Genomic DNA, 230,686 nt, shown 5'->3' with positions numbered 1-230,686 from the left:
GTACGCCGCCCGGACCTCGTCCTGCGGGACCACCCCGGCCCGGTGCGCCTCGGTGGTCACGCAGAAGCCCTCGGGCACCCGCTCACCCGCGCGGATCAGCTCGCCGAGACCGGCCGCCTTGCCGCCGACCAGCGGGACCAACCCGGCATGTGCCTCCGTCAGGGGGATCACCGACGCCCGCGTCCCGCTTTCGCAATACGACTGCATTGCAAAGAAGGTACGCGAGTTGCAGTGCGACTGCAATGTAAAAAACCGGCCGCTCCGGCACCGGCCGCAGGCGGGCGGAACGGGCGGCGGCGGGGTTCAGCCCCGCGCCGGGACGACGATCGGCAGCCGGACGGTGAAGGTGCTGCCCCGACCGGGGGCGCTCTCGACGCCGATCGTGCCGCCGTGCGCCTCGGCGAGCTTGCGGGCGATCGACAGCCCGAGCCCGCTGCCGCCGGTGCTGCGGGCGCGGGAGTCGTCGGCCCGCCAGAACCGGTCGAAGATCTTCGCCTGGTCGGCGGGGGCGATGCCGGTGCCGGTGTCGGACACGGCGATGGCGAGCTGGTCGTCGCGCACCTCCAGACGCACGACGACCGACCCGCCCGCCGGGGTGTGCCGCACTGCGTTGGCGACGATGTTGCCGACGATCTGGCGCAGCCGGGCCCCGTCGACGGCCATCTCCAGGTCGGCGCCCACCGAGGTGCCCAACCGGACCCCGGCCGCCTCGGCCGCGCCCCGGTGCGCCTCGACGACCTGCTCCAGCAGATCGGCCACGAAGTACGGCTCGCGGTGGATACGCAGGTCACCGGCGTCGGCGGCGGCCAGGTCACGCAGGTCGTCGATGATGTGCTGCAGCAGCAGCGCCTCGTCGAGCAGCAGGGTGAGCAGCTGCGTGTCGAGCTGCGCCAGACCGTCCTGCGCGGCCTCCAACCAGCTACGCATGTTGGTCAACGGCGTGCGCAACTCGTGCGCCACGTCGCTGACCATGCTCCGGCGCAGCGCCTCGGTCTGCTCGCGCCGGGCGGCGAGATCGTTGAGCGCGGTGGCCAGCATGCCGATCTCGTCGCGGGTGGTCACCGGCACCCGGGCCGGTTCGTCCATCGGTTGCCGGGTCGCGTCCGTGAGCGCCCGCAGCGGCCGGACCAGCCGCCGCCCGACCAGCACGGTGATCAGCACGGTGGCCACCAGCACCGCCCCGGTCACCTGGGCGATGCGGACCACGTTCGCCCGGGACAGGTTGAACACCGGCTCGGCGCCGCCCTGCGTCCCGTCGGTGACGAACAGCAGCGCCGGTGGCGCCACGTACGCCCGGAGCTGGGTCGTCCGGGCCTGCTGCAGGCAGCCGTCGATCTGCTGGTCGAAGCGGGCGTCGCGGCTCGGTGCCGCGGTCCGGTCGGCGCGGATCTCGACCCGGGTCGGTGCGCCCAGCTCCCGCAGGCAGTTCCTGGTCAGGGTCTCCAGTTGGGCGATCCCGGCGACCTCGCTCGGCATCGGGCTCGTCAGCTCGTCGGGCAGGCAGAATCCGACGATGCCCCGGTCCTTCGGGTCGCTCACCTGCACCGAGGCGCGGCCGGCGGGATCCACCACGACCCGCGCGTCCGCCCGGGACTCGGCGCGCACGCAGCCGAGCTGCCGTTCGGCCATCTCCCGGGTGGTGTTGCTCTCCCGCTTGGTCAGCCGGTACGGCCCGACCGCGCGCGGATCGACCCGCTCGGTCCCGCCGGTCAGGCCGAGGTCGATCTGCAACGGGTCGACGGTCGCCGACGGCCGGGCGGTCTGCAACGACGGGCCGTCCGGCGCGGAGTCGGCGATCACCTGCCGGTCCGGGGTCATCAGGGTGATCCGCCGTTCGAGCCGGTCGGCCCGCTCGGCGAGCACCGCGTCGACCCCGGTCCAGTCCCGGTGGGTCGCCGCGTGGTCCAGCAGCGTGTCGTAGATGCTCTTGTCGTCGGCGAGCGAGCGCCCCTGCTCCTGTTGGATCGCCCGGGTGGTCGACTGCACGGCCAGCCAGGTCGTCGCCAGGATCGCGCAGACCGCGACCAGCAGCGAGGTGGCCAGCAGCCGCACCACCAGGCTGCGGTGCACCGGGACCCGCGGCTGCCGGGTCACGACGCGCCGGCGCTGAGCTTGTAGCCGACGCCGTAGACGGTGAGCAGCTGCTGCGGCCGGCGCGGGTTCGCCTCGATCTTGCGGCGCAGGTTCATCACGTGGACGTCGATGGTGCGTCCGGTCGACTCCCGGTCGACGCCCCGGGTGTGTTCGAGCAGTTGCACCCGGCTGAACACCCGGCCGGGCTGACGGATCATCGCGGCGAGGATGGCGAACTCGCCGGCGGTGCAGTCGACCGTGGCGTCCCCGGCGGTGACCAGGCGTCGGGACTCGTCGACGGTGAGCCGTCCGAGCCGGTGCACCGGTGACTCCTGGGGCGTCGTACGCACCCGCCGCAGCAGGGTGCGGACCCGGGCCACCAGCTCACGCGGGCTGTACGGCTTGGTCATGTAGTCGTCGGCGCCCAGGTCCAGCCCGCGCAGCAGGTCGTCCTCGGCGGACCGCGCGGTCAGCATCAGCACCGGCACGTCCGACTCCTGCCGCAGTATCCGGCAGACCTGCATGCCGTCCAGTTTCGGCAGCATCACGTCGAGCAGGAGAAGGTCGAACGTCTGCTCCCGGGCCTGACGCAGCGCCGTCTCGCCGTCGGCCACGACCGTCGCCCGGTGGCCCGCCGCGGTGAGGTAGCGGCGCAACGCCTCGGCCTGCCGCGGATCGTCCTCCGCGAGCATCACGTGTGCGCACATGCTGGGGAATATAGAGCAGGTCAGAGGGGTCGTGGATCGGGCGGAAGGCGGTGACACCGGGCACCTCCCGGTCGGTGCGCAGCTCGGCGGGCGGGTGACGGGGAGGTCCGACGTTCGTGAGAAAAAGGTCATGTCCGGTCCTGACCGGTTCCTGACAAACCGGTGCCACGATCGCCCCGCGGGACGACCGTCGGCGGCGTCGCCCGGGAAGGGCGACGCCGCCGGCCGGCGCGGCTACTTGCGCTTCGCGGCGACCTCGCGTTCACACGCCGGGGAGTACTTCAACCCCTTGGAGATCGACTCGGCGTCGTTGTTCTTGCCGCCGAAGGCCCAGCCCGTGCCGTCGGCGCCCACCTCGACGTACCGGACGCCCTTGTCCTTGAGGCACTTCACGACGTCCCGGGCGAAGTCCTTGGCCTCCGGGTTGGCCGGGTCGAACTCCCACGGCGGTAGCGGCATCAGGTGCTCACACGCCTTGCCCGCCTTGCTGGTCGCGTCCGCGCCGGTGCCGTCGCTGCGCCGCTTCGTGACGTCGACGCCGTGCTCGGTCAGGCACTTCATGTACGGCTTGAGGCGTTCCTTCTGGTCCTCCGGGGTGTCGTCGAGGCGTTCCCGTGGCCGCTCGTCCTTCGGCGTCGTCGCCGACGCGGCGGGGGTGGGCGCGCCGGTCTGGAGGGTGGCCACCTCCGCCCCGCCGGTGCTGCCGGCGGCGGGTGGGGCCTCCTCGGCGGTCGAGCACCCGCCGACCAGCAGTACGCCGCTGCACAGCGCAGCCATCAGTTGCTTCCTCATCGTCACGCCTCCGGTCAGCTCTGCGGCGATCTCGCCGGGGCCCAGCATCACCGTCGACTGTCAGGAAGCTGTTTGCCGTGACGGGCCCGCCCACGGATGTCGTACCGGTGGGGGAGACTGCCGGGCATGACGGAACGCGACGATCCGAAGGCGGCACTGCGGCACTACCTCCAGGCCACCCGCGACGACCTGGTGTGGAAGCTGGAAGGGCTCGACGAACGCGAGGCCCGGCTGCCCCGCACCGCCACCGGCAACAACCTGCTGGGCCTGCTCAAGCACTGCCTCAACGTGGAGGCCGGCTACTTCGGCCCCACCTTCGGCCGGCAGTTCCCGTCGCCCGACGAACTGCTCCCCCTGGCGGCGTACGACGAGGACCCGCAGGCGGACTGGTACGCGCGGGCGGACGAGACGAAGGACGGCCTGATCGACCTGTACCGCCGGGTGGCCGAGTTCGCCGACCAGACGATCGCCGAGTTGCCGCTCGACGCGCCGGGGCGGGTGCCGTGGTGGCGGCCGGGGCACCAGGACGTGACCCTGCACCAGATCATCATCCACGTGACCTGCGATCTCGCCCGGCACGCCGGCCACGCCGACATCCTGCGCGAGCAACACGACGCGACGGTCGGCTGGCGGCGGGAGAACCCGCAGGTCATGGACGACCAGGAGTGGCCGGCGTACGTCGCCAAGCTGACCGCGCTCGCCGACCGGTTCGCCTAGACCCGCGGCGGTGTGCCCGACGTGGCGACCGACGCCTGGGTGTCGTGGTCGGACGGGTGAACGCCGTGCCCGCCCCGGGCGGTCACGGCCGGATCGCCGACACCTCGCCGCCTACGGACGGCCACGGCCAGGGCGCCGACGCCGATGACTGCCAGGACGGCCACCGTGACCGGGGTGGACATCCAATGGATCGAATGGGCGGCCAGGTAGCCGCCGCCGGCCTCCACGCAGGCCCAGGTGACGGCGGCGCCGACGCTGTAGGGGGCGACCCGTCGGTACGGCACCCCGGTCGCCCCGGCCAGGTGCGGCACCAGGGTCCGCAGCAGGGGGACGAACCGCGCCACCGCGACCGCCCGGCCGCCGTGCCGGTGCATGACCGACTCCGCGCGGGCCCAAGCGACCGCAGAGATCATCTGGCCGATCCGGTTGGTGCGGAGCCGGCCTCCCAGCCGGTTGCCCACGGCATAGCCGATCAGGTCGGCCGTCACCACGGAGCCGGCGGCGACGGCGACGACCACCGGCAGGTCGAGGTGTCCGGCACCGGCCAGCGCTCCGGCGGTGACCATCAACGTGAGAGTGGGTACGAAGACCCCGAACAGGAGATTCGACTCGATCAGCAGGGCGGCTGCCAGGAGCGTGTAGGCGGCCGGTGCGGGTACCCCGCCGAGCACGTCGGCAAGCCGGTCCGTCATCGGGGGCCGGTCCAGACGGCGTGCGGGGCCGCTGTCGCGGCGTAGTCCCGGGTGGCGGTTGCGGTCATGGTTCGACGCTAGCCATCGGCGTCGCCGGGGGAACCTGCCGTTCTGCGACGGTGATCCCCGACGAAAGTAGGGGGGGCGGCCCGCCCTTACCTGCCCAGGCCGGCGTCGCGGGCCAGCAGCGCGGCCTGCACCCGGTTGGTGACGTCGAGGGCGGCCAGGATGCGGCTGACGTGTGCCTTGACCGTGCTCTCCCGCATGGCGAGGCGTTCGGCGATGTCGGCGTTGGTGTCACCCCTGGCGAGTAGGACGAGGACGTCGCGTTCCCGCGGGGTGAGCCGCTTGATGCGCGACTGCGCGGCGGCGGACTGCGGCGTGGTCGTGGCGTGGTAGCGGTCGATCAGGCGGCGGGCGGCAGCGGGATGCAGCATGGCCGAGCCGGCCGCCACCAGGTGCACGGCGCGTAGGATCTCGGCCGGATCGGTGTCCTTGAGCAGGAATCCGTCGGCGCCTGCGGCGAGCGCCCGGTAAACGTAGTCGTCGAGGTCGAACGTGGTCAGCGTGATGATCCGGGGCGGGCGCGGCAGCCTGCGTAGTTCGGCGATTGCGGCGATGCCGTCCAGGCGTGGCATCCGGACGTCCATCAGCGCGATGTCGACCTGCCCGGCGGCCGCCTTCTCGACGGCCTCGACGCCGTCGGCGGCCTGGGCCACGACGGTGATCTCCGGGTCACCCTCCAGCAGGTCCGACAGGCCGAGCCGGACCAGGGCGTCGTCGTCGACGATCATGACGCGGATCACGGTGTCGGCCCGTCCGTCGGGGTGTGCGGGCGGGGCGGATGCGGGATCTCGGCATGGACCCGCCAGGCGCCGACACCGGTCGCCCCGGTCTGCAACCGGCCGCCGAGGGCGGTGATCCGTTCGCGGAGACCGACGAGCCCGTACCCGGAGGGGACCCGGTCCGGTGCCGCCGTGCCGCCGGTGTTGGTGACCTCGACCGTGGTGACCGGCGGCCGGTAGTCGATGTGCACCGTCGTGGCCGCGCCCGCCGCGTGTTTCCGGGCGTTGGTCAGCGCCTCCTGCACCACCCGGTACACGCCGAGCCGGTGCGTGGTGGGCACCTCGTCCGCACTGCCCTCGATCACCAGGTCGACCGACTGGCCCACCGACCGTGACTCGTCGACGAGGTGCCGTACCTGGCCCGGCACGGGGGCCGTCACGGCGGCGGTCGCCGGCACCTGGAGCGCCCCGAGCACGTCGCGGAGGTCGGCCATCGCGGCGGTGGAGGTGGCCCGCAGGAGCCGCAACCGGTCGGTGACCCGCTCGGGAAGCTCGTCGCCACGGGCCACGAGCACGCCTGTGTGCAGGGCGATCAGACTCAGCCGGTGGGCCAGCACGTCGTGCATCTCCGCGGCGATCCGGGAACGTTCCTGGCTACGGGCGGCCTCCTCCCGTAACGTCGCCTCGACCCGCAGGTGTTCGACCTGGTTGGCGAGCAGTTGCAGGTTACGCTGCCGGCTGCCTCGCCACAGCCCGATGACCAGCGACAACAGGGCGAGGATCGCTGCCGGGACATAGTCGTACGCCACCCAGCGCGAGGTGGTGGCCAGCTCGACCACGGCGTTGACCACCAGCACACCGGCGAACCCGGCGACCGCCACCCGGGCGCGACGATCCACCGCCAGGTCGTAGACCGCTACGCAGACCAGCAGGAGCGGGGTCGACACGCCCAGCAGCGCCGCCGTTGCGAACAGCAGGGCCGGGGCGGCGAACCAGGGCAGCCGGCGCACCAGGAGGGCGACGGCACAGACCGGGAGGAGCACACAGGCGACGACCCGTTCCCGCCCCGTGGTGGTGAGGACCGCGTTGTTCACCGTCAGGGCCGTGAACCACGCCACCAGGGCGAAACGTCCGATCCGTGCTCCTGCCGGAAATGCGTCCACGCCCATGATCCTAGGCAGCCGGGCAGGTCGGGACCGCCCACTTCCGGCCACGTCCCATCCCCCACGAAAGTAGGGGGAGCCGAGCGGAATTCGGCGGATCACCGCACCGGACCACGCTCATAGCGTCGTCATCCATGAACCGCGACAATGCAGCGGCCACCGGAACCCGCAGCCCCTTTTCCTTCTGTGTCGAGGCTTTTCGCCATCCCCGCGCCGTCGGCGCCGTGGCGCCCAGCAGCAGGGCTCTGGCCAGGGCACTCGTCCACCCGATACGTGACCGCTGCGGCGGCCCGCTGACAGTGCTCGAAGTCGGCGCCGGCACCGGCGCGGTGACCCGGACCATTCTCGACGTGCTGCCCCCGGCCAGTCGTCTCGACCTCGTCGAGGTCAGTCCGACATTCGTCGCCCGGTTGCGTGACACCGTCCGCACCGCCACGGTGTCCGTCGACATCCACCGTACGGAAATCGAGGAATATCGAACCTCTCGGGCGTACGACGTCATCGTTTCCGGCCTACCGATGACCAATTTCGATCCGGCGCAGGTGTCCGGAATCATGGCGCGGTTCGTCCGGCTGCTGCGGCCGGGCGGCTCACTGACGTATTTCGCCTATCGGGGCACCCGCCCGGCGAGGCGGGTCTTCGCCGGTTCCGCCGAGGCCCGTCGGCACGCCGCAGTCGACAGCGTCATGCGGTCCTACCAACGCGCCTACGCCATCGGGCAGCGCACCGTCTGGCGTAACCTGCCGCCGGCACGCGTCTGGCACCTGCGCCGGCCCGGGGCGGCCTGACCCGGCACCTCCACCCGGCTGCTCAGCCGGTGGCGGCGAGCGTCGCCGGGCGGGCCGCCGCGACCGGGTTGGGCCGCCGTCTGCGGATCAGCCACTCGGCGACGAGCAGGTTGAGCGTCCAGGCCGCCCCCATGAGCAACGCCCGGGACAGCTCGGTCGTCGGTCCCACCGCCAGCGCCCAGGTCGACAGCAGCACGCCCTGGGTGCCCGCGCCCTGGGCGATCGCATAGCCCCGCATCATCCAGGCCCGGTGCTGGGGCAACCGTCGTCGTCGGACGGCCACGAACCCGGCGGCGACGGCGACGAACATGCCGGCGGCGAACAGGTAGCGCAGCACCATGAGCAGCGGGCCGTCGCCCGGTGGCAGCGGATAGGTGGCGTTCATCCACCATCCGGATGCGGCCACCACCAGTCCACAGCCGACCAGCGCCCGGCCCGCCCGGCGGTGCCACGCCCGGTGCCGCTGCCGGAACCCCGGTGCGAACTGGAACGCTCCCAGCAGGCTGAACGTGACGGCGGCGGCGATGTGCAGCAGCACCGGGACCGGCGCGGCGAAGAAGCGTTCGTTGGCGGGGGTCACCTCGGCCCCACCGGCGAGGGCGGCCACCCGTAGCGCGCTGCCGAGGGTGGGCAGCGCGCTGAGCGCGATGAGCCCGGTGAGGAGGGGCCAGTCCCGTCGTCGCGTCGTCATGACCCGAGCATGGCGACCTGATCCGGCCGGCTCATCGGTCAACGGGCCGCCGTCGGACCGGCCGATGGTCGGGTTCGCCGAACGTACTTTCGGCGGCCGTCCACGGTGGAGGGGAACGGCGGGGGCCGGCCTCAGCCGCCGCGCAGCCGGTCGGTCTCGTACGCCCACATCGCGACCTCGACCCGGTTACGGGCCCCCAGCTTCGCCATCAGGCTGGCGACGTGCGTCTTGACCGTGCTCAGCGTGATGTGCAGCTCGGCGGAGATCTCGGTGTTGGTGCGTCCCCGGGCCACCGCCCCCAGCACCTGCTCCTCCCGGTCGGTGAGCCGGTCGACCGGCTGGCGGGGCGGGGTGGCCGGGCCGGCGTCGGCGAACGCCCGGAGCAGCCGGGTGGTGACCTGCGGCGCGATCAGCGCGTCCCCGGCGGCCGCCGCGTGGACGGCCTGGGTGAGCAGGGCCGGGCCGCAGTCCTTGAGCAGGAAGCCCCGGGCCCCGGCGCGCAGCGCGGCGTAGACGTACTCGTCCAGGTCGAACGTCGTGATGACCACCACCGCCATCGGGTCCGCGACCCCCGGACCGGCCAGCAGCCGGGTCGCCTCGATCCCGTCCACGCCGGGCATCCGGATGTCGAACAGGCACACGTCGGGGCGCAGCCGCCGGGCCAGCTCGACCGCCCGCTGCCCGGTGGCCGCCTCGCCGACCACCTCGACGTCGGGCTGCGCGGCGAGGATCATCGCCAGCCCGGTCCGCACGATCTCCTGGTCGTCGGCCACGAGCACCCGTACCCGGGTCCCGCCGTTCACGCCACGGCCCGGGGCAGCGCGGCGGTGACCGTCCACCCGTGGTCCTCCTCGGGGCCGGCGTCGAGCGAGCCGCCGAGCAGGTGGGCCCGTTCCCGCATCCCGACCAGCCCGTAGCCGTCACGTCGGGGTGCCGGCGGGCCGACGCCGTCGTCGTTGACCCGCAGCCGCACCGTGTCCCCGTCGGCCACCACCCGGACGGTGATCCGGGTCGCGTCCCGGGCGTGCCGGCGGGCGTTGGTGACCGACTCGCGGGCCAGCCGGCAGATCGTGGCCGCCACCGGGGCCGGCAGGCCGTCCAGGTCGCCGACCAGGTCCACCTCGACGGCCGGACCGTCACCGGTCCGGCCCGCCAACTGCCGCAGGTCGGCGATGCGGGGGCTCGGCTCCCGGTCGGCCGGCTCGTCGCGGCGCAGGGCCCGCACCAGGGTGCGCATCTCGGTCAGGGCCTGGCTCGCCTCCGTCTCGATCAGCCGTAACGCGTCGGCGGCGGCCGAGGGTCGGGTCTCCAGCAGGGCGAGCCCGGCCTGGGCCCGGACGGCTATCGCGGACACGTGGTGGGCGACGGTGTCGTGCAGGTCGCGGGCCAGCCGTTCCCGCTCGCGCAGCGTCACCTGCTCGACCTCCCGCCGTCGGGCCCGGTCCCGCCAGCGCAGCGCGGCCCCGACCGCGAGCGCCGCCGCGACCACCCCGGCCCCGCCCAGGGCGTCGTCCGGGCCGAGGTGGCCGACCACAGTCGACCAGGTGATCTTCGCGGCGACGAGGATCGCACCGAATCCGGCCTCCCGCCCCGACCCCCAGCGGGTCAGCGCGAACACCGCCAGCAGCAGGTAGGCAAGGGTGTGCAGGCCGAGGTCGCCACCGACGACGACCTCGCCCACGGCGCAGACCGGGAAGGCGACGAGCGTCACGAGCAGCGGGCGGCTCCGCCGCCACAGCAGGACCGGGGCGAGACCGACACCGATCAGGACCGGCACGGCCGCCGGCTGCGGCAGGCCGCCCCACCGGGCGAGCCCCTCCGCCAGCGCCGCCGCCGCGAGCAGGGCGACCAGCGCCCCGTCGCGCCACCCGTGCGGCGCAGGGCGCGCCGGGCGGGGCTCACGCCACCAGGATCGCAGCAGCTCGCGCACGGGGAAATCGTACGGGCGGCGGGCGTCCGTCCGGTGCCCCGGCGGCGCGGGTGGGCAGCGTCGTCGGGGTGCCCTCCCGGGGTCAGCCGGCCGGCAGCACCCGGGCGAGCGCGTTGCGGACGGCGACACCCGGGCGACTCCTCGGGACCAGCACCGACGCCACGAGGCCGGTGGACCGCCCGCGACGGTCGGTGCGGCGACGGTGCTCGGCCTCGTAGCGGCGCAGGGCGGCGGCGGGTTCGTGCCCGGCGAGGGCGGCGGCCAGGGTCCGGGCCCCGGCGATGGCCAGGCTCGACCCGTCGCCGAACAACGACACCGAGGCCGCCGCGTCGCCGAGCAACGTGACCCGCCCGCTGGACCAGCACGGCAGCACCACCCGGGTGACCGCGTCGAAGTAGAGGTCGTCCGCCTGCCGGGCCCGGGCCAGCAACTCGGGGATCCGCCAGCCACGTTCCCGGGCGTACGCGTCGGTGAGGATCTGCCGGTGCCGGGCCGCGTCGGTGTGGTCGAAGTCGACGACGGCGGGGTGCCGGAAGATGAAGGCGACCCCCGCCTCGCCCCGGACCGGGTGGATCGCGACGAGCCGGCCCGGTGTGTTGTGCAGCAGGACGTCGTGGGGGTGCTCCGGTGCCTCGCCGAGCGGTGTGGTGGCCACGTAGAGGCCGAGGTGGCGCACGACGTCGCGCTCCGGGCCGAAGGCGAGCCGGCGGACCGTCGAGTGCAGCCCGTCCGCGCCGACGACCAGGTCGAACCGGCGGGGCGGGCCGGTGGCGAAGGTGACGTCCACCCCGTCGGGGTCCTGGTCGAGTCGGGTGACGGTGTCGTCGTACCGGAACTCGGCGTCGTCGCGGGCCGCGTCGTGCAGGATGCGGGCGAGGTCGGCGCGGGGCACCTCGATCTCCGCCGTGCCGGCCGGGCTGCGGGTGGCGGGCATCGCGATGCGGCGACCGGGCCGGCCCGTCCGGTCGACGATCCGCAGTCCGGTGGCGTGGGTGGCCGCCGCCCGCAGGGCACCCACCAGACCCATCTGTTCGACCACGGGCAGGGCCGGTCCGCGGACGTCGACCGGGTTGCCGCTGGAGCGCTGCCCGGCCGCGCGTTCGACCACCGTGGGCCGCCACCCCGCGCGGGCCAGCCAGTAGGCGAGGGTCGGGCCGGCCACGCCGGCCCCGGAGATGAGTACGGTACGCATGACCCGAACTTTCCCGCACTCAGTGCAGAAATGCAATGAGTGCGGATTTGCGCTCGGTGCGCTAAGGTGTGCCGATGTCCCTCCGCGACCGCAAACGGGCCCGCACCCGGCAGGCGCTCGTCGACGCCGCCGTCGACCTGTTCGGACGCCAGGGCTACGAGGCGACCACCATCGCCGAGATCGCCGCCGCCGCCGACATCGGCACCCGCACCTTCTTCAGTTACTTCCCGAGCAAGGAGGATCTGCTCTTCCCGGAGGCCGACCGTCGGGTGCGCGTCGCGGTCGACGCCATCGCCGGCCGGTCGCCGGACGAGGAACCGGCCGAGGTGCTGTTGCGCGCGCTGCGGCAGGCGAACGACGAGAGCGGGGACATGACCGGTCCCCTCGCCGCGCTGCGGATCCGGCTGACCATGGAGGTGCCCGCCGTCCGGGGTCGCGCCCTGCAACTGCAGTGGGAGAGTCAACGCGAGATCGCCCGGCACCTCGCCGCCGCCTATCCCGACCGCCTCGACGAGGTGAGCGCCGCCGCCCTGGTCGGCGCGTTCGTCGGCGCGGCCACCGCCGCCCTGACCACGCTCCTGGAGGACCCGCGACGGCGCGCCGACCCGGCCGCGATCCGGGCGTCCCTCCAGCAGGCCACCGAGGTCGCCCTGCGCCCGTGGACGCCCCGGGCCTGAGCCGCATCCCACCCGCCGGGGGCCGGTCCGTCGGCGGTGCCGCGATCCGCGCGGGCCGATCGTGTCGGCGGATCCGGGTACGGTTTCCAGTGCCCGGCCGGCACGCCCGCCGGCGGCACGGCGCCGGCCGACCGACGGTCGACCGTGGAGGGAGCGAGCGTGACGCAGCGCAGAGCACTGGTGGTTCGCGGCGGCTGGGAGGGCCACCAGCCGGTCCGGGCGACGGAGTTGTTCCTGCCGTTCCTTGAGGACAACGGCTACTCCGTACGCATCGAGGAGTCCACCGAGGTCTACGCCGACGCCGACGCGATGGCCGGCACCGACCTCGTCGTGCAGTGCATGACGATGGCCGAGATCACCGCCGACCAGGTGGCCGGCCTGCGCGCGGCGGTCGTCGCCGGTACGGGCCTGACCGGCTGGCACGGCGGCATCGTGGACGCGTTCCGCGCCTCGTCGGACTACCTGCACCTGGTGGGCGGCCAGTTCGCGACCCACCCGGGGCGGGAGCCCTGCGAGCGGCGCGGCGGCGAGGAGGACAACTTCCTGCCGCACACGGTGACGGTCACCGACCTCGGCCGCCAGCATCCGATCACCGCCGGGATCGCCGACTTCGAGTTGGTCACCGAGCAGTACTGGGTGCTGCACGACGACCTGGTCGACGTCCTGGCCACCACCGTCCACCCCACCCGGGACTGGCACCCCTGGCACCGGCCGGTCACCTCGCCGGCGATCTGGACCCGGCGCTGGGGCGCCGGCCGGGTCGTCGTGACGACCCCCGGGCACAGCCTCGACGTGCTGGAGCACCCGTCCGTGCGGACCGTCATCGAGAGGGGCATGCTGTGGGCGACCCGCACCGCGTCGGCGTCGTAGGGCTCGGGGTCATCTCCCGCGCCTATCTGGACACCCTGGCCCACCATCCCGAGCTGCGCATCGTCGCGGTGGCCGACCTCGACGCCGACCGGTCGGCCGCGGCAGCCGCGACCCTCCCCGACGCCGCGGCGACGAGCGTCGCGGGCCTGCTCGACCACCCCGACGTGCAGACGGTGCTCAACCTCACCATCCCCGCCGCCCACGTGGAGGTCTCGCTCGCCGCGATCGACGCCGGCAAGCACGTGTACGTCGAGAAGCCGCTCGCCGTGGAGCTGCCGCAGGGCCGTACGGTCCTCGACCGGGCCGCCTCGGCCGGGGTACGGGTGGGCTGCGCGCCCGACACCGTCCTGGGCACCGGCACCCAGACGGCCCGCGCGGCGATCGACGGCGGACTGATCGGGCGTCCGCTGGCCGCCTCGGCCGTCATGGTCACCCCCGGACACGAGCGCTGGCACCCCCACCCCGACTTCTACTACGCCCCGGGCGGCGGCCCGTTGCTGGACATGGGCCCCTACTACCTCTCGGCGCTGATCCACCTGCTCGGTCCGGTGCGCGCGGTGACCGGTACGGCCAGCCGGCTGCGCCCGGAACGGGTCATCGGCAACGGCCCGCGCCTCGGCCAGCGCGTCCCCGTCCTGGTGGACACCCACGTGTCGGGCGTGCTCGAACACGACAGCGGCGTGCTGTCCACCATCACCACCAGCTTCGACGGGGTGACCACGACGGCCGCGCCGATCGAGGTGCACGGGGAGACCGGCACCCTCGCCGTACCCGACCCGAACTACTTCGACGGTGAGGTCCGGCTGTGCCCGCTCGGCGGCGAGGGCTGGCAGGTGCTCGCCCCGTCGGCGGGTTACCGGGCCGGCGCCCGGGGTCTCGGGCTGATCGACGCGGTCCGGGCCGACGCCACCCGGGCCCCCCGGGCGGGCGGTGACCTGGCGTTGCACGTCCTCGACACGATGACCGGGCTGCTCCGGTCGGCGGCCGAGGGCCGGCGGATCACGCTGGACACGACGGTGCGGCGACCCCACCCCGTGCCGCTCACCGAGGCCGAGGACTGGCAGGGACGCTGAGCGGGGCGGCGGCCGGCGGTTCCGGGCCGGCCGGCGCGGCACCCCCCGGGCGGGGGACGCGCCGCGCCGACCGTCAGGTGACAGATGGCAGACTCAGCGGAGTGAACGACGTGGCCGCATCGCCGATGGATGGTGAGCTGGAGAGTGTCAGCCTGGTGGAGTTGGCCGTCACCCGGCTGACCCAGGAGATCCTCAGCGGCCGGAGCGACCCGGGTGAACGCCTGGTGGAGGAGCAACTGACCAGGCGGTTGGGGATCAGCCGGGCACCGCTGCGGGAGGCGCTGCGGTTGCTCGCCCAACAGGGGCTGGTGGAGCACGTGCCCCGGCGGGGCGTCCGGGTCGCCACCCTCTCCGACCGCGACGTGCGGGAACTCTACGAGCTGCGCGACGTGCTGGAGCGGTTCGCGGTGCGGGCCGGCATCCCGGTGGGCCGCGACGGCGACCTGGCCGGCCTGCGGGCGGCGTTGGAGCAGATGCGCGAGGCGGTACGGCACGGCGACCGGATGCTGGTCGCGCAGGCGCACCGGGCGTTCCACGTCGCACTGGTGGCGCTCGCCGGTAACCGGAAGCTGTCCGATGTGTACGACTCGATCCTGGTGAAGTTGCAGCTCTACATGGCGATCAACCTGCGCCGTGAGGCGGAGCTGGCCCAGCCGCTCGACGGCGTGCACCGGCACGAGCGGTTGTTCGAGGCGGTCGCCGGGGGAGACCCGGAGGAGGTGCTCGCCGTGCTCTCCGCGCACGGCGCGCGCTCGTACCTCGGCTAGGTTCCGTCGTGCTGGTGGTCGGGCACGTGGCCGGTCGAGGGTGACCGGCAGGTCCGTCACACCGGGCAGCGTGAGCGTGGCCGCGTCTATCTGGTGCCATGCCTCGCGAACCGGTGCAGTGCGTCGAGTGTCGCCGGGGCGAGCACCTCCGGGTTCGCGGGGTCGGTCAGATCGTGCGCCACGTCGAACAGCACGATCCGGCCGGGCCCGCGGGTGTGCGCCCGCTCCAGCGCCGTTGCCAGCCGTGTGGTCGTGTGGCACGGGATCTGCTGGTCTGCGGTTCCGCAGGTGAGCAGGGCAGGGGTCCGAGGCGGCAGCCGGAGTGCGACCGACGCGGGGTCGAGGGCGTCGATGGTCTCCACGTAGCGCCGGTTGGGGCCGCCGAGGGCCTGGAAGAGCGCGGCGAGGGCGGGCGGCATGCCCGTGGTGTCCGGCGGGCGGTGCGCCCGGAGATCGGCGACGGCCCGGTCGACGGCGCGTCCGATGGTGCGTTGCTCCTGCCGGCTCATCTGACCTGCGGCGACGGCGGCGGCGAGTTGGTCGTGCAGTTGCCTGGCGAGCACGTCGAGGAACCGCTGGGCCAGGGGCTGCAACAGCCCGACTCCGGCTGCACGGGATTCGGCGGTGACTGCGACCTGCAGTGCCGTCAGTGCACCTTCGCTGTGCCCGATCAGCCGTACCGCTCGCCGGTCGACCTCGGGCTGGTCGGCGAGTAGCCGGTACGCGGCATCGGCTTGGCGGACGAAGGCAGGGTAGTCGATCGTCTCGGGATTCCCGGCGTAGGCGCCCAGCCCGGTCCGGCCCGTGCCGTACTTGTCGAAGCGCATGCTGACGGCTCCGTCGCGCCCCAGCGCCTCGGCGAGTTTGGCCAGGGTGTGTGGGGTGGGCGCGGGCGGCTGGTCGCCGTTGCGGTCGGTGGGGCCGCTGCCCGGCAGCAACAACACGGCCGGCATCTGCCGCCCCCGGCGGTGAACGGGGATGTGCAGGGTGCCGTACGTGACGGTGCCGTCCACAGTGAAGGTGATCTCGCGGTCCGTGGCGGGCACGCCCACCTCGGAGCGCACGGCGGCGGCGGGAAGGGCCCCCACGGCGATGCTCCCGACCACGACGGCGCCGACCGCGGCTCTCCATGCGATTCGCCGGGCGGTGTGCGGCATCCGGTCGAACGGGATCATCGCAGGACCACCTGCTCGATCAGGGCGACCGTGGCGGCCGGGTCGACGACCTCCACGACCAGGCGGGCATAGTGCTCGTCGGCGAGTTCGATGACGACGGCGCGGGCACCGTCACGGATGTTCCAGAAGACGCGCTCACCGTCCTGATGGAAGGTGCCGGCCGTGATCACGCCGGGCAGACTCGTTCCCGGTGCCCGAAGGCCCTTGGGTTCGGCGGCGATACCCGGATCGGCGGTGGCGCCGCGGACGTTCGCCAACGGGATCACCAGACGGCTCTTGAGCGACCACAACCTGTCCATTCCCTCGATCTCCACGACGAGATCGTCGCCGTCGATGCGGACGCTGGCCATGTCAACGGTCCTTTCGTGGGCCCGGCGGCACCGGCCGCAGGGCATGGTGGGGCACCGGCGTGGGCAGCGCCGGGCGGGGGAGGGCGGGGCTATGAAGGGTCGGTCGTCGCCGCAGCGGCCCGAGCCCGCAGCCGCTCACCCAGCAGGGCGTTCAACGCGGTCGAGCGGATGCTGTCGGTGTCGTTCGCCGGTGCCCGCTGCAGGGCCTGATCCAGCGCCTGCCACGCCTTGGTCACGAGGGCGGCCACCTCGACGTCGCGGGGAGCGCGCTCGACCGCCGCCAACAACAGCAGATCGAGTGCGGGGTCGTCGGCGACCTCCGCGCCGGCGGCGAGCTGCTCGGTCAGCGGCGGGAGCCGGTGATCGAGGTGCCACCGCAGCGCGGCGAGATACAGCCCCCGCTTGCTGCCGAAGGTCTTGTACAAACTGTTGCGGTGCACTCCCAACTGTTGGACGAGGTCGTCGACGGACACCCCGTCGTAGGCCCGGCCAGCGAACAGCTCCGCCGCCGCGGCCGTCACGACTTCTTCGTCGAAACCCCTCGGGCGGCCCATGCCGAGAACGCTAGCGATTGAGGAACGAGCGGTCAAGAACAATCGTTCCTTATCTCGGTGGGTCGGGCGCGCCATGGGCATCGCGAGGTGGACGGCTGCCGGGAGGAGCCGGCGGGTCGGTCACCGGTCGGTGGTCCGGCCTGCGGGCCGTCATGGCGTCGTTACGACGCGGACCGTCGCTCGTAACAAGACAGTCGACAATCGACAGTATGTCAGAGCGCATCGGCACCGTCCCGGAACTACGGTCGGCCTACCGCAGCGGTGCGACCACCCCCGTCGACCAGGTCGAACGCGTCCTGGCCGGGCTCGCCGGGCGGGACGGGGGACCGGTCTGGATCAGCACCGTCCCGGCCGCCGAGCTGCGGGCCCGCGCGGAGGAACTGACCCGCCGCCACGATCCCGCCGCGCTCCCGCTGTACGGCATCCCCTTCGCGGTCAAGGACAACATCGACGTCGCCGGAATGGTCACCACGGCCGGCTGTCCCGACTTCGGGTACCGGGCCGCCAAGGATGCGCCCGTGGTGCGCCGACTGCGTGACGCCGGTGCCCTGCTCGTCGGCAAGACCAACCTCGACCAGTTCGCCACCGGCCTGACCGGCTCCCGCTCGCCGTACGGCAGCGGTGAGAGCGTCTTCGGCGGCGGGCTCGTCTCCGGCGGCTCCAGCTCCGGGTCGGCCGTCGCGGTCGCCGCCGGCCAGGTCAGCTTCGCCCTGGGTACGGACACCGCCGGCTCCGGCCGGGTCCCGGCGGCGCTGAACGGCATCGTCGGGCTCAAGCCCACCCGGGGTCTGCTCAGCACCGCCGGGGTGGTGCCGGCCTGCCGCTCGCTGGACTGCGTGTCGGTCTTCACCACCGAGGTCGCGGGCGCGGTCGACGTGCTGCACGCCGCCCGGGGCGTCTCGCCGGCCGACCCGTGGGGCCGTGCCCTGCCGGCGCGACGGGCGAGCGCCGACGTGCCGGCGACACTACGCCTCGGGGTGCCCCGCCCGGAGGACCTCGACTTCTTCGGCGACGAGGGGCAGGCCGACCGGTTCGCCGTCGGCGTACGGCGGTTGACCGCGCTGGTCGCCGACGCGCTGTCGGTGCCGCTGGACGACTACTTCGCGGCGGGGGACCTGCTCTACCAGGGGCCCTGGGTGGCCGAGCGGCTCGTCGCACTGGGCGACTTCGTGCGGGCGCACCCCGGGTCGGTCCTCCCCGTCACCCGGGCCGTGCTGGAGACCGGTCGACGCTACGACGCGGTCGACGCCTTCCGGGGCCAGCACCGGCTCCGCGAACTGCGGGCCCGGGTCGACCGGCGGTGGCAGGAGATCGACGTGCTGGTGGTACCCACCGTCGGCACCACGTTCACCCTCGACGAGATCGCCGAGGACCCCATCGGCCGCAACGCCGTGCTCGGCCGCTACACCCAGTTCGCCAACCTGCTCGACCTGGCCGCGGTGACCGTGCCCAACGGGTTCACCGAGGGCGGGCGGCCGGCCAGCCTGACCCTGATCGGCCCGGCGTTCAGCGACCTCACCCTGGCCCGGCTCGCCGCCGCCCTCACCACGGCCACCGAACCCACCCCGGTGGACGCCCACCCGGCCGGGACGGGCACCGTTGCGGCTGCGGTGCCGGGCGGTGGCCCGGTGCCGGGTCCCGCCCCGGCGGAGCTGCTGATCGCCGTGGTGGGGCGGCACCTGGCCGGCGAGTCCCGCAACGGTGAACTGACCGGGCGCGGGGCCACCCTGGTCGGCGCGGCCCGGACCGCGCCGCTCTACCGGCTCTACCGGATGGACACCCCCGACGACGAGGGACTGCCCGGCCTGGTCCGGGCCGCCCCGACCGGCCCGCCGGGCCTACCGATCGACGTCGAGCTGTGGCGGCTGCCCACGTCCGCCGTCGGTGCGTTGCTGGCCGGGGTGCCGGCCCCGCTCTCCCTCGGCTGGGTCCGGCTGCACGACGGGCGGGACGTGCTCGGTTTCCTCTGCGAGGCGTACGCGGTGGGACCGCAGGTCGAGGACATCAGCGCCACCGGTGGCTGGCGGGCCTGGCGGCGTGCCGCCCGACGGTGATCCGAAACTTCGACGACGACAGGGAGCGAGGATGGGCAGCATCGGGCCGGTACCGGCCAACCCCTACCCGTGGCCGTACGACGGCACGGTGGACACCACACGGACGGCACTGCTCTGCATCGACTGGCAGACCGACTTCTGCGGGCCGGGCGGCTACGTCGACGCGATGGGCTACGACATCGGACTGACCCGGGCCGGACTGCCGGCCACCGCCCGGCTGCTGACGCACGCCCGGTCGCTGGGGATGCTGGTCGTACACACCCGGGAGGGCCACCAACCGGACCTGTCCGACCTGCCGGCGAACAAGCGTTGGCGCTCGGCCCGCATCGGCGCCGAGATCGGCGCCGCCGGACCGGCCGGGCGAATCCTGGTCCGGGGCGAACCCGGCTGGGAGATCGTGCCGGAGGTCGCCCCGGCGGCCGGCGAGGTGATCGTCGACAAGCCGGGCAAGGGCGCGTTCTACGCCACCAACCTCGACCTGGTGCTGCGGACCCGGGGCATCACCCACCTGATCCTCACCGGCATCACCACCGACGTCTGCGTGCACACCACCATGCGGGAGGCCAACGACCGGGGCTTCGAGTGCCTGATCCTGTCCGACTGCACGGGCGCGACCGACAAGGGCAACCACGACGCGGCCCTGCACATGGTGACCATGCAGGGCGGTGTCTTCGGCTGCGTCGCCACCGCCGACGACGTCATCACCGCCACGGTGAAGTGAGCAATGCCCGTGTCGACAGTCGCCGCCGCGCGGCCCACCCCGTACTCCTTCGAGCCGGCCAGCACGGCGCTGCTGGTCATCGACATGCAGCGCGACTTCCTGGAGCCCGGCGGCTTCGGGGAGAGCCTGGGCAACGACGTCGGTCAGCTCCGCCGGACCATCGCGCCGCTGGCGGCGCTGCTGGCCGACGTCCGCGCCGCCGGCCTCACCGTCGTGCACACCCGTGAGGGGCACCTGCCCGACCTGTCCGACTGCCCGCCGGCCAAGCTGCACCGGGGCGCGCCGAGCCGGCGCATCGGCGACCCGGGCCCCAACGGTCGCATCCTCGTCCGGGGCGAGCACGGCCACGACATCATCGACGAGCTGACGCCGCTGCCCGGCGAGCCGGTCGTCGACAAGCCCGGCAAGGGCGCCTTCCACGCCACCGACCTGGACGCCCTGCTGCGCGCGCGGGGGGTGCGCAGCCTCCTGGTCACCGGGGTCACCACCGAGGTGTGCGTGCACACCACCGTCCGGGAGGCCAACGACCGGGGGTACGAGTGCCTCGTGCTCGCCGACTGCGTCGGGTCGTACTTCCCCGAGTTCCACCGGGTCGGACTCGACATGATCGCCGCCCAGGGCGGGATCTTCGGATGGGTCGCCGACTCCCCACAGGTACGCGCCGTGCTCGCCACCCCCTCCGTGTCGCACCCCTCCTCCTGACCGGGAGCAGCCATGGTCCCCACCAAGCCCACCGTCGTCGCCCTCCCGTTCTGGGTACGCGGCGACACCAACGCGTTCTTCGGTTTCGGCGTCAACGTCCTGGTCAACGTGCTCACCCTGACCGGGCTCTGCGTCGCCGTGGTGAACCTCCCCGAGGGGGAGGTGTTCGGCACGATCCTGCCGGCGCTGGGCATCGCCCTGGTGGCCGGGAACGTCTACTACACCCTGCTGGCGCGGCGGCTGGCCCGCCGGGAACAGCGCACCGACGTGACCGCCCTGCCGTACGGGCCGAGCGTGCCGCACATGTTCATCGTCATCTTCGTCATCATGCTGCCGATCTACCTGCGCACCAGGGACCCGGTGCGGGCCTGGGAGGCCGGCCTGGCGTGGGCCTTCATCATCGGCGTGATCGTGCTGGTCGGCGCGTTCGTCGGCCCGTACATCCGCCGGTACGCGCCCCGGGCCGCCCTGCTCGGCACCCTGGCCGGGATCTCCGTCACCTTCATCTCGATGAACCCGGCCGGGCAGATGTGGCGGACCGCCTGGGTCGCGCTGCCGGTGTTCGCGCTGCTGCTGATCGGTCTGCTCACCGACGTGAAGCTGCCCTTCCAGTTCCCGATCGGGCTCGCCGCGCTGCTGGTCGGCACGGCGATCGGCTGGGCCGGTGGGGCGATGTCGGTGCCGGACGTCACCGCCGCCGCCCGGGACGTCGCGGTCGCCGTACCCTCGTTCAAGCTGGACCTGCTGCTCACCGGTCTCGGCGACATGGCGCCGCTGCTGGCCACGGCGATCCCGCTCGGGGTCTACAACTTCACCGAGGGCATGTCCAACGTGGAGAGCGCGGCTACCGCCGGTGACCACTACAACCTGCGCAGCGTCCTGCTCGCCGACGGGGCGGGCGCGGTGATCGGCGCGGCCCTCGGTTCGCCGTTCCCGCCCGCCGTCTACGTCGGGCACCCGGGCTGGAAGGCGGCCGGTGGTCGCACCGGCTACTCGATGGCGACCGGCGTGGTGATCGCGGTGCTGTGTTTCCTGGGCATGTTCGGCCTGCTCGCGACGATCTTCCCCACGGCGGCCATCGTGCCGATCCTGCTGTACATCGGGCTGCTGATCGGCGCGCAGGCGTTCCAGGCGACGCCGAGGGCGCACGCCGCCGCCGTGGTCGCCGCGCTCATCCCGAACATCGCGGCCTGGGCCACCAGCCAGATCGACAACACCCTGGCGGCGGCCGGCACCACCGCCGCCGCGGTGGGCGACGAGGCGCTCAACGGCGCCGGGGTGGTCTACGACGGGCTGCTCGTGCTCGGCCAGGGGGCGATCCTCGCCGGCCTGGTGCTCGGCGCGGTGGTGGTCTTCATCATCGACAAGCGGTTCGTCCGGGCGGCGGTCTTCGCCGGGGTCGGCGCGGTGCTGTCGTTCGTCGGGCTGATCCACGGTGAGAAGATCGAGTGGAACGCCAACGGTCCGGTGGCGCTCGGCTACCTCTTCGTCGCGGCGATCTGCGCGGTCTTCGCGCTGGGCCGGCCCGCGCCCCGCGTCCCCGACCCGGACGAGGCCGAACTGGACCGCCGGCACGAACCGTCCGCCCCGGCCGTCGCCACCGCCCCGGCCACCGTCGCCGCCCCGGATGGTACGGCCGACGGCACCCGGCCGGCGTCGGCGGTCAACGGCTGAGCCGACCGGCCCGGTCGGTGGCCGGTGACCCCCACCCCGACCACCGACCGGGTCCACCGGCCGGCCATCCGACGGCGGAAAGGGACGCACCACATGGAGATCGACCGGGCGGAGGTGGTCGCCGAGGTGACGGCGGCCTTCGCCGGCTACGAACAGGCGCTGGTCGACGGCGACGCGGACCGGATCTGCGGCTACTTCTGGCAGTCCGACCGGACCGTGCGGTTCGGCCTCGCCGACCACCAGTACGGCTGGGACGAACAGCGCACGTGGCGGGCCGCCCAACCGGCGCTGCCGCCCGGCCGCCGGCTGGTCGATCCGGTGGTCACCACGTTCGGCCCGGACCTCGCGGTGGTGACCACCCGGTTCGGCTACCCCGGCGCCGCCGCCACCGGTCGGCAGACCCAGACCTGGGTACGCCTGCCCGTCGGCTGGCGGATCGTCACCGCGCACGTCTCCGAGCCGGCCGGCGCACCGACCGGCAGCGACCCACCGACCTGAGCCCGGCGTGACCTGGGGCAGGCCGAGTCGACCGTGCCGGCCGGTCAGCGTCCGGTGCCGGGCAGGTGCTTCGCCAGGCGGACGGTGCCGTCCGGGCCGGCCGGTGACACCGGCCGGTAGCCGACGCTCCGGTAGAGGGCGATGTTGCGCAGACTCCTGGCCCCGGTGAACAGTTCGATGCGGCGACATCCCGGTCCGGCGGCGACCTCGGCGGCCCGCAACAGCCACCGCCCCACCCCCCGACCGCGCAGGTCGGGTACGACGGCGAGTCGTCCCAGGTGGCAGTCGGTGCCGTCGGTGCGGGTACGCACCATGCCCAGCAGCCGTCCGTCGCGCCAGAGGCCGGTGGTGTGCCAGTCCGCCAGCCACTGGCCCACCTCCGGCACCGACTCGTGCAGCGGGGGGATGGCCAGGGTGTCGTTGACCAGTGCCTCCTCCGTCCAGCAGCACCGTTGCAGCACGGTCACCTCGGGTGCGTCGTCGCCGGTGAGTCGTCGGGCGTAGGAGCCGGGTAGCGGGCCGGGGGTGGCCCGGTCGCGTTCGCGCATCGGTCGCAGGGCGTGGGCGAGCCGGACCACCTCGTCCAGCAGAGCGGCACCGGCCGCGTCGCGGTCGGCGTCGGGCCGCAGCCGGCCGTCGCGGACGGCGTCGCCGATGCGGACGGCGACCGTGGTGCCCGCCGGGACCATGCGCAGGGCGGTCACCACCTGCTTGGCGTGCTCGACGGCGCGGGTGCCGGCCGAGGTGTGGCCGTAGCTGACGAAACCGATCGGCTTCCACGCCCACTCGCCGCCGAGGTAGTCCAGCGCGTTCTTCAGCGTCGCCGGCATCCCGTGGTTGTACTCCGGGGTGACGGCGATGAAACCGTCCGCCGCGTCGACTGTCGCGCTCCACCGGCGGGTGTGGTCGTGCCGGCGGACGCCCGACGACGGCGATTCCTCCTCGTCGAGGAACGGCAGGTCCAGGTCGCCGAGCGCCACCGGTACCACCTCGACGTCGAGTGCCGCCGCCCGGCCGGTGACCGCGTCGAGCAGCCACCGGCTCACGGCGGGACCGAGCGCGCCGGGACGGGTGGCGCAGGTCAGGGCGAGGACACGGAGCGGTTTCGTTGACATGGAAACGAAGGCTAGATGCTAGATTGATTACATGTCAACAAAGTCGGGGTCGGTGCGGTGGCTGACGCCCGCCGAGGAACGGGCCTGGCGGGCCCTGCGACGCGTGATGGTCGCCGTCCAGGCCGGCACCGCGCACGACCTGGCGGCGATCGGCCTGTCCGAGGCCGACTACGAGGTGCTGAGCACCCTGTCGGAACAGCCCGCGCAGACCAGCACCCTCGGCGTGCAGGCCGACAAGATGGGCTGGTCGCGCAGCCGGCTGTCCCGGCACGCCAGCCGGATGGAGGCGCGCGGACTGCTGCGCCGGGCACCCGACCCGGCCGACGGGCGGGGCTGCCTGCTCGTGCTGACCGGGCCGGGCATGGCCGCCCTGCGCGACGCCGCACCGGTCCACGTCGAGTCGGTGCGGCGGCACCTCGTCGACCGGCTCGCCCCGCAGGACCTCGTCGCCCTGGAACGGATCGCCGGCCGGCTGGCGCAGCCCCCGGCCGACGACGACACCGCCGGGCCACCGCCGGCAGGAGCGGGCCGACCCTAGAGCGGGAACCGCCCGTGTCGCCAGTGCCAGTGGCCGCCGGCCGCCAGGTGGTCGATGATCGCGCGTTGCAGCACGGTCCGCCGGGGCAGTTGGTCGAGCGGCGTGCTGAGCGTACGGAAGGCGAACCGCCGCACCTCGACGTCGGCGTCCGGCCCGTCGGCCGGCACATAGGGGAGCAACTCGAACCGGCGCTGGAACCGGATGATGTTGGAATCCTCGGGCAGGTAGTCGCGCAACTGCGGGTCGAGCAGCCAGGAGCCGCAGGAGAACGTGGTGCGGTGCTCGTCGGGGAAGTGCCGGGGAAAGAACTCGCGGGCCTCGTCGAGCGACGCGTCGACCGCCTCCGGGCTCATCGGCCCCGCGTCGGGCACGTGCAGGCCGATGGCGGTGCCGGCCCGCTCGTGCTGGAGCCGGCCCAGCTCGAAGAGGCTGCCCCGGGTGTGCAGGGTCAGCCAGCTCTGCATGACCGGCCAGCCCTCGCCGTGCATCCGCCTGTCGATCGCCAGGTTACGACCCAGGTCGGCGAGCGTCGCCCAGGTGACGCCGTCGGCGATGCCGTGCTCGCGGTGGTATCCACGGACCATGTCGACCAGGGCGAGGTAGGCGTACACGTAGAGGTGCCGCCAGGCGGGACCCCGGTCGCGGGGCAGCTCCGGGCCGGGCGACAGCCACTCGTGCCCGCCGAGGTCGGCGCGGACCAGGGCGGTCGAGCGGTCGAGCAGCCAGCGCAGCTCCGGCGTCCACTCCGGAGAGTCGTGGTCCGGCCAGCCGGCCATGATCTCGGCGGCGTCGTCCGGTCGTACCGCCAGCCGGTCGAGGAGCGCGGGCGCGTCGGCGCGGGCGGGCAGCGGGGCCGACGGCCGGTCACCGGCGAGCCGGTGCACCCGCTCGACCTCCTCGACGGGCACCCCGAGCCGGGCGGCCACGACATCCAGGTCCACCAGCCGATCCTACCGGCCGCCGCCCCGCTGCACGGCCCGCCGGGAGGTCAGCGGTGCACCGCCCCCACCGCGCGTACCACGAAGGCCACCAGGTTGGCCAGCACGGCACCGGCGACCGCCGGCCGGGTGGTGGGCAGGCGGTGCAGGAGCACGCCCCGCAAGCACAGCTCCTCGACGACCGGACCGACCACGACGAAGCAGACCAGCCAGCCGGTGACCGTCACGGTTGTCTGCCGACCCGGGCGACCGGCACCGGCCACCACCGGGGTCCAGTCGCCACCAGGACGGCCGGGGGAGCCGGTCGGGCACCCCCGAGCGTCGGCAGGCGTCAGCGGTGCTGCCCCGGGAGATCGGCCACAGTGACCTTTCCCCGCCGACGTCGCGTCCGGCCTGCCCGGGTGAGCGTGGCGGCGGCGACGAGCAGGGCCACCACGAGCGCGCCGAGGACGGTCAGGCCGGCCACCCGGGCGGCCCGCGACGGGCCCGCAGCGGTCGGCACGACGAGCGGCCCGGCCGCGACCGGCACCGGCGGGTCGCCCTGCCGGGGCGCGAGCGCGGCGACCGCCGCGTACGCGTCGAGGGTTCCGCCGCCGACCCCCGGGGTCGGCCCACCACCCGGTGCTGGGATCGCGGTCCGCTCCAACCGGGCGCGCACCTCGGCCTGGGACAACCCCGGATGGTACGCCCGGACCAACGCGGCGACCCCCGCGACGTACGCGGCGGCGACCGGCGCACCGCCGACCCGGTAGTGGCCGGACCCGCGCGGGGCGATGCCGAGCCCGGCCCCCGGGGCGGCCAGGTCGGTACCCGCATCGGCCGCCACCGGACCGGCCGCCCCGTCGACACCGACCGCGTTCACCGCCAGCACCGTGGGGAACCCGGCCGGATAGCCGACCGGAGGGTCCCCACCGTTCTCCCCACCCCGGTCGGTGACGGCGGCGACCACCAGGATGTCCCGGGCGACCGCGGCCCCTACGGCGTCGGTCAGCTCCGGCGTCGCCGAGGTGACCCCGGCGGCCACCAGGATCACGTCCGCTCCGGCGGTGGTGGCGAGCCGGATGCCGGCGGCGAGCCGGGCCGGGCTGATCCGCCGGTTCGCGTCGGTGATCCGCACCGGCAGGATCTCGGCGTCCGGGGCGATCCCGGTCGGCCCCCCGTCGCCGGCCGGACGGGCCGCGACGATGCCGGCCAGGGCGGTGCCCCGCCCCGCGCAGTCGCTGTCGGCCCGCCCGCCGGTGACATCGGCACCCGGGCGTACCGCCCCGGCCAGGGCGGGCGCGGCGGCGCTCACCCCGGTGTCCACGACGGCGACCACCACCCCGGCCCCCCGGGTCAACGGCCAGCTGGTCTGCGGGGCGAGCAGGCGCAGCGCCCACGGTGCCTCCCGGACCGTCACCGGCGACGGCCCGACACAGCGTCCCGCCGTCGCCGGCAGGGCAGGGGGCTCCCCGGCTGCGGCGGAACCGGCCGGCGGGGCGACGAGAACCCCGAGGCTGACCAGCATCCCGACGGCCCCGGCGCGACCCCGGCCGACCCGACCGGTCACGGCAGCGCACCCCGCGTCGCCGTCGCCGGTCCACCCGGTGCCGCCGGCCCGTCCGGCTCCGGCGGCCACGCCGGCCCGGGGGGTACCGCCGGTGCGGCCGACCCGGGTGCGGCGGCGACCGGGTGCGGTGCCGCTGTGTCCTGCGGTTCCGCCGGCTCGGAGCGTCCTGCGGGATCGGGGCGTGCCGCCGTGTCCTGAGGTGCCGCCGGGTCGTCCGGCGTGGACGCGGGCGGGAGGGACGTCGGTGTCGCGGGCCCGGTGGTGACCGTTGCGCGGTGGGTGAGCCGTCGGGCCCGCCGGGCGAACACTCCCACCACGGCGAGCAGGAGGAAACCGAGCCCGGCGGCCACCAGCGCGGGCCAGACGGCGGAGTCGGTACGCGACGGCGCCGCCGCGTCCGGGCCGGTGCTGACCGCCGCCAGCGGGTCGACCATGCCCCAGCCGTTCTCGGGGCTCGGGCTCGACCGGCTGCCCGGGGCGGCGGTGGCGGTGATCCGGCGGGCCACCTGGACGGCGTCCGCCCCGGGCAGCGCCGTGCGGACCAGCGCGGCGACACCGGCGACGTAGGCGACGGCGTACTCGGTGCCGGTGCGGTTCTGCGGCGTGGTGCCTCCGACGCCGAGCGTCGGAACGTCCCGGCCGGGCGCGGTCACGTCGACCCCACCGGCCGGGTACGCCAGGACGGGCCGGTGGTCGGGGCCGACCCCGGCGACCCGGAGCAGCCCCTCCTGGGCCGGTGCCGGGGTACCGTCGGCCGTGGCGGCGGGGGCGACCACCACCACGTCGTGCGCCACAGCCACCCGGACGGCCTCGGTCACGGCGGGATCGGTGAGTTTCGCGTACCCGCCCAGGGCCACCACCGTCGCCCCGGCCGAGACGGCGACCTCGATGCCGAGGGCCGTCCGCTGCGGATCGGCGTCGGTGGCACCGGCGACGATCCGTACCGGCAGGACCGCCGCCTCGGGAGCGACGCCGACCACCGGTGGCGCGGGTGACCCGGTGCCGGAGGCCGCCGCGATCACACTCGCCATCGCGGTGCCGGTGCCCAGGCAGTCGGTGTCGGCGCGGGCCTTGCCGGTGATGACGTCCGACCCGGGGGCGACCCGCCCGGCGAGGGCGGCCAGTTCCCCGTCGATGCCGGAGTCGACCACCGCCACCAGCGCCCCGGCACCCGTGCTGTGCGGCCAGGCGCGCGCCGGGGACAGCTTCGGGTCCGTCCACGGGGAGCCGCCGTCGCCGGAGGTGCCGGCGACACAGCCCGCACCGCCCGTGCCGGCGGCGGGCCGGGCCGGCTTCGCCGTCGGGATGGTCGCCGGCAGCAGGCCGTAGCGGACCTCGTCACCGGAGGCGTCCCACGGCAGCACCAGCAGCCACCCGGGGGACAGCCGCTGCCCGACGGCGGTCAGGGCCCCGCCGTCGGGTTGCCGGCGTCCCTCGTTGAGCCGGTAGACCTCGTCGGCCCGGTCGGGATCGGCCAGGAACCGGGCGGCCACCCCGGTCAGGTCCGTCACCGGGTCCCCGGATCCGTCGGACACCGGGTAGTACTTCACGTACGTCGGGGGCGGTGGCGGTGGGGCCGCCCGGACCGGGGTGGGCAGGGCGAGCACCAGCGCGCAGGTCGCCACGAGGCAACCCAGCGACCGGGTCCAGGACACCAGCAACCGGCTCATCCACCGTCTCCTCGTCACCAGCGGGCATCGGCCGGTGCAATGCCCCGGCCCGGCGGGGTCGGCCGACGTGGCACCCCGGGACCACAACGGCGCACCGCCGGTCACGGTTCACCCCGGCCGGCGGGAAACCGGCCGCCGGTCACGGTGCGCCGTCCCCGGCGGGGAGCCTGCCGCCGTGCGCCGCACCGGCCGGGGCGGCGGCGACGAGTTCGGGCCCGGCGGGGGCGTCCGGCCGGACGGTCACCGACCAGCGGGCCCGCAACGCCCGGCCGACCACGATCGGCACCAGCCGGTGCCCGGTCAGGGCGGTGATCCGGCGGGCGAAGGCCAGCTCGGGGCCGGACAGGGCGGCGCTGCACAGCACCCCGGTGCCGGCGGGCAGGTCCGCCTCCCCGGTGGGGAAGGCCGCCCGGCGGACCCAACCGTCGGGCAGGTCGGAGCCGAACAGGTCACCGATCACGGTGACCGTGTGCCCGGCGGTGTGCACCTGCTCGGCGATCGTCCGGGCCCGCTGCCGGGCGGCCTCGACCGGGCCGGTGACCGTGAAGACGTCCGAGGTGCCGGCCAGGTCGACCCAGAGCGCCCAGCCCCGCCGGTGGCCGAGCCGGACCGGGAGCCGCATCGACGGTCGGGGTTGCGCCGGGATCTGCCAGGCGTGGTGCGGCCGCCCGCCGCCCGCCGCCACCCGGACCACCAGGGTGCCGCCGGGCCAGGTCACCTCGGTGTCGAGGTCGCCGTCGACGTCCGGCACCGGGCTCACGTCGGTGACGTCGACGCCGTGCCCCGGGGCGGGCCGTGCCGCCGCGTCGGCGCGCGCCCCCGGGGCGGCCGGGTCCATGGGGGACGGTCCTCGCGCCGGGTCGGGTCGTGCCGGGTCCGGGGTTCCGGTCGGCACGGCAGTGGGGGCACCGTCGACGGTCGGGTCGGCTCCGGCCGGTAGGGCGGCTCCGGTGGGCGGGGCGGTCTCGGTAGGCGGGGCGGCTCCGGCCGGCGGGTCGACGTCGACGGACGGGGCGAATCCGGCGGACGGGTGTGGGAGAGGCGGTGTCGTGCCGCCTGCGGCGAGGGCGAGCCGGACGGGACGGCCGGGCAGGGCACGCCGGCGTCGGGGCGGCCGGCGCAGCAGGGTGGCGACGAGCAGAGCGGCGGCGGCGAGTCCGGCCAGCACGACCAGTTGACCGGTGTGCCCCGGGCCGGCCGTGGCCGGTGGGGTGGCGTCCGCGCCGGTCGGGGGCAGCGGGCCGATGCGCACACCCGGCCCCCGCGCGTCCGGGGGCAGCGCCAGCACCCAGCCGGGGCGCAGTTCGGCCGGGTCGGTCAACCGTCCGCCGTCGGGCTGGCGGCGGCCCCGGTTCAGCTCGAAGACCTCCCGGTACCGGTTGCCGTCGCCGAGGGTGGTGGCCGCGATCTGGTAGAGGTACTCCCGCTGACCGCCCACCGGCGGTCCCACCACGTAGTACCGTCCGGCCGGCGTCGCGTCGGCGGAGTGCGTGGCGGGCGGCGTCGCGACCGACCCCGCGTGCGACGGTGCCGGGTGGACGGACTCCCGGTCGGGCACCGTTCCCGCGGCGTGGGCGGCGGCGAGCAGGAGGGCGGCCAGGACCGCCGCCGTGGTGACGACGATGCCGCGCCGCCTCGACCGGCCGGTGAACCGTCGGGTCACCGGTCGCCCGGTGCCGGTGGTGGTCGGGAATCGCACGGTCAGCCTCCTTGATCCTCCACCGGGGTGCAGCCCTTCCCCGGCCGCTGCCTACAACGGCGGCGACCGGCGATCTGTTCAGTACGGCTTCGCCGTCCGTCCCCCGCCCGGTTGGCCGAATCGCAATCGACCGGGCCCGGGGCCGGTACGGGGGAGGCCGTAGCCTGGGCGGGCCACGACGACGCTGGGAGGTAGCGCTGTCCCGCCCGCTTCCGGTGACCGGACGCCACCGGGCCCGCTGGTCCCGTCCGGTGGTCGCCCTACTGCTCGGTGGGCTCGCCGTCCCGGCGTCGACGGTGGCCGTGGCGGCACCGGCGACGGCCGCTCCCGCCCCCTCGCCCCCGGCCGGCGCGCCGGCACGGCCGGGCACCGCGCCGAACGGCTTCGTGAAGTACCTGGTGGTCGGCGCGGAGCAGGGCCGGGTCGAACACCTCTGGGAGGTCGCGTTGCGGGTCCTCGGCGACGCGCAGCGGTACCCGGAGATCTTCGCCCTGAACAAGGGACGGGTCCAACCGGACGGCATCGCGGTCACCGACCCCGCCGTGCTGCGTCCGGGCTGGGTCCTGGTGCTGCCCTGGGACGCCGTCGGCGCGGGCGTCAGCTACGGCCCGCTGCCGGCCTTCACCCCGGCCCGCCCGGCGGCGACGCCCCGCCCCCGGCCGAGCGCCGCGCCGACCAGCGCCCTGGTCTGCACGGTGGCGCCGAAGCGGCGGATCGGCGGCGTGCCCTGGGCGCAGCTGCGGCTGACCCCGGAGGTGGCCTGGACCCGGGGCCGGGGCGCGGGGGTCACGGTCGCGGTCATCGACTCCGGAGTGGACGCCACCCCGCCGGCCCTCGCCGGTCGGGTCCGTCCCGGTTCGGACGCCGGGGCCGGCGGCGACGCCCGGGGGGACCGGGACTGCACCGGGCACGGCACCGCGCTGGCCGGGATCGTCGCCGCCGCGCGGCAGCGAGGTACCGGTTTCGTCGGTCTCGCCCCCGAGGCCACCGTTCTGCCGGTCCGGGTCGGCATGGCCGCCGGGACGGCGGAGCCGACCGAACTGGTGGCCGCGCTGCGGGTGGCGACCACAGCCGGGGCCGGGGTGGCGGTGGTCGGCGGATCGGTGGACACCACCGACAAACGGGTGGTCACGGCGCTGCGCGCGGCGGTCACCCGGGGCACCACCGTGGTGGTGGCGGCCCGCCCGGCGACGGCGGCTAAGGGTGCCGCCCTGCCGCCGGGGGTGCTGCGGGTCGGCGCGGTGGGCCCGGACGACCGGCTGGCGGAGGTGCACCGGCCGGGGGAGGTCGACGTGGTGGCTCCGGGCGTGGACGTGGTGGGTCTCGGGATCGGCTCGGGCGAGGTGCAGGGCACCGGCACGGACTACGCCGTGGGGTTCGTCGCCGGGCTGGTCGCCCTGGTCCGCTCCAGCGCACCCCGGTTGGACGCGGTCGAGGCGGCGGCCCGGGTCACGGCCACGGCCGACGGGGCGGCGTCACCGGCGGCCGGGCCCGACCCGTGGCACGGCTGGGGCATGATCAATCCGGCGGCGGCGGTGAACGCCACCCCGGCCGGCGTCGCCACCACCGTGGAGCGCCGGAGCCCGGCCGGCGCGATCACCGTGCTGGCGGCGATCCTCACGCTGGTCGCCCTCACCGTCGGCCTGCGCCGCCGCCGACGACGCTGACCCGCCCCCGCCCCCGCCCCCGCCGACGACGCTGACCCGCCCCCGCCGCACCACCGGCCCTGCGCTCCACCGGCCCGGCCAGCCCTCGCCGCGTGACCGGCCCGCCCGGGGCCCGCCGCACGGCCGGTGGCCCGTGCCGCCCGGACGGCGGTCAGCCGACGGGCGCGGGGTCGGGGTCGACGTACGCGGTCTGGATCATCCGGTGTCCGCGTCGGGTCAGCACCATCGCCCGGCCGGGCGGCAGGTGCCGTCCCTTCACCCCGCCCAGCAGCGGCCCCTCCGTCGGCGGGCAGGACAGTGCGAGGTCCGGGCTGCTGGCCTCCTGGAGGCGACGCAGCAGCGGGTCCATCGACATCCGCATCAGGTTCGCGGTGCCCCGCACGACCACCAGGTGCAGCCCGATGTCGACGCCGTGCGGAACGTACGGGATGAGGGGTTGCAGGGGGTTGTCCTGCCCGGCGAGCATCTCGAAGTCGTCGACCAGCACGAACAGCCGGGGCCCGGTCCACCAGTCGCGGCGGCGCAACTGTTCGGGACTGATGTCCTTGCCCGGCAACCGCCCCTTGAGACCGAGCACCGCGTCGGCCACGGTCTCCCGGGTGGAGTCGGTCGAGACCGAGTAGCCGAGCCGGTACTCGGCGGGCACCGAGTCGAACAGCTGCCGCCGGTAGTCGACGATCAGGATGCGCGCCTCGGCCGGGGTGAACCGGCCGACGATCATGCGGGCCAGGTGGCGCAGCAGGTTGGTCTTGCCGCTCTGGCTGTCGCCGAGCCCGGTCAGGTGCGGCAGTTCCGCGAAGTCGTGCCAGTACGGCTTCAGGTCGGTCTCGTCCAGGCCGAGCGGCACCCACAGGTCACCCTCGGCCGGCGGCAGGTCGGCCGCGGGCAGCACCGCCGGCAGGGTACGCACCGGAGACGCCACCGGCCCGGCCCAGAACTCGGCCACCGTGCCGGCCAGCTCACGCGCCCCCTCGGCGGTGCTCGCCGGGTCGGCCACCCCGTCGATGCGCGGCAGCGCCCCCAGGAAGTGCAGCTTCTCGGGGGTGAGGCCGTGCCCCGGCGCACGCGGCACGGTGGCCGCCAACCGCAGGTCGATGGCCGAGTCGACGGCGTCACCGAGACGCAGTTCCAGTTTGATGCCGAGCTGGTCGCGCATGCTGTGGTGCACCTCCGACCAGCGGGCCGCGCTGACGATCAGGTGGACACCGAAGTTGAGCCCCCGGGCGGCGATCTGCCGCAGTGCCACCTCCAGCGGCTCGAACTCCTGCCGTAGCGTGAACCAGCCGTCGACCACCAGGAACACGTCGCCGTACGGGTCGTCGGTGACCTGACCCTCGGCGCGCAGCCGGCGGTAGGTCTGGATGCTGTCGATGCCCTGCTCGGTGAAGCGCCGCTCCCGCTGGTTGATCAGGCCGGTCACCTCGGCGAGGGTCCGGCCGACCCGGTCGGTGTCGAGCCGGCCGGCGACGCTGCCCACGTGCGGCAGGCCGGCGACGGTGCCCAGGGTGCCGCCGCCGAAGTCCAGGCAGTAGAACTGCACGTCGGTGGGGCGGTGGGTGAGCGCCAGCGCGCAGATCAGGCTCCGGATCAGGGTGCTCTTGCCGCTGCGGGTGCCGCCGGCCACGCCGATGTGTCCGCCCACCCCGGACAGGTCCACGGTGAGCAGGTCGCGCAGCTGCTCGTAGGGCTTGTCGATGAAACCGAGCGGGACGACCAGCCGGCCGTTGCCGGGCCAGTCGGCGGCGACCAGCCCGAGGTCGGGGTCGGGGGTCAGCGCCGGCAGCAGGCTGTCCAGGGTGGGGGATTCGCCCAGCGGGGGCAGCCAGACCTGGTGGGCCGGTGGCCCGGAGTCGACGAGCTGGTCGGTGACGATCGCGAACACGCTGCGCGTGGCCGGCTCCGCCCCGTCCACCGGCGGTGGACCGGACCCGGCCGGACCGGTCGCCGGCGTGCCCGCTGCGGCGGTCGGCGTGCCGCCTGCGGCGGTCGGCGTGCCCGGGTCGGTCGCGGGTGCGGTGTCGACGGGTGGCACCGGCGGGGTCGGCTGCTCCGCCGTCACCGGGTCCAGCCGGTAGGGCACCACCTGCCGCTGGACCACCTCCTGCCGGACCCGGGCCCGGCGGGGGCGGTACTCGCCGGAGACGTACGCGGCCTTGAACCGCAGCAGCGTCGAGACGTCCATCCGCAGGTAGCCGTTGCCCGGGGCGGCCGGCAACTCGTAGGCGTCGGGCACCCCGATCACCGAGCGGGACTCCATCGCCGAGAAGGTCCGCAACCCGATCCGGTACGACAGGTGCGACTCCAACTGCCCGATCCGGCCGTCGTCGACGCGTTGGCTGGCCAGCAGCAGGTGCACGGCGAGCGACCGGCCGAGCCGCCCGATCATGACGAACAGGTCGATGAAGTCCCGGTGCGCGGCGAGCAGCTCGGAGAACTCGTCGACGACCACGAAGAGGGTGGGCAACGGGTCCAGCGGGGTGCCGCCGGCACGGGCCTTCTCGTACTCCAGCACCGAGCTGTAGCCGCCGGCGGCCCGCAGCAGTTCCTGCCGGCGGACCAGCTCGCCGTGCAGGGCGTCGCGCATCCGGCCGACCAGCGACGCCTCGTCGGCCAGGTTGGTGATCACCGCCGAGGTGTGCGGCAGCCGGTCCAGGCCGAGGAACGTCGCCCCGCCCTTGAAGTCGACCAGGACCAGGTTGAGCGTCTCCGAGGAGTGCGTGACGGCCAACGCCAGCACCAGCGTCCGCAGCAGCTCGCTCTTGCCGGAACCGGTCGCGCCGATCAGCATCCCGTGCGGTCCCATGCCGCCCAGCGCGGACTCCTTGAGGTCCAGCTCGACCGGGGCGCCGGTGGCGTCCACCCCGATCGGCACCCGCAGCCGCTCGTCGGGCCCGCGCCGGTCGCGCAACGCGGCCAGCTCCAACCGTTCCAGGTCGGGGACGCGCAGCAGCGTGCCCAGATCGAAGTCGGCCTTCATCGGTTCGGGGGCCAGTTCGGTGCTGACCGCCAGCCGGTAGGGCGACAGCAGCCGGGCGACCGTGCGGGCCGCCGCCGGGCCGAGCAGGTCGGGGGCGGCGAGCACCTGCCGGGTCTCCTGGCCCACCCGGTCCCGCCCGAGCATGGTCAGCGTGCCGTCGGCGACCTCCAGGTTGAGGATGCCCTTGCCGGTGGCGACCGGCGGGTCGTCCAGGTCGACGAAGACCGCGTTGCGGTAGCCGCCGGTGGTGAGCCGGTGACCGGCCGGCACCCGGCCGCCGTCGCGGACCACCACCACGTACGGCTCGTCCCGGTCGGGGGTGACGCCCGGCTCGTAGCGGGGACGGCCGGTGAACTCCGCGCCGAGCAGCCGTTCGAGGCGTTCGATCCCGTCGGCGGCCAGCCGCGCCGCCCCGGCGGCGTCCTGTTCGGTGGGGTGCTGGGCGTGCGGCAGCCACTTGACCCACTCCCAGGCCACCAGCCCGTCCGGGTCGACGCAGAGCGCCACCCGGACCTCCTCCGGCGCGTGCAACGCGCCGAGCTGGGTGAGCAGTGCCCGCAGCAGCGCCCGCGCCGCCGCCCGGTCCCCGGTCACCCGGATCTCGGCGAAGCCCGGCAGGAACAGCGCCACCGGCTGGTCCGGCAGGGTGCTGTACGCCCGGATGAACCGGCGCAGCGCCTTCGCGGCGACCGGTTCGAGATCCTCCACCGGCTTGGTCTGCATCGGCGCGATCCGGACCGCCAACCGCTGTTCGCCGGTGCCGACCCGGATCTCCAGGAAGTCCGGGTGGGTGGGACGGCGTTCCCAACGGCGGGTGGTCATCGCCAGCGACCACAGCGACGCCGGGTCGGGGTGCCGCCACAGGCTGGAGTCCCGCTGGTCCTGGGCGAACCGGCGGACCCGACGGCGGTGCTGGGCGAGATAGCGCAGGTAGTCGCGGCGGTCACCGCCGTGGCGCTGCTTGCGTTCCCCGCTGCTGGCGATGACCGAACCGATCATCACCCCGCCCATGGCCACCGCCATCATGCCGGCCATCACCCAGGTCAGCGGGCCCCGGGAGGGGCCCATGAACATCAGCATCATCACGCCGGTCATCAGCGCCATCGGCAGCACCATCATCGCCTGCCGGGCGCCGTTGTGCTGCGGCTCGCTCAGCTCGGGCGGCTCCTGGAGGGTCAACTCCCCGGTGGGCATCTCCGGCCCGCCGCGCCGTGCCGGCCGCCGGAACAGCACCGTCCCCATGCTCGTCTCCCTCCACCCGGGCCGTCGGCCCCCCTCCACAACGGAGCACGGGCCGATCCGGGTCGATCCCGGTTTCCGGCCGGGATACCGGCGGGTCCCGGCGGGGAGAAAATTCCGGTCAGCCGTTGAACGTTCTCCGGGCGGGGCCGTTGAAGGGGCCGTGACAGGCACCGAGACCGAGCAGATGTGCCGGCTGGTCGTACGCGGACCGAGCCGGCAGATCGAGGTCGCCGTGCCGGTCGGGGTGGTCGTGGCCGACCTGTTGCCGGCGCTGCTGCACCACCTCGGCGACGGGCTGGCCGACACGGGGCTGAGCCACGGCGGTTGGGTGCTGCAACGGGCCGGCTCGGCCCCGCTGGACGAGGAGAGCAGCGTCGCCGCGCTCGACCTGCACGACGGCGACCTGGTGTACCTGCGTCCGCGCGCCGACCAGCTGCCCGAGGTCGACTTCGACGACCTCGTCGACGGGATGGCGACCGGGGTGCGGGACCGCCCCGGCCGGTGGCGTCCCGAGCTGGTCCGCCCGGTGGTGCTCGGGCTGGCCGGGCTGCTGTTCGCCGTCGGGCTGGTGGCCCTGGCGCTGCCCGGCCCGGTGCCGCTGCGGGCGGTGGCGGCGCTGGCGGTGGCGGCGGTGGCGCTGGGCGGCGGGGCCGCCGTGGTGCGGGCCGCCGCCGAGCGGGGGTTCGGCGTGCTGCTGGCCGTCGCCGCGACCGGCTACGCCGGCCTGGCCGGGCTGGTGCTGCCCGGCGACGGCGGGGCGGTCGGCGCGGGGGTGACCGGGCCGCAGGTGCTCGGCGGGACCGCCACCGGGGCGGCGGTGGCGGTGCTCGCCGCCGGTCTGCTCGGCGCGGCCACCCCGCTGTTCGTCGCCGGCTCCGTCGCGCTGCTGCTGGGGGTGCTCGGCGGGGCCGCCGCCACGGCCGGCGGGCTGACCGGGCCGCAGGCCGGGGCGGTGGTGGCGCTGGCCGCGACCGCCCTGGTGCTGACGGTGCCCCTGTTCGCGTTCCGGCTGGCCGGGATGCGCCTCGCCCCGCTGCCGACCCGACCCGAACACCTCCAGGAGGACATCGACCCGGAACCGGCCGGCCCGCTGATGGACCGGGCGCGGGCCGTCGACCGGCTGATGACCGCCCTGTACGCCGGCCTGGCGGCGGCCACCGCCGTGGCGCTGCTGCCGGTGGCCCACCGGGCGGGGTGGGCGGAGGTGACCCTGGTGCTGCTGGTCGCGCTGGTCTGGTCGCTCAACGCCCGGCCGATGACCAGCGCCTGGCACCGGCTGACCCAGGCGGTACCGGCGCTGGTCGGGCTCGTCGCGGTCGCCGTGGACGCCCTGGCCGGTGCGGGACCGCTGGCGCGGGTGCTGGCGCTGGTGGTGCTGCCGGTCGCCGTACCGGCGTTGCTGCTGGCCGGGCGCAGCCTCACCGGGCGGCGGGTGACGCCGTACTGGGGGCGGGTCGGTGACCTGACCCTGACCGCGGCGGCGGTGGCGCTGCTGCCGATCGGGCTGGCCGTCCTGCACGTGTACGACTACTTCCGGGCGATCGGGGGCTGAGGCCGTGCAGTCCCGACGTGACCAGGTGCAGGCGCAGTCGCACCTGCTGGGCCGGTTGACCGCCGCGCTGGTCGCCGGCGAGCCGGACGGTCTGGAGACGCCGCACCGGCGGACCACCGTGGGGTTGCTCGCCGGGGTCCTGGTCGCCGCGCTGGTGGTCGGCGGCTTCACCCTGTACGGCTTCTTCGCCCCCGGCGGGGCCACCGCCTGGCGGAAGGCCGGGTCGCTGGTGGTGGAGAAGGAGACCGGCTCGCGCTACCTCTACCTGGACGGGCGGCTGCGCCCGGTGCTCAACTACGCCTCGGCCCGGCTGCTGCTCGGCGAGGAACTGGCCGTGGTCACCGTGTCGGCGAAGTCGCTGCGCGGGGTGGCGCACGGGCAGCCGCTGGGCATCGTCGGCGCTCCCGACGTGCTGCCGGCCGGTGGCCTGGCCGGGGTCGGGTGGACCGCGTGCGCGCCCAGCGCCACGGATCTGGCCGGCACCGAGACGACGGCGTTGACCCTGTCCGTCGCCCCGGCGGCCGACGGGACCCCGTTGGCCGCCGACCGGGCGGTGCTGGTCCGGCCCACCGGCGACCCGACCGCCGGCTATCTGATCTGGAACGGTCAACGGTTCCGGCTCACCGCGCCGTGGCTGCCGGCGGTGCTGGGACACGACGGGCCACCGGTCACCGTACCGGCGGCCTGGTTGGACCTGGTTCCCGCCGGGGTTGACCTGGGGCCGGTGGCGGTGCCGGGGCGCGGCGAGGCCGGGCCAGAGGTAGACGGGCAACCGACCCGGATCGGTCAGCTGTTCACCGCCCGACCGGCCGACGGGGCGGAACGGCACTACCTGCTGCGCCGCGACGGGCTGGCCCGGCTGACCCCGTTGGCGTACGCGCTGCTGGCCGCCGACCCGGCGACCGTCGCCGGCTACGGCGGCCGGGTGGTGGTCCCGACCGTGCTGAGCCCGGCGGCGCTGGCCCGGCTGCCCCTCGTGGCCCGACCACCCGTGGCCGAGGAACTGCCGGCGGTGGCGCCGGCGGCGGCCTCCCGCGCCGCCGGGCTGGCCTGGTGCCTGCGGTTCGGTGCCGACGGCCGCCCCCGGGTCGTGGCGGCCCGACCGGTACCGGCGACCGGCATCGTCCGGGGCGGCGTCGGGGTGACCCGGACGGCGCACACCGCCGACGCGGTGGCGGTCACCCCGGGACGCGGCGGGCTGGTGGTCACCGGTCGCGCCGGACAGCCCGGCACCGGCTACCACCTGGTGACCGACGCCGGGGTGAAGTACCCCCTCGCCGGTGCGGCGGTGGCGGAGCGGCTGGGTTACGCCCCCGCGACCGCGACCGTGGTGTCACCGGACCTGATCGATCTGCTGCCGACCGGTCCCGCCCTCGACCCCGCCCGGGTCGTCGGATGAGACCGGCCGACCAGCGGAACCGGCGACGCGGAACCGCCGCGGCCGCCCCAACCGGAAGGAGCGCCGATGCCACTCGGCAATGAGGTAGACGAGCAGACCATCCGCAGCACCATCTCGGCGATGAACCAGACCGACGCCCAGTGCGACGCGGCGCAGCGCGCCGTCGACAACACGTCCAGCTTCCTGGACACCCAGTGGCGTGGGGAGGCCAAGACCGCCTTCACCACCTCCATCCAGCAGTGGCTGGAAGGGCTGAGCAAGGTCAAGCAGGGGCTGCTCGACCTGAACACCGCGATGACCTCGCACTACCAGACCAGCGCGCAGGTGGAGCAGGACAACGCTCTCTCCGCGAGCTGGACCTGACCACCGACCGACCCCTCACGAAGGACGACCCATGCCGTCGTACGGACTCAACCCCAACGGTCTGCTGGACAGCTCGGCCGAGTTGCAGGGCGTGACCAACAGCATCCAGAACGCGATCGACGAACTCAACACCGTCGTCCAGACGTACGTGAGCGCCAACTCCGGTGACACCCGGGAGGCGTTCACCGCGGCGCAGGCGAAGTGGAACACCGGGATCGACGAGATGCGCCGGGCGCTCGCCGACGCCTCGTCCCGGCTGGACCAGATCCACGACAACTACCGGCTGGGTGACGCGCGGGGTGCCGCGCTGTTCCAGGGCAACGTCTGACCTTCGGTGTGGCGGGCGGTACCGGGCCGCCCGCCTCCCACCTCACGGAACGGAGCACCAGATGCCGATCGTCATCGACGAGCCGTACATCAACCAGCTCGTCGCGAAGCTGAACAGCCTGCGGGACGCGGTCGACACCGCCACCTCCGGGCAGGGCCAGTACGTCTCGCAGACGCTGCGTGACCTGGTCGTCTCGGCCGGCACGAACAACTTCGAGCCGGGCAAGACCATCCGTGACCAGCTCAACAAGACCGGTGACACGCTGCTGGCCCGGATGACCACGCACCGGACCACGATGAACAGCCTCGCCGTGGGGCTGACCGAACTGCTGGCGAACTCGGACTACATCGAGTCGCTCAACTCGGTCACCGCCGAGCGGTTCCTGGAGTTCCTGCCCGGCACCGGCACCCCGCCGAACACCGGCACCCCGCCCAACCCCACCCCGAACCCGACGGCGTGATCCGGTGACCGCGCCGTACCAGGACATGTCCCAGTGGACCTGGGAATCGATGCTCCAGAACGTGCTGGGGGAGGGCCGGGACGGCCCCGACGGCACCAGCGGCACCATGCTGGACCGTCGGTTGGTGGCCGGCCCGGACGTGCGGTGGCTGCGTCTCGTCGACCACCTGGACGACGTGACCGAGTCCTCGCAGCCGCCCAGCGACGGCGACGTGACCAACCGGATCGACTCGCTCGACGGCAACGAGTTCTTCCTCTACCGGATCAGCACGGTCGGCTCGGTGCGCGACGGGAAACCCCACTACACCACCCGTACCCAGTTCATCCAGGTGAAGATCGTCTTCAGTGACTCGCAGACCGAGGGGGCGCCCTCCCCGCGCGGCGCCTTCGAGACCTTCTACAAGTCCAGCGAGGGCGCGTTGCAACGGCTGACCAGCGGCACCAACCCGGTGTTCAGCTGGAAGAGCTTCACCGACGCCGCCAAGATGCTGCACGACGTGGAGACCAGTCTGGTCAGCACCGAACGGGAGCTGAAGACCATCCTGGACCGGGTCGGCGACGACGCCTCCGGGTTCCAGGGCAACGCCTCCGGGGTGTTCATCGGTGCGGTGGCGAACATGCGGCGCGACGTCCACCGGCTCGCCGTCGACATGAACGCCAACAGCACCGACCGGGCCTGGTCCGACCAGGTCGACGACGTGGTCGACGACATGACGACCTTCCGCAACAAGATCGCCAGCTCGTTCCGGGAGTTCAGCGACCACACCTTCCAGTGGTTCAACGGCTACAACCCGACCACGTTGATCGACTCGTTGAAGAAGATCGTCACCGAGGTCAGGACGGGCAACTTCAGCCAGGTCACGATCACCCTGCCGGACGCGTACGGCAACGGCTCGGTGAACAGCGGCACGTTCAACCTGATGACCGAGGCGGGCTGGCAGAGCGTCGACAACATGATCAAGGGTGCCTGGCTCGGCCAGTTGCATGAGCTGGACGCCACGATGCGTACCGAGCTGGCACTGCTGACCACCCGGTTGCGCTCCGTCACCCACCTGGTGAGCGTCATCTCGCCCCCACCGACCACCACCGGCACCACCCCGCCGCCGGGCGGCACCCCCAACCTCAACGGTCCGGACCTCAACGGCGGCGGTGGCCCCGGTCTGGGTGGCGGTGGTGACCTGGGCCTGGGCGGTGGTGGGGACCTCGGCCTGGGCGGCGGTGGTGATCTGGGCCTGGACGGTGGCGGCGGTGACCTCGGTCTGGGTGGCGGTGGTGACCTGGGCCTGGGCGGTGGCGGCGACCTCGGCCTGGGTGGCGGTGGGGGACTCGGTGCGGGCGGGGACCTCGGCCTGGGAGGTGGTTCCGCTCTGGGCGGCGGTGGCGATCTCGGTCTGGGCGGCGGGTCCGGTCTCGGGTCGGGCGGAGGGAGCGGGGCCGGTGGCCTGGGCCTCGACGGTGGCGGCGAGCTCGGCACCGGTGTTTCGGGCGGTGGGTTGGGTGGTCTCGGTGGCGGCGGCATCGACTGGGGCGACCTGGGCGGTGGCACCGGCTCCGGCTCGGCGGGCGGCGGTGGTGTCGTCGTCCCCGGCCTGACCCCCGGCCTGGGTGGGCTGGGCAACCTGGGGTCCTCCGGCGGCTCCGGTGGCCTGGGCGGTGTCAAGGGCGGCGGGGCGGGTGGCCTCGGCGACGACACGACCAACCCGTCGGCGCAGTTCCCGACCGACGTGGACGGTGTCGACGTCGGCAACCTGGGCGGCGGTTCACCTGGCGAGTCCTCGACCAGCGGGGTGGCCCTCGGCAGCGAACTGGCCGCGCTGCTCGGCGAACCGGCCGGGCTCGGGCCCGGTGGCAGCGGGGCGCGGGGCGTCGACTCCGCCGGCTCGGCGGCCGGCGGGTTCCCGATGATGCCGCCGATGGGCGGCATGGGAGGCATGGGTGGGGGCGGCCAGCAGGGGGAGAAGGACCGTGAACGCAAGACCTGGCTGGAAGAGGAAGAGGATGTGTGGGGCACCGACCCCGAGTGCGGGATGGCCGTCATCGGCCGCTCCGAGCACGCCGAGGAACCGGCCACCACGATGCCGGCCGCGCCACGCCGACCCGGCCAGTCGCCCGGCCCCACCCGTACGACGGGACGTCGCCGTGGCTGACCGTCGACCCGGGCGGACCGCGCGGTGACCGCCCCGAACCCGGAGTACACCGGCTGGACCTGGGAACGGATGCTCCAGGACGTCCTCAACGAGGGCCGCGACGGCACCGACCAGGGCAGCGGCACGCTGATCGACCGCAACCTGGTGGCCGGCCACGGGGTCACCTGGGTCCGGTTCGTCGAACGGCGTACCCAGGAACTGGACCGGGGCACCCGCCCCACGATCGACCCGGGGGACCGGGAACTGATGGGCTACCGCCGGGTCGGTCCCGGGGTGGACGACCCGCAACGGGACCTCTGGGAGATCGTGCGGGGCCACGTCACCTTCTGGGAGGGGACCGGCGGCCCCCCACCGGCCACCGCGTTCGACAGCTTCTACCGGGCGAGCGTCAACGCCCTCACCCGCCTGTACGCCGGCACCAACGGCTGGTTCAGCGAACGCAGCTTCACCGACGCCGGCAACCTGCTGTGGCGGGTCGAGCAGACGTTGCTCACCACCGCCGCCGAGCTGCGGGTGCTGCGCGACGGGATCAGCGGGGCCGGTTCCGGGTTCGACGGGTCGGCGTCGGCGGTGTTCGTGGCAGCCCTGAACACCCTGCACGCCGACATCGACCGGCTGACCCGGGACATGAACGCCACCAACGAGGCCAACGCCTGGTCGGACCAGGTCTTCCGGCAGTCCAACGACCTGCTGATGTTCCGCGAGCGGATCAACGACGCGTGGCGGGAGTTCAGCGACCACACCCACCAGTGGTTCAACACGTACCACCCGACCGCGCTGTTCAACGCGGTCCGCAGCATCCTCGCGCAGGTCGACCAGGGCAGCCTGAACGCGGTCGGGATCACCATCCCCGACACCTACGGCACCGGGCCGGTCGGTGGCACCTTCGACCTGACCACCGCGGCCGGCTGGACCGGTCTCGACGTGCTGCTGCGCACCGCCTGGCTGCGCCAGCTCGTCCGGCTCGACCTGGCGATGCGCGACGCGTTGGCGCAGCTCGTCACCGCGTTGCGGGAGACCAGCGGGATCGTCAACCGGTTCGCGGGTCCGCCCGGCGGCGGTGACCAACCGCCGCCACCGCCGGGCACCTCGGACGGCCCCACCGGCGCTCCACCCCCCGACGAGGTGCGGTCCACCATCCAGTCCGGCGGCGGCGGGTTCGACGGGTCCGGCGGTGGTGGTTCCGGCTTCGACGGGGCCGGCGGCGGCGGGCCGGACCTGTCGTTCTCGTCCTCCTCCTCGGGAGCCGGCGGGATGGGTGCCGCTCTCGGCGGCGGCCCGGCGGCCATCGGCGCGCTCGGCGCGTCGGGCGGCGGCGGGTTCGGCGGGGCGGGTCTGCCGGCGCCCGGCGCGACGAGCCTGGCCGGCGACTCCGCGGACCTCGGCGTCCTCGGCACCTCCGGGGCGGCCGGCGACGGCGTCGGCGCGGTCGGTGCCCTGGGGCGTGGCGGCGTGGGCGGCTGGGCCGGCGGTGCGCTGGCCGGGGTGGGTGGTCTGGCCGGTGGCGTCGGCCCGGTGATCGGCGGACGGGCCGGCGGTGGCGTCCCGGACGGCGACCGCCGCTCCGGCGGCGCGCTGGGCGACTGGGCCGGCGGCGGCGTCGACATCGGTGACCTGGTGGACGGCCCGGTCGCCCCGCCGTCGCGGGCGGCCGTCGGCGGCTCCGCCGTCGGCCGGGAACTCGCCGCCCTGCTCGCCGGCCCGCTCGGCGGTGCCGGCGGCGCGGGGTTGCCCGCAGGCGCGGGGCTGCCCGGCGGTGCCGGGTCGTCCGGTGTGACCGGCGGCCCGGGGTTGTCGGGCGCGGCGGGCAGCGGCCCCCCGGCACCCGGCCAGCTCGGCGGCCGGCCGTTCGGGCCGCCGGTCCTGCCGCCGATCGGCGCACCGGGCCGGGAGGGCGACGACACCCGCCGCACCACCCGGCTGACCGAGGACGAGCAGGCCTGGGGAGCCGACCCGACGTGTACGGCGGCCGTGGTCGGCCGGACCGACCCGCCGAGGCGGCGGCCGGTGGCGACACCGGTGCAGGTGGAGCAGACCCCCACCGCCGGCCCGGTGGTGCACGGCCGGGAACAGGCGCGCGGCCGGGGTTGACCGCCGTCGGCACCGCACGACGGGTCGACCGTCGTGGGGCCCCGCAGCAGACGAACCGCAGAGACAACCGGAGGTGAGGACAGATGTCGAGTCCGTTGTCCAACCAGGTCGAGCAGGCGCTCGCCGAACTCGAACGGCAGAAGGCCGCGATCGACGAGATCCAGGGTGGCCTGCACACCGTCTACAGCACGGTCACCGCCAAGAACCGGGCGGTGGCGGTGACCGTCGACAGTCGGGGAGCGGTCACGGGGATCAAGTTTCCGACCTCGGCGTACCGGACGATGGCCGGTCCGGAGCTGGGGGAGCTGCTGGTCGACACGATCGAGGCGGCCCGGGGCGAGGCGATGGCCCGTACCGTCGCCGCGTTCGAGTCGCTGCTCCCCGCCGGCCTGCCCATGATGGACCTGCTGACCGGCGGGGCCGACCCGGAACACGGCCCGCTGCCGATGGACCAGCTGCTCAACGAGATGTTCCGGACGGTCGGGCCGGACGACGACCCGACGCCGACGCCTCCGGCCGGAGCCCACTGATGCCCCCGGCCGTGGGGCCGATCGGTGCGGACACCGGCCGGCTGACCAACCCGAACTTCGACCCGTTCACCGAGGAACTGGACCGGGTCCAGCGGGTGCTGCGGCGCAGCGACACCGACCATCCCGGGCTCGTCGGGGAACCGTACGCGGACATCGACGAGATCGTGGCGAACCTGCCGAAGGCGTCGGTCGGCGCGGACCTCATCAAGCTGCTCGGCGCGGTGCCCCAGGGCTACCAGGAGGACCTGCGGGAACTGGGCCGACTCCTGGCGGACATGGAGTCGACCAACGCCGACATCTCCGGCGGGGTCAACAGCGGGCGGCACACCTAACGGCCGACAGCGGTGCCCGCCCCGGGCGGGCAGTGCTCCGGCGCGTGGGCGGGCAGTGCCCTGGCGCAACACCTGACAACGGCGTGACGACGAGGGGTGGTCTCCGGTGGCGATCGAGGTTTCGGCCGAACTGGCCAATTTCCTGCGGTTCCTGGTCGGCGAGAAGTTTCCGAAGGCCGACGAGACCAACCTCTTCGCCACCGCCGAGGCGCTGCGGCAGGCCGCCGAGCAGGTGGCCACGTCGAGCGAGACGTTCGGCGACGGGGTACGGGCGTACCGGGCCGGGGTGAACGGGCAGGCCGAGGACTCCTTCGTCGACACGATGGAGCGCTACGTCCTGCACAGCCCGGGTTACCTCGGTCTGGTGTCGAAGTACACCAACCGGATGGGGGACAGCTACCGGGGCACCGCCACCGAGGTGCAGTACGCCAAGCTGATGATCATCGCGGCGCTGCTCGCCCTGATGGTGGAGCTGCTGACGGCGCTGGCGATCGCCTGGATCAACCCGGGCGCCGCGCTGGCCCGACTCGCGGTCGGCCGGGTGATCATGCGGGTCATCTTCCAGAACGTCACCACCCGGGTCCTGTTCCAGGTCGCCATGGCGCAGGCCGTCGGGATCGGCCTCCAGACGGTGATGGACCGGCTGGTGCAGCTCTACCAGATCCGCAACCACACCCGGGACGGCTGGAACAACGAGCTGACCCGTGCCGCCGCCGAGGTCGGCTCGCTCGGCGGCGCGGTCGGCCTCGGCCTCGGCGGGCTCATGCAGGGGCTGGAGCGGCTGGTCCGGTCGACCAACATCGGCCGGCGGGTCGGGCTGCCGGCCTCGTCGGACACCCCGGACCCGCACGGCTTCCGGCCGGGTGAGGCGGCCCAGGAGGTCGCCAACGAGGGCATCAGCGAGTGGCTGACCGAGTTCGTCTACAACGGCATGACGACCGGCGAGTGGGACGCCGACGGGGCGGCCGTCGTCGCGGGTGCGCTCTCCGGGGTGGCGAGCGTCGCCGGCACCGCCATCGGCCAGCAGCTGAACAAGGCCACAAGCGGTGACCGGGACCGCAAGGCGGACCCGCCGGTGCTCACGGACCCGGTGACGGACGAGCAGTTGCCCGCGTACGACCCGGTTCGCCTGCCGGCGTACGACGAACCACCGTCGTACGCCGAGGCGGTGACCGCCGTGCCCGGGGCGGGTGCCGGCGGCACCGGCACCGGTGGTGCGATCCCCGGTGGTGCGATCCCCGGTGGTGCGATCCCCGGCGGGACGACCCCCGGTGGCGCGACCCCGGGCGGTGCGGGCCGGGGCGATGCGGGCCGGGGCGGTGCGGCGGGGGGCGCGGGCTCCGGGGCCGGCGGGACCGGGCCGACGGCCCGTCCGGGTGCCGGCGGTGGCTCCGGCGACGCCGACCCGGCCGGGCCCCGGCCGGCCGACGGTGTGTCGACACCGTCGGGGGAGCCGGCCGGGCCCGTGCCGGTGGGCCCGCTCGCCGTGGGTGGCAGCCCGGGTTCGGCGGGCCCGTCGACGGCACCCGACGTGTCCACCGCCCCGGACCTGTCCACCGCGCCCGGTGCGTCCGCGCCGGTGGACCTGTCCTCGTCGGCCGGTACCCGGGGGGGCGGACCGCAGCCGGTGGGCGGACAGGTGCCGGGCGGATCGGCCCCCGCCACCCCGCAGTCGGGGGCCGGGTCGACGACGCAGGCGGCGGGCGGATCGCAGCCGGGGGTCGGGTCGGCAACGCAGGCGGCGGGCGGATCGCAGCCGGGGGTCGGGTCGGGCTCCCGGGCGCAGCCGGTGAACGCCTCCGGTCCCGGTGCGTCGTCGGGCGTACCCGCGGCGGGTCCACAGCCGGTGCCGGTGGGTGCGGTGACCGTTGCACCCGGTGCCCCCGGGGAGGCCCGTGGGGCCGTCCTGGAGCAGCGGCTGACCGGGGTGCTGCCGCCGTACGACGGTACGGCGGCGGACTGCGTGATCCGGCTGGCGGCGGTGGTCGGTGAGTTCTCGGCCATGCCCCGGGTGATCCGGGACGACACGGCGGTCGACCCCGCCCGTCCGGAGCGGGGCCTCGCCGCGCAGCTCGGCACCGAGTGGCAGCCGGTCTCCGACTGGGCGCAGGTCCTCGGCCCGGTCCGTGCCGCCGGCCCGAACGCGGTGGCGGCGGTGCTGGTGGAGCCACCGAACGCCCCGCGGCACGCCTTCGCCCTGGTCAATGACGGTGGCGAGCTGTTCTGGGTGGAGACCCAGGCGACCGAGGGTCGACGGGTCCGGCCGGTCGGCGAACCGCCGGAACTGCCGGTGGGCGCCCGGGTCATCGTGCGGGACGGGCAGGGGACACCGGTGCCGGTGACGCCGGCCGGCACGGCGACCGTCGGGGCCCTGGTGGACCCCGCCAGCACCAGCAGGTACGGCATGTCCCGGCCGGACCGGACATTCCCGGCGCCCGGCACGACCGGCGGGTCCGTCGACCCGGTACCCGCACCGACGGTCGAGCCGGCCGCCCGGACCGTCCAGGAGCTGCCGGCGGACCTGGTGCGGGTGCCGGCCAACGGGCGGTGTCTGCCCTACGCGGTCCTGACGTCCGCGCCGGGGCTGGTGTCGCATCGGTTGGCGGCTGCCGAGCTGCTGTCGTCGCAGGTGGGTGGGTGGCTGGCAGAGCCCGACGACGTGCGTGCGGCGGTGGGTTGGCATGCCGAACAGCTCTCTATCGGCGCGGTGCCCGTCCCCGCCGACGCGCCACTGGGCCGTACCGCCGACGCCCTGATCGATCTTGTCGCCGGATATCTGACCATGCACCGCGACGCCCTGCCGTCGGTGATCCCCGAGGTCCGTCAGGCACTGGCCGACCGGGAACGGGTGGAACCCGACACGGTCTCCCGCGCCGACCGGATCGCCCTGCTGGAGCGCAACGGGTTCACCGACCTGACCGAGTTGACCGACGACGACCTGCGCACCACCTACCTCGACTGGTACGCCTTCCAGGCCGGGCCGCTGACCGACCAGGAGTTCGACGTGCTCCTGGCCGCCGTGCGCGACTGGTCCCGATCCTGGTCGGAACCGGTCGGCGTGGCCCTGCTTCCCCTGCTGGCCTACGCGCTCGACGTGTCGTTGAGTGTCCGCAGCCGCGTCGACGGTCAGGTGCGTGCGGTGTACGGGCCGGCGGACGCCGCAGCGGTGTCGGTCTACCACAACGACCGTGACCACTTCGACGCCTCGTCCGCCAGTTCGGACACCCCCGCCCCCGCCGATCTCCCCGCCACCGACACTCCCGACCGCCACGCTGCTCGGGACGTTCCGGCCCCTCCCGACTCCCCGGTCGTCGCCGACCCACCGACTGTCGCGGACGATCCGACCGCTCCGGTCGTCGTCGCCCCGCCGGCCACCGCCGCCGCTCCGGTCGTCGTCGACCTCTTCGGCGTGCCGGGCACCCCGGGAAGGCCGGTCACCCCCGACAGTCCCGACTCCCTGAGCGTCGCCGACGTCCCGGACGAGTCGCCGGTCGGCGCGGATCTCGACGGGACCTACGGGCCGGCGGTACGGGCCGCCCGCATCACGCCTGAGGAACGCGACGACGCCGGGGACGTACGCCTCAATCCGCTCTGGTACCGGCTGGCGGACTTCCCGGCCCACCTGCTCGACCCGGCGCGGGCGCGGTCCTGGCGCTACGTGGTGGCCGAGGACGGCGAGATCTACCTCGGTGCGGCCGACGCCGCCGCGGCGATGCGGCCCCGGGACTTCCGCGCACTGCTGGCGGGGATGCGGCAGCACGATCCGGAGTTGACCGCCGAGCGGTTGCGGGAACAGCTCGGCGGGCAGGGCCACGCGGGCCTCGCGGTCGGCTTCGACGCGCGGGGCCGGGCCATCGAGCGGCACGCGCGGGTGGGTGGCGAACTGACCTGGAACGAGTCGGCCCGGCGCTGGCAGGTCGACGACCGCTCGGCCCAGTACATGGGGGTGACCCGCCCGACGATGGACCCCGCCGAGGTGCAGGGCTGGTTGGGCACCGTCGCGGCGGTGGTCGGCGGCCGGCTCGACCGGGACGTCATCCCGGTCCGGCACACCCCCGACGACGCCGACCCGGTGGCCACCGTCACCGTCGACTTCGCCCCCGGCCAGCGGGCGGCCGAGGACGGGCAGTTGCCCGAACTCGACCTGTTCGTCGACCAGGTCGTCGCTCAGGCCCGCCGGGCGTGGGAATCCGACCGGCCCCGGGTGGTGCGGGTCCGGATCGAGGGCGGCGGCAACGGCGCCCGGCTGCTGCGGCGGGGGGCCGCCCGCACCGGACGGCGGCGGGCGGCCTCGCTGGCGGAGCTGGTCGGCACGATGGTGGCGGCGCGACTGCGGGCCGAGGGGATTCCGCCACGGATGGTGTGGGTCGACCAGACCAGCCGGGGTGCCGGCCGGTCGAAGGCACCCGGCGGCACGCAGCGCCCGGCGACACCGCGGCAGCGCCGCCGGGCGGTGCTCTGGACCGAGCCGGGGCCCGCCTACGCCAACCGGATCCGTCGCCGGGAAACCGCGTCTACCGGGCGCGCCGGTCAGGACCGTACCGGCCGGGACCGGCGACGGGGACGTGGGTCCGCCCCGGCCGGTCGGGCGGACCGGCCCGCTGCGGGCCGACTGCGGCAGGACCCGGAGGGGACCTGGTGGTACGGCGGCAGCCGGGTGGTGACGCACGACGTACCCGGCCGACCGGGAAGCATCGCCCTGCTGTCGGACCGGGAATGGCGTCGGATGGCCCGCAACCCTCGGCTACCCGCCGCCACCGACGGGGTGACGGTGCTGGTGCACGGGGCCGGCGACCGGTTCCGGGTGCCCCTGCGGCACCCCGACGGCCGTACCGGCGAGGTGACCCTGAGCGTCGACGAGCTGCACACGATGCTGGAGTCGCCCGAGCGGGACGGCCGGCGACTGGCGCTGCTGTCCTGCGCGGCGGGTCGGCTCGGCGCGCGGTCCGTGCAACGCCTGGCCGACCTGCGCGACACCGACGTGTACGCGCCCGAGGGCGACCTGGTGGTGGCCGGGACGACGGGGCACCTGCCGGTGTCGGTCGACGGCCGGCCGTGGGCACTGTTCGTGCCGGAGGGCACCGGGGCGTGGGACGTGGTCAACGACGAGATCGTCGACCCCGACCGGTCGGATGTGCCGTTCGCCGTGCCGTTCGCCGGGTACGCCAGCCGGGCCGGTGACGCCGACCCGGACGGCGTACGGCTGACCAACACCCCGCCGCCGCCGACCGGGTGGGACCGGATCCGCATCATCGGCGACGGGCTCTGCCTGCTCAGCGCGGTCGCCGTCGCGGCACCCGAGGCGATGGCCGACATCGCGGGCATGCCGGCGGACGCGGTCGACCGGCTGCTGCGGGTACGCCGCGCGGGCGTCCACGACACCGACCTGACCGACATCGACAGGGCGCTGCGGGACGAGATCCTGCGGCGGGTGGCCGACCCCTCCCCGGCGATGGTGGAGCTGTTCGACCAGGTGGCCACGACCTGGCTGTTCCCGGTCGGATACGACGTGCGGACCACCCTGCTCGACGCGGTCGACACCTGGGACTGGCAGCGGCTGCTGCCCGGCCAGGACGATCCGGACGACGGTGGCCGGGTCGGTGACGTGCTGCCCCTGGTGATCGGTGCGGCGCTCGGCCGGCCGGTGTGGCAGGGGCGGCTCGACCCGCCGTCGGTGACGGTGCTCTGGCCGGACGGCGACGGGACGCCGGTGCGGTTGCTCTACAACGGGCACGACCACTACGACGCCTGGGTCCCCGACGCCCTGGTCACCCCGGCCACCCCGGCCGGCGTCCCCGACGACGACGGTGGCCGGACCGTCGACACCGGCGACAGCGGCAAGGAGCCCAACTGGCCAGGGGTGGCCAGCAGCCCGAAGCGGCGGGGGGTGCTGTGGCCCTGGGACGGCGAGGAACTGGCCACGACGGTGACCACGCTCATCCGGCAGGTCGACGCGGTGGACCTGCCCGGCCAGCACCTGCTCGTCCTGCTCGCCGACGCCGAACGCGCGCTGCTGCTCGGTGGGCGGGTGCTGCCCGAGGCGATGCTGGACGCCTTCTTCGCCGGCGGGCACAACGGCGGGCCGTGGGCGCCGACCATCGACGTCGATCCGCGGGCACCGCTGGTGCTCACCGTGGTCAGCGACGACGACGCGAACGCGGTGGCGTTCGGTCGCTCCGTCGAGCGGGAACTACGCCGCCGCCTGGACGTGGGCCAGGCGGCACCGGCCCACCTGAGCGTGGTGGTCATGCAGGAGTCCCGGGTGCCCACCGAGCCGGTACGGATGCCCCGGCTCCGCTTCCGGCTCCCCGTACCCCCCGCCGGGCAGCTGTCCCGGGCGCAGCTCGCCGGCCTGCCCGAGCGGGTCCGGCAGGCGTACGTCGCGCTACCTGACTACACGGCCGGCGACCCGTCCCCGGCGTACGAGCGACTGTCGCAGGACCAGCGGGAGCAGCCGTGGGCGGCGGCGCAGCAGGCGACGCCGCTGCGCGTGGAGTCCACCCCGCCCGGCCCGGTGCGGCGGGTGACCGTCGCGGACACCGGTCTGGCCGACGGTCTCGGCGGGCACCGGGGCTGGTTGCTGCGCGGCGGATGGCCGTCGACGGTGACCGACACCACCGGGGCGGCCCCGGTGGAGCTGACCGTGGCGGCCCCGGCCGACACCAGCCGGTTGGTCCGGCTGTCGTTGCCCGCGGTCGAGGACCAGCCGGCGCTGGAGGTGGACGCGCTGGTGGAACCGCCGGCAGGGGCGTCGCTCGACGTCGAACCACGCCTGATCACCGTGGTCCCGCTGTGGCGCAACGACTTCGTCGACGGCCCGGTGGCCCAGCCGATCACGGACCCGCCCGAGATGGTCCGCCGGGCCTGGCAGTACGTGATCGAGGACACGGAGCAGACCGAGACCGCCGGGATCCTGGCCGAGCGGTCCGACCAGCACGACGACAGCCCGCTCGACGGGATCGAGCGCCGGATGCTGCGGGCCCGCGTCCTCGCCGCGATCCGGGAGACCTTCTGGGAGACGTTCGGGGATACCCCGGCGTACGCCGCCGGGCTGGCCGCGTTCCTCGAGATGCCCGAGGACACCCCCCTGGCCGACTACTGGCAGAACGAACCGGTCCGCGAGCTGATCCTGCGGCGTCCATGGCAGCTGCTCTCCGGGGTGCTGGAGACCTACGTGGACCGGTACGGCTGGCAGGGCGCACACCGGATCGTCGTACAGCCCGGCCGGCTGGACGCGGAGTCGTCCGACGCGCTGGTCACCCCGGACGGCACCCGCTACACCGCAGCCGACTACCTGGCCCGGCTGCCGACCACCGGGGGCACCCGGGTGCTGTTCTTCCCGGACCTCGACCACGCCGCCGTGGTGGAATCCGGCTTCATCCAGGGGGTACGGGCCTCCGCCATCGTCGTCCTGCCGACGCTCCTGCCCGCCGACGTGCACTGGATCGTGCTCGGCGCCAGTGCCGTCACCGGCGCCGAGGTGAGCCAGCTCGTCGACCGACTCGACGGAGCGCTCGCCCGGGCCACCCTGCACGCCGCGGACCCGGTCGAGGGCCGTGAACTGGCCCAGGCGCTGCTCGCCGACCCCGCCCTGCGGATCTACGAGGACGACGACTGGCTCGCCGAGATCTTCGACAGCGGGCTGCTGGCCACGCCGACCGAACCCGTGCGGCTGCTGCTCGCCCGGGCGGAAAGGGGAGACGTCGCGAGCATCCGAACGGAGTTGCGGCAGGCCGGGGTCCTGTTGATCGATCCAGCCGTGCTACCGAGGCACCGCGTGCTGATCGAGATCACCGATCCCCGTCCGGAGCTGGTGCAGTCCTTCCAGACCACCCGTGGTGGGACACGCTGGGCGCAGTTCCTCTTCGACGGCAGGTACGCCGCCGACCATCCCGACACCTGGCGGGTGATAAGCGAGCCCTGGTCGCGCATCCAGTCCTGGCTGGCCGTCCTCGACCCGGGCCGGACCTATCCCTGGGACCAGTTCCTGCTGGCCATGGCACATCGGGACCAGGTTGCGCGGCGCATCGGTGAAACCCCGGGTGCCTGGCCGGGGGCCGGTCACCGCTTCGCCCCGGTGTCGCCCGCCGCACTGGCGCAGGTGCAGGAACTGTTCGCCGGCCGGTCCACCCGGGAGGGGGTGATCTGGACCGAATCCGCCGAGTCGCCGAGCCCGACGTTGTTGCTGGTCGACGCGGCCGCCCGGGGAATCGTCGATCACCCGCTGGTCTACTTCGTCCCGCAGCCGCCGCATGCCCGGGCGGTGGTCACCATCCCGCAGCGCGAGGACCTGAGCGGCCGGGGGCTGGTTGTCGCCACCGGGCAGCTCGACGGCGACCGGCTGACCGGCGACGGCTGGGAGGTGACCGCCGACGAGGTGATCGCGAGCGAGGCGTTGCGGGCGCATCCCCGGGTCGTCCTGCTCGACCGGTCGCCGCCGGAGGGGAGCCCGTTCGTCGAGCGGCTGCTGGAGCGGGGCGTCGGCGTGCTCGCGCCCGACGCCGACCTGGCCGGCTGGACCGCCGTCTACCAGCTCCCCGGCTGGCAGCTGGAGTTGACCGGCCCGGACAGCGCGGACCTGCTGCGCGAACTCCGGCACGAGTTCGACGCGGTGGTGCTCAGCGCGGCCGAGGCCCGCCGCCGGACCCCGACACAGACCGCGCTGGTGCGCGCGGTCTTCGACCTGCTCGGTCGGCCGTACGGGCAGGAGGTCGTCGACGGTCAGCTCCACCTCCCCCTGGACCGGTGGGCCTCGGCCGAGGCGTTCGCGGCCGAGGCCGGCCACGACGGGCTGGTCATCGTCGGCGGCTCCGACCAGCACCAGCACGAGCTGACCCTGCGGGTCCCCGTCGACCAGGTCCGGGTGTTCCAGCGCTGGTCCGGGGAGGAGCTTCACCTGGTCACCGTGGACCCGGCCACGATCGCCCCGGTCACGGAGTTCCTCCGCGACCGGATCGCGACCGGCCCCGTCGTCCGTTGGACGCCCGACCTGGGCCGGGCGGCGCGGGCGGCGGACGTGGGCCAGCCCTATGCGGACCACGTCATGCTGGGCGGGCTGCCGATCCCGGCCGGCCACGTCGACGACCTGATCCGGACGATCCGCGACAACCCGTCGTGGCGCGGCCTGGGCTGGGCGGTGGACCCGGACGCGGACGACGACGCCCAGGCCCTGGTGTGGCTGGGTGCCGAGATGGCCGCCATGGAGTTCCCGGTCGACGCCGGTGAATCCCTGCTCGCCGTGGGCATGCCGGCGTCGGCCGTGCCCGCCGCCGACCGGTACGGCAACGGTGTGGTGCTCTGGTCGCCCGGTCGCTCCGGCCTGCCGGACTCCCTGCGCGCCGCGGCCCGGGTGGCCGTGGTGCCGCTTTCCGAGCTGGACGACATCGTCGACGGCGTCCGGGCGGGTTTCCCCGCGGCCGACGCGGTCGCGGTCCTGAAGGAGCGGCTGCCCGAGGGGACCCGGATCATCGTGGTGCCTGGCGAGGTCGAGTCGATCGCGGAGATCCCCGAGATCTTCGATGCGGTGTTCGCGGTGGTGACCCGCTCCACGATCGGCGACCCCGGAACGTGGACGGCGTACGCATGGTCCGACGAGGAACTACGGATCGGTGTGCTGACCGGCGCGGACCTGTCGTACGTCATCGCCGGGTTGGCCGCCACGGACCCGACGCTGCAGGAGCAGGTCGTGCCGGCCCCGACGATGCTGGCGCTGCCGCAGGCCGCCGTGCGGTTCCTGGCCGACCGGGTGGCCGCCCGGGACGCCGACCCACCCATCGGACACGCCGTCACCGACATCGCCTTCGTCGCCGTCGAGGAGATCAGCGCCGACGACCGCGTGTACACCCTGCCGGAGGGTTCGGTGCTGCGTGTGATGGCACCAGGTCCGGACGGGGAGCACGTCCTGCACGGCTGGTTCATCGACGGGGACATCCTGGCCGAGGCCGGGCACGACATCCTGGGCGAGGAGGACGGAACGCTGGCGACGGCCCTGCCGAGCCAACTCACCGACGATTTGTCCTACGACCGGCGGCTCGCGCTGCTCGAACTGGCCCGTCTCGTCGGCGTCGGACAGCCCGTCACCGAGAATCCGCTGCGCCAGCACGGGATCCGCCCGGCCGACCGGACCTTCGTGCCCGACTGGACGGTGCCGGTCGGCCCGCCGGTCGGCCCGGCCTGGTGGGTCGGCGCGGACGTGTCGGTCATCGAGATCACGTCGGCCCCCGCCGGCCGGCTCCCCGCCCGGCGGGTGCTGGCGTGGGAGGTGACACCCCCCGCCACCGGGCAACCGTCCGACGACGTGTCGCCGCCACAGCTGGTGGCGGTCCCCTACCGGGACGGACCGCTGCTGGGAGTCATGCCCGACCAGGTCTGGGCGTGGGGACTGGGCCCGCTGCTGGGCGAACGGGGCGTCCTCGTCGAACCCGGCGCGGTGAGCGGCGACGGGGTGACCACCGGGCGTCCCGACGGGCGCGGCGCGCTGCCCGCCGACGATTACCGGGCGATCCTGCCGGACACCGCCGCCGGCCTCCCCGTCGTCGTGCTGCTCGACACCGGTACGGCGGCCCAGGAGTTCGCCGGGGCGCTCGCCGCGCGGTCGGCCGTGGTGCTGGTCCGCACCGGGGACGGACAGTGGCAGGCCCACCGTCCCCGGCCGGGGACCGGCGTTCCCGACGTCATGACGGGACCCCAGGCGTACCCGCTGTTCCACCGGGCCGTCGCGGCGGTCACCGCCGACCTGGTCGAGCTGGCGGGTGCGGTCAACGACCTGGGCCAGGAGTGGGGTGGGACCGTCCCGCCCGACGGCGTCACCCTGTGGGGCCGGCTGTCCGGGCTGCCCACCGGCACCCTGGCGGACCGGGCCGCCCGGCTCGCCTCGGCCCTGTTCGGGATGGACCGGCTGCGGGCCGCTGTCGACGGTCCCTCCGGCGAACAGTCGGTGGGACGCGTGCTCACCCACCTCGGTCTGCCCGGAGCGGCGGGGCAGCACCCGGCATTGCTGGCCCGACGGCTGCACGCGCTGCAGTTCGCCCCGGTGCCGGTCACCGCCCTGGGGCTGCTGCCGGACAACGCGGTCGCCCTGGTCTGGCTGGGTGACGCCGTGGTCCTCGTCCATCGCGCCCCCGACGGCACGCTGACGCTCGTGCGGCCGCAGGCCGAGTCGGCCGACCGGCTGACCGCGCTCGACCCCGACGGGCTGACCGAACCGCCGTGGATGCTGCTGGCGCGGGGACGGCTGGTGGCGGTGCGCGTCGCGGGTGGCCACCGGGTGCTCGGCGGCCAGGTCGTATCCGACCCGCCCCCGTATCCCGCCCAGGAGTGGCTGGCGGACCAGGACCCGGACCTGCCCTCGGACCCCGACCAGGACCCGTCCTCGGACCCCGACCAGGACCGGCCCTCGGATGCCGACCAGGACCCGCCGTCGGATGCCGACCAGGACGCGCCGTCGGACCGGGAGCCGGATCAGGACTCCTCATCGGACCGGGACCCGGATTCCACGTCGACCGGCGCGGCGGGGACGGAGTCCGGCTCGGTCGACACCGCGTCGGTGTCGACCAGCTCGACGGAAGGGACCACAGCCGCCGCGGCCGGCCCGTCCCCGGCGGCGCTGCACGCCGTGGGGGAGGCGCTGCGCCGGCTGCCGGCGGCCCGCCTCGCGGCCGGTCGGCAGGTCCGCCGGGGCAGACCGTCCCTGCCCCGGCTCGCCGGGTGGGTCGACGCGGTGCAGACCGACGACGCCGGCGCCACCGAGGACAGCTCCCGGGTCCGGGCGGTCGGTGCCCACCTCGTCCTGCACGGGCGGATCGGCGACCTCCCGGTGACCGAAACGGCGGTGACCACGCTCACCCTGGACGCGTTCCACCGGGCACTGGGTGGGCGGCCGGTGGCAACCGACGCCGGCCGTCCCGGTTCGCTCATCCAGGCGATGGCCCGCCGGCCGGGGGCGATGCTCCTGGTCCACGAGCAGCCGCCGGGCGCGCCCGGCCGGGTGTTCTGGCTGGTCGCCGACGACCGGGACGGTGCCGTGGTGCCCCGGGTGGTCGACCCCGCCCGGCCGGGGGTGTTCGCCCGGTCCGCCACCGACGACCCGGTCACCGCCGCGGCGCTGACCCGCGCCGGCACCACCGTGCTGGCGGTGGACGCCAACGGCGACGCGATGGACCTGGCCGACTTCCTCACCCCGTCGCCGGCCGGCCTCACCCGGGCCACCGGTGACCCGGCGCTGGTCGTGGCCGACGCCACCGACCTGGTCCAGGCCATGGTGCGGCTGGTCGACGGGTACTTCGGGCGGACACCCCGCACTCTCGGCGGGCAACTCACGGTGACCCCGGAGACCATCCCCGGCACCCTGGCCGCCGCGCTGGGCGGGCAGTTCGAACCGCTGCACGACGTCGAGGCCACCGTCACCGCGCTGCGTGCCGCCCCGGGCTCGGTGGCGCTGGCGTACCTGCCCCGGGCGGAGGAGCCCGGACACCTGCTCATGTTCGTCGTCGAGCCCGGGTTGGCGACGGTGCCGGCCCAGCTCATGGTCGTCGGGGTCGACGCCGTCGGGCTCAGCGACGCCGACCTGACCCGGGCGCTGTCCACCGGGCGGGCCCAGGTGCTGCTGCTCGACGCGACCGGCGAGGCCCGCCAGGTGCCGGGTCGGGAACCCACGGCGGAGCAGGTCAGCGCGGTGCGGACCGCGGTCACCGCGCAGCCGCTGCTGATCGGGGTGCCGCACACCGGCCACCCGGCCTGGGGCGACAGGCTCACCGCCCAGGTGACCCGGCGGTTGGCCATGCTGGGCGTGACGATGGCCACCGCCCGGCCCCTGCTGCACGCGCTGGCCGCCGACCCCACCGAGTTCCTGCACCACGGCTCCGGCCACCCGGTCCGGGTGGGCCGGGACAGGCGGTTCGCCTGGATACGCCTGCTGCCACGGCCGAGCGACACCGACGAGGTGCGGCTCGCCCCCGGCCTGGGTGGCATCGAGGACCGGCGTACCGCAGGTGTGTCGGCGTCGACGTGGGCGCAGCCCCAGGCCACCACCGCCCGGGTCGTGGTGCCGATCCCCGCCGGGGGTGTCGGGGTGACCGTCCTGGGTGGTGTGCTGAGCAGCCGGGCGGTCCGCACGATCGGACAGTCCCTCACCACCGGCGACAACGGCATGGTGATCGGGGTGCCCGACTCGTTCCTCACCCGCAGCGCGGTGTTCGTCCAGGTCGAGATCACCGAGCGGCCCGCCCCGCCGGCCTGGGCCGACGTCCCGGCCACCTGGGTACCCGGCGACGGCGACCGCCTCTGGTTCCGTACCCCCGAGGTGCTGGCCACGATGCGGCCGATCAGCGACGGCACCGCGCTGACGGTGAGTCGCGCCGGGGCGGCGCTCCTGCGGGACGCGAGCTACTCCGTGGACGTCGTCGACGACGGCGCCCTGGCGACCACCGTGCTGTCCGGCATCCCCGAGGTCGTCCAGCGGGGGAGTAACCTCCGGGTCTGGCGGCTCTGGGGCGGCCAGCGGGCACTCGACGCGGTACAGCCCGGCGCGACCGCCCTGACCGCGACCAGCTCGTCGTGGCTGCGCCGGCCCGCCTACGCCCAGGGGGTCCGGCCCGCCCTGCGGCTCACCCGGCTGACCCCGATCGGTGAGCTGCCCGAGTCGGCGCTGCTGCGCGCGGCGGCCGCGGTCACCACCGGCCAGTCGGTGCAGTCCGCCTCGGACCGGGGCGGCTTCCTCGCGGTGCTGATCGGTCGGGCGTTCGGCCTGCTCCGGCTCTCCGCCGGACCGACCGTCTCGGTCGTCGACCGCCGCGCGCAGGCCCTCGCACCACAGGTCGAGACCACCGCCGGGCAGGAGACGGGCGACCACGTCCTGGGGCTCTACCTGGCCGAGTACACCGGCACGGTGCAGTGGAGTATGCACCGGTCGGTCACCAGGTCGCTGGCGTACCGGGGGCTGCGGCGCGGGTCGCAGCAGGTGTCGGTGCGGACGCTGCTGGTCGTGCCGCAACAGCACGTGGCGGCGCTCTCCCGGGTTCCCTCGACGACCCGGCCCGACCGGGACCTGGTCGCCCTGCTGGCCCGCACCGTCGAGGAGGATCCGGACGACCCGCGTACCCTGCCCGACTACCTGTGGCAGGGCGACCGGCTGCGGATCGGACGCGGCTTCCTGCACGGCGGGGACCTGGTCGCCGGCCTGGTCGCCGACCGCTTGCGGCGACTGCTCGACGACGACCGCAACGCGGTGTACCGGCAGTACCTGCCCGACTGGGACAACCCGCGGGTGCAGACCGACCGGATCCGGCGGGCCCTGGACCGGCTCGGCAACGAGGAACGCCTCTCGACGCAGAACAGCGTGGGCCGCTACTCGGCCCGACTGCTGGGTACCGCCGACGGGGAACTGCTGATCGAGCTACGGGTGCGCGACCTGCTGTCCGGCCGCACGCTGGAGGTGCGGATCGGGGTCCGGCGTCGCCACCCGGACACCGCACCCCGGTACCTCGGCCGACGGGGCACCCACCCGGACCCGGTCACCGCCGATCTCCCCGAATCCAGCGACAGCGAGACGAGCGAGTCGGAGGACGACGAGCCGACGGTGAAGCTGCGCACCAGCCAGGGTCGGGCGCAGGCGGCGACGAACCGGGCGGTCCGCAGCGTCGCGTCGGGCGTACAGGCGGGCGCGTCGGTGGGCAGCGATGCGATCGGCGGCGCCGCCGGGATCGGGTTGCGGCTCCAGGGCATCTGGCGGGACGTCATCGAGGTGACCCAGGGCAGCCAGGCCGGTGTCGTCGGCATCGGCGGCGGCGCGGTCGCCGTGTTCGCCGACGACGTCCGGTTGGAACTGTCGGCGTCGGTCATCGTCGAGTACCGAGGGTACCTCGCCGACGTCTGGCGGTGGCTGGCCGACCACCCCGTGCAGGCGCAGCCACTGCGCTTCGCGGGCGACGCCACCATCGACCTCGAACTCGGTTTCTCGGTGCCGTTCACCCAGACCATCGCGGTCGGGCAGCCGCAGCCGGTCGTGCTGCCCACGCCGGTCGGCGCGCCGGGTGCGGGCATCGTGCTGCGTGAGGCGCTCGGTGAACTCCTGCCCGCAGCCGTGACCCCGCAGCGGCAACGGCTACGCCACCTCGGCGCGGCACTGGCCCAGCACACCGTCACCCACCACGTCCACGGCCTGCCCGAGCTGCGCGAGCAACTGCTGGACGCGTTGCGGGGCGCCACCGCGGACTACATGGACGCCGGGCACCTGCCGTCCGGCACCGGCGGTCGTCGGCGGGGCACGGCGTTCAGCGGCGACATCCCCGGCACCCCCCTGCACCAGTGGCTCAACGCCTTCGTCGACCAGGGCCATCTAGCGGCGCTGCTGGCCCCGGCCACCCAGCAACCCCAGCCGGTGCACGCCCCCAGCGTGGTCGTCGGCGACGACGTGCCGGTCACGGTGTTCGTCTTCGCCGAGGTGACGGGGCACGACCAGACGCCGACCGGCGCGGTCACCGGCGACGGGTACGAGAGCGCGGTAGCCGGCTTCGCGGTCCGCCGATCGGCCACCGACCGGGGTGGACAGTTCCGGCTGGAGGTCGGCGGGGGCGGCGCGGCGTGGCGGGCGGCCGAGCCCGCCGGCCCCGCCCAACCCGGTGACGCGGGTGGGGGAACGCCCGGCGCCCAGGCACCCGCCCCGAACCCCACCCAGCCGGCCGCCCGCACCCCCGCCCAGCCGCCCGCGACCCTGGCGCTGCGCCTGTTCGGCCGGCGGCAGATCGAGTGGACCAACGGCGAGACGGTCCTCGCCGCCGCCGAGGTCGAACGGACCATCAAGCACTCCGAGTCCCGGACCGTCCTGCTGGGTGTGCACGGTCGACTGCGGGTCCACCTCGCCGTGGTGCTCACCGAACCGAAGTGGGTGCTGCCCGACCGGTCATTCACCCGCTACCGGCAGGTGGGTGACGTGTCCCTGCTGGGTCAGATGTCGGCCGAGGAGTACCGGCAGGCCCTCGGCCTGACCCCCGGCGGCTGGCGGCTGCCCCGCCAGGTCACCCCGCCCGCGGTACAGGTGATGCACCAGACCAGCCGGCTGGTGGACGTCCCGGCCCTCGGTCAGGCGATGCTGGGCTGGCTGCGTTCGCTGCGCCTCGGCGGCGACGAGGGCATGGAACTGGTCGGCCACGACCGGAACACCGGCATGAACATCAGCACCGTCCTGCACCACACCGACCCGGTCACCGTCGCCGCGCACCTGGGCGACCTCTTCGACGGTGGCCTGAGCTTCGTGCTGCGCTACCCGGGGCTGCTCAGCCGTCCGGCGGTGCAGATCATCGTCCGGGCGGTGCCCGCCACCGATACGCCACAGGTGGGTGAGCTGCGGGCGGGCGCCAGCAACCTGGAGTTGAGCACCGTCAGCGAGGTCGGCGGCGGACGCCAGTCGGGCGAGGCCGTCACCGACGAGGTGGTCCCGGTGGCACACGTCGGAGAACGGGCGGCGCTCAACGCGCTCGGTGCGCTGGGGCGTACCGCAGCCGGCCGCTCCAGCGACGTCACCCTCGGCCGGGCGGTCAGCGCCGTCGAGACCCCCGGCCCCTGGCTGCCGGTCGACTACGGGCCACAACGGCTGGTCTTCACCGCCCACCGTCGCCGGCAGGAGATCGGCCGGCACGAGATCACCGTGCCGCTGCGCACCGAGACCGCCGCCGAACACCTCAACCTCACCTACCGATCGACCGGCCCGGCCACCGTGCTGCCCGACCCGGCCGCGGTGACCGCCGCCCCGTTGACCCTGGGTGGAACGGACGGGCCGCTGCGATTGGTGCCGATCCCGGCCGACAACTGGCTGGCCTGGCGGGGCGACGCCGTCCCGGTGCCCGCCGGGTATGCGGCGCTCGGCTTCAACGGCGCCGCCGCCCTCCAGGCCACCGCGCTGCGGGCGCTGCGGATCGTCGGTTCCGAAACGACGGTCGGGATGCCCGGAACGACCCTCAACTATCAGCTGATGACCCTGCTGGGACGAACCCACCTGTGGGCCGCCACCCCACACCGGATGGCCGGCCCCTACGAGATCACCCTCGCCGACGGGTACCGGCTCGTCCTGCACACCCGGGTCACCGCGGTACGGCTGGACACCGTGCTCGTGCCCGCCGAGGGCAACTCCGGTGTCGGTGGGGCCGGCCGACACGGCGACGCCCGCCTGGTGGCCCGCGCGGACGCCGCCCTGCCGGACACCCTCGGCACCTCGGTCGGGGTCGTGCCGGCGCTCGGGGTCTCCGTGCCGGGCAACTCCAGCCACCAGGAGGCCGCCGCGCACCGGACCGACGTGATGCGGCTGGGACTGGACGACGAGGGCGCGCGGGCGAAGGTGTGGTGGACCACCGAAACGGTCGTCGTCGCCGAGCACACCGACCTCACCGGCACCCGCCGTACCGCGCTGCAGGTGACCATGCCCGACTCGCAGCCGGTGCTGGTCGATCAGGCCGAGGCCCTGGACCACCTGCTGGCCGGTGACGCCCCCGGGAGCGCGCCCGTCGACCGGGTGGTCGTGGCCGGGCTCCTGGAGCAGGCGGTCCACGCCGCGAAGCAGGCGCAGAAGGCGCTGAAGTCCTGGCGGGAGCTGGAACGGATCGCCCTGGTCGCCGAGTTCCCCGGGGACGTCGGCACCACCGCCGACACGCTCGCCAGGGCCGCCGCCGCGAACGCGGCGGAACGGGCCGAGGCGGAGGCGGCGGCCCGTCGCCGCTGGTGGGAGGCCCGAGCCGAGGTCGAACGACTGGTGGCGCTGGCCGCCGGCCACCTCGGCCGGGGTTCCGCACCCGACCCGGTGCTGCTTCCCCCGACCGACGGCACCGACGCGACGCCGCCCGCTGGGCTACCCGACCCGACGCCGCCCGCTGGGCTACCCGACCCGACGCCGCCCGGTGGGCGACCCGCCCCGCCAGCGGCCGGGCGGCGCGACCCGGCTGACCCGGTTGACCCGGTCGAGCCGGTTGCCCCCGTCGAGCCGGTTGACCCGGTTGCCCCCGTCGAGCCGGTCGTCGACGACCGTGCGCCGGCCGGGTCGGTCGCAGCGGCGGCCCCGGCCGGGCCGACACCGTCACCGGCGATGGTCCGTGCGGTCACCGACAACCAGTTCACCGCACTTCCTCCCCCCACCGCAGGGGAGGTCGTCGATGTCAACCGTAACGGCCTCTGCCTGCTCGAATCCGTGGTCGTCAGCGCGTTGCCCGAGGTGCGCGGCCTGTTGCCCGACGGGTACCACGGGCAGCTCGACGAGATCCAGGCCTGGCGGGACGCCCGTGGGCCCGTCGACGTGACCCTGCCCTACCGCCTGCGCCCACTGGTCCTGCGGGTCGCCGACGGCCTGCGCGCCCAGATCCATGACCTGCTCGTCGACGGCCGGCTCGCCGAAGTGGAACAGGTGATCGCCGACGGCGGACTACTGGGCCGGGGTGTCAGGGGACAGCGGCGGGTACGCGTCCAACTCGCGCGGACCGTCAACAGGTGGCAGGCGGACTGGGCGGCCGACACCGGCGACTACCTCGTCCTGTTGGTCGGAGCGGCGCTGCGCCGGCCGGTGGTGCTGGCCACCCCCGTCCCGCCTGCCCGTCCGACCGCCGGCGCCCGGTCCGCCGACGACGTGCAGGCGGCGCACCGTGATGAGGCCGCCGACGACGCGCAGGCGAACGTCGGAGGCTGGTCGATCCGGACGGTCTACAACCCGCGCTTCGACGGCGCCGAGGCCCGGATCAGCGAGGGACCGGTGCTGCTCTACCTGGCCAACGGCCACTACCGGGCGTGGCTACCGGAACCGGACGTGCTCGATCTGGCCCAGGCCCGGGAGGAGGCCCTCGAACTGCCCCGCCCGACGGCCGGCCTCTGGCGCGAGAGCACCGATCCGGCGACCCTGCGACCCACGACGCCCGGGAGCGATCCCGGGTACGGCGCTGCGGACAGCGACGCCGTGCTGAGCGACGCCGTGCTCAGCGACACGGACAGCGACGCCGTGCTCAGTGACGCCGAGAGCGGTGCCGGGTCCGACGGTGCCGTCCTCGGCCATCCGGGCAGTCATGCCGGCGTGCCCCGGCCGACCGGCCGGGGACGGCACCCGTTGACGCTGGCGGGGTTGGAGACGGCCGTGCAGGAGACCCAGGACGTGCAGGCCGCCGTCCGTCCGTCCGGCTCGATGACGGATTGGCGTCCGCCCGAGGATCCATTGTCGTGTCTGGCTCTGGCCCGCCGGTTCGCGGCCGTCCTGCATCCGGGCATCGACGGCTTCGTCCGGCCGGGCCTGCGGGTCGGTCGGACCCGGGACGACGCCGCGATCGGCACCCGGTGGGCCGGCGACTTCGCCGGTGACCGGTCCGACTGGGCGGTGGTGGATTCCTGGGCGCAGGTCGAGCGGGCACTCGTCGCCGCCGTGCCCGGCACCGCCGCCTTCGTCCTGCTGGAACGCCCCGGCAACGCCCCCGGGCACGCCTTCGCGGGGTACCGGCTGGACCGGGAGACCGATCCGGTGCGGTGGGTGCAGTTCGGCGGCGACCGGGGCGCGGTGCTGCTGCCCCGGGCCGCGGCGGACAACCGGCTGCCCCGGCTCAACGCCCTCGGCCCGGAGGTCGCCGCCCGTGCGGTCCTGGTGGATCCCGACGGCACTGTCGATCCGACGGCGCTTGTCGACACCGGGACGTTCGCGCCCGTCGCCTCGACCTCGGTGGCGCGGGCGATGGTGGATGCGCCGGTGAACCGGACCTTCCTGGGCCACGGCGCGGAGTTCGAGTTCTTCGAGACGCTCGACCTCAGCGCGGCCGCCGACATGTTCACGGACGCCACCGCCGAGACGCTGCCCGGTCTGGCCCGGACGAGCGCGCTCGCCGAGGATCCCGCGGGCACGACAGTCATCGAGGTGGAGACGAAGACCTACTTCCGCGACAGCGGCGACGGCCGGCTCTACCGGCGACCGGGCCCGAAGCGGACCAAGGAGGCCGTCGCCATCCTGGAGGTCATCGTCGGCGTGGTACCCGACACCGACGCCGAGATGGACGCCCACCACGGCGGCGAGTCGTTGTACCCGGCGATGACCGCGTTGGGTCAGGCCCTGTCGGCGCTCACCGGGCCCGTCCCGTTCGCCCAGCTCCTGGGCACGGTGCAGGCCGCCGGCCACCTCCCCAAGGTGGTGCTGACACCGCTCGGGCGCAAGGCGACCGTCGGCCCGCGCCCGTCGGACAGTGAGCCCGGCGCCCGGGTGCACCACAGCATCGGGGTCCCGCTCGCCGGAGTCCACTCGTTCCTGACCTACGTCGCCCGGCACACCTGGCGCAGCCCAACGAGTGTGTCCCCCTCCTACGCCCGCCCCCACCTGCAGGACGCGTTGTCCTTCGCCGACACCGTGGCAGACCACTTCGCCGGCGAGGGCGGCAGCCCCCGGGACGTCGCGGAGCTGCGCGGCTTCGCCACCGTGCTGTACTCCAACACCGCAGGCGTCGCCGGAGACTGGCTCCACGTGGGTCTGGTCAAGGAGAACGTCGCGGCGTTGTCCCGGCAGGACATGCGGACGCTGCTCGACGCGTTGTCCCCGGCGGCACAGGACTACTTCCAGGCCAACTTCACGGAGATCGCGGAGTTGTTCCGCGGGATCTTCACGGACCGGTTCCCGGATCTCGAAGAGCGCTTCGAGCTGACGACCGGTGTCAAGCTGGTCGGTGACTTCCTCCAGAACATCGCCTTCGTCGACAAGGAGAACGGGAACAAGCAACAGTCGATCATCGATTACCTCCGTGGCGACGTACGACAGCATCTCGGATACGGCGGGATGACCGTGATCGACGGTTTCGACACCTCCAACGGCGCGCTGCCGCTGATGGTGCTGGAGGTCAGGTACTTCGGCGCGCAGCACGTCGACGGCGCCACCGCCCAGGCGGAGGCAGCCGCCCTGCGCCGGGAGGCCGGGGCGGCCTTCGACGAGGCGCTGCAGGTGACCGGCACGGCGGTGGAACGGCCGGGGGGCGTCCAGCTGGCCCTGCCCGACCGGGAACTCTGGCCGATGTGGCGGCACGCCGGCCCGCCCGGCCTGCTCACCGTCGAGTTGCCGCTGTACGCACCGGACTGGTCGCTACGCCCCCTGTTGCCGGTTTCCGACGAGGTGACGGCGATCCGGGTCGTCCAGCACGTGAGCCTTCCCGAGCACTACGTCGCCCTGCAACGCCTCGCGGACCTGACCGGCCGGCCCGTCTACACGTTGGCCGAGGAGGCGACGCCGAGGTGGGATCCGGATGCGGGGGAACTGCGGGTCGACTGGCCCGACGGCACGCGGCCCTGGCTGGAGTTCCTGCCGGCGTTGTACGACGCCGACAGCGACCGGGCAATCCGGCGGGGAATCGACCCCGACTGGGTGCTCGTCCCGCTGGACGGCCGGGTCGACCTGCTGGATCCGACGACGGTCCACCTGAACCTGTTTCCGCCGGACGTGGCGCATGTCCTGCCCCCTCTCTACGGCACCGAGGACCTCGACGTGCTCGACCTCGTGCCACTGATCCAGGCGACCGACAGCCGACAGCTGATCTTCGCAGGTCCCGACGCGCCGAAGTACCTGCCCGGCTGGGCGACGACCGTCGTCGAGACGGTCATCGCCCAGTCGACACCGGTCGCGGGTCTCGTCCTCGTCGGGCACCCGCTGCCGCACGCGGCGGCGCAGACCCTGGTCGACGTGCTCGGACAGGCGGTGGCCGAGCAGCCGGGACTTCTCGTCACCCCGGTGGTCCTGACCCACGGGGCGGACATCAACATCACGACGCGCGCCGGCGCGGCCCGGATGGTGTCCACCACCGACGGCCTCGGCGGATGGCGGGTGTTCCGGCCGGACCACAAGGGCCGCACGAGTGCCGTCCCCGACGACCTGCGCGCGGTGATCACCACCCCGACCGTGGCACCGGAACAGCCGCAGGACAATGCGGACCCGCTGGGGCCCGACGGGGCGGAGCCGGCCCCGCCCCGCCCCGACCCCGGCACGGTGCCACGCGGGGAGGACGAGCCGTTGGAGTGGACGATCCGGCGCGCGATGGCACAGTTCGCGGTCCGCGAGCACCACTGGGTCGACCCGGTCAGCCGACCCGGCCCCGCCCGGGACGACCGCTACGAGGTCGTGTCGCGGTTCGAGGCCCGCCGGTTCCACTACGGCGGCCAGCCGGTGACCGACCTGACCGTGCGGGTGTGGCTCGACGACGACACCGGTCGGGCGATGTTCGCCGCCCTCAAGCGGGGGGTGGACCGGGTGTTCAACAGCAGCGCCGACGCGACGGCGTACCGGCTGCCCAACCGGGCCGGCGACCTGCTGCACGTGACCGTGGAGCGGGCCGCCTCCCCGCACGACGCCCACCTGCGGGTGCAGGTGATCTACGACGGGCCGACCGACCAGTTCCACTGGCGTCGCGACGCCGCAGAGGAGGACCTGGTACACGAGTTCGCCCACCAGCTCGGCCTGCGCGAGGAGTACCGCGACGCCACCGCACCGCACCGCCCGCACGTGCCGGGCAGCCTGCTCGGCGACCTCGCGGGTCGGCCCGCCGACGCCCTGTCCGACGAGGAACGGGCGGCGCTGTCCGACGAGGAGAAGGCCCAGCTGCGTGGCATGCAGTGGGCCGGGCTGCGATCGCGGCACCTCCACCTGCTGGCGGCGCTGGTCGGCGAACCGGACGCCGACGGGGAGTACCGGGGGGTGGACCCGGTGCTGCGACCGATCGGTGTCGCGCCCTTCGCACCGCAGACCACGACGGACCAGCCGGGGCAGCAGCCTCCGGCACCCGATCCGACGGTGCCGCCGGTCAGGGCGGCCCAGCTGGAACGCACCTGGCGCACCCGGCCCGAGCGCCTCGACGTCGAGGCTCCGGTCCGGATCGCCGCGGACCACGCCGTCCAGGCGGTTCTCGACCGGGTGGAGCTGCTCCGCCGGCCGTGGAACCTGGAACTGCTCGGCGACACCCCGCCGTCGGCGACCGCCGGGGGCCACCAGCGGCTCACCCCGGCTGAACCGGTGGTCGACTGGGCGGTGTTGACCGGACCGACCCGCGACGCGATCGCCAGGCGGGCCGCGCTGGTCACCTCCTGGTTGGCCGGCCTGCCGCAACAGGCGACAGCCGGCACGGCGGCGGAGTTCGGGCTGGTGCTGGGCGTGCCCCCGGAGCTGCTCGCCGATTCCCGGGACAACGCCGTGGCCCGCATCCTCGCCGACGCCGCCGCCGACTTCCTCCGGGGCCAGCTCGACGCCCGGCTCCCCGTCGGGATGCTCCCGGTGCGGGTCCTGGTCGAGGTCACCGGCTTCGACGGGGTCGTCGACGGGGTCCGTGAGCAGATCCGGATGCAGATCGAGCTGTCGCTGCGCCGGGTGCTCCCCGGCCCGGTGTACGCCGACACCCCGACGTCCGGCAGCGCGGTCGGCGGAGTCCACGACGGTCGGGACCTCCGCAACGACGTGCTGCTGCGCGTCACCGAGGCGCGGCAGGCCCTCGCCGGGCTGCCCGCCGGGGAACCGGAAACCGCGGCGGCGGTCGTCGTCCACCGGCTCGGCGGCGTCCTGGTCCGGCTGCTTCCGGTGCTCGTCACGCCGGCCCTGGCCGCCCCGTTCGCGGTCCACGCCGCCCAGGTGCGTGGCGTGCTGGACGATTTCCGGTGGCTGGTGGGCCGGTGGGCGCAGCAGTGGCGGACCGGCGACGTCGAGGTCGCCGGGCTGGTCACCCGCGCTACCGGGACGCTCGATGCGATCGTCGGCCTGACACCGCTGATCGAGCTGGCCCCGGCCGCCCATCGCGACCTCGACCTGACGCCGCTGGCCGACGGCCACCAGGCGGACGACACGGACCACGTCGCGGCGCTGGCCCGGTTCCGTGCCGAGCTGACCCGGCTGCGCGACGCCACCGGGATCGCGCTGGACGGGCCGATCATGCAGGTCTACGGCTGGCAACTGCTGACCCAGGCACTCGGGGCGCTGTGGTTCGGCGTGACCGAGGGCCCCGGACCGGTCGCGGATTCACGCGCCCTCGGGGCTGCCGCTGCGGCGCTGGACGCGTACCACGAGGTGGTCGGCGGGCTCGGTACCGGCACCGCCGATCTCGCGGCGTTCGACCGGGCCGCCGGTGCCGTCGGGGTGCTGGCCGGCTGGCTGCGTCCCCGCCCCGACCCGGCGGCGACCGACCGGGAGCTCGCCCGGCTCGACGACGCGCTGGCGGTGGTGGGCCTGCGCACCGACGCCCAGCTCGACCGGCTTGCCCTGGACACCCGGGAGGCGATGCTCGACGGGCTGCTCGACGCGGCGACCGCCGCCCTGGACACGTTCCGGATCAGCCGCGACCCCGGCCGTGGCGCGCTCGCCGGGATCCCCGGCGCGCCGGGTCCGCTCGCCGACTGGATGACGCTGCTGCGCACCCTGCAACAGATGAGCGCCCTCTGGAACGGCGGGGAGCCGGACCTGCCCCGGCTGCGTGCCATGCACGGCCTCGCCGGACAGGTCCGCGACGGCATCGCGGCCGGTCGGGACGACTTCGTCCGACTGGCCAACCGGGAGGCTCCCGGTGGCGACCCGCGTGCGGTTTCGGACCGGGTCCTCGACGCGCCGGCTGCCGGGGCCCGCCGCCCGGCCACCCCGGTCCGGTCCGCCGAGGGCGTGACCGGACCCGCGACGGTGCGACCGGGCCCCGGTCAGGTCCTGCTGCACCTGGTCGTCGAGGTGCCCCGGGGGCGGCAGAGCGGGTCCGCGGAGGCGGTGTCGACCGACCTGCACCAGGACCCGGCCACCGGGCGGGTACATCTCACGACCGGTGACCCGTACGCCCCCGTCGCCGTGTTCACCCGGCCGGAGACCGCGTACGGGGTGGCCCGGGGGATGGCCGACCACCTCGCGCGGGTGGGTCTGCCCTCCGGCGACGGCCCGGTGGTACGCCGGTTCGTGGTCGACACCGACGCGTTCACCGCCCCGGCCGACGCGCAGGTGTACGTCTTCCCGGCCCGTGACTTCGCGGCCCTGGTCGACCGGGCCGAACCCGGCTCGCTGGACAGCTACGCGACCGACCCGGAAACGGTCGACGACACCACCCGTGCCCTGGACGCGCTCGTCGCCGCCGACACCCCGGTCGTCACCGTCGACGAGGCCAGCCGGATGCTGCCGAGGCAGGAGCCGAACGCCCGACACCGACCGCGCCCGGAGCCGGCCCCGGTCGCCACCGACGACCGACCTGCCGGCACCGCCGTCCCCCCGGTCGCCCGTCGGGACGCCGGTCCGGCTGCTGCCGTCCCGCCGGGCACGGTGCCGCCCGGTCCGGTCCTGACGGGCACGGTGCCTCCGGGCGCGGTCCTGGCGGGGCTGGTCCTGGCGGGGGTGGCCCTGCCGGGCACCGTCGTCGTGCCGGGACTCGGTGACATCCTGGTCACCGGACTCCCCGGACTGCCGGTGTACCCGCCCGGCGCGCGGTCGACCACACCCGCCCCGGTACCGGACCGCCCCGGCAGCCCGCCACGCCGTCGACGGCGCACCCCGCGACCGGCGGCCGATCGGGGGTGAACCGGCACGCCCCGGGGGCCGTTGTGGGGGCATGACCACGACGACCGGGCCGACCACCGATCGGCGTACCGCCGTGCACCGGCTGCTGCTGCGCCTCGCCGGACAGGCCCCGGACGAGGTGGTCAGCGCGGCCCGGCAGTGGCTCGCGACCGGTCAGCTCGCCGAGGTGGCCCAGGCGGTGGCGTTCACCTGCCTGACCGCAGGGATCGGGCTCACCGCGCCCGAGCAGGTGCTGCTGGCCGGGGTCCTGGCCGACGCCGGTGCGGACGACGACATGCTCGCCGGGCTGTCCACCGGCGAAGCCCCGCCGGTGGCGTACGGGATGGCCCCGGTGGGCCCGCAGGTGCTGGCCGGGGCCGGCGGGCGGATGCCGTACAGCATGGACCTGACCGTGGGTGGGGACGGCCCGGGCGGGCCCGACGACCTGGACCGGGTCGCCATCGCCGCGGTGGCTGCCGCACCCGGGCCGGTGGGGCTCTGGCGGGCCTGGCGGTACCCGGCCGTGGAGACGCCGTATCCGGCGCCGAAGCGGCTCTACCTCGTGCAGGGCGCGGATCCGGTCGCCCTTGCCGCCCGGATCGGGTCCATCCTGGAGGCCGCCGGGGAACGGCATCCGCTGGTGGAGGTCTTCGGTGAGCCGGTGGAGCTGCCGGAGTACCAGCGGCGGGCGTTGGCCTACTCGGCGCTGCTCTGGGCCGCCCGCCCCGCCACCCCGCTGCGGCTGGCCACCCCGCCGGACCCCGCCGATCCACCCGGCACCCTCGGCGACGACGAGGCGGAACGGGTCGTCGCCTACCTCGGCGCGGGGGTGCCGCTGCTGACCAGCCCGCACCGGTCGGCTGACGGCTTCGATCCGGCGTCGGCCGCCGACCCGGTACCCACGGGTGTCCGGGGCGACGGGCGGTGGCTGTGGTCGGAGGCGGTCACCTACTACGCCGACCAGTACGGCTTCGCCCCCGAAGCGGACCTGCTCGCGGCGATCCGGGCCGCCGACTACACCGCCCCGGCCCTCGACGCGGTGGCGGTGCACCGTTCGCTGTCGTACCTCTTCGCGGCGATGTGCGACCCCGACCGGACCGGGGTGAACCATCACGGCGGGCCCCCCGTTGTGGAGGCATGAGCGTGCCGTCGGCGATGCACCGGCTCCTGCTGCGGATCGCCGGGCAGGCCCCCGCCGCGCTGCTCGGCACCGCCCGCGCCCGGCTGGCCGACGGTGCGGTGACCGAGGTCGCCCGGATGGTGGCCTTCGCCGCCGTCGCCCGGCAGATCCGGCTGACCGACCCCGACGTGCTGCTGCTCAGCGGGGTGCTCGTCGGGGTCGGTGCGCCCGACGACCTGCTCGCCGACCTGCCCCGCGCCGGGGACGACCACACCCCGCCCTACCTCTGGACACCGGACCCACCCGCCGACCCCGGCCAGCCCGGCAACGGTCACGCCGCCGGGCCGCCCGGGTCGGCCCCCTCCGGTGGGCACCCGCCTGTCGGGGGCGTGGCGTCCGACGGCGGGGACGCGGTCGACCGGGCCGCCGTCGACGCCCTCGGCGGCGGGGAGCCACAGCCCGGCGGGCTGTGGCGGGTCTGTCGACGCCCGGCGTCGGCCACGCCGTACCCGTCGGCCAGCCGGGTCTATCTGGTCCAGGCCCGCGCCGGGGCGGTCGCGCTCACCGCGCGGCTCCAGGCCGCCCTGGCGGCGGTGGGCGAGACCGACCCGCTGGTCGAGGTCTTCGGGCACCTCGCCGGGCTGCCGACGTACCACCGGCGGGCGCTCGCGGGGGCCGTCCTGCTCTGGGCCGCCCGACCGGCCGATCGGGTACGCGTCGCGGCCACCTTCGACACCCTCGACGCGACCGGGAACCCGACGTTCGGCCCCGACCGGGCCCGACTGTCGACCGCGGAGGCGAACCGGGTCGCCGGCTACCTCGCCGGCGGGTTCCCCCTGTTCACCGGCCCGGCCCGGGTGCCCGACGTGGTCACCCCGGGCCGCACGGTGCCGGTGGACCTGCTCGGCGACGGCCGGTGGATCTGGTCCGCCGCCACCGCGCACTACCTCACCCGGTACCGGATCGCCCCGGACGAGGGCCTGCTGGCGGCGATCCGGGCGGCCGGCTACGCGCCCCCCGACGTGGACGCGGTGGCGGTGCACCGGTCCCGGGCGGCTCTGGTCGAGGCCACCCGCGCGGCCACCCGGACGGCGGCTGACCGACGATGACCGACCCGCCCGACCCCGTACACGCCGCCGTCGTCGGTGCCGTGCTCCTCGTCCACGCCGCCACGGAGCCGTACGCCGCCCTGGCCGGGGTGGCCGCCGGGCTGCCGGCCGACCCGGACCGTACCGTGGTGCTCTGCTCGGTGACCGTGTCGGCCCGACCGGACCTGTTCGCTCTCCTGGCCGACCTGCTGCCCCGCCAGCTCGGCGGGTCGGCCGCCGGGTTCCGGCTGGTCCCGCTCGGCGGCTATGCCGACCCGGTGGCGGTGCCGGACCTGGCGGCCGGCCTCGCCACGGATCTCGGGATCGACGGGGCGGTGCCGCTGGACGCCCCGGCCGTGTCCACCCGGGCGGTACCGGCGGCCCGCCGGTGGATCGTCGCCGACGGTGGGCCGGCCCGACCGGAGCAGCCGCCCGCCGCCTGGTGCCCGCCACCTGCCGGGCCGACCCGGCAGGTCGGCGGCCCCGAGGGCTGGCTGGTCGCCCCGGTCGGGGACGGCTACACGTGGCTGCCCTCCGGCTGGCCACCACCGGCCGTCGGGCCCGACAGGTCCGTTGAGGACGCGGGACGGCCGGAGCGGACGGATGGTGGCGGTCCGGCTGCTCCCGGTGGACAGCCGGCCGGTGACCGGGGCCGCCCGCCGGGACGACCGGTCCCCGGTGGCTGGTCCTTCCTGCCCGACCCCGCCGGGACGCCGCTGGGGCGCGACGATCTCCCGGGACCCGGACGGCAGGCTCCGGTGCCGCTCGACGTGTACCTGGTCGAGGTGGCGCTCGGCGCGGGCGGCTTCCAGGTGGACGGCCGGCCGGTGCCGCCCGGGGTGCTCGCCGGTCACCTGGCGGCCCTGCGGCGTGCCGGGAGACCCGTGGTGCTCTGCGGGGACGCACCGTACCCCGCCACGGCCGGGATGCTGTTCGGGGCTCTCGCCGACGCCCTCGGCGTTCCGGTCGTCGCCGGTGACGCCCGGGTCGAGGTGACCGCGACGGGGCTGCTGACCACCACGGGCACGTTCCGCCGGTGGCGTCCCCGGCCGGCGGCCGGCACCGCCCGCACGGTGACCGACCTCGGCCCGGTGCTCCCCGCCCCGGCGGGCCTCCCCACAGCGCCTCCCACGCCACCCAACGCGCCCGCCACCTCCGGACCACCCGACGACGCGCCCGCCACGACCGGTGCCGCGCCGGCCACGACCGGTGCCGCGCCCGCCATAACCGGCACCGCAACCGCCATGACCGGCACCGCGCCCGCCATGACCCGTGCCGAGCCGATCGTGACCGCCGCCCGCCGGGCCGGGCCGGCCGCCGTGCCGTCGGACGGTGCCGGTGCGGCCCCGTACACCCCGGGCGTGCTCCTGGTCGGCGTGTCCGCGTCGGCCGTCGACCCGGCAGCCGTGCCGGTGGACTGTGTGCACCGGTGGCAGCGGATCGCCGCTCCCTCACTCGACCTGCTGCGGGTCGCGTCGCCGGAGGTGACCGGGGACGTCCGTCCGCCGGCCCCGGAGCCGACGGACGCGGCCCCGCCCGGCCCGCAGAGCCCGGCCCCCGACCCGACCGTGCCACCCGCCGCAGCCCACGACCAACCGGCCCCGGCCCCCGACCGTCCGGACATCCCGGTCGGGACGCCCGACGCGGTGCCGGGCCGACCGGAACCGGTGCCCGGCCCGGTGGCCGACGGCCCCGGGGTGCCGCCGGCCGCCGTCCCCGGACCGCGACCGGCCCCGCCGGACCCGACGCGGGTCCCGGTGACGTTCCGGCTGGACGGGAGTGCGCCCACCGCCAGGGACCGGACGTCGCTGCGGCGGATCCTCGCCGGCCGCTACGACTCGTACACGCAGGTGGTGACCCGGACCCTGGCGGAGGAACCCGGTCTGCGGGTGGCGGCGGTGAGCGCGCCGGACCTGCCGGCGGGCCTGGTCGCGGTCCGCGCCTACTGCGTCGGCGAACGGGAGACGGTGAACGCGGTCCTGCGCGGCGACGCCGCGCCGGCCGACGATCCGGCGGTGCTGGCCCGCTGGGTGGGCTACGGCCTGCGTCGCCTGCCGGTGGTCTTCGGCCCGGTCTTCCGCGCCGCGGCCGTCGCACCGCCGGGCGGCTACCCGCCCGGCACGCTGCTGGTGGAGCCGGCCTTCCTCGACGTCGACCCGACGCCCGCGCCGGCGCCGGACGCCGGGGTGCGGTTCGTGATCTGGTCCGTCGGCGCCCGCCGGCTGGGCGGTCTCGGCACGACCGGCACCGGGGCCCGTGCCACACCGGCCGGCGTCCACACCGGATCACGCACCGACGGTACGGCGGTCTTTCCCGCCGGGACGTGCTTCCAGGTGCTGGCGGACGAGCCGGTGGGCGACCGCGAGCTGCGGCAGGTGTTCCTGCGGGAGTTGCCGGCCGGCCGACCGACCCGGGGCGGCGAGCAGACGTTGCAGCGGTTGCGGGCGGTCGCCGGGGTGGGGGACGCGGCAGGCGGCGGCACTGCGCCGCTACCGGTGGGGGTCGGCGTCGACGGGGCGGGGCGGTTGTTCGCCCCGCCGTCGGGGTGACCGCCGGTGGTGGGGCGGGTCGGCACGACGGAACCCGCCCGTCGCCGGTCGGCCGGCGGGGTGCGGTGGGCGGGGGATCAACCAGACGAGAGGGTGGTGAGGGGTGAACAGCACCGTGATGGCGGTCTCCCAGACGGAGCAGGGGTGCCCGCCGACGATCGCCGGCGCGTTGGCCGTCGCCCCGGCCGGTGCCACCGTCGTCGTGCAGCCGGGGGTGTACCGGGAACAGCTCCAGCTCGGCGGCGACGTGACGCTGATCGCCGAGGAGGGACCGGGCACGGTCACCATCGACGGGGGAGAGGGGGTGGTGCTGCACGTCGGCGCGGGAGAGGTGACGCTGCACGGGATCGAGCTGCTCGGTGGTGGCGGGCACCTGCCGGCCGTCCAGGTCGGCGGTGGTCGGCTGGAGCTCACCCGGTGCGGCGTACGGGCCGGTGGTGTCGTCGCGGTGCACGTGCCCCGGGGCGAGCTGACCATGCGGGACTGCCGGGTGGGCAACCCCGCCGGGGCGGGCCTGCTGTTCGAACGCGCCGGCACCGGTGAGATCGCCCGTACCACCGTCGCCGGGATCGGCACCGTTGCGGTGGCCGTCACCGGCGGCGACCCGGTGCTGCGCGGCTGCACGATCACCGACGTACGCGGCAGCGGGCTGTTGTGCACCGGGGGCGGTCGGGGGCTGGTGGAGCAGTGCGTGGTCTCCGCCGTCGACGGCCCCGGCGTGGTGGTCGAGGACGGCACGGTCCGGCTGGTCGACACCCGGATCGTGGACACCGGTGGCACCCCGGTGCTGGTGACCGGTGGCAGGCCCGAGCTGACCGGCTGCGAGATCCGCACGGCGACCGGCCCGGCGGTGCTGGTCGACGGGACGGCCGACCCGACGCTGCGCGACTGCGACCTCGGCGTCGAGGGCGGGCACGGGCTGAGCGTGCAGGCCGCCGCCACCGGCAGTTACCTGGGGTTACGGGTCGAGACGACGACCGGGGCTGCGGTGGTCGTCAGCGGCACGGCGGCGCCCCGGATCGACGGCGGCACGCTGACCGCCACCGACGGGGTAGGCCTGCTCTTCGCCGACGCGGCGACCGGCAGCGCCCGGGAGGTGACGATCGTCCGGGCCCGGTCCGGGCTGCTGGCCCGGGGCACCTCCCGACCCGAGGTCGACGACCTGACCGTCACAGCGCCGACGCAGGAGGGGCTGCGGGTCGCGGAGTCGGCGCGGCTCCGGGCGCGAGGGGGAGCGGTGACCGACGCCGGGTCGGCCGGGGTGTCGGTGACCGACGGGGAGCTGACCGTGGAGGGGACGACCCTGCGCGACTGCGCCACCGGTCTCGTCGTGTCGGCCGGGCGGCTGCGGGCCACCAGTGTGGACGTGCTCGGCAGCCGGGGTGCCGGGCTGACCGCCCAGCAGGGGGCGACGGTGCAGCTGCGGCGCAGCCGGGTGCGGGGCGGCGACGGGCCGGGGGTGTGGTTCGCCGGGGAGTCGCAGGGCGAGGTGACCGGGTGCGAGGTGTTCGGCAACACCGGCCCGGGGGTGCTGGTGCAGACGCGCCGACCGGTGCGGCTGGTCGAGACCGAACTGCGGGGTAACGCGGGCGGGCGGCTGCGTACCACGGTGGACGACGCCGCGGTGGAACTCGTCGGCACCGACGCCGATCCCGCGCCCACCGGTCGCGCCGGCGGCCCCGGGTCCGTCGGCCCGCCGGCGGACGGGCCGCACCGGCCGCCGGAGCCGGTCGGGCGGCCCGACCCGGCCGCTCCGGCGCGGGCCGCCGATCCCGCCGTGCCGGTGCCGGCGACGCCGTCGGCCGGTGCCCCGCCCGCCGACGACCCGGCCGCGCCGCTGCTGGCCGAACTGGACGCGCTGGTCGGTCTGGCCGGGGTGAAGCGGGAGGTGGCGACCCTGGTCGGGCTGCACCGGATCAGCCGGCGGCGGGCCGCCGCCGGGCTGCCCGCCCCGCCCATGTCCAGGCACATGATCTTCGCGGGTGCGCCGGGGACCGGGAAGACCACCGTGGCCCGGCTCTACGGCCGCATCCTGGCCGCCCTCGGTGTGCTGCCCGGCGGGCAACTGGTCGAGGTGGCCCGCGCCGACCTGGTCGCCGAACACATCGGCGGTACGGCGGTGAAGACCACCGAACGGTTCCGCGAGGCGATCGGCGGGGTGCTGTTCATCGACGAGGCGTACACCCTGGCCCCGGTCGACGGTGGCGGCTCGGGGCACGACTTCGGTCGGGAGGCGGTCGACACCCTGGTCAAGCTGATGGAGGACCACCGCGACGAGGTGGTGGTGATCGTCGCCGGCTACTCGGCGCAGATGCGCACGTTCCTGGCGGCGAACCCCGGGTTGGCCTCCCGGTTCTCCAAGACCGTCGAGTTCGAGAGCTACACCTCCCCGGAGCTGGTGCAGATCGTCGAGCGGCTGTGCCGCGACCACCACTACGCCCTGGAGTACGACACCCGGCTCGCCCTGGAGTCGTGGTTCGAGTCGATGCCGCGTACCGGGTCGTTCGGCAACGCCCGGGTGGCCCGGCAGACCTTCGAGGAGATGGTCAGCCGGCAGGCGTTCCGGTTGTCCGGCAGCGGTGCCGCCTCGGGGGTGGAGCTGGCCCAGTTGCTGCCGCAGGATCTCGACGAGGCGGCGGCCGGCCCGGCCGACGACGGGCCGCCGGCCGGTGCGGTGGACGCGCTGCTGGCCCGGCTGCACGCCATGATCGGGTTGGACGCGGTGAAGCAGGAGGTGGCCGACCTGATCGACCTGCTGGCCGCCGTCCGGACCCGGGTGCGGGCCGGCCTGCCCGCGCCGTCGGTCTCCCGGCACCTGGTCTTCTCCGGGCCACCGGGCACCGGCAAGACCACGGTCGCCCGCCTCTACGGGCAACTGCTGACCGCGCTGGGGGTGTTGCGTGGCGGTCAGCTGGTCGAGGTGGCCCGCGCCGACCTGGTGGGCGAGTACGTCGGGCACACCGCGCAACGCACCCGGGAGGCGTTCGAACGGGCCCGGGGCGGGGTGCTGTTCATCGACGAGGCGTACACGTTGGCACCACCGGACGCCCGCAACGACTTCGGCCGGGAGGCGATCGACACGCTGGTCAAGCTGATGGAGGACCACCGCGACGAGGTGGTGGTTATCGTCGCCGGTTACGAGGCGGAGATCGCCCAGTTCCTCGCCGCGAACGCCGGCCTGGCCTCCCGGTTCTCCCGCCGGGTCCACTTCGCCCCGTACACCGCCGACGAGCTGGTCGCCATCTTCGAGGGGCTGGCCCGCGCGGGCGGGTACGACTGCCCCGGGGACACGCTGACCGCGCTGCGCCAGCACTTCGAGCAGGCCCCGCACGGTCCGGCCTTCGGCAACGGCCGGTACGCCCGCCAGGTGCTCGACGAGGCGGTGACCCGGCAGGCGGGTCGGCTGCGCGGCCTGACCGGGCCGACCGTCGCGGACCTGCGTACCCTGCGGGCCGAGGACGTCACCTCCGCGACGGCGTCGCATGGCTGACCGACCCGGTGGCACCGGGTGGCGGCTGCGGCCGGTGGACCGTCCGCATCGGAGCCGGCTGCGCCGTCGGGTGACGGGCGGCATCAGCGACAGCGGGTCCGACGGTGCCCCGTATGCTCTCCTGGATCGACGTGGGACCGGAGGTGCGGGCGCGCCCGCGCGGCCGGTCGCGCGGACGGTGAGCGTGCTGGGGAGGCACCGGTTGGCAGGTCTTTCTCGCGGGCCGGACGCGGACGCGCCGGGCGGGGCCGGCATCGGGGTGGCGGCAGCCGACACCGTGGACGCGTCGGCCGTCGACGCCGGGCCCCCGCCACCCGCCGCCGACCTGGCCCCCGACGCGCGGCTGCGGGAGCTGCACGCGGTGCACGCCGAGCCGCTGTTCCGGTTCCTGCTCCGGCTGGCCTCCGGTGAACGGCAGCTCGCCGAGGACCTGCTCCAGGAGACGATGATGCGGGCCTGGCGCAGCATCGACAGCCTCGCCGCCGACCTGGAGACCCAACGGCGCTGGCTGTTCACCGTGGCCCGCCGGGTCGCCATCGACGTGGCGCGGGCCCGGCAGGCCCGCCCGACCGAGGTCGGCGCGCTGGATCTCAGCCGGATGCCGGCGACCGCCGACGTGGCGGAGCGGGTGGTGACGGCGCGGACCATCCGCGACGCCCTACCCCGGATCAGCGTCGAGCACCGCCGGGTGGTGGAGGCCGTCTACTTCCGGGGGCTGTCCACCGCCGAGATCGCGGCGGAGTTCGGCATCGCCGAGGGCACCGTCAAGTCCCGCGCCCACTACGCCCTGCGCGCGTTGCGCGCCGTCATAGGGGAGGTCGACGGTGCGTGAGGCGACGACCGCGATGGCATACGATTGCGGCGGCGGGGCCGCGAGGCGCTGCCTCCCCGAGCAGAGCTGACAGGCCATGACCGACCTCCGAAGCGACAGCGACGCCCCCGGTCCGGTGGCCCACGCCCCGCTGGAGCAGTGCGCTCCCTACCTGTGGGGTGACCTCGACCCGCAGGACGAGTGGGAGTTCGAACGCCACCTCGGCACCTGCACGATCTGCCTCGACGAGTGCGACCGGCTGGGCCCCCTGGTGGGGGCGTTCTCCGGGCTCACCCCCGGCGAGATCGCCGACCTGCGCACCGGTCCGGCCGACGCCACCGCCGCCCCGGCCCTGCCGGCCGCCGACGCGGCCCCCACCGCCGCCCCGGACCTCGGTGAAGCCCCCGCCACCGGCGGCGCCATCGCGCCGCGTCCCGGCCCGTCGGCGGCCCCGCCGGATTCGTCGCCGTCACGTCCGGGGCCGGCGGACCGGCCGCCCTCCCGGGGCGTGGACGGGCGTGGTCCGGCCGGCCGCGCGCCCGACCGGGCCCGGCGGGGTCGACGGCGGTGGCTCGTCGCCGGCACACTCGCCATGGTCGCGGCGGTGTCCCTGGGGGTCACGCTCGGGCAGCGGCAGCAGGGCGGCGCGCCCGACGCCCGGCGGTCCACGGTCAACCCGGTCGCCGCCGGGGTGACGGTGGAGGGGGTCGGTGCCGCCACCCGGCTGTCCGTCACCGTCTCGGCCCGCACCGACGGCCCCGGACCGGCCTCCGACGTGCGGGCCACCGTGCTCGGCCTGACGGCGGGGGTGCAGTACCGCCTCTACGCGGTCGCCGCCGACACCCGCACCTACCAGGTGGCGCAGTGGACGGCGACCGCCGGGCCGCAGGAGGTCACCGGGGAGATCCCCGCCGCGATCGACACGCTGGCGTTCTTCGCCGTCGCGGAGACCGACGGGACGGCGCTGGTGTCGGCCCGGATCGGCCGCCCCGCCGGCCCCCGCTAGACCTTCACCCGCGTCCACTTCTGGTTGGCCTCACCGGTGCACGTCCACAGTTGCAGGCCGGTGCCGTTGGCGGTGGACCAGTCCCGGATGTCGACGCACCGGCCGATCGCCGAGTTGACCAGATCACCGGAGCCGTTGATCCAGAACTTCTGCGCCCAGCCGCCGTTGCAGGTCGCCAGCTGGATGCGGGTGCCGTCGGCGCTGGAGGCGTCCGCCAGGTCCATGCAGAGCGAGCCCATCCGGATCGTGCCGTCGCCGCCGAACGTCCACTTCTGCCGGGCCGAGCCGTTGCAGTCCCAGATCACCAGCTGCTGGCCGTCCACGGTCGAGGGGGCGTACAGGCAGGTGCTGCCGTACCCGCGGATGCGGTAGCCGGTGGATGCCGCCGCCGCTGGCGGCGGGGTGGTCGGCCGGGCCGCCGCCTGCGTGGACGGGGCGGCGCCCGCCGGGGCGGGCCTGGTCGGGGTGGCGCCCGGCCTGGTCGGCTTGCCACCCGGAGCGGGGCCCGCGCCGGCGGGCGTGGGCGGCAGGGCCAGCACCGGGCCCCTGGTACCGGCCGGCAGCGGGGGACGCGGGGACGGACGCCCACCGAGCCGCGGATCCTGGGCGTAGAAGGCGGCGTAGGCGAGGACCCGGCCGGCGTTCTCGTCCACCGTGCCCAGGTCGGGTGCGCCGCCGGCCTGCACCCCGGGCCCCCACTGGAAGGCGGCCAGCGCGAGCGGGTACGGGTCGGCGGTGAGCCCACCCAGGTCGGTGGTGAGGGCGCACATCGTCTTGCCGAGCGTGGCGATCGCCGTGGCGGCGTCCCACGGTGACTGGCCGGCGGTCGCGTAGCGGCTCCACACGGTGGGGAGGAACTGGGCGATGCCCTGCGCGCCGTTGGGGCCGAGCAGGTTCGGGTTGAACCCGGACGCCGCCATGAGCTGACCGGCGATCTTCGCCGGGGTCACCGCCGGGCAGGTCCGGCCGGCGGCGAGGATCGCCGCCAGGTGCTCGTCGGGGATGGGGCGTGGCGCGCTGCCGGCGGGTGGCGCGGGTGGGGCGGGCGTCGGTGACGTGTCCGCCGCGTCCGGGTCGAAGTCGGGCTGGCGGGAGTACCACTCGGCGTAGCCGACGACGGTCCGCACGTACCCGGCCGCAGCGTCGGGGACGCCCCGGTCGGCCTGGACGGCGGGCATCCCGGAACGGTGTGCGGCGAGCGCGAGCTGCCAGGTGTCCCCGTCGATGTCGCCGTGCGACACCTGCCCGACGAGGTCGCACATGTGGTGGGCCAGCGCGACGATGTTCGCGGCGACGTCCAGCCGGGGCGCGTCGGGCCAGGGCAGCCACCGCTGCCAGAGTTCGTCGGTGAGGCCGGCCACCCCGGAGCCGCCGTCGTCGGTGCGGGCGTCGGCCACGAACCCGGAGGCGGCCATGAGCTGACCGGCCAGCCGGGGCGCGGTTAGGGTCGGGCAGGAGAGCGCGGCCTGGGCGATCAGGGGCACCTGCTCGGCGGGGACCGGTTTGCCCTCCACGGTCTCGGCGGTGGCCGTGCCGAATCCGGTGCTGGCGGCGAAGCCGGCGAGGACGGCGAGCGCCAGCGCCATCAGCCCGGCGACGATCCGTGCCACGATCGGCGGGCCGGGCAGGCGGGACATTCCCCGTCGGACGACGCCGGTCAGTGGTGACAGCCGTTGCCGCACCCCACCGACGAGTCGTTCCAGCCGCTGGCGGTGGGACGTGGAGGTCAGTGGCACCGGTGCGCTCCTCGACAGGCTGTGGCTTCGACCTCTCAACGCACCGAGCCAGCCGAAGGTTCAGTCGGATCAGCGTGGAGTTTGCCGGGTGCCGTTGATCGCGGCGCTGCCGGGGTGGGTGGTCCGGGTCGTCCGGCAGGTCGGCACGCCGCCGACCTGCCGGACGTCACCGGGTCGACCCGGCGCTCGCGGCTGTGGGGCTGCGCTGCGCCGCACTCCTCGCGCTCACCGGATGACGATGGTGTCGAGGTAGCCGGTCAGGTTGCGGCGGATCTCGGTCACCGAGTCACCACCGAACTTCTCCACCGCCGCCTCCGCGAGGACCAACGCCACCATCGCCTCCGCGACCACCGCCGCAGCGGGAACGGCACACACGTCCGACCGCTGGTTGATCGCTGTCGCCGGCTCACCCGTGGCCACATCCACCGTCGACAACGCCCGGTTCAACGATGAGATCGGCTTCATCGCCGCCCGCACCCGCACCGGCTCACCCGTCGTGATCCCACCCTCCAACCCACCCGCCCGATCCGTCACCCGACGCACCCCCGTCGCCGTCGGCACGATCTCGTCATGCGCCTCCGACCCCCGCGACCGCGCCTGCAACCACCCGTCCCCGATCTCCACACCCTTGATCGCCTGAATCGACATCAACGCCGTCGCCAACCGCGCATCAAGCTTCCGATCCCACTGCACATGACTACCCAGACCCGGCGGCACCCCATACGCCAACACCTCCACCACCCCACCCAACGTGTCGGCGGCCTTCTTCGCCGCATCCACCTCCGCCACCATCCGGGCGCTCGCGTCCGCGTCGAGACACCGCAACGGGTCCGCGTCGATCCGCTGCGCATCCTCCGGCACCGGCCGCAAACCCGGCTTCACCGCCACCGACCCAAGCTCCACCACATGCGACACGATTTCGATTCCGAGGGCCTGCTTCACCAGGGCCTTCGCCACCGTCCCGACGGCGACCCGCGCGGCGGTTTCCCGGGCGCTGGCCCGCTCCAGGATCGGCCGCGCATCCGTGTGGCCGTACTTCTGCATCCCGGCCAGATCAGCATGACCCGGACGGGGACGCGTCAACGGGGCGTTACGCGCCTGACTCGCCAACTCGTCCGCATCGACCGGGTCGGCGGCCATCACCGTCCGCCACTTCGGCCACTCCGAGTTCCCCACCCGGATCGCCACCGGACTACCCAACGTCAACCCGTGCCGCACACCACCGACGACCTCGACCTCATCCTGCTCGAACGCCATCCGCGCACCCCGGCCGTAGCCGAGCCGACGACGCGCCAACTCACCCGCGATGTCACCGGAAGTCACCGCCACCCCGGCGGGAACCCCCTCCAACAACGCCACCAGAGCCGGACCATGCGATTCACCTGCAGTCAGCCAACGCAACACCGCCGTCACCCCCGCACGCCGGGCAGGGCGTGCGCCACCCCGACAGCGACCGGGGCGTCGGCGGCGGCCGGGTTCCCGAGGTCGGCCAGGTGGCGGGCGTGGGCGGCGGCGAGGTGGCCCCCGGTCCGGGCGGTGCTGATCAGCACCGCCATGTTGGCCCGGGAGGACCGGCCGTGGGTGGCCGCGTCGACGGCGCGCATCAAATACTTGGTGATGGCGTTGCCGCGTACCCCGTCCCGTCGGGCGGCCACCATCGCCTCCTCGATGGCCCGGTCGACCTCGGCGTCGTCGACGGCCTCCGCGGCGTCGACCGGGGTGGTGATCAGGAAGGAGCTGTGGTTGCCCAGGGCCCAGTGGTTCTCCACCGCGCGGGCGATCACCGTCGCGTCGTCGACCCGGCAGGGGCTGGGGATGCCGCTGGAGACGCAGTAGAAGGCCGGAAAGTCGGCGGAGCGGTAGGAGACCACCGGCACCGAGTGGGTCTCCAGGTATTCCATGGTCAGCCCGAGGTCGAGGATCTTCTTGGCCCCGGCGCACACCACTGCCACCCGGGAACGGGTGAACTGGATGAGGTCCGAGGAGATGTCCATGCTCGTCTCGGCGCCCCGGTGCACCCCGCCGATGCCGGCGGAGGCGAAGAACGCGATGCCGGCCAGGTCGGCGGCGATCAGCGAACTCGCCACGGTCATCGCGCCCATGCCACCCTGGGCGAGCGCCACCGGCAGGTCCCGGGCGCTGACCTTGGGGATGCCCGGCGTGGAGGCGAACCGTTCGATGTCCGCCGCCGTCATGCCGACCCGGATCGCCCCGTCGTCGACGGCGACCGTCGCCGGCACCGCACCGCCCTCCCGGACGGCGTCCTCCACCCGGTGCGCGGTGGCGGCGTTGTCCGGGTACCGCAGGCCGTGGGTGATCACGTTGGACTCCAACGCCACCACGGCCCGTCCCTCGGCGAGGGCGTCGGCGACCTCCTCACTCAACCGCACCTCGACGGTGGAGTGGACCTTGCGTGTCATGCTGGCTCCTCGGTCGGTCCGGTCCGGTGACCCGGGACCGGTGTCGGGCAGGGCGGGGTTCGGGGTAGGGCGGGTCGGGCTCGGTGCGGGCCGGGGATCGGCTCACTCCTCCAGGACCGCCTCCAGCGCGACGGACACCGCATCCTCGTCGCAGCCGAAGGCCCGGGTCATGGCCCGGGTGACGGCGGTCACCAGCCGGTTGTGCTGCTCGTCGGTGAGCGCGATCGGCAGGTGGGAGATGCTCACGTGCGGGCGGACCGGGCGACGCCGGGAGCGGGCGGGCAGCGCCGCCACCACCTGGTGGACCCCCGGTTCGCGCAGCACCCCGTAGTGGTCGGCGGCCAGGTCGACGACGACGGGGGAGAGGTTGCGGCGGGCGGCGGCGGTGTCGAGGAAGGACTCCTGGTCACCCCGGGTACGCAGCACCGTCACCGGGGCCCGCACCGGCCGTCGGGCGAGTTCGGCCTCGGTGTGCCGCAGCCCGTACGTGCGGGCCACGACCCGGGTGATCCGGCGCACCAGCGGCAGGTCCAGGGCGGGGAAGTGCCGCTGGACGAACCCGGTGAAGGTCTCCTCGTCCGTGACGGTGGCCAGGCACTCGTCGATCACCGGACCGGTGACGGTGCCGGCGAACACGGAGCAGAGCACGGCCAGGTACGTCGGGTTGGCGAAGCTCGCCGGGCCGTCCGTGGCCGGACCCTGCGGCACCCGGACCCGGGGTGACCCGGGGGCGATCAGGACGAGTTGGTCCACCTGCTCGCCGGCCTGCTCCAACTGGTACGCGGCCTCCACCGCCACCCGGGTGCCGAACGAGTAACCCCACAGCGTGTACGGGCCCCGGGGTTGCCGTTCCCGGATCGCCCGGATGTCCTCGGCGGCCATCCGTGAGATCGTCCGGTAGGGCTCCTCACCCGGGTTCACGCCGTACGCCTGTACGCCGTGGAAGGGACGCCCGGCGGTGCCGGCCAGCAGCCGCAGGTTCATCGGGTAGCCGCCGAGGCCCGGCCAGCAGTAGACGGAACGCCCCTCCCGGCCCCGCGCCAACGGCACCAGTCGGGACCTGCTCACCTGGTCCCGTTGCGCGACCCGTCGGGCGAGTTGGGCGACCGTCGGGTTGTCGAAGATGACCTGCATCGGCAGCGCCGCGCCGAACACCCGGTTGAGCCGGTTGATCAGGGCGACGGCGATCAGCGAGTTGCCGCCGCAGGCGAAGAAGTCGTCGTGGACGGAGACGTCGTCCTGGCGGACCGCCTCGGCCCACAGGCGGGCGATGCGGCGTTCCAGGTCGGTGCGGGGCGCGACGAACGGCCGTTGCGGGCCGGTGTCGTCGGCGACCCGGGCGGCGAGCGCCGTGAGGTCGGTCTTGCCGTTGGCGGTCAACGGCATCCGGTCGAGGATCACCACCTTGTTGGGCAGCATGTAGTCCGGCAGCCGGCCGGCCAGGTCGTCGCGGATCAGCTCCGCCGGCCCCTTCATGTGGACGACGTCCTCCTTCATGCCCCGGCCGGCCACCTGGGCGGCGCTGACCCGCCCACCCACGGCGAAGTACGACGGACCGTCGGGCAGCCCGTGCCGGCGCAGGATGCCCCGGATGCGGTGGGCCGACGGCAGGTCGTGGCCGGTGTCGGAGCTGTAGCCGGAGGACATGAAGCCGAAGCCGACGTCGTTCATGGACAGTCGCTGCAGGACGCGTCCCAGGTCGACGTAGCGCCGCCACCGGGTCGACGTCGTGCTGATCATGCTGATGCCGATCGCGGCCCGGTCGTACACCTGCTGGTTGATGGCGATGACGTGCTGGCGCTGCACGAGGGCGTCGTCGAGGCGGACCAGCTCGCCGTCGTGGTACCGGTACTGCCCGGCGGGCAGGTCGACACCCCGGTCCGGGTGGACCTGGACGTACAGGTCGATCTCGTCACGGGGCGGCGGGGCGTACGGCGTCACCGCGAAGCTGCCCAGGTAGAGGTCCTCGGCGGCGCAGTCGAGGTGCCGGATGGTCTGCGGCGCATGATCGGTGGCGGTGATGCCCAGCCCGTACCCGGGCAGGACCTGTTCCAGCAGGCCGACCAGGTGGCCGGTCTCGATCTCCAGGACCTCGCGGATGTTGTCCTGGTAGACCGGTTCGATGGCCCGGCGTCGCCCGACGAGGTGCAGCCGGACGGTCGGCTCGGGTCGGGGCGGGGCCGGGCTGATCAGGACCAGCTCGTGGGTCAGCGGGTGGTGGTAGTAGTAGCCGGACGGCTGCCCCCACAGCTGGTGCAGCTCCAGGTAGACCTGGGTGGCGTTGAGCGCCCCGGGTGAGGCGTAGCCGTACTTGGGCAGCAGCCGTTCGTCGCTGACGAACTGCCCGAGGTAGCGGACGATCTCCCCGAAGGTGGCCAGGTCGAGCTGCCCGAGCGGGCGCGGTGCCACCGGGTCGGGCCGGGCCGGGCGCAGCAGCGCCAGCAGGTCGGCGTGGGTGACCGGCGGGCCCTCGTAGAACCGGTACGTCTTGCGGGCGAACACCCGCCGCACCTGCTCCGCGGTGGGTTCGGCCCCGGGCAGCGCGAGCACCGGCCGCCCGGTGAGCTCCTGAGGGGTACGCACCCCGACGTGCGACAACTGCGCCCGGACCTGGAGCCGGCTCTCCTTCGACCGGTGGTGGGCACCGTGGTGGCCCTGGTCCATCAGCGCGGCCTCGCGCGGGTTGAGTTCGACGACGGCGAGCAGGTGCGGATGCCCCGTACGCGGATCGTCGCGGACCAGCACCCCCGCGTGCCGGACCCACTGGTGGGCCTCCACGGCGAGGCGCACCTCGTCGAGTTCGACCCGGAACCCGCGCAGCTTCACCTGGTTGTCGACCCGCCCGACGAACCGTACGGTGCCGTCGTCCTGCCAGGCGGCCAGGTCGCCGGTGCGGTAGAGCCGTTCCCCGGTGACCGGGTCGGGCACGAACCGTTGCGCGGTCAACGCCGGCCGGTGCAGGTAGCCCCGGGCGAGCTGGATGCCGCCGATGAGCAGTTCCCCGACGGCGTCCCCGGTGACCGGGGCGTCGTCGGCGTCGACGATGACGTAACGCAGGCCGGTGACGGGCCGGCCGATCGACACGGACTGCCCGGTGGGGTCGAGCCCGGCCGGGTCGACGGTGAACGCCGAGGAGTTGATCGTGCACTCGGTGGGGCCGTAGAGGTTGACCAGCGTGGCCGGGTGCGCCTTGAGCACGTCGGCGGCCAGCGTGGTGGACAGCGCCTCGCCGCCGGTGAAGACCTGCCGCAGGCTGGTGCAGGTGCCCAGGCGCTCGGTGTCGACGAGCGCCCGCAGCAGGGTCGGTACGCACTGCAGGGCGGTCACGCCGTGCCGGCGGATGCTCGCGATGATGGCCTCGGGGTCGCGGTGCAGGCCGGGGGTGCCGGCGACGACCGTGCCGCCGCAGGCCGGGGCGAGGATCTCCCACTGCGCGGCGTCGAAGCTCATCGGGGTCTTCTGCAGGACGACGGCCTCGTCGAGCCGGTAGGTGTCCCGCAGCCAGCGCAGTTGGCTGACGATGCTGCGGTGCTCGATCATCACCCCCTTGGGTCGCCCGGTGCTGCCGGAGGTGTAGATGACGTAGGCCAGGTCGCGGGGGCGGGGCCGGTGGTCGGGCACGTCGGGCGGGGACGTGTCGTGCCAGGCGCTCAGCGGCACGACGGCGGTGTCGGGCGGGACCAGGTCGGTCAGCCGTTCGACGAGGTCGTCCTGGGCAACGACGAGGCGGATCCGGGCGTCGGCGGCCATGTAGCGCAGCCGCTCGTCGGGGTAGTCGGGGGCCAGCGGCAGGTAGGCCGCCGAGGCGTACAGGATGCCCCAGGCCCCGACGACGAGCCCGGCGGACGGCTCGGCGAACAGGCCGACCCGGTCGTCGGGGCCGGCACCGCGTTCGCGGAGCTGGGCGGCGAGGGCACGGGCCCGGCGGGCCAGTTCCCGGCGGGTGACGCCGTCCGGCCCGTGCCGGACGGCGACCGCGTCGGGGTCCGCCCGGACCTGCTCGTCGAGCAGGTCCGGCAGGGTGGCGGCGGGTGGGTGGTGGGCGTCTTCGCCCGGGTCGTGGGTGTCGGTGGTGGCGGGCGTGGTGCGCATGCTTCCCCCTGTGGTGGGTGACGCCTCACCGGCTGGTCAGCGCGGGTGACGCCACCGGCTCCGCGGCGGGTGGCGGTGCCGGCGGGGACGACCTGCGTTGGGCGAGGGCGACTGCGGCGACGATGACCAGGCCGCCGACGAGCTGGGTCAGGCTGAGCCGTTGGTCGAGGAAGGCGAAGCCCAGCAGGCTGGCGACGATCGGGCTGACCAGGCTGAGGAACGACGCGGCCAGGGCGGGTAGCCGTTCCAGGCCGCGGAACCAGACGGCGTAGCCGAACAGCGAGCCGACGACCCCCAGGTAGGCCAGTCCGGCGAGGTTGGGGCCGGTGAGGTGGTCGGGCAGCCCCTCCATCAGCAGGGTGGTGGGGAGCAGGACGAGCCCGCCGGCGGTGAGCTGCCAGCCGGTGAACTGCAACACCCCCACCCCGGGCGGTCGGGCCCAGCGTTTGGTCAGCACGATCCCGCTGGCCATGCTGGCCGCGCCGGCCAGCGCCGCGACAACACCGAGCGGGTCGAGCGCGGCGGTCGGGCGCAGCACGAGCAGCGCGACCCCGGTCGCCCCGAGCAGGCACGCCACGACGTGCAGCGGCCGGATGCGGTCGCGCAGCAGCAGCGCGGCGAGGATCAGCACCAGCATCGGCTGGAACGACATGATCAGCGCGGCGACGCCGCCGGGCAGCCGGTAGGCGGCGACGAAGAGCAGCACGAAGAACAGGCCGATGTTGAGGGTGCCGAGCACCAGCGCCCGCCAGATCCAGGTGCCGCGCGGCACCACCCGTCCGAGCGCCATCAGGGCGAGCCCGGCGGGCAGGGCGCGGGCCAGGGCGGCCAGGTAGGGCCGGCCCGGGGGCAGCAGCTCGGTGGTGACGAGGTACGTGCTGCCCCAGATCGCCGGGGCCAGCGCGGTGAGCCCGACGTCGCCGATTCCGCCGCGCCTCATCGGGGCTGGTCCGTGCCGAAGTAGCGGTCACCGAAGTCGCCGATGCCGGGCACCATGTAGGCGTCGGTGTTGAGGCGCTCCTCGATGGCGGAGGTGACGATCCGGACCCGGGGGTACCGGGCGTGGACCGCGCTGATGCCCTCCGGGGAGGAGAGCAGGGTGACGAAGACGATGTCCTCCTCGAACACCCCGTACTCGCGCAGCAGCCCGAGGGCGGCCAGCGCGGTGCCGCCGGTGGCGAGCATCGGGTCCAGCAGCAGCACCTGGGACGTGGCGATGTCCGGTGGCAGGGCCGCGTAGTGGAAGTGCGGCAGCTTCGTCGTCTTGTCCCGCTGGATCAGGATCTTGCCGATCCGGGTCTGCGGCAGCATGGCCCGCAGTTCGCCCTCCATGCTCTCGCCCGCGCGGGCGATGGACACCCCGCAGACCGGCGCGGCCGGGCGCAGCCCGTGGTAGGTCTGCCCGACCGGGGTGCGCACCGGCGTGGGGACGACCGGGAGCAGGTCCAGGGCGGTGTCGAGGAGCTGCCGGAAGATCTGGGCGGAGGTCTGCACGAAGTCGGCCCGGGAGGCGTCGCGGTCCCGGATGACCGTGTGCAGCGCACGCAGCCGGTTGGTCTGCGGCAGCAGGTGCAGCCGGTCGGCCACGGCGGGGTCGGTCACGGTGCGGGTGGTCACGGTGCGGGCGGTCACGGTGGGGTCGATGGCGGTGTCGGTCATGGTTCTCAGTCCTGTCCGGCGAGGTCGGCGAACGCCTGGCGGGCGGCGGTGACGAACCGGCGCACCTTGGCCCGGTCCTTGCGACGGTCGGGGCCCTCCAGGCCGGTGTGCGCGTCGACGGCGGCGGGGCGTACCGCCGCGATGGCCGCCGCCACGTTGTCGGGGTTCAGGCCACCGGCGAGCATCAGCGGCCGGGGCGCGATCCGGACCAGCTCGGCGCTGACCGACCAGTCGTGGGTCAGACCGGTCGCGCCCTTGGCCCCGGTGGCGGGGTTGAAGCTGTCGGTGATGTACATGTCGACCCACTCGGCGCTCTCGTCGACGATCTTGGTCAGCTCGTCGATGTTGTCCTCCTTGACCACCAGGCTCTTGAGGACGTAGAGGTCGGGGTCGATCCGGCGCAGCTTCTCCAGCTGGGCGGGCTCGACGTCGCCGTGCAGTTGCACGGCGGTGACACCGAGTTCGGCGCAGAACTGCCGGATCTCGTCGGCCTCGGTCAGGTAGGTGATCAGGACGCCCCGGTGCCGGGGCTGGATCGCCGCGACGATGGCCGCGGCGTCGGCCTCGGACAGGTCCTCGTTCTTCGCCGGCAGCCGCAGGGCGAACCCCAGCCAGTCGGCGCCCTCCGCGCAGATCAGGTCGGCCTCGTCCTGGTCGATGACCCCGGCCACCTGGATCAGTCCCTGCATCTGCTGCTCCCTCTCTGTGCGAAAAACCGCTCGGAATCTCCACCGACGGAAATCCCACGTGTGCGTCGACCAATCCGTGGCGGCCGGGGATCCGGGACGGACCCGGCCGCGCGGTCGACTCGACGAGAGAAACGTACGAAACGAACGGCACCGGGGGACAGGCCCATGTCCGGCCCCGCGTCGGTGCCACTTCCACCGATGGCCCCGCCCGACGACGAAGCGGCCCCACCTGCGCGCGATGGAGCCGAAAAGGATTCGCCATGTCATTGTTTGAATTCTCGCGAACAATTCATGAATGGTGCAGCCCCGCTGAGCGCGAAACGGCCGACGATGACGGGACACGCCGTCACGACGATGCCACGGAATTGCCCGGACCCCTTGCTATCACTGTGCCGAGGAGGTCCACCAGTGACAACGAGTTCCACACCCGCCGCGGTTTCCGTCTCCGCGGCCGACCCGCACCCGCGCCGGCGCATCGACCTGTGCGGTACCCATCTGTCGTACGTCGACGTGGGGGCCGGCGACCCGATCGTGTTCCTGCACGGCAACCCCACGTCCTCGTACCTGTGGCGCAACGTCATCCCGGCGGTCCGCGACCTGGGCCGCTGCCTCGCCCCCGACCTGGTCGGGATGGGCGACTCCGGTCCGGCGTCCGACGGCGGCTACCGCTTCACCGACCAGGTGCGCCACCTCGACGCCTGGTTCGACGCCGTGGTGGGCGACCAGCCGGTCACGCTGGTGCTGCACGACTGGGGTTCGGCGCTGGGGTTCCACTGGGCGGCCCGTCACCCCGACCGGGTCCGGGCCGTCGCCTACCTGGAGGCGATCGTCCAACCCCGCCGGTGGAGCGACTTCGAGGCCGGCCGCGACCAGCTCTTCCGCGCCATGCGCTCACCCGAGGGGGAACGCCTGGTGCTCGAGGAGAACTTCTTCGTCGAGGTGGTGCTGCCCCGCAGCGTGGTGCGCCCGCTGTCGGAGGCGGAGCTGGACCGCTACCGCCGGCCGTTCGGTGACCCCGACTCCCGGCGGCCCACCCTCGCCTTCCCCCGGGAGCTGCCCATCGAGGGCGAACCGGCGGATGTGACCGCCGTCGTCGAGGAGTACGGCCGCTGGCTGGCCGCCTCCCCGGTGCCGAAGCTGCTGGTGGTCGCCGAGCCGGGGGCGTTGCTGACCGGTCGGGCCCTGGCGTTCGCCCGGACCTTCCCGAACCAGCGCGAGGTCACCGTCACCGGCAGCCACTACGTGCAGGAGGACTCGCCGGACGAGATCGGCGCCGCCCTGCGGGACTTCGTCGCCGGCCGGTGAACGCGGCCGTGGGGCGGGCGGTGGGATACCGCCCGCCCCACGTGGCTGATCAGGCCGCCGAGGTGGCCCGCTCCTCCTGCGGCGACTCGACCGTCGCCGACGAGGCGCTCAGCTCCCGCAGGATCGACTGCTCGGTGCGGGTCCGTGCCACGTCCAGCCCACCGTCCTCGTCGGTCAGCAGGAGCTGGGCGAACTGCGCGCGCACCTCACGCTTGAGCACCTTGCCGGTGACCCCCAGCGGGATCTTGGTGTCCCCCTTGGAGACGACCGTCGCGGCCAGCTCGTGCTTGCCAGCCGCCCGCAGCGCCCGGTTGATCCGGGTCAGCAGCTCCTCGGCGGTGAGGTCCGACCCGTCGATCAGGCGCAGCGCGGCGATCGGGGCGAACGAGGTCGGCTCGACCGGGTCGACCACCCCGACGACGGCGCAGTCCACCACCGCCCGGCACGCCTTGAAGATCTCCTCCTCGAGGGTGAGGCTGTAGACCGGGCCGCGCCGCGTCGTGATCACGTCCGTGGTCCGGTCGTAGTGGTAGAACCGGCCCTTGTCGTCCTTGTAGCCGATGTCGCCGGTGAGCCAGTAGCCGTTGCGGATCGACTTGTGCGTCAACTCGTGGTTGCCCCAGTAGCCCAGGGTCACCGTCGGGGTGTGCACCGCCAGGTAGCCGACCTGGTTGGGGCCGAGCTCCCGACCGTCCTCGTCGAAGACGACCGCGTCCTCGACGATCGGCTCCGGGTAGCCGACACAACGGTTGTAGGCGTTGGTCTTGGGGCCGTGGATGTTGAGGAACAGGGCCATGCCCATCTCCGAGGCGCCCAACCCGTCGAGGTAGTGCGACCCCGGCCGCCAGCTGCCGTTCTCCCGGTGCCGGCCGAGCCGGACCAGCTCCCGCACGTGGGCCTCGTGCGAGGCGTCCGCCGTGCTGATCCAGGTCGTCACGTTCGACGCGGCGGACGGCTCCAGGCCGAGCGCGAGCATCTCGGTGAAGGTGATCGGGAAGCCGGTCACCACGCTGGGCTTCCACCACCGCATCGCCTCGGCCACCGTCGCCCCGTCCTGGGACTCCATGACCAGGGTGGGCAGGCCGATGAGGGTGGCCATCATCATGTAGCTGTAGCCCGACGAGTGCGAGGCCGGGAAGGCCAGCAGCATCTTGTCGTCCGGGCCCGACGGCAGCGTCATGATCCGGGGGCGCTTGCCGGCGAAGAACTGGCGGTGGCCGAACGTGGCGGCCTTCGGCATGCCGGTGGTGCCCGAGGAGTGCGAGATGAGCACCGGGTCGCGGTCGCCGTGCCGGTACGGGTAGACCCCGGGCAGCGGGCCGGCCGGCGGCGCGGCGTGCATCGCCTCCTGCGAGGCGGTGAACCGGAACGGACGCGCGTCGGCCATCCCGTTGAGCAGCGGGCCGAGCTTGTCCGCGTCGACCACCACGCCGACGGCGTCGAGCCGGGAGAGGTACTTGGCGGCGGTGTCGGGCACCATGTTCGGGTTGATCACGGCGGGGATCGCGCCGAGGCTGTTGAGCGCCAGGAAGTGCACGAAGCTCGCCATGCCGTTGCGGGTGAAGACCCCCACCCGGTCGCCGTGGGTGACCCCGGCGTTGTGGTACCACCGGGCGTACCGCTCGGTCTGGTCGCGCAGCGTCGCCAGGCTGTAGACGACCAGGTCGTCGGGGCCGCCGCCGGGCGGCAGGTGGTGGAACAGCGGGGCGTCGTGGTCCTGCCCCCGCTCCAGGGCGTGCCACAGGAAGTCACCCGCGCCGAGCTGACGGGTGGCCAGCAGCTCCAGCCGGGCCCGCAGCCCCCGGTGCGACCGCCCGAAGTGCATACGCGGGACCGATGCCAGATAACGCTGTAGTGACCTGAGCTTCATGGTGCCTCCTCGGTGCTTCGGTGCGGCCAGATGGCCTCGGGGTCGGGCAGGGGTTCGGTCAGCGCGTCGAGATGGGCGCGCCAGTCGTGCAACCGCCGCGCGTCGACGGGGGCGGTCGGCTCTCCGTTGATCCGGGTCAGGACCCGGATTCCGTGCAGGGCACTGGTGATCCACACCTCGCTGTCGAGCAGCTCCGCCACGCTGGGCAGCCGGTGGCGTACCGGCATCCCCAGCTCGGCGCAGCGGTCGAGCAGCAGCCGCCGGGTGACGCCGGGCAGGATCCGCCCGTCCTCCGGTGGGGTGTGCAGGACACCCGACGACCACCAGTAGATGGTGCTGAACGCCCCCTCGCGGATCCGACCGTGCTCGTCGCAGAGCAGGGCCTCGTCGGCGTCCGCGTCGTGGGCGGCGGCTCTGATCTTCTCCAGCTCCTCGAAGTCCGGCCCCTTGAGGTGGGGCAGCCGCCGGGGGTCAGGATGCGGCCACACCCAGCCACGGGCCTCACCGACCCGGGGCGGGGCGGGCCGCAGCCGCAGGGCCAGCCGCTGGGTGGGAACCAGGTGCAGTTCGATGCGGGGAAACCACACCCCGGAACGGGGCAGCGCCGTGGTGACCGACGCCCCGAAGGACGCCACCCGGTGCGCCGAGACCCCGAACCGTCGTACGGCCGCGCCGAAGCGCTGCCAGTGCAGGCGGTACGCCCGGGACCGGCCGTCGGTCAGGAGCCAGGAGTCGGCCACCACGGGGCGGTAACGACTGTCCTCGATTCCTTCGCGGACCCCCGTCTCCCACAGCAGCAGGGGGGCGGCCCGAGTCGCCGACGGCATCTTCTTCTCCGATCCGTGGTGTGTCGCCGATTGGCTGGGCCGACCATAGGGCGGCCGTGAGGTCCCGCTCCAGAGCCACGTTGACGCCGTGCTCCGGGCCACTTGTCGCCCGCCGGCTTTGGACCCGTGCGAACCCCTGATGTGGCCCTGTACCGACCGTGGCCGGGTGCCTATCGTCGCTACCTACCGTGATCGCTGTTCACATTCGTCACCGTCCGTCGGCACGTCCGGCCCGGTGGGGGCGGGGGCACCGACCGCACGGACCGGCAGCCCGAGCCGCCGCGTTTCCAGCCAGACAGAGGGGAGTACGCCGTGACCGCCGTCATCGAACCCACTCAGGACACCTATCGGGTGGACGAGTTCGTCGAGGCCGCCCGAGCGAGGGCGGGAGTTGCGGACTTCGAGTTCGCGCACCTGGACGCCCTCGACCGGCTGCTGCGGGCGTTGGACACCGAGGGTGGCCTCAACGAGGCCGGTCGCCGGTCGGTCCGGGGCGCCCTGGTCGCCGCGCTGGCCACCCAGGCCGCCGCGCACCGGGCCCGGGTGAAGAACCCGGAGATCGCCTCGGTCGAGATCAACCAGCCGGTGTTCATCACGGGCATGACCCGCAGCGGCACCACGCTGATGCACAACCTGCTCGGCCAGCACCCGGACCTGCGTTCCCCCGACCTGTGGGAGCTGATGGCCCCGGCGACCGACGACCGCGACGAGGCGACCCGCCAGGCGCTCGTGCAGGCCGCGGAGAACTTCTGCACCGACTACTACACCGTCGCGCCGGCGCTCAAGCCGGTGCACCTGTGGGAGCCGCACCGCCCCGACGAGGACCACCGGCTGACCGCGCCGACGTTCAAGACGATGGCGTACGAGCTGCGCTACACCGTGCCCTCCTACGGCGAGTGGCTGCGCAGCCAGGACCAGTACGACGCCTACGACTACCACCGGTACCTGATGCAGCACATCGTCTGGCGGGTGCCCACCGACACGCTGGTCCTCAAGGACCCGTTCCACCTGTGGCGGGCCGACGCGCTCGCCCGCACCTACCCGGACGCCCGGCTGATCTACATGCACCGCGCCCCGAGCGTCACCATCCCCTCCACCTGCAGCCTCACCGAGATCATTCGACTCGCGCGCGCCGACCGGGTGGACCGCCTCGCGCTGGGTAAGCTCTGGACCGAGCGCTTCGCCCAGATGCTCGACCTGTTCGCGCGGGCCGAGCAGGAGCAGCTCGCCGGCACCCCGGTGCTCGACGTCGACTACCAGCGTCTGATGGCCGACCCGATCGCGGTGATGGCCGAGATCTGCGACTTCCTCGGTGCCCGCTGGGACGGCGAGGTCGAGAAGGCGTTCCGCGACTACCTCGCCGCGAACCGCAAGGACAAGCTCGGCAAGCACGTCTACCGGGCCGAGGACTACGGTCTGGACGCCGACGAGCTGGACGAGCGCTTCTCCGCGTACCTGACGAAGTACCAGATCGGAGGACGGGCGTGAGCACCACGTCGGAGCCCACGGTGCTGGAGACGGTCACCGAGCAGGTCCGCGCCTTCGCCCGTACGGTGGACGGCGCCCCCACGGTCACCATCGGCATCGTGACCCCGCTGTCCCTGCCGGGCGACCCGACGGCCGGCACGCTGACCGCACGCGGGGCCCTGATCGGCGCGGAGTACGTCCGCGACCACGGCGGCATCCGCGACGGCCTGCAGTTCGACTTCGTCGTCCGCGACGACCAGGAGACCGTCACCCTCGACGGCGGCACGATGCCCCGCTCGGCGGTCGGCGCGCTGGCGAAGGTCGCGATCGTCGACCGGGCGCTGGCCGTGCTGGGGCCCTGGCACCTGCGCTACACCGAGGAGGTCGCCGACCTCGCCGACCGGATCGGGGTGCCGCTGTTCATCGAGAACGCCCACCCCGGGGTCACCGCGCGCAAGCGCCGGGCGGTCTTCCGCACGTTCACCTCGATGGCCGAACGCGCCCCGGTGCTGATCCGGTTCGCCGCCGACCAGGGCTTCCGGCGGGTCGGCCTGATCCACGCCGACACGGTCTTCGGGCGCAGCGCCGCCGCGCTGCTCACCGCCGAGTTGCAGGCGGCCGAGGAGCCCATGGAGCTGTACTCGGTGGAGTTCGACCAGGAGTCGACGACGGACCTGCGTCCCCAGCTGCGCGAGATCCAGCAGTGGGGGCCGGACGTGGTGATCAACGTGGGGGTGGTGCGTACCAACCACCTCATCGTGCAGCAGGCGGCGGAGATCGGGCTGCTGCCGAAGGTGCCCATGCTGGCGCCGTTCCAGTGGCCGCTGCGGGCGCCTGACTACTGGAAGGCGCTCGGCGCGCACGGCCTGCACATGGTGTGGCCGGCCACCCAGTTCAGCCCGAACTGGTCGGGGCTCACCCCGATCGGCAGGTGGTTCGTGGACCGCTACCGCGACACGTACGGCACGATGCCGCCGGACACCGCCCTCAACGCCTTCACCGACATCACGATCATCGCGCAGGCCCTGCGGCAGGCGGACCGGGTCGGCCGGGCGGAACTGATCGACGCGCTGGAGAAGGGCACCTTCGACACCTGGCGCGGCCCGGTCAGCTTCACCCGGGGCGAGACCCACTGGCACCACAGCCCGCCCCCGGTGGTGCTCCAGCAGTACCAGGAGATCGACCAGGACATCTCCACCGTGCCGATCGTCTACCCGCCCGAGCTGCGTACCGCCGGGTACGTGCGGCCGGGCTCCTCGACCTGACCGGCCTGACCGGCCGACACCTGTGGGGAGACAACGCCATGGCGTTCACTTCGACCGCATCCGAAACCTCATCCGACCTGCGGATGTCCTACCTCGACGTGCTCGAGGCCGAGGCGGTGCACATCATCCGCGAGGTGGCGGGCACGCTGGAGCGTCCCGTCCTGCTGTTCAGCGGCGGTAAGGACTCCGCCGTCATGCTCCACCTGGCCCTCAAGGCGTTCCTGCCGGGCCAGCTGCCCTTCCCCGTACTGCACGTCGACACCGGGCACAACTTCCCCGAGGTGATCGAGTACCGCGACAAGGTCGTGGCGGAGCACCAGCTCACGCTGCGGGTGGCGCACGTGCAGGACTACATCGACGACGGTCGGCTCACCGAGCGGCCCGACGGCAGCCGCAACCCGTTGCAGACCGTCCCGCTGCTCGACGCCATCACCCGGCACCGCTTCGACGCCGTGTTCGGCGGCGGGCGGCGCGACGAGGAGAAGGCGCGGGCCAAGGAGCGGGTGTTCTCGCTGCGCGACGAGTTCGGGCAGTGGGACCCCCGTCAGCAGCGCCCCGAGCTGTGGAACCTGTACAACGGCCGGCACGATCCGGGCGGCCACGTTCGGGTCTTTCCGCTGTCGAACTGGACCGAGCTCGACGTGTGGCACTACATCGCCCGGGAGGAGATCCCCCTGCCGGACATCTACTTCGCCCACCAGCGTGAGGTCTTCCTGCGCAACGGGATGTGGCTGGCGCCGGGGGAGTGGGGCGGCCCGCGCCGCGACGAGCAGGTGCAGGAACGCACCGTGCGGTACCGCACCGTCGGTGACATGTCCTGCACGGGCGCCCTGGAGTCGGGGGCCGCGACCATCGACGAGGTGATCGCCGAGATCAGTCTGTCCCGGATCACCGAGCGCGGTTCGAGCCGGGCCGACGACCGGATGTCCGACACCGCCATGGAGGACCGCAAGCGGGAGGGGTACTTCTAGTGACCACACTCAGCCTCGACACCACGCGTGACGGCGAGCTGCTGCGGCTCGCCACCGCGGGCAGCGTCGACGACGGAAAGTCCACCCTGGTGGGCCGGCTGCTCTACGACTCGAAGTCGGTGCTGGCCGACCAGTTGGAGGCGGTCGAGTCCGCCAGCCGTGCCCGTGGCTACGGCCAGGCCGACCTCGCCCTGCTGACCGACGGGCTGCGGGCCGAACGCGAGCAGGGCATCACCATCGACGTCGCCTACCGCTACTTCGCCACCGGCAACCGCCGGTTCATCCTGGCCGACACCCCCGGGCACGTGCAGTACACCCGGAACATGGTCACCGGCGCGTCCACCGCGCACCTGGCCGTGATCCTGGTCGACGCCCGGCACGGCGTGGTGACCCAGACCCGGCGGCACACCGCGGTGGCCGCGCTGCTGCGCACCCCGCACGTGGTGCTGGCGGTCAACAAGATGGACCTGGTCGGCTTCGCCGAGGACCGGTTCGCCGAGATCGACGACGAGTTCCGCCGGCTGGCGGGTTCGCTCGGGGTCCCCGACGTGCGGTCCATCCCGTTGTCGGCGCTGCGCGGCGACAACGTCGTCGACGCCTCGACCGAGATGCCCTGGTACACCGGGCCGACCTTCCTGGAGCACCTGGAGCGGGTGGACCTCGACGAGGACCTGACCGCCCTGCCGGCCCGGTTGCCGGTGCAGTACGTCCTGCCCGACGGGTCGCTCGCCGGTCAGCTCGTCGCCGGTCAGCTCCGTCTCGGGCAGCAGGTCCTGGTCACGCCCGGCGGCCGGCCGGCGGTGGTCACCGCCCTCCAGCGGCTCGGCACGCCGATCGAGAACGCCCGGGCCGGCATGTCGGTCAGCGTGAAGCTCGACGGGGCGGGCGAGGTGGGACGCGGCGACATGATCGTCGCGGCGGACCGGATCCCGACGACGACCCGGCAGGTCACGGCGACGTTGTGCCACGTCGCCGAGCGTCGGCTCGGTGCGGGCGCCCGGGTCCTCGTCCAGCACCAGACCCGGGTGGTCGAGGGCACGGTCGCGTCGATCGTCGACCGGCTCGACCTGGCCACCCTGGAGCACACCCCGAACTCCGACCCGCTGGTGGTCAACGACATCGCGACCGTGGTGCTGGACCTCGACGAGCCGATCGCCGCGGACCCGTACCGGCTCATCCGGGGCACCGGGTCGCTGCTGCTCATCGACCCCGCCGACGGGGCGACCCTCAGTGCCGGCCTGGTGGGTCCGGCTTTCCGATGAATCAACCGAAGGATGTACGACGGTGCCCGAAGTGAACCGAATCCTGGTGGACATGTTCGTCGACCCGGTGTGCCCGTGGGCGTGGCTGACGTCCCGGTGGCTGCTCGACGCCGAGCGGCAGCGCCCGATCGACGTACGGTTCAAGATCATGAGCCTGTCCGCGCTCAACGAGGGACGTGCCGACATCGACGCGTTCTACCAGCGCAACATCGGACCGTGGCGGCGGCCGGTGCGGGTGCTGATGGCGGCCGAGCAGCAGCACGGGCCGGACGCCGTCCGGTCGCTCTACGACGCCATGGGCACCCGCCGGCACGTCAAGGGCCAGTCCTACGGGCCGGCCCTGTACAAGGCGGCGCTCACCGAGTGCGGCCTGCCCGGTGAGCTGGCCGACGCGGCGGACGACGCCGGGCTCGACGACGCGGTGCGCAAGAGCCACCAGGCGGGCATGCAGCCGGTCGGGCTGGACGTCGGCACCCCGACGATCCACGTGCACGTGCCCGGCGGCGACCCGGTGGCGCTGTTCGGCCCGGTGGTCACCCCCGCCCCGCGGGGCGAGGACGCCGCCCGGCTCTGGGACGGCTTCCTCCTGGTCGCCCAGACACCCGGGTTCTACGAGCTCAAGCGCAGCCGCACGAGTGGCCCGCAGACCCGCTGACGACCGGCCGGGGCGGTGCCATCGATGGAGATGGCACCGCCCCGGCGTTTTCCGCACAGAAAGTGAACGTCCCGACATGCAGGAGCCGTCAGTGCCCAGGATCGGTGACGAGGTGGTCCGCCGCTACCTCGCGCGCCTGGACGAGCCCGGCCGGCCCAGGGTGAACCTGGCGACGCTGGTCCGGTTGCACGAGCGTCACGTCCGGCGGGTTCCTTACCACAATCTCGACATCCAGTTGGGCCTGCCCACCGACGTCGACCCGGCCGGCAACGCCGCGCGGCTGGCCGACGGCGACGCCGGCTACTGCTTCCACCTCAACGGCGCGTTCGCCGCCCTGCTGGCCGCGCTGGGGTTCGACGTGACCCTGCACCGGGGCCAGGTGAAGAAGGCGCCCGCCCTGCCCGACGGGGTGCAGTTCGCCAACCACCTGACCATGACCGTCCGGCTGGACGGCCGGCGCTGGTTCGTCGACGTCGGGCTCGGCGACGGGCTGCTGGGTCCGGTGCCGTTACGTCCCGGCGTGGTCCGGCATCCGCCGCTGACCTTCGCCTTCGCCGAGGCGGCGTGGGGGTGGCGGTTCACCCACGATCCCCGCGGGTCGTTCACGGTGATGGACTGGGAGGACCGGCCGGCGCGACCGCACGACTTCGTCGCCGCCCACCAGCTGCTCTCGACCGCGTCGAGCTCCACCTTTGTCCGCCGGTTCATCGTCACCAACCGGGGGCCGGACGAGGTGGTGTGGTCGCTCGTCGACCGGTTGCTGACCCGCATCGACGGCGACGGCGTGCACCGGCGGGAGCTGACCACCTTCGACCAGTGGCGTCGGGAGTTGGAGGAGACGTTCCTCCTGCGGCTCGACGACCGGCACACCGCCGGGCTGCGACTGCTGTGGCAGCGGTTGCCGCAGCACCCCGGCATCCCCACGGGTTGACCCCGCTCCCCGGACAGGAGACGACATGCAGATCAGCACCGGCCCCGACGGGGTGCCGCGCTGCGGGTGGTGCACCGGAACCCCCGTCTACGTCGCGTACCACGACGACGAGTGGGGGCGTCCCGTGCACGGTGACGCCCCGCTCTTCGAACACCTGGCCCTGGAGGCGTTCCAGGCGGGGTTGTCGTGGTCGACGATCCTGCACAAGCGGGACGCCTTCCGGTCGGCCTTCGCCGGCTTCGACCCGGAGACGGTCGCCGGCTACGGCGACGCCGACGTGGACCGGCTGCTCGCCACCGACGGCATCGTGCGCAACCGGGCCAAGATCGAGGCGACCATCGACAACGCCCGGCTCGTCGTCGCGCTGGCCGGCGGCCTCGACGCCCTGCTCTGGTCGTACGCGCCGGACACCGTCCGGCCCCGGCCCCGCTCCACGTCGGAGGTGCCGGCCAGCACGCCCGAGTCGACGGCGATGGCGCGCGAGCTGAAGCGGCGCGGGTTCCGGTTCATCGGCCCGGTCGGCGCGTACGCCATGATGCAGTCGACCGGCATGGTCGACGACCACCTGGTGGGCTGCCACCTGGCCGTGGACGGCTGAACCCGCTGCGGGTGCGGCCCCACCGTCGCCGACGGTGGGGCCGCACCCGGTCGTGTCCTCACGCCGCGACGCCCAGCAATCGCTGCATCGTCGGCAGGTCCCCGCGCAGCTCGGGGGTGGGGCACCGGTGGACGATCCGGCCCCGGACCATCACCGCCGCCTCCTCGGTCACCCCGAGGGCCAGGTGCAGGTCGTGCTCCACGAGCAGCAGTGTCAGCCCCTCCCGCACCACCGCCCGCAGCGCCTCGGCCACCTCGTCGACGACGATCGGCGCCAGCCCCTCGGACGGCTCGTCCATCAGGACCAGCCGCGGGTCGGTGGCCAGGGCCCGGCCGATCACGAGCATCTGCTGTTCCCCACCGGACAGTTGGCCGGCGAGGTGCCGTCGCCGTTGCGCCAGGCGGGGGAACAGCTCGTAGACCCGCCCGGTCGGCCAGGTCCGGCCGCCGTGCCGGGTGGCCAGGGCCAGGTGCTCGTGCACCGTCAGCGTCGGCCACACCCGCCGCCCCTGCGGCACCAGCGCGACCCCGGCGCGGGCGAGCCGGTCGGCCCGCCAGCCGGTGACGTCCCGCCCGTCCAGCAGCACCCGTCCGCCGGTGGGCCGCAGCAGCCCGGCGAGGGTGGACACGAGGGTGGTCTTGCCGACCCCGTTGCGGCCCAGCAGGGCCAGCGCCTGCCCGGCGGACAGGTCGAGATCCAGCCCGTGCAGCACCTGCCCCTGCCCGTAGCCGGCGGACAGCTCACGCACCACCAGGTTCACCGTGCACCTCCTCCATCCGGCCGCCGAGGTACGCCTGCTGCACCTCGGGACTGCGCCGTACCTGCTCGGGCGTGCCGCTGCACAGCACGGTGCCGAGGTGCAGGACGCTGACCCGGGTCGCGACGTCGAAGACGACGTCCAGGTCGTGCTCGACGAACACGATCGTCACGGTGGGTGGCACGCCGCGCAGCAGCTCCACCAGCCCACCCCGTTCCTCGCCGGACATGCCGGCCGCCGGCTCGTCCAGCAGCAGCAGCTGCGGCCTGGCCGCGAGCGCCACCGCGATCTCCAGCCGCCGGCACTGGCTGTACGACAGCGCCGCCACCGGCACGTCGGCCCGGTCGTCGAGGCCGACCGAGGCGAGCGCGGCGGCCACCTCGGCGCGGCGGTGCCGGTCGGTGTGCCGGGCCAGCACCCGGCCCCCGGTCAGCGCCAGGCTCACGTTCTGCGCGGCGGTCAGCGACCCCAGCAGGGTCGAGTGCTGGAAGCTGCGCCCGATGCCCGCGCGGGCCCGCCGGTGCACCGGCTCCCGGGTGACGTCGCGGCCCCGGTAGTGGACGGAACCGTCGGACGGGCGTTCCTGGCCGGCGATCAGTTTGAGCAGGGTGCTCTTGCCGGCGCCGTTGGGCCCGATGAGCGCGTGCCGCTCCCCGGCGGCCACCGTCAGCCGCACCCCCCGCAGGACACTCAGCGCGCCGTACCGGTGGTGGACGTCGTGGCAGCGGAGTACGTCGATCATGACGCGGCCCTCCTCAGCCGGATGTGGGCGATCCCCGTGGGCAGCAGGTAGACGACGAGCACGAACAGCAGCCCGAGGGCCAGGGGACCGTGCCCGTCGAGGGTCGCGCCCAGCGAGTCCCGCACGACGATGACCAGGGCCGCGCCGAGGCAGGGCCCCCACCAGGAGCCGGTGCCCCCGATCACCACGGCCAGCAGGGCGAGCGCGGAGGTCTCGAAGCCGGCGTCGGCCGGGGTGACCAGCCGCTGCTGGGCGGCGAGGAGCCCGCCGGCCAGCCCGGCGACGGCACCGGCGAAGACGAACGCCCCGAGCTTGACCAGCGTGGTCCGGTATCCCAGCGCCCGCATCCGGTCCTCGCTGTCGCGGACGCCCCGCAGCACCACCCCGGTGGCGGAGGTGGACGCCAGGCGCAGGGCGAGCAGACCGACGAGGAAGAAGGCCAGCACGTACCAGTAGGTCGTCGCGGGCTGGTCGAGGACCAGGCCCGACAGCGTCGGTGCCGGTACGCCGTACAGGCCGTTGGAGCCGCCGGTGACCGATTCCCAGCTGTCGGCCGCCTGCTGGGTCAGCTCCCCGACCGCCAGGGTCAGCATGAGGAAGAAGACCCCGCTCGCCCGGACGGCGACCGCCCCGGCGACCAGTGCGACCAGGGCGGCGGCGGCCATCCCGAGCAGGAGCGCCAGCACGCCCGACGTTCCGTGCAGGGCGCTGAAGGCCGCCGCGTACGCGCCGACGCCGAAGAACGCGGCGTGCCCGAGCGACGGCAGCCCGACGACGCCGACGAGCAGGTTGAGGCTCGCCGCGAGCAACCCGAAGACGAGGATGCGGGTCAACGTCGTCGTCGCGTACGGGGCGAGGTAGAGCGGGGCGGCGGCCAGCAGCAGGGTGCCGGCGGCCACGCCTGTCGCGTTGCGGACGGCGGGACGCAGCCGGGGGCGGGTGGCCGGGTGGGTCGTGGCCAGGGATGTCATCGTCGTCCTCCCGGGGCGAGGGTGAACAGGCCGCGCGGCCGGACGACGAGCACCGCCGCGAGCGTGCCGAAGAGCAGGAAGGAGGCCAGGCCGGGCAGCACCGCCCGGCCGACGGACTCGACCTGGCCGAACAGCAGCGCGGCGATCAGCGGCCCCCGGATGGAGCCGAGCCCGCCGACCACCACGACCACCAGGGCGAGCACCAGGATGGTGGTGTCCAGCCCGGGACGGGCGTGGTAGATGGGTGCGCCGAGCAGCCCGGCGAGGGTGGCCAGCACCGAACCCAGCACGAACACCCCACCGCGGACCAGGCGCGGGTCCACCCCGACGGCGGCGACCATGTCCCGGTCGCCGACGGTCGCGCGGAACAGCGCGCCGAGCGAGGTGCGTTCCACGGTCCAGTACACGGCGGCGGCGAGCAGGGCGGCGACCCCGACCAGGGCGAGCCGGTAGCTGGGGTAGCTCCAGCCGGCGACGGTCACGGTGCCGGCCAGGCCGGCCGGTGGTTCGGTGGCGCGGACGTCGTCGCCGAACAGCGCGGACAGGACGTCGGCGGCCACCAGGGCGATGCCGAGGGTGAGCAGCGCCTGTTCGAGGTGGGAGCGGCGGGACAGTGGCGCGGTCAGCAGGGACAGCAGGCCACCGGCGGCGGCCCCGAACACGACGACGGCGACGACCGCCCGGCCCAGCGACGGCCAGGTCTGCTGCTCACCGCCGATCCACCAGGCCAGGTAGGCGCCGGTGAGGAAGAGCGCCCCGTGGGCGAGGTTCAGCACGTCCATCATGCCGAAGATCAGGGACAGGCCGGCGGCGGTGATGAACAGCAGCAGCCCGATGGCCAGCCCGTTCACCATCGCGGTCAGCGCGATCTGCGCGGTGGGCATCGTGATGCTCCGTCCGCTGGCCCGGTCAGGCCTGCGGGTCGAGCGGACCGAGGTCCTCGACCACGCCGTTGACCGGTGCGCCGGCCCGGGTCTGCACCCGGCGCAGGTAGAAGTTCTGCCGGGGCGACTGCTCCACGAACGACCACGGGCCGCGCGGGCTGTCGGTGATGACGCCGACCGAGCCGAGCGCACCGGCGAGGCTGTCGCCGTCGACGGCTCCCGCCTGCGCGATGGCGCGGGAGAGCACCTCGGCGGCGTCCCACGCCTGCACCGCGTAGGCGGTGGGGGTGGCGTCGTAGGCGGCGCGGAACGCCTTGCCGAACGCGGTGTTGGCGGGGTTGTCCAGTTCGGAGGTGTAGTGCAGCGTCGACAGCACCCCGTCGGCCGCCGCGCCCTGCGCGGTGAGCACCCCGCCCTCGACGAGGAACCCGGAGGCGTACAGCGGGACGGTGCGGGAGAGCCCGAACTGGGCGTACTGCTTGACGAAGGCCACCGACTCGGCCCCGCCGAAGAAGCAGAAGGTGCCCTGCGCGCCGGAGGACTGGATGCGGCTGAGGAACGGCTGGTAGTCCTGGGTCTTGCCGAACGGCGGCTGGCTCTGTCCGACGATGGTGCCCCCACCGGCCCGGTACGCGTCGCTGAACCCCTTGATCGCCTCGGCGCCGGCGACGTAGTCGGGGGCGATGGCGTAGGCCCGGCGTACGCCGCTCGCGGCCAGGTGGCGCCCCATCGCGGCGGCGACCTGGGCGTTGGTGAACGAGGTACGCCAGATGTAGGGGCTGCGGTTGGCGCCGGTGATGGCCCCGGCGCCCGCGTTGGCAATGACCAGCAGTCGGCGGGCGCTGGTGACGAGGTCCCGGACGCCGAGCGCGGTGGCCGAGCTGACGATGCCGACCAGCACGTCGACCCGGTCGTTCTGGAGCAGCTTCTGCACCGCCGGCACGCCGGTCTGCGGGCCCTCGCCCTCGTCGGCGACGACGGTGGTGACCCGGCGACCGCCCAGCCGGCCGTCGTGCTGGCGCAGCCAGAGGTCCCAGCCCCGTTGGATGTCCACGCCCAGCGGGGTGTAGACCCCGGCCTGGGGGATGACGAGGCCGACCTTGACGGTGTTGCTGTCGCCGCCGCTGGCGGCGGTGGCGCCGAGGCTGCTGCCGCAGCCGGTGAGGCCGGCGACGCCGAGGCCGGCGGTGAGGCCGAGGAATGTCCTGCGGTTGATTCCGGTCATGGCTTGACTCCCGAACGTATCGAGCAGGATTGGTGGCCTGAAGGTATGGCCGGCCGTCGGGGGCGGCCAGTGCCACATCGCCGCCCGGTCCGGAACCACTCGCCCCGCCGGTCGGGCCCGTTCCCCGAGGGCGGCGATTGGCCCCGTCGGGCGGCGTCAAGTGGCCGTTTTCCGTACCGCCGGGCCGTGGCACGCTGCTGGACGCCGTCCGGTCCTGTCCGACCCTTCCCGGGTGCCGGCCGGCGCGTCCGCCCGGACGGCACCCGGCGTCGACCGTCTAATGGGCGGTGCGCCCCGCCGCGGGCGTCGTGCCCGCTGACCCGGAGGGAACCGACAATGCTGACACCCGAGCAGGTACGGGAGTTCGCCCTCGCCATGCCGGAGGCGGTGGAACAGGAGACGTGGGGTCACCCCACGTTCCGGGTGCGCGACCGCATCTTCGCCAGCACCTCCGCCGACGGCGTGGTGGCGATCATCCGGGCCTCCAAGGAGGAGCAGGCCGAGCTGATGGCGGCCGACCCGGACACCTACGACCCGGCGGACTACTTCGGCCGGTACGGCTGGGTCCGCGCCCAACTCGCCTCGGCCGACCCGGACGAGATCCGGGAGCTGGTGGTGGAGGGTTGGCGGCGGGCGGCGCCGAAGCGCCTGGTGGCGCAGTACGACGGCACGCCCGCGCGGACCCCGGGGCGGTGACCGGGTGGCCGCGATCATCCTGGGCTGGAACCCGCAGCGGTGGAACGGGTGGACGCCGAGCTACGAGGCGCTGACGCCGGGGGTGTCCCCGCAGCGCACCCTGGCCGGGTCGTGGACGGTGGGTCGGCGGGTGAACATCCCGGTCGGTGCGGACGCCTGGCTGTTGATGCAGGGCCGCCTGCGGGGGCTGGTCGGGCACGCCGTGGTGACCCGCGCCCCCTATCCCGGCCCGCACGACCGGGATCCGGCGGTGACGACGAACTACGTGGACGTGGCGTGGGACGGGCTGCTGCCGGTGGCGGAGCGGATCGTGCCGGAGGTGTTGAAGACGGAGGCGTCCGGGGTCGCCTGGGGCTACGTGTTCAGCTCGGGCACCGGGGTGCCGGCCGCCGCCGAGGCGCAGGTCCACCAGCTCTGGCAGCGGTACGCCCTGGACTGATCCGTGGGGCCGGCCCCGGGGGTACGCCGTGCGCGTATCCCCGGGGCCGGCCCCACGGTCGTCACCGGCCGACCGGCATGGGTTCGGCGGCCAGCGCGGGTGCCTCGTCGCTCGATGCGGCGCGGGTGGCCAGCAGCGGTCCGGCCATCGCGGTGGTCACCAGGGCCATGATGACCATCATGGTGAACATCTGTCCGTCGAGGACGCCGAGGGAGACGCCGATGTTGAGCACGATCAGCTCGGTCAGTCCCCGGGTGTTCATGAGCACGCCCAGCCGGCGTGCCTGCGGCCAGGACAGGCCGAAGGCACGGGCGGGCAGGGTCGCGCCGGCCATCTTGCCGACGCAGGCGACCAGGACGATGGCGGTGAGTTCGAGCAGGTTGGTCGGGCTCAGCGCGGCGATGTCGACACTCAGCCCGGTGACGATGAAGAAGACCGGCAGCAGGACCAGGCCGATGTTCTCGAAGGGCACCCGGACGTGCTTGATCAGCGCCTCCGCGGGCTGGCGGGGCATGACGAAGCCGAACGCGAAGGCACCGAAGATGGCGTGGATGCCGATCCAGGTGGTCGCGTAGGAGGACAGGAAGACGCCGGCGGCGGTGATGGCCGCGAGCTGGTAGGTGTTGGGGCCGACCCGGCGGATCAGGGCGGCCAGGCCGGGGCGGACGGCGAGGGCCATCACCGCGATGTATCCGGCGGACATGAGGACCACCTGGGCGAGGTCGGTGGCGTCGCGGGCGGTGGCGACCGCGGCGACCACCGCCAGGATGCACCAGGCCAGCACGTCGTCGATGGCGGCGCTGGCCAGCGCCAGCACGCCGACCCGGGTGTTGCTGAGGTGCCGGTCGCGCAGGATGCGGGCCAGGACGGGGAACGCGGTGATGGCCATGGCGGCGCCGAGGAAGAGGGCGAACGCCAGGAACGGCACGGGTTTGCCGGCGATCGTGGCGTGCCGGGGGTAGATGAGGTTGGCCAGGCCGACGCCGAGGGTGAAGGCGAGGGCGATGGAGCACACCGACACCGACAGGGTGAGGCTCTTGTGCCGGGAGACCACGCGCCGGTCGAACTCCCACCCGATGAGGAACATGAACAGCAGGAGGCCGACCTGCGAGATGGCCGACAGGTACGGCCGGGCGGCGGCGGGGAAGAGCACGCCGGTCAGGTCGCCCGGGAGCAGGCCGAGCAGGCTGGGCCCCAGCGCGATGCCGGCGACGATCTCGCCGATCACCACGGGCTGCCCGAGCCGTCTGGCGATTCCGCCGAACAGGTGGGCTACCAGCAGGACGAGGGCGATGTCGGCCATCACGATTGCCACGGTGAGTTCGGCCGGGGTGGCTACGGACTTCATGAGATCTCCGGATCTGAGCGGGAGAGGGCTGGTCCGCCGGCCGGCGCCGTTAATGCGGGGCCTGCGCGGGTCACCGACCGTAGCAGCGGATTCTGCCGCCCGACATGTCCATGTCCGGCGGATCGGGGGTGCCATTTGCCGGCCCGGTCGCGGTGTGCGGGGGGTTGGATGGGAAACGCGACCGGTGGGTGTTTCACCGCCGTTTACGGCCGGCTCTCCGCACGGTCACCGGGTTGAATGCGGAAATCCGACTCGTAACTGACGGGTCAGGTTGCCGACATCGGCTGGTTAACGCGAAATGCTGCATTCCAGCGATGGATACCGATGATGGGCGTCTATAGCCGGGCTTTTCCGAGGCCATTTGGTCACGTGCCGTGACGACATGCTCACGGCGTGACGTCAGCGCTGGGCAGTGGACTGCCCAGTGGCACTGTCTGCGGACAGAAAATGGCTCTGGTTGCCCCGCAACCGGTGGGTTAGCCTTCCTGACGTTCCGTCCCTCCGGCGACACAGAGAGTGCAACCATGACAACTTTGTCGGCTTTCGGCGGTCATTGCGGCCGGTCCGGGGCGGCCCTGTCCGGTGCGCAGCGGGGGCGGGTCGAGAGGTGACCAGACTGCTGCATGTCAAAGCCACCCCGACGGGCCCGCGAAGCCGATCGGCAGCCGTCGCCGAGGCGTTTGTCGACGCATTCCTCGAGTGTCACCCGCAGGCGACCCTCGATGTGCTGGACCTTTCCGCGACCACCCTGCCCCCGGTGGGGGCGGTGGCGGTGGCGGCCAAGAAAAACGCCATCTCGGGCGCGACCGGCTCCGCCGATGAGGCGATGTCGTGGCAGCAGACCCGGGAACTCGTGCGCCGGTTCACCGACGCTGACCACTATCTGTTTTCCGTGCCGATGTGGAACTTCGGAATCCCCTACCTGCTCAAGCACTTCATTGATATCGTCACCCAGCCGGGGCTGACGTTCCGCCTCGATCCGCGACACGGTTACCAGGGCCTGCTCACCGGCCGCCGGGCCTGTGTCGTCTACACCAGCGGCGTCTACACCCCCGGGTGCCCGCCGGAGTTCGGCGTCGACTTCCAGTCGGCGTACCTCAACTACTGGCTGCGCACCATCGGCGTCGACCCGGTGATCGAGGTCGCGCTGCGGCCCACCGACTTCACCCGTTCCCTGGCCGCGGACCTCGACCGCGCCCGCGAGGACGCGCGCAAGGCCGCCCACACCATCTGACCACACCGCCGGCCGGCGACCGCCGGCCCGTGCCACAGGAGGGAAGAAGCATGTCCGTCTGGTTCGTCACCGGCGCCTCACGGGGCTTCGGCCTGGAGATCGTCCGGCAGTTGCTGGAGCGTGGCGAACAGGTCGTCGCCACGGCGCGCAACACCAGCAGCCTGGCCGAGCTGTCCTACCCCGACCGGCTGCTCGTGGTCCCGCTCGACGTCACCGACCAGTCCCAGGCCGACCGGGCGGTGCTCGCCGCGGTGGAGAGTTTCGGCGGCATCGACGTGCTGGTCAACAACGCCGGCCGGGGTCTGCTCGGGGCCGTCGAGGAGGCCACCGACGCCGAGACCCGGGCGGTGTTCGACACCAACGTGTTCGGCCTGTTGAACGTCACCCGCAGCGTGCTGCCCGTGATGCGGCGGCAGCGCCGGGGCCGGATCATCAACATCAGCTCGGTCCTCGGCTTCAGCGCCAAGATGGGTTGGGGCGTCTACGCGGCGACGAAGTTCGCGGTGGAGGGGCTCAGCGAGGCGCTGCGGGTGGAGCTGGAGCCGGTCGGCGTCCAGGTGTGCCTGGTGGAGCCCGGCCTGTTCCGGACCGACTTCCTCGACCCTTCCTCGCTGCACTTCGCCGGCCGCGAGTTCCCGGAGTACACCGAGACCTCCGGGCGGGTCCGCGCCTGGTCGGTCGGGCAGAACCACGCGCAGGCCGGCGACCCCGCGCGGGCGGCGGCGGCCATCATCGACCTCGGCCGAAACCCGCAACCGCCGTTCCGGCTCCCGCTCGGCGCGGACTCCGTGCAGCGCGTCGGCGAGAAGCTGACCGAGGTGTCGCAGGAGCTCGCGGCCACCCGCGAGATCGGGCTGTCGATGTCCTACCCGGAGCCTGCGGTCGCCGCCCACTGAGGCGGTCCGACCCATCCACCAGACGATCGGCGAGGAGCGAGCATGAACACGTTGACCACGACGGCGGTGGCGTCGAGTCCCGTCGAGACCTTCGACGAGCGGCTCCGGCGGCTGCTGCGATGGCACTTCGACCCCCAGACCGGCTCGCCGTTCTGGCTACGCCAGCGCGGGCTGCTCGACTTCGATCCGCTACGCGACATCGACACCGCCGCCGACCTGGTGCGCTTCCCGGATCTCACCGACCAGCTGCGGCACGTCCCGGTCGGTGACCTGATCCCGCGCGGCCTGACCGGCACCGGCTTCCGGGTGTACGAGTCGGGCGGGACCAGCGGCGCGCCCAAGCGAATCGTCGACCGGGACTACCGGAGCCGGCTGCTCTCCTGGGCGATGCAGCGGCTGCGGGCGCACCACATCGCCGACCCGGCGCACTGGCTGCACCTCGGCCCGAGCGGTCCGCACGTCTTCGCCTACGACTGCGCCCGCTACGCCGCCCTGGGCAACGGCCTGTTCCACACCGTCGACTTCGACCCGCGCTGGGTCAAGAAGCTGGTGGCGGCGGGGGAGGCCGACACGGTCAAGCGGTACGTGCGGCACCTGCTGGACCAGGCGGCCGAGGTGCTGCGCTCGCAACCGGTCAAGGTTCTCAGCACGACGCCCCCGCTGATCGAGGCGATCTGCGCCGACCCGGAGCTGCACGCGGCCGTCGAGCGGACCGTCGAGACGATCATCTGGGCCGGCACCTCGTTCAGCCCGGAGAGCCTGCGGCAGGTGGAGGAGGTGTTCTTCCCGGACACGACGATCGTGGGCATCTACGGCAACACCCTGATGGGCGTCGCCCCGCAGCGGCCCCGACGCCCCGACGACCGGCACCTGTGCGTGTTCGAGCCGTACGCCGAGGCGGTCTGGATCGACGTAATCGACGACGCCGGCGCGGTGGTCGACTACGGTCAGCGTGGCCGGGTCCGGCTGAGTCTGGTCAGCGACGAGATGTTCCTGCCCAACGTCATCGAGCGGGACACCGCCGTGCGGGTGGAGCCCGTCGGCGACGCCACGGTCGACGGCCTGGCCGAGGTCGGCACCGTGGCCGAGGTGGGCGACGTACGGGTGATCGAGGGGGTGTACTGAGTGGCCGGCATCGTGGTGGAGCCGATCGTCTGCGGCCGGCCGGTGGCGAGCCTCGACCGGGCCCCGCTCGCCGACGTCCGGGGCGACCTGCTGGGCGAGGTGGGGATGGCGCCGCGGCTGATGGCCGTCGGTGCGGTGACCCGGGCCCGGCGGTCGGCCGACGGCACGCCGGTCGGGCACGACCTGCTGCTGCGGGCCGCCGACCTGTTCGCCACCGCCGACCTCGACGGGGAGACCCCGCAGGAGTACGAGCGGCGGGTCGCGCTCGCCGCCGGCCTGCCCCGGGTGACCGTCCGCAACGCCGTGGCCGACATCGTGCGCAGCCTCACCCACCTGCCGGCCACCACCCGGGCCGAGCTGCCCGGCACCCGGCTCGGCGACGGCTACGACACGGCGTGGGTGCCGGCGGGTCGGCTCTTCACGGCCGTGATGGCCAGCAACCACCCGGCCCCCAACGACTCGTGGCTGCACGCGCTGGCGCTGGGCTACAGCGTGCTGGTGCGCCCCGGCACCCGGGAGCCCTTCACCGCCCGCCGGTTGACCCTCGCCCTGCTCGCCGCCGGCCTGGCGGAGCACCGGATCTCCTTCCTGCCGTGCGAGCGCGCGGTGGGGGAGTACCTCCTGGAGGCCGCCGACCGGGGCATCGTGTACGGCGGCAGCGACGCCGTACGGCGGTGGGCCGACAGCGCGACGGTCACCACCCGGGGGCCGGGGCGCAGCCGGGTCCTGCTCGACCGGCCGGTGACCGACGAGGTGCTCGACCACCTCACCGTCAGCGCGGCGCACGACGGCGGAACCCGGTGCAACAACATCTCCCTCGTGTTGACCACCGGTGACCCCCGGCAGGTCGCCGAAGCGCTCGCCGCCCGCTTCGACGCGCTGACCAGCCCCGAGGTGTCGGCCCCCGACGCCACCCTGCCCGTGGTCGACGCCGCCCGCGCCGAGGGCCTGCGCCGGCAGCTCGCCGGACTGGCCGGGGGTGGGGCGGTGGTGCACACGGCGGCCGGCGCGGACCCGCTGGTGCGGCTGCCGGACGGGTCGCACCGGCCGCTGCCCACCGTGCTGTCCACCGAGGACCTGCGGCATCCGGCGGTGGGGATGGAGCTGCCGTTCCCGTTCGTCGTGGTGGCGCCCTGGCGGCCTACGGACGGCACCGCCGCCCTCGGCGACGCGCTGGTGCTCAACCTGCTGACCGACGACACCGACCTGCGGGCCGCGGTGGTGGCCGACCCGAGCGTCCGTAAGGTCACGTGCGGGCTGACCCTGCCCTGGGACAGCGCGCCCGGAATTCCCCACGAGGGCAACCTGTCGCTGTTCCTGCTGAAGGCCAAGGGCGTCGTGACGACCGGAACGAGGGATCATGCGTTGGCTTGAGGAGTTGCTCTCCGACAGGTGGTGGGCCACCGGTCAGGCGGTGCGGTTCCAGCTGCCCAACCAGAGCGAGTCGTCGATCACCTATGGCGACCTGCTGCGTCAGGCGGCGACGTTGGCCGGCCGGATCGGCGAGCCCGGTGACGGCGCGCAGACCCGGCTGGCCATCCTGACCATGGGCAGCGCGGAGGGGCTGGTCGCCCTGATCGCCGGGCTGATCGTCGGCGCGGTGGTGATCTCGACGCCCATCCAGACGCCCAGCCCCTGGTCGGCCGACCTGCTGGGTGACCCGGACGTGGTGCTGACCGACGCGACGGGCGCGGCGGTGTTGCAGTGTCACGAACGGCTGACCGGGGAACGTCCCCGCTACCGGGTGCTCGGCGTCGACCTGACCGAGCCGGCCAAGGCCAGCGTCCGGCCGGACATCTGCGCCGACCAGGACGACGTCTGCAAGATCGCCTATCTGGACCCGGGCCGCTCGCCGCTGGTGGTGGGGCTGACCGGGTTCGCTCTCGACTCCGCCGTCCGCCAGCCGGAACGCCGGCCGGTGTTCGCGGCGGGTGGGCTAGGCAGCCTCACCGGCCAACTGGCCACCTACCGGACGCTGGCCGCGGGGGGCGTCGTCGACCTGACCACCTCCCGTCCGGCGGGACGGTCCATTCTGGACGCCGCCATGCCGGTGACCCTGCCGCGCCGGCCGGATGACCGGGCGACCGACTCCAGCACCACCTTTCCGTACATCGTGGACAACGCGGCCCAGTTGGACAAACTTGTGTCAGGAATCGTCCTACCGGCCGGGTCCGTCGCGCTTCCGTCGGTAGCTAAGTTGTAGGCATGGTCATTTCCGTTTCTTGAGCCGCCTCGGTCGGGAGATGGATCGTCAGCGCGGCCGGGCCCACAGGCAATCCCGGCCGCGCCCGATCGGGCAAGGACAAATGCATGCCACGTGAGTCTCCCGCGCTGCCGGGAAGCGGTTTCCTCATCGACCGTCATTCAACGGCGCCGCTCTACCAACAGTTGTACGAACAGTTACGGTGGAGCATCGAGGCGGGTCAACTCACCCCGGGCACCCGACTGCCGGCCACCCGCACCCTGGCCAAGGAGTTGGGGGTTTCCCGCAACACCGTGCTGGTGGCCTACGACCGGCTGCTCGCCGAGGGCTATCTCGACGGCCGGGTGGGTTCCGGCACCCGGGTGGCCACCCGGCAGAGCGCACGGGAGATGGAGTCCCAACTGCCCCGCCCGGCCACCAAGACCCCCCTGCGGATCACCCGGGCCGCCCGTCGGATGGCCGAGGCGTCGGCCTACTTCACCCCGGCGCACGACCAGCTGCGCTACCCGGACCGGCCGTTCACCCTCGGCATGCCCGCCCTGGACCTCTTCCCGTCGAAGGTCTGGGGCCAGATCATGTTCAGCAAGTCCCACCAGCTCACCAGCGCCCTCTACACGCACCGCGACCCGGCCGGCTACTGGCCGCTGCGCAAGGGCATCGCGGCCATGCTGGGGCTGATGCGGGGCGTCCGGTGCACCCCGGAACAGGTGATCATCCAGCCGAGCGCCCAGATCGCCGTGCACGTGATGGCCCTGACCCTGCTGGAACCGGGGGAGAAGGTCCTCGTCGAGGACCCGGGCCTGCAGGCCATCCGGGGCGCCCTGCACTCCGCCGGCGCGGACACCTGCCCCGTCCCGGTCGACGCCGAGGGCATGTGCGTGGCCGTGGGCAAGGCCCGTCACCCGGACGCGCGGATGGCGGTGGTGACGCCCAACAACCAGTTCCCCCTGTCGGTGCGGATGTCCGCCGCCCGCCGGGCCGAGGTGCTCGCCTGGGCCCGCAACAACGACGCCTGGATCATCGAGGACGACTACGACGGCGAGTTCTGGGCGGAGAACCCCGGCCCGCCGCTGCACCAGGGCGACGAGGACGGGCGCGTCATCTATGTCGGGACCTTCAGCAAGGTCCTCTTCCCCGGGTTGTGCCTGGCCTATCTGGTGGTCCCCCCGGATCTGGTCGACATCGTCACCGAGGTGCAGCGGGCGACGGTCAACTCACTCAACATCCTCACCCAGGCGGCGCTCGCGGAGTTCATCGAGGCGAATCACCTCGCCCGGCACGTACGCCGAATGCGCGACGTCTACCGGGAACGCGGCGACATTCTCGTCGGCGCGCTGCGCGGCCGGCTCGGCGGGTTCGTCACGATCGACACCGCCCCACGGGGCACCCATCTGGTCGCCAGCCTGCCCGACAACGCCGACGAACAACGCCTGGCCCGGCTCGGTCGGGAGGCGCGGTTGCGGGTCTATCCACTGTCGTCGTTCGGCGACGAACTCGAAGGGATCGGGCGGGGCCTGGTCCTCGGTTACGCGGCCACCCCACCCGAGAAGATCCTCTCCGGCGTGACCCGCCTGACGGCGGTCGTGGAGCAGTTCACCGGTCGTTCGCATTCGAACGGTCGGGCTGCATTGAGGAAGAGCGTATAAGTCGTTCCCGCCGGGCCAAAGGTCCATGTAGCCAAATAGTCAGGTGCCAATCCCAGTGGTACTAGCGAGATGGCAAACATGGCCCTGTGCCAATCGTCTCTTGCGCCTATACGGTCCGTACCGGATCGCGGCGCCTTCTTCGGTGACCGGGCCGCCCCGAAGAATACAGGGGGAGAGACTTATGCCATCACCACAGCTTCTCGTACGGCGCCCCGAGGCGCCCACCACCGACAGCTGGAGTCCCGCCGGTTGGCGGACGCTGCCCATCGCGCAGCAGCCGACCTGGCCGGACCGGGACGAGCTCGACGCTGTCGCCGACTACCTGTCCGGCCTGCCCGCGCTGACCGAGGTCGCGGAGATCAGGCGGCTGAGGGAGGACATCGCCCGCGCCAGCGCGGGTGAGGCGTTCGTGCTCCAGGCCGGCGACTGCGCCGAGCCGCTCGGCATGGCCGCCACCACCTCGGCGCGGGCCAAACACCGGGCCATCACGGCCCTCGGCGAGCGCCTGGCCCGCGAGCTGCGTCGCCCGACCATCGGCGTGGGGCGGCTCGCCGGCCAGTTCGCCAAGCCCCGCTCGGAGCCCTTCGAAGCGGTCGACGGCCAACTGCTGCCGGTGTTCCGCGGGCTGATGGTCAACGAGCCGGAGGCCACCGCCGCCGCCCGCCAGGCCGACCCGTACCGGCTGCTGTCCTGCTACTACACCGCCCGGCAGGTGGTGGCGGAGCTGTCGGCGGCCGGCGGCGGCGTACGGACCAGCCACGAGGTGCTGATCCTCGAGTACGAGCAGGCGCTGACCCGCCTCGACGAGGCCAGCGGCGAGTGGTTCCTGCGCTCGACGCACCTGCCCTGGGTGGGTGAGCGCACCCGCGCGGTGGACGGCGCCCACCTGAACTTCCTGGCGGGGCTGGGCAACCCGGTCGCGGTCAAGGTCGGCCCCAGTGCCACGGTCGACGAGGTGCTGCGGATCTGCGCCCTGCTCGACCCGCACCGCCGGCCCGGCCGGCTGACCCTGATCAGCCGGATGGGCCACCGCAAGATCGCCGACCACCTGCCGTCGCTGGTCCGGGCGGTGGCCGACGCCGGGCACCCGGTCGCCTGGATGTGCGACGCCATGCACGGCAACACCGTCCGCGGTGCCGGTGGGGTGAAGACCCGCCACCTGGACACCATCGTGGACGAGTTGACCACCTTCGTCGAGGTGCTGCGCAGCCACGGCCGGGAGCCGGCGGGCCTGCACCTCGAAATCGCCGCGGACGACGTCACCGAGTGCGTCGGCGCGGGCGTGGTCGACGAGAGTCAACTCGGTCGCGCCTACCGGTCGCTGTGCGACCCGCGGCTGAACCACGAGCAGGCCGACGCGGTCGTCGACGCGCTCGTCACCGCGATGCACCGCTGAACACCAGTCCCCACACACCTCGTGACCCGAGCGGAGGAGGCATCAGTGCGTACCCTGCTGGTCGACAACTACGACTCCTACACCTACAACCTGTTCCAGCTCATCGCCGTGGTCAACGGCGTCGAGCCCACCGTCGTCCGCCACGACGACCCGGCCGTGGCCACCCTGGATCTGCGCCGGTTCGACAACGTGGTCATCTCGCCCGGACCCGGCCGACCCGACCGGGAGAAGGACTTCGGCTTCTCCGCACAGGTCATCGCGGAGTCCCCGGTGCCGGTGCTCGGCGTCTGCCTGGGCCACCAGGGCATCGCCTCGGGCCACGGCGCGGCCGTGCACTCCGCGCCCGTACCCCGGCACGGGCACCTGGCGTCGATCACGCACGACGGTGACGGCCTGTTCGCCGGCATCCCGCAGCACTTCACCGCCGTGCGGTACCACTCGCTGTGCGTGTCGGACCTGCCCCCGGAGCTGGTGGCGACCGCCTGGGCCGAGGACGGCGTGATCATGGGCCTGCGGCACGTCGACCGGCCGATGTGGGGGCTCCAGTTCCACCCCGAGTCGATCTGCACCGAGTACGGGCAGACCCTGCTCGGCAACTTCCGCGACCTGACCCGGGCCCACCAGGCCCGGGAGAGCATCCAGGTGGCCGCCCCGCCGCCCATCGCGGCGCCGACGCACCAACTGCACGTGCGCACCCTCGGCTGGGAGACCGACGCCGAGCAGGCGTTCACCAGGCTGTTCCGGGACTCGACCCACGCCTTCTGGCTGGACAGCGCCCGGGTCGAGGAGGGACTGTCCCGCTTCTCCTACCTCGGCGACGCCTCCGGGCCGCTGTCCGAGGTGGTCCGCTACGACGTCGGCACCGGCGCGGTCGAGGTCGCCACGGCGGCCGGCGCCCCGACCCGGGTGCCCGGCACCATCCTGTCCTACCTCCAGCAGCGGCTGGAGGCCATCCACCTCGACTCGTCGGCCCTGCCCACCGACCTGACCTGCGGCTACGTGGGCTACTTCGGCTACGAGCTGAAGGGCGACCTGGGCGCTGCCGGGCCGCACCGCGCCGACACCCCGGACGCGTACTGGATCTTCGCCGACCGGTTCGTCGCGGTCGACCACCGGGACCGGCAGACCTACCTGGTGGCGCTCTCCGACGGCAGCGAGGGCAGCGACGACGCGGCACGGGACTGGGTCGAGGCCGTCGCCGAGCAGCTCACCGCCATCCCCGAGGCGGGACCGGTCACCCCGCTCACCCCGCCGCCGGTCGACACCAGCTCGCTGGTCGCGTCGCTGGAGCGGGACCGGGAGCAGTACCTGGCCGACATCGCCGCCTGCAAGCAGGAACTGGTCGCCGGGGAGAGCTACGAGATCTGCCTGACCAACGGGCTGCGCCTGCCGCGTCCCCGCGACGGGTTCGCCTTCTACCGGGCCATGCGCCGGTACAACCCGGCCCCCTACTCGGCCTACCTGCGGCTGGGCGACATCGAGGTGGCCTGCTCCTCCCCGGAGCGCTTCCTGCGGCTGACCGCCGACCGGGTGGTCGAGACCAAGCCGATCAAGGGGACCGCGCCCCGGCACCCCGACCCCACGGTCGACGCGGCACTGCGCGACGAGCTGACCACCAGCGACAAGACCCGCGCCGAGAACCTGATGATCGTCGACCTGCTCCGCAACGACCTCGGTCGGGTCTGCGAGGTCGGCAGCGTCACCGTCCCCAAGCTGATGCAGACCGAGTCGTACGCGAGCGTGCACCAGCTCGTCTCGACCATCCGGGGCCGCCTGCGGGCCGAGGCCACCGCCGTCGACTGCGTCGAGGCGTGCTTCCCCGGCGGCTCGATGACCGGGGCGCCGAAGCTGCGGACGCTGGAGATCATCGACGGGCTGGAGACCACCGCCCGGGGCATCTACTCCGGTTCGCTGGGCTTCCTGAGCTGCAACGGCACCGCCGACCTCAACATCGTCATCCGCACCGCGGTGCTGTCCGGCGACGGCATGCGGGTCGGCGCCGGCGGGGCCATCATCCTCGACTCCGATCCGGAGGGGGAGTTCGACGAGATGCTGCTGAAGGCCGCCGCCCCGTTGCGCGCGCTGCTCAGCGGCGGCTACCGGGAGGACGTCGATGTCTACCAGTGATCCGCTGTCGGTGTGCATCGTCGGCATGGGGCCGCGTGGGCTCTGCGTGCTGGAGCGCCTGGTCAGCAACGCCGCCGCCGACCCCGACCGGCCGGTACGCGTCGACGTCGTCGACCCGTACCCGCCCGGGGCGGGCCGGGTGTGGCGGGCCGACCAGTCCGACCGGCTGCTGATGAACACCGTGGCCTCCCAGGTGACCGTGTTCCCCGACTCGACCGTGGAGCTGGCCGGTCTGCTCCGGGAGGGCCCGAGCCTCTACGAGTGGGCCCGGTTCCAGGTGCTGATGGGCGACCTCGGCCAGTTCCCGGCCGACGTCGCCGAGGAACTGCGCGCGGTGGGACCCGACACCTACTCCACCCGCCGGCTGTTCGGCCACTACCTGGCCTGGGTCTACCGGCGGGTGGTCGGCACCGCGCCGGCCAACGTCACCGTCCGCGCCCACGCCACGGTCGCCGTCGCGCTGTGGGACGAGTCCGACGGCAAGCAGTGCGTGCAGTTGCAGACCGGCGACCGGCTCCCCGGCCTGGACGCGGTGGTGCTGGCGCAGGGCCACTACCCGGTCACCCCGACCCCGCAGGAGCAGACGCTCGCCGAGTTCGCCGTCGAGCGGGGGCTGACGTACATCCTGCCGGCCAACCCGGCCGACGTGGACCTGTCGATGGTGCGGCCCGGCGAACCGACCCTGCTGCGCGGGCTCGGGCTCTGCTTCTTCGACTACCTGGCACTGCTCACCGAGGGACGCGCCGGCCGCTACGTCCGCGCCGACGACGGCCGGCTGACCTACCTGCCGTCCGGGTTGGAACCGCAGTTGCTGGCCGGCTCCCGCCGCGGCATCCCGTACCGGGCGCGGGGCCGCAACGAGAAGGGCGCACACGGGCGGCACGAGCCACGGGTGCTCACCGTCGCGCTGGTCGAGCGGCTGCGCGCGGCCCGGGACACCACCGCGATGGACTTCATGACCGACCTGTGGCCGCTGATCGCCAAGGAGGTGGAGACGGCCTTCTACGTGGCGGTGCTGCGCCGGGCCGGCTGCCGCGGCAAGGCCCGCCGGTTCGAGGCCGAGTACCTCCAGGTACCCCGGGGCGACGCGCGGGAGGAGGAGATCCGCCAGCACTTCGGGATCACCGAGCGGTGGGACTGGGACACGGTGCTGGACCCGGCCCGCGACGAGACCTTCACCGGGTCGGCGGCGCTACAGGAGTGGATGCTGCGCTACCTCGACGAGGACGCCCGCACGGCGGAGGAGGGCAACGTCAGCGGCCCGCTCAAGGCGGCCATGGACGTCCTGCGTGACCTGCGCAACGAGGTCCGCCTCGCCGTCGACCACGGCGGTCTGCGGGGCGCCTCGCACCGTGAGCACCTGGACCGCTGGTACACCCCGATGAACGCCTTCCTCAGCATCGGCCCCCCGGCCCACCGGGTCGAGCAGCTGGCCGCGCTCATCCGCGCCGGTGTGCTGCGGATCGTCGGGGCCGAGATGCGGGTGACGCCGTGTCCCGAGCAGGCCGGGTTCCTCGTCGAGTCGCCCCGCACGCCGGAGAGCCCGGACGTGGTGACCGCCATGATCGAGGCGCGGCTGCCGGAGGTGGACCTGCGGCGTACCGCCGATCCGTTGCTCGGCTGGATGCTCGCGCACCGGTCCTGCGCGCCGCACGTGGTGCCCGACCGGGAGGCCGGGCCGCACGTCACCGGCGGGCTGGCGGTGACCGGCCGGCCGTTCCACCCGGTGTCGGCGGCCGGTGAGCGACACACCCGTCGCTTCGTGTTCGGGGTGCCCACGGAGGGTGCACACTGGGCCACCGCGGCGGGCGCGCGGCCGGGCGTCAACTCGGTGATGCTCGGCGACGCGGACGCGATCAGCCTGTCGGTGCTCGCCCTCACCGCGCAGGCGGCCACCACGACGGGAGCGGTGACGACATGACCGAAGGCTTCGACCACGGGCTGCTTAGCCCCGGCAGCGCCGGCCGGGGCATCGAGGACGCCGTCCGGGACCGGGCGGTCCTGCAGGCGATGCTCGACGCGGAGGCCGCCCTGGTGCGGGCCCAGGCCCGGCTGGGGGTGGTGCCCGGGGAACACGCGGACACCATCACCGCCGTCGCCGACGCCCACCGGATCGACCTCGACGCGGTGGCCCGCAGGGCGACCGAGACGGCGAACCCGGTGGTCGCGGTGGTCGCCGCGCTCACCGAGCTGGTCACGGCGCTGGACCCGGCCGCCGCGGAGTACGTGCACCGCGGCTCCACCAGCCAGGACATCCTGGACACCGCGCTGATCCTGGTGGCGGAGCGTGCGTTGCGGGTGATCGACGCGGACCTGGCCGCGACCGCCGACGCGCTGGCCACCCTCGCCGACCGGCACCGGGGCACGCCGCTGGCCGGCCGGACCCTGACCCAGCACGCCGTGCCGACCACGTTCGGCCTGAAGGCGGCGACCTGGCTCTCCGGCGTCCTCGACGCCCGGCAGGCGATCCACGCCCTGCTCACCGAGGGGCTGCCGGTGCAGCTCGGCGGGGCCGCCGGCACCCTCGGGGCGTACCTGGAGTTCGCCCGGCTCGCCGGGGACACCGACGACGGCTACGCCGAGAAGCTGATCCACGCCTTCGCCGAGGAACTCTCCCTGGCCGAGCCGCACGCGCCCTGGCACACCGTGCGGACGCCCCTGCACGCCGTCGCGGGCGTGCTGGGGCTGACCACCGGCGTGCTCGGGGCGATGGCGGCGGACGTGCAGGTCATGGCGCGTACCGAGATCGGGGAGCTGGCCGAGCCGACCGGCCCGGGACGCGGGGTGTCCTCGGCGATGCCGCACAAACGCAACCCGGTGCTGGCGACCCGGATCCGGGCGGCGGCCACCCAGCTGCCGATGCTCGCCGCGACCGTCGCGCACTGCCTCGTCGCCGAGGACGAACGCCCGGGCGGGGCCTGGCATGCCGAGTGGCAGCCGTTCCGGGAGGCGTTGCGGCTGGCCGGTGGGGCCGCCGACGCGGCGGCCGAGCTGGCCGGCGGGCTGACGGTGTTCCCCGACCGGATGCGCGCCAACCTCGACCTCGCCGGGGAGTTCATGGCCTCGGAACGGTTGGCCGTGCGACTCGCCCCGCTGCTGGGCAAGGCGGTGGCGAAGGAACTGCTGACCACTCTGACCGGCCGGGCGGTGCAGACCGGGCAGCCGCTGCGCGACCTGGTGACGGCCGACCCCCGGGTCACCGCCGTCCTCGACCCGGCCGAGGTCGCCACCCTGCTCGACCCGGCCGGCTACGTCGGTGCCGCCGACCTGCTGGTGGACCGGGTCCTGCACCGCTACCGGACGGTCGGCGCGCGGTCGGCCCTCGCGACCGAGGGCCGGCGGCCGTGAGCGGGCCGGGCCCCCTGGCACGTCCGGTGCTCGGCGCGCCGATGGCGGGAGGAGTCAGCACGCCCGCCCTCGTCGCGGCCGTCGGCGACGCCGGGGGGCTCGGTTTCCTGGCCGCAGGCTATCTCCGCCCGGCGGACCTGGCCGCCGACATCGACCAGGTCCGCCGCAGCACCACCGCACCGTTCGGGGTCAACGTCTTCGTGCCGGAGTCCCGGCCGGTGGACCGGGCCGCCGTCGCCCGGTTCCGGGAGGCGTTGCTGCCCGAGGCGGCCCACCGGGGGGTGACCCTGCCCGAGCCGCCCGAGCGGGACACCGACCACTTCGCCGACAAGATAGAGGTGGTACTGGCCGCGCGGGTGCCGGTGGTCAGCTTCACCTTCGGCTGCCCGTCCCGGGCGGTCGTCGAGCGGCTGCACGCCGCCGGGTCGCAGGTCGTCGTCACGGTCACCGACGTCGCGGAGGCGCGGGTGGCCGTCGCGGCCGGAGCCGACGCGCTCTGCGTGCAGAGCGCCGACGCCGGCGGGCACCGGGCGAGCTTCACCCCCGAACGCCGCCCCGACCCGCAGCCGGGCACGGCCGAACTGGTCGGCACGGTCCGGCGGGCCGTCGCGGTGCCGCTGATCGCCGCCGGGGGGATCACCGACCCGGCGCAGGTCGACGCGGTGGTCGCGGCCGGCGCGTCGGCGGTGCAGGTCGGCACCGCGCTGCTGCTGACCCCCCAGGCCGGCACCCATCCGGCGCACCGGGCCGCGCTGACCGAGCCCGGCCGGCCCGGCACCGTCGTCACCCGGGCCTTCTCGGGCCGGCCGGCGCGGGGGCTGCGCAACCGGTTCGTCGACTCCTTCGACGCGCTGGCCCCCGCCGCCTACCCGCAGATCCACCACCTGACCAAACCGTTGCGCGTGGCGGCGGCGGCACGCGGCGACGCCGAGCACATGGCGCTCTGGGCCGGCACGGGCTACCGGTCCGCCCGGCCGGAGCCCGCCGGTCGGGTGGTCACCCGCCTCGCCGCCGCCGTGGCCGCCGCGACCCCACCGCATCCCGCACCCCGTTGACCAGCCGTACCCCCGAGGAGGACCCGATGCCGCACATCAACATCAAGTTTTTTCCGGTCGACCTGCACCGGGACACCGAGCAGCAGCTCGTCGACGAGCTGACCGAGGCGGTCACCACCGCCTTCGGGTGCAGCCCGAACGTGGTGTCCATCGCCCTGGAACCGGTGGAGGAGCAGCGCTGGCAGGCGCAGGTCTACCAGCCGGAGATCGTCGAACGGCAGCACCTGCTGCGCAAGGTGCCGAACTACTGACACCCCGGCCCCTGGAAGAGGTGGAGACCGCCATGGCGCAGCCGACCCGTACCCTCGCACCGAGACCGTTACCCAGCATCGCCGACGGCATCGACGACCTCGTCGGCAACACACCCCTGCTGCGCCTGCCCGTCGCGCACCGGGCACCCGGTGCCGAGGTGCTGGCGAAGCTGGAGTGCGCGAACCCGGCCGCCAGCGTGAAGGACCGCGCGGCGCTCTACATGCTCCGCGCGGCGGAGGCCGACGGGCGGCTGCGCCCCGGCGGCGTCGTGGTGGAGGCGACGTCGGGCAACACCGGCATCGCGTTGGCCGCCCTGTGTGCGGCGCGCGGGTACCGCTGCGTCATCGTGTTGCCGGACAACGCCACCCCGGAGCGGATCGGCCTGCTGCGCCGGTTCGGCGCCGACGTGGTGCTGACCCCCCGCGAGGCGCGTTACCAGGGCGCGGTCGACAAGGCCGAGGAGATCTGCGCGATGACGCCGGGCGCGTGGTTCGTCCGGCAGCACGACAACGACGACAATCCCCGGGCCCACCGGGAGACCACCGGCCCGGAGATCTGGACCGACACCGGCGGCCGGGTCGACGTTTTGGTCTGCGGGGTCGGCACCGGCGGCACGCTCAGCGGCACCGCCGGCTACCTCAAGGAGCGCAACCCCGCGCTGCGGGCGGTCGCGGTGGAGCCGGCGGGTTCGCCGCTGCTGTCCGGGGGTACGGCCGGCACCCACGCCATCCCCGGTTTCAACGGCGGGTTCGTCGCCCCCACCACCGATCTGAGCCTGATCGACGAGGTCGTCACCGTCACCGACGACGAGGCGGCGGACACGAGCAGCTGGCTGGCCCGCCGCGTCGGGGTCCTCGCCGGGGTGTCCTCCGGGGCGGCCACCCACGTGGCGCTGCGGGTGGCCCGTCGGCGCGACAGCGTCGACAAGCGGATCGTCGTCATCCTCCCCGACACCGGGGAGCGCTACCTGAGCATGTGGTCTGAGCGTCCGTGAGACGCCGGAGATTCGGAGGGGACGGTCCCGTGCGGACACTGCTACTCGTCGGTGGCGTCGACGACACCGCCGTCGCGGCGAAGGAACTCGGTCTGCGGGTGCTCCTGCTCCAGCACCCCACCAAGATCACCGAACGGCAGCGGCAGGTGGCCGACGTCGTGGAGGTGCTGGACTACACCGACTGGACGCTGACCGCGCCGGTCGTGACCCGGCTGCACCAGCGGTGGCGCATCGACCAGGTGGTGTCGCTGACCGAGCCGGGCCTGGACATCGCGGCCCGCGCCCGTGACCTGCTCGGCCTCGACGGCACCAGCTACCCGGTGTCCCGCCGGTTCCGGGACAAGCTGGCCATGCGGCGCCACCTGGTCAGCCGCGACGCCGAGGCGGTCGCGGCGGCCCCCCTGCGCGACTTCGACGACCTGCGCGCCTTCGGCGTCCGGCACGGGTACCCGTTCGTGGTGAAGCCGACCGCCGCCACCGCCAGCATCGGGGTGTTCCGGGTCGACGACCCGTCCGGACACGAGGCCGTGTGGGAGCAGGTGTGCCGGTTGCGGGGGACCCGCACCGACCGGGTGTCGACCCTGCTGGTGCTCGACGACTTCCTGATGGAGGAGTACGTCCACGGCCGGGAGTTCAGCGTCGAGACGTTCAGCTTCGCCGGCCGGCACGTGGTCGTCACGATCACCGAGAAGATGACCGACCCGGGCCACTTCGCCGAACTCGGCCACGCCGTGCCGGCCCGGCTGACCGAGGACGCCTGGGACCGGGTCGGCGAGTGCGTCGCCACCTTCCTCGACCACCTGGGCTTCACCGACGGCCCCTGCCACACCGAGGTCCGCCTCAGCGGTACCCGGGCCCGCATCATCGAGGGCCACCACCGCTACGGCGGCGACGCCATCCCCGAACTCGTCCGCGCCGTGTACGGCATCGACCTGGACCGGCTCGCCGTCGGCTGGCCGTTCCGCCTGGTCGACCCGTTGCCGGACAGCCCCGCGCCCCGGGGTGCGGGCTGTGTGCGTGCCGTCGTCGGCCCACCCGGTCGGGTGCTGTCCGTCGAGGGGGTGCCGGAGGCGGCCCGCCAGCCCGACGTCCTGGCGGTCCGGATCAGTGCCCGGCCCGGCGACGAGGTGCGCCCGCTGCGGGACAACTGGGACCGGCTCGGCCTGGTCGCCGTCACCGGCCCCACCGTCGTCGCCGCCGCGCAGCGGGGCGCGCGGCTCGTCGACGAGTTCATCCGCATCCGCATCCGCGACGACCGGGGTGCCGTGCACCTGGCCCGGGTCGCCGAGGTGCACCAGCTGACCGGGGCGGTGGGGTAGGTGAGCGTGCTGATCCTGCACCGCAATCCGCTGGAGCCGTTCCCGTACCGGGACTGGCTGGCCGACCACGACCAGCCGGCGGTGCTGCTCGCCGCCCGCGACAAGATCGAGTCCTTCGGCGAGGAGATCCCGACCGACACCCTCGGCCTGGCCCACCTGGAGGTGCTCGACCACTACGACCGGGACGTGGCGGCCCGCGCCACCGCGCTCGCCGCCCGCCACCGGCCCCGGCACGTCGTCGCCCTGCACGAGGCGGACCTGGAACTCGCCGCCGAGCTGCGGGCACGCTTAGGGCTGCCGGGCCCTCGGCCCGCCGACATCCGGCCGTTCCGCGACAAGCTGCTGATGAAGCAGCAGGCGGTGGCCGCCGGCATCGAGGTGGCCCCGCACACCCTGGCGACCACGGCCGGGCAGGTACGGGCCTTCGCGGCCGACCACGGGTACCCGGTGGTGCTCAAGCAGCGGGCCGGCTACAACTCCGTCGGGTTGCGCATCGTGCGCTCCGCCGGGGAGCTGCCCGCCCACCTGGACGAGCTGTACCGCGACGGCGACCGCGACGACCTGCTCGTCGAGCGGTTCGTGCCCGGCCGGATGTGCCACGTCGACGGGTTCGTCCGGGCCGGCCGTACCGTGCTGGCCTGGCCGTCGCAGTACCAGTACGACCTCGCCTCGTTCGGCAGCGATCCCGGCCCACGCATCGACGTGACCCTCGACCCGGACGACCCGCTCACCGGGCGGCTGCTCGACCTCGTCGACCGGGTGCTGGCCGCCCTCACCCGTCGGCCCGGTGCGCTCACCGACCACGCCTTCCACGCGGAGGTGTTCCACACCCCCGACGACCGGCTGGTGCTCTGCGAGATCGCCTGCCGCAGCGGCGGGGCGAAGATCCGCGAGGTGTTCGAGGTGATGTTCGGCGTCAACCTGGCGGAGGCGGAGCTGCGTACCCAGTTGGGGCTGCCCGTACCGGCGTTGGACCGGCTCAGCGGCGACGCCCGCCCGCGTCCGCGCAGCATGTCCGGCCAGATGCTGATGATGAAACGTCCCGGGCTGGTGCGCACGGTGCCCAGCCCGCCGACCGAGCCGTGGGTCCGCCGGTTCTGGTGCTGGGCCCGGCCCGGGCAGGTGATCCCGCCGGCCGCCGGGTCGGCCGACTTCCTCACCGCCGCCGTCGCCGCCGCCCCGACCCGGGTCGAGTGCGAGGCGCGGCTACGCCGCCTCGGCGACCGGGTCGCCGCGCAGATCCAGATCGGGGAGGCGTCGTGACCGGCCGGGGAGTCCAGGCCCGCTACATGGCGGCGATGGTGATCGACGCCACCGGCAGCGGCATGTACCTGCCGCTGTCGCTGATCTACTTCCAGCACAGCACCGGCCTGTCCGTGGGACGGGTCGGCGCGATCGTCAGCGCGGCGGCGGTGCTCGGCCTGATCGCCAACCCGCTGACCGGGGTGCTCGTCGACCGGTTCGGCGCACGCGCCGTGGTGGTGGGCGGCTACCTGCTGCGCGCCGCCGCCTTCGCCTGCTATCCCCTGGTCGACTCGGCGGGGCCGCTGTTCCTGGCGGTGCTGGTGGTGGCGTTCGGTGACGTGTCGTTCTCCCCGTCGGTGCACTCGCTGGTCGCGGAGATCGCCAGCGGCAGCGCCCGGGACAAGCTGATCGCCGCGCAGCGGAGCCTGCGCAACGCCGGGCTCGGCGCGGGTGGTCTGCTGGCCGGGGCGGCGCTCACGGTGCGGGCCGACCGCGCGTTCACCGTGATCGTGCTGACCAGCGCGGTCGCCTTCACCGTCGCGGCCGGGCTGATCCGCGCGATCCCCGTGCACCGCCGGTCCGGCGGCACCGCCCGGACGACGCAGGGTCGGGGCTACCGGCTGGTGGCCCGCAACCGCCCGTTCCTCGCTCTCACCCTGCTCAACGTGCCGACCGCGTTCGGCTACATGGTGCTGGCGGTGAGCCTTCCCGTCTACGTGACGCTGCACCTGGGGCAGCCGGCCTCGCTCGTCGGCGCGCTCTACGCGGTGAACACCATCGGCATCGCGGTGGCGCAGATCCCGGTCACCCGGGCGTTGACCCGGTTCCGCCGGTCCAGGGCCGTGGCGGCCGGTGCCGGCGTGTTCGGGCTGTCGTTCGTGTCGTTCGCGGTGCTCGGCGCGACGGCCGGCGGCGCGGTCCTGCTGGCCGGGGTGTTCGCCGCGACCGCGCTGTTCACCGTCGGGGAACTCCTGCACGGGGCGACCGCGTCCGCGCTGGTGGTCAACGCGGCCCCCGAGCAGACCCGGGGCCGGCACCTCGCCGTCTACCAGCTGTCCTGGGCGGTGCCGGGCGCGTTGGCGCCGGCGGTGCTGACCGCGCTGCTGTCGCTGTCGCCGACCGGCATGTGGCTCGTGCTGGCGGCCGGTGTGGTGGTGTCGGCGGTCGGCGTGCTGCGCCTCGAACCTCACCTGCCCCCGGCGGCGGTCCGGGCGCCGGCCGCGCCGCAGACGGGCGACGGGCCGACCCCGCCGTCACCCGGGGACACCGCCCACGGCGGTCCGGCCGCCGACCCGCCCGGCGGTCCCGCCGCCACTGATCCGCCCGGCGGCGTGCCCGCCGCCGGTCCCGTACGAGTCAGGGAGAGTCACTGATGGGAGTTGCCAGCTGGGTGGTCCTCACCGGCGACGATCCACGGCACGCGCCACCGGCAGCCGCCGGCCAGTGCGGCTGGGTGAGTCAGATCGCGCCCCTGATCACCGAGTTCAGCCGGCCGGGGGACCTGGTGCTCGACCCGTTCGCCGGGTGGGGTACCAGCCTCGTCGCGGCCTCGGTCACCGGCCGGCGCGGCATCGGCCTGGAGATCTCCCCGGACCGGGCCAAGCAGGCGACGCGCCGCCTGGAGGCGTACCCCGGCCAGGTGATGATCTGCGGTGACGCCCGCCGGCCCCCGGTGCCCGACCGTAGCGTCGACTTCCTCGTCACCGACCTGCCCTACTTCGGCACCGCGCTCGACACCGACTCCCCGGTCGACGGCCAGTTCTACGCGCTGCGCGACTACTCCGCCTACCTGACCGCCCTCGACCACGCCTTCCACGCGCTGGCCCGGGTGCTCAAGCGGGGCGCGTACGCGGTCGTGGCGGTGCAGAACCGGCGGGTCGCCGACCGGTTCGTGCCGCTGGCGTGGGATGTCGGCCGGGTGCTCGGCGGTCACCTCACCCTCGGCGACGAGCGCATCCACCTCTATCCGCGCCCGGTCACCGAGGGGGACCCGATGGTCAACAACCGGGGGCACGAGTACCTGCTCGTCGCGCGGAAGCGGTAGCCGCCGTTCAGGAGCCGACACCCACGCCCAGGGCACGCTTGTCCGGCTTGCCGCTCGGCCCCACCGGCACCCCGGCGATCACCTCGACGGTCGTCGGGACGGCGGCCGCGCCCAGGGCCGCCGCGACCCGGGCGCGCAGCCGGTCGACGTCCACCGGGTCACCGCCGGCCGGCACCACGTACGCGTGCACCGCCTCGCCGGTGACGTCGTCGGGGCGGCTGACCACGTACGCCTCGGCGACGGCGGGGTCGGTGGCGAGCACCCGCTCGATCGGGCCGGCGTAGACCAGGTTGGCGTTGACGATGATCACGTCCCGGGCCCGGCCGGACAGGTGCAGGTAGCCGTCGGCGTCCAACCGGGCCAGGTCGCGGGTGCGCACCCAGCCGTCGGTGAACACCTCGGCGGTCTCGGCCGGGTCGCCCCAGTAGGCGTCGGCCTGCGCCGGGGTCCGGACGAAGAGTTCACCCTCGGTCGCCGGCCGGCCGTCGGCGTCCCGGACGGACAGGTCGACCACCGCCGGGGCGCGCCCGACCGAGGCGAGCCGGCGCGGGTCGGCCAGCAGCTCAGCCGGGGTGACCATCGAGATCATCCCGGTCTCGGTCTGCCCGTAGCCGTGGAAGACGACCGGGCCGAGCACGTCGAGCGCCTCGGCGAGCCGGGACGCGGTGAGCGGGGAACCGGAGACCACGAGCGCCCGCAGGCTGCCCAGGTCGACCGGGTCGGCGCGCTGGTCCCGGACGAGCTGGTGCAGCTTGCCGACGGTGATCACGCTCGCGGTGGCCCGGTGCCGGGTGATCATGCCGGGGAATCCGGGCGGGCGGGCGGCGACCAGGGTGCCCCCGGCGGCCAGGGTGAGGATGCCGTACTCCAGCATCACCTGGCTGCTCAGCGAGCCGAAGACCAGGTAGCGCCCCAGCCGGGGGGCGAGTTCGGCGATCGCCGGTGGCCACCGGTCGGGGTGGGCCGCCCAGGCCGCGCTCATCGCCGCGTACGTCTGGGCGCAGCCCTTGGGATGGCCGGTGCTGCCGCTGGTCCAGGTGATCCGGGCGACGTCGCCGGGCCGGCCGGCGGCGACCAGCGGGCTGCCGTCGTCGGTGGTCCCCGCCAGCGTGGCGAGCCGGGCGTCGTCGACGAGCAACGCGTCGTCGCTGGCGAGCAGCCGGTCGAGTTGCGCCGGGGTCAGCTCCGGCCGGATGCCGGACACCCGCGCGCCGACGGTGAACGCGGCGAGGACACCGGCGAGCGCCTCCGGGGTGACCCCGATCCGCAACGCCACCGCCCGACCCGGCCCGATGCCGGCGGCCCGCAGCCCGCTGGCGATCCGCCGGACCAGGTCCGCCAGCTCGGCCGCGCCGACGATCCGGTCGCCGTCCTCGAAGACCGGCCGGTCGCCACCGGTGGTGAGCAGCCGCAGCACGGGCTGCGGCCACAGCTCACCACCGGCGGCGGCCCCGGACCGGTCGCGGTCCGCCGACCCGCGACCGGTCCGGTCGTGCCCGCCGTGCCGGCCGGGCCCCGTGGCGCGAGGGTCGGCGTCCGCCGCGCCACGGCCGTCGTGGTGGTGCTCAGCCGGCATCGGACAGGACGCCCTTGAGGAACAGCGTCAGGGGCTGCTGGTGCACGCCGGGCAGGTCCCAGTTGTTCTCCAGGTTCTCGGCGAGGTGGTGGGTGGCGACGACCTGCCCGCCCCGGTGCACCCGGACGACGGGGTGCAGGTAGCTGGCGTCGTGGGCGCGTTCGGCGTCGTTCTCGGCGATCCGGGGCACGGTGATGTCGAACGGGTCGACCTGGTCGTGGTCCGGGCCGTACTCCAGGGTGGTCACCACCGCGAACGGCTCGGGCCCCAGGCCGCCGTCGAGCAGGTGGGCCACGGGCACCTCCTCGTGGTAGCGCGCGACGCCGTCGGCGATCACGACGACGTCGCCGAGGACGGTGAACTGCTGCCACAGCGCGGAGGTGCGGTTGATCCGGGCGATGATCGCGTCGGTGATCGCCTCCGGGGTGGCGTCCACTGTGGTGGCCGGCCACGGTGTCCCGTGGTACCGGGCGTCGAGCATCCGGTGCAGGGCGCGTACGCCGTACCGGAAACCGTGGATGAAGCCGTTGGTGGAGCGCTTGAAGTCGCGTTGCTGGGTGAGGGTGCCGGCGAAGAACAGGCCGGGCACGTTCACCGACTCGAAGCCGGAGGTCTGCTCGGGGAAGCGGTCGTTGATGACCAGCCGGGGCCGGGCCGACGGGTCGAAGATGTCCGCGTCGAACCGGAAGCCGGTGCACAGGATGATCCGGTCGTAGTCGATCTGCCGCAGCGACTCGCGGGTGCGGGCGTACCGGAAGTCGATGCGGTAGCCGCCGTCGTCGCGGCGGGCGATCCGCTCGACGGTGCCGTCGAGGACCGCGTTCTGCGACTTGAGCTGGTAGGTGTCGAGGAAGTTGTTGTTCACCGCGCGCAGGTGCCCGACGTAGTGCGTCTGCCAGGCCAGCCGGATCGAGTGCGGGCCGGCGACGTGGATGACGGCGGCGGTCTCGACCAGGGCGTCGGCGGTCTCGAAGGCCGAGTTGCCCTTGCCGATGATCAGGACCCGCTGGTTGGTGAAGTCGTCCGGGTCGACGCTGACGGTGTCGTAGCGTTCGGCGAGTTCGACGCCCTCGATCGGCGGGACGTAGAGCTTCGAGACGCCGGTGGCCACGACGACCCGGCGGGCGGTCAGGGTGTCGTCGCCGGCCTCGACGGTGAACAGGTCACCGTCGCGGGCGATCCGGGTGACCCGGGTGTCGTAGCGGACCCGCAGCCCCTGCGCGAAGGCCGCGAGATAGCGCACCATGTCGTCGGCGTCAGGGAAGTAGCGCCGGCTGAAGTTGCGGAACAGCAGCGCCGGATCGTCGGTGAGCAGCGAGTTCCAGTCGGAGCGCAGGTTGAACTCCGGATCGTCGGAACCGGTCCAGACCTTGTTGATGGAGATCAACTGGCGGTGCCGCGGGTAGCGGCCGAAGAACGTGCCCGGCGCCGGCCCGGCCTCCAACACCAGATGGTCGCGGCCGTCGCGCTCCAGCAGGGCGGCGAGTTGGAGCCCGGCCGGCCCGGCTCCGATGATCAGGTAGTCGAGCGTCATGCGGCGCACCGTATCGGCCCGATTTCAAAGCGTTCTGAGAATCGCTCTCTAGGGTCCGGTCGCATGACGACAGAGGTTGATCTCGCGGCACCGCTGCGGATCGCCGACCTGAGCGCCGCCCGCGACCCGGTCCGGGTCGTGGTCGGCGCTCAGGTCCGCGACCGGGTCACCCGCACCCGCACCTTCCTGTCCGCGGTGCTCGGCGAGGACCGCGCGGTGTACGGCAGCACCACCGGCTTCGGTGCCCTCGTCGGGTACGCCGGCCGCGCCGACCTGCGTGACCAGGCCGACAACACCCTCGCCCACCTCGGCGCGGGCCACGGCCCGGATCTCGCCCCGGAGATCGTCCGGGCGACCGTGCTGGTCCGGGCCTGGTCGCTGGCCCGGGGCGCGTCAGGGGTGTCGCCGCACGTCGTCGACGCGTTGACCGCGATGCTCGGGACCACCTTCGTGCCCGCCGTGCCGAGGTGGGGTTCGGTGGGCGCGAGCGGGGACCTGATCCCGCTGGGCGCGGCGGCCCAGGCGCTGCGCGGTCGCGGCCACGCCTACCTCGACGGGGTACGCCTGCCGGCCGCGCAGGCGCTGGAGAAGGCCGGCCTGACCCCGCTGCCACTTGACGGACGGGACGCCCTGGCCCTGGTCAACGGCACCTCGCTGACCACCGCGGCGACGGCGCTGGCGTTGTCGGCCGTACGTGCCGCGCACCGGGCGGCGCAGGTGCTCACCTGCCTGCTGGCCGACCTGCTCGGCTGCGACCCGCAGTTCCTCGACGCCCGGCTGCTGCGCGCGTACGGGCACCCGGGCGCGATCGACGTGGGCGCGCGGATGCGGCAGGTCGGCGAGGGGTTGGTCCCGTCGGGCAGGCGCGCGTTGCAGGAGCCGTACAGCATCCGGTGCGCGCCGCAGCTGCTCGGCGCGGCCGAGGACGCGCTGCGCCACGTCGATTCCGTGGTCACCGCCGACCTGGGCAGCGTCAGCGACAACCCGCTGTTCTTCCCCGACGACGACCTCGTGGTGCACGGCGGCAACTTCTTCGGCCAGCCGGCCGCGTTCGCCGCCGACCTGCTGTCGATGGTGGTGGCGCAGGTCGGCAACCTCGCCGAACGGCAACTCGACCTGCTCGTCGACCCGCACCGCAACGGTGGCCTGCCGCCGATGCTGGCCGCCGGCCCGGGGCAGCAGCACGGGCTGCAGGGCGTGCAGTTGGCCTCCACCGCGCTGATCGCCGAGATCCGCCGGGACGCCATGCCGGCGAGCATGCAGAGCCTGCCGACCAACCTGCACAACCAGGACGTCATCCCGCTCGGCACCCAGGCCGCCCTGCGGGTCTTCGACCAGGCCGGGCTGCTGCGGCTGATCGTCGGCTCGTTGGCGCTGGGGCTGCGTCAGGCCGCGTACGTGGGGGCCCGCACGCCCACCGCCCCGGGCTGCGCCCGGGTGCTGGCGGCGCTGGTCGCGGCGATCCCCCCGGTCGACCCGGACCGGCCGCTCGACGGCGACGTCCGGCGGGCCGCCGACGTGATGGACGCACTGGAACTCCCGTTGACCCCTCTCACCCTGGATGGCCCGTCGTGACCCTCGACTGTCTGATCATCGGAGCCGGCCCCGCCGGCCTGCAACTGGCCGCCCTGCTTCAGGCCGACGGCCGGCGTGACTACCTGGTGCTGGAGGGCGCGGACATCCCGGGCGCGTTCTTCGCCACCTATCCCCGGCACCGGCAACTGATCTCCATCAACAAGCCGCACACCGGCTCCGACGATCCGGAGTTCAACCTGCGGCTGGACTGGAACTCGCTGCTCACCGACGATCCGGCGCTGCGGTTCACCAGGTACACCGAACGGTACTTCCCGGACGCCGACGTGATGGTCCGCTACCTGGCCGACTTCGCCGCGCGGACCGGGGTGAAGGTGCGCTACGGCGCGCGGGTCACCTCGGTGTCCAAGGTGGACGGGATCTTCGAGGTGCACGCGGGGGAGACCTTCCGGGCCCGGCGGGTGGTCGTCGCCACCGGCGTGTCCCGGCCGTACCTGCCGGACATTCCCGGGCTGGAGCTGGCCGAGCAGTACGCGGACATGCCCGTCGACCCGCGCGACTACCTCGACCAGAAGGTGCTGATCATCGGCAAGGGCAACTCCGCGTTCGAGACGGCGGACAGCCTGATGGAGACCACCACCCTGATCCACCTGGCCGGGCCCAGCTCGGTGCGGATGGCCTGGCGCACCCACTACGTCGGGCACCTGCGGGCGGTGAACAACAACTTCCTCGACACCTACCAGCTCAAGTCGGCCAACGCGATCCTGGACGGCACCGTCCGGCGGATCACCCGCGACGCCGACGGCTACACGGTGACGTTCGCGTTCTCCCGCGCCGACGAGGTGACCAAGGAGCTGCGCTACGACCGGGTGCTCGTCTGCACCGGGTTCGCCTTCGACGCGTCGATCTTCGACGAGTCGTGCCGGCCGGAGCTGGCGATCCGGGACCGCTTCCCGGCCCAGACCGCGCAGTGGGAGTCGGTGAACGTGCCCGACCTGTTCTTCGCCGGCACCATCACCCAGCAGCGGGACTTCAAGCGCTCGACCAACGGGTTCATCCACGGTTTCCGCTACGCCGTACGGGCCCTGCACCGGATCCTCGAACGCCGGTACGGGGACACGCCGTGGCCGACGGAGAAGCTGGACGCGACCGGGGCGTCGATCGCCGACGCGATCATCGCCCGGGTCAACCGCACCTCCGCCCTGTGGCAGCAGTTCGACGTCCTCGCCGACGTGGTGACCGTCGCCGACGCCGACGCGCGCTACCACGAGGAGGTGCCGGTGGACTACTTCACCGAGACCGGCCTGCGCACCGCCGACCACGACTACTCCGACGCGTTCGTGGTCACCCTGGAGTACGGCCCGGAGCACGACCAGGTGGACCCGTTCGACGTGACGGTGAAACGGGTCGCGCAGGACGTCGTCGGTGCGGCCCACGACGCGGCGTACCTGCACCCGGTCGTCCGCCACCACCGGGGCGGCCGGGTCGTCGCGACCCACCACCTGGCGGAGAACCTGGAGAACCGGTGGGACCGGCCACAGGTGCACGTGACGCCGCTTGCCGCCTTCGTCGACAGGTGCCTGCGCGGGGCCGGGGACTGACGTGCCGGCCCTCGACGAGGTGGCGCTGAACCTGGCGGACGTGGCCGCCGCCGCCCGCCGCCGCCTCGACCCGGTGCACTGGGACTTCTTCGCGGGCGGGGCCGGCGACGAACGTACCCTGCGGGCCAACGAGGCGGCCTTCGCCCGACGCTTCCTGCTTCCCCGGGTGCTGCGCGCCACCGGCGACCGGGACCTGCGGATCTCGCTGCTCGGCAACGAGGTCTCGATGCCGGTGCTGGTCGCGCCGACCGCGTTCCACCGGCTGGCCCACCCCGACGGCGAGCTGGCCACCGCCCGTGCCGCCGCCGAGGCCGGCACGGTCATGGTGGTGAGCATGGCGGCCACCCGGCCGGTCGAGCAGATCGCGGCGGCCGGCGGGACGCTGTGGTTCCAGCTCTATCCGCACACCGACCTGGAGTTCACCACCACCGTGGTCCGGCGGGCGGTGGCCGCCGGCTGCCGGGCCCTGGTCGTCACGGTCGACTCGCCCGTGTTCGGTCGGCGCGAGCGCGACCTGCGGCACGGATTCGTCGACCTGCCACCCGGCATGGTCTGCGAGAACATGCGTGACGCGGACGGCCGGGTCCGGGACATCGAGATGAACGCCCGGGCGAGCTGGGAGCTGGTCGCCGTGCTGCGTCGGCTCACCACGGTGCCCATCCTGCTCAAGGGGGTGTTGCACCCCGAGGACGCCCGGCTGGCCGTCGAGCACGGGGTGGACGGGGTGGTGGTCTCCAACCACGGCGGCCGGCAACTCGACGGGGTGACGGCCACCCTGGACGCGTTGCCGGCCGTCGTGGCGGCCGTCGGCGGGCGGCTGCCGGTGCTCGTCGACGGCGGGCTGCGGCGCGGGGTCGACGTCCTTGTCGCATTGGCGCTGGGGGCGACGGCCGTGCTGGTCGGCCGCCCGGTGCTGTGGGGGCTGGCGGCGGGCGGCGCGGCCGGGGTGCGGCACGTGCTCGACCTGCTGCACGCCGATCTCGACCGGGCGTTGGCGCTGGTGGGCGTCGCGCGGCCGGGCGACCTGGGCGCCGACCTGGTCACCACGGGAGCCCCGGCGTGAGCGCGCCGGTGCTGTGCGGCGTGCTGCTCGTGGCGGGGGTGGTCGGCTGGACCCTGCCCCGGTGGCTGCCCCCGGCGGTGGTGCGGCTGCGGCAGTGGGTGTTCGCCCGGGTCAACGGCGAGGAGGGCATCCCGGTGCCCGGCCCGCTCGTCGACGTCGAGCACTTCGAGCAACTGTACGCCGACCCGGCGGCCGACGGGCGCAGCCGGGGCGCCGGCCTGTCCGACCTGTTCTGGTACTGGCTGTCGCCCGGCCCGCACATGCACCAGGAGCACCTGGAGCCGGGGGAGCGGTACCGGGCGGTGGCCGGGGTGACCCGGCAGGTGCTCGCGCTGCGACCGCAGCGCGCCGACGCGCTCGCCACCGCCGCCACCCGGCGGGTGCTCGACGAGCTGCCGGCCGGGCGGGTCCACGTCCGGTTGCGGGACCTGATGATGCCGGTGTGGGCGGAGGTCTTCCACGAGCTGATCTTCGGTGAGGTGTGCCCGCCGCAGGTCCGGGCGCTCTACGTCGCCAACGCCACCGACGTGGTCGCCGCCCTGAAGTGCACCGGCCTGCGGCACCTGGACCGGCGGGACCCGTTGACCCGCTACCTGCGGGGGCGTCTCGAGGCGGGCACCTGCCCGGTGACGTTGCCACCGCCGTTCACCACCGAGGAGACGGCCTGGTACCTGCACGGCGCGTTCGGCACCACGGCGGTGGTGCAGATGTCCGAGGCGATGGCGCACGTGCTGCTGGCCCTGGCCGGCCGGCCGGACCTGCAACGGGGCCTGGACGACGACGACGCGTTGGACCGGGTGGTCGACGAGACGCTGCGGGTGCATCCGCTCTTCGGCGTCGCGCACCGGATCACCTCCGCGCCGATCGGGTTGCCCTCCGGGGTGACCCTGCCCGCCGGGTCGGTGCTGCTCTTCAACTACCTGGCGTTCCAGCGCAGCGGACCGGCCGGCGACGAACGGTTCGACCCGGACCGGTGGCGCACGCTGCGCCGCCGCGACGCCCGGTTCATCCCGTACGGCGTCACCGCGAACCGGGCCTGCCCGGCGCGCGGGGTGGCGCCGGTGATGCTGCGCGCCGCGACCCGCGAGGTGCTGCGCCGGTACGCCCTGGCGTCCTCGGCCGCGCACAGCCGGTCGCTGCCCAGCCGGGGCCCGGCGTACCTGACCCCGGTCGGGGTGGCCGGCCCGGGGCGGCTGCGGTTGGCCGCGATGCGGTGGCGGGACCGCTGGGCCGACGTGGGTCGCAGCGTCCGGCAACTGGTGTTCGGCGCCTGGATGGTCGTCGACGCCCGGCGACAACGGTTGTGCACCACCTACTTCGAGGAGGCGGTACGGTGACCCCCACCCAGTTGGCCCCACGGTTCTTCATCGCGGTCGCGGTGATCCTGATCTTCTGCAAGGCGGTGGCCTGGCTGCTCGGCAAGGTGGGTCAACCCGCCGTGGTCAGCGAGATGCTCGCCGGTGTGCTGTTGGGCCCGTCGCTGCTCGGCCTCGTGCTGCCGGACGTGAAGGACGCCCTGTTCCCGACCGCGCTGCTGCCGGTGCTGTACGTGGTGGGCCAGGTCGGCCTGGTGCTGTTCATGTTCCAGGCCGGGTACGCCTTCAGCGCCCACCGGGTGACCGGCCTGGCCGGCACCGCCGGGCTGGTGTCGCTGGCCGGGGTGACCGCGCCGCTGGTCCTGGGGGTGGGCCTGGTCCTGCTCACCGCGGACGCCGTGCCGATGCGGGCCGAGGGGACGTCGATCGGGGTCTCGGCGGCGTTCGTCGGGGTGGCGTTGGCCATCACCGCCTTCCCGATGCTGGCCCGGATCATCACCGAACGCGGGCACGCCGGCACCCGGCACGGCACGTTGTCGTTGGCCAGCGGCGCGATCGACGACATGGTCGCCTGGATCATGCTGGCCGTGGTGCTGGCGTTCGCCTCGGGCCGGGCCGGGCCGGCGGTCGTCACCGCCGGTGGGGCGGTGCTGTTCGGGCTGGTGCTCTGGTTGGGTGGGCGGCGGGTGACCACCGCGCTGATGACCCGCCCCGGCCTCAACGACTCCGCCCGGGTGCTCGGCACGGTGGCCCTGCTCTTCCTGGTGGCCTGGTACACCGACGAGATCGGGCTGTACGCGGTGTTCGGCGCGTTCGCGGTCGGCGTGGTGATGCCCCACAACGCGAACACCGACCGGGTGGTGGACACCCTCACTCCGGTCGCCGCGACGGTCTTCCTGCCGCTGTTCTTCACCTATTCGGGGCTGCGGACGGAGTTCGGGCTGCTCGGCAGCCCGCCGGTGCTGCTGTTCGCGGCGGCCTGCGTGACGGCGGTGATCGTCGGGAAGTTCGGTGCCTGCTGGGCGGCGGCCCGGCTGCGGGGCGAGTCGCAGGGCGTCGCGCTGCGGGTGGGCGCGTTGATGAACGCCCGGGGTCTGATGCAGCTCATCGCGCTCAACGTCGGCCTGGAGGCGGGCATCGTGAACGCCTCGCTGTTCACCGTGCTGGTGCTGGTGGCCCTGGTCACCACGATGATGACGACCCCGCTGCTGAGTTGGATCGAGCACCGGGAGGCCCGTCGGGGCGACGACGTCCGGTCACGGACACTCGCGGCGGTGAAATGACAAAAAGATAGCTATCACTTTTTAGGCTTCCCCTGTGGGATTGTGGAGGCATGCACGGGGGAGGACCTAACCGGTTGCTGTTGGTCGAGGACGACGAGGAACTGGCCGACCTGCTCACCGAGACACTGAGCGGTGAGGGCTTCCTCGTCGACCGGGCCGCCGACGGCCAGCGGGGCCTGCACCTGGGGCTGACCCGCAGCTACGACGTGCTGGTCGTCGACCGGATGCTGCCGGCGCTGGACGGCCTCGACCTGGTCGCCCGGCTGCGGTCCCGGGCGGTCCCGACCCGGGCGCTGATGCTCACCGCGCTCGGTGGCGTCGGCGACCGGATCGCCGGGCTGGACGCCGGTGCCGACGACTACCTGGGCAAGCCGTTCGACCTGGACGAGTTGAGCGCCCGGGTGCGGGCGTTGTGCCGGCGCGGCGCGGAATCCACCACCGTGCTGCGCATCGGCACCGGGCGGCTCGACCTGACCTCGCACGACGTGGTGCTCGCCGACGGCACCCGGGTGGCGTTGTCGGCCCGGGAGTTCGAGCTGCTGCGGGTGCTGGCGGCCCGGCCGAGCACCGTGCACTCCCGGGGTGAGTTGCGCCGCCGGGTCTTCGACGCGGCCGCCGCGACGTCGCTCGTGGACACCTACGTCTACTACCTGCGCCGCAAACTCGGCCGATCGGTGATCCGGACCGTGCACGGGCTCGGCTACCGGCTCGGAGCGCTGTGATGGAGCTGGTGGAGCAGTCGATGGTGCGCCGGGCCCGGCTGCGGATCGGGCTGCTGGTGGGGCTGGCCATCAGCGCCCTGCTGCTGCTGGCCGGCGGCCTCTCCTACGCGGTCCTGGTCCGCAGCCAGGAGGCGCAGATCCACCGGGAGCTGGCCTGGGGCGTCCAACACGCCACCATCCCCGGCCCGCCCGCGTGCAGCTGGGTGTTCCGGTACAACGGGCTCACCACCGACACCGGCCTCAACCCGCCACCGGCGGGCTTCCCGCTGAACGGGGCGTTGCGGTCGGTGGCGGCCTCCGGGATCACCGAGGTCACCACGGTCACCCGTAACGGCACCACCTACCACGTCCGTACCGAGTCCCGCAGCGACGGGGTGGTCGTGCAGGCGGTGTTCGACGCGCGGTTCCAGCTGTCCGACCGCCGGCACCTGCTGCTGGCGTTCAGCCTCGCCGCCACGGTCGGGTTGTTCGTCGCGGTGTTGACCGGCGCCCTGGTCGGGCGGCGGGCCGTCGCGCCGCTGGCGGAGGCGCTGACCCGGCAACGGCGGTTCATCGCCGACGCCAGCCACGAGCTGCGGACCCCGATCGCCCAGGTGCACATCCGGGCCCAGTTGATGGCGCGGCGGGCGCGGAGCGGGGGCAGCACCACCAGTGCGGAGGATCTCGACCGGCTGATCGGCGGCACCCGCCGGCTGGGCGAGATCGTCGACGACCTGCTGCTCTCCGCCCAGCTCGCCGCCGCTCCCGCCGACCGCCGGCCGTACCCTCCGGTCGACCTGACCGCGCTCGTGGCGGCGGCCGTCGCCGCCGAGACGGAACGGGCCGCCGAGCGGCAGGTCACCCTCGCCGCCGACCTGCCCGACGGGCCGCTGCCGGTGCCGGGGGTCGCGTCGGCGCTGCGCCGGGTGGCCGGTGAGCTGCTGGCGAACGCGCTCGCCCACACCCCGCCCGGCGGCCGGATCGACGTGTCGTTGCGGGCCGGCGGCGACTACGTCGAGTTCGTGGTCGCCGACACCGGGGTCGGGTTCGACCAGGCCGACGCGCGGCGCATCTTCGACCGGTTCCACCGGGGCGGAGGTTCCGGGGAGCACCGGTTCGGGCTGGGGCTGGCCCTGCTCCAGGAGGTCGTGACGAGCCACCGGGGCACGATCGGGGCCGAGGGCCGGCCGAACCAGGGGGCGGCGTTCACCGTCCGCCTGCCCGCCGCCCGGGCGTCCGAGGTGCCGGAGCGGACCTCGGGCATCCGCCGCCTGCGGGTACGCCAGCTCGTCGCCAGGTGAGCCACGTCGGGCCGCGACACCCGGGGCGGAGAAAAAGTTCCGCCGCCTGTGTCGAGAACGGCAGGCCGGCTCCGTCCCCGGGGTGAACGCGGCCAGAATGGGGGTCGCGCCGGCACCGAGGAGAGACCCGATGGCGAAGTACCTGCTGCTCAAGCACTACCGGGGTGCCCCACCCGCGGTCAACGACGTCCCGATGGACCAGTGGACGCCCGAGGAGATCACCGCCCACGTGCAGTACATGAACGACTTCGCGGCCCGGCTGGAGGGCACCGGCGAGTTCGTCGACGGTCAGGCCCTCGCCCCCGAGGGGACGTTCGTCAGGTACGACGGGCCGGGCCGTCCGCCGGTGACCGACGGGCCGTTCGCCGAGACCAAGGACCTCGTCGCCGGCTGGATGGTGATCGACGTGGACAGCTACGACCGGGCCGTCGAACTGGCCGGGGAGCTGTCCGCCGCGCCGGGGGCGGGTGGGAAGCCGATCCACGAGTGGCTGGAGCTGCGTCCGTTCCTGACGGCCCCGCCGACCGTCACCGACTGACGGTGGACGGTGACCTGCTGCGCCGGCTCACCCCGGAGGTGATCGGGGTGCTCGTGCGGCGTGGGGCGGACTTCGCGGCGGCCGAGGACGCCGTGCAGGACGCGCTGGTCCGGGCGCTGGACGTCTGGCCGGCCGACCCGCCCCGGGACCCGAAGGGCTGGCTGGTCACCGTGGCCTGGCACCGGTTCCTCGACGCGGGCCGGGCGGACGCCGCCCGTCGTCGACGCGAGGACCTCGTCGTCGAGGAACCGGCGTCCGGCCCGGCGTCGGGGGTGGACGACACCCTCCGGCTCTACTTCCTGTGCGCCCATCCGTCGCTGAGCCCGTCGTCGGCGGTCGCGTTGACCCTGCGCGCCGTCGGCGGGCTGACCACCCGCCAGATCGCCCGGGCCTACCTGGTGCCGGAGGCGACCATGGCGCAGCGGATCAGCCGGGCCAAGCGCACCGTGTCCGGCGTGCGCTTCGACCGTCCCGGCGACGTCGCCACCGTGCTGCGGGTGCTCTACCTGGTCTTCAACGAGGGCTACTCCGGCGACGTCGACCTCGTGGCCGAGGCGGTCCGGCTCACCCGGCAGCTCGCCGCGATGGTTGACCATCCCGAGGTGGCCGGGCTGCTCGCCCTGATGCTGCTGCACCACGCGCGGCGCGCGGCCCGGACCACGCCCGACGGCGGGCTGGTCCCGCTCGCGGCGCAGGACCGCAGCCGGTGGGACACCGACGTGATCGCCGAGGGGGTGCGCATCCTGCAGGCGGCGCTGGCCCGGGACCGGCTGGGCGAGTTCCAGGCCCAGGCGGCCATCGCCGCGTTGCACGCCGACGCGCCCGTCGCCGCCGAGACCGACTGGGTGCAGATCGTCGAGTGGTACGACGAACTCGTGCGGCTGACCGACAGCCCGGTCGTCCGGCTCAACCGGGCGGTGGCCGTCGGGGAGGCCGACGGGGCACGGGCGGGGCTGGCGGCCCTCGCGGCGGTGGACCCGGCGGTGCCCCGCCACGCGGCGGTGACGGCGTACCTGCACGAGCGGGCCGGTGATCCGGCGACGGCGGCCCGGTGGTACGCCGAAGCCGCCCACCGGGCCGCCCACCTCGCCGAACGCGACCACCTGATCCGCCAGGCCGCCCGCCTCAACGCCCGTCCGCCCGGCTGAGTTCCGGTGCGCCCGCCCGGTACCCGGGGCTGACGGCGGTGCCGTCGACCCGGGACGGGACCCTTTTCATTGATACCCTTGACTGCTCTCGGGGCGACCGCATTCGTGGGTGGCGCAGGGACGGGGGCCGGGCGATGACCGACTGTCGTACCCCTGGGGCGACCGCCGCGCCCCGGGCGGTGGCGGCGCTGGTCGCGTTGTCCCTCTCGGCGTTCTGCTACGTGGCCATGGAGACGTTGCCGGTGGGCATCCTGCCCCTGGTCGCCACCGACCTGGACGTGTCCGTGTCGCACGCGGGGCTGCTCGTCACCGGCTACGCGGTCACCGTCGCGGTCGTCTCGGTGCCGCTGACCCACGTCACCCGGCGGGTGCCGCGTCGCCGGCTGCTGGGTGTCCTGCTGGGCGTGCTGGTGGTCGCCACGCTGGTGTCGGCCGCCGCCCGCGACTATCAGGTGCTGCTCGGAACCCGGGTGGTCGTCGCGCTCACCCAGGCGCTGTTCTGGGCGGTGGTCGCGCCCGCCGCCGCCGGCATGTTCCCCGCCCGGGTACGCGGCCGGGTCACCTCCGTCGTGTTCGCCGGGGCGTCGCTCGGGCCGATGCTCGGCGTACCGGCGGGCACCTGGCTGGGTCAGCAGTGGGGTTGGCGGTCGGCGTTCCTGGCCCTGGCCGCCCTGGCGCTGGCCGGGTTCGTGGCGATCGTGACGCTGATGCCGCCGGTTGCGGTCGGGGCGACGCACGCGTCGACCGGAACCACCCCGGACGCCCGCCGGTACGCGGTCGTCGTGGTGGCCACCGCGCTGTCGGTGGGGGGCCTGTTCACGGCGTTCACCTACACCGCCGTGTTCCTGACCGACGTCTCCGGGTTCGCCCCGGGGGCTCTCGGCCCGCTGCTGCTGATCCGGGGCCTCGCGGACTTCGCCGGCATCACCGCCGGGGGGATCGCGAGCGACCGCCACCAGCGGGTGGCGATGGGGACCCCGGTGCTGCTGCTGGTGGTGGCCCTGCTCGGGATGTTCCTGCTGGCCGGGTCGCCGGTGGCCACCGGCGTGCTGCTGGCCGTGTCCGGGTTCGCCATGGGCGCGTTGACCCCCGCCCTGCAGAACCGGGTGCTGGAGGTGGCCCCGGGCAGCGCCGACCTGGCGGCGGCCGGCAACTCCGCCGCCTTCAACGTCGGCATCGCCGGCGGGTCCCTGCTCGGCGCGGTGGTGCTGTCCCGGTCCGGGGTGCAGGGCACGGCGTTGGCGGGCGGCCTGGTGGCTGCGGTGGCGCTGGTCGTCCTGCTGGCCGAGCCGCTGGTCGCCCGGGGCGGTGCGGCACGACGGGCCGTCCGGGGACGAGAATAGATCGTATTGCGAGATGGTGTCTCTGTTGACGTTGCGGTGGGCGTTGGTTAGCCTGGACCGATCATCGCCAGCCGCAGGAGAACGCCATGATCCGAGTTCCGCAAGGCTCTGGATTGCTGGTGCGCGGTTACGAGGAGCCGCTGCGGGTCCACCCGCCGCGGGAGGGCATGCGCCCCGGGACCGCCGCCGGGGACCCGCAGACCCCGTTCTGACGGATCGGCGCGCCGTCTCCCGACCGGGACACGGCAGGCGCCCACGTCGTTGATCAGCCCGGTGGCGGCATCGCCCCCCCCCGGGACACCGACCCGTTTCCGCAGAACCGAACCTCGGAGCGCATCATCATGACCACCGCAATCGATCTCGCCCCCATCTCCGGTCCGTCCGCCTGGCGCGGTGACGAGCTGCGTACCTCGACCGAGTGGGTCTACCAGCTCAGTGACGCCGAGCGCGCCGAGCTGGAGACCGTCGGCCGCCGGTTCGTCGCCGACAACCCCGACCTGCGTACGGTGACCGCCGCCGACTACCCGCTGCCGGCCTGCGCCGGCCTCAACGAGGAGTGCGCCCGCCAGCTCGACTCCGGACGCGGCTTCATCCTGGTCCGGGGCCTGCGCACGGAGGAGTACGGCGACACCCTCGCCGGGGCGATCTTCTTCCTGATGGGGCTGCACCTCGGCGTGCCGATGGGGCAGAACCAGATGGGTGACGTGCTCGACCACGTCATCGCCACCTCCAACAAGACCCTCGACGACCCGTCGGCCCTGCCGTCGCGGGTCCGCGACCGGCTGCCGTTCCACTCCGACAGCTCCGACGTCGTCGCGCTGATGTGCCTGCGGGCGGCCAAGGCCGGCGGGGCGAGCAGCCTGGTCAGCGGCACCACGATCTACAACGAGATCCTGCGCCGCCGGCCGGACCTCGCGCCGCTGCTGTTCGAGTCGTGGCACTGGGACTGGCACCGGCAGGACCCGGACGCCCCGGCCCGCACCTACACCTCGCCGATCTGCAGCTACGTCGACGGGGTGTTCAGCACCTACGCCGGCAGCTCGATGATCTTCTCGGCCCAGGACTACCCGGAGGTGCCCCGGCTCACCGAGGCGCAGATCGAGCTGCTGCACCTCTACGACGAGGTGTCCCAGGCCCCCGGTCTGGCCCTGGACATGGACTTCCAGCCCGGTGACGTGCAGTGGCTGCTGAACTACGCCGCCCTGCACTCGCGTACCGGTTACGTCGACTTCCCGGAGCCGGAGCGTCGCCGGCACCTGCTGCGGCTGTGGCTCAAGCGTGACGTCGGCCGGCCGCTGGTCAGTGGGTTCGGCAAGCACGTGGTGACCGAGCGCGGCAGCGAGATCGCGCCGGGCGGCCGGTTCCACATCGCCGAGGCGGTCGAGCCCAACTTCGAGTGGGGCAACTGACCCACCGGCCCCTCGTCAGGACGGCCCGCAGCGCCCCAGTGTCGTGGCGCGGCGGGCCGTCCGCGTGCGGTCACCCGTACGGTCGTGCGGTCACGGTCACGGTCACGGTCACGTCGCGGCGAGCGGCCGGACGTCGGCGTCCGGCGCGACCGGGCGGGCCGTGGGCCGGCGGTGCCGGGCGGCGTGCACGAGCAGCCAACCCAGCAGGACCACCTCACCGACGAAGGTGACCCCGGCGACCTGCACCGGATAGTCGGCCGTGACCAGCGGCCCGGCCGAGTCGGCCAGGTAGCCCGCGCCGGCGACCGCCACCAGTGCCGCCACCCAGGTCGGGACGGTGTCCGAGCGCCAGGCCAGCCAGCCGACCAGCAGCAGGTGGACGCCGAACAGCAGCAGCCCCAGGCTCCAGACCTGCTGGAAGCCGGTGAGCCCCGGGTAGCCGTCGGCGCGCAGCCGGTCGGCCCCCGCACCGTCGCGCAGCAGGCCGGCGACGCCAGTCAGGTGGACGACGGCTCCGGCGAGGACGACCGCGTAGCCGGTGCGGCACCATGCCGCGAGCAGGGCGACGGTGGGTTGGGCGTGGTCGAGGAACGCCCGTAGCGCCCAACCGACCAGCACGTCGAGGCAGGCCACCGCGAACAGGGCGACGACGGCCAGGGTGAGCGCCGGGCGCTGGGCGGGCAGCCGGGCGACGGTTGCGGCCGCGTCGCCGGCGAGCAGCGGTTGCACGACACCGAAGTTGGCCCATCCGGCGAGCACCGCCATCAGCAGCAGCCCCGCCCCGGCGGCCAGGGCCGCGCGGTGGGCGCGGGAGTCGTCCGGGCCTGCCATTGCCGCTCCGGTGGCAGCGGGCTCGGCGGCGGTGGCCGGCGGGGCTGCGGCGGTGGGCCCGGCGACGGTGGCGGGTGAGGCGGCGGTGGCCGGCGCGAAGCCCCGGACGAGCAGCAGCAGCCCGAAGGCGATCTCGAACAGCCCGCCCGGAGCGGCCGGCGCGACGCCGATCCCCACCCCGGCCAGCTCGGCTGCCGCGCCGGCCGCCAGCAGCGCGTAGCCGGCGGCGCCCCAGCCGGCGAACCACCGGGGCAGCCAGCGTCGCCGGGCCAGCGCCAGGCAGAGCGGCAGGCTGCCCAGCCCCAGCGACAGCATGGCGAGCTGGTAGGCGAGGTCGGCGGCGCCGTCGCCGTACCTGGCGCGCAGCACGAGGCCGGCGGTGAGCAGGAACGCCTCCGCGCCCCGGGCCACCAGGTAGCCCCAGGCGACGCCGGGGTGCGGCCGGCGCAGCGCCCGGAAGACCAGCGCGCCGATAGCGGCCACCAGCACGGAGTTGGCCAGCACCAGCGCCGCCCCGGCCGGTCGTCCGGCGAGCGCGCTGCCGACGCCGTAGGCGACGAACGCCGACAGGAAGAACGCGCCGGCCCACCGGCCGGCCACACGCAGGGACATCGTCGCCTCCCGAGTCTTCGTACTAAGTACGACTTACTTAGTACGGTACGGTGGGCGGTGCAGGCGGTCAACCAGGCGTCAGGGGAGCGACAGGGTGGGCGAACCGGTGCGGCAGCTCAGCCGGGAACGGGTGCTGGGGGCCGCGGTCGCCATCGCCGACGCCGACGGGCTCGGCGCGCTGACCATGCGGTCGCTCGCCGCCGCGCTGCACGCCAAGCCGATGTCGCTCTACCACTACATCCGCAACAAGGAGGAACTGCTCGACGCGCTCGTCGACGGGGTGTTCGCCGAGATCGACCTGCCCGTGGTGGGCGGCGACTGGCGGGCCGAGGTGCGCCGCCGCTGCCTGTCGGCCCGCACCGTCCTGGCCCGGCACCCCTGGGCGCTGACCCTGATCGAGACCCGGACCAGCCCCGGCCCGGCCACCCTGCGCCACCACGACGCCATGCTCGGCGTCCTGCGGGGCGGGGGGTTCTCGCTGCCGATGACGGCCCACGCGTACGCGATCATCGACGCGTACGTCTTCGGGTTCGTGTTGCAGGAGGCGTCGCTGCCGTTCGAGACCGGCGATGCCGCCACCGAGGTCGCCGACGCGATCATGGCGTCGTTCGCGGCGGGGGAGTACCCGCACCTGGTCGAGTTCGCCACCCGGCACGTGAACCAGCCCGGTTACCACTTCGGCGGGCAGTTCACCTTCGGCCTCGACCTGATCCTCGACGCGCTGGCGAACGCGGCGTGACGACCACCGGGGACGGACGTCCGGACGGGCCGGCCCGGGACCCGGGCCGGCCCGTCCGGACAGGACCTACAGGTCCAGCACCAGCCGCTCCGAGCGGCACCGCCCGACGCAGATCATCATGCTGCGCCCGGCCGTACGCTCCTGCTCGGTCAGCAGCGAGTCGCGGTGCTCCGGCGTGCCGGCGAGCACCCGGGTCTCGCACGCGCCGCAGTAGCCCTTCTCGCAGTCGTAGGTCAGGCCCGGCACGACCTCGCGCAGCACGTCGATCATGCGACGGTCCCGGGGCACCCGCAGGGTCGCCCCGGTGCGCGCCAGGTGCACCTCGAACTCGGTGTTCGCCGCCGGGTCGAAGGCGACCTCCAGGTCGTCCCCGGCGGTGAACCGCTCGACGTGCAACCGCTCCGACCGGCCGGTCGCGGCACAGACCCGCTCCAACGCGTCGATCATCCCGGTCGGCCCGCAGCAGTAGACGGCCGTGTCCGGCCCGGTGGAGTCGAGCAACGCCCCCAGGTCCGGCAGGCCGGCCTCGTCCTGCGGCAGCAGGGTCACCCGGTCACCGGCGAGCGCCGTCACCTCGTCGACGAAGGCCATCGAGGCCCGGCTGCGACCGCCGTACACCAGCCGGAACGGCACGCCCCGGCGGTCGGCCTCGCGGGCCATCGCCAGGATCGGGGTGATCCCGATGCCCCCGGCGAGGAAGAGGTAGTCGGGGGCGTCGACGAGCGGGAAGTGGTTGCGCGGACCGCGCACCGCGAGGGTGACGCCCGCGCGGGCGAGCGCGTGCAGCTCCACCGAACCGCCCCGGCCGGCGGGCTCCCGCAGCGCCGCGATCCGGTAGTGCCGGGTGTCGGCCGGGTCGCCGCACAGCGAGTACTGCCGGACCCGTCCGGACGGCAACCGCACCTCCAGGTGCGCGCCCGGCGCCCAGGGCGGCAGCTCCGCGCCGGTCGGGTCGGCCAGGCGCACCTCCAGCACCTCGTCGGTGGCGGTGGCGGTGGCCGCCATGACCAGCTCCCGGTCGCCGGTCAGGCTGGCGGTGGGCCGGGTCCCCGCCGCGTCGGCGTCGCGGCGGGGACCCGGGGTGAAGACGGCCGGGATCGCGTCCCAACCGCTCTGGTTGCCCCGGGTGGGATAGGCGACGAGCCCTTCCTCCACCACCCGGAAGTCGGGCAGCCGGGTGAGCACCTGCGTGATCATCTCGCGGAACATCAGCCGGGCCAGGTGCGCTCCGGCGCAGCGGTGGCTGCCGATGCCGAAGCTCAGGTGCCGGGCGGCGTCGCGGTCCAGCCGCAGCTGCTCGGGGTCGGGGAAGACCGCCGGGTCGTGGTTGGCCGCGACCCAGGGGATCAGCACCCGCTCGCCGGCGGTGACCGGGCAGCCGCCGACCTCGGTGTCGGTGCGGACGGTACGGGCCATCGACTGCGACGGGGCGAACACCCGCAGGAACTCGTCGGTGGCGGTGAGCAGCAGGTCGGGGGAGTCGATCAGGCGCTGCCGGTCCTCGGGGTGCCGGCTCAGGTGCACCAGGGTGGAGCCGGTCAGCGAGGTGGTGGTGTCCACCCCGCCCGCGATCAGCAGCCCGATGACCGAGACCAGCTCGTCGGCGGCGAACAGCTCCCCGTCTGGGCGGCGCTGGGCGGCCAGGTAGCTCACCGCGTCGCCGGTCGGCGCGGCCCGCCGCTCGACGATCAGCTCGCGGATGCGCTGGTCGAGGTAGGCCAGGCCGGCGGCCCCGCGGACGGCGCGTTCGCTGCCGGGCAGCGCGGCGAAGATGTCGTGGATCGGGCCGGCGAGCTTGGCCCAGTCGGATTCGGGGAAGCCCAGCCAGTCGAGGGTGACGGCGGCCGGCAGCGGGTTGGTCAGGTCACGGACGAAGTCCACCGACCCCTCGGCGATGAACGCGTCCACCACCCGGGTGGTGTGCCGGGCGACCATCGGGGCCAGTTCGGCGATCGCGTCCTGGGTGAGCAGCGGGTTGATCAGGTCGCGGTAGCCGGTCGCGGCGGGCGGGTCCAGCTCGATCGGGTACTGCTCCAGGCCGGGGCCCCGGGGGATGACGATGGCGGTGCCGTCACCCCCGGCGGTGGCGCGGGCGGAGGAGAAGGTGTCGTCGTCGCGGGCGATCCGGACCACGTCGGCGTACCGGGTGGTGTAGACGAAGCCGCCGTGTGCGTCGGTCCGGCCGACCGGGCAGGTCTGCCGGAACTCGCGGTAGTAGCCCACCGGGTCGGTGTTGCACTCGGCCGAGTGGTGGTCGAAGGGCGCGGGCCGGTCTTCGGTCGCGGTCTGCGCGGCGGCCGGGGCGGTGCGCTGCTGTTCGGTCATCGGGACGTGCTCCACAGGTGCGGGACGCTGCGCGGTGTTGCCCAGCCGCGCCACTGGGTGTGGGTCTGACACCAAGGGTAATGTCGCTCACATTGCGAGACAATGTTTCACAATGAGATGCAGGGATGTCGATGTGGTGGGTGCGTCCCTGCTCAGAGGGTCAGGACGGCCTTGCCGACCTCGCCGGAGCGGAGCGCCGCCACCGCCTCGTTGATCTGCGCGAAGGGGAACCGGGTGATCAGGCGGTCCACCGGGAAGTTGCCGGCGGCGTGCAGGTCCAGCAGCTTGGGCAGGAACACCTGCGGCAGGCTGCTGCCGCCGATGATGCCGGTGATGCTGCGGCCGTTGAGCACGCTGCGCCACTCGAAGCTCATCTGCTCGCTCGGGCCGATCCCGACCACGCCGCACCGGCCGAGCGGGCCGAGCGACTCGACCGCGAGGCGCAGCACGTCCTCCCGGCCGGTGGTGTCGATCGCGACGTCAAAGCCGTGCGGGGCGATCGCGGTCAGCAGCTCGCGCGGGTCGCCGTCGGCAGAGTTCACCCCGTGGGTCGCGCCGAGCAGCCGGGCCGTGTCGAGCTTGCCGGCGTTGACGTCGACCGCCGCGACGACGGCGCAACCGGTCACCCGGGCGGCCAGGATCGCCGCCACGCCGACCGCGCCCGCGCCGAAGACGACGACCGAGGAGCCGACCTCCGGGCGCAGCACGTTGAGTACCGCGCCGGCACCGGTGCCGAAACCGCAGCCGAACGGGCCGACCACGCCCAGGTCGATCTCCTTGCTGATCGGCACCACCGCGCGGGCCGGGGCGACGACGTGACTGGCGAACGACGACTGGCCCAGGAAGTGGCCGTTGACGGGCTGCCCGTCGCGGGACAGCGCCGTGCTGCCGTCCGGTCGCCGGCCGGTGAAGTTGACCGCGTCGAACCGTCGGCAGTACGCCGGGTTTCCGCCGCGGCACAGCGGGCAGTCGCCGCAGGAGGTGAAGCTCATCGCGACGTGGTCGCCCGGGGAGATCCCGGTGACCCGCTCGCCGACCTGCTCGACCACTCCGCTGCCCTCGTGGCCGAGCACCGCCGGGGTGGGGAAGAAGTTGGCGAACTCCAGGTCGGTCGCGCAGATCCCCACGCTGTGCACCCGGACCAGCACCTCGTCCGGCCCGGGGTCGGCGAGGTCGATCTGCTGGAGGGTGAACGGCCCTCCCGCGTTCTCCAACACCGCCGCTGTGATCCGCACGCGCCCTCCCTAGTGACTCACAAAGCGAGATTGCATCTTGACATGCGAAACGTAGAGGGTCAAGGATTCGCACATGGCTGACCTGGACATTCCCACCGCCCGCCAGCTCGTCGACGGCGACTGGACCCCCGCCGCCGACGGCGGTGAGCTACCGGTGCTCGATCCCGCCACCCGGGAGCCCATCCAGTCGGTGGCCCGCGCCCGCGCGGTCGACGTCGACCACGCCGTCGCCGCCGCCCGCCGGGCCGCCCCCGGCTGGGCGGCCACCTCGCCCAGCGAGCGCGGCGCGATCCTTTCGCGCTGGGCCGCGCTGATCGGCGAGCACGTCGAGGAACTCGCCGCGTACGAGGCGCGTGACGTGGGCAAACCCCGCTCCGGCGGGCGGCTCAACATGTACATCACCCAGGGCATCGTCGACTACTTCGCCGGAGCCGCCGACAAGCTCACCGGCGTCACCCTGCCCACCCGTACGCCCGACTACTTCGGCTACACCCGGCCCGAGCCGTACGGTGTCTGCGCGGTGATCATCCCGTGGAACGTGCCGGCCGTGCTCACCGCCGCCAACGTCGCCCCGGCGCTGGCCGCCGGCAACACGGTGGTGCTGAAGCCCTCCGAGGTCGCGCCGTTGTCCCCGTTCGCGCTGGCCGAGCTGGGCCGCCGGGCGGGCCTGCCGCCGGGCGTGCTCAACGTGGTCACCGGGCTCGGCCCCGAGGCCGGGGTGGCGCTCACCGGGCACGCCGACATCGACCACATCAGCTTCGTCGGCTCGACGGTGACCGGCCGGTCCGTCATGCGCGCCGCCGCGCAGCACCTCGTCCCGGTCAAGCTGGAGCTGGGGGGCAAGTCCCCGAACGTGGTCTTCGCCGACGCCGACCTGGACGCGGCGATCCCGGCGATCATCGCCTCGATCACCGAGAACGCCGGGCAGAACTGCTACGCCGGCTCCCGGCTGCTGGTCGAGGAGTCGATCCGGGCCGAGGTGGTCGAGCGGGTCGCCGCCGGCATGAAGGCCGTCCGGACCGGCCCCTGGGACCAGGACCTGGACATGGGTCCGCTGGTCAGCCAGGCCCAGTACGAGCGGGTCCGGGGTTTCCTGGCCGAGGCCCCGGCCGCCGGGGCCCGGCTGGTCGTCGGCGGCGAGCCGGCCACCGCCGCGTTCGACGACGGCTGGTACGTCGCCCCGACCGTCTTCGACCAGGTCGACTCGGACATGCGCCTGGTCCGCGAGGAGGTCTTCGGCCCGGTGCTTGCGGTGCAGGGGTTCCGGGGCGTCGACGAGGCGGTGACCCTGATGAACGGCACCGACTTCGGCCTGCTGGCCTGCATCTGGACCAGTGACGTGTCCCGGGCGCTGCGGGTGGCCGGGCTGGTCCGCTCCGGGCAGGTCGCGGTGAACCAGTTCCACGACGCCGGGGTGATCGGCTTTCCGTTCAACATGCAGAAGGAGAGCGGCTTCAGCCGGGGCGGCGGCTACGCGGCGCTGCGCGAGTACACCCAGGAGAAGGCCGTCGCGGTCCGGCTGCTCGACCGACCGTCGGCGTGAGCCGATCGGGTGAGCTGGCGGCGGCCCGCCCCCGGCTGGCCGTCGCCGCCGCGCCGTCGCCGGCCGCGTTCGCCCAGTGGCTCGCCGAACTCGCGTTCGGCGGCGCCGGCTGGCCGGAGCTGCTGGCCGCGGTGGCGGAGCGGACCGGCGCGGCCTGCCGGCTGGTGGCCGAGACGGGCGAACTGCTCGCCGACAGCGACGGCGCGGGCGGTCCCGGGCGCGACGCCGCGCCGGACGACGTCCGCCGCGCCCTGGCCGCCGGTCGGGCCGGCGGGGCGGGACCGCCGGGAGGTGTGCCGACCACGGTCCGCTGCGCCGACGGATGGGCCGGCCGGGCGGTGGCGGTCGGCGCGGGTCCCCGGCGGATCGGCGCGTTGCTGCTGGCCGAGCCGGTCTCGACCGGGCAGTGGGAGCTGGCGGCGGCGGCGACCACCGCGCTGTTGATCGAGGCGGTCCGGCACGAGTCCCCGCCGCCGGCCGTACGGGACGCCCCGACGGTGCTGCGGGCCCTGCGTGACGGCCCCGGCGGCCCGGCCGGATCGCCGTCCGCGCCCCGGATGGGCGAGGCGGAACTGCTGCGGGCCGGCGCGGCGCACGGTTGGCGGCTGGACCAGCCGCACGCCGTGGCCGGGATCGCGTACACCGGGGAGCAGCAGCGCCGCTGGGCGTCCGCGCTGAGCTGGCTGGACCGGCCGGTGCTGGCCGAGGGGCGGCTGGCCTGGACCCTGCTGCACGGCGACGTGGAGCGCGAGGTGACCCGGCTGCGGGCCCGGCTGGACCAGATCGTCGGCCCCGGACAGGTCCGGGTGGTCGCCGGGGCGCTGGTGACCGGGCCGGCCCGGACGGCGGCCTCGTTCCGCGACGCGGACCGGCTGCTGCGGCTGCTGCTGCGGTCGTCCGACGAGCGGTCCGAGCTGCCGTTCGGGCAGGCCGGCCTGGCGCAGGTCCTGCTGGCGGTGCCGGACGAGCGGCTGCGCTGGTTCGTGCACCGGCACCTGGGGCCGATCGCCCACCGCGACGACCTGCTGCGCACCCTGGACTGCTGGTTGGCGACCGGGGGCAGCCGGCAGGCGGTCAGTGAACGGCTGCACCTGCACCGCAACTCGGTGGGCTACCGGGTCGGCCTGATCAAGCGGCTGCTGGGGGTCGATCCGCTCGACCCGCGAACGGTCGCGGTGCTGCGTACGGCGCTCGTCGCGCGGGAGTTGCTGGCCGCGTCCGAGGCCGGTTGATCCCCTGGTGGGCGGCCTGTGAACGGCCTGGACGCCCGGCTTCGTTAACCGTTCCGCCTCTTTTGCGGCAAGCCGTTGACACGCCGCCGCCCCGCAGGCAGAGTACGACCCCAAGCAGCGAGAATCACAATGCAAGACGCCATATTGACTGGTAGACCATGGGGGAGGTTGCGATGCGGGCGATGGTCCAGACCGGTTTCGGCGGCGCCGAGGTGCTGAGCCTGCGGCACCTGCCCGACCCCGAGCCGGGCCCGGCCGACGTGGTCGTCCGGGTGCACATCGCCGCCGTCAACCGCCTCGACCTGCTCCAGCGGCGGACCGCCCTGCTCCCCGGCTTCGAGCTGCCCCACGTCGGCGGCATGGACGTCGCCGGCCGGGTCGACGCCGTCGGGCCGCAGGTCACCACGGTACGCCCCGGCGACCGGGTGCTGATCGACCCGACCATCGGCTGCGGAGCCTGCGCCACCTGCAAGAACGGCCAACCGGGCTACTGCGCGGCGCTGGCCGTGGTCGGCGGGAACCGCCCCGGCGGCTTCGCCGAGTACGTCACCGTCCCGGCCACCGTCGTGCACCGGGTGCCCGCCCACGTCGACCTCGCCGAGGCCGCCGCGCTGCCCACCGCGTGGAGCCTCGGCTGGCACGCCGTGCACCGCGTCGGCGGGGTCCGCGCCGGGGAGTGGGTGCTGGTGCAGGCCGCCACGAGCGCGGTCAGCATCGCCGCCGTTCAACTCGCCCGCCGGGCCGGCGCCCGGGTGCTCGCGGTGGCGCGTACCGAGGCCAAGCGGGCCGTCGCCGCGGACCTCGGCGCGGACGTGCTCGACCTCGACGAGCACACCGTCGAGCGGGTGCTGGAGCACACCGACGGCCACGGCGTCGACCTGGCCGTCGACCACGTCGGCACCGCCACCTGGGCCACCTCGCTGGCCAGCCTGCGCACCGGCGGCCGGATCGTGCTGCTCGGCAACACCACGGGCGACCAGGTCAGCTTCTCCCTCTCCGACGTCTACCGGCGGGGGCTGCGGCTGCTCGGGGCCGGGGCGTACCGGCCGGCCGACTTCGCCGACATGCTCGACGCCTACTTCACCGGCGGCCTGCGGGTGCTCCGGGGCGCGGAGTACCCGCTGGCCGACCTGGCGCAGGCGTACGCCCGGCAGGAGTCCGGTGACCTCGTCGGCAAGATCCTCGTCCGGCCATGACCACCACCGCGACGGCGGCCACCGCCGACCCCCGCCCGGCGGACCTGCTGATCGTCGACGCCGAGATCGTCACCATGGCCCCCGACCGGGCGGTCGTCCCCGGCGGCACGATCGCCGTGATCGACGGCCGGATCGCCGCGATCGGTCCGGCGGCGACCCTGCGCGCGGCGTACCCGGGCAGCCCGGAACTCGACGCCACCGGCTGTGTGGTCGTCCCCGGCCTGGTCAACGCCCACCAGCACACCACCGCCGACCCGCTGGTGCGCAGCAGCATCCCCGACGACGTCCCGGCCCAGCAGGCGATCTTCGACTGGATCGTGCCGCTGCACGCCGCGGTCACCGGCGACGACGACGAACTGTCGGCCACCCTCACGGCCGTCGAGTCGCTCAGCTACGGGGTCACCACCCTGCTGGAACCCGGCACGGTGGCGCACCCGCTACGGGTCGCCGCCGGGCTGCGTACCGCCGGCATCCGGGCCCGGGTCGGCGGCTGGGGTTGGGACGCCGACGACGCGCCGTACGCCATGCCGGCCGCCGACACCCTCGCCGCGCAGGCCGAGACCGTCGCCGCCCTGGCCGGCGACCCGCTGGTCACCGGCTGGATCACCCTGGTCGGGCACGACCTGGTCAGCGACGCGCTGTTCACCGGGGCGGCGGCGCTCGCCGAGCGGCTCGACGTGCCGATGACCTGGCACCTGTCGCCCGGCCCCGAGGACGCCGCCGCGTTCGCCGCCGCCGGCCGGGCCCGGCCCGTACGCCACCTGGCCGACCTCGGCGTGCTCGGCCCCCGGCTGCTGCTCGGCCACGCGGTGTGGCTCGACGACGCCGAGGTCGACGCGCTCGTCGAGACCGGCACCGCCGTCGCCTCCTGCCCGGGGGCCTACCTGCGGCTCGGTCAGGGCTTCACCCGGGCCGGCCGGCACACCGCGCTGCGCCGGGCCGGCGGCCGGCTCGCGCTGGGCTGCGACTCGCACAACGCCGGGGACACCCCCGACCTGTGGCGGGCCGCCCGACTCTTCGCCGGCCTGGAGCGGGACCGGGGCGTCCCCGACCCGCTGCGCGCCGACGAGGTCTTCGCCCTGGCCACCGTCGACGGCGCCGCCGCCGTCGGGCTCGGGGCGCTGACCGGCTCGATCGAGGTCGGCAAGGCCGCCGACCTGGTGCTGCTCGACACCCGGACCATCCCCTGGACCCCGCGCGGTGACCTGCCCACCCAGCTCGTCTGGGGTGCGGCCGGGCACACCGTCCGGGACGTTCTGGTCGACGGCCGGCTGGTGGTCCGCGACCGGCGGGTCACCACCGTCGACGTCGACGCCCTGCGCGAGGAGGCCGCCCAGCGTCGGGCCGCCCTGCTGCGCCGGGTCGGCATCGACATCCCCCCTCGCTGGCCCACCGTGCCAGCGACCGAGTACTCCGCGCGCCGGTCCGTGCCGGGCGGCGCGCCGACCCCACGTGAAGGGAAAGCACCATGACAATGAGGATTGGTCGGGGTCCGGCGGCGCTGCTCGCCGGGGCGCTGGGGTTCGCCCTGGTCGGTTGCGCGAGCAACGACGCGACCGCGCCGTCGGCGGGAGGGTCGGCCAGCAGCGGTACGGCCCCCGCCGGGCAGCCCGACGCCAACGGTGACGGCAAGGTCGTCATCGGCGTGCTCAGCCCCGGCGACATCAACGACAACGGCTACTACGAGAGCTTCGTGGTCGGTGCCGAGAAGTTCGCCACCGAGAAGGGCTGGCAGGTCATCAAGCGCGGCAACGTGCCGCCGACCGAGGCGCTCAGCGCCGCCCGCGCGCTGTGTCAGCAGGGCGTGGACATGGTGGCGCTCGGGGCCTCCGAGCTCAAGGACGCCATCCCGGCCTCCGAGGAGCCGGTCTGCGCCAAGACCTCCTGGTACGTGCCGTCGTCGGAGAACATCCCGCAGACGCCGCGGGTGACGCTGTCCAGCGACGACCCCAACCAGAGCATGCTCGCCGCCGGGTACGCCACCGGCCTGGTCATGCAGGCCAAGAACGCCACCAAGGCCGGCTTCGTCACCGGCATGGAGGCCGACTTCTCGGTCAACGCCGCCAAGGCGTACAAGGCCGGCATCCGGATGGTGGTGCCGAACGCGACCCTGGTGACCACCTACACCGGTGACTTCAACGACTCGGCGAAGGCCCGGGAGGCCGTCCAGGCGCAGATCAGCCAGGGCGTCAAGGTCGTCTACCCGTACCTGGGCGGGGCCACCGACGCGGCGGCCAAGCTGGCCAACACCGGCGGCGCGCTCACCCTGACCCCGGGCACCGACCGGTGCGACTCGACCGACCCGCGCTTCGACATCTCGGTCATCTTCGACCCGGGCGCGTACTTCGCCGCCGCGCTGGAGCTGTTCGCCAAGGGTGAGATGACCCTCGGCACCACCAAGAAGTGGGAGCTGGGCAAGGACCCGTACCCGGCCGTCAAGATCTGCAAGCCGACCCCGGAGCAGACCCAGAAGATGGACGCCTTCGTCGCCGACGTGGCCAGCGGCAAGACCGACACCGCCGCGACGGTCGCCAAGCTCGGCTCCTGATTCCCGCTGCCCGACGACCAACGAGGTGAAACGGACTGTGGACGTTGACGACCAGCTGACGCCGGCTCTCACCCTGCGCGGAGTCAGCAAGCGTTACGGTCCGGTCGTCGCCTGCGACGCCGTGGATCTCGCCGTACGACCCGGCGAGATCCACGGCCTGCTCGGCGAGAACGGGGCCGGAAAGTCGACCCTGATGAAGATCCTGCTCGGGTTGGTGCACCGCGACGCCGGCACCATCACGCGCGGCACCGAACCGGTCGAGATCGACAGTCCGCAGGTCGCCGCCGACCTCGGCCTGGGCATGGTGCACCAGCACTTCAGCCTGATCGAACCGCTCACCGTCTGGGAGAACGTCATCCTCGGCGACACCGGGCGGATCGACCGGGCGGCGGCCTGCGCCCAGGTCGAGGAGGTGTCCCGACGGTACGGGCTGCCCATCGACCCGCACGCCCGCATCGACCGGCTCTCCGCCGGGGAACGGCAACGGGTCGAGCTGATCAAGTGCCTGCGCCGTGACCCGTCCATCCTGATCCTGGACGAGCCGACCTCGGTGCTCACCCAGGCCGAGTCGGCGGAGCTGTTCACCGTCCTGCGCCGCGTGGTGCAGGCCGAACGGCGGGCGGTCATCCTGATCAGCCACAAGCTCGCCGAGATCATGGCGGCCACCGACCGGGTGACCGTGCTGCGGCGCGGCGCGGTCGCGTTCCACGGCGCGACGAAGGACACCACCGCCCAGCAACTCGCCAGGCAGATGGTCGGCCGGGAGGTGTCGTTGCAGTCCGAGAGCGCGGCGCTGGGCCTGCTACCCGTCGAGCGTCCCGAACCGGTCGAGGGCGTCGCCCCGGCGGCCGGAAACGCGACGACGACGGAGCAGCCGGCGGCGCTGCGGCTGCGCGAGGTGACCCTGCTCGTCGGCGGCCTGCCGGTGCTGGACAAGCTCAGCCTCGACGTCGCCCCCGGCGAGATCGTCGGCCTGTACGGGGTCGAGGGCAACGGCCAGGCCACCGTCGGTGAGCTGCTGTCCGGGCTGCTCGTCCCCGACTCCGGCAGCGTCGAGATCGACGGCCGGCCGGTCGACCTGGTCCGGCCCGGCGCGCTGCACACCGCCGGACTCGGCATCGTGCCCGAGGACCGGCACCACTCCGGCGTGGTGCTCGACATGAGCGTCGCCGAGAACCTGGTGATGAAGTCCCTCGCCGGGGTCAGCTCGCGTGGGGTGCTCAGCCGGCGGAAGATGCACCGGATCGCCCAGCGGCAGATGGTCGAGTTCAACATCGTCGCGCCCTCGCCGGACACCCCGCTGCGCAGCCTCTCCGGCGGCAACCAGCAGCGGGTGGTGCTCGCCCGCGAGCTGTCCGCCGGGCCGAAGGCGCTGGTCGCCGCGCAACCCACCCACGGGCTGGACGTCGGCGCGATCGAAGACATGTACGTGCGGCTGCGGCAGGCCGCCGCGGAAGGGGTGGCGGTGTTGCTGATCTCCACGGAGCTGGAGGAGGTGATGGCCCTGGCCAACCGGATCGCGGTGATCTCCTCCGGCCGGATCGTCGGGGTGCTCCCCACCGCCGAGGCCACCGCCGAGCGGCTCGGCATGCTGGTCGGCGGGGTGAGTCACTGATGGCCACCCTCGGAATCGACGGCACCGGCCAGCGGCTGCTGCGCCGGCTCAACCCCGGCCCCGGCGGCTGGCAGGTCGGCCTCGCCACCGTGGCCACGGTGGGCGTCGCGCTCGGCCTGTCGGCCCTGCTGATCGCGGTCACCGGCGGCTCGCCGGCCGCCTCCACCAAGGCCCTCTACCAGGGCAGCATGGCCACCCCGGCGGCCTGGTCCACCTCCCTGCTGTACGTCGCGCCGCTGCTGCTGGTCGCCGTCGGGGCCTGCGTCAGCGCCCGCTCCGGCTTCTTCAACATCGGCCAGGAGGGGCAGGTGCTGATCGGCGCGCTCGCCGGCGCGTGGGTCGCCCTGCGGCTGGCCGTGCCCGGCCCGCTGCTGCTGGTCCTGGTGCTGCTCGCCTCGGTGCTCGGTGCCGGCGTCTGGGCCGGGCTCAGCGCCCTGATGTACCGGTTCCGGGGCGTCAACGTCGTGGTCAGCACGATGCTGATGACGTTCCTCGCCCAGCAGCTCATCTCGTTCGCGGTGAACACCCCGTGGCTGCTCCAGGAGTCCCGGCTCGGCCGGGGCACGCTGTCCCCGCAGTCCAACCCGGTGCCGGAGAACGCCCGGCTCGCCTCCCTCGGTGACTACCCGAACCTCCAGCTCAACGGGGGTCTGGTGCTGGCCGTCGTGGTGGCGGTGGTGCTGGCGCTGGTGATGGCGCGTACCCGCTGGGGTTTCCGGTTGAAGATGGTCGGCCTCAACCCGGCGGCGGCCCGGCACGCCGGGGTACGGGTCGGTGCCCTCGGCGGCATCGCGCTGGCGATCTCCGGGGCGCTGGCCGGCCTGGCCGGCGCGCTGCTGCTGACCAGCCCGGTCAGCACCAACCGGTTGCAGCCGGGGATGTCGCTCAACATCGGCTGGGACGGCCTGCTGGTCGCCCTGGTCGCCCGGAACAACCCGCTGCTGTCCATCCCGGTGGCGGTGCTGTTCGGCGTGCTGCGGGCCGGCGGCAGCTTCCTGGCCGCCACCGGCGTCCCGTCGTTCCTGGTCGACGTGGTCAAGGCGCTGCTGGTGCTGGCGTTCGTCGCACCGCCGGTGGTGATCGGCATGCTGCGTCGACGCCGCCTGGCCGACCAGCCGGCGACCCCGACCACCCCGACCACTCCGACCGCCGCGGTGGCCTCGCCCGAGCCGACCGACCCGTCGGCCCCGGTCACCCCGACCGCGTCGGTGCCCGGCCCCCGCAGCACCGCGCCGGAACCGGCGGACCCCGGCGACGCCGGGCCCACCGGCACCAAGGACGCCATGGAAGGCAGGTTGGCATGAGCGCCGCCGACAACATCGCCACCATCCTCTCCAGCGGGGCCCGGCTCACCGTGCCCCTGGCCTTCGCCGCCTGCGGGGAGTACGTCGCCCAGCGCGCCGGCACCCTCAACATCTCCGTCGAGGCGATGATGCTCGGTGCGGCGTTCGGCTCGATCGCGGTCGCCAGCGCCACCGGCAGCGCCACCGTCGGCCTGGTGGCCGGCGCGCTGGTCGGGGTCGCGGTGGCGTTCGTGCACGGCGTCCTGTCGCACCGGGTGCAGATCAACACGTTCGTCGTCGGTCTGGTGCTCAACGCGCTGGTGCTCGGCCTGACCAGCTACCTGATCACGGTGAGCACCTTCACCGGCCACCAGGTCTGGCAGGTGGACGTCCCGGTGCTGCGGGACATCCCGATCATCGGCCCGATGCTGTTCGTGCAACGCTGGCCGGTCTACCTGCTGCTGGCGGTGATCCCGCTGACCTGGTGGCTGGTCGAGCGCAGCCGGTGGGGGCTGGAACTGCGGGCGGTGGGGGAGAACCCGCAGGCCGCCGACGTCAGCGGGATCGAGGTCAACAAGCGACGACGGCAGGCGCTGCTCTGGTGCGGGCTGCTCGCCGGGCTCGGCGGGGCGTACCTGGCCGTCGGCGAGGTCGGCTCGTTCAACCAGAACATGACCGCCGGCCGGGGCTACCTGGTCATCGCGGCGGTCATCTTCGGGGCGTGGCGGCTCGGCCGGACCCTGATCGGCTGCGTCGTGTTCGGCCTGGCCGACGCGATGCGGCTGGCGCTGCCGGCGCTCGGGGTCACCATGAACTCGCAGCTGCTGATCGCCGCCCCCTACCTGCTGGCCCTGCTGGCGATGCTGGTGTTCGCCACCGCGCACCGCGAACCCCGGGCACTGGCCCAACCGTTCCAACGCGGCACCACCTGACGGGGGATTCCCCGACTCCGGTCCGCCCACACGGCGCAGCGGCCACCCTCCTCCGGTGGCGGTCGCTGCGCCGTGTGGGTCGTGTCTCGATGCTTACGAGACCCGGGGGACCACCGGGCATACCATGACTTTTTGTCACGGTCGGTCGTGACAGCGGGACACTTTCGCAGCGCCTCGCGCGCTTGATTGGCTGGTCAGGCATCACGGGAGTGATCCGGATGCGCCGCCGATCCGAAAGAAGAACCCATGCGAAAGCCCGTGCGAGTCGTGCTCACCACCCTCGGTGTCCTGATCGCCGTGCCGGTGCTCCTGCTCGCGACGACCGCCGTGGTCAACGTCGTGGCGACGCGCTCGGAAGCCTCCTCGATCACCAGGTACGGGCAACCCGTGCCCGTGGATGGTAAGCGGATGAACGTGGTGGTCGCGGGCAGCGGTGCCGAGACGATCGTGCTGCTGCCCGGCCTCGGCACCGCCGCCCCCGCGCTCGACTTCCAGCCGCTGATAACGGAACTCCAGCGCACGTACCGGGTCGTCGCGGTCGAACCGTTCGGCACCGGCCTGAGCGACCCCACCGACACCGACCGCACCGCCGCGAACATCACCCGGGAGGTGCACGAGGCGCTGCGGCACCTCGGCATCGACCGGTACGTGCTGATGGGCCACTCGATCGCCGGGATCTACGCGGTGACCTACGCCGCCAGCTACCCCGACGAACTCGTCGCCTTCGTCGGCATCGACAGCAGCGTCCCCGACCAGCCCGGCTGGGACGACCTCATCCCCACCGGCGTGATCGTCGGCCTGAGCAGGCTCGGCGTCACCCGGGCGCTGGCGGCGATCGCCGACGACCCGTACGCGGGCCTGCCCTACGACGAGCGGACCCGGGAACAGTTGCGGTTGCTCACCGCGAAGAACACGGCGGCCCCGACCATGGTGAACGAGATGGAGCACGCCTCGGCGAACTTCGCCAGCGTCAGCGGGAAGACCTTCCCGAAGGGGCTTCCCGTCCTGTTGTTCGTCAGGTCGAACGACACCGACGTGGCGGACTGGGTCGCCCTGCACGAGCAGCAGGCGGCGAGCGTCGACACCGGCGAGGTGGTCGTCCTGGAGGGCGACCACTACCTGCACCACACCCTGTCGCCGGAGATCGCCCAGCGGACCAGGGCTTTCCTGACGGCCCGGTCGCTACGCTGAGCCGGTGACGGACACCTGGCAGGGTGCGCCGCGAGTGGCCGCCGACCTGCGGGCGATGCGCCTGTTCACGGTGCTCTCGCTGGGGCTGGGCATGCTGATCGGTGGCGTCGTGCAGGTGCTGCTCGGCGTCGGCGTGGCCGGCGGCCCCCGGACGGTCGTCCTGGTGGTCGCGACGACCGCCGCCGTCCTGGCCGGGCTCGCCGCGATTCCCCTGCTGCTGCGGGGCCCCGACGAGGTGCCGCCCGGCCATCCGCTCGTCCTGGTGCTGCTGGCGCTGTCCGGCGCGGTGTGGGTGCTGGCCGTCGTGCCGCCGTTCGCCGGCTGGGGGTGGGCGTTCACCCTGGCGATGGCGGGCGGGGTGCTCAGTTGTCTGGTCCGGGGCCGGTGGCGGGCGACGGTGATCCTCGGCTGCTGGGCGGTGATCGGTCTCGGCGGGCTGCCCGGCGTGCTGGCCCCGTCGCGCGTCGGGCCGCCGTCCGATGCGGCCGCCGACGCCATCGTGCTCAGCACCGTCGCGGTGTTCACGCTGTTGCCGCTGAGCGCGGTCTGGGTGCAGCAGGTGGTGCTGCGGCTGGAACACGCCCGCCGGCTCGCGTCCGACCTGGCGGTGGCGCGGGAGCGGCTCCGGTTCGCCGCCGACCTGCACGACATCCAGGGTCACAACCTCCAGGTGATCGCGTTGAAGAGTGAACTGGCGGAGCGTCTGCTGACCGGCCAGCCCGAGCGGGCCGGCCGGGAGATCGCCGAGATCCGCCGGATCGCGCGGGTGGCCCTCGACGACACCCGCGCCGTGGTGAACGACTACCGCACCGTCACCGTGGCGACGGAGGCGCGTAACGCGGCGGCGGTGCTGCGGTCCGCCGGCATCCGCTGCACGGCACGCATCGACACGCCGGACCTGCCCGTGGCCCTCGGCGCGGTGTTCGCCGTCGCGATCAGGGAGGCGGTGACCAACGTGCTGCGGCACAGCAGGGCGACCGAGGCCACCATCGAACTCGTCCGCGTCGGTACCCCTCACCCCGCGCCCCCCGGGGCCGACGCGGCGGAGTACCGGCTGACCGTCACCAACGACGCCGCCGGGGTGCCGCGCCGCGACGGAACGGGCCTGGCCGGCCTCGCCGACCGCGTCGCGGCCCAGCGTGGAACGGTCGAGACCACCCGTGAGGGGGACACGTTCGTGCTGGTCGTCCGCATCCCCGCGCCGGACGCCGCGGGGTCTGCCCCGCCGGAGCCCACCGCGCCGGGGAGACGACGGGGGACCGGCAAGTGATCCGGATCGTGATCGCCGACGACGAGGAACTCATCCGGGGCGCGCTCGTGGCGCTGCTCTCCCTCGAGGCCGACATCGAGGTCGTCGCGGACGTCGCCGACGGCGAGGCCGCGGTTGCCGCCGCCGTCGCCCACCGCCCCGACCTGACCCTGCTCGACCTCGAAATGCCCGGACTCGACGGGGTCGACGCCGCCCGCCGGCTGCTGCGGCTCGTCGCGACGCAGGTCGTCATCGTCACCCGGCATGCCCGACCGGGCACCCTCAAGCGGGCGCTGAACGCCGGGGTGCACGGCTTCGTGCCGAAGTCCACCCCGGCGTCCGAGCTGGCCAGGATCATCCGGTCGGTGGCCGCCGGCGAACGCTACGTCGACGCGTGCCTTGCCGCGTCGGCGCTCACCGAGCAGGAGAGCCCGTTGACGCTGCGGGAGATCGACGTGCTGCGGCTGACCCGCGACGGCCTGCCCACCAAGCACATCGCGCGGCAGCTCGGCCTGGCCCACGGCACCGTCCGCAACCACATCTCGTCCGCGATGGCGAAACTGAACGTCGGTTCCCGCGCCGACGCCGCCGCGATCGCCTGGGAACAGGGCTGGATCTGACCGCCCCGCCGACGCCTTTCGCCGGGTCGCGGGGACGCCCCGTCGACGCTGTTCGCAATTTCGCCGATGTAGCGGCATCGAAGTGCCTTCGACCCCCCAACAACGGCGATATTGAGTCGATCGACACCTCCCCGTGTTCCCGGAGGTGTTCTCGATGCCGTCGCCGGTCCGGCAGACGGTAGTCTGCGAGCAGTGAAGCTGTCAGGTCGTGAGGTGAGGTCGGCGCGGTGGGTACCGGTTATGAACCGATGACTCTGGCGGCGCTGGCCGCTCATATCGTCGCCGCCGACACCGATCAGACCCGTTGGAAGCTGGTGTGGGAGTTCCTGGAGGAATACCGGTGGGAGCCGGCGACCACCAGGGTCGGCCTGTTGCAGGATGAACCGGGGCAGACCGGGGACCTGCGATGGGACGCGCTACTTGCCGCCCTCGCCGAGCACCTGCTCGCCCAGATGGATCTCGCTCCGCCCGACTGGGTCGAGACGCGGGTGCTGCGCCGGGCCTGGTTCCCGGCCGAGTTGGCCATTCACCGGGCCGACGCACTGGCCTGGGCGCCTGCTGCATTCCGTAAACACGGGGTGTACCTGTCGGTGCACGATCTGACCGCCGCATGACCGGGTCCGAGGGCGTCCTGATGGGGGGCGCGGAGTTGGGGCGTGCGTCACGCAGCCAGCCGTCGTGGCCCGCATCGAGCGGAGCCAGCAACGCACCGACCGGTACATGGTGGTGGATCTGGCGGCGGCCCTGGAGTGCTCGGTGGTCGATCTGACGGGTCGGGCGTGCGTGCCGGCTGATCGGCAGCTCGATGCCGTCCGGATCGACGCCGAGCGGTTTGACAAGGCGGCCCCGGACAAGCTGGAGTTGTCTGGGGCCGCCTACTGATCGTGTACGCGAATCGTCCACGCGCAGGGCGGGTTGCCGACCACCGCATGGACGCTGTGACCTAGGTCATGTAGCGGTTATTCCCCTTGTCAGCGCCGGTTCCGGCCCGAAGCTGGTCCACGTTCTCCACGTGTCCGGACTCCCTGCAGACAGGTCCAGAGCGGGGCCTCCACGTGTCCACGCTGTCTGGCGCGGACACGTCCTTGTCCGAGAGCCATTGGCTCCGTCCGTGGTGACCTGGACTGTCCATGTCCGCGCTGTCCGGACGCGCGGACACGTGGACACATCGCCGAGCTACCCCCGGCTGCGCGGGGGTCGCTTGCGCAGAACAAGCACGATCCCGCCCACGGCGCTACCGGCGATCGTGGCGATCGCGGGGATCGCGATCGTGGCCGTGCTTCCCAGCTCGGGACCGCTGGCCAGCACGATCCACAACAACGCGCCGATAGAGGCGACCGTGATGATCATCAGGGCACTGATCAGCGAACCTTCGGTGCTCTTCGTGCTGTTGGGCTGGAACTTGGTAGCGGCAGGGGCTACCGTGTGCATGGGTTTCATTGGTTCTCCTGACAGTTCGCTGGCATGGACATGTGACGAGACGCGACCCATCAAGGCGGCCCCGGGGATGGCAGTCCCCGGGAACCCGCCGCCTTCACGTAACCGGTCTTGTGATGGATAGACCCTAGCGACCCGCGCCGACGCCTTCCATCAATCGCGGGACCTCGGGTCACCGCTCCACCTGTGGAGTGTCAAGGCAAGTCGGATCGCGCACGCCCTAGAAATCTCCACGGGACCGCCGCGCCGTACAGAGCCGGGTCACGGCCTCCGCTGGTGTAACGCGGCGATGACCTGACGTTAAGGCAGCCGGCGCTCAGGATGGTGCGCTTGTGATGGCCAACACGGATTTCGGTCACACCAGGTAGTCCGACTTCCCCGAGCCTCACTCATCCGATCTTGGGTTTTCCCAGGTAAGACGCGTCACGGGCGCGTTTAGGCCGATCTTCTCTGCAGCGGACACCTTGTCACGGAGAGCGTGGCCAGAACCGAGTTATCGGAGCTGCCAGCACCCTCCGGAAGTTGCTGCACCCGGACATGTTGAAGTCGTTGTCGAGGCTGTCCGGCTCCGGGCAAACTCATGTCCATCCGGGGCCACTTGACGTGGCGAAGTTGCCGCTGGCCTGCGCGCCGCCGGGTAGCACCGACCTGAGATGTCGTCGCTCTTCTGCTCCTGTAGACCTTTCCTGGGGCTACGGGAGCAGGAGAGGGGTTATGCGGTGGCGGGACGGTCGGTAGCGTTGGTGTGACGGCGGCCGGTGGGCCGTGGGCCGGTGGCGCATCCCGTGCTGACGAGGAGGTCGGGGTGGATTCCTTGCCGGAGTTGACGTTCGGGCAGCGGTTGAAGGTCTACCGGGAACGCTCCGGAAAAACCCGCGCGGTGCTCGGTGGACTGGTCGGCCGGAGTGCCGAGTGGGTCAAGGCGGTGGAGACCGACCGCATCCTGCCGCCGCGCATCCATATGCTGGACCGGATCGCGCGTGCCCTCAAGATCGACGTCTCCGTCCTCGCCGGGGAGCTGGGCAACCGGTCGGCCGTGGTCAACGGCCCGGAGCATCCGGCACTGGCATCGGTGCGGGATGCGGTGAACCGCTTCGCGATCCTCCGGGACGCTCCGGCCGAGTCGTTGCCCAGCCTGCGGGAGCGGCTCGCGGCGGCGTGGCGGGCCCGTCATCAGGCATCGGATCACCGAACGGTGCTTGGCGCGTTGCTGCCCGGGTTGCTGCGGGACGTGCAGCATGCCGCCCTGGCGTACGAGGGCGCGGAGCGGCGACAGGCACAGGCGTTGTTGGCCGAGACGCTGGGGCTGGTACAGATGTTCCTTGCCTACCAGCCCGCAGCCGAGTTGATCTGGCGGGTGGCGGATCGGGCGATGGTGGCGGCGCAGGAGTCGGGCGAACCTGAGGCCCTCGCCCGCGCCGGATGGTTCCTGGGGCAGGTGCACCGGGACACCGGCGACTGGGACACCGCGATGGCGGTGACGCTGGACGTGCTGTCGGCTCTGGAGTCCCGGGCGGCCGAAGGGGAGGCAGGGCTCCTCGCCCTGTGGGGAGCGCTGAACTTCGAGGCCGCCTACACCGCTGCTCGGGCGGGGGAGGAGGGCAGGGCGTGGCGGTACTGGGATCGCGCGGACCGGGTCGCGCAGCGCCTGCCACAGGGCTTCTACCAGCCGCAGACGTCGTTCTCCCGGGTCATCATGGGTGCTCATGCGGTGACCGTGGCGGTGGAGTTGCAGAAGTCCGGCGAGGCGGTACGACAGGCACGCCGGCACGAGGCGGCGGCGATTCCGTCGAGGCCGCGCCGGGCGCGGCACCTCATCGAGGCCGCGCGGGCGCACCACGGGAAGGGCGACAAGGACGCGGCCGTGGCGATGCTCCGGCAGGCGTACGAGTCAGCCCCGGAGACGATCCGCTTCAACGGGTACGCCCGCCAGATCACCCTGGACCTGCTCGATGGACCACGGTCCACCCGAGACGAGGCCCGTGACCTCGCGGTGAAGGTCGGACTCATCCCGTAAACCGGGGGTAGGAACCCTACCCGCTCCCCGTTATGACCTTGCGTAGCTTCTCCGGCACGGGATGTGGTGGGTAGTGCGGCTTCGCCCGCTCGCCACGTCTTCCGGCACGGGGGCGAAACCGTCCCTGTGACCCGGGCGCGGCAGTGGTGGCCTCTCGGTACACCGTCGCGCCCTTGCGAAGGGGACGCAGGTGGGCGACGAAGAACGTGATCCGGGTGCGAGCCGGGGTGAGCGGATTCAGGCGGTCGAGCGGGAGGCGGCGCGGCGGCGGTTGCTCGCGCAGGCCGAGGCGGAGCGGATTCCGGTGGAGGAGACGACGCGGGCGGTGCCGGATCGGCGGTGGCGTCGTGGAGGGCGGTGAGTTGTTGCCGGTCGGTCGGCGGGTGGCGCACTGGCGGGGGCGGCGTGGGTTGTCGCAGCAGGTGTTCGCCGACCGGTTGGGCAAGTCGAAGAGTTGGGTGGACAAGGTCGAGCGGGGTGTCCGGACGCTGGACAAGGTGTCCACGCTTCAGGACATCGCCGCCGTCCTGCGGATCGACCCGGGTGTGCTGCTCGGCCGGGACCTCCAGGCAGCGGACGTGTCCGGTCCGGTCGAGGGGGTCGCGCAGATCCGGGAAGCCCTGTCGACGTACGACGTCGCGGTGGGAAGGCCGTCAGCGCCGGGCCGGGTCGTGCCGGCGGATCGTGTGGGGCGGGACGCCACCCATGCATGGGTCGCCTTCCAGCATGCCCGCTATCCGCAGGTGGCCGGGATGCTCCCGGGGTTGGTGGGTGGCGCGCAGCGGGCCCGTGCCGGTGATCCGGTCGTGGGCCGGCCGGTGCTGGTGGAGGTGTACCGGCTAGCCGCAGCGCTGCTGGTCAAGCTCGGTGAGGTGGATCTGGCGTGGTTGGCTGCCGATCGGGCGATGACCGCCGCAGCCGGTGAGGTGGTGTCGGTGGCTGCGGTGACCGTGCAGCTCAGTCAGGTGTTGCGGGCGTCGGGACGGGCACGGGTGGCCCGTTCGACGGCGCTGGCCGCCGCGTACCGGATCGCCCCGCCCGACCCTGGCGCTGCGTCCGCCCCGGAGTTGTCGCTGTGCGGGACGCTCGTCGTGCAGGCGGCGTTGGCGGCCGCCCGCGACGGCGACGACCGCGCCATGGCCACGTTGCTCGACGAGGCCGCCGACATGGCCGCCCAGGTCGGCGACGGCCACGACCACCACCGGACCGGATTCGGACCGGTGGCGGTGGATCTGGCCCGGGTCACCGCCGCCCTCGACCTGGGCGAGGCGAGAGAGGCGGTGGCCTGGCACGAGAAGACCACCGGCCGCGACGGCTGGCGGTGGCTACCTGCGGAACACCGCGCCGGGCACCTGCTCGACGCCGCCCGCGCCTACCTGGACGCCGGCGATCCGGGCAACGCCTGCCGGGTCCTGGTCGCGGCCGAGCGCACCGCTCCCTGCGAGGTGCGCCTGCGGCCCGCCGCCCGCGCGGTCCTCGCCCGCCTGGTCCGCGACCCGTACGCCCCCGCCACGGTCATCCACCTCGCCGCCACCCTCCGGGTGCCCTGACCACGACCACGCCACCGTTGGGCGCTGTTGTGCCGGTGTTGCGGTATCAGAGCGCTCTGATACCGCAACACCGGCACAACAGCGCCAAGAACGTCAGGGGCGGCGGCGCAGGGTCGGGTCGGTCAGGGCCGGTACCCGGTAGCCGGCGTCGGCCGGGTTGACGTCGTGGCCCGGCTGGACCAGCGCGTCGATCCGGTCCAGCACGTCGGCCGGCAACCCGGCCGGCTCCCCGGCGGGCAGTTGGCTGCGCAGCTGGGCGAGGGTACGCGGGCCGATGATGGCGCTGGTGACCGCCGGGTGGCTCAGCACGAACCCGAGCGCCAGGTCGATCAGCGTCAGGCCGCTCTCGTCGGCGAGCGTGGCCAGCTCGTCGACCAGTGCGAGCTTGCGGTCCCGGGCGGCGGCGTCGCGGAAGTCGAAGTGGTCGCCGTTGCGCCCGGCGCGGGAGTCCGCCGGTACGGCAGTCGACCGGTACTTGCCGGTCAGCCAGCCGCCGTTGAGCGGGCTGAACACCAGCACGCCGAGCCGGTACCGGGCGCTGGTGGGCAGGGCGGCGGCCTCGACGCCCCGGGTAAGGACCGAGTAGCCGAGCTGTTCGGTGGTGAAGCGTTCCCGCTGCCGGCGTTCGGCCACCCACTGCGCCTCGACGATCTGCTCGGCGGGGAACGCCGAGGTGCCGATCATCCGGACCTTGCCCTCCCGGACCAGGTCGGTCAGCGCGCCGAGGGTCTCGTCGACGTCGGTGAGCGGGTCGGGGCGGTGCACCTGGTAGAGGTCGATCCAGTCGGTGCCCAGCCGGCGCAGGCTGCCGTCGACCGCCTGCCTGATCCAGCGGCGGGAGTTGCCGCGCCGGTTGCGGTCGTCGCCCATCGGCTCGTGGAACTTGGTGGCCAGCACGACGTCGTCGCGCCGGCCGCGCAGCGCCCGGCCGAGGATCTCCTCGGACTCGCCGTGGGCGTACACGTCGGCGGTGTCGACCAGGTTGATCCCGGCGTCCAGCGCCTCGGCGACGATCCGGTGGCACTCCTGCTCGTCGGTGTTGCCCCAGGCGCCGAACATCATGGTGCCCAGGCAGAGGGTGCTCACCTCGACACCGGTCCCGCCCAGTCTGCGGTACTGCATGATCCGATCGTCCTCCCGTACGCGGTGTGCTCCCACGCTGGCACGCGGGCCGCCCGGCGGCACCGTCCCGGCGCGTCGAACCCGGCGTGCCGGCTTTGTGTCCCCGGCACATCGCCCCCGCCGGCAAAGAGTGAATAGGCTGGTGGACGCGATAGTGATGGACATTTCGGTACGGTGGAGGTAACAGTGGCGACCGGCCTGACCCAAGCCCGATGGACGCATGTGGCGTTGCCTACCGGCGACCTCGACAAGGCGATCTCGTTCTACACCACGCTCACCCCGCTGGTGGTCGTGGAGCGGTTCGCCGACGCCGACGGCGAGAGCGTCTGGCTCTCCAACGACAAGCAGGTCGAGACCCCGTTCGTGCTGGTGCTCGTCTCCTTCAACAAGGACAAGGGCGGCCAGCTCGGCCTGCTGCACCCGTTCGCGCACATCGGCATCGAGGTGCCGCAGCGTTCGGACGTCGACGAGATCGCCGGGCGGGCCCGCGAGCTGGGTTGCCTGCACTGGGAGCCGCGTCAGATGCCGCCGCCGGTCGGCTACATCTGCGCGCTGAAGGATCCCGACGGCAACGTCATCGAGATCTCCCACGACCAGCAGGTCTTCGACACCGTGCGGCGTCGGTGGGGGAGCTGACCGCAGCGTCCACCCGCGCCGCCGTGCAGCGGTACCTGGCGGCGCTGAACGCCCACGACGCCGATGCCGTGGCCGGCTGCGTGAGCGTCGACTTCGTCAACGAGCACACCGCGGCCCTCGGCCGGACGGTGATCGGCCGGGCCCGCTACCGGGCCCGGCTCGACGGCTTCCTGGCCGAGTTCGTCGACCTGCGCTACGAGGTGGAGGAGCTGCTCGCCGACGCCGACCGGGCGGCGGTGGCGTACCGGATGTCGTTCCGGCTGGCCTCGGCCGGCCGCGCACCGGTGCGCATCCGTGGCGTGTTCCGGTTCCGGGTCGACGCCGACGGCCTGATCGCCCACCGGGTCGACTACTGGGACAGCGGCGAGGTGCACCGCCAGCTCGCGGGGGCCCCCGATCCGCCGCCCGCCCCCGGTTCGGGGGCGGGCGGCCCGGCGTAGCCGGCTTCCGGCCCCGGCGTGCGGTGGTGTCCGTGTCGCCGGATCCGGCCCGTGCTCGGTAGAGTTCGTCTTTCGGCGGACGGCGAGTGCGAGGTGGCGCGGTGACGGGCGGAGTCGACGAGTCGGCAGGTGACGCGCCGGCGATCCAGACCGTGCAGCGGGCCGCCACCATCCTCCAGGCGTTCTCGGTGGAGCGGCCCCGGCTCACCCTGGCCGAGCTGACCGCCGACCTGGCCATCAGCCGGGCCACCGCGCACCGGTACGCCCGCGCGCTGCGGGCGGCCAACCTGCTGCGCTTCGACACGGCCACCGCCACCTACACGCTGGGCCCGCAGGTGCTGGCGATGGAGGCCGCCGCCCGCGCGGCGCTGCCCATCGTCACCGCCGCCGAGCCGCACCTGGACCGGCTCACCCGGCTGACCAACCAGACCTCGGTGCTCAGTGTCTGGAACGGTGAGGCGCCGACGGTGGTCCGCTGCATGGACAACACCAGCGGTGACGTGCGGCTCAGCGTGCGCACCGGTTCGCCGTTGGATCTGCTCCGCTCGGCGCAGGGCCGGGTCTTCTGCGCCTACCTGTCGGCCGCCGAGGCGCCCGCCGTGGCCCGCCAGTTGCGGCTGTCGGCGGGCCTGCGGGCCGTCGTCGAGCAGGTCCGCCGGGACGGTTTCGCGGTCAACTCCCCGGAGGATTTCGGGGTACGCGTGCTGGCCGCGCCGGTGTTCGAGCGGACCCAGGTGGTGGCCGCCCTGGCGGTGCTGGGCACCAGCACGGCGCTGTCCGGCGCGGTGGAGGCCGCCGCGGCGGACAGCCTGCGGTTGGTGGCCAGGGAGTTGTCCGAGGCGCTCGGCGCGGGCTGACGCCCCGGCGGCCCGCCGACGTCAGCGGTGACCGTTGCCGTTGAGGTGCGGGTGGTGGCCGTTGCCGCCGCTGCCCAGCTCGGCGGTGACCAGGGCGGCGACGCGTTGCAGGGCGATGGCGAGCGGGCTGTCGGTGCCCTCGGGAACCGAGGTGGTGGTGCCGACGATGGCCATCGCGGCGATCAGGGTGCTGCCCCGGAAGATCGGCGCGGCGATGCTGCGGACCCCGTTGGCCGAGGGCGTGTTGGCCGAGATGCCGGTCCGCCGGATCTTCTCGACCTCCCGGCGCAGCTCGGCGGAGGCGGCGATCTCGTCGGCCAGCCCCGGGACGTCGGCCTCGGGGAGGAACGCGCAGAACACCCGGCCCTGGGCGGATTCGGTGCGCGACAACCGGGAGCCGGTCCGCACACTGACCCGGATCACCCGGTCGGTGTTGTCGTCGGCGCGGACCACCACGGCGGTGTCGCCGTCCCAGACGCTGAGCACCACCGTCTCGTCGATCTCGCGGACGAGCTGCTGCATGCGCGGGCCGGCGATGCTGATCACCGGCATCGCCGCGCGGGCGGCGGCGGAGAGGGTCAGGATCTGCGGGCCGAGGGAGTAGAGTCCCTCCCGCTCGTCGTAGCGCAGCAGGTTGCTCTCCCGCAGCGCCTTGGTGTAGCGGTGCGCGGTGGCCTTGCTGGTGCCGAGGCTGGCGGTGAGTTCGTTGAGGCTCAGGCGCGGACGTGCCGCCGTGAACGCGTTGAGGATGACCGCCGCGCGCTGCACGGTCTGGATCGCCGGTGAGCTGGGGTCAGCGCTCTTGACCGGCGAAGGGGCATCGTCCGCCATCTGGATTCCTTTGTGCGCAGAGTGAGACAGTATCATGGCATATGACACGTCAGCCTGTCGATGCCTGCTGGTGGCGCAGCGCGATGTCCGCGTACAACCGGGCGAAACGCAGCAGTTCCGACAGGGCGTACCGGTCCCGTCGCGGGTCGGCCGCATCGGGCGGTAACGCCGGCGGGCCCAGCCGTACGGTGGGCACCCCCCGGGCGCGCAGCACCACCCCGTCGGTCGACCCGGTCCACCCGCGCAGCGGTGCCGGCGGCCGGCCGTACGCGGCGAGCCAGGCGGCGTCGGCGTGCCGGCAGATCGGCGCGGTGGGTGGGGTGGCCGCGGCCGGGTGCGCCGGATGGCCGGCCACCGCCAGCCCGCAGTCGGCCAGCGGGGTGTCGCGCAGCCGCCGGGTCAGGGTGGCCCGCAGCGCGTCGGTGATCTGCGTCGGATCGTCGCCGGGCACCGTGGTCAGGTAGAGGTGGAGGTCGACCACCCCGGGCAGCAGGTCGGGCTTGCCCGGCTGGCCGGCGCGGACCGCCCCGAGGCCCAGTTCCGCCCCGACCAGGGCGTCCGGGTCGGCCCGCCGGGCCAGGTGTGCCCGGCGGAACTCCTCCAGCGCCTCGACGACCACGCCGAGGTGGGCGAGCAGTCCGCCGGGGGGTGTGGCGGTGTCCCGGAACAGCGCCGGGTGGAAGCCGCTGGACAGCCGTACCCGCAGGAACATCGCTCCTGGTTCGGCGGTGAGGATGCCCGGCGGGCTGGTCTTGGCCACGATCGCGGCGGCCGGCCGTGGCCGCCCGCGCAGGTGGTGCAGGACCCCGCCGGTGGTGGGGGCCGGCGCGACGCCGTCCTCCGGCCCGGCGGTGGGGTCGTCGCGGTGGGTGCCGGTGGCGGCGAGCAGCAGGGTCAGCCGGTGCGGCCGGCCGGCGGCCCGCAGGGTCTCGGCGGCGGCGGCGTAGCCGACCAGGGCGGCGGCTGCCGCCGCCCGCGCCACCGACAGGCCGAACCCGCTGACCACCTCGCGGGCCGGGCCGGACAGCTCCAGCGCGGGGGCGGGGGAGTGCCGGCCGGTGATCGGGGCGTCGAAGTCGGTCCCGCCGGTCAGCGAGGTGTCCAGGTGCGAGTAGATCAGCAGTTCGGGACGGTCGCCCAGGTCGGAGCCGCCGACCAGGTTGGCGCTGTCCGGCGTGGTCGCCGTGCGCTCCAGCGGGTCGACCCGCCAGGGCAGCTCCGGCCAGCGGCCGGTGGCCCAGTCGGCGACCCGGTGCGCGGTGGCCCGCTCCCGGCCGTACGGGCTGGGCTGGGCGGTGAGCGCGGCCAGGGCGTCGACCAGGGTGGCCTCGTCGACCGCCCGCGCGGCGGCGTGGCACAGGGGCGCCGGTACCTCGTCGTCCATCCGCTCCCTCTCGCCAGCGTGACTTCATTCAAGATGACGTCTCGTATGTTGACATACTCTGGGCCGGGTCTCTAGCGTGGCCTGACACCAAACGACATCGCCCCGCATCCGGCGACGTCGCGGAACGGGTCCCGCACCCCGGATCGGCTGCGCGCCCGGACCTGCCGCTGCGGCGCGGATGCGGCCGGCCGACCAAACCGCAGGAGGACCGATGACCTACGTGGTCACCGACGAATGTGTGGACGTACAGGATCGGTCCTGCGTCGAGGAATGCCCGGTGGACTGCATCTACGAGGGCGACCGGATGATGTACATCAACCCCGACGAGTGCGTCGACTGCGGGCGCTGCGAGCCGGTCTGCCCGGTCACCTCGATCTTCCACCTCGACGACCTGCCCGCCGACCGCGCCCGGTTCGGCCCGATCAACGCCGAGTTCTTCACCGAGATCGGCACCCCGGGCGGCGCCCGCAAGATCGGCCGGGTCGGCCACGACCACCCGGCCGTCGCGGAAAGCGCCGGCTGATGGCCGAGCGGCACGAGGTCGACCTCGCGATCATCGGCGCCGGCCCGGCCGGCCTCTACGCCACCTACTACGCCGGCTTCCGCGGGATGAGCGTGGCGGTGATCGACTCGCTGCCCGAGGCCGGTGGGCAGATCGCCGCCCTCTACCCCGAGAAGGCGATCTACGACATCGCCGGGCTGCCCGCCGTGCGGGGCCAGGAACTCGTCGACGCCCTGCTCACCCAGGCCGCCACCGCCAAGCCGACGTTCCTGCTCGGGCAGAGCGCGACCGAACTGACCTGCGCCGAGGACCACGTGCTGATCGGCACCGACACCGGCACCCAGGTCCGGGCGGCGGCCGTGCTGCTGACCGCCGGCATCGGCACCTTCACCCCCCGCGAACTGCCCGTCGGCAGCGGCCACCTCGGCCGGGGCCTGCGCTACTTCGTCCCCCGGCTGGAGGAACTCGCCGGGCAGGAGGTCGTCGTGGTCGGCGGCGGCGACTCCGCCGTCGACTGGGCGCTGGCCCTGGAGCCGTACGCCAGCAGCGTCACCCTGGTGCACCGCCGACCGCAGTTCCGCGCCCACGAACGCAGCGTCACCCAGCTGCACGAGTCGACCGTGCGGGTGCTCACCCCGTACGAGGTCAGCGGGATCGACGGGGAACAGCACGTCGAGGCCGTACACCTGGCCGAGGTGCGCGGCGAGGGCCGGGAGACGCTGCCCGCCCAGGCGGTGGTCGCCGCGCTCGGTTTCATCGCCGACCTGAGCGCGATGGAACGCTGGGGTTTGGAGATGCGCCGCCGCTACGTCGCCGTGGACCGGTCGATGCGCACCAACCTGCCCCGGGTCTTCGCCGCCGGCGACATCACCGACTACGACGGCAAGGTACGGCTGATCTCGGTCGGCTTCGGTGAGGCCGCCGCCGCCGTCAACAACCTGGCCCCGCTGGTCAACCCGGCGCTCGGCACCGTCCCCGGCCACTCCTCGGACGCCGCATGACCGCCCCCGCGCCCACCGACGCGCACCTCGTCGTCACCCGGTACGGGCTGGGCCGGATCACCGGCGACGACGTCGAACTGCTCGACCTGCCCGCCCCGGACGTGGCCGCCCTGCTGCGCGCCGGCCGGGGGCTCGCCCCCGCCACCGAGGCCCGGGTCCGCCGCCGGCTGCCGCTGGAGACGCTCGTCGGTGACCTGCGCCCACCGATGGCGAGCACCCGCGCGGTGTGGGGCGTCGGGCTGAACTACCACTGCAAGGCCCGGACCACCGGCCGGGCCCTGCCCACCCAACCGGTGCTCTACCTGAAGTCGCCCAGCGCCGGCTCCGGCCCGGAGGACACCGTGCCGCTGCCCGGCTCGGTCAGCAGCCAGCCCGACTACGAGGGCGAGGTCGCCCTGGTCGTCGGCGCGCGGATGCACCACACCCCGGCCGAGCAGGTCTGGGCGCACCTGGCCGCGATCACCGCCGCCAACGACCTGACCGCCCGGGACGTGATGGCCGCCACGGGCAACCCCACCCTGGCCAAGAGCTTCCCCGGGTTCGGCGCCCTGGGTGCCTCCGTGCTCGGCCTGGGCGCGGTCGCCGACCGCGACGCCATCGGCGTCCGCACCACCGTCAACGGCGAGCTGCGCCAGCAGGCCAGCACCGCCGACCTGATCTTCCCGGTGCCCGACCTGCTCGCCTGGATCACCCGGTACGTGGTGCTGGAGCCGGGCGACGTGGTGCTCACCGGCACCCCGACCGGCACCGGCCAGGACCGGGGTTGCTTCCTGAGCCCCGGCGACCAGGTCGAGGTCACCGTCGCCGGGGTGCTGCCCCTGCGTACCCGGTTCCGTGCCGAGAGCCCGGACCACCCCGCGCCGGCCGCCGTCGACGCGTCGACCCACTCGCTTCGCACAGAGAGCCCGATGTCATGAGTGAGAATTCCGAGCGGTACGACCTGGTGCTGGCCGGTGGCCAGGTGTTCGACGGTCAGACCGGAGCCAGCCAGGTCGCCGACGTCGCGGTGACCGGCGACCGGGTGGCCCGGATCGCGCCCGGCCTCGCCGCCGCCGCCGACCGGGTGATCGACTGCACCGGGCAGTACGTGCTGCCCGGCCTGGTCGAGGCGCACACCCACATCTTCGCCGAGGTCTCCAAGGTCGGCGCGCCGCCGGACGAGGCGCACCTGCACCGGGGCGTCGTCGCCGCCTGCGACGCCGGCACCGTCGGCGCGTCCACCTTCGCCGCGTTCGAGAAGTACGTCGCCGCGCCGGCCCGGATGCGGCTGGTGAACTTCCTCAACGTCTCGGTCCTCGGCCTGATCGACTTCCGGTTCGGTGAGCTGATCAACCCGGGCACGCTGGTCCCCGAGGACGCCCTGGCGGTGGCCGAGGCCAACCCGCACCGGGTCCGCGGTTTCAAGATCCGGCTCTCCGAGGACGTCGTCGGGTTGGACTGGCGTCCGCTGCTCAAGCGTTCCCTGGCGCTCGCCGGCGAGGCCGGTCTGCCGCTGATGATCCACATCGGGGAGACGCCGGAGCCGCTGCCGGTGATCCTGCCCCTGCTGCGCCCCGGCGACGTGGTGGCGCACTGCTACACCGGCAAGCCGTACGGCATCCTCAACGACGGCACCGTGCTGCCCGAGGTCCACGCCGCCCGCGAGCGCGGGGTGCTGTTCGAATCCGCCCACGGCAAGAGCAACCTCAGCTTCGCCGTCGCCCGTCCGGCGATCGAGCAGGGCTTCCTGCCCGACGTGGTCACCTCCGACACCAGCGCCCGCAACTGGCGCGGCCCGGTGTTCGACCTGGTCACCAGCATGGCCAAGCTGCGCGCGATGGGGATGACCCTGGAGCAGTTGGTGCCCCGGGTGACGACCGCGCCGGCGCGGCTGACCGGCCTGGACGCCGAGGGCTACGGCACCCTGGTCGAGGGCGGCCCGGCGCACGTCACCGTGCTGGCCGAGGCCGAGGAGGCGGTGCTGCCCGACGCCGCCGGTAACACGATCACCGCACCCCGGCTGGACCCGGCCGTGGTGCTGCTCGGCGGCGAGCAGGTGCCGACCGTGCCGTGGCGCGGGCTGCCCGCCACCGGGGCGTGAGGCCCTGATGTCCGCCGTCGAGCCGGCCCCGCCGGCCGGGGTGCACGGCCACCGCGCCCGGCTGCGGGCGGCGCTGCGCGCCGGTGGGCAGCTCGCCGGTACCTTCGTCAAGCTGCCCGGGGCCGACGTGATCGCCCTGGCCGCCCGCTCCGGACTCGACTTCGTCGTGATCGACCTGGAGCACTCCGGCCTGGACGAGCGGACCGCCACCGACCAGCTCCGGCTCGCCGCCCTGGCCGGCCTGCCGGCGCTGGTCCGGGTGCCGGCCGTCGACCCCGGCCAGGTCAACCGGCTGCTGGAGGCCGGGGCCGTCGGGATCCAGCTGTCGACCGTGCGCCGCCGGGCCGACGTCGAGGCGTTGCGCTCGGCCAGCCGGTACGCCCCGTACGGGCGGCGCAGCATCAGCCTGGCGCACCCGTCGGCCGGATACGGCGAGGACGGCCTGGACCGGTACCTCGCGGCGGAGGCCGAGCACCCGCCCGTACTGGTGGCCCAGATCGAGACGGCGACCACCGACGACCCGCTGCCCGCCCTGCTGGCCGGGGTGGACGTGGGCTTCGTCGGGACCACCGACCTGGCGGTGAGCCTGGGCCTTTCGACCACCGACGACCCGGGGCCGTTGTTGCGGCGTACCGGGGACATCGCCGCCGCGGCCCGCACGACCGGGACCCACCTCGGCGGCTGGGTGCCCGAGCGGTCCGCCGCGGCGCTGGACCGCTGCGGCCTGACCGACGCGCGCTACCTCGTCGTCGGCTCCGACCTGCACCTGCTCGGCACCGGCCTGCGTCGGCTCGCCGCACCCCTCTGACCCGCCCGAGAAGGGACGCGTTCACATGCTCAACCCGCAGCTCTACCGCACCTCGGTCAACTGGGACGACATCCCGGCCACCGACGTCCGGCCCGGGGTACGCCGGAAGGTGTACGCCACCGACGAGGTTCTCTTCGCCTGGCACGAACTGGCCGTCGGGATGGACCTCAACCCGCACCACCACGACGACTTCGACCAGTTGGTGCTGATCCTCGGCGGCCGGTGCAACTACTACGTCGACGGCGTGCCGCACCCGATGGGGCCGGGCTCGATGCTGCTGGTGCCGCGCGGCGCGGAGCACTACATCGAACCGACCGAGGGCCCGTGCATCAACGTGGACGTCTTCGCCCCGCCCCGGGCGGACTTCCTGCCGCACGCCTGGCGTCCCGGGCAGGGCTGACCGGCGATGACCGACATCGTGGTGGTGGGCAGCCTCAACGTGGACGTGGTGGTGCCGCTGCACGAGCTGCCCGCCCCCGGGCAGACCGTGCTCGGCGCGGCCGACCACCGGCGGGCCGGCGGCGGCAAGGGCGCCAACCAGGCCGTCGCCGCCGCCCGGCTGGGTCGCCGGGTGGCGATGGTCGGCGCGGTCGGCATCGACGCCGACGGCGACTGGCTGCTCGGGCTGATCGCCGCCGAGGGGGTGGCCACCGAGGCGGTGCTGCGCGCCCCCCGGCCCACCGGGCAGGCGATCGTGCTGGTCACCGCCGACGGCGACAGCACCATCGCGGTCAGCTCGGGGGCGAACATGTGGCTCGCCGCCGAGCATCTCGGCCCGCTGCGTGACCTGCTCGGGTCGGCGCGGGCGGTGCTGCTGCAGCAGGAGGTCGACGCCGCGGTGGTGGCCGAGGCGGTCCGGCTGGCCGAGGGGCTGGTGGTGCTCAACCCGGCACCGGCCCGCCCGGTCGACCCGGCGACCCTGGCCCGGGTCGACGTGCTGGTGCCCAACCGGGGTGAGCTGGCCGCCCTGGCCGGTGCGCCGCCGACGGACGCCGGGGTGGACGGGCTGGCCGCGATGGCCCGGTCGCTGGGTACCCGGGGGCCGGTGGTGGTGACCCTCGGCGGTGACGGCGCGCTGGTGGTGACCACCGACCGGCAGTGGCTGATCCCGGCGGAGCGGGTCGACGCGGTCGACGCGACAGGTGCCGGGGACACCTTCTGCGCCGCCCTGGCCGACGCGCTGCTCGACGGCGCGGCGATCGACGAGGCGGCCCGGTGGGCGAGCCGGGCGGCAGCGGTGACGGTCACCCGGCCGGGGGCGATGGAGGCCGCACCCCGGCGTGTCGAGGTGCCCACCGCCGCCTGAAACCCCGCCCTGCTACGCCGGCCGGCGCGTCCCCGCCCGGTCCGGCTGCCGCCTTGGCTTGCGAACCTGCCGCCCGTCGCATGCTGCCTGTCGGCGACGGCGCGGCCCGGCTCCGGCCGGCTGCGCGCTGCCCCCGGCCTGTCCCGGTCGGGGGCAGCGGCGTGGCACCGCGGCTGCACCGGTGGCGTGAGCTGTCCGGCCCGGGGCGGCTCGGTGCCGCCCCGGGGCCGGGCGCGTCAGGGACCGGCCGGCAGGGCCGGTCGGCGGTGGCCGGTCAGAAGTGGGCCGGGAAGTCGGCCTTGCGGATCAGGCAGTGGATGCCCTTCACCCCGTCGACGACCTGGCTCACCTCGAAGTCGCCGGCGGCGCTCAGGTAGGCCAGCGCGGTCTGCGGGGGCATGCCCTGGGTGCGGACGAGGAAGTCGACGGCGGCCCGGACGGCCCGGCGCATCGCCTCGTCGAGGTCGCTGTGCAGGCCGACCGGCAGCCAGTGGGTGGCGGTCTCGCCGAACGGCCCGTCGACGGCCCCGAGCAGGCCGGCGGCCTGCGCCCGGGGGATCACCGACAGCCGCAGGGTGGCCCGCAGCGGTGCCTCCAGGGCGGTCAGCGCCACCTCGCCGTCGCCCTGGGCGTAGTGCGGGTCACCGGCGTAGAAGCCCGCCCCGGGTAGCTGTACCGGCAGGTAGAGAGCCGAGCCGACCTGCAACTCGTTGATGTCGAGGTTGCCGCCGAAGGCGCCGGGCGGCACCGAGTGGACCGGCTCGTCGGTGTCCACGGCGACGCCCATCAGCCCCAGGAAGGGGGCGAGCGGGAAGCGGGCCGCCCGGCCGTCGCCGTACGGCAGGGTGCCGAACAGCCGGCCGCCGTGGTGGATCACCTCGGTGAAGTGGCTGACGGTGCCGTACTCCCGGGGGCCGTCGCCGTCCGGGCCGGTGTCGGTGGGGGTGAGCGGGTACTCCCCGGGCAGCGCGCCGTAGCCGTGCCGGCTGCTGATGAAGCCGTACGGGGCGCGGACGAGCAGGTCGAGCACCTCGATCCGGAGCAGGTCGCCGGGTTCGGCCCCGGCCACCGTGATCGGGCCGGTGACCACGTGCGGGCCGTCGGCGTCGTAGTCGTGGGCCACGTCGGAGGCGGCCAGGTCCCGGGCGTCGGTGAGCACCTGGTCGCTGGGCACGTCGAACTGCTTGAGGAAGCCGACCGGGTCGCGGCCCTGGTCCTCCAGGATGCCCTCGTGGCTGAGCGTGTCGATGGTCACGGTCTCCCCGGAGCCGATCCGGAGCACGGGTTCGTGCCGCCGGTTGGGCAACCGGCCCCACAGGCAGGTGTCGGGGGTGCTCGGCAGGTAGTGGGTTCCACCGATCGGGCCATCGTGCGGCTGGAGCATGACATCCTCCGGAAGGGGTGACACCGGCTGGCGGTGCGACGGGACGGCGCTGCCCGGTGCGGGTGGCCGGCGGCCGGCGACGGGATGCGCGGGCCGCGTCCGAGGGCCGGCGATCGGGGTCGGGCGGATCGGCCGGGCCACGTCGGATGCAGGGGATCGTGACCGGCGAAGCAACCGTTGCGTGTTGCGTTCGTATTAACAGCGAGTAACCCGGTGCCGGAGTCTGCCCTGCTCTTGACAGTTGCCATGGCCGAGTAGCAGCATCGTGTAGCGAGATGCTGTCTCGCATGACGTAGAAGGCGGTGAGGTGATGGCGCAGCAGACGCCGGTACGTCCGCTCGGTGCCACCGGTGACGGCGCGATGATCGACGAGGACTGGGAGGCGCTGCGGTTCCGGGTGCACCGCTCGGCGTACCGCGACCCCGAGGTGTTCCGGACCGAGATCGACCGGATCTGGAATCACACCTGGCTCTATCTCGGCCACGAGACCGAGATCCCGAAGGCGGGTGACTTCAAGACCCGCACCCTCGGCGGTCGACCGCTGATCTTCTGCCGGGACGCCGGGGGCCAGGTGCGGGCGTTCTTCAACGCCTGCACCCACCGGGGCACCGTGCTGTGCCGGCACAGCGAGGGCAACACGAAGTTCTTCCAGTGCTTCTACCACGCCTGGGCGTTCAGCAACTCCGGCGAACTGGCCGCGCTGCCCGGCGACGACGCGTACCCCGACGACCCGGCCTTCCGGGCGTCGATGGCCCTGCGCCAGGTGCCCCGGCTCCAGATCCACGAGGGCTTCGTCTTCGTCGCCTTCGACGCGGACGTGCCCGACCTGCTGACCCACCTCGGGCCGGCCGCGCACTACATGTCGCTGACCGCGAAGATCGGCGAGCACGGCATGACCACCCTGCCGGGCGTGCAGCTCTACAGCGTGAAGGGCAACTGGAAGCTCGCCGTCGAGAACGCGATGGACGGCTACCACTTCGCCCCCACCCACAACACCTTCGTCGGCTACCTGCGGGAGACCGGGTTCGCCGTCACCGACGACGACCAGTACGCCTACGACCTCGGCGGCGGCCACGGGCTGCTCGTGCTCACCGGGCACAACGGCCGGATCGGGATGGTCTGGGAACCCCGCTTCGGCGACGAGGAGAAGACCCGCACCGTCGCCAAGCGCCGCGAGCTGGAGGCCCGCCTCGGCCCCGAACTCGCCGCCGAGGTGGCCGACGCCAGCCGCATCCTGTTCGTCTTCCCCAACCTGCTGCTGTTCGACCTGGAGGCGCTGACCATCCGGCAGATCGAACCGGTCGCCGCCGACCGCACCGACGTGCGGGCGTGGCAGTTCGTCGAGGTCGGCGAGCCGGAGTCGGTCCGCGCGCTGCGGATCAAGACGATGGTCAGCTTCGTCGGGCCGGGCGGCCTGGCCACCCCCGACGACATCGAGGCGTACGAGGCGGTGCAGCGCGGCATCACCGCGACCGCCGACTCGGTCGACCCCGCCCACGACTGGAGCGACATGTCGCGGGGCATGGCCAACGAGAAGCAGGGCAACCAGGGCCGCTCGATCGACGAGGGCGCGATGCGCAGCTTCTGGCGGCGCTGGGCCGAGAAGGTCGGGGCGGGCACCAGCGTGGCCGGCGACCCGCCGGCCGGTACACCCGCCGCCGGACCCGCCACGGGGGGTGCGGGCAAGTGAGCGCGTCGACGACGACAGGCAGCCGTGGGGGAGTGGTCAGTGTGGCATCGCGCGAGGTGACCCGGGCCGAGGTGGAGGAGTTCCTCTACCGGGAGGCGCAACTGCTCGACGAGTGGCGGCTCGACGAGTGGCTCACCCTCATCGAGCCGGGGGGCCGGCTGGAGGTCCCGACCACCGACTGGGCCGGCTGGGACGCCACCACCGCCGGGTACTTCGTGGCCGACGACTACGAGCTGATCCAGGCCCGGGTCAAGCGGCTCAAGAGCCGCAAGGCGCACGCCGAGAACCCGCACTCGCGGACCCACCGGATGGTCTCCAACGTGCTGCTGCTGGAGGCCGGCGCGGAGACCGTCTGGATCAGCGCCAACTTCATCATCCACCGGTACCGCGACAACGGCGCCTACACCTACGTGGGCCGCTACGAACACGTGCTCAAGGTCGACCCGGACGGGCTGCGGTTCCGGCTGCGCCGGGCCGTCCCGGTGATGGAGTCGATGGACCCCGGCGCCCGACTCAGCTTCATCCTCTGAGCCGGCCGCCATGATCACTCACATGCTGGTCTTCCGGTTCCGCGACGACCTGCCGCCCGGCGCGGCCGAGTCCGTCCTGGCCGAGCTGGAGACCTTCCCGAGCCGCTATCCCGCGATGCGCAACTGGCGCAGCGGGGTCAACGTCAGCACCCGCGACACCAGCATGAGCCACGGCTTCGTCGTGGAGTTCCCCACCGAGCAGGACCTGCTCGACTACCTGCACAGCGACTCGCACGAGCGGTTCGTCCGGGAACGCTGGCGGCCGGTCATCGAGCGTCAGGCCATCGTCAGTCTCCCCACCGCCGGGGACGCCCAGCCCATCGAGAGGGGTCACAGATGACCACCGAGGCCACCGCCCGCCGCCGTGGGCCCTACGGCATGGAGTACGCCCGGATCGAGGTGCCCGACCTCGCCGCCTCCATCGAGTTCCTTCAGTACCACGTCGGGCTGCAACTGGAGCAGCACGACGACGAGTACGCGTTCCTGCGTGCCGACCTCGAACACCACAGCATCGAGCTGGTCGCCGCGCCGCAGCGTACCGAGTCGTGGACCACGGCGGTCGGGTTCAGCGTCGAGAACGACGCCGTCCTGGACGACCTGCGGGAGCGGGTCACCGCTGCCGGGCACGAGGTGTTCGAGCTGGCCGACCGGGTCAAGGGCCTGGTCCAGCGGGGCTTCGCCGTGCGCGACCCCAACGGGCTGATCGTCGAGTTGTTCACCGAGTTCCAGGAGTACGCCGAGCCGCCGCTGATCGAGCTGCGCCCGCTGGACCTGGTGCACCCGTTCCTCGCCACCGACAAGTACGACGAGACGCTGGCGTTCTACACCAAGGTGCTCGGCTTCCTGGAGTCCGACCACGTCGGCGACGTCACGGTCTTCCTGCGCAGCGAGGACCGCTACCACCACAGCCTGGCGATCCAGCGCAACAACGAGTTCTACGTCGCGCACCTGTGCTTCATGATGAAGAGCTTCGACCACGTGATGCGCGGCCGGGCACGGGCCCAGTACAAGCAGGTCCCGATCGCCTCCGACCTGGTCAACCACTCGGCGTCCACGTCGATCGCCTTCTACATGCACGACACCCGGCACGGCCCGCGCTACGAGCTGTGCGACAGGCACCGGGTGTTCACCCCGGAGGAGCACGAGACCCACCGGGCCCGCCGGATGGCGGTCGACCCGCGCAACATCGACGTGTGGCGTCCCGCCGCCGACGACTGGGCGCGTTTCTGACCCGCGCCCCCGTCAGGACCGGCCGGCGGGGTGTCGTACCCGCCCGCCGGTGAGGGGTGCGAACGCGGGGTGGCCCGGTCAGGGGGCCACCCCGCCTCCCATCCCGGGCCCGGCTGAGTCCGGTGCCAGGTGTCCGGGCGTGTCCAGCCGCGTCCAGCATCCCACTCCCGTCCCACCGCCCGTTGCGAGGATTGCCGTCCGGTCGGCCCATGGTCCGGCCGACGGGTCCTCTCGTGATGGGAGTGGTGAATGTCAGAACGTGTCATCAGCCGGCCGGACAGGAAGAGACCGAGCCGCAGGTTCCTGCTCGCCATGGCACTCGTCGCAGTGTCGTCGGTGGCCTTCGTCCCGACGGCCGCGGCGGCGGGGCCGGTCGACCGGCCGGCTGGCCCCCGGGGTACGGCGGATCCCGCCCGCGCCGACGGCCGGGCAACCCCGGCGTCCGCCGCTGCCGTCGCCGGGTCGGGCCGGGCGACCGGGGCGGCGGACATGGCCGAGGCGATCGCCGCGCAGCGGGGCATCAGCCGTGACGCCGCTGAGAAGCTGCTGCGCGCCGAGGACGCCCACGTCCGGCTCGCCAACCGGTTGACCACCGAGCTGGGTGCCAGCTCGGGCGGCGCGTACCTGTCCGACGGTGCCCTCGTCGTCACCGTCACCGACGCCGCTGCCGCCGCGAAGGTGACCGCCGCCGGCGCGAAGGCACGCCTCGTCGCCCGAGGCGAGCGGCAACTGCGGACCATCCAGCGGACGCTGGAGGCCGCGGCGAGTGAACCCGGCACGACCTGGGGGGTGGACCCGGCGACCAACCAGGTGGTGGTGAGCCTGCCGGCGTCGGGAGCGAAGAACGCCGTGCAACGCTCGGCGGCGCGCCGGTTCGGCACGGCGGTCCGGTTCGAGACCGGCACCGGCCCGATCCAGCCGAACGTCGGGATCTCCAGCGGGGACTCGTTGGGTGGCTGCTCGGCCGGCTTCACCGCCACCGACTACACCTTCAACTACATCATCACGGCCGGCCACTGCACCCAGGGCTACCCGCACTGGACGCTGCCCAACGGCCAGGACGTCGGGCCGTCGCTGGAGAGCAACTACCCGGAGGACGACTTCGGCCTCATCTGGATGAACGGTCCGTCGGTCTGGGCCACCGGCACCATCAACCTGTGGAACAACACCAGCCGCAGCATCCACGGCTGGGCGACGGCCGTGAGCGGGCTGTCGGTCTGCAACTCGGGCAGGACCACCGGATTCAGGTGCGGCTCCGTGCTCAAGACCAACGTGACGGTCAACGGCGCGGGCGGCACCGTACGTCAGATGATCGAGACCAACATCTGCACCCTCGGCGGTGACAGTGGTGGGCCGCTCTTCGCCGGCAACACCGGATACGGGCTGAACTCGCACGCCAACCGCAACGGCAGCCAGTGCAACTCCTCGCCGCGAACCTGGCACCAGCCGGTGGGAGAGGCGATCACCACCTACCAGGTCGTCATCTACGGTGCGCCGTGACGTGCGGCGACGAGCAGAGGAGACAGCGATGAGAACCGCACTCACCCGGGCCGTACGCATCACCGCCGCGGCCGTCATGGCGACGACGGTGGCCCTCACCGTGGCCGTCAGCCCCGCCCAGGCGGACCTCTGGCAGCACACCGACGGGTTCGAGAGCAGCCCGGCGGCGGTGTGGGAGTTCCACCGCTCCGGTGCCGGCAGCGGAGCCTTCGAGCTGGGCGCGGGGAAGGCCCACTCCGGTGCGAACAACGCCATTCTCACCACGTCGGCCGGCGGCTGGTCCGGGGTGGGCAAGCTGCTCACCGTACGGCCGCGTACCGCCGGGCACAACACCACCTGCGGCGGCGGGTTCTTCGTCCAGGCGGTCAGCGGGCCGGCGGTGCTCAACGTCGAGGTGATCGATCCGGCAAGCTGGACCTACCTCGCGCTGCGCACCGTCCGGATCACCGACACCGTCTGGCGACGGCACGACGTGGCGAGCTACGCCAACGGCCCGAGCCAGGTGTTCGTCCGGGTCTCCCTGCTCGGTGGCAGCGGCCCCGTACGGGTGGACGACATGGCGTTCCAGTGCACCTTCTTCAGTAACTGAGCAGGTCGACGACGGCGGGGCCGGCGCTCGTGGCGTCGGCCCCGCGACGCCCGCGGGCTGCGTCGCCGTGCCGGTGCGGTGCGGGTTGGCGCGGCGTCGCCTCAGGGCAGCGGGACGACGTAGGAGTCGACCCGGGCGATCAGCCCGTCGCGGAAGGTGAACAGGTCGTTGAAGGCGAAGCGGAACGGCCCGTGGTCGACGCTGACTCCCCGGCCCTCGCCCGTGACGACGACGACCGGGCCGTCCTCGTGCACGCGGTGGACGTCGAGCGTCGGACTGCCGGTGAACGCCGGGTTCTCGATCTCCCCGTCGAACTCCGCCCTGCCGTGGGTTGTCCGGTGACCGTGGATGACCCACTCGACGTCGTCGGTGAGGGTCGCGAGGATGCGCGGGTGGTCGCTCGTCCGGAACCCGGCGAAGTATTCCGCGACGAGGTCGCGTTGGGTCTGTGGCGTCATGGTTGCTCCGTCGTCACGTGGTCGGGTGCCGGCGTCGGGCCGGGCTGGCGCAGGTGTGCGGCGAGGGCGTCGAGGATCGCGGCGAGCCCGTCGACCGCCTGGGCGGTGCGTAGCTCGGGGGGAAGCCGTCGCTGGTGGACGGTGAGGTCCGTGCCGTCGGCGGCGGGGCGGAGGGTGACGCTCGTGCGTAGGCCGGTGGCCGGTTCGTCGAAGACGAGTTCGTGCGGTGCGGTGACGCGCACGTAGACGAACCGGAGCCGGTGGGTGCGGCCGTCCGGCGCGCGGGTGTCGAGCGCGAACTCTCCGCCGGGGCGCAGGTCGACGGTCACCGACCCGGATGGCACGGTGGCGTGCGAGCCGCCCCAGAATGCGGTGATGCCGGTCGGCGAGGTGAAGGCGGCCCAGACCCGCTCGGGCGGCGCGGCGAGCCGCCGTCGGGCGATCAGTTCGTCACCCCGCAGGTGCGCGTCGGTCACCGGGCCGTCCCGTCGTCGGTGAGGTGGTGTTCCAGGGCGTCGAGCCGGTCGTTCCAGGTGCGCCGCTGCTCGTCGATCCAGGCACCGAGCAGCGAGAGCTGATCCGTCCTGAGGCGGCAGGGGCGTCGGGTGCCCTCGCGTCGCTGCTCGACCAGGCCACAGCGGCGCAGCACCCCGACGTGGTGCGAGATCGCCTGCGGGGTCAGGTCGAACGGCGCGGCGAGCTGTCCCACCGTGGCGTCACCGTGGGCGAGGCGGGCCACCAGGGCGCGCCGGACCGGGTCGCCGAGCGCGGCGAAGGCCGCGTCGAGATCCGGACCGGGTGCGACGGGTACGGGAGCGGGGGGCACGGCTCCACGATAACGCAAACAGTCATTTGCGCAAGCGATCACTTGCTGATTGGTTGCCCGGGTGTCGCGGCGGGTACCCGGCGTCGTGCCGGCCGGGCGAGCAGCAGCACGACCGTGAGGACGGCGGCGGCGACCGGCAGCCCCCAGGGCCGCCGGGCCGCCGCCACGGTGAACGCGAGCGGCCGACCGGGCACTGCGATCCGGCCGTCCACCTCGTACCGGCCGAACGGGGCCGCGTCGGTGGGCACCGCGACGTGGTACTCCCGGGTCTGCCCGGCGGCGATGGTGCCCAGCGCCGGGGCGGCCACGATGGTCCGGGCCCGGCCGGGCGGCCCGACGGTGAGCTGCAACGGCGGGTCGGTGACGTCCTCCGTGCCGGGGTTGTGCAGGGTGATCCGCACCGCGAGTTCGCCCGGCAGGCCGAACCAGCCGCGCGGCCCGGACCGGTCGACGGCCCGCACCGCCACCAGGGCCAGCCCGGGCGGGGCGGTCGGCGCGGCGGCCGGGGCGGTCACCCCGGCCAGTGTCAGGTCGGCCACGGCGGTGGCGGTGCCGGTCGGCGTCCGGACCCGCAGCACGCACGGGCAGGCCACCGGTGGGGCGGCCACCAGCACCGGCAGGGTGGCCCGGCCGGCCGGCGGCACCTGGCCGTGGGTGGCGGCCCCGGTCGCGCAGTCGAGCGCGCCGCGTCGGGCGGCGTTGCCGCACACCTCGGCCTGCACGGTGCCGGCGGGCCAGCCGTCGAGGCCGACCAGCACCCGCTGCCCGACCCGCAGCGTCCCTGCCGGCACGGTGACGCCGGGACCGCCGCCCGCCGGGGTGCCGGCCGGGGCGGGTGCCCCCGGGGCCGCAGCCAGCGCGGCGGCCACGGCCAGCAGGGCGACGGCCCGCAGCGGCCCGGTCATCGCGCGGGCGGGGCGTCGGGACGCGGGTCGGCACCCGGGGCCGGCCCGTCGGCGGCATCCGGCGTCGGCCCGGTGGCGGCAGCGCCGGTCGCGGCCGGTTGCGGGGTGTCGGCCGGGTCCGGGGTGGACGGTCGACCGGCGGCAGCGGCCCTCCGTCGCCACCACCGTAGCCCGGCCCAGCCGGCCGCCCCGGCGAGCAGGGCCAGCAACAGCCACGGCGGGGCCCACACCCCGGCGGTACGGACCACCGGCGGCAGCGCGGTGTCCGTGCTGGTGGCCGCGATGTCGACCTCGGCGGTCAGCCGCAGCAGCGGTGGTACGCCGGTGATCCGCTCGGTGACGGTGAAGGTGGCCCCGGGCAGCAGCTCGGGCAGGTCGGTGGGGGCGGTGCGGGCCTGTTCCCGGCCGAACGGCGCGCGTACGGTCACCGTGCCGCTGCCGCCGATCCGGACGTTGCCGTCGTTGCGCAGCCGGTAGCGGACCACCAGGTCGCCGCCGCCGAACGGGTTGACCGGGTTGTCGTAGGAGACGTCGACCGCCTCGACGGTGACGGCGGGCCGGACCGGGCCGGTGACCCGGAGGTAGACCCGGGCGGCGAGCCGCTGGTCGACCAGGACGCGCTGCCCGTCGGCGGTGGTCCGGATCCGGGCGACGGCACCGATCACCCCGCCGGTGTGGTCGCCCGGGGTGGCGTTGGCCGGCACGGTGAGCCGGAACGGGATGTCGACCCGCCTGCCCGCCGGAACCGTCCATTCGCGCCGGTCGACCCTGATCCAGGAGCCGACGTCGGTGGCCGGCCGGTCCGCCGGCAGCAGGGCGAACGCGCCGTCGGTGGAGGTGTAGGCGTCGGTGCCGTACACGTCGAAGGTGACCGGGCGGTCGCCGAGATTGGTGATGCCGACGTGGTCGGTCAGGGTGCTGCCCGGGGCCAGGTCGTAGATGAAGTAGTTGCGCCCGGTCGGGCCCTTGGCGCTGGACGGCTGGACGGCCCAGCGTGCCGCGCCGGTCTCCCCGGCCCCGGCTGCCGGGCCGGGTGACGGGGCGGGCGCGGCGGGGGCCGGTGCGGGCGGGGCCGTCGCCACGAGCAGCGCGGCGGCGAGCACGGCGCTCGCCCGGATCAGGGTGGTACGCAGGGACATGCCGGGCTCCGGGAAGGGTGATCGGGCCCGGTGGGACGGGTGGCGAGCCCGTCCCACCGGGGTGGTGCCGGATCAGGAGAGGGTGAGGGTCAGCACCGCGCTGTAGTCGCCCGCCGGGGCGGACGCCGGAACCCCGAGCTGGAGTTCGGCGCCACAGGTGAAGGTGCCGTTGCTCGCGCCGGTGGCCGAGGTGCACAGCGCACGTGCCGTGCCCAGGCCGGCGCCGGGCGCGGCGGGCGCGCCCGGGGTGACCACGCCGGGGGTGCCGGCGAGGCCGTCGGTGTCGACGGTGGCGCTCGGCGTCCAGCCGAGGTTGTCCGCGGCGATGGTGCCGCCGGTGGTCGAGGCGAAGTCGGCGACCTGCCCGACCAGGCTCCAGCCGGCGTTGGTGCCGCGCAGGTCGGCCACGGTGGCGGCGTTCAGCGCCCCGGTGGTGACCTGCCCGTTGCTGACCGCCGGCAGGGCGACCGAGGAGCCGGTCACGCCGAGGGTCAGCGCGCCACCGGTGACGGTGGTGGTGATCTGCTGGCTGGCGTCGCCGCCACCGGCCGGGGTGCGGCTGAACGTCACCGGGGTGAAGGTGTCCTGGCTCCGGTCGGCCGCGCCCCGGGCGGCGAAGGTGATCACATAGCACTGGACCTTCGTGCAGTCCACAGCTGTCCCGGTGCGGTCGGTGTAGACCGCGCTGATCGGCAGGGTGGTGCGGAACGTGCCGTCGGCGTTGAGCCGGTCGCGCGCCTCGGTCGGCTCGTTGGTCTTGTTGACCCACTTGGTGACCTGGAGGACACCGGCGTTCGTCCAGTGCTCGTCGACCTTGGGGCCGAAGGAGACGTAGATCCCCGCCGCCCCGTTGGCCTCCGGGTCGAAGCCGCTGCCGGTGACCGTGATCGTCGCCCCGGCCGGGTCGAGCCCGGTGGTCGGGGTGACGCCGACCGTCGGTGCGGCAGGTTCGCCGCCGCCACCGGTGGCGAGGGTGAACGACAGCGGGTCGAGCGCGGAGCCGGCGGAGTAGAAGCCGTTGAACGCCGAGGCGCCCTCGGCGGTCAGCGTCGCCGCCAGGTCGGTCGCGGTCACCGTGCCGCCGCTGCCACCGGGGTTGCCGTCGCTCGTGGTGACGGTGGCGATGGTGGCCTGGCGGACCGAGACCGGCTCGGCCGCCGTGGTGGTGAGGTCCACGTCCGCCTTCACGGCGGCGGTGCCACCGGTCACGACGACCGTCGGGTTGGCCAACGCGATGGTGAAGAAGTGCGCCGGGTACGAGAAGACGATCTTCCCGCCGTACTCGGCGTCGATCGCGCCGGTGCCGGCGTCGTACGTGCCGCCCTTCGCCGGGAAGGTGAAGGTGCCGTCGCTGTTGATGCTGGCGCCGTCGCTGGCGGCGATCGGCGGGTTGCCGTTGCCGGTGCTCACGTAGGCGCGGAACGACGCCTTGAAACCCCAGGTCAGGCTGCCGGAGCTGATCTCCGCCCCGGCGGCCTGGGCGGGGCTGACCCCGATGAGGACGGTCGACGCGCCGAGCAGGGCGACCGCCGCCCAGCGCGACCTGCGCCACCGGCCGGCATTGGTGCTGGATCTGACCATGCTGCTCCCTCTCTGGTACCCAATACGGACAGTGGTTGAGGTTAGGCAAACCTAACTACCGTGGCACCCGGCGAGCGGCTGAAGATCTTGATCCGAAGAACCTCTTGTGAACAGCGGATCGTTCGCTTAGGTTAGGCAAACCTTAGCTACGGTCGGTGTGGCAGCCGGCCCGATCCGTCATGGGAGGAGCCTGATGCGGGTACTGCCTCGCGCCATCCTGACCACCATTTTGATCACTGTCAGTATCGGCGTGGGGTCGACGCCGGCCCACGCCGGCACCGGCCGGGGCCCCGCCGGGCAGACCCTCACCGCCACCCCCACCAGCGGGGTGGCCCGCACCGGAGCGACGGTGACCGTCACCGGCAGCGGGTACGACGTCGCCAAGGGCATCTACGTCGCCTTCTGCGTGGACAACGGCGCCGGCGTCGCCCCCAGCCCGTGCGGTGGCGGGGCCGACACCACCGGCAGCACCGGCGCCTCGCACTGGATCTCCTCCAATCCACCCTCCTACGGGGAGGGACTGGCCGTCCCGTACGGGCAGGGCGGATCGTTCCGGGTGACCCTCACCGTGAACTCCCGCATCGGCACGGTCGACTGCACCGTCAGCCGGTGTGTGGTCGCCTCCCGCGCCGACCACACCCGCGCCGCCGACCGCTCCCAGGACGTCCGGGTGCCGGTCACCTTCGCCACCGCCGCAGCGCCCGCACCGACCCGCACCCCGGCCGCCGCCCCGGCGACCACCGGCGGGGCCGCCCGGACCACCCCACCGGCGGCGGCCCCGGCCGGCGCGGCCGGCACGCCCACCGGCGGCGCACCGGCGTCGGCCGCCACCGCCGTCGCCCCCGCCGGCACCGGTGGAGCGGCCGGGCCGGTGGGCCCGACCGACGCGGGCGAGCAGGCGCAGGTGACCCGGGTCAGCGCCGCCTCCGACACCGGCCGCTGGTGGCTCGTGGCGCTGGTCGTTCCTCTGCTCGGCATGGCCCTGCTCGCCGGCCTGCGTCGGCGTCGTCGACGCCGGGCCACGTCGTGACCCGGCGCGCACTGCCGCTCGTCCTGGTGCTGCTCGCCGGGGCGCTGGCCGGCTGCACCGACCCGGCCGCCGAGGCCCGGCCGGGCACCCCGGCCTCCTGCGGCCCGGTCACCGCCGCCGTGGGCGACACCGACGTCACCGGGCTGACCCCGCCGCCGGCCCCGGCCCTGCCGGTCACCGTCACCTCCACCGACGGCGTCGTCACCACGGTCACCGACGCCACCCGCATCCTGCCGGTCAACCTCTACGGGTCGATCGCCGAGATCGTGTTCAGCCTCGGCCTCGGCGGCAATGTCGTCGGTCGGGACACCTCGACCACCTTCCCCGCCGCCGCCCACCTGCCGGTGGTCACCCCGGCCGGACACGACCTGTCCGCCGAGGCGGTGCTCGCGCTCGCCCCCACGGTGATCCTCGCCGACGACAGCATCGGTCCCCCCGAGACGCTGCGGCAGCTACGCGCCGCCGGCATCCCGGTGGTCCTGGTCGCCGCCGAACAGACCCTCGACGCCGTCCCCGGGCACGTACGGGCCGTCGCGGCGGCGCTCGGCGTCGGCGCGGCCGGCGACCGGCTGGTCACCCGGATCGAGGCCGACATCGCCGCCGCCCGCGCCGGTGTGCCCGCCGACGCCGCCCCCCGGGTCGCCTTCCTCTACCTGCGCGGCACCGCCGGGGTCTACCTGATCGGCGGGCGGGGCGCGGGCAGCGACGCGATGATCGAGGCCGCCGGGGGAGTGGACGCCGGCAGCGCGATCGGCCTGGCGAAGTTCCGCCCGCTGACCAGCGAGGGCCTGATCAACGCCGCTCCGGACGTGATCCTGGTGATGAGCGGGGGACTGGAGTCCGTCGGCGGCGTCGACGGCCTGCTCAGGCTCCCCGGGGTGGGGCAGACCCCGGCCGGCGCCGCCCGCCGGGTCGTCGACATGGACGACGGCGTCCTGCTCACCTTCGGCACCCGCTCCGGGCAGGTGGTCCGGGCGCTGGCCGACGCGTTGCACTGCCGGGGCCCGCGATGACCGTCACCGGCACCCGCCCGGCCACCGGCGACACCGGGACCGGCCGCCCCCGCCGTCGGGTCCGGCGCGGCCCGGTCCTGCTCACCGGGCTGACGGCCGGTCTGCTGCTGGTCGCCCTGGTCGCCGCCGGCCGGGGGCAGGTGGCCGTCGCCCCGGCGGAGGTGCTCGGCTCGGTGCTGCACCGCCTCGGCCTGGACCTCGGCCCCCGGCCCGCCGCCGTGCACGGTGAGAGCGCACTGTGGCTGGTCCGCTTCCCCCGGGTCGCGCTCGCCGCCGTCGTCGGCGCGGCGCTCGGCTGCGCCGGTGCGGTCATGCAGGGGGTGTTCGGCAACCCGCTGGCCGAGCCGGGCGTCATCGGTGTCTCGGCCGGCGCGGCGGTCGGCGCGGCGCTGGCCATCGTCACCGGCGTCACCGTCCTCGGCGGTTGGACGGTGCCCGCCGCCGCGTTCGCCGGTGGCCTCGCCACCACCTGGCTGGTCTACCTGCTGGCCCGCTCCGGCGGCCGGACCGAGGTGGTCACCCTGGTCCTCACCGGCGTCGCGGTCAACGCCGTCGCCGGGGCCGCCATCGGGCTGCTGATGTTCGTCGCCGACGAGTCGGGGGTGCAGGCCATCGCCTTCTGGAACCTGGGCAGCCTGGCCCAGGCGAACTGGTCGGCGGTCTCGCTGGCCGCGCCGTGCCTCGCGGTCGGGCTGCTCGCCACCCTCGTCGACGCCCGCCGGCTGGACCTGCTGGCCCTGGGCGAGCGGTCCGCCCGGCACCTCGGGGTCGACGTGGAACGGCTGCGGGTCCGGATGATCGTGGTCACCGCCCTGCTCGGCGCGGCGGCGGTCGCCTTCACCGGCATCATCAGCTTCGTCGGCCTGGTCGTGCCCCACCTGGTGCGGATGGTCGCCGGCCCCGGGCACCGGCTGCTGCTGCCGGCCAGCGCGCTCGGCGGCGCGATCGTGGTCGTCGCCGCCGACCTCGCCGCCCGTACCCTCGTGGACTATCAGGAACTACCGTTGGGGGTGCTCTCCGCCGTCGTGGGTGGACCCGCCTTCTTCTGGCTGCTGCGCCGCACCCGCGACCGCGCGGGAGGCTGGGCGTGAGCGGGCAGCCGGCGGGCACGCGCGGTGGGAGGGCGTGGTGAGCGTACGGGAACGCCGGCGTCGGGGGCCGCTGCGGCTGCTCGGCCGCCGGTCGACGCCCCGGGTGCCGGCCTCCACGACGCCGGGCTCCACCCGGGTCCGGGCCACCGGGGTACGGGTCGAGCGGGCCGGCCGACCGGTCCTCGACCGGGTCGACCTCGCCATCCGCGCCGGTGAACTGCACGCCCTGGTCGGCCCGAACGGCGCCGGCAAGTCCACCCTGCTGGCCGCCGTCAGCGGTGACCTGCCGCTCGCCGCCGGCACCGTCGAGGTCGACGGCCGGCCACTGGCGCAGTGGTCGGCGGTGGAACTGGCGATGCGCCGCGCGGTGCTGACCCAGCGCAGCACCCTGAGCTTCCCGTTCGCCGTGGCCGAGGTGGTCCGGATGGGCCGGGCACCCTGGGCCGGCCGACCCGAGGAGGCCCACGACGACGCGGTGGTGGCCGAGACGATGCGCCGCTGCGACGTGATCCGGTTCGCCGCCCGGCCCTTCCCGTCCCTGTCCGGTGGCGAGCAGGCCCGCGCCGCGCTGGCCCGGGTGCTGGCCCAGCGGGCCGGGGTGCTACTGCTCGACGAACCGACCGCCGCCCTCGACCTGCACCACCAGGAGCTGGTCATGCGGATCGCCCGGGACCGTGCCGCCGCCGGGGACGCCGTCGTGGTGGTGCTGCACGATCTCGCCCTGGCCGGCGCGTACGCCGACCGGGTCACCCTGCTCGCCGACGGGCGGGTCCGGGCCGCCGGCCCTCCCGACACGGTGCTGACCGCGCCCCTGCTCAGCGAGGTCTACCGGCACGACATCGAGGTCGTGCCGCACCCCGACACCCGCCTGCCGCTGGTCGTGCCCCGCCGTCGGGGCCCGGCCCGGAACACCTGCGTCACGGAGGAATAGATGGACACCCCACCCCTGCCGTTCTCGGCCCGGTTGCGGGCCGCCACCCAGGGCGCCCACGCCGCCGCCGAGGGCCAGCAGTACGTCACCGCCCTGGTCGCCGGTGAGCTGGACCTCGCCGGGTACCTCGACCTGGTGGTCCAGCACCACGCCCTCTACCAGGCGTTGGAGTCGGCCGCCGAGGCGATGCGGGCGGACCCGGTCGCCGGGGGTTTCGTCGACGACGCGTTGACCCGGCTGCCCGCCCTGGAGGCGGACCTCACCGAGCTGGCCGGGCCGGACTGGGCGCTGCGCACCGCACCGCACCCGGCCACGGTGGCCTACGCCGACCGGATCCGGGCCGTGGCCGGCACCTCCCCGGTGCGGTTCATCGCCCACCACTACACCCGCTACCTGGGTGATCTCTCCGGCGGGCTGTACATCGGGCGGGCGGTGGCCCGGCGGTACGGCCTGACCGACGGGTCCGGGGTGGCCTTCTACGCCTTCGACCGGATCACCCGGCCGAAGGCGTACAAGGAGGCGTACCGGGCCCGGTTGGACGCCCTGGCGTTGAGCCCGGCCGACGAGGCGGCGCTGCTCGACGAGGTGCTGGTGGCGTACCGGCACAACACGGCGGTGTTCGCCGCCCTGGCCCGGCACGTGCCGGACGGCCCGCAGATCACGGAGGCGGTCGCGTGACCGGGCAACCGTTCGACGCGGACACGGTGGCGGCGGTCAGCCGCCACATGAACGACGACCACGCCGCCGACTCGCTGCTGATCTGCCGGACCCTCGGCGGCTGCCCGGACGCCACCCGGGCCCGGGTGGCCGGGCTCGACGCCGACGGGATGGACTTCGCCGTCACCCTCGACGACATCGAGGTGCCGGTGCGGGTGCCGTTCGCCCGGCGGCTCACCGAACGTCCCGAGATCCGCCGCGAGGTGGTCCGGATGTACGAGCAGGCGTGCGCCGCGCTCGGCGTCCCGCCCCGTCGGGCCGGCTGAAACCCGGCGTCCCGCCCCGTCGGGCCGGCTGAACACCCGCCGGCTCAGTCGCGGGTGAGCTGCTCCGGCAGTGGCTTGGTGTGCAGGATCACCAGCTCTCCGACGGCCCGGGTCAGGGCGACGTAGAGCCGGTTCATGCCCCGGGGTTCGGCGGCGACGATGTCGGCGGGTTCGACGAGCACCACCCGGTCGTACTCCAGGCCCTTGACCTGGCTGACCGGGACCGCGTGCAGGGCTTCGGCCAGGTGGTCGGGGGCGATGACGGTCCCGGTCTCCCCGGCCACGGCCGTGGCCAGGTCGTCGACCCGGCGGATCTCCAGGCTGCCGCCGGGCCGGAACGACCGGGTCGGCGCGATGCCGGGCGGCAGGGCACGGGCCGCGAAGTCGGCGATGACCTCGGGCACCCGGTAACCGGTGGGCAGGTCCAGCGTCCGGGCGGTCCGCTTGCCGAGCCGTCGCACCAGCTCCGGCCACGAGTCGGCGGCCAGCGGGTGGGTGGCCTGACCGAGGTCACCCACGATGGTCATCGAGGCGTACTCGGCCCGGCGGGCGATCATCCGGCACTCCATCGGCGACAGGTCCTGCGCCTCGTCGAGGATGACGTGCTGGTAGGCGTCCGCGACGGGCTCCTCGGCCTCGGCCACCGGCAGCGGCTCGGCCAGCACCGGAACGTAACCCTCCTCGCCGTACGGGTCGACGCCGTCGACCCAGCCCACCACCTGGTGACCCTCCCGGAGGATGATCGCCGCCGCCCAGCGCTGGGCACCCCAGTGGCCGCTGTCCAGCGACTGCCCGGACTGCGCCATGGGGGTGGCCAGGCCGGGGGCGAAGAGCTGCCACCCGTCGGCGAGGCTCGGGCTCAGCACGAAGGTCTCCGCCAGCCGGATGCCGCTGCGCAGTTCGCGGCGCTGCCACTCGGGTCGGACCTCGGTGACCTGTGGCGGTCGGCCCAGGATCTCGGCCAGCTCGTCGAGCAGCGGGACGTCGTCCACCGACCACTCGCCCCGCTGGGCGGGCAGGACGTCCTGCGGGGTCAGGGTCGGCCACCAGGCGGTCAGGAAGGCGTCGGGGATCTCCCGGCCGGGCAGCAGTTCCGCGAGCACCGTCGCGGCCTGCGGCCGGGCGGCGTTGGGGGTGATCCCGGCGGCCTCGCAGCGGCGGCGGACCACCCGGCGGGCCCGCGCCAGGTCGTCGGCGTCGAGACCCCACAGCCGGTTCGGTACGTTCGGCGGGGTGTCCCAGGCCAGGTCGGTCAGCACCCGCACCATCCGCAGTTCACCCTTGGTGCGGGCCACGTCGGCGCGGTCCCGCCGGGTCGCCACGACACCGTCGAACAGCTCGCCGACGGCGCGCAGGTGGACGCTGTCCTCGCCGAGGCCGGGCAGCACCCGGCCGATGTACTCGGTGAACACGGTGGACGGGCCGACCACCAGCACCCGGCCGTCGGCGTACCTGCCCCGGTCGCGGTAGAGCAGGTAGGCCGCCCGGTGCAGGGCCACCTGCGTCTTGCCGGTGCCCGGACCGCCGGTGATCAGGGTGACCCCGTGGGTCGGTGCGCGGATCGCCTCGTCCTGCTCGCGTTGGATGGTCGAGACGATGTCGCGCATGTGCGCGCCCCGTTCCCGGGTCAGCGACGCGAGCAGGGCACCCTCGCCGACCACCCCGTCGACGGGCGCGGCCGACAACACCTCGTCGTCGAGGCCGACCACGGTACGTCCGGAGCAGGTGATCACGCGGCGACGGGTCACCCCGAGCGGTTCGCCGGGGGTGGCCCGGTAGAACGGTGCGGCGGCGGGGGCCCGCCAGTCCACCACCAGGGGCTCCCGGTCGGCGTCGCGGACCCCCAGCCGACCGATGCGGTACGTCTCGTCGTCGTCGTAGTCGAGCCGGCCGAAGACGATCCCCTCCTCCTGGCCGTCGAGGTCGGACATCCGGGTGGCGGCACCCAGCACCATGGCGTCCCGCTCGACCAGCCCGGTGGCCGGCCCGCCGCCGGCCCGCCGACGCCCCTCCTCGCCGAGCTGCCTGGCCTGCGCGCGCATGACCTCCAGGCGGGCGTACACCTGGTCGACCACCTGCTGTTCGATGGCGATCTGCCGGGTCGTCTCGGACACGGGCCCCCCGTTCTCTCCGCCGGGCCCCGCAGCCCGGACCGGTCGAGAGTAGGCCCGGTACGGGGTGGCAAAAATCGTCATCCGGGACGATCCGGACGGCTTGACCGGCCCATATGATGAATGTGGCGCACCCGGGAGGACGACGTGATCCGGTGCCGTTCGGGGTCGGCAGACCGGCCGGACGGTCCTCCTCCCGGCGGGGTCGCGTCGCCTACGCTCGCTCTCGCGCCGGACCGGTGGCCGGGGAGCGCACCTCGACCCGACGCGGTACGGCGTGCCGCCGCCCACCGTGGTCGCCGGCGGTCACGGGTACCGGGCGGGAGGCTGGGCATGGTGGTCACGGGTGGTCCGCAGGGCGGGGTGGCGGTGCCGGCGGTCAACCGGCGCAGCGGCGTGGCGGCCACCGTCGGCGCGGTGGTGGCGGTGCTGCTCCTGGTCGTGCTCGCCCTGGCGGTGGCGCTGGTCGGGATGTTCCTGCCGATGGCGGCCGACGGCTGCGGCACCGAGGGCACCGAGGGCCTGCTGATCTGCGGGCCGGCCGGTCAGCTCGTGGTGCTGGGCGCTCCCACCGGGGGTGCCCTGCTCGGGGTGCTGATCGCCCTCGTCGGCTTCCTGCCGATGCCGTTGCGGCACCGGCGGGCCCTGTTCATCGGCGTCGGCTACCTGGTGGTGCTCGGCGGGCTGGGGGTGGCCTTCCTGGTGGCGTTCAGCGGGTGGTGACGGGTCAGCGGGTCTTCTTCGTCGCCCGTTTGCGGGGCGGGGTCAACAGGTCGGCGATCGCGGCGATGGTGGACGGCACCGTGCGGTAGTACGCCCAGACCCCCCGCTTCTCGCGTTCGATCAGCCCGGCCTCGGTGAGGATCCGCAGGTGGTGGCTCACCGTCGGCTGGGACAGCCCGAGCGGCGCGGTGAGGTCGGTGACGGACGCCTCGCCCTGCGGGGCGGACTGGATGAGACTGAGCAGTCGTAGGCGGGCCGGGTCGGCGAATGCCTTCAGCACTCCCGCGAGCCGTTCCGCATCGGCACGTTTGATCGGCTCACCGGTCAACGGCGAGACAGCAGGCGTGTTCGTTTTCGCAGCTCCCACGTCCGCCATCATGGCAGCCGGAGTCGGGTCGGACCGGGGGATCGCCGATCGGCCGCCACGAATTTCGCGGATCGGGTGACAGTGACCGGCGCGTCGGCCGACCGTTGGTCGCGGCGGGGACGGCGGGCCGCGGCCGGTGGACGGGATGCGCTCCCGCCCACCGGCCGCCGGGTTTCCCCGCCGCCCGCCGGGTCCGTGACCCTCCCGGCGGTGACCTGTCCGGCCGTGCCCAGCCGGCCGTGCCCAGCCGGCCGTGGCCGGGTCGGTCAGCGGGCGGTGCAGGTGGGGGTGAGCCCGGATCCGCTGCCGTTGCCCTGGAAGCCGAACTCGGTGACCTGGCCGGGGGCGAGTTGGCCGTTGTAGTTGACGTTGGTGAAGCGGACCGTCCCGGTGCTGCCGCTGGCGGTGGCGTTCCAGGTGTTGGTGACGCTCGCGCCGCCGGGCAGGGTGGTGCTGACCGTCCAGCCGGTGGTGCCGGCGGACCCGGCGGTCACCCGCAGGGAGGCGGTGAAGCCGCCGTTCCACTGGTTGACCGACACGGTCGCGGTGCATCCGGCACCGCCGGGCGGGGGCGTGGTCGGGGTCGCCGGGGGCGTGGTGGGGGTCGCGGGCGGGGTGGTGGTGGGCGGCGGGGTGGTGGGTGGCGTGGTGCCGTCGAACTGGGTGAAGAAGTTCCACACCACGGGCCGGGTCCAGGACTTCTCGCCGGGGGCGTACACGTCGGCGGTGCCGTCCACGGCGTTGGGGGCGTGCCCGCCGTCGAACGGGGCCCAGGCGACGGGGTAGCCCGCCCGGCAGCCCGAGTAGTAGGTGACGGTGTGGGTCAGGCTGCCCTGCGCCGGCTCCGGGGGGTTCTGCGGGGTGCAGCCGTTGTTGCGGACGAACCGGTCGCGCAGCGACCGCCCGGTCGAGATGGGCAGCACGTTGTCCCGCAGGCCGTGGATGCCGATGTACGCGATCGGCTGGGTGCCGCCGTTGCAGCCGCTGAGCTGCCCGCCGGAGTAGACCGCGACCGCGCGGAAGGCCGAGGCGCGGGCGCAGGCGATGGCGTAGCTCATCCCGCCGCCGTAGCTGAACCCCATGGCGAAGCGCTGGGTGGTCTCGACGCACAGCGCGGACTCGATCTGCCGCATCATGTCGTCGACGAAGGTCAGGTCCCGGTCGCCGGTGTTGGCCCAGCCGTTGCCGATGCCCTGCGGGGCGACGAAGATCGCGCTGTTGTTCGCCAGGGCGCGGATGCCGTAGTAGGACCAGGGGTAGCCGCTGGTGCCGCCCGAGTCGACGTCGTTGGCGGTGCCACCGTTCCAGTGGAAGCCGAAGATCAGCTTGTAGGGGTGGTTGCGGTCGTAGTTGTCGGGGATCCGCAGGATGAAGGTGCGGTTCTGGCCACCGCTGGAGATGGTCCGGGTGCCGCTGGTCAGCGTCGGCGTCTTGCCGCATCCGGCGGTCGCCGCGAGCGGGGCGGCGTCCTTGGCAAAGGCGACGGGCCCGGTCCCGGTGGTGATCGCGGTGCCGCCCAGCGCGAGGGCGAGCGTCGCCGTTGCCGCGACGACGCCGGCCACGAGTCGGTGTCTCGACATCAGGGGAACTCCTTCGACATCAGGGTGGTGGTGGGGACGCGACCGGCCTGCCCTGCTCCGACGGCGGCGGCGGCCCCGGTGGTGATCCCGGCCGTGCCGGTGGGGGCCACCGGAGCGGGACAGGTGATCACATTCATCGATGATTACGAACGTAATCCGTATGACGTATGATGTCAACGAACGGGTGGTCGGCGGTGCGCCTCCGGAGGGGGTCCGTGGTGCGCCGGTCCGCAGCCCGGCCGAGGGATGCGCGGGGTGCTTGAACATCGGGGCCGGTGACGCGGATCGATCCGCGTCACCGGCCCCGATGCCGTGGCCTGCCCGGCGTCAGCGGTTCACCAGGTCAGCGGCAGGGTATTGACGAACCGGGTGAGCGCGCCGGCGATGAGCTGGTCGTCGCGGCGGGAGGGGTGCCAGTCGCAGCCGAGCTTGTCGAGCCCCAGGGCGTTGTCGTCGTAGTAGAGCGACCGGATCCGGGTGTCGCCCCGGCTGGCGCGGGTCTGCACGATCTGCTGGACGGAGCTGGCCAGCGCGGTGGTGGGGGACAGGTCGGGGTAGGTGAGCACGATGAACGTGTCGGGCCCGTACCGGCTGCGCAGCTTGTCGAGGAAGGCCAGGTAGGCGGTGCGGAAGTCGGCCGCGAGCTGGTCGATGGTGGCCCACCGTTCGCCGGGGTTGAGGGCGGTGGAGAAGTCGTTGATGCCCAGCCCGACCACCACCAGTTGCGGCTTCCAGGTCGCCGGCTTCTGCCACACCGTGCTGTTCCACAGGGCCTGGAGATCCGTCTCGTAGTAGGTGCGGAAGTTGTCGGTGCCCCCACCGTTGTAGTTGCGTACCATGCCGAGCCCCGACCAGGCGGTGAGCTGGTAGTCGGCGTTCAGGCTCTGCGCGGTCAGGGCGCCGAAGGTGACGTCGGCGTTGGAGTTGCGGGTCACCCCGCCGTTGCCGGAACAGTCGCGGGTGGTCGACATGTTGCCGTAGCCGGCGGTCCACGAGTCACCGATGAACTCGATCTGCCGGCTGCGGGGGGCGGGCTTCGCCAGGATCGCCCCGCCGGCGGCGGGGACGAGGCCGCCGAACTCGCCGACCGCCCACGGGCTCTCGGTGCGCTTGACCAGTCGTACGGTGTGCTCGCGGTCGGCCAGGTTGCGGACCCAGTAGGTGGTCCGGCCCGGCGTGACCAGGGTGGCGACGGCCGCGCCGTCGACCTGCACGAGGTAGTCGTTCTGCGAGTCGTTGAGGACGATCCCCACCCCGGTGCCCCGGAACCGGCCCTCGAAGTAGATGCCGGGCCAGGTGTACTGCGCGCTGCCGTCGACCGCCCTGACCCGTCCCACCGTCGTCGTCTGGTCGAGCGCCCCCGTCGCCGGCGGCGGTGTGGTCGGGGGCGGCGTGGTGGGCGGAGGCGTGGTGGGCGGCGGCGTGGTCGGTGGTGGGCTGGTCGGGGGCGGCGTGGTGGTCGGTGGTGCGGTGGGCCCGGTGGTACGCCCGGTGCACGGAACCCCGTTGAGGGCGAAGTCGACAGGCACCGGGTTCGCCGAGTTGTTCCAGGACGCGCCGAAGCCGAACTGGGCGCTCGCTCCGGTGCCCAGGTTGCCGTTCCAGTCCACGTTGCCGACGGTGACCCGGCCGGCGGACTGGGTCGCTGTGCCGTTCCACCACTGGCTGATCACCTGCCCGGCGGTGAAGGTCCAGGTGAGCCGCCAGCCGGTGAGCGGGTCGCCGAGGTTGGTGACGTCGACGTTCGCGCCGAATCCGCCCGGCCACTGGCTGGTCACCGTGTAGGTGACCCGGCATCCGGCCGCCGCCTGGGCGGGGACGGTGCCGACGAGGGCGGTGGCGACGACGGTGGTGGCGGCGCACAGCGACACCGCCAGTCTGAGCCGGGAACGCGTGGGTCCCATGAATGATCCTCCCGCAGGGGTGGGGCGGCGACGATTGTCGGCCGCGTCGACGAGGCGGCTCCGCCGGCGGGAGGGGTGGTCCCGGTCCGGGGGCGAACGGCCGCGTGGTGCTGGCGTGGTGTGCGGCGGACGGCGATGTGCCGTCGGCCGGCCCACCCCGGTCGTACGGTGTCCCTCGGCCCGCAGCCAGCCCGGCTCCGCTGCGGATTATCCCGTCCGGATTCGACCTCCGTCAATCGATCAGGTCGTCGGCCGGTCGGACCCCGGGGGTGCCCCGAGGAGCAATGCAACGAAGGTTGTCTATATTGACGTCCGGCGTTGAAGGGCGCAGGATCGCGGCACCACCCCCGTGATCCGCCCTGGGAGGCGTCATGCCCCGTTCCCGCCGGCCGCTGCTGCGGACCGCCACCCGGATGCTCGCGTTCGCCGCCGCCACCGCCGGTGTGCTGGCCGCCGCCGCGCCCGTCAGCGCCGCCGTCCCCACCGGACGCTACGTCGCCCTCGGCGACTCGTACACGTCCGGCCCGTTGATCCCCACCCAGGTCGACCTGAACTGCCTGCGCTCCAACCGCAACTACCCGTCCCTGGTCGCCGCGTCCGCCGGCTCGTCGCCGTTGGTCGACGTGAGCTGCTCCGGGGCCACCACCGACGACATCCGCTACGGCGGCAACGGCTCGCTGGGCCGGCCACTGCCCCCGCAGCTCGACGCGGTCACCGCGGACACCACCCTGGTGACGGTGCAGATCGGCGGCAACGACATCGGTTTCTCCAGCATCATCAGCGACTGCGCCCAGGCGAGCTTCAGCAGCCCGCTCGGCTCACCCTGCAAGAGCCTCTACACCGCCGGTGGCACCGACCAGTTGCAGGCCCGGATCACCGCCACCGCCCCGAAGGTCACCGCCGTGCTCCAGGCGGTCCGCCGGGCCGCGCCCGGCGCGCGGATCGTGGTGCTCGGCTACCCGGCGATCGTGCCGGACTCCGGGTACGGCTGCTGGCCGCTGGTGCCGATCGCCTACCAGGACGTGCCGTACCTGCGGGGTGTCGCCACGTCGCTCAACGCCATGCTGGCCGGTGCCGCCGCCGCGAACGACGCCGTCTACGCCGACGTCTACACCCCGTCGATCGGGCGGGACACCTGTAAGAGCAGCGGCACCCGGTGGGTGGAGGGCCTGGTGCCGGAGAACGCGGCGGCGCCCTTCCACCCCAACGCCCGGGGCGAGCAGGGCATGGCCACCGCCGTGCTGGCCACGCTGGACAACTGACCCGGGCTGCCGTACCGGGGGACCCCCGGTCATGTCGTGTCCCGATGCCGGGGCGATCTCATGACCGGGGGTCCTGTCGTTTTCCGTGGGTCTGGTCAGGCCACGGTGCAGGTCTGGCCGTTGAGGGTGAACGCGGTCGGCTTGGCGTTGCTGCCGGACCAGCTGGAGAGGAACCCGAAGCCCACGCTGCCGCCGGGGCTGAGCAGGCCGTTCCAGCCGGCGCTGCTGGCGGTGACCTGCGCCCCGCTCTGGGTGTAGGTGACGCCCCACGACTGGTTGAGCTGCTGACCGTTGGCGAACGACCAGCGCAGGCTCCAGCCGTTGACCGCCGTGGTGCCGGTGTTGCGGATCGTCACCTCGGCCTGGAAACCGTCCGGCCACTGGCTGGTGATCGCGTAGCTGACCTGGCAGGAGATGTTCGCAGGGGGCGGGGTGGTCGGGGCCGGGGTGGTGGGGGCCGGCGTGGTCGGGGCCGGGGTGGTCGGGGCCGGGGTGGTGGGGGTGACGGTCGGAGTGGGTGTGCTGGTCGCGCCGCTGACCCGGTAGACGACCGTCCCGTGACCCGGCACGCTGGCCGAGATGGCCCCGGTGGTGGTGCTGTTCGTGTTGGTCCACGCGTCCCGCAGGGTGAACGAGCCGCCCGACAATCCGATGGCGGCGGCGGTGGTGCTGATCGTGGTGGTGCCCGTCCCCTGGTTGAACAGGGCGACGGCGACGTCGCCGTTGGCGAGTCGTTTGGCCAGGATTCGGCGGGTGCCGTCGAAGGAGACCTGGGTGGCCTGGAGGGCGAGGGGGTCCTGGCTGATGCCGATGAGGTTGGCGTTCTTGAGGATGGTTTGGGTGGCGGTGTTCATGTTGCGGAGGTCGTTGCCGGCGATGAGGGGTGAGGCGAGGATGGCCCAGAGGGCGAAGTGGGAGCGCATTTCGGTGTCGGTCATGCCGCCGCGGCCGACTTCCATCATGTCCATGTCGTTGAAGGCGCCGGGTTTGGCGCGGGCGGCGAGGGGGACGGTGACGTCGATGATGTTTTGGATGCCCATGGGGTAGCCGTTGGTTTGGCCGCTGTTCCAGGTGTTGGTGATGTCTTCGGTGGTGCGCCACATGTTGGATACGTCGCCCCAGTCGCGTTGGGGTCCGGTTTTGGAGTGGATGCTGTTGGAGTTGATGCTGAGCACGATGGGGCGGCCGGTGGCGGCGAGGCCGTCGCGCATTTTGGCGAAGGCGCGGACCTGGTCGTCGATGGTGCCGGTGGGTGAGCACCAGTCGTATTTGAGGTAGTCGACGCCCCAGTTGGCGAATTGGCGGGCGTCTTGGGCTTCGCGTCCTTGGCTGCCGGTGGCGCCGGGGTAGGAGTTGAAGTACTGGGCGCAGGTTTTGTCGAGGGGGGCTTGGTAGATGCCGAATTTGAGTCCGCGGGCGTGGATGTAGTCGCCGAGGGCTTTCATGCCGGAGGGGAAGCGGGTCGGGTCGCCCTGGAGGTTGCCGGCGGAGTCGCGGTTGGGGTTCATCCAGCAGTCGTCGACCACGACGTACTGGTAGCCGGCGTCTTTCATGCCGGAGCTGACCATCGCGTCGGTCATCTGCCGGATCAACGCCTCGCTGATGTTGCAGCCGAACGTGTTCCAGCTGTTCCACCCCAGCGGCGGCGTCCGCGCCACACCGTTGTTCAGGGCCAGCGCCGGGGAGGTCCGCAGCGCCACCGCCGGGCCCGCCACCAGCAGCAGCCCCGCCGCCACGGCGGTCAGCAGCCGACGGCTACGGGTAGATGGTCTTCTCATGGTCTTCCGTCCGTTTCACTCGGGGATCGTGGGTGCCGGCAGGGGCGGGACGTGTCGTCGCCACCTCGGCCGGCCCTGAGGGCGCAGCGAGGTGGCGACGACACGTGCGGTGCCGGTCAGCTCGTGGTGCAGGTGAGGTTCGTCGGCGCGTTGTTGGTGCCGTTCACCGTGCCGATGAAGCCGAACGTGGTGGAGGCACCGGCGGCCAGCGCCCCGTTGTAGTCGACGTTCTTCACGGTCACGTTCGCGCCGCTCTGGGTGTGCGAGCCGCCCCAGATCTGGCTGATGGTCTGCCCGTTGGGGAACGTCCAGGACACCGTCCAACCACGGATCGCGGTCGCGCCGGCGGTCACCGTGACCTCCGCCTGGAAGCCGCCCGACCACGAGCCCGTCACCGCGTACGTCGCCCGGGCCCCCGAGGGCGCGGGGGAGCTGGTGGTCGGCACCGGCGTCGTCGGGACCGGGGTGGTCGGCGCCGGGGTGGTCGGGGTCGGCGTGGGGGTGGCGGTGGGCGTGGCGGTCGGCGTCGGGGTCGGCGTCACGCCCGGCCGGGCCGCCCGGTAGGTGTGCCCGGCCTGGACGGCGAACTGGACGACGTCGGTCTCCGGACGGGTGGTGGCCGGCACGCTGCCGTCGGCGACATCGGTGAGGGTGAAGCTGCCGGTGAACAGCCGCGACCGCACCCGCAGCGTGCCGTTGCGGTCGGCGCGGATGCCGATCTCGTCGGGCTGCCCGCTGCTCCACGCCACGCCGACGGTGTAACCGCCGCGCCCGCGCAGGCCCGCGACCTGCCCGGTGGGCCACGCGCTGGGCAGCGCGGGCAACACGTTCAGCTCACCGGTGTGGCTGTGCAGCAGCATCTCGGCGATGCCGGAGGTGGCACCGAAGTTGCCGTCGATCTGGAACGGCGGGTGCAGGTCGAACATGTTCGGCGCGAGCCGGTCGGTGCGGACCAGATCCTTCAGCAGCTTGTGGGCGCGGGCGCCGTCCTCCAACCGGGCCCAGAAATTGATCTTCCAGGCGAGGGACCAGCCGGTCCCGTCGTCACCCCGCAGCTCCAGGGTCTTGCGGGCGGCCTCGTACAGGGACGGGGTGCCCCGCTTGGTGATCTGGTTGCTGGGGTGCAGGCCGTACAGGTGGGAGACGTGCCGGTGGTTGCGCTCGGTCTCCACCCAGTCGGCCAACCACTCCTGCACGTTGCCCCGCGAACCGACCCGGGTCGGGGGGAGCCGGTCCTTGGCGGTACGCACCTGCGAGCGGAACGTGCTGTCCACATTCAGGATCTCGCTGGCGCGGGCGGCGGCGTCGAACAGGTCCCGCAGGATCTGGTTGTCCATCGTCGGCCCGGCGCAGACGCTGGCATTGGAGTGGTGCGGCAGCTCCGGGGAGTTCGACGGGTTGGTCACCAGGTAGCCCAGCGACGGGTGGGCGACAAGCGTGTCGAGGAAGAACTGGGCGGCACCCTTGAGCGCCGGGTAGTTGGTCTGGAGGAAACCCAGGTCACCGGTGAACAGGTAGTGGTCCCAGATCATCGTGCCCAGCCACGCGCCACCGGTCTGCCACATGCCCCACAGCGCACCGTCCACCACCGACGCGCCCCGCCAGGCGTCGGTGTTGTGGTGGGTGACCCAGCCGCCCGCGCCGTACTGCGCCTGGGCGACCCGGGCCCCGGTCACCGTCAGGTCCTTGACCATGTCGAAGACCGGCAGGAAACACTCGGACAGGTTGGTGGTGTCGGCCGGCCAGTAGTTCATCGGCAGGTTGGCGTTGATGGTGTACTTCGAGTCCCACGACGGCGTCAGCGAGTCGTTCCAGATGCCCTGGAGGTTCGCCGGCTGGGTGCCCGGTCGCGAGGACGAGATCAGCAGGTACCGCCCGAACTGGAACAGCAGCGCGGCGAACTGCGGGTCGTTGCTGCTCGCGTGCTGCGCGATCCGCACGTCGGTGGTCTGGTCGGCCGCGGCCGTACGACCCAGGTTGATGCTCACCCGGTTGAACAGCGCCTGGTAGTCGGCCAGGTGCCGGCTGCGCAACTGCTCGATGGCAACACCCTTGGCGGCGTTGAGCCGGGTACGGGCGATGCCCTGGTAGTCGCCGTTGACGGTGCGGTAGTTGACGTAACTGGAGCCGATCGAGATCAGGATGGTGACGCTGGTGGCCCCGGAGACCCGCAGGGTGCCGCCGGAGCTGCTGACCGTGCCCCCGGTCGCGGCGGCGTTGGCCAGGGCCAGGAACCGGACCGAGCCGGTGACCCCCTCCTGGCTGCCGGAGATGCCGTCCAGCCCGATGGTGGCGGAGTCCGGGCTCGACACGGTGGTGCGCTGCGGACTGTCGAACGTGGCGGAGAACGTGATCGCGTTGGCCCGGTCGGCGGTCAACCGCACCACGATCACCTGGTCGGGCGCGCTGGCGAAGACCTCCCGCTGGTGCCGTACGCCGCCCAGCACGTAGGTCGTGGTGACCGTGGCGGTGGTGAGGTCGAGGGTGCGGACGTACTGGCTCGCCCCGCTGGCCGACCCGAAGGCCAGCCGCAGGTTGCCCACCGTCTGGTATGCGAGCTGACCACCCGGGTTGCCCATCATCGTCTGGTTGATCAGGTCCTGCGCCGAGGTCCACTGGTCGGCGAAGACCCGTCGCCGGATCTCGGCCAGGTTGGCCGCGCCCCGGGTGTTGGCCGAGTCGTACGGGCCACCGGCCCAGACGGTGTCCTCGTTGAGCTGGAGCCGTTCGGTGTCGACGTTGCCGAACACCATCGCACCGAGCCGGCCGTTGCCGATCGGCAGCGCACGCAGCCAGTCGGTGCCGGCCCCTTCGTCGTACCACAGGGCCAGGTCGTTCGCGGCCAGCACCTGCGGTGGTGCGGCCGAACCGGCGCGGGCGGTGGCGGACCAGGCGACCGGGACCAGCGCGGCGCCGGCCCCCACCGCTCCGGCCTTGAGGATGTTCCTTCGGGTCACTTCAGACATGTTCTCTCCCAGGGGTGCGGATCAGAGCCGGGTGCGGATGGGGGAGGGCGGCACTGGTGGCCGCCGCCGTGGACCCGGTGCCGGGGACACGGTCGACCGCCACCCGGCCCGGACCGGTATTCCGATCGGCCGCAGCGGAAACCCTGCTGTTATCGCTAACAGGCGCGGCCCGTCGCGCCCTGACGTCGGCATCCATGACTACCGTGACGGCGCGTCGAGCTCCCGGCGGCGCACCATCTCGCCACATATGGACTCTCGTGGATTCCTTGGGCTCCGTCAAGATATGACGGCCATGTTGCGCGAATGTTCCTGGCCCGGTCCGGAGGTCCGCGTCGTCGTCCGCCGGCCGCCCCGGGTGGTTGTCGGCCGGCGTCCGGAATGGCCCGACGGGCCGCCGTCCAGCTCGGGCGTGCGGGTGGGATGCCAGCTCAGGACCGGTTCTCCGGCGGCACCTGGCCGACGGGGCGGGACGTCCGCGCGACACCGGGCGGCGGTGCCGCCCTTGAATCGGCGGACGGCCTTCCGTAGCATCCGGGTTTGCGAAATGTTATCGCAAACATTTCTGGGGCGCGGCAACCCACCCCGGCGTCGTCCACCGTGCCTGTGCCTGTGCCGTCGAGGAGGTGCCGCGCGGTGTCCACCGGAGCGTCCTACCGCAACCCGGTCGTCCCCGGATTCCACCCCGACCCGAGCGTCTGCCGGGTCAGCGCGGACTACTACCTGGTCTGCTCCAGCTTCGAGTACTTCCCGGGGGTGCCCCTGCTGCACAGCCGCGACCTGGTCACCTGGCGGCAGATCGGCAACATCCTGGACCGGCCCGGCCAGCTGGCGCTCCCCGCCGACACCGAGGCGTCCCGGGGCATCTTCGCGCCCACCCTGCGCCACCACGACGGCCGGTTCTGGCTGGTCACCACCAACGTCAGCCTGGGTCGGCACCTCATCGTCACCGCGCCGGAACCCACCGGCCCCTGGTCCGACCCGGTCTACCTCGACCTGCCGCACGTCGACCCCTCGCTGGCCTGGGACGACGACGGCACCTGCTGGCTGACCACCTCCGGCGTGGACGCCTACCGGATCGACCCGGACGGCGGCCGGGTGCTGGAGGGGCCGATCCCCCTGTGGTCGGGCACCGGCGGCCAGTACCCGGAGGCCCCGCACCTCTACCGGATCGACGGCTGGTGGTACCTGCTGCTCTCCGAGGGCGGCACGCACACCGGCCACGCCGTCTCGGTCGCCCGCTCCCGCAGCCCGCGTGGCCCGTTCACCCCCGCGCCGGCCAACCCGATCCTCACCCACCGGAGCACCGACCTTCCGGTGCAGGCCACCGGGCACGGTGACCTGGTCCAGGCGCTCGACGGCAGCTGGTGGCTGGTCCTGCTCGGCATCCGGGCCCGGGGCCAGTGGCCGCCCTACCACGTCCTCGGCCGGGAGACCTTCCTCGCCCCGGTGCGCTGGGTCGACGGCTGGCCGGTCGTTGACCCGGTCCGGGAGATCACCGCCGCGCCCCCCGGCAGCGCCCCGGCCGGTGCCGCCCCGGCCGGCCCGGACGCCTTCCACGACGACTTCGACGCGGCCGTCCTCGCGCCCGAGTGGATCTCGCCCCGCAGCCGCCCGGACGACTGCTGGTCGCTGACCGACCGGCCGGGCTGGCTCACCCTGCACGCCGTGGGCGCGACCCTCGACCTCGCCGGTGCGACGATCGTGGCGCTGCGGCAGCGGTACCACGACAGCCGGACCAGCGTGCGGGTCGACCCGGGCACCGGCACCGCCGGGCTCACCATCCGCATCGACGAGGCGCACCACTACGACCTGGAGGTCCGGGCCGGCATCGTCCGGGTGGTCGGCCGGGCCGGGCCGTTCCGGCAGGTCTTCGCCACCCACGCCGTGCCGGACGGCCCGGTGGTCCTGACGGTCGCCACCCGTACCCACGACATCTACCCGCCGACCGTCACCTCCGCCGCCGACCTGGCGGCCCGGACCGCGCCCCGGGGGGTACGCGCGGCCGGCTGCGACATGGTCACCTTCGAGGTGGCGGGCCCGGCCGGCCCTGTCGTGCTGGCCGAACTCGACGGGCGCTACCTGTCCACCGAGGTCGCCGCCGGGTTCACCGGCCGGGTCGTCGGCATGTACGTCACCGGGGGCAGCGCGGCGTTCGACTGGTTCACCCACCGGCCGGCGGCGGCACCGCACTGAGCGGGAGCCGGCGCGGTCGGGGACCCTCGCCGGTGCCCGGGCGGTCACGCCGGCGCACGTAGACTTCCCTGTGTGATCGAGGAAGGTCGACGTCGCCGCTCCCGCAAGCCCCGGCGCGGCGACCTGCCCCTCGCCACGATCGCCGAACTCGCCGGGGTGTCCCCGCCGACGGTCTCCAAGGTGCTCAACGGCCGCCGGGGGGTGGGTGAGCAGACCCGGCAGCGGGTGGAGGCGCTGCTGCGCGACCACGGCTACCGCCGTCGACCGCCCGGAAGCGTGACGCCCTGCATCGAGGTGGTCTTCCACCAGATGCTCTCCTCGATCGCCATGCCGATCCTGCGCGGGGTGCAGGAGGTCGCCGGCCCCCGGGACCACACGGTCGGCTTCACCGACGTGCAGCACCGCCTGTGGGCCGGGCAGCCCTGGGCGCAGGCGCTGCTGCTGCGCCAACCGGCCGCCGTGATCACGGTCTTCTCCCTGGTGACGGCCGAGGACGGGGCGAGTTTCGCCGCCGCCGGCATTCCGCTGGTGGCCGTCGACCCGGTGGGCAACCTGTTCCCCGTCCCCGCCGTCGGGTCGGGCAACTGGAGCGGGGCGCTGTCGGCCACCCGCCATCTCGTCGACCTCGGCCACCGGCGGATCGGGGTGCTCACCGGCCCGGTCCGGGACCTGTCGGCGCGGGCCCGCCGCGACGGCTTCCGGGCCGCGCTGGACTACGCGGGCGTGCCGTTCGACGAGCGGCTCGAACGCAGCGGCGTGTTCACCTTCGAGGACGGCCTGCGGCTCGGCGTCGAGCTGCTCGCCGGGGCCGCGCCGCCCACCGCCGTGGTCTGCGGCAACGACCTCCAGGCGCTGGGCGTCTACGCGGCGGCCCGGGAGGCGGGCCTGCGGATCCCCGACGACCTCAGCGTCGTCGGCTTCGACGACGTCGACGAGGCGGCCTGGCTGGCGCCGCCGCTGACCACGGTGCGGCAGCCGTTCGGGGAGATCGGGGCCACCGCCGCCCGCCTGGCGCTGGCCCTGGCCGACGGCCAGCCGCTGGTGCAGGACCGGTACGAGCTCGGCACGTCGCTGGTGGTGCGGGGCAGCACCGCGCCACCCCGTCGCCGCTGAGCCCACCCGTCCGCTCCCGCCCGACCCGCTTCCGTCGTCCCGGCCGGTCGCACGGGGGTGAGGGTTGCGTCACCCGGGGGAGGGAGGTCCGCCGCCACGCCGGTCATAAACTTGATTTGCTCCAGAACAGCGGACTATGGTCGAGCCATGACGGCCGACCTCGAGGCACGGTTACGGGCGGCCTCGCTGCGCGTGACCCGGCCCCGACTGGCCGTGCTCGCCGCGCTGCGGGACCATCCGCACGTCGACACCGACACGGTGATCGCGCTGGTCCGGTCCGACCTGCCCACGGTCTCCCACCAGGCGGTCTACGACGTGCTGCGGGCCCTCACCGAGGCCGGCCTGGTGCGCCGCATCCAGCCGGGCCGGTCCACCGCGCGCTACGAGGCGCGGGTGGGGGACAACCATCACCACGTCGTCTGCCGCTCCTGCGGTGTGATCGCCGACGTCGACTGCGCCGTCGGTCACGTTCCTTGCCTCACCGCCTCCGACGACCACGGCTTCGTGGTCGACGAGGCGGAGGTCGTCTACTGGGGCACCTGCCCCGACTGCGCGGCCGACCGCATCTCCCAGTGATCCACCAGTTCGGAAGGAAGTACATGAGCGACACCCAGGACAACGCCCCCGCCAGTGCGCAGGGCGTGGACCAGAAGGCGGCGGCCGGCTGCCCGGTCGCGCACGACTCGGTGACCGCGCAGGGTAGCGAGAGCGAGAACCCGGCGATCGACTCCCCGAAGCCGAAGACCGGAGGGCGTCCGCGTACCAACCGGGACTGGTGGCCCAACCAGCTCGACCTCTCGGTCCTGCACGCCCACTCGGCCAAGGGCAACCCGCTGGGGGAGGACTTCAGCTACGCGCAGGAGTTCGCCAAGCTCGACGTCGAGGCCCTCAAGCGGGACATCACCGAGGTGCTCACCACCTCGCAGGACTGGTGGCCGGCCGACTTCGGCCACTACGGCGGCCTGATGATCCGGATGAGCTGGCACGCCGCCGGCACGTACCGGATCGAGGACGGCCGCGGTGGCGCGGGTGACGGCGGGCAGCGGTTCGCGCCGCTGAACAGCTGGCCGGACAACGCCAACCTGGACAAGGCCCGCCGGCTGCTCTGGCCGGTCAAGCAGAAGTACGGCCAGCAGATCTCCTGGGCCGACCTGCTCGTGCTCGCCGGCAACGTGGCCCTGGAGTCGATGGGCTTCACGACCTTCGGCTTCGGCTTCGGCCGGCAGGACGTGTGGGAGCCCGAGGAGATCTTCTGGGGCCCGGAGGACACCTGGCTCGGCGACGAGCGCTACGCCTCCGAGAAGGAGATGGCGGCCGGCGTCGGGGCGACCGAGATGGGCCTGATCTACGTCAACCCGGAGGGCCCGCGCGGCAACGCCGACCCGGCTGCGGCGGCGCACTTCATCCGGGAGACCTTCCGCCGGATGGCGATGAACGACGAGGAGACCGTCGCGCTGATCGCCGGCGGCCACACCTTCGGCAAGACCCACGGCGCGGGCGTCGCCGACGACCACGTCGGGCCCGAGCCCGAGGGCGCCCCGCTGGAGGCGCAGGGCCTGGGCTGGCTGAGCACCCACGGCAGCGGCAAGGGCGGGGACACCATCACCAGCGGTCTGGAGGTCACCTGGACCGACCGGCCGACGCAGTGGAGCAACCGCTTCTTCGAGATCCTCTTCGGCTACGAGTGGGAGCTGACCACCAGCCCCGGTGGGGCCAAGCAGTGGGTCGCCAAGGGCGCCGAGGCGATCATCCCGGACGCCCACGACCCGGCCAAGAAGCACAAGCCGACGATGCTCACCACCGACCTGTCGCTGCGCGTCGACCCGGCGTACGAGAAGATCTCGCGGCGCTTCCTGGAGCACCCCGACGAGTTCGCGCTGGCGTTCGCCAAGGCCTGGTACAAGCTGCTGCACCGTGACATGGGCCCGGTCAGCCGCTTCCTCGGCCCCTGGGTCGCCGAGCCTCAGCTCTGGCAGGACCCGGTGCCGGCCGTCGACCACGAGCTGGTGTCCGACGCCGACGTCGCCGCGCTCAAGGCGAAGGTGCTCGACTCCGGCCTGAGCACCGCGCAGCTGGTCAGCACCGCCTGGGCCTCGGCGGCGACCTTCCGGCACACCGACAAGCGCGGTGGCGCCAACGGCGCGCGGATCCGGCTCGAACCGCAGCGCAGCTGGGAGGTCAACCAGCCCGAGCAGCTCGCCACGGTGCTGGCTACCCTGGAGGGGATCCGGCGCGAGTTCAACGACGCCGGTGGCGCGAAGATCTCCCTCGCTGACCTGATCGTGCTGGCCGGCTCGGCCGCCGTCGAGCAGGCCGCCCGTGCCGCGGGTGTCGAGGTGACCGTGCCGTTCCGGCCGGGCCGCACCGACGCCAGCCAGGAGCAGACCGACGTCGAGTCGTTCGCCGTGCTGGAGCCGCGCGCCGACGGGTTCCGCAACTACCTGCGTCCGGGTGAGAAGACCCAGCCGGAGGTGCTGCTCGTCGACCGGGCGTACATGCTCAACCTGACCGCGCCGGAGATGACCGTCCTCGTCGGCGGCCTGCGGGCCCTCGGCAACAACGTGGGCGGCACGGCGCACGGCGTGCTGACCGACCGGCCGGGCGTGCTCAGCAACGACTTCTTCGCCAACCTGCTCTCCCCGGGCACCCGGTGGAAGGCGTCGGAGTCCGAGGAGCACGTCTACGAGATCCGGGACCTGGCCACCGACGAGGTGAAGTGGACCGCCACCGCGGTCGACCTCATCTTCGGCTCCAACTCCCAGCTGCGCGCCCTCGCCGAGGTCTACGCCAGCCAGGACGCGGGCGCCAAGTTCGTGACCGATTTCGTGGCGGCCTGGACGAAGGTCATGGAGCTGGACCGGTTCGACCTGTCCTGATCCGACCGTGCTGTGCGGGCCCCGGCCGATCGGCCGGGGCCCGTCCGGCTTTCGGCGGCGGATGGGGGCGGGTGGGGGCGACCCCTGCTTCCCACAGGACGAACGACGCCGGGCCGGAAGCTAAAACTGCGTGACACGTAATATTGCGTGTCACGCAGTTTTGGTTATGCTGGGTGGGTGAGCGGGCTACGGGAGCGCAAGAAGGCCGAGACGCGGGCGGCGCTGAGCTGGGCGGCCATCCGGCTGACCGTCGTCCGGGGCTTCGACAACGTCCTGGTGGAGGACATCGCCCAGGCCGTGGGCGTGTCCCCGCGTACGTTCAACAACTACTTCTCCAGCAAGGCCGAGGCGATCGCCTTCCGGCACCTCGACCGCAGCCGGCGGGTGGCCGAGGCGCTGCGCCGACGGCCGGCCGACGAACCCCTCTGGTCGGCGCTGATCGCGGCGACGCTTACCCGCTTCGCCCCCGGCCCCGAGGTCGCCGAGTCGCCGCCGAGCCCACACACCGAGTGGGTCGAGGGGCTCGCGGTGATGCTGGCCGAACCGGCGTTGCAGGGCGAGATGCTGCGCGCGGGCGCGATCGCCGAGGCCGACCTGGCCGCGGCCGTCGCCGAACGCACCGGCACCGACCCCGACCGCGACCTCTACCCCCACCTCGTGGCGGCCAGTGTGACCGCCGCCGTGAACGCGGCGATCCGGCACTACCTGCGTGCCGATCCGCCCGTTTCGATGCAGCGGTTGCTCCCCGACGCGCTGGCCCAACTCGCCGCCGGCCTGCCGGCGCCCACGCCGCGGTGACCACGTCCCCTGCGTCGCCTCGGCCGTGTCCCTGCCCTGTTCCCGTCCCCGCCCGCTTCCCGTGCCGCCGCTGACCGTGCATCCCTGACCGTGCGTCGGCCGGCCCGACCGCGCCGTCTGCCTCATCCGCGCACCGCGACGACCGCCCGCGCTGAATCGCCCACGCCCGGCCCACCACGTCCACCCTCGCCCCCGTCGGGGTGTCCTGTCCTGCCCACGGTCCGCCGCCGCAGTGGCGAGCGGATCCACCCCACCCTGGAAGGGATCTTGCGATGATCGATGTCGTGATCGTCGGCGCCGGCCCCAACGGTCTCCTGCTCGCCGCCGAACTGGCCCTGGCCGGCGTCCGGCCCCTCGTCTGCGAACGGCTGTCCGCCCCCACCACCGAGCAGCGCGCCAACGGACTGGTCGGGCAGGTGGTCCGGACGCTCGACCGGCGGGGCCTGCACCACCGCCTCGTCGACGACCCGGCACCGCCGCAGCCCGCGCCCGGGTTCGTCTTCGGCGCGCTGCCGCTGGACCTGCGGGCGGTGCCGGACAACCCGCTGTACCTGCTCCAGGCCCCGCAGAAACACCTGGAACGGGTGCTCGCCGAACGGGCCGCCGAACTGGGCGTACAGGTCCGCCGGGGACACGAGGTGACCGGGCTGACCCAGGAGGTGGACGACGTACGCGTGACGTTCTCCGACGGCACCACCCTGCGCTGCCGCTACCTGGTCGGCGCGGACGGCGGGCACAGCGTCATACGCCGGCTGGCCGGGATCGGCTTCCCCGGCGTGTCCACCGACCGCACCGTCTCCCGAACCGCCCAGGTCAGCCTGCCTGCGGAGCTGGTCGACCCGGCGACCGGCGACCTCGTGGTCCCCGGGTACGGCACCGTCGCACCGTTCCGGCACACCCGTACCGAGCGGGGACTGATCGTGTGGGCCCCCTTCACCGGGCGTCCGGCGGGCCTCAGCACGATCGAGTGGCCCGAGTCGACGCGGTTCGACGGGCCGTTGACCCTCGCCGAGCTGCGCGCCAGCGTCGCCCGGGTGCTCGGGGTCGACGTGCCGATCGATCCGCCGACCGGCCCCGGGCCGCACCTGCTGCGCCGACTGGTGGGGGGCAACACCCGGCTCGCCGAGCGGTACCGCGCCGGGCGGGTGCTGCTGCTCGGCGACGCCGCCCATGTCCACTCTGCGATCGGCGGGCCGGGACTCAACCTCGGCCTGCAGGACGCGGTGAACCTGGGCTGGAAGCTGGCCGCCCAGGTGCACGGCCGGGCCCCGGCCGGGCTGTTGGACTCCTACGAGGCGGAACGCCGACCGGTGGCGCACCGGGTCACCATGTCCACCCAGGCCCAGTCGGCGCTGATCGCCCCCGGCAGCGAGGTCACCGCGCTGCGGGTGCTCCTCGGCGAACTGCTCGACCGGCCGGAGAACGCGGCCCACGTCGCCGCCCTGCTGGCCGGAGCGGACGTTCGCTATCCGATGGGCGACGCCGACGGGCCGCTGGTCGGACGCTTCGCACCCGACCTGGTGTGGCACACCGGCACCGGCCCGGTCCGGCTGGCCGAGCTGACCCGGACCGCCCGGCCGCTGCTGCTCGACCCCACCGGCGTCCACGCCGGAGCGGCCGGGCCGTGGCGGGACCGGGTCGACGTGCTCACCGGCCGGTTCACGTCGGACGGCGCGACGGCCGACGCGCCCGGCGACGCCATGCCGACCGCGCTGCTGCTGCGCCCGGACTGCTACGTAGCCTGGCAGTCCCCGCCGGACGGGCCGGACGCCGACGGGTTGACCGCCGCGCTCACCCGCTGGTTCGGCCCCCCGAGCGCCGAGCGGGGTCGACGTGGTTCGGCCGGCCCGGCGGGGGAGGGTGCCGGGCCGGCCGATGCGGAGCGTCGGGTCAGTCCCGCTGGATGACCATCCCGGCGCCCACGGTGCGGTTGGTGGTCTCGTCGATGATGACGAAACCGCCCGTGGTGCGGTTGCGGTGGTAGTCGTCCACCAGCAACGGCACGGTGGTGCGCAGCCTGATCCGGCCGATCTCGTTGAGCGCGAGCGCGGTGCTGGTCTCGTCCCGGTGCAGGGTGTTGACGTCGAGCCGGTAGTGCAGCTCGCGGACGATGGCGCGCGCTGAACGGGTGGTGTGCTTGACGACGTACCGGCCGCCGATCTCCAGCGGGCGGGTCTCGTCCATCCAGCAGACCATCGCCTCGATGTCCTGCGAGACGGTCGGGGCGTTGTTCGGTCGGCAGATCATGTCGCCCCGGGAGACGTCGATCTCGTCGTCGAGGCGGACGGTGACCGACATCGGGGGGAACGCCTCGTCGACGGGTCCGTCGGCGGTGTCGATGGCGGCGATCCGGCTGGTGAACCCCGACGGCAGGACCATCACCTCGTCGCCGGGCTTGAGCACCCCGGAGGCGACCTGCCCGGCGTAGCCCCGGTAGTCGGTGACGGTGGTCGACTGGGGGCGGATCACGTACTGCACCGGGAACCGGACGTCGACCAGGTTGCGGTCCGAGGCGATGTGCACGTGCTCCAGGTGGTGCAGCAGCGACGGGCCCTCGTACCACGGCATGTTCTCCGACCGGGCGGCGATGTTGTCACCCTGGAGCGCCGACACCGGGATCACCGCGAGGTCGGGCACGTCGAGCTTGGCCGCGAAGGCGGTGAACTCGTCGGCGATGCGTTCGAAGACCTCCTGGGAGAAGTCGACCAGGTCCATCTTGTTGACGCACAGCACCAGGTGCGGCACCCGCAGCAGCGAGCACAGGAACGCGTGCCGCCGCGACTGCTCCACCAGACCCTTACGCGCGTCCACCAGGACCAGGGTGAGGTCGGCGGTGGACGCGCCGGTGACCATGTTGCGGGTGTACTGGGTGTGCCCGGGGGTGTCGGCGATGATGAACTTGCGCCGGGGGGTGGCGAAGTACCGGTACGCGACGTCGATGGTGATGCCCTGTTCCCGTTCGGCCCGCAGGCCGTCGGTGAGCAACGCCAGGTTGGTGTACTCGTCGCCCCGGGCCGCGCTGACCGCCTCCACCGCGGCCAACTGGTCGGTGAACAACGACTTCGTGTCGTACAGCAGCCGACCGATCAGGGTCGACTTGCCGTCGTCCACACTGCCCGCCGTGGCGAACCGCAGCAGGTCCATCGGTCGGGCCTCGGCCGGGGAACCGGCCGGTGCCAGCATCTCGGTGCTCATCAGAAGTAGCCCTCCCGCTTGCGGTCCTCCATGGCGGCCTCGCTGACCCGGTCGTCGCCCCGGGTGGCACCCCGCTCGGTGATCCGCGTCGACGCGACCTCGTCGATCACCTTCTCCACCGTGTCCGCGTCGGAGCGGACGGCGGCGGTGCACGACGCGTCCCCGACGGTGCGGTACCGCACCCGGGCGGTGAAGGGTTCCTCGCCCGCGCGGGGGGTGAAGAACTCGTTGACGGCGTAGAGCATGCCGTCGCGTTCGACGACCTCCCGGTCGTGCGCGTAGTAGATCGACGGCAACGGCACCCGCTCCCGGGCGATGTAGTGCCAGATGTCCAACTCGGTCCAGTTCGACAACGGGAACACCCGGATCGACTCACCCGGATGATGCCGACCGTTGTACAACGACCACAACTCCGGCCGCTGGTTCTTCGGATCCCACTGCCCGAACTCGTCCCGGAACGAGAACACCCGCTCCTTCGCCCGCGCCTTCTCCTCGTCCCGCCGCGCCCCACCGAACAACGCGTCGAACCGGTGCTTCTCCACCGCGTCCAACAACACCGGCGTCTGGATCCGGTTCCGCATCCCGTCACCCGACTCACGGACCAGGCCCCGGGTCAGCGCCTCCGGCACGCTCGCCACGATCAGGTGCAGGTTCAGCTCGGTCACCCGCTGGTCGCGGTAGTCGAGCACCTCCGGGAAGTTGTGCCCGGTGTCGACGTGCATCACCGGGAACGGGATGCCGGCCGGGGCGAACGCCTTCTGCGCCAGCCGCAGCATCACGATCGAGTCCTTGCCACCGGAGAAGAGCAGCACCGGCCGCTCCATCTCGGCGACCACCTCACGCATCACGAAGATGCTCTCCGCCTCCAACTCGTCGAGCTGGGAGACCTGGTACGCAGCCGATCCGCTGCTCATCGCGGGTCCTTTCCGGGGTGGGGGACGGGGGAACCGGAGGTGGCCGCCGTGCCGGCCAGTTGCCGCCGCAGCGCGGCGAGCAGCGGCACGGCCAGCTCGCCGCGACAGACCAGCAGGTCCGGCAGCCGGGGGTCCGCCTCGTTGTAGGTCAGCGCGGAACCGTCGATGCGGGAGGCGTGGAACCCGGCGGCCGTGGCCACCGCCACCGGTGCGGCGGAGTCCCACTCGTACTGGCCGCCCGCGTGGATGTAGGCGTCCACGTCACCGGTCACCACCGCCGCGATCTTCGCCCCCGCCGAACCCATCGGCACCAGTTCCGCGCCGACCTCCCCGGCCAGCGCGGCCAGGAACGCGGGGGGACGGCTGCGGCTGGCCGCCAACCGGATCACCCCGTCGGGCGGGGGCGGCGCGGCCGGCAGCGCGTCGGCGACGTCGGTGGTCAGCACCCGGCCCTGCGCCGGCAAGGCGACCGCACCGGCGACCAGCCCGTGCGGGGTCGCCGCGTCGCGGGCCCAGAGCGCCACGTGCACTGCCCAGTCGGCGCGGCCCTGCTCGGAGAACTCCCGGGTGCCGTCCAGCGGGTCGACGATCCACACCCGCTCGGCGGTCCGCCGGGACACGCCGTCGCCGGTGTCCACCAGCCGGGAACCCTCGTCCTCCTCGGAGAGCACCGCGTCGGCCGGCCGGCACCGGGCCAGCTCGGCCCGCAGGAGGTCGTGGGCGGCCCGGTCACCGGCGGCCTTCAACGCGGCGGGGTCGGCGTGACCGTGGTCGGCGCGTACCCGTAGCAGCAGCTCACCGGCGTGGGCGGCGAGCCGGCGGGCGAGCGCCACGTCGGATTCGGCGATGGTGGGGTCAACCATGGCAACTCCTCGACCTGTCGGGTACGCGGGCGGTGGGGGTGCGGGTGGTCACTGGACGGCCCGGCGGGTGAAGCAGCGGACGCTGACCCAGGTCAGGACGACGGCCACCCCGGTCAGCACGGTCAGGCACACCCACGCCGGCAGGTGCGGCACGCCGGGCAGCAGCGCCCCGCGCACCCCCTCGGAGACGTACGTCATCGGGTTGAGCGCGGTGACCACCTGGTACCAGGGCACCGACGACAGCCGGGGCCACGGGTAGTGGATGCAGCCGGTCCAGATGATCGGGGTGAGGATCACCGAGAAGGTCACGTTGATCCGCTGCACCGGCAGGGTGGTGGCCAGGCTCATCCCGATCGCCCCGCCGATCCACGCCCCGAGCAGCGCCACCACGAACGCCAGCGGCAGCCCCGCCGGCCGCCACGGCGCGGAACCGACCATCAGCGCGCCGAGCGGATAGATCAGCACGGCCGCGAGCAGCCCCCGGATGGTGGCGATCACCAGCTTGCCGATCGCGACGTACCCGGTCGGCAGGGGCGCCATCAACCGGTCCTCGATCTCCATGGTGAAGCCGAACTCCTTCACCAACGGCAGGGCCACGCTCTGCAACGCGGTGGTGAGGGCGGCCAGGGCGATGATGCCGGGCAGGAACACGTCGGCGAAACCGCGCCCGACGAGGCCCTGGCTGCCCAGCACGGTGTCGAACACGAACAGCATGAACAGCGGCGTCAGTCCGACCTGGACCAGGATGACCCAGAGTTCCCGGCCGGTGACCATCAGGTCGCGGCGCAGCACCGCGGCGAACACCCGCCCGGTCCCGGGCCGGGAGGGTGGTGTGGCCGTCGGGCGCAGCGGGGTCGGGGTGTCGAGAGCGGTCACCTCGGTTGCCTTCCGGTGAGTTCGATGAAGACGTCCTCCAGGCTGGGTTCGCCGACGTCGACGGCGTTGACCGCCGCCTGGCGGGCGGCGAGCACGGTCACCGCCGGGCCGAGCAGCGTCGCGGGATCGCCGGCCAGGTGCAGGCGGATGCGCAGCCGGCCGCGACCGCCGTTGCCGGCCGCCCCGCCACCGCGCCCGAGCAGGCCCGCCCCGGCCAGGGCGGCCAGCCGGCCGGCGCCGGGCCGCCCACCACCGGCTGCGAGCGCGGCCAGCATCCCGGCCCCACCCGCCCCGACCCCGGCCAGCCCGGCCGCAGCGCCGCCCGGCCGCCCACCGGCCGGCACGGTCGGCGTCGCCACCCGTTCCGCCTTGCGTACGCCGGGCAGCTCGCCCAGGGCGGCGCAGAGCGCGTCCGGGTCGTCCCCGCCGGCCGGGGTGACCGTGAGGTCGAGCAGCGCGTCCCCGGCCAGGCCCCGGACCAGGGCGGTCGGGGTGTCCAGGGTGAGCAGCCGGCCGTGGTCGACGATGCCGACCCGGTCGACCACCCGGGCCGCCTCGTTCATCGCGTGGGTGGTCAGCACGATCGCCACCCCCCGCTCGCGGAGTTGCCGCAGTTGCCCCCAGATCAGCAGCCGGGTCTGCGGGTCGAGGGCGTTGGTCGGCTCGTCGAGGAAGAGCACCGCCGGCTCGTGGGTCAGCGCACGGGCGATCATCAACCGCTGCGCCATGCCGCCCGAGTACGCCTCGATCCGCCGGTCGGCCCGCTCGGTGAGGCCGAACCGCTCCAGCAGCTCCGCCGCGCGGGCGTGCGCCTCCCGTCGCCGTACCCCGTGGTAGGTGGCGTGGTAGACGAGGTTCTGCCGGGGGGTCAGCGCCCGGTCCAGGTTGTTGTGCTGGGGCACCACGGCCAGGTGGGCACGGGCGGCGGCCGGGTCCCGGCCCACGTCGACCCCGCAGACCACGGCCCGGCCCCCGGTGGCCCGCAACCGGGTGGTCAGGATGCCGACGGTGGTGGACTTGCCGGCCCCGTTCGGCCCGAACAGCCCGAAGATCTCGCCCGGCGTGACCGTGAACGACAGCCCGTCGACCGCGTTGGTGTCGGTGCGGGGGTAGCGCTTGACGAGGTTGTCGACCTCGACCACGGCCGGCCCGTCTCTGCTGGGCATCTCAACTCCTGTCCTCAAGGGGGTGCGGGTGCCGACGGGGCCGGCGGCGGTGCCGTCAGCCGCCGGAGGGCTGGGGGTGCGCGGCGAAGAACCGCCAGATGGTGTCGGTGGCGTTCAGCGCGGTGGAGGGGGGATCGAGGTTGAGCAGCTTCTCCGCCCGGGGCGGGTTGGGTCGGCCGCCGGGCCACTGGTGGCCCGCGCCGGCGACGGTGATCAGCTCGACGGCGCGGCCCTGGGGGCAGCTCGCGGTGGACCGGGTGACCGGCCCGTCGGTGGTGACCTTCGGTGCGCCGCAGGAGTCGATGCTGCGCCAGCGGGCGGCCAGCTCGGGGGTGGGCGGGCCGTCGATCTTCACCGGGTTGCGTCCGGTACCGCCGTTGTCCCGCCGGCCGGGCCCGCCGCCGTACGGCATGGTCTGGTCCTGCTGGCCGTGGATGTGCAGCACCGACACCGGTTTCGGGTCGGCGCACTGCCCGGTGAGGGTGCTCGCCACCGCGCCGATCGCGGCGAAGGTCGTGGTGTCGCAGACCAGCTTGTACGCCAGCAGCCCGCCGTTGGAGATCCCGGTGACGTACCGGCGGGCCGGGTCGACAGGCAGTTCCCGGCCGACCGTGGCGACCAGCTCGGTGATGAACGCGACGTCGTCGACGCCGTCGCGGGCGGGTGCCCCGCAGCACTGTGGACCGACGGCCCAGGCCCGGTTCAGCCCGTCCGGGAACAGCACCAGGAACCCGTCCCGGTCGGCCTGGCCGGTCCAGCCGTACGCCTGCTCGGCCTGCTCGCCGGTGCCGGCCGCGCCGTGCAGCATCACCACCAGCGGGACCGGCCCGCTCAGGTCGGCCGAGGCCGGCCGGTAGAGCCGGTAGCTGCGTTCCCGCCCGTCCACGGTGAGGGTGTGCGTGGAGCTGCCGACGGGCGTGTCCGCCGCCGGCCGGGTCGCGCCGGACGGCGCGTCGGCCGTCGGGCCGGTGGGGGAGTCGGCCCGGTCGCGGCGGGGACTGCATCCCGCCGGGGCGGTCAGGGCGAGTAGCAGCGCGAGCGTTCCCGCGATCCGGGCGGTGGACCGGCCGGTGCGACGCCGCCCGACTTCAGGGCGAAAAACGGTAAAAGGCATCATATCAATACTTTCGCCCGGGAATGTTCGAGCAACGTCAGGGACGCGCCAGGATTCGGCAAGGGGCACGCGGCACCACCCGCGCCGGTACGGGCCGGGGCCGCCGGCCCGGCGACGACGCTGTCGCCGGGCCGGCGTCCCGCCAGCTCAGTAGCCCCGCAGCCGGAGCAGCTCCCAACCACCCTCGGGCACGTCGTCCGTCGGGTCGGCCCGCAGGTTCATCGGGTTCGCCATGCCCAGGTAGAGCGTCGGGCCGTCGGCGACCATGTTGCGGATGCCGTAGTTCAGGTAGTTGCCCAACCCGGTGTTGTCCACCGTCGTCGCCGCCTTCGTCGGTGACGAGAAGGCGTACAGGTCACCGCCGTAGACCGCCTCCGGCAGGGCGCTTGCGCGCATCCCGGCCGCGTCCATCGGCGCGCGGGCCAGGTCGTCGGCCAGCGCCGGTGACAGGCCCAGCTCGGCGGCGGTCTCCTTGCCCAGCTCCTTGGCCAGGTAGCTCCAGTCCATCGTGCCGACGTACAGCTTCCCGCCGGCCACCACCATCTTCCAGGTGTAGTTGTTGTACGGGTTGCCGAAACCGGGAGGCCCGAACTTCGGCGTCTGGTGCGTCGACTGCAACGCCCACGCCCCGGCCCCGTTGTTGGCCGCCGGGTCGTACGCGGGCAGCTCCGTCGCGCCGTACAACAGGTCGACCTTCTCGAAGTGGGAGCCGAAGTTGCGACCCCGGTAGATGCTGATCGACCGCTGGGTGTTCTGGATGGTCGCCTGGGCCGCCGCCTCGTCGGCCGGCGGGTAGGTCGCCATGTGCACCGTGGTCGCCTTCATCGGCACGTGCATCGTGCCCCAGTAGAGGAAACCGCCGTAGGAGGCCAGGCCGCCCAGGGCGTACGCGCGGGCCACCACCGGGTCCGGCTCGTACTCCGACACGTTCCACACCTGCTGCCAGCCGTCGGCGTCCTCCGGGTTCAACCCCGGGGCACCCGACGCGAGCGGCGGGCTCATCCAGACCGCCGCGATGCTCGGCGGCGGCGCGGCGGCACCGGCGGTCGGGCCGGCCAGCTCGGCGTCCGAACCCGGCCAGGTGGTCACGAACAGCCGCCCCTGGTGGACGGTGAGGTCGGCGGCCTGCGCCGGCAGGTTCGCCACCACCGTGAACGCGAACGGGTCGGACTTGCTGCCCGTCCAGCGCAGCACGTTGCCACGCTCGCCGCCGTTCGCGCCGACGCCCACCCCGGCGTACAGGGCGTCACCGGCCACCGTGAAGTGCCGGATGTTGCCGTACATCGGGAAGTTGCGGGAGCCGAGGAACGCGCCGGTGTCGGTGTCGAACGCGAACAGGTTGACGCTGGTGCCCAGCGCCGGGCCGCCGAGCAGGGCCACCCCGTTGAAGTTGCCGGCCGCCCGGATGCCCGCGGTGGTCTGCAACCGGTTGGCGTCCTCGGTGGAGGCCGCCTTCACCAGGTCGGTCTTCTCGACCAGCTTGTTGGCGCGGGTGTCGTAGGTGTAGAGGCGTGGCTGCCGGTGGTCGCCGAGGATCGGCGGCAGCTGCGGGTTGCGCTTGGCGACCTGGCTCTCGCCGTACTCGCAGACCCAGTCGTCGTTGACCGTCGGCGTGGTGTTGCGCAGGGCCCGGCCGCTGGTCAGGCAGTTGACGTTCGCTCCGGTGCCGAACCACAGCATCTTGCCGGCCCGGGTCATCCCCCACAGGTACGCCTGGTTGACCTTGGCCTTGCCGTCGGCGCACGGCGGGCCGGCCGGGTACGGCAGCCCGATCCCGGCGAAGCACTCGTCCGGCTGGGCCTTGGCGAGCAGTTGCGGACTGCTCTGCTGCGCGCCGGCCGCGCTGGCCGCGCTGCCGGGGTCGGCGGCGTCGAGTGGCGCACCGAGCGCCGCCGAGGGAACCGCCAACACCGACCCGAGCCCGAGTACGGCGACGGCGGTCGACAACCGCCGTGCGGAGAACCGGAGTGGATTCACCAACAATCTCTCTTTCGCAGGAAGGTGGACACCCGTTCTCGGGCCCGGCGGAGGCGGACCCGGGAACGGGCAGGGACACACAGGGACCGCTCAGACGGCGGCCGGCAACTTCCGGGGAGCCGGGGCGACGACCCGCGACGCCATCCGCTCGGCCCACCCGGACGGGTCGGGGAAGTCCAGGAACCGGCCGAGCCCGGTCAGCTCGGCCACCGGGTCGGCGACCAGGTCCTCGTAGGACATCCGCAGCAGGTGCTCCGGGGGCACGTCGCGCAGCGCCTGGTCGGCCTGGCTGCTCATGAAGGCGCACAACCCGAGGTAGCGGCGCAGGTCCTGACCCCGCTCGCGCAGCGCGTCGGCGGTCAGCCGGTCCGGCAGGTACGGCTGGAGGTCCTCCGGCACGGTCTGGTCCGCGCCCACCCGGAACGGGTCCAGCCCGCACCGGCCGAGGAACTCCACCCGCAACTGGATGAGCTGGAACGACGAGTGCCGGCTCATCGACCGGGCGGTGTCCTCCCAGTTGCGGGTCAGGTAGACGACCTTGCAGTCCGGGAAGCCCCGCAGCAGGTACGGCGCCACGTGGCTGGAGCCGCCGGAGCGTTCCACCCACCGGGTCTTGCCGGTCAGCACGGCGAGCAGGTCGAGGAAGTCGTGGTGGTGCTGGGCCACCGTCTGGGTGCGGAACTGCGGCACCCGCTCGGCGAGCTGGTCGAACAACGCGTCCGGGTCGGCGGTCAGCTTCGACAGGGTGATCGCCAGGATGCGCGGCAGCTCGGTCAGCCGGTCGGCCCACCGGCCCGTGGCCGGGTAGCGGACCTCCTTGGGCGGCAGCCCGATCCGGAACAGGGTGGACAGCTCCGCCTTGGGGCTGGCCAGCACCGCCCAGTACTCGGCACCGGTGAGCACCTCGGCGCTGCGGGCCCACGGCGCGACCGACATGAAGAACTCCTGGGCCGACAGGGTGTCCGGCTCCTCGTGGATCAGGTCGGACAACAGCGTGGATCCGCACCGACCGTTGCTGATGATGATCGACCGGCCGGTGATCGGGGTGTCCATCGGAAGACCTCCTGGGTGTCGCGTCGTCATGCGGTGGTGGATTGGGTCACGTCGAGCGAGCAGTCCTCGGCGAGCCAGGCGAAGACCAGCCGGCGGACCTCCTCCGGCCGGTCGATCAGCACGGTGTGCCGCTGGTCGGGCAGCACCTCGACCCGGGTCTGCGGCAGCAGTTCGCGGACCGCCGGGGCCAGCTCCACCACCGCCGAGTCCCCGCCGTAGAGGCAGAGCACCGGGCAGCCGATCGCGGCCAACGCCCCGGCGGGCGGCAGCGGGCTCGCCGGCAGCTCCTGCGCCAGCGTGGTGTCGGAGAGCATCCGCTGCGTCTCGGCGGCCCGTTGCGCGGCGACCCGGCCCCGCCGCACCCCGATCTCGGTGACCGCCCCGTCGCGGGGCAGCCTCGCGGCGACGCGGGCGAGCCGCTCGCGGACCCGCCGCATCCACTCCGGGGTCGGCGGCGCCGACTCGATCGTCACGATGCCGGCGACCCGCTCCGGATGCCGGGCGGCGTAGCCGAAGGCGATGGTGCCGCCGAACGAGTTGCCCAGCAACAGCAGCGGACCGGTGACGTCCTGGGCGGCCAGCAGCCCCACCAGGTCGTCGACGAAGTCGTCCAGGGCGTACCCGGTGGCGGGACGGTCGCTGCGCCCGTGGCCGCGCAGGTCGTACAGGACGGTCGGGAAACCGGCCCGGGACAACGGCTCGGCCAGGGTGAAGTACCAGCTCGCCATGGTGTCCGACGCCATCCCGTGGATCAGCACGGCGGTCGGCGTCGGCCCGGTCCGGCCGTCGGCGGCCGGACCGGGGGGATCGAGCCGCTGCGTGTGCAGCGTGATCCCGTTCGCCCGGACCATGGTCACCGGCTGCCCGCCCCGACCTCGTCGGCCTGCCCCAACGACTCGGCGATGTGCGTCACGAGCTGCCCGACCTTCAACTCCCGGACGGTCTCCAGGTCGAGCTTGGCGACGAAGTGGGCGAAGTTCACCGTGTCGCCGTAGCGGGACTGGAGCCGGCCGGCGAGCGCG

The 230,686-nt window shown here is 73.8% G+C and carries 183 protein-coding genes (2 of these 183 only partly in view); 114 read left to right on the top strand and 69 right to left on the bottom strand.

Features of this window, described 5'->3' with window-relative positions:
* From JQX11_RS02795 to JQX11_RS02780, 4 genes are all read right to left on the bottom strand, one after another.
* A protein-coding gene (locus JQX11_RS02795) for a PEP/pyruvate-binding domain-containing protein (protein ID WP_307826031.1) crosses the window boundary here: on the bottom strand, nt 1–171 show its start. The gene continues 2,184 nt to the left of window position 1, outside the view; 171 of the gene's 2,355 nt are visible here — the first part of the coding sequence; it begins with the start codon at nt 169–171; its stop codon lies beyond the left edge, outside the window.
* 132 nt (nt 172–303) lie between these two features.
* Nucleotides 304–2,094 (bottom strand): sensor histidine kinase, encoded by a 1,791-nt coding sequence (locus JQX11_RS02790; RefSeq protein ID WP_204923357.1) that lies wholly within the window; start codon nt 2,092–2,094, stop codon nt 304–306.
* The gene (locus JQX11_RS02785; protein ID WP_204923356.1) at nt 2,091–2,780 is read right to left on the bottom strand and encodes a response regulator transcription factor; all 690 of its coding nucleotides are present in this window, start codon (nt 2,778–2,780) and stop codon (nt 2,091–2,093) included. The genes JQX11_RS02790 and JQX11_RS02785 overlap by 4 nt, the downstream gene beginning before the upstream one ends.
* A gap of 234 nt (nt 2,781–3,014) precedes the next feature.
* Nucleotides 3,015–3,572 carry a hypothetical protein gene (locus JQX11_RS02780; RefSeq protein ID WP_204923355.1) on the bottom strand — a complete coding sequence of 186 codons (558 nt, stop codon included), beginning with the start codon at nt 3,570–3,572 and terminating at the stop codon, nt 3,015–3,017.
* Nucleotides 3,573–3,698: 126 nt separating this feature from the next.
* Here JQX11_RS02780 and JQX11_RS02775 point away from each other — a divergent pair, with 126 nt between their 5' ends.
* Nucleotides 3,699–4,289, top strand: a complete 591-nt coding sequence (locus JQX11_RS02775) for a DinB family protein (protein WP_204923354.1) — start codon at nt 3,699–3,701, stop codon at nt 4,287–4,289.
* Here JQX11_RS02775 and JQX11_RS02770 read toward each other — a convergent pair.
* The 3 genes from JQX11_RS02770 to JQX11_RS32905 form a co-directional block, all read right to left on the bottom strand.
* Nucleotides 4,286–4,981 (bottom strand): DedA family protein, encoded by a 696-nt coding sequence (locus JQX11_RS02770; protein ID WP_204923353.1) that lies wholly within the window; start codon nt 4,979–4,981, stop codon nt 4,286–4,288. The genes JQX11_RS02775 and JQX11_RS02770 overlap by 4 nt on opposite strands.
* A 155-nt stretch (nt 4,982–5,136) precedes the next feature.
* Nucleotides 5,137–5,787, bottom strand: coding sequence for a response regulator (locus tag JQX11_RS02765; RefSeq protein ID WP_307826030.1), 651 nt, complete (start codon nt 5,785–5,787; stop codon nt 5,137–5,139).
* Nucleotides 5,784–6,929, bottom strand: a complete 1,146-nt coding sequence (locus JQX11_RS32905) for a sensor histidine kinase (protein ID WP_204923352.1) — start codon at nt 6,927–6,929, stop codon at nt 5,784–5,786. The genes JQX11_RS02765 and JQX11_RS32905 overlap by 4 nt, the downstream gene beginning before the upstream one ends.
* Nucleotides 6,930–7,063: 134 nt before the next feature.
* Here JQX11_RS32905 and JQX11_RS02755 point away from each other — a divergent pair, with 134 nt between their 5' ends.
* Nucleotides 7,064–7,717, top strand: coding sequence for a class I SAM-dependent methyltransferase (locus tag JQX11_RS02755; RefSeq protein ID WP_204923350.1), 654 nt, complete (start codon nt 7,064–7,066; stop codon nt 7,715–7,717).
* A gap of 22 nt (nt 7,718–7,739) precedes the next feature.
* On the opposite strand, the gene JQX11_RS02750 is transcribed toward JQX11_RS02755, so the two are convergent.
* The 4 genes from JQX11_RS02750 to JQX11_RS02735 all read right to left on the bottom strand — a co-directional run bounded on the left by JQX11_RS02750 (nt 7,740) and on the right by JQX11_RS02735 (nt 11,530).
* Nucleotides 7,740–8,408, bottom strand: a complete 669-nt coding sequence (locus tag JQX11_RS02750) for a DUF2306 domain-containing protein (RefSeq protein ID WP_204923349.1) — start codon at nt 8,406–8,408, stop codon at nt 7,740–7,742.
* Between the two features lie 131 nt (nt 8,409–8,539).
* Nucleotides 8,540–9,142 (bottom strand): response regulator, encoded by a 603-nt coding sequence (locus JQX11_RS02745; protein ID WP_204923596.1) that lies wholly within the window; start codon nt 9,140–9,142, stop codon nt 8,540–8,542.
* 65 nt (nt 9,143–9,207) lie between these two features.
* Nucleotides 9,208–10,338, bottom strand: a complete 1,131-nt coding sequence (locus tag JQX11_RS02740) for a sensor histidine kinase (protein ID WP_204923347.1) — start codon at nt 10,336–10,338, stop codon at nt 9,208–9,210.
* Nucleotides 10,339–10,420: 82 nt separating this feature from the next.
* Nucleotides 10,421–11,530, bottom strand: coding sequence for an FAD-dependent monooxygenase (locus tag JQX11_RS02735; protein ID WP_204923346.1), 1,110 nt, complete (start codon nt 11,528–11,530; stop codon nt 10,421–10,423).
* 74 nt (nt 11,531–11,604) lie between these two features.
* On the opposite strand from JQX11_RS02735, the gene JQX11_RS02730 reads away from it, so the two are divergent.
* The 4 genes from JQX11_RS02730 to JQX11_RS02715 all read left to right on the top strand — a co-directional run bounded on the left by JQX11_RS02730 (nt 11,605) and on the right by JQX11_RS02715 (nt 14,917).
* Nucleotides 11,605–12,207 carry a TetR/AcrR family transcriptional regulator gene (locus JQX11_RS02730; RefSeq protein ID WP_204923345.1) on the top strand — a complete coding sequence of 201 codons (603 nt, stop codon included), beginning with the start codon at nt 11,605–11,607 and terminating at the stop codon, nt 12,205–12,207.
* 159 nt (nt 12,208–12,366) lie between these two features.
* The gene (locus JQX11_RS02725) at nt 12,367–13,077 is read left to right on the top strand and encodes a ThuA domain-containing protein (RefSeq protein WP_204923343.1); all 711 of its coding nucleotides are present in this window, start codon (nt 12,367–12,369) and stop codon (nt 13,075–13,077) included.
* On the top strand, nt 13,047–14,150 hold the full coding sequence (locus JQX11_RS02720; protein WP_204923342.1) for a Gfo/Idh/MocA family protein: 1,104 nt from the start codon (nt 13,047–13,049) through the stop codon (nt 14,148–14,150). The genes JQX11_RS02725 and JQX11_RS02720 overlap by 31 nt, the downstream gene beginning before the upstream one ends.
* A gap of 101 nt (nt 14,151–14,251) precedes the next feature.
* The gene (locus JQX11_RS02715; protein ID WP_204923341.1) at nt 14,252–14,917 is read left to right on the top strand and encodes a GntR family transcriptional regulator; all 666 of its coding nucleotides are present in this window, start codon (nt 14,252–14,254) and stop codon (nt 14,915–14,917) included.
* A gap of 86 nt (nt 14,918–15,003) precedes the next feature.
* Here the strand turns inward: JQX11_RS02715 and JQX11_RS02710 are convergent, their stop codons facing one another.
* The 3 genes from JQX11_RS02710 to JQX11_RS02700 form a co-directional block, all read right to left on the bottom strand.
* Nucleotides 15,004–16,005 carry an alpha/beta hydrolase family protein gene (locus JQX11_RS02710; RefSeq protein ID WP_204923339.1) on the bottom strand — a complete coding sequence of 334 codons (1,002 nt, stop codon included), beginning with the start codon at nt 16,003–16,005 and terminating at the stop codon, nt 15,004–15,006.
* A gap of 83 nt (nt 16,006–16,088) precedes the next feature.
* Entirely contained in the window at nt 16,089–16,442 is a 354-nt protein-coding gene (locus JQX11_RS02705) for a hypothetical protein (protein WP_204923338.1), read from the bottom strand.
* Nucleotides 16,443–16,531: 89 nt separating this feature from the next.
* Nucleotides 16,532–16,996 (bottom strand): TetR/AcrR family transcriptional regulator, encoded by a 465-nt coding sequence (locus tag JQX11_RS02700; protein ID WP_204923336.1) that lies wholly within the window; start codon nt 16,994–16,996, stop codon nt 16,532–16,534.
* 209 nt (nt 16,997–17,205) lie between these two features.
* Here JQX11_RS02700 and atzF point away from each other — a divergent pair, with 209 nt between their 5' ends.
* The 5 genes from atzF (at nt 17,206) to JQX11_RS02675 (ending at nt 22,645) form a co-directional block, all read left to right on the top strand.
* The gene (gene atzF, locus JQX11_RS02695; RefSeq protein WP_204923335.1) at nt 17,206–19,050 is read left to right on the top strand and encodes an allophanate hydrolase; all 1,845 of its coding nucleotides are present in this window, start codon (nt 17,206–17,208) and stop codon (nt 19,048–19,050) included.
* Between the two features lie 31 nt (nt 19,051–19,081).
* Complete coding sequence (biuH, locus tag JQX11_RS02690) at nt 19,082–19,771, top strand: biuret amidohydrolase (protein ID WP_204923334.1); 690 nt, start codon at nt 19,082–19,084, stop codon at nt 19,769–19,771.
* Between the two features lie 3 nt (nt 19,772–19,774).
* Nucleotides 19,775–20,473, top strand: a complete 699-nt coding sequence (locus tag JQX11_RS02685) for a cysteine hydrolase family protein (protein WP_204923332.1) — start codon at nt 19,775–19,777, stop codon at nt 20,471–20,473.
* Nucleotides 20,474–20,485: 12 nt separating this feature from the next.
* Entirely contained in the window at nt 20,486–22,147 is a 1,662-nt protein-coding gene (locus JQX11_RS02680; protein ID WP_204923331.1) for a regulator, read from the top strand.
* A 93-nt stretch (nt 22,148–22,240) separates the two neighbouring features.
* Nucleotides 22,241–22,645, top strand: coding sequence for an AtzH-like domain-containing protein (locus tag JQX11_RS02675; protein WP_204923329.1), 405 nt, complete (start codon nt 22,241–22,243; stop codon nt 22,643–22,645).
* Between the two features lie 44 nt (nt 22,646–22,689).
* Here the strand turns inward: JQX11_RS02675 and JQX11_RS02670 are convergent, their stop codons facing one another.
* A complete protein-coding gene (locus JQX11_RS02670; RefSeq protein WP_204923327.1) occupies nt 22,690–23,760 on the bottom strand; it encodes a bifunctional NAD(P)H-dependent oxidoreductase/GNAT family N-acetyltransferase in 1,071 nt (356 codons plus the stop codon).
* 31 nt (nt 23,761–23,791) lie between these two features.
* On the opposite strand from JQX11_RS02670, the gene JQX11_RS02665 reads away from it, so the two are divergent.
* Entirely contained in the window at nt 23,792–24,298 is a 507-nt protein-coding gene (locus JQX11_RS02665; protein WP_204923326.1) for a MarR family winged helix-turn-helix transcriptional regulator, read from the top strand.
* Here the strand turns inward: JQX11_RS02665 and JQX11_RS02660 are convergent.
* The 5 genes from JQX11_RS02660 to JQX11_RS02640 form a co-directional block, all read right to left on the bottom strand.
* A complete protein-coding gene (locus tag JQX11_RS02660) occupies nt 24,295–25,239 on the bottom strand; it encodes an acyltransferase domain-containing protein (RefSeq protein ID WP_204923325.1) in 945 nt (314 codons plus the stop codon). The two genes, JQX11_RS02665 and JQX11_RS02660, sit on opposite strands and share 4 nt — an antisense overlap.
* A 47-nt stretch (nt 25,240–25,286) precedes the next feature.
* A complete protein-coding gene (locus JQX11_RS02655; RefSeq protein ID WP_204923323.1) occupies nt 25,287–25,463 on the bottom strand; it encodes a CPBP family glutamic-type intramembrane protease in 177 nt (58 codons plus the stop codon).
* Nucleotides 25,464–25,567: 104 nt separating this feature from the next.
* Nucleotides 25,568–26,785 carry a S8 family serine peptidase gene (locus tag JQX11_RS02650; protein ID WP_204923321.1) on the bottom strand — a complete coding sequence of 406 codons (1,218 nt, stop codon included), beginning with the start codon at nt 26,783–26,785 and terminating at the stop codon, nt 25,568–25,570.
* Nucleotides 26,782–28,455, bottom strand: coding sequence for a S8 family serine peptidase (locus JQX11_RS02645; RefSeq protein ID WP_204923320.1), 1,674 nt, complete (start codon nt 28,453–28,455; stop codon nt 26,782–26,784). Before JQX11_RS02645 ends, JQX11_RS02650 begins: the two co-directional genes overlap by 4 nt.
* Nucleotides 28,456–28,594: 139 nt before the next feature.
* On the bottom strand, nt 28,595–30,154 hold the full coding sequence (locus JQX11_RS02640) for a hypothetical protein (RefSeq protein WP_204923319.1): 1,560 nt from the start codon (nt 30,152–30,154) through the stop codon (nt 28,595–28,597).
* 215 nt (nt 30,155–30,369) lie between these two features.
* On the opposite strand from JQX11_RS02640, the gene JQX11_RS02635 reads away from it, so the two are divergent.
* On the top strand, nt 30,370–31,821 hold the full coding sequence (locus tag JQX11_RS02635; RefSeq protein ID WP_204923318.1) for a S8 family serine peptidase: 1,452 nt from the start codon (nt 30,370–30,372) through the stop codon (nt 31,819–31,821).
* A gap of 151 nt (nt 31,822–31,972) precedes the next feature.
* Here JQX11_RS02635 and eccCa read toward each other — a convergent pair whose 3' ends face one another.
* On the bottom strand, nt 31,973–36,040 hold the full coding sequence (gene eccCa / locus JQX11_RS02630; RefSeq protein WP_204923316.1) for a type VII secretion protein EccCa: 4,068 nt from the start codon (nt 36,038–36,040) through the stop codon (nt 31,973–31,975).
* 160 nt (nt 36,041–36,200) lie between these two features.
* On the opposite strand from eccCa, the gene eccD reads away from it, so the two are divergent.
* The 16 genes from eccD to JQX11_RS02550 all read left to right on the top strand — a co-directional run bounded on the left by eccD (nt 36,201) and on the right by JQX11_RS02550 (nt 80,794).
* Nucleotides 36,201–37,592, top strand: a complete 1,392-nt coding sequence (gene eccD, locus JQX11_RS02625; protein WP_204923314.1) for a type VII secretion integral membrane protein EccD — start codon at nt 36,201–36,203, stop codon at nt 37,590–37,592.
* Between the two features lie 4 nt (nt 37,593–37,596).
* Nucleotides 37,597–38,991 (top strand): type VII secretion protein EccB, encoded by a 1,395-nt coding sequence (gene eccB / locus JQX11_RS02620; protein ID WP_204923312.1) that lies wholly within the window; start codon nt 37,597–37,599, stop codon nt 38,989–38,991.
* A 66-nt stretch (nt 38,992–39,057) separates the two neighbouring features.
* Complete coding sequence (locus JQX11_RS02615) at nt 39,058–39,354, top strand: WXG100 family type VII secretion target (protein ID WP_204923310.1); 297 nt, start codon at nt 39,058–39,060, stop codon at nt 39,352–39,354.
* 31 nt (nt 39,355–39,385) lie between these two features.
* Nucleotides 39,386–39,682 carry a WXG100 family type VII secretion target gene (locus JQX11_RS02610; RefSeq protein ID WP_204923302.1) on the top strand — a complete coding sequence of 99 codons (297 nt, stop codon included), beginning with the start codon at nt 39,386–39,388 and terminating at the stop codon, nt 39,680–39,682.
* Between the two features lie 61 nt (nt 39,683–39,743).
* On the top strand, nt 39,744–40,142 hold the full coding sequence (locus JQX11_RS02605; RefSeq protein ID WP_204923300.1) for a hypothetical protein: 399 nt from the start codon (nt 39,744–39,746) through the stop codon (nt 40,140–40,142).
* A 4-nt stretch (nt 40,143–40,146) separates the two neighbouring features.
* Nucleotides 40,147–42,288, top strand: a complete 2,142-nt coding sequence (locus JQX11_RS02600; protein ID WP_204923298.1) for a hypothetical protein — start codon at nt 40,147–40,149, stop codon at nt 42,286–42,288.
* Between the two features lie 24 nt (nt 42,289–42,312).
* Nucleotides 42,313–44,379 (top strand): hypothetical protein, encoded by a 2,067-nt coding sequence (locus JQX11_RS32900; RefSeq protein ID WP_204923297.1) that lies wholly within the window; start codon nt 42,313–42,315, stop codon nt 44,377–44,379.
* Between the two features lie 83 nt (nt 44,380–44,462).
* On the top strand, nt 44,463–44,909 hold the full coding sequence (locus tag JQX11_RS02590; RefSeq protein WP_204923295.1) for a YbaB/EbfC family nucleoid-associated protein: 447 nt from the start codon (nt 44,463–44,465) through the stop codon (nt 44,907–44,909).
* Nucleotides 44,909–45,241, top strand: a complete 333-nt coding sequence (locus JQX11_RS02585; protein ID WP_204923294.1) for a hypothetical protein — start codon at nt 44,909–44,911, stop codon at nt 45,239–45,241. The genes JQX11_RS02590 and JQX11_RS02585 overlap by 1 nt, the downstream gene beginning before the upstream one ends.
* Before the next feature lie 106 nt (nt 45,242–45,347).
* Nucleotides 45,348–70,751 carry a toxin glutamine deamidase domain-containing protein gene (locus JQX11_RS02580; protein WP_204923293.1) on the top strand — a complete coding sequence of 8,468 codons (25,404 nt, stop codon included), beginning with the start codon at nt 45,348–45,350 and terminating at the stop codon, nt 70,749–70,751.
* A gap of 31 nt (nt 70,752–70,782) precedes the next feature.
* Complete coding sequence (locus JQX11_RS02575; RefSeq protein WP_204923284.1) at nt 70,783–71,871, top strand: hypothetical protein; 1,089 nt, start codon at nt 70,783–70,785, stop codon at nt 71,869–71,871.
* Nucleotides 71,868–72,959, top strand: a complete 1,092-nt coding sequence (locus JQX11_RS02570) for a hypothetical protein (RefSeq protein WP_204923282.1) — start codon at nt 71,868–71,870, stop codon at nt 72,957–72,959. The genes JQX11_RS02575 and JQX11_RS02570 overlap by 4 nt, the downstream gene beginning before the upstream one ends.
* A complete protein-coding gene (locus tag JQX11_RS02565; RefSeq protein WP_204923280.1) occupies nt 72,956–75,487 on the top strand; it encodes a hypothetical protein in 2,532 nt (843 codons plus the stop codon). The genes JQX11_RS02570 and JQX11_RS02565 overlap by 4 nt, the downstream gene beginning before the upstream one ends.
* A 103-nt stretch (nt 75,488–75,590) precedes the next feature.
* Nucleotides 75,591–78,977 carry an AAA family ATPase gene (locus JQX11_RS02560; RefSeq protein WP_204923278.1) on the top strand — a complete coding sequence of 1,129 codons (3,387 nt, stop codon included), beginning with the start codon at nt 75,591–75,593 and terminating at the stop codon, nt 78,975–78,977.
* Nucleotides 78,978–79,179: 202 nt separating this feature from the next.
* A complete protein-coding gene (locus tag JQX11_RS02555; RefSeq protein ID WP_228542817.1) occupies nt 79,180–79,809 on the top strand; it encodes a sigma-70 family RNA polymerase sigma factor in 630 nt (209 codons plus the stop codon).
* A gap of 76 nt (nt 79,810–79,885) precedes the next feature.
* Nucleotides 79,886–80,794: a hypothetical protein gene (locus JQX11_RS02550; protein ID WP_204923276.1), complete on the top strand. Its 909-nt coding sequence runs from the start codon at nt 79,886–79,888 to the stop codon at nt 80,792–80,794.
* Here JQX11_RS02550 and JQX11_RS02545 read toward each other — a convergent pair.
* From JQX11_RS02545 to JQX11_RS02515, 7 genes are all read right to left on the bottom strand, one after another.
* A complete protein-coding gene (locus JQX11_RS02545; protein ID WP_204923274.1) occupies nt 80,791–82,530 on the bottom strand; it encodes a ricin-type beta-trefoil lectin domain protein in 1,740 nt (579 codons plus the stop codon). The two genes, JQX11_RS02550 and JQX11_RS02545, sit on opposite strands and share 4 nt — an antisense overlap.
* Before the next feature lie 225 nt (nt 82,531–82,755).
* Nucleotides 82,756–83,934 (bottom strand): chorismate synthase, encoded by a 1,179-nt coding sequence (aroC, locus tag JQX11_RS02540; RefSeq protein ID WP_204923273.1) that lies wholly within the window; start codon nt 83,932–83,934, stop codon nt 82,756–82,758.
* A 5-nt stretch (nt 83,935–83,939) separates the two neighbouring features.
* On the bottom strand, nt 83,940–84,950 hold the full coding sequence (locus JQX11_RS02535; protein WP_204923272.1) for a pseudouridine-5'-phosphate glycosidase: 1,011 nt from the start codon (nt 84,948–84,950) through the stop codon (nt 83,940–83,942).
* Nucleotides 84,951–85,052: 102 nt separating this feature from the next.
* Nucleotides 85,053–89,042 carry an amino acid adenylation domain-containing protein gene (locus JQX11_RS32895; RefSeq protein WP_204923271.1) on the bottom strand — a complete coding sequence of 1,330 codons (3,990 nt, stop codon included), beginning with the start codon at nt 89,040–89,042 and terminating at the stop codon, nt 85,053–85,055.
* A 25-nt stretch (nt 89,043–89,067) separates the two neighbouring features.
* Nucleotides 89,068–89,982, bottom strand: coding sequence for an EamA family transporter (locus JQX11_RS02525; protein ID WP_204923270.1), 915 nt, complete (start codon nt 89,980–89,982; stop codon nt 89,068–89,070).
* Nucleotides 89,979–90,701 (bottom strand): uracil phosphoribosyltransferase, encoded by a 723-nt coding sequence (upp, locus tag JQX11_RS02520; protein ID WP_204923269.1) that lies wholly within the window; start codon nt 90,699–90,701, stop codon nt 89,979–89,981. The genes JQX11_RS02525 and upp overlap by 4 nt, the downstream gene beginning before the upstream one ends.
* A gap of 5 nt (nt 90,702–90,706) precedes the next feature.
* Nucleotides 90,707–91,390, bottom strand: coding sequence for a phosphoribosylanthranilate isomerase (locus JQX11_RS02515; RefSeq protein WP_204923268.1), 684 nt, complete (start codon nt 91,388–91,390; stop codon nt 90,707–90,709).
* A 408-nt stretch (nt 91,391–91,798) separates the two neighbouring features.
* Between JQX11_RS02515 and JQX11_RS02510 the strand changes: the two genes are divergently transcribed.
* The gene (locus JQX11_RS02510; protein ID WP_307826028.1) at nt 91,799–92,695 is read left to right on the top strand and encodes a haloalkane dehalogenase; all 897 of its coding nucleotides are present in this window, start codon (nt 91,799–91,801) and stop codon (nt 92,693–92,695) included.
* 49 nt (nt 92,696–92,744) lie between these two features.
* Here the strand turns inward: JQX11_RS02510 and JQX11_RS02505 are convergent, their stop codons facing one another.
* Together JQX11_RS02505 and JQX11_RS02500 are read right to left on the bottom strand one after the other, a co-directional pair.
* A complete protein-coding gene (locus JQX11_RS02505; RefSeq protein ID WP_204923267.1) occupies nt 92,745–94,565 on the bottom strand; it encodes a class I adenylate-forming enzyme family protein in 1,821 nt (606 codons plus the stop codon).
* A complete protein-coding gene (locus tag JQX11_RS02500; protein WP_204923266.1) occupies nt 94,562–95,392 on the bottom strand; it encodes an aminotransferase class IV in 831 nt (276 codons plus the stop codon). Before JQX11_RS02500 ends, JQX11_RS02505 begins: the two co-directional genes overlap by 4 nt.
* A 312-nt stretch (nt 95,393–95,704) precedes the next feature.
* Here JQX11_RS02500 and JQX11_RS02495 point away from each other — a divergent pair, with 312 nt between their 5' ends.
* From JQX11_RS02495 to JQX11_RS02465, 7 genes are all read left to right on the top strand, one after another.
* Nucleotides 95,705–96,880 carry a sulfotransferase family protein gene (locus JQX11_RS02495; protein WP_204923265.1) on the top strand — a complete coding sequence of 392 codons (1,176 nt, stop codon included), beginning with the start codon at nt 95,705–95,707 and terminating at the stop codon, nt 96,878–96,880.
* Entirely contained in the window at nt 96,877–98,124 is a 1,248-nt protein-coding gene (locus JQX11_RS02490) for an ABC transporter substrate-binding protein (RefSeq protein ID WP_204923264.1), read from the top strand. Before JQX11_RS02495 ends, JQX11_RS02490 begins: the two co-directional genes overlap by 4 nt.
* Nucleotides 98,125–98,162: 38 nt before the next feature.
* Nucleotides 98,163–99,095 carry a sulfate adenylyltransferase subunit CysD gene (gene cysD / locus JQX11_RS02485; protein WP_204923263.1) on the top strand — a complete coding sequence of 311 codons (933 nt, stop codon included), beginning with the start codon at nt 98,163–98,165 and terminating at the stop codon, nt 99,093–99,095.
* Nucleotides 99,095–100,357 (top strand): sulfate adenylyltransferase subunit 1, encoded by a 1,263-nt coding sequence (locus JQX11_RS02480; RefSeq protein ID WP_204923262.1) that lies wholly within the window; start codon nt 99,095–99,097, stop codon nt 100,355–100,357. The genes cysD (JQX11_RS02485) and JQX11_RS02480 overlap by 1 nt, the downstream gene beginning before the upstream one ends.
* Nucleotides 100,358–100,409: 52 nt before the next feature.
* Nucleotides 100,410–101,012, top strand: coding sequence for a mycothiol-dependent nitroreductase Rv2466c family protein (locus JQX11_RS02475; protein WP_204923594.1), 603 nt, complete (start codon nt 100,410–100,412; stop codon nt 101,010–101,012).
* A gap of 76 nt (nt 101,013–101,088) precedes the next feature.
* A complete protein-coding gene (locus tag JQX11_RS02470; protein WP_204923261.1) occupies nt 101,089–101,943 on the top strand; it encodes an arylamine N-acetyltransferase family protein in 855 nt (284 codons plus the stop codon).
* 25 nt (nt 101,944–101,968) lie between these two features.
* Nucleotides 101,969–102,541, top strand: coding sequence for a DNA-3-methyladenine glycosylase I (locus JQX11_RS02465; RefSeq protein WP_204923260.1), 573 nt, complete (start codon nt 101,969–101,971; stop codon nt 102,539–102,541).
* 58 nt (nt 102,542–102,599) lie between these two features.
* On the opposite strand, the gene JQX11_RS02460 is transcribed toward JQX11_RS02465, so the two are convergent.
* The 5 genes from JQX11_RS02460 to JQX11_RS02440 are packed head-to-tail and all read right to left on the bottom strand — an operon-like array spanning nt 102,600 to nt 107,120.
* A complete protein-coding gene (locus JQX11_RS02460) occupies nt 102,600–103,301 on the bottom strand; it encodes an ABC transporter ATP-binding protein (protein ID WP_204923259.1) in 702 nt (233 codons plus the stop codon).
* On the bottom strand, nt 103,282–104,040 hold the full coding sequence (locus tag JQX11_RS02455) for an ABC transporter ATP-binding protein (protein ID WP_204923593.1): 759 nt from the start codon (nt 104,038–104,040) through the stop codon (nt 103,282–103,284). Before JQX11_RS02455 ends, JQX11_RS02460 begins: the two co-directional genes overlap by 20 nt.
* Nucleotides 104,037–105,011, bottom strand: coding sequence for a branched-chain amino acid ABC transporter permease (locus tag JQX11_RS02450; RefSeq protein WP_204923258.1), 975 nt, complete (start codon nt 105,009–105,011; stop codon nt 104,037–104,039). Before JQX11_RS02450 ends, JQX11_RS02455 begins: the two co-directional genes overlap by 4 nt.
* On the bottom strand, nt 105,008–105,895 hold the full coding sequence (locus JQX11_RS02445; protein WP_088647215.1) for a branched-chain amino acid ABC transporter permease: 888 nt from the start codon (nt 105,893–105,895) through the stop codon (nt 105,008–105,010). Before JQX11_RS02445 ends, JQX11_RS02450 begins: the two co-directional genes overlap by 4 nt.
* Nucleotides 105,896–105,920: 25 nt before the next feature.
* Nucleotides 105,921–107,120 (bottom strand): ABC transporter substrate-binding protein, encoded by a 1,200-nt coding sequence (locus JQX11_RS02440; RefSeq protein WP_204923257.1) that lies wholly within the window; start codon nt 107,118–107,120, stop codon nt 105,921–105,923.
* Between the two features lie 336 nt (nt 107,121–107,456).
* On the opposite strand from JQX11_RS02440, the gene JQX11_RS02435 reads away from it, so the two are divergent.
* Together JQX11_RS02435 and JQX11_RS02430 are read left to right on the top strand one after the other, a co-directional pair.
* Nucleotides 107,457–107,816 (top strand): MmcQ/YjbR family DNA-binding protein, encoded by a 360-nt coding sequence (locus tag JQX11_RS02435; protein ID WP_204923256.1) that lies wholly within the window; start codon nt 107,457–107,459, stop codon nt 107,814–107,816.
* A gap of 4 nt (nt 107,817–107,820) precedes the next feature.
* Complete coding sequence (locus JQX11_RS02430) at nt 107,821–108,255, top strand: hypothetical protein (protein ID WP_204923255.1); 435 nt, start codon at nt 107,821–107,823, stop codon at nt 108,253–108,255.
* Between the two features lie 61 nt (nt 108,256–108,316).
* Here JQX11_RS02430 and JQX11_RS02425 read toward each other — a convergent pair whose 3' ends face one another.
* On the bottom strand, nt 108,317–109,603 hold the full coding sequence (locus JQX11_RS02425; RefSeq protein WP_204923254.1) for a cation:proton antiporter domain-containing protein: 1,287 nt from the start codon (nt 109,601–109,603) through the stop codon (nt 108,317–108,319).
* A 607-nt stretch (nt 109,604–110,210) separates the two neighbouring features.
* On the opposite strand from JQX11_RS02425, the gene JQX11_RS02420 reads away from it, so the two are divergent.
* The 17 genes from JQX11_RS02420 (at nt 110,211) to JQX11_RS02340 (ending at nt 130,487) form a co-directional block, all read left to right on the top strand.
* A complete protein-coding gene (locus JQX11_RS02420; RefSeq protein ID WP_204923253.1) occupies nt 110,211–110,837 on the top strand; it encodes an FMN-dependent NADH-azoreductase in 627 nt (208 codons plus the stop codon).
* Between the two features lie 50 nt (nt 110,838–110,887).
* Nucleotides 110,888–111,733, top strand: a complete 846-nt coding sequence (locus JQX11_RS02415; protein ID WP_204923252.1) for an SDR family NAD(P)-dependent oxidoreductase — start codon at nt 110,888–110,890, stop codon at nt 111,731–111,733.
* Nucleotides 111,734–111,775: 42 nt separating this feature from the next.
* Entirely contained in the window at nt 111,776–112,858 is a 1,083-nt protein-coding gene (locus JQX11_RS02410; protein WP_204923251.1) for a phenylacetate--CoA ligase family protein, read from the top strand.
* Nucleotides 112,859–114,232 carry an aldehyde dehydrogenase family protein gene (locus tag JQX11_RS02405; RefSeq protein WP_204923250.1) on the top strand — a complete coding sequence of 458 codons (1,374 nt, stop codon included), beginning with the start codon at nt 112,859–112,861 and terminating at the stop codon, nt 114,230–114,232. It abuts the gene before it with no gap.
* Nucleotides 114,219–115,061, top strand: coding sequence for an acyl-CoA synthetase family protein (locus JQX11_RS02400; RefSeq protein ID WP_204923249.1), 843 nt, complete (start codon nt 114,219–114,221; stop codon nt 115,059–115,061). The genes JQX11_RS02405 and JQX11_RS02400 overlap by 14 nt, the downstream gene beginning before the upstream one ends.
* Nucleotides 115,062–115,168: 107 nt before the next feature.
* Entirely contained in the window at nt 115,169–116,707 is a 1,539-nt protein-coding gene (pdxR, locus tag JQX11_RS02395) for a MocR-like pyridoxine biosynthesis transcription factor PdxR (protein WP_204923248.1), read from the top strand.
* Nucleotides 116,708–116,888: 181 nt separating this feature from the next.
* Nucleotides 116,889–118,103, top strand: coding sequence for a 3-deoxy-7-phosphoheptulonate synthase (locus tag JQX11_RS02390; RefSeq protein ID WP_204923247.1), 1,215 nt, complete (start codon nt 116,889–116,891; stop codon nt 118,101–118,103).
* A gap of 45 nt (nt 118,104–118,148) precedes the next feature.
* Nucleotides 118,149–120,230: an aminodeoxychorismate synthase component I gene (gene pabB, locus JQX11_RS02385; protein WP_204923246.1), complete on the top strand. Its 2,082-nt coding sequence runs from the start codon at nt 118,149–118,151 to the stop codon at nt 120,228–120,230.
* Entirely contained in the window at nt 120,217–122,151 is a 1,935-nt protein-coding gene (locus JQX11_RS02380) for an FAD/NAD(P)-binding protein (protein WP_204923245.1), read from the top strand. The genes pabB and JQX11_RS02380 overlap by 14 nt, the downstream gene beginning before the upstream one ends.
* Nucleotides 122,148–123,578 carry a 3-carboxy-cis,cis-muconate cycloisomerase gene (gene pcaB, locus JQX11_RS02375; RefSeq protein WP_204923244.1) on the top strand — a complete coding sequence of 477 codons (1,431 nt, stop codon included), beginning with the start codon at nt 122,148–122,150 and terminating at the stop codon, nt 123,576–123,578. The genes JQX11_RS02380 and pcaB overlap by 4 nt, the downstream gene beginning before the upstream one ends.
* Entirely contained in the window at nt 123,575–124,633 is a 1,059-nt protein-coding gene (locus JQX11_RS02370; protein WP_307826027.1) for a nitronate monooxygenase, read from the top strand. The genes pcaB and JQX11_RS02370 overlap by 4 nt, the downstream gene beginning before the upstream one ends.
* 26 nt (nt 124,634–124,659) lie before the next feature.
* Nucleotides 124,660–124,884: a tautomerase family protein gene (locus tag JQX11_RS02365; RefSeq protein WP_088647261.1), complete on the top strand. Its 225-nt coding sequence runs from the start codon at nt 124,660–124,662 to the stop codon at nt 124,882–124,884.
* A gap of 32 nt (nt 124,885–124,916) precedes the next feature.
* Nucleotides 124,917–125,879 carry a cysteine synthase A gene (gene cysK / locus JQX11_RS02360; RefSeq protein ID WP_204923242.1) on the top strand — a complete coding sequence of 321 codons (963 nt, stop codon included), beginning with the start codon at nt 124,917–124,919 and terminating at the stop codon, nt 125,877–125,879.
* Nucleotides 125,880–125,908: 29 nt separating this feature from the next.
* Nucleotides 125,909–127,198, top strand: a complete 1,290-nt coding sequence (locus tag JQX11_RS02355) for an ATP-grasp domain-containing protein (protein WP_204923241.1) — start codon at nt 125,909–125,911, stop codon at nt 127,196–127,198.
* Entirely contained in the window at nt 127,199–128,461 is a 1,263-nt protein-coding gene (locus JQX11_RS02350) for an ATP-grasp domain-containing protein (protein ID WP_204923240.1), read from the top strand.
* Nucleotides 128,458–129,816, top strand: coding sequence for an MFS transporter (locus tag JQX11_RS02345; RefSeq protein ID WP_204923239.1), 1,359 nt, complete (start codon nt 128,458–128,460; stop codon nt 129,814–129,816). The genes JQX11_RS02350 and JQX11_RS02345 overlap by 4 nt, the downstream gene beginning before the upstream one ends.
* Nucleotides 129,816–130,487 carry a TRM11 family SAM-dependent methyltransferase gene (locus JQX11_RS02340; protein ID WP_204923238.1) on the top strand — a complete coding sequence of 224 codons (672 nt, stop codon included), beginning with the start codon at nt 129,816–129,818 and terminating at the stop codon, nt 130,485–130,487. Before JQX11_RS02345 ends, JQX11_RS02340 begins: the two co-directional genes overlap by 1 nt.
* A gap of 7 nt (nt 130,488–130,494) precedes the next feature.
* Here the strand turns inward: JQX11_RS02340 and JQX11_RS02335 are convergent, their stop codons facing one another.
* Nucleotides 130,495–132,063, bottom strand: coding sequence for a class I adenylate-forming enzyme family protein (locus tag JQX11_RS02335; RefSeq protein WP_204923237.1), 1,569 nt, complete (start codon nt 132,061–132,063; stop codon nt 130,495–130,497).
* Complete coding sequence (locus tag JQX11_RS02330; RefSeq protein ID WP_204923236.1) at nt 132,053–133,597, bottom strand: NAD(P)-binding domain-containing protein; 1,545 nt, start codon at nt 133,595–133,597, stop codon at nt 132,053–132,055. Before JQX11_RS02330 ends, JQX11_RS02335 begins: the two co-directional genes overlap by 11 nt.
* Nucleotides 133,598–133,660: 63 nt before the next feature.
* On the opposite strand from JQX11_RS02330, the gene JQX11_RS02325 reads away from it, so the two are divergent.
* The 11 genes from JQX11_RS02325 (at nt 133,661) to JQX11_RS02275 (ending at nt 146,833) form a co-directional block, all read left to right on the top strand.
* Nucleotides 133,661–135,172, top strand: coding sequence for an aromatic amino acid ammonia-lyase (locus tag JQX11_RS02325; RefSeq protein ID WP_204923235.1), 1,512 nt, complete (start codon nt 133,661–133,663; stop codon nt 135,170–135,172).
* Nucleotides 135,169–136,731: an NAD(P)-binding domain-containing protein gene (locus JQX11_RS32890; RefSeq protein WP_204923234.1), complete on the top strand. Its 1,563-nt coding sequence runs from the start codon at nt 135,169–135,171 to the stop codon at nt 136,729–136,731. Before JQX11_RS02325 ends, JQX11_RS32890 begins: the two co-directional genes overlap by 4 nt.
* Before the next feature lies 1 nt (nt 136,732).
* Entirely contained in the window at nt 136,733–137,794 is a 1,062-nt protein-coding gene (locus JQX11_RS02315; RefSeq protein WP_204923233.1) for an alpha-hydroxy acid oxidase, read from the top strand.
* On the top strand, nt 137,791–139,131 hold the full coding sequence (locus tag JQX11_RS02310) for a cytochrome P450 (protein WP_307826026.1): 1,341 nt from the start codon (nt 137,791–137,793) through the stop codon (nt 139,129–139,131). Before JQX11_RS02315 ends, JQX11_RS02310 begins: the two co-directional genes overlap by 4 nt.
* Nucleotides 139,128–140,393 carry a cation:proton antiporter gene (locus tag JQX11_RS02305; RefSeq protein WP_204923232.1) on the top strand — a complete coding sequence of 422 codons (1,266 nt, stop codon included), beginning with the start codon at nt 139,128–139,130 and terminating at the stop codon, nt 140,391–140,393. Before JQX11_RS02310 ends, JQX11_RS02305 begins: the two co-directional genes overlap by 4 nt.
* 74 nt (nt 140,394–140,467) lie before the next feature.
* Entirely contained in the window at nt 140,468–141,115 is a 648-nt protein-coding gene (locus JQX11_RS02300; protein ID WP_269756742.1) for a response regulator transcription factor, read from the top strand.
* Nucleotides 141,115–142,395, top strand: coding sequence for a sensor histidine kinase (locus JQX11_RS02295; protein ID WP_204923230.1), 1,281 nt, complete (start codon nt 141,115–141,117; stop codon nt 142,393–142,395). Before JQX11_RS02300 ends, JQX11_RS02295 begins: the two co-directional genes overlap by 1 nt.
* A 130-nt stretch (nt 142,396–142,525) precedes the next feature.
* Nucleotides 142,526–142,933 carry a YciI family protein gene (locus tag JQX11_RS02290; protein ID WP_204923229.1) on the top strand — a complete coding sequence of 136 codons (408 nt, stop codon included), beginning with the start codon at nt 142,526–142,528 and terminating at the stop codon, nt 142,931–142,933.
* Between the two features lie 2 nt (nt 142,934–142,935).
* Nucleotides 142,936–144,081 (top strand): RNA polymerase sigma factor, encoded by a 1,146-nt coding sequence (locus tag JQX11_RS02285; protein ID WP_204923228.1) that lies wholly within the window; start codon nt 142,936–142,938, stop codon nt 144,079–144,081.
* Between the two features lie 134 nt (nt 144,082–144,215).
* On the top strand, nt 144,216–145,424 hold the full coding sequence (locus tag JQX11_RS02280) for an MFS transporter (protein ID WP_204923227.1): 1,209 nt from the start codon (nt 144,216–144,218) through the stop codon (nt 145,422–145,424).
* A 341-nt stretch (nt 145,425–145,765) separates the two neighbouring features.
* Nucleotides 145,766–146,833 (top strand): TauD/TfdA family dioxygenase, encoded by a 1,068-nt coding sequence (locus tag JQX11_RS02275; protein WP_204923226.1) that lies wholly within the window; start codon nt 145,766–145,768, stop codon nt 146,831–146,833.
* 108 nt (nt 146,834–146,941) lie between these two features.
* Here JQX11_RS02275 and JQX11_RS02270 read toward each other — a convergent pair whose 3' ends face one another.
* Complete coding sequence (locus JQX11_RS02270) at nt 146,942–148,276, bottom strand: DUF4386 domain-containing protein (RefSeq protein ID WP_204923225.1); 1,335 nt, start codon at nt 148,274–148,276, stop codon at nt 146,942–146,944.
* 94 nt (nt 148,277–148,370) lie between these two features.
* Here JQX11_RS02270 and JQX11_RS02265 point away from each other — a divergent pair, with 94 nt between their 5' ends.
* Nucleotides 148,371–149,015, top strand: a complete 645-nt coding sequence (locus tag JQX11_RS02265; RefSeq protein ID WP_204923224.1) for a TetR/AcrR family transcriptional regulator — start codon at nt 148,371–148,373, stop codon at nt 149,013–149,015.
* Nucleotides 149,016–149,081: 66 nt separating this feature from the next.
* Here JQX11_RS02265 and JQX11_RS02260 read toward each other — a convergent pair whose 3' ends face one another.
* Both JQX11_RS02260 and JQX11_RS02255 read right to left on the bottom strand, forming a co-directional pair.
* Complete coding sequence (locus JQX11_RS02260; RefSeq protein ID WP_204923223.1) at nt 149,082–151,412, bottom strand: cytochrome P450/oxidoreductase; 2,331 nt, start codon at nt 151,410–151,412, stop codon at nt 149,082–149,084.
* An 80-nt stretch (nt 151,413–151,492) separates the two neighbouring features.
* The gene (locus JQX11_RS02255; protein ID WP_204923222.1) at nt 151,493–152,575 is read right to left on the bottom strand and encodes an NAD(P)-dependent alcohol dehydrogenase; all 1,083 of its coding nucleotides are present in this window, start codon (nt 152,573–152,575) and stop codon (nt 151,493–151,495) included.
* A 73-nt stretch (nt 152,576–152,648) separates the two neighbouring features.
* Here JQX11_RS02255 and JQX11_RS02250 point away from each other — a divergent pair, with 73 nt between their 5' ends.
* The 13 genes from JQX11_RS02250 to JQX11_RS32040 all read left to right on the top strand — a co-directional run bounded on the left by JQX11_RS02250 (nt 152,649) and on the right by JQX11_RS32040 (nt 166,866).
* On the top strand, nt 152,649–154,118 hold the full coding sequence (locus tag JQX11_RS02250; protein WP_204923221.1) for an aldehyde dehydrogenase family protein: 1,470 nt from the start codon (nt 152,649–152,651) through the stop codon (nt 154,116–154,118).
* Nucleotides 154,115–155,350: a PucR family transcriptional regulator gene (locus tag JQX11_RS33290; RefSeq protein ID WP_204923220.1), complete on the top strand. Its 1,236-nt coding sequence runs from the start codon at nt 154,115–154,117 to the stop codon at nt 155,348–155,350. The genes JQX11_RS02250 and JQX11_RS33290 overlap by 4 nt, the downstream gene beginning before the upstream one ends.
* A gap of 173 nt (nt 155,351–155,523) precedes the next feature.
* Nucleotides 155,524–156,546, top strand: coding sequence for an alcohol dehydrogenase catalytic domain-containing protein (locus JQX11_RS02240; RefSeq protein ID WP_204923219.1), 1,023 nt, complete (start codon nt 155,524–155,526; stop codon nt 156,544–156,546).
* Nucleotides 156,543–158,018, top strand: a complete 1,476-nt coding sequence (locus JQX11_RS02235; RefSeq protein ID WP_204923218.1) for an amidohydrolase family protein — start codon at nt 156,543–156,545, stop codon at nt 158,016–158,018. The genes JQX11_RS02240 and JQX11_RS02235 overlap by 4 nt, the downstream gene beginning before the upstream one ends.
* Nucleotides 158,015–159,094, top strand: coding sequence for a BMP family ABC transporter substrate-binding protein (locus JQX11_RS02230; protein WP_232377008.1), 1,080 nt, complete (start codon nt 158,015–158,017; stop codon nt 159,092–159,094). Before JQX11_RS02235 ends, JQX11_RS02230 begins: the two co-directional genes overlap by 4 nt.
* 37 nt (nt 159,095–159,131) lie before the next feature.
* Entirely contained in the window at nt 159,132–160,709 is a 1,578-nt protein-coding gene (locus tag JQX11_RS02225; protein ID WP_307826025.1) for an ABC transporter ATP-binding protein, read from the top strand.
* Nucleotides 160,709–162,013, top strand: coding sequence for an ABC transporter permease (locus JQX11_RS02220; RefSeq protein ID WP_232377007.1), 1,305 nt, complete (start codon nt 160,709–160,711; stop codon nt 162,011–162,013). Before JQX11_RS02225 ends, JQX11_RS02220 begins: the two co-directional genes overlap by 1 nt.
* Complete coding sequence (locus JQX11_RS02215; RefSeq protein ID WP_204923217.1) at nt 162,010–162,924, top strand: ABC transporter permease; 915 nt, start codon at nt 162,010–162,012, stop codon at nt 162,922–162,924. The genes JQX11_RS02220 and JQX11_RS02215 overlap by 4 nt, the downstream gene beginning before the upstream one ends.
* 246 nt (nt 162,925–163,170) lie before the next feature.
* Nucleotides 163,171–164,115: an alpha/beta fold hydrolase gene (locus JQX11_RS02210; protein WP_204923216.1), complete on the top strand. Its 945-nt coding sequence runs from the start codon at nt 163,171–163,173 to the stop codon at nt 164,113–164,115.
* A gap of 4 nt (nt 164,116–164,119) precedes the next feature.
* Nucleotides 164,120–165,385, top strand: coding sequence for a sensor histidine kinase (locus JQX11_RS02205; RefSeq protein ID WP_204923215.1), 1,266 nt, complete (start codon nt 164,120–164,122; stop codon nt 165,383–165,385).
* Nucleotides 165,382–165,984, top strand: a complete 603-nt coding sequence (locus tag JQX11_RS02200; protein ID WP_204923214.1) for a response regulator transcription factor — start codon at nt 165,382–165,384, stop codon at nt 165,982–165,984. Before JQX11_RS02205 ends, JQX11_RS02200 begins: the two co-directional genes overlap by 4 nt.
* Before the next feature lie 248 nt (nt 165,985–166,232).
* Nucleotides 166,233–166,598: a hypothetical protein gene (locus JQX11_RS02195; protein WP_204923213.1), complete on the top strand. Its 366-nt coding sequence runs from the start codon at nt 166,233–166,235 to the stop codon at nt 166,596–166,598.
* 64 nt (nt 166,599–166,662) lie between these two features.
* Complete coding sequence (locus tag JQX11_RS32040; RefSeq protein WP_232377006.1) at nt 166,663–166,866, top strand: hypothetical protein; 204 nt, start codon at nt 166,663–166,665, stop codon at nt 166,864–166,866.
* A 294-nt stretch (nt 166,867–167,160) separates the two neighbouring features.
* On the opposite strand, the gene JQX11_RS02185 is transcribed toward JQX11_RS32040, so the two are convergent.
* Nucleotides 167,161–167,424, bottom strand: a complete 264-nt coding sequence (locus JQX11_RS02185) for a hypothetical protein (protein WP_204923212.1) — start codon at nt 167,422–167,424, stop codon at nt 167,161–167,163.
* 802 nt (nt 167,425–168,226) lie between these two features.
* Here JQX11_RS02185 and JQX11_RS02180 point away from each other — a divergent pair.
* The 3 genes from JQX11_RS02180 (at nt 168,227) to JQX11_RS02175 (ending at nt 170,988) form a co-directional block, all read left to right on the top strand.
* Entirely contained in the window at nt 168,227–169,438 is a 1,212-nt protein-coding gene (locus JQX11_RS02180) for a helix-turn-helix domain-containing protein (RefSeq protein WP_204923211.1), read from the top strand.
* 190 nt (nt 169,439–169,628) lie between these two features.
* The gene (locus JQX11_RS32035) at nt 169,629–169,799 is read left to right on the top strand and encodes a hypothetical protein (protein ID WP_232377005.1); all 171 of its coding nucleotides are present in this window, start codon (nt 169,629–169,631) and stop codon (nt 169,797–169,799) included.
* Complete coding sequence (locus JQX11_RS02175) at nt 169,786–170,988, top strand: helix-turn-helix domain-containing protein (protein ID WP_307826024.1); 1,203 nt, start codon at nt 169,786–169,788, stop codon at nt 170,986–170,988. The genes JQX11_RS32035 and JQX11_RS02175 overlap by 14 nt, the downstream gene beginning before the upstream one ends.
* Nucleotides 170,989–171,081: 93 nt before the next feature.
* On the opposite strand, the gene JQX11_RS02170 is transcribed toward JQX11_RS02175, so the two are convergent.
* Nucleotides 171,082–172,110, bottom strand: coding sequence for an aldo/keto reductase (locus JQX11_RS02170; RefSeq protein ID WP_204923210.1), 1,029 nt, complete (start codon nt 172,108–172,110; stop codon nt 171,082–171,084).
* 222 nt (nt 172,111–172,332) lie between these two features.
* Here JQX11_RS02170 and JQX11_RS02165 point away from each other — a divergent pair, with 222 nt between their 5' ends.
* From JQX11_RS02165 to JQX11_RS33285, 3 genes are all read left to right on the top strand, one after another.
* Nucleotides 172,333–172,746, top strand: coding sequence for a VOC family protein (locus tag JQX11_RS02165; protein ID WP_240762839.1), 414 nt, complete (start codon nt 172,333–172,335; stop codon nt 172,744–172,746).
* A complete protein-coding gene (locus tag JQX11_RS02160; protein WP_307826023.1) occupies nt 172,734–173,186 on the top strand; it encodes a nuclear transport factor 2 family protein in 453 nt (150 codons plus the stop codon). The genes JQX11_RS02165 and JQX11_RS02160 overlap by 13 nt, the downstream gene beginning before the upstream one ends.
* A gap of 101 nt (nt 173,187–173,287) precedes the next feature.
* Nucleotides 173,288–174,043, top strand: coding sequence for an IclR family transcriptional regulator (locus JQX11_RS33285; protein ID WP_158224267.1), 756 nt, complete (start codon nt 173,288–173,290; stop codon nt 174,041–174,043).
* Nucleotides 174,044–174,064: 21 nt separating this feature from the next.
* On the opposite strand, the gene JQX11_RS02150 is transcribed toward JQX11_RS33285, so the two are convergent.
* A complete protein-coding gene (locus JQX11_RS02150; protein ID WP_204923209.1) occupies nt 174,065–174,874 on the bottom strand; it encodes an IclR family transcriptional regulator in 810 nt (269 codons plus the stop codon).
* Nucleotides 174,875–174,923: 49 nt separating this feature from the next.
* Nucleotides 174,924–176,258: a hypothetical protein gene (locus tag JQX11_RS02145; RefSeq protein WP_204923208.1), complete on the bottom strand. Its 1,335-nt coding sequence runs from the start codon at nt 176,256–176,258 to the stop codon at nt 174,924–174,926.
* A 211-nt stretch (nt 176,259–176,469) separates the two neighbouring features.
* Here JQX11_RS02145 and fdxA point away from each other — a divergent pair, with 211 nt between their 5' ends.
* The 7 genes from fdxA to JQX11_RS02110 are packed head-to-tail and all read left to right on the top strand — an operon-like array spanning nt 176,470 to nt 181,955.
* Nucleotides 176,470–176,781, top strand: coding sequence for a ferredoxin (gene fdxA, locus JQX11_RS02140; RefSeq protein ID WP_204923207.1), 312 nt, complete (start codon nt 176,470–176,472; stop codon nt 176,779–176,781).
* On the top strand, nt 176,781–177,761 hold the full coding sequence (locus tag JQX11_RS02135; protein ID WP_204923206.1) for an NAD(P)/FAD-dependent oxidoreductase: 981 nt from the start codon (nt 176,781–176,783) through the stop codon (nt 177,759–177,761). Before fdxA ends, JQX11_RS02135 begins: the two co-directional genes overlap by 1 nt.
* The gene (locus tag JQX11_RS02130) at nt 177,758–178,678 is read left to right on the top strand and encodes a fumarylacetoacetate hydrolase family protein (RefSeq protein ID WP_204923205.1); all 921 of its coding nucleotides are present in this window, start codon (nt 177,758–177,760) and stop codon (nt 178,676–178,678) included. The genes JQX11_RS02135 and JQX11_RS02130 overlap by 4 nt, the downstream gene beginning before the upstream one ends.
* Entirely contained in the window at nt 178,675–179,841 is a 1,167-nt protein-coding gene (locus JQX11_RS02125; RefSeq protein WP_204923204.1) for a hypothetical protein, read from the top strand. The genes JQX11_RS02130 and JQX11_RS02125 overlap by 4 nt, the downstream gene beginning before the upstream one ends.
* Nucleotides 179,842–179,848: 7 nt before the next feature.
* Nucleotides 179,849–180,649 (top strand): aldolase/citrate lyase family protein, encoded by an 801-nt coding sequence (locus JQX11_RS02120; RefSeq protein WP_204923203.1) that lies wholly within the window; start codon nt 179,849–179,851, stop codon nt 180,647–180,649.
* A 25-nt stretch (nt 180,650–180,674) separates the two neighbouring features.
* A complete protein-coding gene (locus tag JQX11_RS02115; RefSeq protein ID WP_088647236.1) occupies nt 180,675–181,049 on the top strand; it encodes a cupin domain-containing protein in 375 nt (124 codons plus the stop codon).
* Between the two features lie 6 nt (nt 181,050–181,055).
* On the top strand, nt 181,056–181,955 hold the full coding sequence (locus JQX11_RS02110; RefSeq protein WP_204923202.1) for a ribokinase: 900 nt from the start codon (nt 181,056–181,058) through the stop codon (nt 181,953–181,955).
* Between the two features lie 274 nt (nt 181,956–182,229).
* On the opposite strand, the gene JQX11_RS02105 is transcribed toward JQX11_RS02110, so the two are convergent.
* Entirely contained in the window at nt 182,230–183,339 is a 1,110-nt protein-coding gene (locus JQX11_RS02105) for an acetamidase/formamidase family protein (RefSeq protein ID WP_204923201.1), read from the bottom strand.
* A gap of 310 nt (nt 183,340–183,649) precedes the next feature.
* Between JQX11_RS02105 and JQX11_RS02100 the strand changes: the two genes are divergently transcribed.
* The 6 genes from JQX11_RS02100 to JQX11_RS02075 all read left to right on the top strand — a co-directional run bounded on the left by JQX11_RS02100 (nt 183,650) and on the right by JQX11_RS02075 (nt 188,878).
* Nucleotides 183,650–185,029, top strand: a complete 1,380-nt coding sequence (locus JQX11_RS02100; RefSeq protein WP_204923200.1) for an aromatic ring-hydroxylating oxygenase subunit alpha — start codon at nt 183,650–183,652, stop codon at nt 185,027–185,029.
* 41 nt (nt 185,030–185,070) lie between these two features.
* Nucleotides 185,071–185,559: an aromatic-ring-hydroxylating dioxygenase subunit beta gene (locus tag JQX11_RS02095; protein ID WP_158224284.1), complete on the top strand. Its 489-nt coding sequence runs from the start codon at nt 185,071–185,073 to the stop codon at nt 185,557–185,559.
* A 22-nt stretch (nt 185,560–185,581) separates the two neighbouring features.
* Complete coding sequence (locus JQX11_RS02090; protein WP_204923199.1) at nt 185,582–185,899, top strand: Dabb family protein; 318 nt, start codon at nt 185,582–185,584, stop codon at nt 185,897–185,899.
* Nucleotides 185,896–186,789, top strand: a complete 894-nt coding sequence (locus JQX11_RS02085; protein WP_088647651.1) for a VOC family protein — start codon at nt 185,896–185,898, stop codon at nt 186,787–186,789. Before JQX11_RS02090 ends, JQX11_RS02085 begins: the two co-directional genes overlap by 4 nt.
* Nucleotides 186,790–187,101: 312 nt before the next feature.
* The gene (locus JQX11_RS02080) at nt 187,102–188,289 is read left to right on the top strand and encodes a S1 family peptidase (protein ID WP_204923198.1); all 1,188 of its coding nucleotides are present in this window, start codon (nt 187,102–187,104) and stop codon (nt 188,287–188,289) included.
* A 28-nt stretch (nt 188,290–188,317) separates the two neighbouring features.
* On the top strand, nt 188,318–188,878 hold the full coding sequence (locus JQX11_RS02075) for a hypothetical protein (protein WP_204923197.1): 561 nt from the start codon (nt 188,318–188,320) through the stop codon (nt 188,876–188,878).
* Between the two features lie 101 nt (nt 188,879–188,979).
* On the opposite strand, the gene JQX11_RS02070 is transcribed toward JQX11_RS02075, so the two are convergent.
* From JQX11_RS02070 to JQX11_RS02045, 6 genes are all read right to left on the bottom strand, one after another.
* Nucleotides 188,980–189,336, bottom strand: coding sequence for a nuclear transport factor 2 family protein (locus JQX11_RS02070; protein ID WP_204923196.1), 357 nt, complete (start codon nt 189,334–189,336; stop codon nt 188,980–188,982).
* Complete coding sequence (locus JQX11_RS02065) at nt 189,333–189,812, bottom strand: SRPBCC family protein (RefSeq protein ID WP_204923195.1); 480 nt, start codon at nt 189,810–189,812, stop codon at nt 189,333–189,335. Before JQX11_RS02065 ends, JQX11_RS02070 begins: the two co-directional genes overlap by 4 nt.
* Nucleotides 189,809–190,162, bottom strand: coding sequence for an ArsR/SmtB family transcription factor (locus JQX11_RS02060; protein ID WP_204923194.1), 354 nt, complete (start codon nt 190,160–190,162; stop codon nt 189,809–189,811). Before JQX11_RS02060 ends, JQX11_RS02065 begins: the two co-directional genes overlap by 4 nt.
* A 38-nt stretch (nt 190,163–190,200) precedes the next feature.
* Nucleotides 190,201–191,067, bottom strand: coding sequence for a hypothetical protein (locus JQX11_RS02055; RefSeq protein ID WP_204923193.1), 867 nt, complete (start codon nt 191,065–191,067; stop codon nt 190,201–190,203).
* Entirely contained in the window at nt 191,064–192,206 is a 1,143-nt protein-coding gene (locus JQX11_RS02050; protein ID WP_204923192.1) for a WxL protein peptidoglycan domain-containing protein, read from the bottom strand. Before JQX11_RS02050 ends, JQX11_RS02055 begins: the two co-directional genes overlap by 4 nt.
* Before the next feature lie 72 nt (nt 192,207–192,278).
* Nucleotides 192,279–193,787 carry an HtaA domain-containing protein gene (locus JQX11_RS02045; protein WP_204923191.1) on the bottom strand — a complete coding sequence of 503 codons (1,509 nt, stop codon included), beginning with the start codon at nt 193,785–193,787 and terminating at the stop codon, nt 192,279–192,281.
* A 193-nt stretch (nt 193,788–193,980) separates the two neighbouring features.
* On the opposite strand from JQX11_RS02045, the gene JQX11_RS02040 reads away from it, so the two are divergent.
* From JQX11_RS02040 to JQX11_RS02020, 6 genes are read left to right on the top strand one after another with little or no spacing between them, the layout of a single operon-like run.
* Nucleotides 193,981–194,817, top strand: a complete 837-nt coding sequence (locus tag JQX11_RS02040; protein ID WP_204923190.1) for a neocarzinostatin apoprotein domain-containing protein — start codon at nt 193,981–193,983, stop codon at nt 194,815–194,817.
* Nucleotides 194,814–195,830: a heme/hemin ABC transporter substrate-binding protein gene (locus JQX11_RS02035; protein WP_307826022.1), complete on the top strand. Its 1,017-nt coding sequence runs from the start codon at nt 194,814–194,816 to the stop codon at nt 195,828–195,830. Before JQX11_RS02040 ends, JQX11_RS02035 begins: the two co-directional genes overlap by 4 nt.
* Nucleotides 195,827–196,921, top strand: a complete 1,095-nt coding sequence (locus JQX11_RS02030; protein WP_204923189.1) for a FecCD family ABC transporter permease — start codon at nt 195,827–195,829, stop codon at nt 196,919–196,921. Before JQX11_RS02035 ends, JQX11_RS02030 begins: the two co-directional genes overlap by 4 nt.
* A 37-nt stretch (nt 196,922–196,958) precedes the next feature.
* Nucleotides 196,959–197,852, top strand: coding sequence for a heme ABC transporter ATP-binding protein (locus JQX11_RS32030; RefSeq protein WP_307826021.1), 894 nt, complete (start codon nt 196,959–196,961; stop codon nt 197,850–197,852).
* Entirely contained in the window at nt 197,853–198,530 is a 678-nt protein-coding gene (locus JQX11_RS32025; protein ID WP_232377004.1) for a biliverdin-producing heme oxygenase, read from the top strand.
* Nucleotides 198,527–198,835 (top strand): DUF2470 domain-containing protein, encoded by a 309-nt coding sequence (locus tag JQX11_RS02020; protein WP_307826020.1) that lies wholly within the window; start codon nt 198,527–198,529, stop codon nt 198,833–198,835. The genes JQX11_RS32025 and JQX11_RS02020 overlap by 4 nt, the downstream gene beginning before the upstream one ends.
* Nucleotides 198,836–198,879: 44 nt before the next feature.
* Here the strand turns inward: JQX11_RS02020 and JQX11_RS02015 are convergent, their stop codons facing one another.
* Nucleotides 198,880–200,949 (bottom strand): HelD family protein, encoded by a 2,070-nt coding sequence (locus JQX11_RS02015; protein WP_307826019.1) that lies wholly within the window; start codon nt 200,947–200,949, stop codon nt 198,880–198,882.
* Nucleotides 200,950–201,279: 330 nt separating this feature from the next.
* Between JQX11_RS02015 and JQX11_RS02010 the strand changes: the two genes are divergently transcribed.
* Nucleotides 201,280–201,669, top strand: a complete 390-nt coding sequence (locus JQX11_RS02010) for a hypothetical protein (protein WP_204923187.1) — start codon at nt 201,280–201,282, stop codon at nt 201,667–201,669.
* A 4-nt stretch (nt 201,670–201,673) separates the two neighbouring features.
* Here the strand turns inward: JQX11_RS02010 and JQX11_RS02005 are convergent, their stop codons facing one another.
* From JQX11_RS02005 to JQX11_RS01990, 4 genes are all read right to left on the bottom strand, one after another.
* Nucleotides 201,674–202,045: an ArsR/SmtB family transcription factor gene (locus tag JQX11_RS02005; protein ID WP_088647720.1), complete on the bottom strand. Its 372-nt coding sequence runs from the start codon at nt 202,043–202,045 to the stop codon at nt 201,674–201,676.
* Between the two features lie 257 nt (nt 202,046–202,302).
* A complete protein-coding gene (locus JQX11_RS02000; protein ID WP_204923186.1) occupies nt 202,303–203,616 on the bottom strand; it encodes a CE1 family esterase in 1,314 nt (437 codons plus the stop codon).
* Nucleotides 203,616–203,753, bottom strand: coding sequence for a hypothetical protein (locus JQX11_RS01995; RefSeq protein ID WP_204923185.1), 138 nt, complete (start codon nt 203,751–203,753; stop codon nt 203,616–203,618). The genes JQX11_RS02000 and JQX11_RS01995 overlap by 1 nt, the downstream gene beginning before the upstream one ends.
* Nucleotides 203,754–203,951: 198 nt before the next feature.
* The gene (locus JQX11_RS01990; RefSeq protein ID WP_204923184.1) at nt 203,952–205,520 is read right to left on the bottom strand and encodes a cellulose binding domain-containing protein; all 1,569 of its coding nucleotides are present in this window, start codon (nt 205,518–205,520) and stop codon (nt 203,952–203,954) included.
* A 371-nt stretch (nt 205,521–205,891) separates the two neighbouring features.
* On the opposite strand from JQX11_RS01990, the gene JQX11_RS01985 reads away from it, so the two are divergent.
* The gene (locus JQX11_RS01985; RefSeq protein ID WP_204923183.1) at nt 205,892–206,782 is read left to right on the top strand and encodes an SGNH/GDSL hydrolase family protein; all 891 of its coding nucleotides are present in this window, start codon (nt 205,892–205,894) and stop codon (nt 206,780–206,782) included.
* A gap of 95 nt (nt 206,783–206,877) precedes the next feature.
* Here JQX11_RS01985 and JQX11_RS01980 read toward each other — a convergent pair whose 3' ends face one another.
* On the bottom strand, nt 206,878–208,560 hold the full coding sequence (locus JQX11_RS01980; protein ID WP_204923182.1) for a cellulose binding domain-containing protein: 1,683 nt from the start codon (nt 208,558–208,560) through the stop codon (nt 206,878–206,880).
* 116 nt (nt 208,561–208,676) lie between these two features.
* Entirely contained in the window at nt 208,677–211,526 is a 2,850-nt protein-coding gene (locus JQX11_RS01975) for a glycosyl hydrolase family 95 catalytic domain-containing protein (RefSeq protein ID WP_204923181.1), read from the bottom strand.
* A 633-nt stretch (nt 211,527–212,159) separates the two neighbouring features.
* Here JQX11_RS01975 and JQX11_RS01970 point away from each other — a divergent pair.
* The 6 genes from JQX11_RS01970 to JQX11_RS01945 all read left to right on the top strand — a co-directional run bounded on the left by JQX11_RS01970 (nt 212,160) and on the right by JQX11_RS01945 (nt 220,413).
* Nucleotides 212,160–213,719 (top strand): glycoside hydrolase family 43 protein, encoded by a 1,560-nt coding sequence (locus JQX11_RS01970; RefSeq protein ID WP_204923180.1) that lies wholly within the window; start codon nt 212,160–212,162, stop codon nt 213,717–213,719.
* A 72-nt stretch (nt 213,720–213,791) separates the two neighbouring features.
* The gene (locus tag JQX11_RS01965) at nt 213,792–214,832 is read left to right on the top strand and encodes a LacI family DNA-binding transcriptional regulator (RefSeq protein WP_204923179.1); all 1,041 of its coding nucleotides are present in this window, start codon (nt 213,792–213,794) and stop codon (nt 214,830–214,832) included.
* A 147-nt stretch (nt 214,833–214,979) separates the two neighbouring features.
* Nucleotides 214,980–215,408 (top strand): Fur family transcriptional regulator, encoded by a 429-nt coding sequence (locus tag JQX11_RS01960; protein WP_204923178.1) that lies wholly within the window; start codon nt 214,980–214,982, stop codon nt 215,406–215,408.
* A gap of 23 nt (nt 215,409–215,431) precedes the next feature.
* Nucleotides 215,432–217,708 carry a catalase/peroxidase HPI gene (gene katG / locus JQX11_RS01955; protein ID WP_204923177.1) on the top strand — a complete coding sequence of 759 codons (2,277 nt, stop codon included), beginning with the start codon at nt 215,432–215,434 and terminating at the stop codon, nt 217,706–217,708.
* A gap of 177 nt (nt 217,709–217,885) precedes the next feature.
* Nucleotides 217,886–218,506 carry an acyl-CoA-like ligand-binding transcription factor gene (locus JQX11_RS01950; RefSeq protein ID WP_204923176.1) on the top strand — a complete coding sequence of 207 codons (621 nt, stop codon included), beginning with the start codon at nt 217,886–217,888 and terminating at the stop codon, nt 218,504–218,506.
* 272 nt (nt 218,507–218,778) lie between these two features.
* Nucleotides 218,779–220,413, top strand: coding sequence for an FAD-dependent monooxygenase (locus JQX11_RS01945; protein ID WP_204923175.1), 1,635 nt, complete (start codon nt 218,779–218,781; stop codon nt 220,411–220,413).
* Here the strand turns inward: JQX11_RS01945 and JQX11_RS01940 are convergent.
* The 10 genes from JQX11_RS01940 to JQX11_RS01895 all read right to left on the bottom strand — a co-directional run.
* Nucleotides 220,397–221,701: a sulfate adenylyltransferase subunit 1 gene (locus JQX11_RS01940; RefSeq protein WP_204923174.1), complete on the bottom strand. Its 1,305-nt coding sequence runs from the start codon at nt 221,699–221,701 to the stop codon at nt 220,397–220,399. The genes JQX11_RS01945 and JQX11_RS01940 overlap by 17 nt on opposite strands.
* The gene (gene cysD / locus JQX11_RS01935; RefSeq protein WP_204923173.1) at nt 221,701–222,615 is read right to left on the bottom strand and encodes a sulfate adenylyltransferase subunit CysD; all 915 of its coding nucleotides are present in this window, start codon (nt 222,613–222,615) and stop codon (nt 221,701–221,703) included. Before cysD (JQX11_RS01935) ends, JQX11_RS01940 begins: the two co-directional genes overlap by 1 nt.
* Nucleotides 222,612–223,478: a 3'(2'),5'-bisphosphate nucleotidase CysQ gene (locus tag JQX11_RS01930; protein ID WP_204923172.1), complete on the bottom strand. Its 867-nt coding sequence runs from the start codon at nt 223,476–223,478 to the stop codon at nt 222,612–222,614. Before JQX11_RS01930 ends, cysD (JQX11_RS01935) begins: the two co-directional genes overlap by 4 nt.
* A gap of 48 nt (nt 223,479–223,526) precedes the next feature.
* Nucleotides 223,527–224,354, bottom strand: coding sequence for an ABC transporter permease (locus JQX11_RS01925; RefSeq protein WP_307826018.1), 828 nt, complete (start codon nt 224,352–224,354; stop codon nt 223,527–223,529).
* Nucleotides 224,351–225,520, bottom strand: coding sequence for an ABC transporter ATP-binding protein (locus tag JQX11_RS01920; RefSeq protein ID WP_204923171.1), 1,170 nt, complete (start codon nt 225,518–225,520; stop codon nt 224,351–224,353). The genes JQX11_RS01925 and JQX11_RS01920 overlap by 4 nt, the downstream gene beginning before the upstream one ends.
* A 55-nt stretch (nt 225,521–225,575) precedes the next feature.
* Nucleotides 225,576–226,637, bottom strand: a complete 1,062-nt coding sequence (locus JQX11_RS01915; RefSeq protein WP_204923170.1) for an extracellular catalytic domain type 1 short-chain-length polyhydroxyalkanoate depolymerase — start codon at nt 226,635–226,637, stop codon at nt 225,576–225,578.
* A 144-nt stretch (nt 226,638–226,781) separates the two neighbouring features.
* A complete protein-coding gene (locus JQX11_RS01910; RefSeq protein WP_307826054.1) occupies nt 226,782–228,611 on the bottom strand; it encodes a hypothetical protein in 1,830 nt (609 codons plus the stop codon).
* Between the two features lie 90 nt (nt 228,612–228,701).
* The gene (locus JQX11_RS01905) at nt 228,702–229,664 is read right to left on the bottom strand and encodes a sulfotransferase domain-containing protein (protein ID WP_204923169.1); all 963 of its coding nucleotides are present in this window, start codon (nt 229,662–229,664) and stop codon (nt 228,702–228,704) included.
* A 26-nt stretch (nt 229,665–229,690) separates the two neighbouring features.
* A complete protein-coding gene (locus tag JQX11_RS01900; RefSeq protein WP_232377126.1) occupies nt 229,691–230,515 on the bottom strand; it encodes an alpha/beta fold hydrolase in 825 nt (274 codons plus the stop codon).
* A 2-nt stretch (nt 230,516–230,517) separates the two neighbouring features.
* Nucleotides 230,518–230,686, bottom strand: the 3' portion of a protein-coding gene (locus tag JQX11_RS01895) for an acyl carrier protein (protein ID WP_204923167.1). 140 nt of this gene lie beyond the right edge of the window; 169 of the gene's 309 nt are visible here — the last part of the coding sequence; its start codon lies off the right edge, out of view; it ends in the stop codon at nt 230,518–230,520.

It is taken from the genome of Micromonospora humida (assembly GCF_016901255.1).
GTDB classification, from domain to species: Bacteria; Actinomycetota; Actinomycetes; order Mycobacteriales; family Micromonosporaceae; genus Micromonospora; species Micromonospora wenchangensis.
This window is presented reverse-complemented; position numbering and strand designations above follow the sequence as displayed.

Coding starts and splice junctions, on each gene's coding strand:
- JQX11_RS02785 (WP_204923356.1), bottom strand. CDS start 2,780: ATGTGCGCACACGTGATGCTCGCGGAGGACGATCCGCGGCAGGCCGAG.
- JQX11_RS02780 (WP_204923355.1), bottom strand. CDS start 3,572: ATGAGGAAGCAACTGATGGCTGCGCTGTGCAGCGGCGTACTGCTGGTC.
- JQX11_RS02775 (WP_204923354.1), top strand. CDS start 3,699: ATGACGGAACGCGACGATCCGAAGGCGGCACTGCGGCACTACCTCCAG.
- JQX11_RS02770 (WP_204923353.1), bottom strand. CDS start 4,981: ATGACGGACCGGCTTGCCGACGTGCTCGGCGGGGTACCCGCACCGGCC.
- JQX11_RS02755 (WP_204923350.1), top strand. CDS start 7,064: ATGAACCGCGACAATGCAGCGGCCACCGGAACCCGCAGCCCCTTTTCC.
- JQX11_RS02750 (WP_204923349.1), bottom strand. CDS start 8,408: ATGACGACGCGACGACGGGACTGGCCCCTCCTCACCGGGCTCATCGCG.
- JQX11_RS02745 (WP_204923596.1), bottom strand. CDS start 9,142: ATGATCCTCGCCGCGCAGCCCGACGTCGAGGTGGTCGGCGAGGCGGCC.
- JQX11_RS02735 (WP_204923346.1), bottom strand. CDS start 11,530: ATGCGTACCGTACTCATCTCCGGGGCCGGCGTGGCCGGCCCGACCCTC.
- JQX11_RS02730 (WP_204923345.1), top strand. CDS start 11,605: ATGTCCCTCCGCGACCGCAAACGGGCCCGCACCCGGCAGGCGCTCGTC.
- JQX11_RS02705 (WP_204923338.1), bottom strand. CDS start 16,442: ATGGCCAGCGTCCGCATCGACGGCGACGATCTCGTCGTGGAGATCGAG.
- JQX11_RS02700 (WP_204923336.1), bottom strand. CDS start 16,996: ATGGGCCGCCCGAGGGGTTTCGACGAAGAAGTCGTGACGGCCGCGGCG.
- atzF (WP_204923335.1), top strand. CDS start 17,206: ATGTCAGAGCGCATCGGCACCGTCCCGGAACTACGGTCGGCCTACCGC.
- biuH (WP_204923334.1), top strand. CDS start 19,082: ATGGGCAGCATCGGGCCGGTACCGGCCAACCCCTACCCGTGGCCGTAC.
- JQX11_RS02685 (WP_204923332.1), top strand. CDS start 19,775: ATGCCCGTGTCGACAGTCGCCGCCGCGCGGCCCACCCCGTACTCCTTC.
- JQX11_RS02680 (WP_204923331.1), top strand. CDS start 20,486: ATGGTCCCCACCAAGCCCACCGTCGTCGCCCTCCCGTTCTGGGTACGC.
- JQX11_RS02675 (WP_204923329.1), top strand. CDS start 22,241: ATGGAGATCGACCGGGCGGAGGTGGTCGCCGAGGTGACGGCGGCCTTC.
- JQX11_RS02670 (WP_204923327.1), bottom strand. CDS start 23,760: ATGTCAACGAAACCGCTCCGTGTCCTCGCCCTGACCTGCGCCACCCGT.
- JQX11_RS02665 (WP_204923326.1), top strand. CDS start 23,792: ATGTCAACAAAGTCGGGGTCGGTGCGGTGGCTGACGCCCGCCGAGGAA.
- JQX11_RS02645 (WP_204923320.1), bottom strand. CDS start 28,455: ATGAGCCGGTTGCTGGTGTCCTGGACCCGGTCGCTGGGTTGCCTCGTG.
- eccCa (WP_204923316.1), bottom strand. CDS start 36,040: ATGGGGACGGTGCTGTTCCGGCGGCCGGCACGGCGCGGCGGGCCGGAG.
- JQX11_RS02615 (WP_204923310.1), top strand. CDS start 39,058: ATGCCACTCGGCAATGAGGTAGACGAGCAGACCATCCGCAGCACCATC.
- JQX11_RS02610 (WP_204923302.1), top strand. CDS start 39,386: ATGCCGTCGTACGGACTCAACCCCAACGGTCTGCTGGACAGCTCGGCC.
- JQX11_RS02605 (WP_204923300.1), top strand. CDS start 39,744: ATGCCGATCGTCATCGACGAGCCGTACATCAACCAGCTCGTCGCGAAG.
- JQX11_RS02590 (WP_204923295.1), top strand. CDS start 44,463: ATGTCGAGTCCGTTGTCCAACCAGGTCGAGCAGGCGCTCGCCGAACTC.
- JQX11_RS02585 (WP_204923294.1), top strand. CDS start 44,909: ATGCCCCCGGCCGTGGGGCCGATCGGTGCGGACACCGGCCGGCTGACC.
- JQX11_RS02575 (WP_204923284.1), top strand. CDS start 70,783: ATGACCACGACGACCGGGCCGACCACCGATCGGCGTACCGCCGTGCAC.
- JQX11_RS02570 (WP_204923282.1), top strand. CDS start 71,868: ATGAGCGTGCCGTCGGCGATGCACCGGCTCCTGCTGCGGATCGCCGGG.
- JQX11_RS02565 (WP_204923280.1), top strand. CDS start 72,956: ATGACCGACCCGCCCGACCCCGTACACGCCGCCGTCGTCGGTGCCGTG.
- JQX11_RS02550 (WP_204923276.1), top strand. CDS start 79,886: ATGACCGACCTCCGAAGCGACAGCGACGCCCCCGGTCCGGTGGCCCAC.
- JQX11_RS02535 (WP_204923272.1), bottom strand. CDS start 84,950: ATGACACGCAAGGTCCACTCCACCGTCGAGGTGCGGTTGAGTGAGGAG.
- JQX11_RS32895 (WP_204923271.1), bottom strand. CDS start 89,042: ATGCGCACCACGCCCGCCACCACCGACACCCACGACCCGGGCGAAGAC.
- JQX11_RS02525 (WP_204923270.1), bottom strand. CDS start 89,982: ATGAGGCGCGGCGGAATCGGCGACGTCGGGCTCACCGCGCTGGCCCCG.
- upp (WP_204923269.1), bottom strand. CDS start 90,701: ATGACCGACACCGCCATCGACCCCACCGTGACCGCCCGCACCGTGACC.
- JQX11_RS02515 (WP_204923268.1), bottom strand. CDS start 91,390: ATGCAGGGACTGATCCAGGTGGCCGGGGTCATCGACCAGGACGAGGCC.
- JQX11_RS02505 (WP_204923267.1), bottom strand. CDS start 94,565: ATGAAGCTCAGGTCACTACAGCGTTATCTGGCATCGGTCCCGCGTATG.
- JQX11_RS02500 (WP_204923266.1), bottom strand. CDS start 95,392: ATGCCGTCGGCGACTCGGGCCGCCCCCCTGCTGCTGTGGGAGACGGGG.
- cysD (WP_204923263.1), top strand. CDS start 98,163: ATGGCGTTCACTTCGACCGCATCCGAAACCTCATCCGACCTGCGGATG.
- JQX11_RS02475 (WP_204923594.1), top strand. CDS start 100,410: ATGTTCGTCGACCCGGTGTGCCCGTGGGCGTGGCTGACGTCCCGGTGG.
- JQX11_RS02470 (WP_204923261.1), top strand. CDS start 101,089: ATGCAGGAGCCGTCAGTGCCCAGGATCGGTGACGAGGTGGTCCGCCGC.
- JQX11_RS02465 (WP_204923260.1), top strand. CDS start 101,969: ATGCAGATCAGCACCGGCCCCGACGGGGTGCCGCGCTGCGGGTGGTGC.
- JQX11_RS02455 (WP_204923593.1), bottom strand. CDS start 104,040: ATGATCGACGTACTCCGCTGCCACGACGTCCACCACCGGTACGGCGCG.
- JQX11_RS02450 (WP_204923258.1), bottom strand. CDS start 105,011: ATGACATCCCTGGCCACGACCCACCCGGCCACCCGCCCCCGGCTGCGT.
- JQX11_RS02445 (WP_088647215.1), bottom strand. CDS start 105,895: ATGCCCACCGCGCAGATCGCGCTGACCGCGATGGTGAACGGGCTGGCC.
- JQX11_RS02440 (WP_204923257.1), bottom strand. CDS start 107,120: ATGACCGGAATCAACCGCAGGACATTCCTCGGCCTCACCGCCGGCCTC.
- JQX11_RS02435 (WP_204923256.1), top strand. CDS start 107,457: ATGCTGACACCCGAGCAGGTACGGGAGTTCGCCCTCGCCATGCCGGAG.
- JQX11_RS02425 (WP_204923254.1), bottom strand. CDS start 109,603: ATGAAGTCCGTAGCCACCCCGGCCGAACTCACCGTGGCAATCGTGATG.
- JQX11_RS02415 (WP_204923252.1), top strand. CDS start 110,888: ATGTCCGTCTGGTTCGTCACCGGCGCCTCACGGGGCTTCGGCCTGGAG.
- JQX11_RS02410 (WP_204923251.1), top strand. CDS start 111,776: ATGAACACGTTGACCACGACGGCGGTGGCGTCGAGTCCCGTCGAGACC.
- JQX11_RS02400 (WP_204923249.1), top strand. CDS start 114,219: ATGCGTTGGCTTGAGGAGTTGCTCTCCGACAGGTGGTGGGCCACCGGT.
- pdxR (WP_204923248.1), top strand. CDS start 115,169: ATGCCACGTGAGTCTCCCGCGCTGCCGGGAAGCGGTTTCCTCATCGAC.
- JQX11_RS02390 (WP_204923247.1), top strand. CDS start 116,889: ATGCCATCACCACAGCTTCTCGTACGGCGCCCCGAGGCGCCCACCACC.
- JQX11_RS02380 (WP_204923245.1), top strand. CDS start 120,217: ATGTCTACCAGTGATCCGCTGTCGGTGTGCATCGTCGGCATGGGGCCG.
- pcaB (WP_204923244.1), top strand. CDS start 122,148: ATGACCGAAGGCTTCGACCACGGGCTGCTTAGCCCCGGCAGCGCCGGC.
- JQX11_RS02365 (WP_088647261.1), top strand. CDS start 124,660: ATGCCGCACATCAACATCAAGTTTTTTCCGGTCGACCTGCACCGGGAC.
- cysK (WP_204923242.1), top strand. CDS start 124,917: ATGGCGCAGCCGACCCGTACCCTCGCACCGAGACCGTTACCCAGCATC.
- JQX11_RS02340 (WP_204923238.1), top strand. CDS start 129,816: ATGGGAGTTGCCAGCTGGGTGGTCCTCACCGGCGACGATCCACGGCAC.
- JQX11_RS02335 (WP_204923237.1), bottom strand. CDS start 132,063: ATGCCGGCTGAGCACCACCACGACGGCCGTGGCGCGGCGGACGCCGAC.
- JQX11_RS02330 (WP_204923236.1), bottom strand. CDS start 133,597: ATGACGCTCGACTACCTGATCATCGGAGCCGGGCCGGCCGGGCTCCAA.
- JQX11_RS02325 (WP_204923235.1), top strand. CDS start 133,661: ATGACGACAGAGGTTGATCTCGCGGCACCGCTGCGGATCGCCGACCTG.
- JQX11_RS02295 (WP_204923230.1), top strand. CDS start 141,115: ATGGAGCTGGTGGAGCAGTCGATGGTGCGCCGGGCCCGGCTGCGGATC.
- JQX11_RS02290 (WP_204923229.1), top strand. CDS start 142,526: ATGGCGAAGTACCTGCTGCTCAAGCACTACCGGGGTGCCCCACCCGCG.
- JQX11_RS02280 (WP_204923227.1), top strand. CDS start 144,216: ATGACCGACTGTCGTACCCCTGGGGCGACCGCCGCGCCCCGGGCGGTG.
- JQX11_RS02275 (WP_204923226.1), top strand. CDS start 145,766: ATGACCACCGCAATCGATCTCGCCCCCATCTCCGGTCCGTCCGCCTGG.
- JQX11_RS02270 (WP_204923225.1), bottom strand. CDS start 148,276: ATGTCCCTGCGTGTGGCCGGCCGGTGGGCCGGCGCGTTCTTCCTGTCG.
- JQX11_RS02250 (WP_204923221.1), top strand. CDS start 152,649: ATGGCTGACCTGGACATTCCCACCGCCCGCCAGCTCGTCGACGGCGAC.
- JQX11_RS02240 (WP_204923219.1), top strand. CDS start 155,524: ATGCGGGCGATGGTCCAGACCGGTTTCGGCGGCGCCGAGGTGCTGAGC.
- JQX11_RS02235 (WP_204923218.1), top strand. CDS start 156,543: ATGACCACCACCGCGACGGCGGCCACCGCCGACCCCCGCCCGGCGGAC.
- JQX11_RS02230 (WP_232377008.1), top strand. CDS start 158,015: ATGACAATGAGGATTGGTCGGGGTCCGGCGGCGCTGCTCGCCGGGGCG.
- JQX11_RS02220 (WP_232377007.1), top strand. CDS start 160,709: ATGGCCACCCTCGGAATCGACGGCACCGGCCAGCGGCTGCTGCGCCGG.
- JQX11_RS02215 (WP_204923217.1), top strand. CDS start 162,010: ATGAGCGCCGCCGACAACATCGCCACCATCCTCTCCAGCGGGGCCCGG.
- JQX11_RS02210 (WP_204923216.1), top strand. CDS start 163,171: ATGCGAAAGCCCGTGCGAGTCGTGCTCACCACCCTCGGTGTCCTGATC.
- JQX11_RS02195 (WP_204923213.1), top strand. CDS start 166,233: ATGACTCTGGCGGCGCTGGCCGCTCATATCGTCGCCGCCGACACCGAT.
- JQX11_RS02185 (WP_204923212.1), bottom strand. CDS start 167,424: ATGAAACCCATGCACACGGTAGCCCCTGCCGCTACCAAGTTCCAGCCC.
- JQX11_RS02170 (WP_204923210.1), bottom strand. CDS start 172,110: ATGCAGTACCGCAGACTGGGCGGGACCGGTGTCGAGGTGAGCACCCTC.
- JQX11_RS02150 (WP_204923209.1), bottom strand. CDS start 174,874: ATGGCGGACGATGCCCCTTCGCCGGTCAAGAGCGCTGACCCCAGCTCA.
- JQX11_RS02145 (WP_204923208.1), bottom strand. CDS start 176,258: ATGGACGACGAGGTACCGGCGCCCCTGTGCCACGCCGCCGCGCGGGCG.
- fdxA (WP_204923207.1), top strand. CDS start 176,470: ATGACCTACGTGGTCACCGACGAATGTGTGGACGTACAGGATCGGTCC.
- JQX11_RS02135 (WP_204923206.1), top strand. CDS start 176,781: ATGGCCGAGCGGCACGAGGTCGACCTCGCGATCATCGGCGCCGGCCCG.
- JQX11_RS02130 (WP_204923205.1), top strand. CDS start 177,758: ATGACCGCCCCCGCGCCCACCGACGCGCACCTCGTCGTCACCCGGTAC.
- JQX11_RS02125 (WP_204923204.1), top strand. CDS start 178,675: ATGAGTGAGAATTCCGAGCGGTACGACCTGGTGCTGGCCGGTGGCCAG.
- JQX11_RS02120 (WP_204923203.1), top strand. CDS start 179,849: ATGTCCGCCGTCGAGCCGGCCCCGCCGGCCGGGGTGCACGGCCACCGC.
- JQX11_RS02115 (WP_088647236.1), top strand. CDS start 180,675: ATGCTCAACCCGCAGCTCTACCGCACCTCGGTCAACTGGGACGACATC.
- JQX11_RS02110 (WP_204923202.1), top strand. CDS start 181,056: ATGACCGACATCGTGGTGGTGGGCAGCCTCAACGTGGACGTGGTGGTG.
- JQX11_RS02105 (WP_204923201.1), bottom strand. CDS start 183,339: ATGCTCCAGCCGCACGATGGCCCGATCGGTGGAACCCACTACCTGCCG.
- JQX11_RS02100 (WP_204923200.1), top strand. CDS start 183,650: ATGGCGCAGCAGACGCCGGTACGTCCGCTCGGTGCCACCGGTGACGGC.
- JQX11_RS02090 (WP_204923199.1), top strand. CDS start 185,582: ATGCTGGTCTTCCGGTTCCGCGACGACCTGCCGCCCGGCGCGGCCGAG.
- JQX11_RS02085 (WP_088647651.1), top strand. CDS start 185,896: ATGACCACCGAGGCCACCGCCCGCCGCCGTGGGCCCTACGGCATGGAG.
- JQX11_RS02080 (WP_204923198.1), top strand. CDS start 187,102: ATGGCACTCGTCGCAGTGTCGTCGGTGGCCTTCGTCCCGACGGCCGCG.
- JQX11_RS02075 (WP_204923197.1), top strand. CDS start 188,318: ATGAGAACCGCACTCACCCGGGCCGTACGCATCACCGCCGCGGCCGTC.
- JQX11_RS02070 (WP_204923196.1), bottom strand. CDS start 189,336: ATGACGCCACAGACCCAACGCGACCTCGTCGCGGAATACTTCGCCGGG.
- JQX11_RS02055 (WP_204923193.1), bottom strand. CDS start 191,067: ATGACCGGGCCGCTGCGGGCCGTCGCCCTGCTGGCCGTGGCCGCCGCG.
- JQX11_RS02050 (WP_204923192.1), bottom strand. CDS start 192,206: ATGTCCCTGCGTACCACCCTGATCCGGGCGAGCGCCGTGCTCGCCGCC.
- JQX11_RS02045 (WP_204923191.1), bottom strand. CDS start 193,787: ATGGTCAGATCCAGCACCAATGCCGGCCGGTGGCGCAGGTCGCGCTGG.
- JQX11_RS02040 (WP_204923190.1), top strand. CDS start 193,981: ATGCGGGTACTGCCTCGCGCCATCCTGACCACCATTTTGATCACTGTC.
- JQX11_RS02030 (WP_204923189.1), top strand. CDS start 195,827: ATGACCGTCACCGGCACCCGCCCGGCCACCGGCGACACCGGGACCGGC.
- JQX11_RS32025 (WP_232377004.1), top strand. CDS start 197,853: ATGGACACCCCACCCCTGCCGTTCTCGGCCCGGTTGCGGGCCGCCACC.
- JQX11_RS02010 (WP_204923187.1), top strand. CDS start 201,280: ATGGTGGTCACGGGTGGTCCGCAGGGCGGGGTGGCGGTGCCGGCGGTC.
- JQX11_RS02005 (WP_088647720.1), bottom strand. CDS start 202,045: ATGGCGGACGTGGGAGCTGCGAAAACGAACACGCCTGCTGTCTCGCCG.
- JQX11_RS02000 (WP_204923186.1), bottom strand. CDS start 203,616: ATGTCGAGACACCGACTCGTGGCCGGCGTCGTCGCGGCAACGGCGACG.
- JQX11_RS01995 (WP_204923185.1), bottom strand. CDS start 203,753: ATGAATGTGATCACCTGTCCCGCTCCGGTGGCCCCCACCGGCACGGCC.
- JQX11_RS01990 (WP_204923184.1), bottom strand. CDS start 205,520: ATGGGACCCACGCGTTCCCGGCTCAGACTGGCGGTGTCGCTGTGCGCC.
- JQX11_RS01985 (WP_204923183.1), top strand. CDS start 205,892: ATGCCCCGTTCCCGCCGGCCGCTGCTGCGGACCGCCACCCGGATGCTC.
- JQX11_RS01980 (WP_204923182.1), bottom strand. CDS start 208,560: ATGAGAAGACCATCTACCCGTAGCCGTCGGCTGCTGACCGCCGTGGCG.
- JQX11_RS01975 (WP_204923181.1), bottom strand. CDS start 211,526: ATGTCTGAAGTGACCCGAAGGAACATCCTCAAGGCCGGAGCGGTGGGG.
- JQX11_RS01960 (WP_204923178.1), top strand. CDS start 214,980: ATGACGGCCGACCTCGAGGCACGGTTACGGGCGGCCTCGCTGCGCGTG.
- katG (WP_204923177.1), top strand. CDS start 215,432: ATGAGCGACACCCAGGACAACGCCCCCGCCAGTGCGCAGGGCGTGGAC.
- JQX11_RS01945 (WP_204923175.1), top strand. CDS start 218,779: ATGATCGATGTCGTGATCGTCGGCGCCGGCCCCAACGGTCTCCTGCTC.
- JQX11_RS01940 (WP_204923174.1), bottom strand. CDS start 221,701: ATGAGCACCGAGATGCTGGCACCGGCCGGTTCCCCGGCCGAGGCCCGA.
- cysD (WP_204923173.1), bottom strand. CDS start 222,615: ATGAGCAGCGGATCGGCTGCGTACCAGGTCTCCCAGCTCGACGAGTTG.
- JQX11_RS01930 (WP_204923172.1), bottom strand. CDS start 223,478: ATGGTTGACCCCACCATCGCCGAATCCGACGTGGCGCTCGCCCGCCGG.
- JQX11_RS01920 (WP_204923171.1), bottom strand. CDS start 225,520: ATGCCCAGCAGAGACGGGCCGGCCGTGGTCGAGGTCGACAACCTCGTC.
- JQX11_RS01915 (WP_204923170.1), bottom strand. CDS start 226,637: ATGATGCCTTTTACCGTTTTTCGCCCTGAAGTCGGGCGGCGTCGCACC.
- JQX11_RS01905 (WP_204923169.1), bottom strand. CDS start 229,664: ATGGACACCCCGATCACCGGCCGGTCGATCATCATCAGCAACGGTCGG.
- JQX11_RS01900 (WP_232377126.1), bottom strand. CDS start 230,515: ATGGTCCGGGCGAACGGGATCACGCTGCACACGCAGCGGCTCGATCCC.